Here is a 195,417-nt window from a genome sequence, read left to right as displayed (position 1 = left end):
CCGGTGGTTGAGGAGGGCCGCCAGGCCCGTCTCGAAACCCCCGCAGCGACGGCAGGGCTCCGGGTGGGGTGGGAGAGTTGCGCGGTGAGTAGCTATGGCGTCATCGGGGTGGGGTCGATCGCAGCGGCCATGGTCGTGGGGTGGTGCGACGGGGTCGGTGACGCGCCCGAGGTGGTCCTCTCGCCGCGCAACGCCGAGCGCTCGGCCGAGCTGGCCGGACGGTTCCCGACGGTGCGGGTCGCGACCGACAACCAGGCGGTCGTGGACGCGGCCGACGTGGTCGTCGTCTGCCTGCTGCCGGGCAACGCCGCCGAGGTGGTGTCGGGCCTGACGTTCCGCCCGGACCAGGCCGTGGTGAGCGCGGTCGCCGGCATCGACGTCGCGCACCTGCGTCAGGTCGTCGCGCCGGCGAGCCAGGTCGCGCGCAGCGTCCCCCTGCCGGCCGTGGCGACCCGGGACAGCGTGACCCCGGTGCACCCCGGTGGGGCGGCGGTCGAGGAGCTCTTCGGACGGCTCGGGGGGAGTCTCGTCGTCGACGACGAGCTGGCGTTCGAGTCGATCGCCGCGGCCTCGGCGACGGTGGCGGCGTACTTCGGCTACCTCGGCGCGGTCGCCGGCTGGCTCGGCTCGCGCGGCATCCCGGAGGACGGCGCGCGACGCTACGTGGCCGCGACGTTCGCGGCCCTGGCGGGCGAGCTGGGTGCACCGGACCCGGACTTCGCGGCGCTGGCCGACGCGCACGCGACACCGGGCGGGCTCAACGAGCAGTTCGCGCGCGACCTCGGCGCGGCCGGGGTGTACGACGCCGTCCGCGACGGGCTGGACGCGATCCTCGTCCGTCTCGTCGGCAGCGCCGACTGAGCATTGCCCGTACGTAGAACACGTTCTAGTCTCGGGCGCATGACGGATGACATGCGAGTCGGCACCCACAACGGCCACCTGATGGTGGCCGCTCTGAAGCGGCACCAGCACAAGCCGGTGATGTACCTCGGTGACACGACGCTGACCGGCGGGCAGACCGCGGAGCGGATCAGCCAGTACATCCAGGCCTTCGAGTCGCTCGGCGCCGGTCGCGGGACCGCGGGCGCGCTGCTCGCGCTCAACCGTCCCGAGGTGCTCTTCATCCTCGGCGCCGGTCAGACCCAGGGCCACCGGCGCACGTCGCTGCACCCGCTCGGCTCGCTCGACGACCACGCCTACGTCATCAACGACGCGGAGATCACGTCCATCACGATCGACCCGGTCCCGATGTTCGTCGAGCGCGTCCTGGGGCTGCTCGAGAAGTGCCCCAAGCTCGAGAAGGTGCTCACCATCGGGCCGGTGCCGGAGGAGCTCAGCCACGTCGGGCACGACCTGGCGGCAGCGGCAGCGGCGTACGACCCGGAGCCGCTGCAGGCCGTCACCCTCGACCCCGACCACATCGTGTCCATCACCTACACCGGCGGCACGACGGGCAAGCCGAAGGGCGTCATCGGCCTGTCGCGGCAGATGAACACGATGACCCAGATCCAGATGTCGGAGTGGGAGTGGCCGGAGTCGCCGCGCTTCTTGATGTGTACGCCGCTGTCGCACGCGGGCGCGGCGTTCTTCGTGCCGACGGTCCTCAAGGGCGGCTGCCTCTACGTGCTGGCGAAGTTCGACCCGGCCGAGGTGCTGCGCACCATCGAGGAGCAGCAGATCACGGCGACCATGCTGGTGCCGTCGATGCTCTACGCGCTGATGGACCACCCCGACTCGCGCACGCGGGACCTGTCGTCGCTGGAGACCGTCTACTACGGCGCGTCCGCGATCAACCCGGTGCGGCTCAGGGAGGCCATCGAGCGGTTCGAGCCGATCTTCGCGCAGTACTACGGGCAGTCCGAGGCCCCGATGGCGATCAGCTACATGTCGCGTGCGGACCACGCCGAGGCGCTGGCGCCGGGCGGCGACGAGCGGCGCCTGGCCTCCTGCGGCCGACCCTCCGCCTTCGCGCGTACGGCGCTGCTCGGCGAGGACGGTCAGCCCGTGCCGGTGGGTGAGCCGGGGGAGATCTGCGTCGCCGGGCCGCTGCTGGCCGGCGGGTACTGGAACCTTCCGGACGAGACCGCCGAGACCTTCCGTGACGGCTGGATGCACACCGGCGACGTGGCGCGCGAGGACGAGGACGGCTTCTGGTACATCGTCGACCGCACCAAGGACATGATCGTCACGGGTGGGTTCAACGTCTTCCCGCGCGAGGTCGAGGACGTCGTCGCCGAGCACCCCGCGATCGCCCAGGTCGGCGTCATCGGCACCCCGCACGAGAAGTTCGGCGAGGCGGTCACCGCGATCGTCGTCCTGCGGGCCGACGCGCCGCGGGACGAGGAGTCGATCGCCACGATGACGGCCGAGATCCAGGAGATGGTCAAGGCGCGCAAGGGCTCGGTGCAGTCGCCCAAGCACGTGATCGTGGCCGAGGCGCTACCGCTGACCGGCCTCGGGAAGCCGGACAAGAAGGCCCTCCGGGCCCAGTTCTGGACCGGGGACCGCGCCGTCGGCTGATCGCCGCCGGACGTAGCTCCGGACTGCGGTGTCGGCCGCGAGCGACCCGGCGAGGAGGCCGATCGCGACGATCCCGTCCAGCCACCAGTGGTTGCCGGTGGCCGACACGACGAGCATGGTCAGCACCACGTGCAGGAGGAAGATCCAGCGCCAGCGGCTGGTGCTGCACGCGACGATGCCGAAGGACACCACCGCGGCCCAGGCCACGTGGATCGACGGCATCGCCGCGAACTGGTCGGAGACGCCGGTCGTCGGGTCCGCGCTGTAGACCGACGGCCCGAAGTGGTGCGACAGGTCGACGTACCCCAGGTCGGGCAGGAAGCGCGGGGGAGCGACCCGGATGAAGCGGATCCACAGGCAGCAGGCCGTCACCAGCGCGAGGCCGTTGCGCCAGTGCGGGTACTTGTCGCGGTGCCGGAAGAACAGCCACACCAGGAAGGCCAGCAGCGCGGGGACGTGGACCGAGGCGTAGTACCAGGTCGTCAGGTCGGCGAGCCTCTCGTGCTCCATCACGAAGCGCTGCAGCGTCAGCTCGGAGGGCAGGTGCAGCGCGTCCTGGAACGACGCGATGTCGTGCGCGCGCTGGATCGCTCCGTGCGTGGACGCGATCGGCAGCATCCGGGCGAGCCGCCACAGCGAGTAGAGGGCGGCGATCAGGGCGAACTCGGCAGCGACCGGTGCGACGTGCCGGCTGATCGGCGTGCGCCAGAAGTGGACGACCAGCCAGACCAGGCCGCTGAGCACGGCTGCGATCGCAGCTTGATCCCAGGTCGGCCACGGCACCGGGTGATTGTGTCAGGCGCAGCCCCCGTTGCGGACGTGGTACGCCCGGAAGCGCGCTGCGCGGCAGGGCTGAGCAGGACTTTGTTTCGAAAACATCGGAATGATGGAAAACGTTATCGACAACGATTGACACCGCTCCTGCCGAGTGACACCTTTCCCGTCATGTGTGACGTACGTCGCACCCGGCGTACGCCGAACGGAAGGGTTACCTATGAGGTCGAAGACTCGCAGCGCGGCGCTCGCCGCGCTCTGTGCCGGCGTATTGGCGTTCGCGGCGTGTGGCAGCGACGACTCGTCGGAGGAGAGCGGTGGCACCACGACCGTGACGTGGTGGCACAACTCCAACAACGAGCCCGGCATGGGCTACTACGAGCAGGTCGCCGAGGACTACGAGGGCGACCACCCGGGCGTGAAGATCAAGATCAGCGCCATGGCCCACGAGGACATGGTCGACAAGCTGGACGCGGCGTTCCAGAGCGGCGACATCCCGGACGTCTACATGGAGCGTGGTGGCGGCGAGCTGGCCGACCACGTCGACGCGGGCATGGTGCGCGACCTGTCCGACGACGCCTCCGACGAGATCTCCACGATCGGCGGCTCGGTCGCCGGCTGGCAGATCGACGGCAAGACCTACGCCCTTCCGTTCTCCCTCGGCGTGGTCGGCGTCTGGTACAACACCGACCTCTTCGAGCAGGCCGGGATCACCGCGCCGCCCACGACGATGGCCGAGTGGTCCGACGACGTCGCCAAGCTCAAGGACGCGGGCATCACGCCCCTGTCGGTCGGCGCCGGTGACAAGTGGCCGGCCGCCCACTACTGGTACTACACGGCGCTGCGGTCGTGCCCTGAGGACGTCCTCAAGGATGCGGTCACGAGCCTGGACTTCTCCGACCCGTGCTTCGTCAAGGCCGGCGAGGCCGTCCAGGACATCTTGAAGACCGAGCCGTTCAACAAGGGCTTCCTGACCACCAAGGCCCAGGAGGGTGCGACCTCCGCGTCCGGCCTGCTCGCCACCGGCAAGGTCGCGATGGAGATGCAGGGCCACTGGGAGCCCGGCGTCATGCAGGGTCTCACCGACGACGGCAAGGGTCTCGGCGACAAGACCGGCTGGTTCCCCTTCCCGGCCGTCGAGGGCGGGCAGGGCGACCCGAAGGACGCCCTTGGCGGCGGCGACGCCTGGGCGGTCTCGGAGAAGGCGCCCGACGCGGCCGTCGACTTCGTGAAGTACCTGCTCTCGGACCAGGTGCAGACCGGCTTCGCCGAGAACGACATGGGCCTGCCGACCAACCCCGCAGCCAACAGCGCGGTCAAGGACCCGGCCCTCGCCCAGCTGCTCGCGGTGCGCGACGACGCGCCGTACGTCCAGCTCTACTTCGACACCGCCTTCGGCGCCTCGGTCGGCGGTGCCATGAACGACGAGATCGCGCTGCTCTTCGCGGACAAGGCGTCGCCGGAGGACGTCGTGGACGCGACCCAGCAGGCAGCGGACGCCGAGAAGTGACGGGAGCGGTGAGCTGAGCGTGACAGAGCAGGACGTCGTCACCTCCCCGACGTCCGCACCCCTCGAGGAGGCCACCCGGCGCGACGTGCGCCGGGTGGCCTCCCGGGCCGCCGGGTCCGGGTGGCGACAGCGGCTGGAGGTCGCGTTCTTCGTGACGCCGGCGCTGGCGCTGATGGCGGTCTTCGTCGTGTGGCCGGTGGTCTCCGCGGTCCGGATGTCGTTCTACCGCTGGAAGGGCTTCGGCCCGATGGACGACTTCATCGGGATGGACAACTACCGCTACGTCCTCACCGACGAGGTCTTCACGGGCGCGGTCACGCACAACTTCATCATCGTCTTCGCCTCGATCCTCATCCAGCTGCCGCTGGGCCTGGCGGTGGCGCTTCTGCTGGACCGGCGGATCCGCGGGCGGGGCCTGCTCCGCACCATCGTCTTCGTGCCGTACGTCGTGGCCGAGGTCATCGCGGGCGTGGTCTGGTACCAGCTGCTGCAGCCGGAGTCCGGCGTCATCGACGGGCTGATCCGGGGGATCGGCCTCACCCCTCCCGAGCAGGGCTTCCTCGGCACGCCGAGCCTGGCGCTCGGCACGGTCTTCGTGGTGCTGACCTGGAAGTACCTCGGGCTGGCGATCCTGCTCTTCCTGGCCGGGCTGCAGGGCGTGCCGACCGACCTGTACGAGGCCGCCCAGCTCGACGGGGCGAGCTGGTGGCAGGTGCAGCGGCGGATCGCGATCCCGCTGCTCGGTCCGACCATCCGCACCTGGTGCTTCCTGTCGATGATCGGCTCGCTGCAGCTCTTCGACATGGTCTGGATCCTGACCGGCGGCGGCCCGGCCAACGCGACGACGACGATGGCGACGTACCTGATCAACCAGGGCACCGGCCGGCACAACTACGGCATCGCCGGTGCGGCGTCGGTGGTCCTCTTCGCCATCGGCTTCCTGATGGCGCTGGTCTACCAGGTGCTCGTGCTCCGGCGCGACACCACCGTGGAGAGGTGACGGGACATGACCCGACGCGCGAGGCCCTTCGGCTCCGGCGGCCCGCTGGTCTACCTGCTCGCACTGGTCGCCGTGATCATCACGCTGGGCCCGGTCGTGTACGGCGCCCTCGGCGGCTTCCGCACCAACGAGCAGCTGGCGCGGGACCCCTCGGGGCTGCCCGACCCGTGGGTCTTCTCCAACTACACCGCGGTGCTGAGCAACGACGCCTTCTGGCGCTACGCGCTGAACTCCTCCATCGTCGCGCTGGTGACGACGGTGGTCGCCGTGCTCTTCGGCGTGATGGCGGCGTACCCGCTCGCCCGCTACCAGTTCCGTGGCCGCGAGCCGCTCTTCATGGTGTTCGTGCTCGGCCTGCTCTTCCCGGCGGCCGTGGCGATCATCCCGCTCTTCATCCTGGTCTCGCAGGACCTGCACCTGGCCAACACCTGGTGGGGCGTCGCGCTCCCGCAGGCGGCGTTCGCGCTGCCGATCACGGTGGTCATCCTGAGGCCCTTCCTGATGGCGATCCCGCGTGAGCTCGAGGAGGCGGCGCTGATCGACGGCGCGTCTCGCGTCGGGATCTTCTGGCGCCTGGTGCTCCCGCTCTCGGTGCCGGCACTGGTCACGGTCGGCGTGCTGGCCTTCGTCGCGTCGTGGAACGCCTACCTGCTGCCCCTGCTGCTGCTGCAGGACGACATGCGTACGCTGCCGCTGGGCGTGGCCGACTACTCGAGCGAGCACTCCTCCGACACGGCTGGCGTGCTCGCGTTCACCACGCTCGCGATGATCCCCGCGCTGATCCTCTTCCTCGCGATGCAGCGTCGCATCGTCAGTGGTCTGCAGGGCGCGGTGAAGGGATGACGGATCCGGTGAAGGTGGAGGAGAGCCCCGTGGAGCAGACCACCCCGAGGGTCGGCAGCAGGGTCACGATGCAGCAGGTCGCGGCCGAGGCAGGCGTCTCGGTGTCGACGGTCTCCAAGGTGATGAACGGCCGGTACGGCGTGTCGACCCAGACGTCCGACCACGTCAGCAAGGTCATCGACCGGCTCGGCTACGAGACCAGCCTGGTGGCCCGCAGCCTGCGCAACACCCGCACCAACGTGATCGGCCTGCTGGTCGCGGACTTCGAGCCCTTCAGCACCGAGGTGCTCAAGGGCGCGGCGGACGCGATCCGGGGCACCGGCTACGAGCTGGTCGCCTACTCCGCCGGCGGGCGCACCGACGAGCACGTCGGGTGGGAGCGCCGCTACCTCTCGCGGGTGATGGGCACCCTCGTCGACGGCGCCGTGCTGGTCACCCCGACGGTCACCGACGTGCAGTACGACGGCCCGGTCGTCGCGGTCGACCCGCACACCGGCCGGTCCAGCCTGCCCACGGTCGCGGCCGACAACCTGCAGGGCGCCCGGATGGGCGTCGACCACCTGCTCGCGCTGGGACACCGGCGCATCGGCATGGTCACCGGCCGCGCCGACCTGGTCTCCGCCCAGCTGCGCGAGCGTGGCTTCCGGGAGGCGCACGCGGCGGCCGGCGTGCCGGTCGACGAGAGCCTGCTCGCCCTGGGTGCGTTCGACCCGGAGCAGGCGCGCGAGGCGGCACGGACGCTGCTGCGCCTGCCGCGGCCACCGACCGCGATCTTCGCGGCCAACGACATCTCGGCCCTCGCCACCCTCGACGTCGCGGCCGAGCTCGGGGTCGACGTCCCGGACCAGCTGTCCGTCGTGGGCTTCGACAACATCCCCGAGTCGGCCTTGGCGCACCCGCCGCTGACGACCGTCCAGCAGCCCATGCGCCAGCTCGGGCACGACGCGATCGCGATGCTGGTCGCGCTGATCGCCGGAGAAGAGCTGGCCCAGACCCACGTGATCCTCGAGACGACGCTGGTCCGCCGGCGTACGACCACCGCACCAGGAGCTGCCTCATGAACGAGCTGTGGCGCGATCCCACCGCGCACGTCGACGACCGGGTCGCCGACCTGGTGTCGCGGATGACCGTCACCGAGAAGGTGGCCCAGCTGTCCGGGGTCTGGTGGCTCGACCCGGACGCCGGCGGCATGGCCCCGATGCTGCGCGAGAGCGTCGGCCCGCTGCCGTCGTGGGACCGCGTCGTCGCCGACGGCCTGGGCCAGCTCACCCGCACGTACGGCACCGCACCCCTCGAGCCCGCCGATGGGCTCCGCACGCTGGCCGAGCGCCAGCGCGACGTGATGGCGGCCAACCGGTTCGGCATCCCGGCCATCGCGCACGAGGAGTGCCTGACCGGGCTGGCCGTGTGGCGGGCCACCATCTACCCCTCGCCGTTGTGCTGGGCCGCGTCGTTCGACCCCGACCTGGTCGAGCGGATGGCGGGCCGGATCGCGAGGTCGATGCGGGCGCTCGACCTCCACCAGGGCCTGGCGCCGGTGCTCGACGTGGTCCGTGACCACCGCTGGGGCCGGGTCGAGGAGACGCTCGGCGAGGACCCGTTCCTGGTCGGCCTGATCGGCAGCGCCTACGTGCGTGGCCTGGAGGACGGCGGCATCGTCGCGACGCTCAAGCACTTCCTCGGCTACTCCGCCTCGCGGGCGGCGCGCAACCTCGCGCCGGTCTCGATCGGCCCGCGGGAGCTGGCCGACGTCGTCCTGCCGCCCTTCGAGATGGCCCTGCGCGCGGGTGCCCGCTCGGTGATGAACTCCTACACCGACCTCGACGGGGTGCCGGCCGCGGCCGACGCCGGCCTGCTGACCGGCCTGCTGCGCGACCGGCTCGGCTTCGCCGGCACCGTGGCGTCCGACTACTTCTCGGTCGCCTTCCTGCAGACCCTGCACGGCGTCGCGGACAGTCTCGCCGAGGCCGGCGTGCTCGCCCTGGAGGCCGGGATCGACGTCGAGCTGCCGTCGACGAACGCCTTCGGCGAGCCGTTGCTCGACGCGCTCGCCTCCGGACGGGTCGAGGAGAAGACCGTCGACCAGGCCCTGTCCCGGGTGCTGCGGCAGAAGTGCGAGCTCGGGCTGCTGGACCCCGGGTGGGCTCCCGCCGAGGTGACCGACGTCGACCTCGACGATCCGGAGTCGCGGGCCCTCGCCCTCGAGCTGGCGCGGCGCTCCGTCGTGCTCCTGGCCAACGATGGCAGCCTGCCGCTCGCCGCCGGCGCGCCGATCGCCGTCGTGGGTCCGCGCGCCGACACCTCCGAGGCGATGCTCGGCTGCTACTCCTTCCCGATGCACGTGCTCGTCCACCACCCCGGTGTCGAGGACGGCGTCGAGATCCGCACCGTCCGTGAGGTGCTCTCCGACACGTACGACGTGTCGTACGCCCTCGGCTGCCCGGTGCTCGGTGGCGAGGAAGCCGACATCGAGGCCGCCGCCGCGGTCGCCGCGGACGCCGAGGTCTGCGTCGTGGTGCTCGGCGACCAGGCCGGGCTGTTCGGCCGCGGGACGTCCGGCGAGGGGTGCGACGTCCCCGCCCTCGACCTCCCGGGTCGCCAGGAGGAGCTCCTTGAGGCGTTGCTGGCCACCGGGACCCCGGTGGTCGCCGTGCTGCTCGTCGGCCGCCCCTACGACCTCAGCCGACAGGTCGACCGGCTCGCGGGCCTGGTGTGCGGCTTCTTCGCGGGCGAGGAGGGGGCCCAGGCGATCGCCGACGTCCTCAGTGGCCGGGTCAACCCGTCGGGCCGGCTGCCGGTCAGCTTCCCGGGCGCCGGGTCGAGCCAGCCCACGACGTACCTCGCCTCGCCGCTGGGCCGGCGCACCGAGGTGAGCGTCGTGGATCCGACACCGCTCTTCGCGTTCGGTCACGGGCTCTCGTACGCCGCGGCGACCTGGGGCGCGGTGACCGCGACCTGCGGGTCGTCGGGGTCGCAGTGGGGGACCGACGGCACCTGCGAGCTCGTGGTGGAGCTCGCCAACGAGACGGACCGCGACGTGTCGGAGGTGGTGCAGGTGTACCTCCACGACCGCTCGGCGTCGGTGGTGCGCCCGGTGCAGCAGCTCGTCGGTGCCGCGCGCGTCGACCTGGCGGTCGGGCGGCGGGCCCGGGTCCGCCTGTCGCTGTCGGCCGACCTGACGTCCTTCACCGGGCGAGACCTGACGCGGGTCGTCGAGCCGGGTGCGGTCGAGCTGTGGGTGGGTGCCTCGAGCACCGACATCCGGGAGGTGCTGCCCCTGGAGCTGGTCGGCGCGGCCCGCGCGGTGGGCGTCGACCGAGACCTGGAGCCGACCGTCAGCGTCGAGCTGGACTGATGCACTACGACCTGCCGCTGGCGCAGGCCCGGGTCTACCGGCCGGACCTGGCCGTCCCCGATGACCTCGAGGAGTTCTGGGCCGCCACCCTCGAGCGCACCGGCGGGGCCCCGCCGGTGCTGACGCGCGTCGATTCGGGGCTGGTCACCATCGAGACGTACGACGTCACGCTCGCCGGCTTCGACGGCGATCCGGTGCGCGCCTGGCTGCACCTGCCGGCCGCCCCGCTCCGCCGCGGTCCGATGCCGGGCGTGGTGCAGCTGCAGGGCTACAACGGTGGCCGCGGGCTCGCGCACGAGCACGTGCTCTGGGCGAGCGCCGGCTACGCCCACCTCGTCGTCGACACCCGCGGCCAGGGCAGCGGCTGGACGACCGGAGCGACCGGCGACCCGGCCGGCAGCGGGCCGGCGCAACCCGGGTTCCTCACCCGCGGGATCGAGGACCCGGAGACCTACTACTACCGGCGGGTGTACGCCGACGCCGTGGCCGCGCTCGAGGTGCTGCGCGCTCACGACCTGGTCGACCCATCTCGGGTGGCCGTGGCGGGAGGGAGCCAGGGCGGCGGGATCTCGACCTCCGTCGCTGCCCTGGCTCCCTCCTCCGTGGCCGCGGTGCTGCCCGACGTGCCGTTCCTCTGCGACTTCCGCCGGGCCACGGCCGTGGCGCAGTCCGAGCCCTACCTGGAGCTGGTGCGCTACCTGGCCGCCCACCGCGACCGGGTCGAGCAGACGTTCGCGACGCTGTCCTACTTCGACGCTGCGGTCCTCGGACGCCTGGCGACCGCGCCCGCGCTCTGGTCGGTCGCCCTGATGGACGCCACCTGTCCGCCCTCGACGGTCTTCGCGGCGTACAACTCCTACGGCGGGCCCAAGGAGATCGAGGTCTACGAGTTCAACGACCACGAGGGCGGCGCGGCGCACCACCAGCAGCGCCAGCTGGCGTGGCTCGCGGCCACGCTCTAGCTAGCGCCCCTGGAACTGCGGCGCGCGCTTCTCGGCGAAGGCCCGCGGTCCCTCCTTCGCGTCGTCGGACGCGAACACGGCCTTCCCGACCACGGCGTCGTCGGCCCAGCAGTCCTCCTCGTGCTTGCCCTCCGAGTCGCGGACGGTCTTCAGGATCGCCTGCACGGCGAGCGGACCGTTGGCGCAGATGAGGTCGGCGATCTCGTGGGCCTTCGCCAGCGCTTCGCCGTCCGGCACGACCGTGCCGATCAGCCCGATCTCCTTGGCCTCCGGCGCCTTGATGGCGCGACCGGTCAGCAGCAGGTCCATCGCGATCGTGTACGGGATCTGCCGGGGGAGCCGGACGGCGGAGCCGCCCATCGGATACAGGCTCCACCGCGCCTCGGCGACGCCGAACCGGGCCGACTCGCCGGCGATCCGGATGTCGGTGCCCTGGAGGATCTCGGTGCCGCCCGCGATTGCCGGGCCCTCCACCGCCGCGATCAGCGGCTTGGTGAGCCGGAAGCCCTTGAGCAGACCTTTGATCACGGTCGGGTCGAAGCCGGCCTCGAAGCTCTCGCTGGGCGAGCGCTTGGTCGCGGCCTTCAGGTCCATCCCCGCGCAGAAGTAGCCGCCGGCGCCCGTCAGGATGCAGACCCGGATCGAGTCGTCGTCGTTGACCCGGTCCCAGGCCTCCTCCATGATCGCCATCATCTCGCCGGAGAGGGCGTTGCGGGCCTCCGGCCGGTTCATCGTGACGACCAGCTTGTGGCCGTCCTGCTCGACGAGGCAGTGCGGTGCGGTCGCGGGAGCCGGGGGCTGCGAGGAGGACTCGGTCATGGTTCGGGATGCTAGCCAAGAACAAGAACGTGTTCTAGTCTCGCGGGCGTGGCTCACAACATCGCTGACCTCTTCGAACACGCGGTCGACGCCGCGCCGGACAACCCCGCGCTGAAGGTCGGGGACCGGGTGGTGACGTACGCCGAGCTGGAGGCCGACGCCAACCGGCTCGCGCACTACCTGCTGTCGCAGGGGGTGGGCCCGGGCGACCACGTGGCGATCTATGCGAAGAACAGCATCGAGCACGTCGTCGCGGTGCTCGCCGTCACCAAGATCCGAGCCGTCAACATCAACGTGAACTACCGCTACGTCGAGGGCGAGCTCAACTACCTCTTCGACAACGCCGACGTGGTCGCGGTGATCCACGAGCGCTCGTACGCACCGCTGGTCGCGGCGATCTGGGACAAGCACGAGAAGCTCAGGACGGCGATCGTCGTCGACGACGCGCTCGACCCCGACGACCAGTCGGACTTCTCCTCCTACGGCGGCGTGCACTACGACGACGCCGTCGCCGGGCAGAGCGCCGAGCGTGACTTCGGCGAGCGGAGCCCCGACGACATCCACATCATCTACACCGGCGGCACGACCGGCTTCCCGAAGGGCGTCATGTGGCGACAGGAGGACTGGTGGCGCGTCCTCGGCGGCGGCACCGACTTCTACACCGGCGAGCTGCTGGAGGAGACCACGCAGTCCAGCCAGGCCACCGCCCCGCGGATGGCGACCTTCCCGCTCAGCCCGCTGATGCACGGCGGGGCCCAGTCGGGCCTGCTGATGCATCTCTTCGCAGGCCACCTCACGATCGTCGAGCCCAAGTTCGACCCGGTGCGCACCTGGGAGATCATCGAGGCCGACAAGATCCAGCTGATCTTCATGACCGGTGACGCGATGGCCCGCCCGCTGATCGAGGCCTACGAGGCGAAGGCCGAGACCGGCACGCCGTACGACGCCTCGAACCTGGTCGCGATCTCGAGCAGCGCCGCGATCTTCAGTCCGCAGGTCAAGGCGCGCTGGATGGCGGCCTTCCCCAACTCGATCTTCACCGACTCCGTCGGCGCGACCGAGACCGGCTTCCAGGGCATGGGGATGGCGGACGCCAACAACATCAGCACCGACGGTCCGGTGGTCGGCCTCGCCTCGAGCGGTGTGGTCCTCGACGAGAACAACGAGTTCCTCGACCCCGACACCGACGTGGGCAAGGTCGGACGCCTCGGTCGCGGTGGCTCGGTGCCGATCGGCTACTACAAGGACCCGGTCAAGTCGGCCTCGACCTTCCTGGTGATCGACGGCGAGCGCTACTCCGTGCCCGGCGACTTCGCCCGCATCGAGGAGGGTCGCCGCGTCACGCTGCTCGGTCGCGGCTCCAACTGCGTCAACACCGGCGGGGAGAAGGTCTACCCCGAGGAGGTCGAGATGGCCATCAAGGGTCACCCGGCCGTGTACGACGTGCTCGTGGTCGGCGTCCCCGACGAGAAGTACGGCCAGGCGGTCGCCGCGGTCGTCGAGCTGCGCGAGGGGGCGTCGCTGGAGCTCGAGGAGCTGCGCGCCTACCTGCGCGCGCACCTCTCCGGCTACAAGCTGCCGCGCACCCTGACCCTGGTCGACCAGGTGCCGCGCAACGCGGCCGGCAAGGCGCAGTACCCCGCCGCCAAGGAGCTCGCGCTCGCGGGCTTCGCGGCGAAGGCCGCGACCGTCGACCCCACGTCCGTCTGACTCTTCAGGAGAAGCATGCGCACCCCCCTGTGTGAGGAGTTCGGGATCGAGTACCCGATCTTCGCGTTCACCCCCTCCGAGCACGTCGCCGCGGCGGTGTCACGGGCCGGCGGGCTCGGCGTCCTCGGCTGCGTCCGGTTCAACGACACCGAGGAGCTCGAGCGGGTCCTGACCTGGCTCGACGCCAACACCGACGGCAAGCCGTACGGCGTCGACATCGTGATGCCGATGAAGATCCCGACCGAGGGCACGTCGCTCGACCTGGGCGCGATGATCCCCGAGGACCACAGGAGGTTCGTCGACGAGACGCTGCTCAGGCTCGGCGTACCCCCGCTCCCGGAGGGCGAGGGTCGTGAGGGGGTGCTCGGCTGGCTGCACTCCGTGGCGCGGTCGCACCTCGACGTCGCCCTGCAGCACCGGCCGGTGCTGATCGCCAACGCGCTCGGCTCGCCGCCCGCCGACATCATCGAGAAGTGCCACGACCACGGCATCAAGATCGCCGCGCTCGCCGGCGCCGCCAAGCACGCGCTCTCGCACGTCGCCAACGGCGTCGACATCATCGTGGCCCAGGGCTACGAGGCCGGCGGCCACACCGGCGAGGTCGCCAGCACGGTCCTGCAGCCCGACATCGTGGACGCCGTCGGGCCCGACGTGCCCGTGCTGGGTGCCGGCGGCATCGGCTCCGGTCGCCAGATCGCCGCGTCGCTCGCGCTCGGCGCCCAGGGTGCCTGGATGGGCTCGATCTGGCTCGGCACCGAGGAGTACCAGCTCATGGGGGCCGCCAACGCCGAGGCCTGGGAGACCGCCTTCACCCGCGCCACGTCGTCCGACACCGTGCGCACCCGGGTCTACACCGGCAAGCCCGCCCGGCTGCTCAAGACCAAGTGGACCGAGGCGTGGAACGAGGAAGGCGCCCCCGCACCCCTGCCGATGCCGCTGCAGAACCTGCTGGTCGCCAACGCCCACAACCGGATCAGCGCCGCCAACGACCCGGACGTCATCTCCATGCCGATCGGCCAGATCGTCGGCCGGATGAACGAGGTCCGCTCGGTCGCGGACGTGATGGCCGACCTGGTCGCCGAGTTCGAGACCACCGTGGAGCGGCTCAACACCCTCCGCTCGTAGGGCCGCCTCAGCGGTCGCCGTCGACGACGCGGACCACGAGCGAGCCCGGCTGCACGACGAAGCGCACGCTGGCCGCCTCGGTGAGGACGTCGCCGTCGACCTCGCAGAGCTGCGGTGGGTCGAGGCGGATCACCAGGTCCGATCCGCTGTCCCGCTCGAGGGAAGGGCCGTCGCTCCGCTTCGCGAGGACGCGCGCCGCCACGCCGATCCACTGGGTCAGGCTCTCCGGGCTGACCGTCGCGATGTCGAGGCGGCCGTCGTCGATGAGCGCGTCGGGAAGCAGCACCATGCCGCCGGTCAGCTCGCCGCAGTTGCCGACGACGACCGTCCTGGCCTTGCTGGTCGGACGGGTCCGGCCGTCCACGACCAGGTCGAGCCCGAAGGGCGGGTCCGTCAGGTGTCGGCCGCCGCTGGCGACGTACGCCGCCCACCCGGCCCGGTCCTTCACGCCCTCCGGCGCGTCGGCCATCATCTGGGCGTCGAAGCCGACACCCGCCATCACGGTGAAGCAGTGCACGTTGTCGGCGGGTCGCGGCACGCCGTGCTGCTGCTCGGGGGACGGGTCGAGGACCAGCCACCCGACGTCGATCGTCCGGTCGATGCCGGTGAACGCCACGCGTGCGGCCTCCTCCAGCGAGACCACCCCGTCAGCCAGGTTGCGGGCGAGCAGGTTGCCGGTGCCGCCGGGCAGCAGCCCGAGCGGCACGCCGGAGCCCACCAGCTCCTGGGCCACCGCACGGACGGTGCCGTCGCCACCCAGCGCGCACACCAGGCCGGCGCCGTCCGCGATCGCCGCGCGGGTCTGGCCGAAGCCGGGATCCTCCGCGGTCGTCTCCACCAGCGTCGGCTCGGGCACGTCCGCGGACCGGGCTGCGGCGACCAGCGTCTCCCGGACCTCGTCGGCGTCGACCTTCGTCGGGTTGACCACGACGGTGATCCCGCCCTCTCTCGTCTTCACGCCGGGTTCCTTCCCTCGCAGCGTGCGAGGTATACCTCCGCCCGCACCGGGTATGACACTGCCGTGAGGGAGACCGTGGCGGATCAGGGCGTGTCCGGGCAGATGGACCGAGCGGCCACCGCCGCCAAGGGGGCGGCCGGCAAGGCCGGCGACCATCCCGTGATCGAGTGGGGAGCGCGGCTGGGCTACGCGGCCAGCGGCGTGCTGCACCTCGTGCTCGCGTGGCTCACCGTCCACGTGGCGCTGGGCGACTCCGGCGGTCAGGCGAGCCAGTCGGGGGCGCTCTCCGTCGTGGCGCACCAGTCGTTCGGGCTGGTCCTGCTCTGGGTGCTGACGCTCGGCTTCGCGCTGCTGGCGATCTGGCAGGTGACCGAGATCGTGGTCGCCCGCAAGGCGTTCGACAAGGCCAAGGCTGCCGGCAAGGCGGTCATGTACGCCGCCCTCGCGTGGACCGCGATGACCTTCGCCCTCGGCGGTCACACCTCCAGCAACAAGCAGAGCAAGGACTTCACCCGGACGCTGATGGAGGCGCCGGCCGGCCGGTTCCTGGTCGGTCTCCTCGGGGTCGCCATCCTCGGCGTCGCCGGCTACCACATCTACAAGGGCTGGACGAAGCGGTTCCTGCGCGACCTGCAGGAGCACCCGGGTCACTGGGCGGTCGTGGCCGCTCGCGTCGGCTACATCGGCAAGGGCGTCGCCCTCGTCGCCGTCGGCGTGCTCTTCATCGTGGCTGCCGTGGAGCAGCAGGTGCGCAAGGCCACCGGGCTCGACGGAGCGCTCAAGTCGCTGCGCGACCTGCCGGCCGGCAGCGTCATCCTGATCGGGGTGGCGCTCGGTCTCGCTGCGTACGGCGTCTACTCGTTCGCCCGGGCGCGCTACGCGCGCGTCTGACCCACCGGCCGGTCCAGAGCCGGCTCGTCGGCGGCGACGTCGTGCCCGGCCGCGGGCTCGCGCCGCAGCCAGCCCCAGGCCAGCAGGCACGCCAGCAGGCCGTTGACCATCGCCACGGCGACGTCGCTGAGGTGGTGCATGCCTCGGTAGAGCCGGGCCGAGGCCACCAGGAACGGCACCATCAGGCAGGCCGTGACCACCACGGCCCGCAGGGCCGGCTGCCGGATCCGCAGCGCCATCAGCGCGAGGGTGAAGTACAGCCCGGTCGCGGCGCCGGTGTGGCCGCTGGGGAAGCTGGAGGTGGGCGGCGAGTCGTCCAGCTTCTCGACGTCCGGGCGCTCCCGGTCGATCAGCAGCGTGGTGAAGAAGAAGACCAGCGCCTGCGCCGAGATGGCGATCAGGGGCACGATGGCGTACCACCAGTGGCGGGTGCGCCACCACACCAGGGCGACCACGACCAGGCAGAGGCCGACGATGCTGACGGTGGCGCCGGTCCAGGAGAAGAAGAGCGTGATGTCGTTGAGGAGGCCGGTGCGCCCGGCGGCCAACGACTTGTTGATCCGCTCCTCGGACGTGCCCAGGTGCTTCAGGGGGCCGTCGGTGATCGACCACCCGAGCGCGAGGACCACCAGCCACCACACGGTGACGGGCAGCAGGACGCGGACCGCGAGGTCTCGTCCGGCGCCCTTCCATGAGGGGCGTGACTGGTCGTCATGCCACCTGGTGAGGAACGCCATCTGCTGACTCCTTCGAGGGGGTGGTGGAGGTGGTCGGTGGGCTCCAGCCCACGTAGCCGGCGTACGACGCGATGCACAGACCGCACCCGAGGAGGACGCCGGCCACCACGTCGGAGGGGAAGTGGGCACCCAGGAACAGGCGGTCCAGGCAGGTCAGGAGGACCCAGGCGGCGCCGACCGCCAGCAGCACGCGTCGCGCCGTGGTGCCCAGGACGGGGCGCAGCAGCAGCAGCACGATCGTCACCACGATCGCGTTGTTGGTGGCGTGGCCGGAGGGGAACGAGTAGCCGGCGTGGGTGGCGAAGGGCTCCTCGATGACGGGACGCCCCCGCTGGACCATCGTCTTGAGCAGCACCGCCACGGTCCAGCCCGTCGCCATCGTGGCGAGGGCCCACCAGGCGCGGGTGCGCAGGTGCAGCCGGAACCAGGCGAACAGGCAGACCGGCACGCCGAGGACGAGGTACATCACCCACGGCTGGCTGATGAGCTCCCAGGTCTCGGCGACGGACTGCAAGCGCGGGTGCGCCCGGGTGACCTCGGTGGCCGCGTCGATCACGGCCTGGTCGAGGTCGGCCAGCGGTCCGAACTGCGTGCGGACGAGGAAGGCGAGGAGCCCCAGTGGGACCGCCACGACGACTGCGTAGACCACGGCGCGGGTCAGTCGGCGCGCTCGAGTCGGGTGTCCCTCCATGACTCGCATCCTGCGCCGCCACTCGTCCCCGCAAACGCCGCTGGGGAGATTGTTGGTTTGTGAACCACTTCCGTGAGCACAATGTGCCCCGTGGACGTCGAGGAGTGGCTGCTGGTCAGCGAGGAGCGCGAGAACGCGCACACCTCGATCGACGCGGCGCGCGGTGACGGCACGGCATGGTCGCGTGGCAACACCGTCCGGGCCCTGGTCCACGGCCGCGACTACTTCGCCGAGCTGCACGAGCGCATCACCGCCCTGGGGGCCGGTGACCGGTTCTACTTCGCCGACTGGGAGGGCGACCCCGCCCAACAGCTGACCGACGACCCCCGCAGCACGCTCGACAACGTCCTGGTGGCGGCGGTGCACCGCGGGGTGGACGTGCGGGGCCTCCTGTGGCGCTCGCATTGGCACCGCCTGGGCTTCAGCGCCCACCGTCACCGCGAGCTGGGTGAGCTGATCGGGGCGGCGGGCGGGCAGTGCCTGCGCGACATGCGGGTCCGCACCAGGGGAGCGCACCACCAGAAGTTCGTGGTGATCCGGCACGCCGAGGACGCCTCCCGCGACGTGGCGTACGTCGGTGGAATCGACCTGTGCCACGGCCGGCGGGACGACGCCAAGCACCAGGGCGACCGCCAGCCCGTCGAGATGGCGCGCGCGTACGGGCCGACGCCCGCCTGGCACGACGTCCAGGTCGCCATCCACGGGCCGGCCGTCCACGACGTGGAGACGACGTTCCGCGAGCGGTGGGAGGACAGCACGCCCCTGACGCTCAACCCCGGACGCCTGCTCTCGAGCCTGGTGCACCGCGAGGACCTCGTCCCGGAGCCTCTCGGCGAGCAGGCGCCGCCGCCGGCGCTCCGGCCGGAGGGCCGCGAGATCGTGCAGATCATGCGCACCTTCCCGGTGATCTACCCCAAGTCCTTTGACTTCGCCCCCGACGGCGAGCGGTCCGTGATGCTCGGCAACACCAAGGCGATCGCCCAGGCGGATCGCCTGGTGTACGTCGAGGACCAGTACCTGTGGTCCGAGGAGGTCGGCGAGCACTTCGCCAACGCCCTGCGCGAGAAGCCCGACCTCCGGCTCGTCGTGGTGCTGCCCATGGTCCCGGACCGGGAGGGCGTCGCGGTCGAGGTGCCGCAGCTCTACGGCCGGAGCCTCGCGATGCGGACGATCCTGGAGGCGGGTGGCGACCGGGTGGCCTTCTTCGGGCTGACCAACGAGAGCGGCCTGCCGATCTACGTGCACTCGAAGACCTGCATCATCGACCACCGCTGGGTCAGCGTCGGCTCGGACAACCTCAACCGTCGCTCGTGGACCAGCGACAGCGAGATCGCCTGCGCCGTCCTCGACGACCGCGGCGACCTCGACGATCCCGCCCCGCGCGACTCCTTCCCCCGGACGCTGCTCCGCACGCTGGTCGCCGAGCACCTCGGCTGCACCGCCGACGAGGTGCCGGAGGATCCCCACGACCTCTTCGACGCGCTCGTGTCCAGCGCCGACGCGCTCGACGAGTGGTACGCCGGTGGGCGTGGCGACCGGCGTACCGGGGTGCGGGGGATGCTGGCCGACCGGCGCCCCCGGCGTCCGGTCCCGGTGCCGCAGTCGTTGACCGGCAGCATCCCCGGCCGTGCGCTGCGACGGCGGCGGGTCGCGGAGCGCGCGGCCGCGTTCGCGGGCGCTCCGCGCGACCAGCAGCGACCGCCGGGTCGCCTGCGACGACTGTCACCGCCGGAGCTCACCGCAGCCCAGCTGAGGTGGGCCCCCCGGCTGTACGACCTGCTGTTCGACCCGGACGGCCGGCCCCGACCAGGCGAGGAGAGCTGACGATGAGCAAGCCAGAGGACGGGTGGGACGAGGACCCGCGCGCGTTGCTGCGCGCGGAGGACGGGTTCGACCTCGACAAGCTGGAACGGGACGCGACGCCCGGCTGGGCGTCGGGCAAGAGGACGGCCAAGGCGCTCGGGCGCGAGCGCGGCGACCTCCTCAGCGAGCTCCAGGAGCGGCTCTTCGCCGAGGGCCGCACCGACGGAGGCCGCTCGCTGCTCGTCGTGGTCCAGGGCCTCGACACGGCGGGCAAGGGGGGCGTCGCCCGGCACGTGATGAGCAAGGTCGACCCGCAGGGCGTGGCCCTGCGCTCCTTCGGTCCGCCCACCGCGGAGGAGCAGGAGCACCACTTCCTGTGGCGGATCAGGAAGCAGCTCCCGGCGCCGGGCCTCATCGGGGTCTTCGACCGCTCGCACTACGAGGACGTCCTGATCGCCCGGGTCGACGGGCTGGTCGAGCCGCCGGTGTGGGAGAAGCGCTACGACGAGATCAACGACTTCGAGGCGCGCCTGGTCGAGGCCGGCACGACCGTGCTCAAGTTCGGCCTGATGGTCAGTCACGACGAGCAGGGGCTGCGGCTGATGAAGCGCCTCGACCGGCCCGACAAGCACTGGAAGTACAGCACCAACGACCTGCCCACCCGTCGCAAGTGGGACGACTACCAGGAGGCCTACGCCGACGTCTTCCGGCGTACGTCGACCGACGCGGCGCCGTGGTACGTCATCCCGGCCGACCACAAGTGGTACGCCCGACTCGCGATCACCGAGATCCTGACCCAGACCCTCGTCGACCTGGACCCGCAGTGGCCGACGGTGCGATGGGACCCGGAGGTCCAGCGCCGGCAGCTCGCCGCCACGATGAGCACCCGGGCGCTCCGGGCCTCGCTCAAGGAGACCAAGCGCGAGGTCAAGAAGGCCGTGGCGGACGACCGGCGCGTGCGCCGGGAGGCCGCCGAGGCGGGCAGCGTCGGGCAGGAGGACGCCCCGCTCGCCGTCGCCGAGGAGGACGCCCGCGAGGCCGAGGCGGCGGCAGCCGGAGCGGCCGCCATGCTCGCCCTGCAGCGGACCCGGCAGCAGAAGCTGGACCTCCTCGACGAGCGCGGCCGGGGCTGAGCCTCCGGCCGGGCGCTCCTCCTCCCGTCTCCTGACTCCCGTCGTACGTCGGGCGCCGACTTCCTCAGGTCGGGCGCCCGACCGCCGATCGAGACAGCAGCGAGGCACCGTCGCGGTGCCGCAACGGACATGACGAGGGGTGAGCGATGAGGGGACTGGTGCACGCACTGGGGACGGTGCTGATCGTCGCGACGGCGGCGCTGTGCGTCCTGGTGCAGGTCGACCACGTCGACACCGCGCTCACCCTGATCAGTGCCCGGGCCGAGGCCGCGCGGTAGGGGTCAGCTCAGGTCGGGGTGCGCCCGACCGGCGATGAGCGGCAGGTCCAGGTAGGTCTGGATCCCGGGGGCGGCGGCGACGACGTACGGGATCGAGTTCACGCAGTGCATGGCGGTCGCGACGACCCCCGGGTTGCGGACTAGGCCCTCCGCGACCGTCTCGGGCTGCCAGCCCTTGATCGTGACGAAGGTGTCGGGGTCGCCCTGGACCTCGATCTCGAACCGCTCACCCTCGGGACCGAACGTCCACGCGGGGGAGAGGTGCTCCTCGCCCATCAGCCAGTTCACGGCGATGCGGACCACGCAGGCCTCGCCGACGAACGCCTCCCAGACGAAGCGCTGTCCTGCGACCAGCCCCGGCTCGATCACGCCGATGGGCGTCTCGATCGCAGCGGTCGCGACGGCGACCTCCTGGGAGGTGCGGATCTCGGCGTCGGACGAGAAGCCGAGGGTGTCCAGGCACATCCGGACAGCCTGGATGAAGCCGCCCGAGAGGAGTCCGAGCATCGGGCCGCCCATCGCCTCCTCGGGCCGACCGCCGAACATCATGATGTGGCGTACGACGTCGGGCGCGTTGTAGGTGCGGATGTCGGAGAACTCCTCGCCCCGGACGAACGTCACCGCCGACGAGAGCGCCGAGAACATCAGCGGGTGGAGCTCGGTGATGCCGCCGGGGTTGATGCCGGTGCCGTGCAGGGTCGTGCCGGCCTCCGCGCAGGCGGCGGCCAGCGGGGCGCCGTCGCGCTCGCTCGGGTAGAACCAGCCGACCGGGGTGACGACGTTCTTGCCCGAGCGGAGGATGGCGGCGACCTCGTCGCGGCTGGGGATCAGCGGCGAGTAGAGGACCGCGTCGGCCTCCATCGCCAGGATCTCGTCGATGCTGCTCGTTGCGACGACGCCGATCGGGTCGATCCCGAGGATCTCACCGACGTCGCGGCCGTGCTTGGTGTCGGAGTGGACCCAGCAGCCGACGAGCTCGAGGTCCGGGTGGAGCAGGATGCCTTCGATGGCGGCCTTGCCGACGCTGCCGGTGGCCCACTGGATGACTCGCACGCGTCACTGTCGCAACTAGAACGTGTTCTTGTCTACGGTGCGACCCTACAGCGACGTCATCACGCCGACGGACTCCGGGGAGAAGTGCGGGAAGACCTTCGCCGTCGACGCTCCGAACCGCTTCGAGACGATCTCGGCCAGGACGCTGCGGTAGTCGGTCGTGACCAGGAGGTCCGCGTCCTGGCTCGTGCCGAGCCCCGGCCAGCTCCCGTAGTAGGCGCCCCCGCGGACCCCGGCACCGGCGACGAACATGACGTTGCCGTAGCCGTGGTCGAGGCCGCGGCTGGCGTTCTCGACGACCCGGCGGCCGAACTCGCTGATCGTCACCAGGGTCACCTTCGACCGCTGGTCACCCAGGTCGTCGAAGAAGGCGGCGATGGCGCCGGCGAGCTCACGGGCGTTGTTGACCATCCAGCCCTGCTCGTCGGTGCCCAGGCCCGCGTGCATGTCCCAGTCGCCGTGGTCGACGGTCATCACCTCGATGCCGACGTTGCCGCGGATGGCGCGCGCGACCTGGGCCATCGCGCGCCCGAGGTCGGTCTTGGGGTACGCCGCGCTGTTGTCGGCGGCCGCCTTCGCGGGGTCGAACTGGTCGACCGCGGCGTACGTCGCGCGCATGCCACGCGCCAGGACCGACCCGTGGTGGTCCCAGAGCGTGTGCAGCGAGCGGCGGCGCCGGCCGTCGTCGTCCTCGCCGGGGAGCCGGACCGCGTCGACCTTGCCGGCCGACATGGTCGCCGCGGGGCCGTAGAGCGACGTGGGAGTCACCCCGCCGGCCAGGTTGAAGCCTTGCAGCGGCGAGCTGCCGGGCGTGGTGCCGATCAGCCGGTTGAGCCAGCCGCTGCGCGCGGCCGAGCCGGGGTCGGCGTCCTCGACCGCCTCCATGGCCGCGAAGTGCGAGCGGTTGGGTGCGGGCAGCCCGGTGGCGTGCACGGCGGCGAGGGTGCCGGCCTCCCACAGGGGCAGCAGCGGCGCCAGCTCCGGGTGCAGCCCGAAGGTGTGGTCGCGGGCGAGCAGCCGCTCGGTGGGGACGGCGATGGTGGGTCGGGACGCCGCGTAGGCGGCGTCGCCGTGGGGCACGACGAGCGACAGCCCGTCGGCGGCGCCGCGCAGGGAGAGCACCACCAGCACCGCGGTCGCCGGCGTGGCCGCGGCGGAGGCCGACGCGGTGATCGCCGCGGAGCCGACGAACGTCGTGGCTCCGGCGAGGGCGACCGCGCCGGAGAAGAGCCCGCGCCGCGACACCGCGGCGAACTCGGCGCAGCAGGCGTCCGGCGGGGTCGGCGCGGCGGGCGAGGCAGGGGTCCGGGAGGTCATGGTCATCACCGAGTCAGGTGGGCGGGGGAGTCGAGCAGGACGGTGATCAGCCGGTACATGCCCCAGCGCACGAGGCCGTGCTCGGCTGTGATGACCTCACCGGCCCGGCACCCCGTCGCCTGCGCGCACGCCGTCAGCAGCAGGGGGGTCGCGGGCCGGTGCAGGATGCGCCGGGACAGGTCGTCGACCAGGGCGTCGAAGCGGACGCTGGGTCGCGGCAGCCACGCGGCGGGGCGGCGGTAGTGGGCGCCGTCCGTGGGCCACCAGCCGGCGGCGAGGCTCTGGTGCACGTCCATCGAGGCGATCAGGCGGGCCGGCGACGCCCAGGAGGCGTTGTCGATCGGCTGACCGTCCGGGCGCGGCCACGCGAACGGCGTGACGCCCATCCCGGCCACCTGCCACAGCATCTGGTTCGCGGCGTACCGGTCCCCGCTCGTGCCCGACGGCGGCCTGCTGATCTGCACGCCGAGGGCACGGTACGTCGCGACGAGGTCCTCGCCGGGGTCGCGGACCTTGCCGCCCGTGGACTGCCGGAAGGCGCGGGTCTCGACCAGGGCGCGCAGCACCGGCCGGACGTCGGTGTTGCTGCGCAGGTAGACGCGGGCGAGGTGGCTGACCACGGCGGGCGGCGGGTCGTCGCGGATGAACTTCACGGCGATGCGGCGCGCGATCCTGCGGGCCGTGGCGGGGTGGTGCGCCAGGTAGTGCAGGTAGTCGCGCGTGACCTGACGGCCGTCCGCGCTGGCGTTGGCGTGCTTGAACCCCATCACCGCCACCCGGCCGCGGGCGTGCCGGCCCTTGTCGTACTCGGCGGCGAAGGTGTCCCACATGTCCACGGTCCAGCCGGTCAGGATCCGGGCGGACTGCTTGACGTCCTTCTCGCCGTACGCGCCGCGGCCGACCGTGTGCAGCTCGAGCAGCTCGCGACCGAGGTTCTCGTTGGGGAACTCCTTGGTCGAGCTGACGTTGTCGAGGCTGATCAGCATGGCCGGGTGCGTGATGACGGCCTGCAGGAGGTGGTCGAAGCGGCCGAGGGCGTGGGCCCGGATGACGTTGCCGTAGTCGGCGCGCCACGTGAACTGCGCGTCACCGTTGACCGGCACGTTGAAGTGGTGCTCCCAGAGCTCGGTCATCATCTCGTGCACCTGGCGCCGCGAGTGGATGCGGCGCAGCAGCACCCACCGCTGGTAGTCGGCCATCACCTCCCAGCCGCCCTCCACGTCGGTGACCTGGCGCCTCCAGAGGTTGGCGGGCCCGCGGTCCAGGCTCGGCCACCAGCCACGGATCCGATCCGCGGTCCGGTCGGTGACCCGGGCGGGCGTGAGCTGACGCTCGAACCACGCAGCCGCTCCGCCGGCGTGGCGCACGTCGGTCGCGAGGGCGGGGGTCACGCCGTACGAGAAGCGACCGACCAGGTGCCGGTCGCGGGCGTTCAGGACGATCAAGCGGACGTCTCCCGGTGGTCCCCGGGGTCACGTGACTCTCCCGAGAAGGAGCGCGACCCGCGGCTGCAGCGCAGCCTAGGGGCTCGCGGACGGCGGCGGGCGATATCGGCAAATGTCGGCGACCACGGGGGCGCCGGTACGATGCTCTCGACCAGCCCGACACCCGTGAGGACCCGACGCCCCAGACATGGACGGCTCTCAAAGTCCCCCGCTCTCCCCACCTCGTGACAGGCCAGCTCGGCACGACGGGGGAGAGCGCGCATGACCGCCTGGCTGCTGCTGCTCGCAGCGCTGCTGCTGATCCTGGCCTGCGGCGTCTTCGTGGCAGCGGAGTTCTCGTTCGTCACCGTGGACCGCGGCAAGGTCGACCAGGCCGCCGCCGAGGGTGACACGACCGCGAAGGGCGTCCAGCAGGCGCTGCGCTCGCTGTCGACGCAGCTCTCCGGAGCGCAGGTCGGCATCACGATCACCAACCTGGCCATCGGCTACCTCGCCGAGCCGGCGATCTCCGACCTGATCGACGGGCCGCTCGAGAGCGCCGGCGTCCCGGCGGGGGCGATCACGCCGGTCGCCGTCGGCATCGGGCTCACCATCGGCACGATCCTCACGATGATCTTCGGCGAGCTGGTGCCCAAGAACCTCGCGCTCGCCAAGCCGATGGAGGTCGCTCGGGCGACCCAGCGCTTCCAGCGCACCTTCACGGCCGTGATGCGGGGACCGATCCGGGTGCTCAACGGGTCCGCCAACGCGTTCGTACGACGCCTCGGCATCGAGCCGCAGGAGGAGCTGAGGTCCGCGCGCAGCTCGACCGAGCTCGCCTCGCTCGTCCAGCGCTCCGCCGACCTCGGAACGCTCGACGTCGAGACAGCCGACCTGATGGGCCGGTCGGTCGAGTTCGGGTCCCGCACGGCCGGCGAGATCATGACGCCCCGGGTGCGGACCTCGACCCTGGACGTCAACGACCGCGGCATCGTCGTCATCGAGCGGGCGCGCGCCACCGGCCACTCCCGGTTCCCCGTCGTCGACGACGAGGAGAACGTCGTCGGCACCGTGCACGTCAAGCACGCGGTGGCGACCCCCGTGCACGAGCGGGCCACCACGAAGGTCAAGCACCTGATGGTCCGACCGATCCTGGTCCCCGACTCCCTGCGGCTCGACCCCCTGCTCGCACTGCTCCGGGCCGACGGCTTCCAGATGGCCGTGGTGATGGACGAGTACGGCGGCTTCGCCGGCGTGGTCACGCTCGAGGACGTCGTCGAGGAGATCGTCGGCGACATCTCCGACGAGCACGACCGCCTGAGCGCCAACGCGCGCCAGCAGGGCGACGGCACCTGGTCGCTGTCCGGGATGCTGCGCCCCGACGAGGTCGAGGACCTGACCGGCATCGAGCTGCCCGACCACGAGGACTACGACACCATCGCCGGGCTCGTGCTCCAGGTCCTCGGCCGCATCCCCGCGATCGGCGACCTCGCCGAGATCAGGGTCCCCGACCACAGCGACCCCGACTCGCGCCGCGAGCAGCTGGCCATCCTCACCGTCGACCGGATGGACGGCCTGCGCATCGACCGGCTGACCCTCCGTCTCCTCGACACCGCGATCGAGGTGGACCAGTGAACAGCGTGACCGCGATCGTCCTGGCGCTCTTCCTGCTGCTGGGCAATGCCTTCTTCGTCGGCGCCGAGTTCGCGCTCGTGTCGGCGCGACGCACCCAGATCGAGCCCCGCGCCGAGGCCGGGTCGCGGATGGCGCGCACCACGCTCAAGGCGATGGAGAACATCTCCCTGGTGATCGGCGTCAACCAGCTCGGGATCACGGTGTGCTCCCTGGTCCTGGGTGCCGTCGGCGAGCCGGCGGTGGCCCACCTCGTCGAGCCGCTGCTGCACGCCGCCCACGTCCCGCACGAGCTGCTCCACCCGATCTCCTTCGTGATCGCCCTGATCGTCGTCGTCTACCTGCACGTGGTGCTCGGCGAGATGATCCCCAAGAACATCGCGCTCGCCGGTCCGGACCGGGCGGCCCTCGTGCTGGGTCCGCCGATCTGGGGCATCGTCACCGTCCTGCGCCCCGTCGTCGTGGTGATCAACGCCGTCGCCGCCGTCGTGCTCCGGTTGCTCGGCGCCCGACTGCTCAACGAGGTCAGCTCGACCTACACCCGTGAGGAGGTGGCCGCGCTCGTCGAGGAGTCGCACGGCGAGGGACTGCTGGAGGCTGACGAGTACGGCCGCCTGGCCGGGGCGCTCGGGTTCACCGAGAAGACCGTGTCCGCGGTGCTGATGCCGCCGGAGTCTCTGACCACGGTGCGGCGCGGTTCGACCGTCGCCGACGTCGAGGCGGTCTGCGCGGCGACCGGCTACAGCCGGTTCCCGGTGGCGGCCGAGGACGGCGAGCTGATCGGCTACCTGCACATCAAGGACGTGCTCGAGACCGACCCCGCCCGGCGTACCCGCGAGGTCGACGACAAGTGGATCCGGCCGTTCGCGCTCGTCACCGCGGAGCGGCCGCTGCACGAGGCCCTCGAGACGCTGCAGCGGCGCGGGGCCCACATGGCCCGGGTCGTGGACGGGGACGGGGTGACGCTGGGCCTGGCCACGTTGGAGGACGTCATCGAGGAGCTGGTCGGCGAGATCCGCGACGGCTCGCACCTCGACGAGCCCGTCTGAGCCCGTCCGAGCCCGTCCGAGGGCGGCGCGAGCGGCGAGTCGAGCGGCGTGGCCGCCGGCCGCTAGGGTGTGCTCGGCAGGCACCCAGGAGAAGCGCAGGAGCACGTGGCAGACGAAGCGACGCACCATCGCGTGTGGACGCTACCCAACCTGCTGAGCATGTTGCGGCTGGCCGGCGTCCCGCTCTTCCTGTGGCTCGTGCTCGGGCCGGAGGCCGATCTGCTCGCCCTCGGCGTGCTGATGCTCTCGGGCGTCACCGACTTCCTCGACGGCTACCTCGCGCGCCGCCTCGGCCAGACGTCCGTGCTCGGCGAGATCCTCGACCCGGTCGCCGACCGCCTCTACATCCTGGCCGTCGTGATCGGTCTCGCGCTGCGCGACATCATCCCGTGGTGGGCCGCCATCTCGCTGCCGCTGCGCGACCTCTTGCTGTGGGGCCTGGTGCCGCTGCTGCGCACCCGGGGCTACAGCGCGCTGCCGGTGCACTTCCTCGGCAAGGCCGCGACCTTCAACCTGCTCTACGCGTTCCCCCTGCTGCTCCTCGGTGACGGGGAGGGCACGGTCGCCACCCTGGCCGAGGTCTTCGGCTGGGCCTTCGCGCTGTGGGGGATCGGGCTCTACTGGTGGGCCGGGCTGCTGTACGCCTGGCAGGTCCGGACGCTGCTGCGCAGCACCCCGCGTCGTCGGGTGACGCCGGATGCCTGACGCACCGACCGTGCCGGACCGCGCACGCACGCCGCTGCTGACCCTGATCACCCAGGAGTCGCTCGACGAGGACTACCAGCACGTCGCCCAGCAGCGCGCGGAGGCACGGGCACGGATGGCGCAGGGGGAGGCAGACACGCCTCCGCGTCGGCGCCACTGGGTCGCGGCCGCGGTCGTCGGCGGCTTCGGCCTGCTGATCACCGTCGCCGCCGTCCAGACCTCGGAGCAGTCGGGGGTGGCCAGCTCCAACCGCGAGTCGCTGCTGCGCCAGATCGACCAGCGGCAGCAGCAGTCCACCGCGCTGGACCGGCGGCTCATCCGGCTGCGCGAGTCCACCATCGTCCAGCAGGACGCGCTCGACCAGGCGACCGCCGCCGACACGCGGGTCAGCAACCGGATCACCCAGCTCGGCGCCACCACCGGCTTCGGCGCCGTGAGCGGACCCGGCGTGCGGATCACCGTGGACGACGCCCCGAACGGCGAGGCCGTGCGCGCCAAGGACCTCGCGCTCCTCACCAACGGGCTGTGGGAGGCCGGCGCCGAGGCCATCTCGGTCAACGGCAAGCGGCTCACCGCCCGGTCGGCGCTCTTCAACTCCGGCGACGCGATCAACCTCACCGGATCGCCGCCCCTGTCCCCGCCGTACGTCGTGGAGGCGATCGGCGACAACGACACCCTGCAGGCGGATCTCATCGACACCTCGACCGGTCTGGCGTTCAGCAACGTGGCGGAGGCCTTCGGGTTCCCCGTGAGGATGCAGAATGTCGACGACCTCTCCCTGCCGGCGGCCGCGCCACGCCAGCTGCGCCACGCCGTCAAGGGCACGGCCGAGGAGAATGCCAAGCCTGACGGGAAGAAGGAGGACGCGCCGTGATCGCCGCACTCGGGTTGTTGGTCGGCATCGTGCTCGGCGTCATCTTCCAACCGGACGTCCCGCACGGCCTGGAGCCCTACCTCCCGATCGCCGTCGTCGCCGCGCTCGACGCCGTCTTCGGCGGGTTGCGCGCCTACCTCGACGGGATCTTCGACGACAAGGTCTTCGTCGTGTCGTTCATCAGCAACGTCGTGATCGCGGCCGGCATCGTCTTCCTCGGTGACCAGCTCGGCGTCGGCGGCCAGCTGTCGACGGGCGTGATCGTCGTCCTGGGCATCCGCATCTTCTCCAACGTGGCCGCGATCAGGCGGCACATCTTCCATGCCTGACATCGACGAGCCCGAAAGCGGCCCCGACGCCGGCCCCGACACCGGGCCCGCTCCCGAGGTGTCCGCCGGCGCACAGTCGGCGGCTCCGGCGTCGCCGAGCGGTCGCGAGCGGCTGGGCCGGGCGCTGATGCGTCCGTCACGCGGCCAGGTCATCGTCGGGGTGCTGCTGGCGCTGCTGGGCTTCGCCGCGGTCACGCAGGTGCGGTTCACCAACGTCGACAACACCTACGCCAGCCTGCGCGAGCAGGACCTGATCGACCTGCTCAACGGCCTCGCCGGACAGACCCAGCGCGCCGAGTCCGAGATCTCCCGCCTCGAGCGGGCCCGCGACGACCTGCGGTCCAGCACCGGTGCCCGGGAGGCGGCGCTCGCGCAGGCCCAGCAGCAGGCCGACAACCTGGCGATCATGGCGGGACTGGTGCCGGTGACCGGTCCGGGCATCCGCGTGACGGTCACGGAGACCGACGGGGCCGTCGACGTCGACACCATGGTCGACATGATCCAGGAGCTGCGCACCGCCGGCGCCGAGGCGATCCAGGTCAACGAGAAGGTGCGCATCGTCGCGCAGACGTCCTTCGAGGACTCGGTCGGCGGCATCCGGGTGGGCGGCAAGCTGGTGACCTCGCCGTACGTGTTCGACGTCATCGGCCAGCCCGACACGCTGCACGGTGCGATCGTCTTCCCCAAGGGACCGCGCGACCAGTTCGAGGACCAGGGCGCGACGGTGGAGGTCGACGAGCTCGCCTCGCTCGACATCGAGGCCGTCACCAAGCCCGGCAAGCCTGAGTACGCACAGCCCGACCCGTCGCAGTAACCTCACGCTGAGCACCCGACCCGAGGAGATCCCGTGTACCCCGACGACCTGCAGTACACCAGCGAGCACGAGTGGGTCCGCCAGCCCGGGGAGCACGCCGGCTCGGTCCGGATCGGCATCACCGAGTACGCCCAGGACGCCCTCGGCGACATCGTCTACGTGTCCCTGCCCGAGCTCGGCGACAGCGTCGAGGCCGGCACCACCTGCGGTGAGCTGGAGTCCACGAAGTCCGTCAGCGACGTCTACGCGCCGATCACCGGCGAGGTGGTGGCCCGCAACGAGGCCCTCGACGCGACGCCCGAGCTGGTCAACACCGACCCGTACGGCGGCGGCTGGCTGTTCGAGGTCGTGCCGGCCGGTGGCGCGGAGCCGGAGGGGCTGATGGACGCGACGACGTATGAGGCCTCGCTCGCCGGCTGACCACCGCGCGCCCGCTTGATCGGGCAGGGCGGGCTGATAGGTTCGGGACAACCGTCAACCTCAACCGGCCCTTGAGGGTTTGGACCTCGAGGGTCTGCCGACCGACGAAGGAATGACCGATGCCGTTCTGCACAGCGTGTGGCACGCAGAACCCCGACGACGCGCGCTTCTGCGCCCAGTGCGGCACCCGGCTCCAGGCTGCCGCGCCCGTCGTGGAGGGTGACCCGTCAGGCGAGTCGACGGAGACGATCACGATCAACGCGGTCGACAAGGCCGAGACGTCCGACCGACAGCTCAACCCGGTGGACGAGGCCGCGGTCGACGCGCTCCCGCACGGGCACGCGCTGCTGGTCGTGCAACGCGGTCCGGGGTCCGGGAGCCGCTTCCTGCTGGACCAGGACGTCGTCGCCGCCGGGCGTCACCCGGAGAGCGAGATCTTCCTCGACGACGTGACGGTCTCGCGCCGGCACGCGGAGTTCCACCGCGAGGGCGACTCGTTCACCGTCAGCGACGTCGGCAGCCTCAACGGCACCTACGTCAACCGCGACCGCATCGACCGGGTCCGGCTCACCGACGGGGACGAGGTGCAGATCGGCAAGTTCCGGCTGGTCTTCTTCTCGGGTCACACGGACGGGTGAGCCCCCGCGAGATGGGCACGGCCAGATGAGCCCGGTCGCTGGGCCGGCGGACGGCCCGGCCCCCTCCCGGGGGCGGATGAACATCGGGGAGGTCCTCGACCGCCTCCGTCCCGACTTCCCGGGCATCACGATCCCGAAGATCCGGTTCCTCGAGGACAAGGGCCTGATCAAGCCCGAGCGCACCGCGAGCGGCTACCGCAAGTTCTCGGCCGAGGACGTCGAGCGGCTCCGCTACGTCCTGCGGATGCAGCGTGACCACTACCTGCCGCTGCGGGTGATCGGCGAGCACCTCGACGCGATCGACCGCGGCCTCGAGCCGCCGCCGATCGACCCGGTGGTCCCCACGGTGCCCCAGGTGGCCCTGGCGGCCGACGGCATGCCGAGCCCGGAGTCCTTCTTGCGCCGTGACCAGGTCCGGCTCTCACGCCGAGAGCTCCTGAAGATCGCCGAGCTCTCCGAGGAGCTCCTCGCCGAGCTGGAGCAGTACGGCCTGGTCACGCCCTCGCGCACCGGCCACTACGACACCGATGCGCTCGTGATCGCCCAGACCGCCCGCGAGCTGGCCGACTTCGGCTTCGAGCCGCGCCACCTGCGCGCGTTCAAGACCTCCGCCGACCGCGAGGTGGGGCTGGTCGAGCAGGTCGTGGCGCCGCACCAGCGCGGCCGGGACGCCGCCGCCCGCGCTCGCGCCGAGGAGACGATCAGCGAGATCGCGGCCCTCTCGGTGCGGCTGCACGCCACGCTGGTCAAGGCCGGGCTGCGCACCGTCTGATCCTCCGACCACCCCGGAGTAGGGTGAACGCGTGCGTGAAGTCGATGTCTTGGGAGTCAGGGTCGAGATGCCCTCCAACCAGCCGATCGTGCTGCTGCGAGAGGTCTCGGGGGACCGCTACCTGCCCATCTGGATCGGAGCGGTCGAGGCCACCGCGATCGCGTTCGCCCAGCAGGGCGTCGTACCGCCTCGGCCGCTGACCCACGACCTGATGAAGGACGTGCTGGAGGCGACCGGCAACGAGCTGACCGAGGTCCAGATCACCGAGGTCAAGGACGGCGTCTTCTTCGCCAACCTGGTCTTCGACTCCGGCGCCGAGGTGAGCGCGCGGCCCTCGGACTCCATCGCGCTGGCCCTGCGCACCGGCACCCGCATCGTCTGCGCCGACGAGGTGCTCGACGAGGCAGGTCTCGCCGTGCCCGCCGAGCAGGAGGACGAGGTCGAGAAGTTCCGGGAGTTCCTGGACCAGGTCACTCCCGAGGACTTCGACGCCCCTCAGGGCTAACCCTCAATCTGAGGTTGAGAGTTGCGACACGCCGCCGACGTCTTTGACGGCTCCGCGAAGCGGGCCTACCTTGAACTGTCTCTGTTGTAACTCCAACGCTGTGACGCCCGCTCCTCAGGCCGACCGGCACCTTCCCCGGAGAGTTACGATCGACGGAGTAGCCCCCGGAGGACCGCGTGAAAGAGATCGAGAAGCAGCCGGACGTCGACTCGGCGCTCGCTGCACAGGAGGCTGAGGAGCAGGGTCTGCTCTTCACCGACGACGTCTCTCCGTTGCCCAGCGACACGGGCTACCGCGGTCCGACCGCGTGCAGCGCCGCCGGGATCACCTACCGCCAGCTCGACTACTGGGCCCGCACCGGCCTGATCGAGCCCACCGTCCGCGGTGCGAAGGGCTCGGGGTCGCAGCGGCTCTACTCCTTCCAGGACATCCTCCTGCTCAAGGTCGTCAAGCGGCTGCTCGACGCCGGCATCTCGCTCCAGCAGATCCGGACGGCGGTGCTGCACCTGCGTCAGCGGGGCACCGAGGACCTGACGCGCGTCACGCTGATGAGCGACGGCGTCTCGGTCTACGAGTGCACCAACAACGAGGAGATCATCGACCTGCTGCAGGGCGGCCAGGGCGTGTTCGGCATCGCGATCGGCGGGGTCTGGCACGAGATCGAGGGCACGCTCGCCGAGCTGCCCTCCGAGCGCACCGCCGAGGTCGACGCCGCGCCCAGCGCGAGCGACGAGCTCGCCGCCCGGCGCGCGGCCCGCAAGATCAGCTGAGTCTCGACAGGCTCGACCACCGGGGCACCGGTGTGCTCGACCACCGGGGGGACCGGTGTGCTCGATCACCGGGTTGCCGGTGTGACTTTCGGCCCGTCGCCCTCGTGGCGGCGGGCCGCTGTCGTGTCCGCGCCCGGATGCCCGGTACATTGACGCTGCTGACACTCCCGCACGGGAGAGTCCCCGGTGCTCGGCGGCCGGGGCGCCGAAGGGGCAATTCCTCCCCGGAACCTCTCAGGCACCAGGACCGTGCGGGTCAGGCACTCTGAAGCACCAGCGTCGGTGCGACAGAGGGGGAGGCACCCGAACGATCTTCGAGGAGCCCCCGACATGTCAGACCACCCTTCGCGCAGCGAGATCGACGACGCGCTGTCCTTCGTCGAGCGACACATCGGCATCCGCCCCGCGGACCTCGAGATCATGCTCGGCCGGCTCGGCTTCGACTCCCTCGACGCGCTGATGGCTGCGGCCGTCCCGGGTGGGATCCGCTCGGCCGAGGCGCTCGACCTCCCCGAGGCGCTCAACGAGCAGGACGCCGCCCGCGAGCTGCGCGCGATCGCGGCCGCGAACCGCCCCGGTGAGGCGATGATCGGCCTGGGCTACCACGCGACCATCACCCCGCCGGTGATCCGCCGCAACGTGCTCGAGGACCCCAGCTGGTACACCGCGTACACGCCGTACCAGCCGGAGATCTCCCAGGGCCGGCTCGAGGCGCTGCTGAACTTCCAGACCGTGGTCGGCGACCTGACCGGGCTCCCGACCGCCAATGCGTCGTTGCTCGACGAGGGCACCGCGGCCGCCGAGGCGATGACGCTGGTGCGCCGCGCGAACAAGAAGGCCCGCGGCCCGTTCGTCGTGGACGCCGACGCCCTGCCGCAGACGATCGACGTGGTCCGCACCCGCGCCGAGGCGATGGGGATCGACGTCGTGGTCGCCGACCTCACCCACGGCCTCCCGGACGGCGAGCTCAGCGGCGTCCTGGTGCAGTACCCCGGGGCGTCGGGGCAGATCACGGACCCGCGTGCGGTCATCGCCGCGGCGCACGAGCGCGACGCACTCGCCGTGGTCGCCGCCGACCTGCTCGCCCTCACCCTCCTCGAGGCGCCCGGCGAGCTCGGCGCCGACATCGTCGTCGGCTCCAGCCAGCGGTTCGGGGTCCCGCTGTTCTACGGCGGCCCGCACGCCGGCTACATGTCGGTCGCCGCCGGCCTCGAGCGCCACCTGCCGGGCCGGCTGGTCGGGGTGTCGGTCGACGCCGAGGGCCGACCGGCGTACCGGCTCGCGCTCCAGACGCGCGAGCAGCACATCCGCCGCGACAAGGCGACGTCCAACATCTGCACCGCGCAGGTGCTGCTCGCCGTGACCGCGTCGATGTACGCCGTCTACCACGGCCCGCGCGGCCTGGCTGCGATCGCCTGGCGCACTCACGACCTCGCCGCGCGCGCGGCGGCGTCGCTGCGCGGCGCGGGCTACGACGTGCCGACCACATCCTTCTTCGACACCTTCACCGTGGTCGCCCCGGGCCGCGCGGCCGAGATCGTCGACGCTGCTCGCGACGAGGGCCTGCAGCTGCGGCTGGTGGACGCGGACACCGTGGGGCTGTCGTTCTCCGAGGTGAGCACCCCGGCGACGCTGCGGGCGCTGCACACGGCCTTCGGGGTCACCCCGGCGTCGGTCGAGCCGGTCGACGCGCTGCCCGCGGCGCTGCGTCGCACGACGGAGTACCTGACGCACGAGGTCTTCAGCGCCCACCACAGCGAGACCCAGATGCTGCGCTACCTGCGCCGGCTCTCGGCACGCGACTACGCCCTCGACCGGGGCATGATCCCGCTCGGGTCCTGCACCATGAAGCTGAACGCGACGACCGAGATGGAGCCGATCTCGCTCCCGGGCTTCGCCGACCTGCACCCCTTCGTGCCGGCCCAGGACGCGGCCGGCTACCAGCGGCTGGTCAGCGACCTCGAGGGCTGGCTGGCCGAGGTCACCGGCTACGACCGGGTCTCGATCCAGCCCAACGCCGGCTCCCAGGGCGAGTTCGCCGGACTGCTCGCGATCCGCGGCTACCACCGTGCCAACGGCGACGAGGCTCGCGACGTGTGCCTCATCCCGTCGTCGGCGCACGGCACCAACGCGGCCTCGGCCGTGATGGCCGGCATGCGTGTGGTCGTGGTGAAGTCCGGCGCCGACGGCACCGTCGACCTCGACGACCTGCGGGCCCAGTGCGAGAAGCACTCCGCCGACCTGGCCGCGATCATGGTGACCTACCCGTCGACGCACGGTGCCTACGAGGACACCATCAGCGAGCTCTGCGAGATCGTCCACGGCCACGGCGGCCAGGTCTACGTCGACGGGGCCAACCTCAACGCCCTGCTCGGCTACGCCAAGCCCGGCGAGTTCGGCGGTGACGTCTCGCACCTGAACCTGCACAAGACCTTCTGCATCCCGCACGGTGGCGGTGGCCCGGGTGTCGGTCCGGTCGCGGTGCGCGCCCACCTGGCGCCGTACCTGCCCTCGCACGCGATGCACCCGGAGCCGGCCAAGCGCGAGGGGATCGGACCGATCAGCGCCGCGCCGTACGGCTCGGCCGGCATCCTGCCGATCTCGTGGGCCTACATCCGGCTGATGGGTGCGGCCGGGCTGACCCGCGCGACCGCGGTCGCGGTGCTCTCGGCCAACTACGTCGCCGCGCGGCTCGGCGAGCACTACCCGGTGCTCTACCGCGGGCACGGCGGGCTGGTCGCCCACGAGTGCATCCTCGACCTGCGCGGGCTGACCAAGGACACCGGCGTCACCGTCGACGACGTGGCGAAGCGGCTGGTCGACTACGGCTTCCACTCGCCGACGATGTCGTTCCCGGTCGCCGGGACGCTGATGGTCGAGCCGACCGAGTCCGAGGACCTCGCCGAGATCGACCGCTTCATCGACGCGATGATCGCGATCCGCGGCGAGATCGACCGCGTCGCTGCGGGGGAGTGGACCCCCGAGACGTCGCCGCTGCGGGGCGCCCCGCACACCTCGCGGGCGCTGGTCGGCGAGTGGGACCGGTCCTACTCCCGTGATCTGGCGGTCTTCCCGACCGGCATCGACCCCGACAAGTACTGGCCGCCGGTCGCCCGCATCGACCAGGCGTACGGCGACCGCAACCTGGTCTGCGCGTGCCCTCCTCTGGAAGCCTTCGCCGAGTGAGTGACCGCGTGGCAGACCTGACGGCCCGGCGCCTGCGCGCCCGGCTGGCCCACGCCCAGTCGAGCGGGCGGCTGCCCTCGGTGGTCGCCGGGCTGGTCCGCGACGGCGGGCCGGTCTGGTTCGAGGCGTACGGCGAGCCGCCGGTGCCCGGTCACGACCCGTGCGACGTGCAGTACCGCATCGGGTCCATCACCAAGACGATGACCGCGGTGCTGGTGCTCCAGCTGGTGCGCGACGGCCGGATCGGGCTCGACGACCCGGCCTCGGTGGTGCTCGGCGACGTCGGGTACGCCGACCGCACGCTGCGCACCCTGCTGGCGCACAGCGCCGGACTCCAGTCCGAGCCCCACGGCTCGTGGTGGGAGCGCTCGGCCGGGGTGTCGTGGGAGGACCTCGTGGCGGCCAACGACGGGTCGGGCACCGCCTTCCCGGTGCACCAGGAGTTCCACTACTCCAACCTCGGCTACGCCCTGCTGGGCGAGCTGGCCGCCCGGCTGCTCGGCACCACCTGGTGGGAGGCCGTCCGGACGCGGGTCCTGGAGCCGCTGGCGATGACGCGGACGTCGTACCTGCCCGAGGGCGCGGCCGCCCCGGGCTGGTCGGTGCAGCCCTACGACTCCACGCTGGTGGCCGAGCCGGCGACCGACACCGGCGCGATGGCGCCGGCCGGTCAGGTGTGGGCGACGATCACCGACCTCGCCCGCTACGCGACCTTCCTGCTCGACGGACACCCGGACGTGCTCTCGGCCGACGAGCTCGCGCGGGCCTTCGGCCCGCAGTCGGGCAACCCGACGGACGGCCTGCGCTACGCCCACGGCCTCGGCTTCCAGCTGCTCCCCGGGGGGTCGGGCACGCTCGCCGGCCACACCGGCTCGATGCCGGGCTTCCTCGCCACGGTGCTCGTCGACCGGCAGCGGAGGGTGGGCGGTGTCGTGCTCGCCAACGCCACGGTCGGCTACTCGCCGGCCACGATCGTGACCGAGCTGCTCGAGGAGCTCGAGCGGTGCGAGCCGACGGTGGCGCTGCCCTGGGCGCCCTCGCCGGGGGTGCCGGCCGAGCTGGCCGGGGTGCCCGGGCTCTGGCACTGGGGCAACACGCCGATCGTCTTCGCCATGGAGGCCGAGGCGCTGGTGGGTCGGCGCAACGGCGTCGAGCTCTACCGCTTCTCGGTGGTCGACGGTCGGGTCGTGGGCCGCTCGGGCTACCACGCCGGTGAGGAGCTCCACGTCGTACGCCGCGCCGACGGCTCGGTCGGGCACCTCGAGGTGGCGACGTTCGTCTACACGCGCACGCCGTACGACCCGGAGGCCCCCATCCCCGGCGGCCCTCCGGGTCGGTGACCGGGGTTCGTCAGCGCCAGAGGCAGATCTGGCCTGGCTCGGTCGGCGGCGCCGCCGGTCTGGTCAGCCTGATGTGGCGGACCCGGCCGCGGTCGGCGATGCCGGGGGACGCGTCGGCACCGATCAGCGCCGTCCAGAAGACCGTGTGCCGGCGCACCCGGAAGGTCCGGGTGGCGTGCGCGCCGATCCGGGCCCGGACGTCCACCTGGCAGCCGGCCCGATCGGTCACGATCATCAGGACCCGCCGGTCGTTGTGGTTGGTCACGCGGATCCGGCCCGCTCGGCCGCGCACGGCCACGACGTCGACGGCTGCGACCGGTCGCACGACGACCGTCAGGGTCGCGGGCGCGAGACGCGTGTGGTTGCAGACGTAGTACGAGATGGTGTGGGTCCCGCGGGCCGCCGGGTCGGCGACGACGCGCAGCGTGCCGGTCGGTGCGTCGGAGAGCCCCGACCGGTCGTAGACGGACACGGGCGGATCGGGCTCCCCAGACCGGGGACGGGGCAGACGGCACACGTCGAGATCGTCCCCTCCCGGGTCGGAGTCGTTCGCGAGGACGTTGATGTCCCGGCCCTGACCGGGCCAGAGCGTCACCGTGTCGTTCACGACGACGGGGAGGTCCGAGGCGTCGTCGGCGCGAGCCGGGGACGTGCCGACCAGGGCGACGCCGAGCAGCAGCACGACCAGCCGGACGAGGACGCGGGTGGGCATGGCACTCCGTTCGTGGGCTGGCACCGGGTCGGCGCGAGCGTAGGGCAACGGGCCGGCCCGAGGGCGAGAACGGCCCGGACCCCTCGTCGCGGAGGGACGTCCGGGCCGTCGACGCCTCACATCAGTCGACGAGCGACGTCTTGGTGACGGTCAGGTCGTAGACGAACGCGTCGCTGCACGCCAGCTTCGTGGCGCGCTTGCCGTAGATGAGGGTGAGCTTCGTCCGCAGTCGCGTGTGGGTGCCGTCGGAGACGATCCGCAGCCCGGCGTCCTCGACGACCTCGTGCACCGGGGTGACGTGGGAGGTCCGGACGGCGGTGCCGCGCACGGCGACCCGGTGGTGGGCCAGGACGGCGTGCGCCCGGACCCTGCCCTTGACGACGAACCGCTTCGCGACCTGGCGCGAGACGTTGACCTCGCCGGCTCCGTCGCCCTCGCCGACCTGGATCTCGAGGAAGTTGCCGTAGGTCCGGTTCTCGTACAGGTTGGCCAGGACCGCCCGTTGGCCGAGCCGGCCGGTGCAGCCGAGCACGATGCCGCGCTCGTGGGTGACGCCGGGCTGGGACGGGTCGGGGGTCTGGGCGTGGGCCGGTGCCGTGCCCAGCCCGATGAGGGCGGAGGTCGCGGAGGCGGCCAGGACGCCCGAGATGAGCCGGGTGGTGCGCATGTCGGTGTCGCTTTCTGTGTGTGTCCGCTCGTCGGTCTGACGAACACACGGGATACGCCCGGGCCCCGCGTCCGGTTGCATCCGAGGTGGATCGGCTTCAGGTGGGGAGGGGCTACTGCGCCTGGGAGACGCTGGACATGTTGAAGTCCGGCACCCGCAGGGCGGGAGTCGCCGTCCGGGAGAAGAAGTCGTCGCCCCACTCGCGGCTGAAGCTCGGGACGGTCGCGGAGGCGTGGGTGAAGCGGTTGAGCAGGTCGACCGGGCTGTCGTTGAACCGGAAGTTGTTCACCACGCCGGTGATCTCGCCGCCCTCGACCAGGTAGACGCCGTCGCGGGTCAGCCCGGTGACGAGCAGCGACTGCGGATCGACCTCGCGGATGTACCACAGACAGGTCAGCAGCAGCCCACGCTCCGTGCCCGCCACGAGGTCCTGCTCCGTGCCGACGGCGTCGTCGACGGACAGGACGAGGTTGTCGACGGCCGGCGTGACCGCGAGACCGGTCATGGCAGCGGAGTGCCGGGTCTGGAGCAGCGAGGTCAGCGCGCCGTCGCGGATCCAGTCGGTCCGGGCGAGGGGGAGACCGTTGTCGAAGACCGAGGACTGGTTGCCGGACTGGGAGGCGACGACGAAGGGCGCCGCCTGGATCGGGTCGTACGCCGGGTCGGAGTAGAGGTTCACCCCCGGCGCCGCGATCCGCTCGCCCACCCGCGTGCCGCCGCCCCGCCGGCTGTAGACCGACTGGCCCTCGTGGGCGACCCGTGCGCCGGCGTACCAGTAGGCGTCGATCATCAGGTCGGCCACCGAGCCGGGCGGCAGGATCGTGTCGTAGCGGCCGGCGGGCAGGTCGACCCGCCGCCGCGCCCAGCCGAGCCTGCGGGCCAGCTCGGCGTCGAAGGCGAGCGGGTCGACGTCGGCGAAGTCGCGGGTCGCGCCGCCCACCCAGGCGCTGGTCGACAGGTCGGTGGGCTTGCCGGTGCAGCCGTAGTGGCCGGTGGGCTGCACGTGGCGCAGCCGCAGGCCGGTGGTCGAGCCGAGGTAGGTGGTCGTCATCTCGTGGTTGACGAAGCCGTAGAGCACCCGGTCCTCCGAGGCGGCGCGGCCGAACGCCTCACCCAGCGCCGGCGCCAGCGCGTCGTACACGTGGATGTCGGTGGGCACCGACGGCTCGGCCCAGTCCGGAGACACGGCGTCGCGCACGAGGTCGGCGGCGTCCTCGGCGGGCGAGGCGGCACGGGCGGCCGCGTCGGCGGCCTGCACGAGCGCGGTGACACCTGCCTGGTCGGTCGCGGTGCCGGTGACCGAGCCCGTCGCCACCCCCGCGGCCGTGTGGACGAACGAGATCACGGTGACGCCGACGCCGTGCATGACGCCGTTGGTGGTCAGGGTGTTGTTGGCCCAGCGCAGGTTGGCGCTGGTCTTGTCGTGGACGATGACGATGCAGTCGTCGGCGATCGACGTCGCCAGCGCGTGCTCGACGAAGGACTGCGGGCTCAGCGCGGCTCCTGGGGTAGCCATCAGTTGCCTCCCTCGGCGACGGTGTTGAGGATCCGAACGTCCCGGAAGAGCGAGGTCGGGCAGCCGTGGCTGACCGCTGCGACCTGGCCCGGCTGGGCCTTGCCGCAGTTGAACGCACCGCCCAGGACCCAGGTGTCGGGACCGCCGACAGCCTCCATCGAGCGCCAGAAGTCGGTGGTGGTGGCCTGGTAGGCCGCGTCGCGGACCTGGCCGGTCAGCTCGCCGTCGGTGATCGTGTAGAACCGCTGGCCGGTGAACTGGAAGTTGAAGCGCTGCATGTCGATCGACCACGACTTGTCGCCGACGACGTACAGGCCACGCTCGACCCGGCCGATCAGCTCCTCGGTGCTCGGCCCGTCCGGCGCCGGCTGCAGCGACACGTTGGCCATCCGCTGGATGGGGATGTGCCCGGAGGAGTCGGCGTACGCGCACCCGTTGGAGCGGCCCGCGTTGAGCTCGGGGTGCATCGCGCCCATGGACCGGTCGAGCTGGTAGCCGGTGAACAGTCCGTCCCTGACGATGTCCCAGCTCTGGGTGGCGACGCCCTCGTCGTCGTACCCGACCGTGGAGAGGCCGTGCTCGACGGTCCGGTCGCCAGTGACGTTCATGACGGGGGAGCCGTACTGCAGCGTGTTGAGCTGGTCGAGGGTCGCGAACGACGTGCCGGCGTAGTTGGCCTCGTAGCCCAGCGCCCGGTCCAGCTCGGTCGCGTGGCCGATCGACTCGTGGATGGTCAGCCACAGGTTGGAGGGGTGGATCACCAGGTCGTAGGTGCCCGCCTCGACGCTGGGTGCCGCAAGCTTCTCGGCCAGGAGGTCCGGGACCTGCTCGATCTCGCCGTCCCAGTCCCAGCTCTGGGGACCGCCGGTCAGGTACTCCCAGCCGCGGCCCACCGGCGGGGCGATGCTCGCCATCGAGTCGAACGTGTCCGCGCCGGAGCCCATCGCCTCGAAGCCCGGCTGGAGCCGGACCCGCTGCTGGGTGGTGCGGGTGCCGCTGAGGTCGGCGTAGTACTTGTTCTCGTGCACCTGCAGCAGGTACGCCGAGGCGTGGTCGACCGCCGCGCCGGTGCGCAGCCGGTTGGTCCAGTCGATGAGCACCGCCGCCTTCTCGGCCACCGACACCTCGAAGGGGTCGATCTCGTAGGCGGAGACCCACTCGACGTCGTCGTACGTCGGCTCCGCGGCCAGCTCGACCGGCGTCGTGGTCATCTCGGCCGCGACGCGGGCGACGGCCACCGCGGTCTCGGCGACGCGGACCGCCTCCTCGGCGGTCAGCACCACGCCAGACGCGAAGCCCCACGCGCCTGCGTGGAGCACCCGCACGGCGAAGCCGAGGTCCTCGGTGTCGCCGGCCCCCTGCAGCGCGCCGTCGCGGGCGGTCAGCTCCTGGTAGCGCACCCGCTCGAAGCGGAAGTCCGCGTGGCTGGCGCCGAGCTCGGCGGCCCGGGCCAGCGCGGCCTCGCCGAGGCTGCGGTAGGGGAGTGAGGTGAACGTCGGATCAAGCACGCGGGCGCCCATGCGTCGAACCTATCGGACGGGGTACTGGGCGGGCATGACCGACAACGCAGACCAGAAGAAGCTCGTCGACCTGATGGACGACATGCCGATCGCGATGCTGACGACGTACGGCGCCGAGGGCCCGCGCAGCGTGCCGATGGCTCGCCAGGAGGTCGAGCCCTCCGCCGAGATGTGGTTCATCTCGGCGCGCGACACCGCCCACACCCGCGCGGTCCAGCAGAACCCGGTCGTGTCCCTGACCTTCTCGGCACGCGACTCCTGGGTCGCGGTCACCGGTACGGCGGCCGTGGTCGACGACGACGCGAAGCTCAAGGAGCTGTGGAACACCTTCGCCGAGGCCTGGCTGCCCGGCGGACCCGAGGACCCGAACGCCGTGCTGATCAAGGTCGACGTCGAGCGGGGCGAGTACTGGGACACCCCCGGCGGCAAGGTCGCGTCGCTGATCAGCTTCGCCAAGACCAAGCTGACCGGAGACACCTACGACGCCGAGCACGGTCAGGTCGACGTCTGAGCCTCAGGCGCGAGCCCGGACCGCCCAGGCCGAGCCGCTGATGCCGAACGGCGCGGGCAGCAGCCGCTCGGCACACCGGGTACGGAGCGCCTGGCGGCCGGCCTCGTCGAGGCCGGCGATGTAGGCGCCGAGCGGCCCGATGCCGTAGGTGTAGGGCTCCCACCACTCGTCGAAGGTCGCGAACGGCACCTCGACGCTCAGCAGCGTCGCCCGGGCGTCGCTCAGGCCGGCCTCCGCGACGAGCTGCTGGAGGTGTCCCTCGCGCGCGCCGGCCAGGCCGGACTCGTCGACGACATCCGGGTCCAGCTCGCGGGCAGCGTCCCAGCACAGGCTCAGCGGGCTGCCGCCGCCGTCGTGGTCCCACACGCACGCGGCGACGACGCCACCGGGGCGGGTCACCCGCGCCATCTCCCGGAGACCGACGACCGGGTCGCTCATGAAGTGCACGACGAGCTGGGCCAGGGCGGCGTCGTAGGAGTCGTCGGGGTACGGCAGGTCCTCGGCGGCGGCCGCCCGCACGTCGACCTCCGGCATCCGGGCCGTGAGTGAGGCGACGAACGGCGGCGAGGGGTCGACGGCGGAGACCGCGTCCGGCCCCAGCCTGCGGACGAGCTCGGTGGTCAGCGCGCCCGGCCCGGAGCCCACGTCGAGGACCCGCTGGCCGGCCTCGACGCCGGCGAAGTCGGCGAACGCCACGCCCAACGGCACGGAGAACCGGCCCATGAAGCGGGCGTAGGCGTCGGGCGGGACGTGGAACGTCACCCAGGCAACCTAGCGGCTCACGGCCACCGTCGAGCCCACGCGTGACTTGGCGACCAGCAGCTGGGTGGGGATCCGGTCGCGCATCTCGGCGACGTGGCTGACCACGCCGACGACCCGGCCACCGTCGCGCAGGGAGTCGAGCGTGTCCATGACGTCGTCCAGGGTGTCGGCGTCGAGAGCACCGAAGCCCTCGTCGACGAAGAGCGTGTCGAGGTCCGCGCCCCCGGCCTCCTGGGTGACGACGTCGGCCAGGCCCAGCGCCAGCGCGAGGGAGACCACGAAGGTCTCGCCGCCGGAGAGGGTCGCCGGGTCGCGCGCCTCGCCGGACCAGTCGTCGCGCACCAGCAGGCTCAGGCCACCGCGGGTCTCGCCGGCACCGCGACGCCCCGTGTGCTCGAGCGTGTAGCGCCGGTCGCTCATGCCGCCCAGCCGCTCGTTGGCGGCCGCCACGACCTGGGCGAGGCGATAGGCCAGGACGTACGCCGAGAGCCGCATCTGCAGCCGGTTGTCACCGGACTTCCCCTCGACGAACGACGCCAGCCGGGTGACCACCTCGAGCTCGTCGTGCAGCGGCCGCCAGGCGGCGACGGCCCGGTCGAGGTCGGCGGTGAGGCGGGCGAGGCGCTCGGCCCGCCGGGCCCACGCGGCCTCCTGGACGTGCGCGTCGCGGAGTCCGCGTGCGGCCGCCTGGTGGGCGGTCGCGAGGGCGGCGACATCGGGCAGCGGCCCGGCAGCCACGTCTGCGCCGGGCTCCTCGAGCACCGCGGCCACCGCCGCGAGCCTGCGGTCGTGGTCGGCCAGGGTGCGGGCGAGGGCGTCGTACGTGCGCCGGTCGAGCGCCGCCTGCGCCGCCTGGTCGGCGTCGTCGAAGCCTGCCTCGGCCACCGCGGCGGCCAGGGTCTGCTCGGCGTCGGCGAGCGTGGTCTCGGCCGCCGTCAGCCCGTCGAGGGCGGCGAGCCCGGCCCGGGCGGCGTGCTCGTGCTGTGCGTGGGTCGTCAGCAGGCTGTCGTCGTGCCCGGCGAGCTCGGCCTCGAGCGTGGTCGCCTCGGTCGCGAGCGCGGCCAGCGAGGCGTCGACGGCCCCGGCCTCGGTGGCGATCTCGGCGGGGACCACGTCGACCCTGCCCTCGGCGGCGAGCAGCTCGGCGGCCAGCGTGCGCAGCTCCACGTCGCGCAGGTGCTCGGTCGCCGCCGCGTCGTCCGCGGTCTTCTGGGCGGCGCGCTCGGTGGCCTCGTCGGGAGCGCCGTCATCGGCCGCCGCCTTGTGCGGGTGCTCGCAGGAGCCACAGACCGGGCACGAGCCGCCGACGGCCAGGCCGCCCGCCATCTCGGCGGCCATGCCGAGCAGGCGCGCCTCCCGCACGTCGAGCGCGCGCGTGCGGGCCTGGATCGTGGTCTCGCGCGCCACGTCGTAGGCCGCCCGGGCGGACGTGACGCTCGCCGCGAGGGTCGACACGAGCACCCGGGCGTCGGCCAGCGCGCGCTCCGCCGCCGTCTCCAGGCGGGCTCGCCGGGTCAGCAGGCCGGCCTCCTGCGTGCGCAGCGCCGCCAGGCGGTCGACCCGCGGTTGCAGCGCACGCGCGCGGGCCGCGCCGTCGACGGCCTCCTGCAGGTGCACCTCGAGCACCGCTCGGTCGTCGACCTCGAGACGCGAGACGACCGTCTGCGCGGCCGAGCGGGCACGACGGGCCCGGACGGCCACCTGGTGGAGCGGGACGACGGCGCTGGCGCGACGCGCCGCGTCGAGCCGGCGTACGCCGTCGGCGTGGTCCTCGGCCGCCGCGTCGAGCCGGCGCTGCTCGGCGACCGCGGCGTCGAGGCGCACCCGGCGCTCGTGCAGCGCCCGACCGGCCTCGAGCGAGCCGCGCAGCGTCGCCTCCAGCTCGGCCGCCTCCGCGGCGGCGGCAGCGGTCTCGGCACAGCTCTCGGCGGCGGCGGCGCGCAACGCGCCCGCCCAGGCCTCCGGAGCGACGTCCTCGGGCGCCACCACACCCGTGGTCTCGCTGACCCGGCTCACCAGGTCGCTGACGGTCTCGCGCGCGGTGTCGGCGCGCCGTCTCAGGTCGAGCCGCCGGTCGCGCAGCCACCGCTCGACGTCCTCGAACCGGCCAGTGCGGAAGAGCTGCTGGAGCAGCCGGTGCCGCTCGTCGGAGCGCGCTCGCAGGAACGCCTGGAACCGGCCCTGCGGCAGCATCGCGACCTGGGTGAACTGGGCGACGTTCATCCCGAGCAGGCGCGAGATCAGGTGGCCGCTCTCGTCGAGCCGCGTCGACTGGGTCACCCAGGCGCCGCTGACGCGCTCGGCGATCGTCACCGACGCCTGCTCGGTGGTCGTGCCCTCACCACGCTTCTTGGCGCGCTCCCACGACGGTGAGCGGGTGATCCGGAAGCGCCGACCTCCGAGCGTCGCCTCCAGCACGACCTGAGGTCGCACGCCCGGCGCGGCCAGGTCGGAGCGCAGCCGCTTGGCGGTGTTGCGGTCGCCGGGCACGTCGCCGTACAGGGCGAAGCAGACCGCGTCGAGCACGCTGGTCTTGCCGGCCCCGGTCGGGCCCGACAGCAGGAAGAGACCGGCCGCGGACAGCTCGTCGAAGTCCACGTCGACGGTGCCGGCGAACGGGCCGAAGGCCGTGGCCCGCAGGTGGTGGAGCCTCACCAGAGACCCTCCGTGCCGGCGGCCGACACCAGGACGTCGACCTCCGGGTCCTCGCAGCACGCCTCGGTCGCCGCCTGCAGCAGGGCCGCCTCGTCGGCCGTGGCCGGCGCACCGCGCAGCTCGGCGACGAAGTCAAGGGCGATGTCGTGGTCGGAGCGGCCCTGCGGCCGCGCCAGAGGTACGGCGTGCGAGGTGCCCCCGGTCGGCTCGAAGCCGATGACGAGCGTGTGCGGGAACCTCGTGCGCAGCTGCTCCATCGCCTGCAACGGGCGGACGTCGTCGGTGAGGGTCGCCTGCACCCAGGCGTCGCGGTGCCGGGCGTGCCGGGGGTCCGCGAGCAGCTCGGCGAGCGTGCCGCGGAGCCGGGCGAGGGGACGCGGCACCGGCGCCTCGACGAACTCGGCGGCGCTCAGGCCGTCGGCGCCGAGCTCGACCAGCCAGGAGCCCTTGAGCTGGTCGGCCTCGGAGAACGAGTAGGCCAGCGGCGAGCCGGAGTAGCGCACGGCGTGGGTGAGCGTGTGCCGGCCGTGCAGGTGGCCGAGCGCGGTGTAGTCGACGCCGGAGAAGGTGCTCGTGGGCACCAGCGAGACGCCACCGACGCTGATGTCGCGCTCGGACTCGCTCGGCTCGGCGCCGGCCACGAAGGCGTGCGCCAGCACCACGGACCGTCGGCGCCGTCCGCCACCTCCGGCGAGGTCGGCCCGGACCCGGCGCATCGCCGCACCGAGCGCCGCCTCGTGCGACCTGGCCGGCAGGCCCCAGGGCTCGCGGACCGAGTCGGGGTCCAGGTAGGGGATCCCGTAGACGGCGACCTCGCCGTGCTCGTCACCGAGCAGCACTGGGGTGCCGACGGTGGCCGCGTCGGTGCGGATGAAGACCCCGGCGGCGTCGATCAGCCGCGAGCTGAACCCCAGCCGCTGGGCCGAGTCGTGGTTGCCGCTCGTGAGCACGACCTGCGCCCGCGACGCGGCGAGCCGGGCGAGCGTCTCGTCGGCGAGCCGGACCGCGTCGACCTGGGGCAGCGCCCGGTCGTAGATGTCGCCGGCGACGACCACGAGGTCGACCCGCTCCTGCTCCACGACCGCCAGCAGGTGGTCGACGTACGCCGCCTGGTGCGTGAGCATCCCCTCACGGTGGAACGACCGGCCCAGGTGCCAGTCGGAGGTGTGCAGGATGCGCATGCCGCCACGGTAGAAGGTGGCACCGACAGCCCCCCGCCCCCACGCCGGTCAGCTGCTCTTCGGGGTCACCCACGTGCCCTTCAGGGTGCTGGTGTCAGGCACCCTCTCGCACGTCGACGTCGAGACTCGGCAGCGGATTGGAATCTCGCTCCCGGAGGCGGGCCAGTCGTCAGGGCCGAAACCGGTGTCGTGGCCGTACGTGAAGTAGGAGTCCGCGGACTCCCAGTGGCTCGGTGCGCCGTGTTCCTCCAGACCGATGCCTCGGAAGTACCCGGTGAACGTGACCAGCAGCCTGCCGGTGCGGGCGTTGCGGACGTAGAGCCGGCGAACGAGGTATCCGTCGCCCTCCTCGTGGCCGGCGCCGAGCGGCTTCGCGACCGAGACGACCTTCTTGCCGTCGGGGGAGAAGGTGCGCACAGCCTCGCCCGAGAACGTCTTCCACAGGCGATCACCGGTCCGGGTGTCGAGCACCACCTGCCGTCCGTGCTTGATCACGCTGAACGCGTGGGCGCCCAGCGAGGCGCCCTGGACGTAGTCCGGCATGCCGGGCGGAACCTTCGGATTGGCCGCCACGACACGGACCCGGCCGCTCTGCGTGCTCCACCACACCGTCCGGGGCTCGCCGTCGTGCCTGCCGTTCAGCGGCACGTATCCCATCAGGGCCCGTTCGGCGGTGACAGCGATCATGTCCGGGTAGCCGGCGATCGTCAGCGTCGATCCGACCGGGCGCCCGTCGCTCAGCCGGATCCGTCGGAGGACCGCGCCCTGCAGGAACTTGCCCTTCGTGCTGTAGCGCGTCTTGGAGCCGATGAACGTGCGGCCGTCGGGGGCAACCGCGGTGACCTTGTACGGCGAGAGCCTGGCGACCTCGCGCTTGCGGCCGCTGTCGCTGATGAAGATGATCCGGTACCCCGCGACCTTGCCGTTGATCGGGCGTCCCTCGAACCGGGTGATGTAGATGAGGTAGCCGCCCTTCGCCCGGAACAGCGGGCTCACGCTCACGCCGTTGCCGTACGGCGCGAGCGAGACCGCTGACTTCCCGGGCCGCAGCAGTTGCTTGCCGACGATCCGGGCCGCCGGCTTGGTCGCCGGGCCCATCGGAAGCGCGGATGGCACGACCGGCGTCACGGGCGCTGCGGCTGCGCTCGAGGCCACGGTCGGCAGGACCGTTCCCAGCAGGGCGGCGGCCAGCGCGAAGGTGCTGAAGACGCGGACCCGAGAACGCTTCACATCAGTCACCCTGGTCACACTATCCGACCGGAGCCGGCTGTCCCGGACGTCAGCTGGTCCTCGGGGTCACCCACGCGCCGTCGAGGGCGCCGTCGTCGAGCACCCGCTCGCAGGTGGCCGTCGAGACGCGGCAGCGGATGGGCGCCGGGTCCTCGGGGACGGGGGAGCGGACCCCGTCGCCGTTCACGGCTGTGCTGTCGTAGGCGAAGGCCACGAAGGCGTCCGACGTCTCCCAGTGCGTCTCGGCCCGCAGCTGCCGGCCGAGCAGGAACGGACCTTCGAAGACCCCGCTGAACGCAGCGAGCAGCCGGCCGGTCCGGGAGTTGCGGACCGACAGCCGCTGAGCGACGTACTGCTCGTCCTGCTCGCCGTAGCGCACCGCGGACCCGAGCGTCACGACCCGCTTGTGGTCGGGGGAGAACCGCAGGACCGCCTCGTTCGGGGAGGTCCTCCACAGGCGCTTCCCGGTGCGCGTGTCGAGCACCACCTGGCGCCCGTGCCTGACGACGCTGAAGGCGTGCGCGCCGAACGAGGCCGCCTGCACGCCCTCGGGCATCAGGGGCGGCACGCGCGGGGTGGTGGCGGCGACCCGGACCCGGCCGGTGCTCGTGGTCCACCAGATGGTCCGGGGCTGGAAGCGGTGCTTGCCGGTCCGGGGGACGTACCCGACGAGGACCCGATGGGCGGTGGCAGCCACCATCGTCGGCTCACCCGCGATGTCGAGCCTGGTGTCCAGCGGACGGGCGTCACGCACGCGGATCCGGCGGAGGGTCACGCCGTACGTCGGGTCGCCGGCGGCCGTGGTGCGGCTCTTGGCGGCGATGTACGAGCGACCGTCGGAGGCCACCTGCTCGACGTGGTACGGCGTCCTCCGGACCAGGATCCGCAGCGCGCCCCGGTCGGTGAGGAAGTCGATCCGGTAGCCGAGGAAGTGCTCGTGGCTCCACAGCTCGGAGTCGACGAGGTAGCCACCGCGCACCCGCCACAGCCGGTTCGGGTACTTGTCCTGGGCCTGGACCTGCACCGGCTCGCGGCCGGGGAGCAGCAGCGTGCCGTGGAGCAGCCGGGCCGGGGGAGTCGCTGCGGCACCGACCGGCAGGTCGGAGGGGACGACCGGCACCGGCGGCGCCGCTGCGGCGACCGAGGCCGCGGCCACCGTCGAGATCAGGACGGCGGCCAGGACGGTGGGCGCGGCGCAGCCGATCAGGAGGCGGATCTGTCGACGACCCATCCCGTCAACATACGCCGCCGCGACTACCGGAGCGACCGACGGAGCGGAAGTGATGCGTGGTCGTGACGCGACGGCGCGGACCGCCCGTCCGTCACTCGCTGTGGGGGACCACCCATCGGGCGTTGAGGACGCCGTTGTCACGGACACGCTGGCACGTCGCGGTCGACACACGGCACCGGATGGGCGCCTCGCCCTCCGGGTTGTGCCAGTAGTCCTCCGCCACCAGGCGGTCGTAGGCCCGGACGATGAAGGTGTCCGAGGTCTCCCAGTGGGTCGGCGCGGTGAAGGGCCGGGGGCTGTTGGTGCCCTGGAAGACCCCGCGGAACGTCACCAGGAGGCGGCCGGTGCGGGCGTTGCGGACCGACAGCTGACGCAGGACGTAGCCGTCGGACTCCTCCGGGCCGGCACCGCTCGGGCGCGCGGTCGTGATGACCTTCTTGTGGTCGGGGGAGAACTCGTCCAGCGCCTCGTTGACGGCCGTCTTCCAGATCCGCTTGGTGGTGCGGGTGTCGAACACCACCTGTCGCCCGCCCTTGACCGCGCTGAACGCGTGGCTGTCGAACGACGCGCCCTGGGTCTCCGGCATCCCGGACGGATAGCCCGCTCCGGTCGCGACGACGCGGATCTTCCCGGTGCTGGTGGTCCACCACAGCGTGCGGGGTGCGCCGACGTGCGGGCCGTTGGAGGGCACGTAGCCGGTGAGGACGCGGCGGGGGGTGACCTCCATCATCAGGGGGTAGCCGGCGATCTCCAGGGTCTTGCCGAGCGAGCGGCCGTCACTGACCCGGATGCGGCGCAGGATCTCGCCCTGCTTGAACCTGCCGTTCTTGCGGCGCTCCTTGGCGCCGATGTAGGTGCGCCCGTCGCTGGCGACCTTCTCGATGCGGTACGGCGAGCCCTTGACGACGTACCGCTTGCGGCCGCTGTCGCTGATGAACACGACCCGGTAGCCCAGGAACCGGCTGCCCTTGTAGTCGCTGAAGTCGATCAGGTAGCCGCCCCGCGCCCGGTGCGGAAAGCCTGGACGCGACCCCAGGGAGGCGAGGGAGATCGCCTTCTTGCCGGGCCGCAGCAGCTTGCCGTCGACGATGCGCGCCTGCGGCTTCGCCGCCGCGCCCACGGGCAGCTCCGACGGCACGACGGAGACCGTCGGTGGTGGGGGAGCAGCAGCGTGCGCCGCCGTGACCGTGGCGACCGGCGGCACCAGCGCCGCGGCGACGACGAGACTGACGAGGGGGCGGATCCGAGAACGTCCCATGCGGGCACCGTACCTTGCCGTGTCGAGGTGTCAGTCGGTCTCGGGCTTGGCCCAGATCCCGCGGAGGTTGCCGTCGTAGACCTTCTTGCACGTCGCGATCGAGACCTGGCAGCGGACGGCCGCCCGGCCCGTGGGGGTGGGCCACGAGTCCTCGTCATCGATGCTCTCGAAGGCGTAGGTGAGGAAGCCCGCCGAGTCCCAGATCGTCGGCGCGTCGTAGAGATGGTCGAAGTTGATGTCGAAGAGCCCGGTGAACGAGGCGAGCAGCCTGCCCGTCCGGGCGTTGCGGACCGAGATCTTGCGGATCAGGTACTCGTCGGACTCCTCCTCGCCGATGTGGACCTTGCCCGTGACGGTGAGGACCTGCTTGTGGTCGGGGGAGAACCGGAGCACCGCCTCGTTGAGGTCGGTCTTCCACAGGGGCTTCTTGCTCGTGGTGTCGAAGACGACCTGTCGCCCGTGCTTGACCACGCTGAACGCGCGGGTGCCGATCGACACCGCCTGCACGCCGTACGGCATCTCGAAGGGGTAGTCCTCGTTGCCCGCGGTGAGGACCCGGGTGTTGCCGGTGCGGGTGTTCCACAGCACCACGCGCGACGCGCCGCCCATCAGCACGCGCTCGGGGGTCACCGCGATGATCCGCGTGCCGAACTTCTTGTACGTCTTGCCGACCGCGCTGCCGTCGCTGACGCGGAACCTGCGGATCACCGGACCCGTGCCGATGTAGGTGCGCTTGTCGGTGGCCACCTGCAGGACGGCGTACCGCGAGCGGTCGCGCAGGACCTTGATGCGACCGCTGTCGGTGACGAACTTGACCCGGTTGCCGAGGAACCGGCTGCCTCGATAGAGGTCGAGGTTGACCAGGTAGCCACCGCGGGCGCGGAACAGGCCGCGCGGGTACTCGCCCTTGGCCTCGGAGGCGATGGTGAGCTTCGGGTGTCGCATCCGCACCAGCTGGTTGCCGACGATGCGGGCCGGGGGCCGCACCGCGACGCCGGGCCGAAGCGCCGACGGGACGACGGGGATCGTCGGTGGCGGAGCGGCGCTCGAGGTCGTGACCGGAGCGACCGGCGAGACCAGGGCGGCGGCGAGGGCGAGGCAGGCCAGCAGGCGGAGCCGAGAACGTCCCATGCGTCAGACTGTAGGACACCTCACGGACAGCGCCCGGTCGTCACGCGTAGCGCACGCACCGCCGGGCGCTGGTGAACCCGTAGAGCACCAGCCCGGCATCGGCGGCCAGCCGGACGGACAGCGACGTGGGCGCGCCGACCGCGACCAGGGCACCCGTCCCGGCTGCGATCGCCTTCTGCACCAGCTCGAACCCGGCGCGCCCGCTGACCACGAGGCAGGCGCCTGCGGGCTCCGACCCGGCGAGCACGCGCGCTCCGGTCACCTTGTCGACCGCGTTGTGCCGCCCGACGTCCTCACGGACGACGAGCAGCTCGCCGTCGGCGTTGGCGAGGCCGGCCGCGTGCACCCCGCCGGTCCGGTCGAAGACGCTCTGGCGCTCCCGGATCAGGTCGGGCAGGCGGCGTACGACGTCGCCGGTGGGCAGTGCCCCGGTCCAGCGCTTCGAGATCGGCGCGGCCAGCGCCTCGGCGATGCTGTCCTTGCCGCACACGCCGCAGGCCGACGACCCGGAGGACTGCCCGACGTGCCGGTGCCCCGGGTCGAGCAGCGGAGGCGAGGAGAGGGTCACCGTGACGACGTTGAACTCCTGCTCCGGAGCCAGGTCGGTGTCGGTGCAGTAGGCCACCCCGTGGATCGCCTCCGGCGCGGTCAGCCCCTCGTGCACCAGCCACCCGGCCGCGAGCTCGAAGTCGTGGCCCGGGGTCCGCATCGTGACCCACACCCGCCGCACCGGCGCGCCGGGCCACGCCAGCCGGATCTCCAGCGGCTCCTCGGTCGCCAGCCGGTCCTCGCGGGTGCGCTCGCCGGCGTCGGTGACCTCGTGCACGCGCGTCCGGACGGTCGGTCCCGGACGGCGTGCACGCTCGAGGCTCATGAGGTCGGGAACGCCTTCCGGATCGCCAGCAGCCGACCCAGGTCGTCGGCCGCGTCGCCCAGGCGACGGCGCACGGGCAGCGCGAGCGTCTCGTCGGCCGCCAGGTCGAGGGCGCGGGCGAGTGTCTCGTCGGCCAGCGACGTGACCGGGAAGAAGAACTCGGTGGCGTCGGCGAGCACCCAGCCGCTGCGCACGCCGACGGTCGCCGGGAGCTCGGCGAAGTAGCGGTCGACGTACGGCGCCGTGAGCTCCTCCTGGCCGCCGCGCCACATGCCGGTGCCGGCGGCCTCGAGCTCGTAGTTGGGCACGTCGAGCCGGCCGGTGAAGACGTCCCAGGCGAGGGCCTTGGCCTCGGGCGTCGGCAGCGACACCACGGCCCGCATGCGGGCCACGCGCGACTCCCCGGTGGGCTCGGCGGCGAGCGCGGCGTCGAGCTCGCCGGCGTCGGTGGCACCGAGCGAGGCCAGCCGCCCCAGCAGCCGCCACCGCAGGTCGAGGTCGAGGTCGATCCCCGTGGGCGTCGCCGCCAACCAGCCACGCAGCTCGTCGGGTGCGGTCGAGGTCGAGATCGCCATCCGGAAGGCCGAGAGCTGGTGCTCCGAGCCCACCTCGGTCGAGCCGAGCTTGCCGAGGGCCGCGTCGTGGACGCGCTCGAGCGAGCCGGACGGAGCGAGCGGCAGCACGTCGGTGAGCAGCCACGACCCGATCCGTCGGCGGCTGTCCTCGGTGGACTCCACCGGAGCGCTCGCGACCACGAGGTCGACGACGTCGGCGGGGGCGAGTGCCGCGACATGGAAGGCGCTGCGCACGTTGTTCCAGATGCCCGCACGCAGGGCCGGGTCCTGGACGCCGGGCAGCAGCGACTTGAGCTGGTCGACGGTCTGCCGGTCGGGCACCAACACCGCCCAGGTGTCCTCGTACGGGTCGAGCACGATCGGGTCACCACCGACGTCGTACGTCGTCTCCGGGCCGGTGAGCGTGATCGACCGGGTGCTCCACACGCCGTCGGTGGCGACGGCCGCGCGGAAGGTGTGGGAGCGGTCGGCCGGGTGCTCGGCCGGCGGCGTCCGCCGGATCACGCCGGCGGCCCGGTCCAGCAGGATGGTGTCGGGACCGGCGGTGCGCAGCCAGTTCGAGGTGAAGTCGGACAGGTCGCCGGCTCCCGCGCGCTCCCACGACTCGACGAGGTCGTGCATCGTGGCGTTGCCGAACCGGTGGCGCGTGAAGTGGTCGACCGCCCCGGCCAGGAAGACGTCGTCACCGAGACTGGTGTTGAGCTGCTTGAGGATGCTCGAGCCCTTGGCGTACGAGATGCCGTCGAAGTCCTGCAACGCGGCGGTCGCGTCGACCGCGCCGTTGCCGGCGACCGGGTGGGTGCTCGGGCGCTGGTCGGCGTTGAGCCCCCACTGCCGGCGGGCGTAGGCGTTGTCCACCCAGGCATCGCCGTACTCCGTCACGTCGGCGGTCACCCGGTTGCCCATGTACTCGGCGAACGACTCGTTGAGCCAGAGGTCGTCCCACCACTGCGGCGTGACCAGGTTGCCGAACCACTGGTGGGCCATCTCGTGCGCCAGGGTCGAGGCGCGCTGGATGCGCAGGCCGCGCGTGACCCGGCTGGTGAAGATCAGCGGGTCGCGGAAGGTCACGCACCCCGGGTTCTCCATCGCGCCGGCGTTGAACTCGGGCACGAAGGCCTGGTGGTAGCTGCCGAACGGGTAGCGGATGCCGAAGAGCCGGTGGAACTCGTCGAAGCACTGCTTGGTCATCGTGAAGAGCTCGTCGGCATCGGCGTCGAGCGCGCCCGCCATGCTGGCTCGCACGGACAACCCGAGCGGGATGCCGTCGTGGTGGTCGGTGATCAGGTGGTAGGGCCCGGCGACCACGGTGACGAAGTACGTCGACAGCGGCTGGCTGCGCTCGAACTCCCAGACGCCGGCCTCCGGGTTGCTCCCCGGGGCATTGGCCACGACCGTCCAGTCGGTCGGCGCCAGGACGTGCAGCGTGTACGGCGCCTTCAGGTCCGGCTGGTCGAAGCACGCGAAGACCGACGGTGCGGCGTCCATGAACATCATCCCGTAGACGTAGGACCTGCCGTCCGCGGGATCGGTGCTGCGGTGCAGCCCCTCGCCGTCGTTGCGAAAGGGCATCACGGCGTCGACGACCAGCTCGTTGTCGCCCTCGACCGTCTGGATCGGCAGCCGTCCGCGATCGAGCAGATCGGGGTCCACGGGCGTGCCGTTGAGCCGGATCGAGCGGACCTGCACCGGCTTGAGGTCGAGGAAGGTGGGCCCGCCCCGGCTGGTGAAGCGGATCGTGGTCACCGACCCGAAGGTCGTCTCGTCGCCGGCGAGGTCGAGGCGCAGGTCGTAGTCGAGCACCTCCAGGAGCTCGCGGCGGGCGACCGCTTCGGTGCGCTGGAGGCTGTGCGACGGGCTGCTCACGGGCCCACCCTAGGTGTCGTGCGGAGCCGTCCGGGTCTCGGGTCGGCACCAACTTCCCGGTCTGCCGGACAAGCCGCCCGGGACGGGTTAGCGTCCTCTGCGCTCGGGTCGTCTGACCCGACCCTCGGACAGGAGCACGCACCTATGTCTCACCGCACCCCTCGACGTCTTCGGGGAGGCCGTGGGATCGGCCTCATCCTGACGCTGTCGCTCACGGCCACCGCGCTCGCCGGCACCGCCTCGGCGCTGGGAGCCGACCCGGCGGCGGACTGCACGCAGCCCTTCCCGGTGGCCGACCTCACGCCCGGTGACCCGGTCGAGGGCCTGACCGTGCTCACGGGCACGACGCCCACCGGGTTCACCGGCCAGGTGCTCGGCACCCTGAACGACGGCATCGCGCCGGGCGTGGACATGGTGCTGGTCAAGGTCGACCCGGCCGGCCTGGCCACCGACGAGGTCAAGGGCATCTGGCAGGGCATGTCGGGCTCCCCGGTGTACGCCGCCGACGGCCGCCTGATCGGCGCGATCGCGTACGGCCTGTCGACGGAGCAGTCGTGGATCGCCGGCGTCACGCCGTTCGAGGACATGGACGACTACCTCACCGCTCCCGCCCTCCGGGTGGGGCTCAAGCCCACGATCGCGGCCAAGGTCGCAGCAGCGGCAGGGGTCTCGAAGGCCCAGGCCGCCCGCGGCTTCGAGCAGCTGCCCGTGCCGCTCGCCGTCAGCGGGGTCCCGTCCCGCTTCCTGCACCCGTCGGCCGCGACGCTCGCGAAGCACCCGTGGCTGCGCACGGACCTGTACGCCGCCGGCCGCTCCAGCCTGGGCGTCAGCGACGGCGCCGAGACGATGGTCGCGGGCGGCAACCTGGCCGCCTCCCTGTCGTACGGCGACGTCCTGATGGCGGGCGTCGGCACGGTCACCTCCGTGTGCGGTGACAAGGTGGTCGGCTTCGGCCACCCGATGGAGTTCAGCGGCGACAGCACGCTGAGCCTGCACCCCGCCGAGGCGCTCTACATCCAGGGTGACAACCCGCCCTTCAAGGTCGCCAACATCGGCGCTCCCGTCGGCACGATCTTCGGCGACCACATGACCGGCATCACCGGCCAGTTCGGCGCCCTGCCGTCGACGGCCACGGTGACCTCCAAGGTCACCAAGGGCTCGCGCACCCGGATCGGCAAGAGCTACGTCTCGGCGCGCTCCTCCGACAACCTCGCAACGACCACCCTGCTGGAGAGCTCGCTCAACCACGCGCTGGTCGTCGACGGCTCGGCCCCCGGCAGCGAGATCCTGCGCTGGAAGGTCAGCGGCGTCGACGCGGACAACCGTCCCTTCACCCTGGCGTGGACCGACCGCGTCCGCGCGACCATGGATCTCGCGTCGGAGGCGAGCTACTACGCGGCCTCGGCGGCGTACGAGATCGCGGACATGGAGGGCGTCACCGTCAACGACGTGGTGACGGTCGGCGACGTCGTCCCGAACGGTCGGCACTACCGGCTCCAGCGGGTCGAGCAGCTCCGGAGCGGCAAGTGGTCCTGGCTGAGCGAGAGCCGTCCGGCCACCGCCGTGCACGGCAAGTCGATCAAGCTCCGCGCCGTGCTGCGCTCCGGCTCCACCACCCTCCGAGTGCCGTTCACGTTCGCGGTCCCCCGCTCGGCCGCCGGCAAGATGGCGATCCTGGACGTCACCGGCGGGGCATCGACCGAGGTCGAACTCGGTGACACCGTCGCCACCGCGCGCAAGGCCCTGAGCTCGGCGGTGCGCAGCGACACCGTGCAGGCCCAGTTCGGGCAGGTCGAGTACTACGGCTACGACGGTGAGGACGAGGAGGAGTTCTTCCGCGGCGTCCACAAGCGCGACGAGCCGCGCATGGTGAAGTTCCTCCAGACCCAGACGTCGAAGCCCTCCACGTCCACGATGAGCGGCGAGCAGATGGCCATGGTCGTCATCCGCTGACGGCACGGGCGGATCCTGCCTGCCGACGGGATCCGCCCGGTCCTAGGGTGTCGGTATGAGCAACCCGGACGCCGACAAGCAGGACCTCCTGGCGCTCATCCGGGACGCCGTGATCGGCGACGACCACGTGATGGAGACGCCGTACGGCGCCCGCCGCGTCACGTACGCCGACTACACCGCCTCGGGCCGGGCCCTGGGCTTCATCGAGGACTTCATCCGCGACCAGGTGCTGCCCAGCTACGCCAACACGCACACCGAGTCGAGCGGCACCGGGCTGCAGACCACCCGCCTGCGCGAGGAGGCTCGCGCGATCATCCGCGAGTCGGTCGGCGGGGACGACGACACCGTCGTGCTCTTCGCCGGCTCCGGGTGCACGGGCGCGATCGCGAAGCTGATCGGGGTGCTCGGCCTGCGCATCCCCTCCACCCTGGACGATGCGCACGCGCTGAGCGACCACATCGCGCCGGAGCAGCGACCCGTGGTCTTCATCGGTCCCTACGAGCACCACTCCAACGAGATCCCGTGGCGCGAGTCGATCGCCGACGTGGTGACCATCCGCCAGGACGCGGACGGCGGTGTCGACCAGGACGACCTGCGCGCGCAGCTCGAGAGGCACGCCGAGCGTCCCCTCAAGATCGGCTCCTTCTCGGCCGCGTCCAACGTCACCGGCATCGTGTCCGACACGGCCGGGATCGCGACGCTCCTGCACGAGCACGGCGCCCTCAGCTTCTGGGACTTCGCCGCGGCCGCGCCGTACGTCGACATCTCGATGGTCGCCGCGCCCGGGCAGCCGTCGTCCTACAAGGACGCCGTCTTCCTCTCGCCGCACAAGTTCATCGGCGGACCGTCGACGCCGGGGGTCCTGGCCGCCCGGCGCGAGCTGTTCGCCAACCGCGTCCCGGAGATGCCGGGTGGCGGGACGGTCGCCTACGTCAACGACGACGACCACCGCTACCTCGACGACGTCACCCACCGCGAGGAGGGCGGCACGCCCGCGATCATCGAGTCGATCCGCGCCGGCCTCGTCTTCCAGCTGAAGGCGGCCGTCGGGACCGACACGATCCGGGAGCAGGAGGAGCGACACCTGCGTCGCGCCGTCGCGGCCTGGCGCGACGAGCCGGGCATCGAGCTGCTCGGCAACCTCGACGCCGACCGGCTCTCGATCGTCTCGTTCATCCTGCGTGCGCCGTCGGGGCGCTACCTGCACCACAACTACGTCGTCGCGCTGCTCAACGACCTCTTCGGGATCCAGTCCCGCGGTGGCTGCTCGTGCGCCGGCCCGTACGGCCACCGGCTGCTCGGCATCGACCTCGAGCGCTCGCACGAGTTCGAGCGCGAGATCACCGGCGGCTGCGAGGGCATCAAGCCGGGCTGGGTGCGGATCAACTTCAACTACTTCGTCTCCGACGCGGTCGTCGACTACCTGATCGAGGCCGTGCGCCTCGTGGCCCGCGACGGCTGGAGGCTGCTGGGTGACTACTCCTTCGACCCCGTGACCGGGCTGTGGCGCCACCGCGACGGCGTCGTGCTGCCCCCGTTGTCGCTGCGCGACATCTCGTACGCCGGCGGCCGGGTCACCATGCCGCGCAACCGCACGACCGGGGGAGAGGACCTCCTCGTCGAGCACCTGCGCGACGGCGCCGCCCTGCTGGCCTCGACCACCGGGCCGGACCTCTCGGGCCATCCCGGCAACGTGAGCGTCGACTTCGAGCACCTGCGGTGGTTCGAGCTGCCGGCCTCTGCGCTCACCTGAGCACCGCGGTCCTATGCTCGCGGAAGCGACGTGACCCGGAGTCGGGCACGTCGTCTCGTCGACACGATCGGAGCAGGGCATGACCATTCAGCAGACGGCCAACGTGGAGCACACCGCCATGTTGGGACTGGGGGTCTACCGGCCCGAGCGGGTCGTCACCAACGACGAGGTCTGCGAGGTCCTCGACTCCTCCGACGAGTGGATCCAGACGCGCTCCGGGATCAGGACGCGGCGCTTCGCCGGCCCCGACGAGGACCTGATCACGATGGCGACCGCCGCGGCCAGGCGGGCGCTCGAGGTCTCCGGCGTGACCGCCGACCAGCTCGGCTGCGTCATCGTCGCCACGTCGACCTACCCCGAGCACACCCCGGCGTCCGCGCCCCAGGTGGCCGACCGGCTCGGGTCGAAGACCGCGGCCTTTGACATCTCGGCGGGCTGCGCCGGCTTCTGCCACGCGCTCAACCTCGCCTCGTCCCTGGTGCGGACCGGTGGGGCGAGCCATGTCCTGGTCATCGGGGTCGAGCAGCTCAGCCGGTTCATGGACCCGACCGACCGCGGCACCGCCTTCATCTTCGCCGACGGTGCCGGCGCGGTGGTCGTGGGCGCCGCCGACCAGGCCGGGATCGGACCGACGGCCTGGGGGTCGGACGGCGCGCAGTCGCAGGTCATCACCCAGACGCCGAGCTGCCTCACGCCCGCCGGCGGCCACCACCCCGTCGTGCAGATGGAGGGCACGGCGGTCTTCCGCTGGGCGCCGTTCGCGATGGCCGACGTCGTCCACGAGGCCCTGGACGGTGCGGGGGTGTCGGTGGACGAGCTCGACGCGTTCGTCCCGCACCAGGCCAACCTGCGCATCACCCAGACCCTGGCGCGCAACATCAAGCTGCCCGAGAGCGTCGCCATCGCCACCGACGTCGTCGACTCGGGCAACACCTCGGCGGCCTCGGTGCCGCTCGCGATCGAGGCGATGGTGCGCAAGGGCGAGGCCAAGGTCGGCGACCTCGCCCTGCTGATCGCCTTCGGCGCGGGCCTCAGCTACGCCGGCCAGGTCGTCACCTTGCCGCCGGTCGCCCTCTAGCGACGGAGCGCCGAGATGAGCGGCGAGACGTCAGCCGAGCGAGACCTGCTCCTCCGCCAGCTGGGCGGACAGCGTGACCACGTCCTCGACCAGGTCGAAGGCCTGGACGACGCCCAGCTGCGCCGGCCCGTCCTGCCGTCGGGGTGGTCGTGCCTCGGGCTGCTGCGCCACCTGACGCTGTCGGACGAGCGGTACTGGTTCGGCGTCGTGATGGCCGGTGAGCCACTGGACTTCTGGCCGGAGGGTGTCAACGCCGACTGGCAGGTCGAGGACGAGGAGTCCCCGGCGTCGGTCATCTCGGCGTACCGCGCCGCTGTCGAGCGCTCGGACGCGATCATCGCCGGGCTCTCCCTCGATGCCCCGCCGGCCACGCACGAGGAGTGGTGGGCCGAGGCCGGGCAGTCCTTCCCGGACCTGCGGACCGTCCTGGTCCACGTCCTCGTCGAGACCGCCGTCCATGCCGGCCACCTCGACGCCGTCCGGGAGCTCCTCGACGGCAAGCAGTACGTCGCGATCTGACAGCGGCGACCGCTCAGAGCCGGACGAGCATCTTCCCGGTGTTGTCGCCGCGGTGCAGTCCCAGGAACGCCTCGACGGCGTTGTCGATGCCGTCGACCACCGTCTCGCGCCAGGTGAGCGACCCGTCGGCGACCCAGCCTCCGGCCCGGCCGTAGAACTCCGACGCCACGTCGCCGTGGTCGGTCACGATGAAGCCGCGCAGCGTCAGGCGCTTGCTGACGAACATCATCATGTTGCGCGGACCGGGGGAGGGCGCCTCGGCGTTGTAGTCGGCGATCGCACCGCACGCGGCGATGCGACCGTGGTCGGCCATCGCGGAGATCGCCGCCTCCAGGTGGTCGCCCCCGACGTTGTCGAAGTAGACGTCCACCGGCCCGTGCTCGCGCAGCTGACGGCCGATCGGCGCGTCCTTGTAGTTGAGCGCCAGGTCGAAGCCGAGCTCGGTCAGCCACACGCACTTCTCCGGCGTGCCGGCTGAGCCGATCACCTTCGCGGCGCCGAGCTGCTTCGCGATCTGGCCGGCCACCGACCCGACGGCACCCGCGGCGCCGGAGATGAAGACGGTGTCTCCCTGCCGGACCTCGGCGATCCTGGTGAGCCCGACGTACGCCGTCATCCCGGGCATGCCGAGCGCCCCGAGGTACGCCGACGCGGGCACCTGCGACACGTCGATCGTGCGCGCGGCGCGGTCCGAGAGGAGCGCGTGCGTGCGCCAGCCCGCCTGGTGCAGCACGGTGTCGCCGACCTGCAGCCGGTCCGAGCCGGAGGCCACGACCTCGCCGACCGCGCCACCGTCCATCACGGCGTCGAGCGCGAAGGGCGGCACGTACGACTTCACGTCGTTCATCCGGCCGCGCATGTAGGGATCGACCGAGAGGAAGGTGTTGCGGACGACGACCTCGCCGGGACCGGGCTCCGGGAGCTCGGTGTCGACGGTGCGGAAGTCGGCGGGGGTGGGCCAGCCCTGGGGGCGGGCGGCCAGGTGGATCTCGCGAGCGGTGGTCATGGGGCGATCCTGTCAGCGGTCACGGTCCGGGCGGCACGACGGGCCCCGGTCCGGGCGTGTCGCCGTTCTGGCACGCTGTGCCCATGACCACCTCGGACACCCCCAGCGCGAGCGCGCGCCGCATCGACCTGACCAAGATGGGCGAGGGGCGCTACAAGGCGACCAACGCGCGTGGGGGAGTGCTGCCGATCGGCTCCGGGGGGGACCCGGACTTCACGCCGGTCGAGCTGCTGCTGGCGGCGATCGCCGGCTGCAGCGCGATCGACGTCGACCTCATCACCGGCAAGCGCGCGTCGGCGGTGTCCTTCGACGTGGTCGCGGAGGGCGAGAAGATCCGCGACGACCAGGGCAACCGGCTCACCGACCTGCGGCTGACCTTCGACGTCCGCTTCCCCGAGGGCGAGGAGGGGGACCGGGCCCGCGACGTGCTGGCGCGCTCGATCGCCCAGTCCCGCGACCGGCTGTGCACCGTGGGGCGCACCGTCCAGGTGGGGGCCCCGATCGAGTACGGCGAGGCCTGAGCTCCGTGCCGCGCCGGCAGCCGTGGGACGGCGTACCACCGCAGGACGGCCGGCGCTTCGTCGTCACCGGGGGCAGCGGAGGACTGGGGCTGGCCACCGCCCGCGTGCTCGCCGAGCGGGGCGCCGAGGTGGTCCTCGCCGTACGCAACCCGGCCAAGGGGGAGGCGGCCGCCGCCACCCTGCCGGGATCGGTCGAGGTGCGCCGCCTCGACGTCGCCGACCTGACCTCGGTGCGGGCGTTCGCCGCCGACATCGGGCCCGTCGACGTGCTGATCAACAACGCCGGGGTGCTCGCCGTGCCCTACGCCCTCACCGTGGACGGCTTCGAGACCCACCTGGCGACCAACCACCTCGGTCACTTCGCGTTGACCAACCTCCTGCTGCCCCAGCTGCGCGACCGGGTCGTCGTCATCTCCTCCGACGCCCACCGGGCAGGTTCGTTCGACCTGCGCGACCTGAACTGGCAGCGCCGGACCTACAAGCCGTTCGGCGCGTACGGCGCCTCCAAGCTCGCCAACCTGCTCTTCCTCGGCGAGCTGCAGCGGCGGCTGACCGCCGCCGGGTCGACGCTGCGCGCGGTCGGCTCGCACCCCGGCTCGACCGCCACCTCCATCACCGCCAACACCGGCAGCCCGTTCAAGACCTGGGTCGGCAGCTGGGGCCACCGCGTCGCCGGGATGCCGGTCTGGAAGGGTGCGCTGACGACGTTGTACGCGGCCACCATGGACGTGCCCGGCAACTCCTTCATCGGCCCGGACGGCTTCAGGGAGCTCACGGGCTGGCCGACCGGTGTCGGCCGCAGCCGCGAGGCGCTGGACCCCGACCTGGCGCGGGGGCTGTGGGCGGCGTCCGAGGAGCTGACGGGCATCCGCTTCCCCCTGGGGTGATCAGTCGTCGACCTTCACCGACGTGATCGTGACCTTCTTGGCCGGCGGACCGTCGGCCTGTCCCGTGGCGGTGCCGAGCGCGGCGAGGTCGGCGACGACCTTGGTGCTGTCGGCGTCGAGCTTGCCGAAGACCGTGTACTGCGGCGGCAGCGGCGTCTCGCCGTACACGACGAAGAACTGCGACCCGTTGGTGTTGGGCCCGGCGTTGGCCATGGCCAGGGTGCCCGCCGGGTAGGTCTCGGAGCCGGACAGCTCGTCGTCGAAGGAGTAGCCGGGGCCGCCGGACCCGGTGCCGCTCGGGTCGCCGCACTGCAGCACCGAGATCCCGGCCTCGGCGGTGGTCAGCCGGTGGCACGGGGTGTCGTCGAAGTAGCCCTGCTGGGCGAGCGAGAGGAAGGAGTTCACCGTGCACGGGGTCGTGTCGGCGTCCAGGGTCGCGTCGATCTCACCGACGCTTGTGCTGATCTCGACGTCCACCTGGCCGGTGCGCGTCGGGGTCGCCGGCGGTGGGTCGACCTCCTTCGCCGCGGAGGCGCTGTCCTCGGGGTAGCTGCAGGTCCCCGTGCCGGACGGGCTCGCAGACTCGCTGGCAGGGTCGCTGGACGCGGCGGTCGGTGCGGGGTCCGCGGCGGAGCCCGAGTCGCTGTCGGAGCCGGAGCACCCGGCGAGGGTGAGGCCGGCGACGATCATGAGACCGGCGAGACCGGTCAGGGGGCGGGAGCGCATGCCCAGATCGTAGGGCCCTCAGGCGTTGCGGCCGCGCGCGGCCACCGCCCACGGGGCGAGCGTCGTGGCGTCGTCGGCCCACAGCGTGTCCGCGAGGTTGACTGCGGCGCAGACGTGGTTGGGGACGACGTCGACGCGGCTCCCGAGCGGCGGCAGCGCTCCGTCGGCGAGGTCCACGACGGCGTGGTGCTCGGAGAGCAGCACGATGCGCGCGTCCGGGTGCTCGAGCAGCCGGCCCGAGCCGGTGGCGTACGCCGCGCGGTCGGCCCCCAGCGCCTTGCCCCCGCTGTCGAGCACGAGCCGGCCGCCCGCGTGGCTGACGACCGTGGCCCGACAGGTCAGGGCGATCGCCTCGGGCTGCATGACCCCGAGCTCCCACTGCTGGGCGTCACCGAAGACGTAGACCCCGGGCCGCAGCTCCGTCAGCTCGCCGGTGTGGCTGTGGCCCAGCGTGGGGGTCGAGCCACCGCTGACGATGTCGGGCTCCAGGCCCGCCTCGCGGAAGGACGCGACGGCCGCGGAGAGCGCCGCGGCCTCGTCGTCCGCGGCCGTCCGCATCAGGTCGGGGGAGTAGCCGTGACCGGGGAACGTGAAGACGCCGCGGACCGGGAGCCCCGCCTCGACGGCGGCCGCGGCGACGGCTCCCGCGTCGCCCGCCGGCACGCCGGTGCGGTGCTGGCCCGAGTCGACCTCGACCAGGGCGGCGATCCCGGTGCCCGCCAGCAGCGACCCGGCGCGGGTCGCGGCAGCCACCGAGTCGACGCCGATCGCGAGGTCGGCGCGACCGGCGAGGTCGCGGAGCTGCCGTACGGCCTCGTCGGAGAGCCACAGCGGGTAGGCGATGAAGAGGTCCTCCACGCCGCCGTCCACGAAGACCTCCGCCTCGCCGATGGTGGCCACCGTGAGCCCGACGGCTCCGGCCGCGATCTGGAGCCGGGCGATCTCGGGCGTCTTGTGGGTCTTGGCGTGCGGACGCAGGGAGACGCCGGCGGCCGCGGCCCGGGCCGCGGTGGCCTCGATGTTGCTGCGCAGCCGACCGACGTCGACGCGGAGGTACGGCGTCGCCGGCTCGCCGGCGTACGCGCTGCTCACATCTCCTCGTGCGTGTCGGGGTCGCCGCCGAAGAGCCGTCCGTCGGGCCGGCCCAGTGCGGTGATGGCGGCCATCTCGGCGTCGTCGAGCTCGAAGCCGAACACGTCGAGGTTCGCCCGCTGCCGCTCCGGGGTCGCCGACTTCGGGATCGGGACCGCCCCCAGCTGGACCTGCCAGCGCAGGATCACCTGGCCGGGGCTCACGTCGTGGGCGGCCGCCGCCGCGGCGACCGCGCTCTCGGCGAACGGCGCCTGCCGCTTGCCCAGCGGGCTCCAGGACTCGGTCTGGATGCCGAGGCGCTCGTTGACCGCCCGCATCTCGACCTGGGGGAAGTAGGGGTGCAGCTCGATCTGGTTGACGGCCGGGGTCACGCCCGTCTCGTCGATGACGCGCCGCAGGTGCGCCTCGGTGAAGTTGGAGACGCCGATGCTGCGCACCAGGCCCTGCTCCTTCAGGTCCACCAGCGCCCGCCACGCCTCGGCGTACTTGCCGACGCTGGGGTTGGGCCAGTGCACGAGGTGCAGGTCGAGGTAGTCGAGCCCGAGCCGCTCCAACGACCCGTGCACGCTGGCGATCGCGTCGTCGTACCCGTGGTCGCGCCCGGGGATCTTGCTGGCGACGAGGAGCTCCTCGCGCGGCAGGCCGCACGCGCGCACCGCCTCGCCGACCTCCGCCTCGTTGCCGTAGTTGACGGCCGTGTCGAGCAGCCGGTAGCCGGCCTCGATCGCGGACACGATCGCCGAGACCGCCGCCTCGCCCTCGAGGGGATAGGTCCCGAAGCCGATCGCCGGGAGGGTGCTGCCGTCGTTGAGCGTGTGCGTCGGGATGGCCATGTCGTTCAACGTACCGATCAGCCCTGGTCCGCGACGTCCTGGGGGAGCGCCTCGTGGCCGGGCACTCCGTCGCTACGTCGCTCCTCCTTCATCTCGGCCTCGTAGAGGTGGCGCCTGCCGCCCACCAGCGCCTCGCGCGCGTCACTCTCGAGGTCGCGGAAGGTCGCGTAGTAGCCGCTGTCGTAGTCCTCGACGACCTGGAAGCTCCATCGGCCGGCCAGGATGTTGCGACCGACGAGCTCCCGCTGGATCCGGTCGGCGAGGTCGGTGTGCCCGGCCTGACGCAGCAGGTCGACGGACTCGCCGAGCGTGAGGTCGGCGGTGCCGCAGCGACGGTGGAAGGCGTAGAGCAACCCCCGGGCCTCCTCGACGACCTCGAGCGCCTCGGACAGCTTGCCCAGCGCCTCGACGGTCGCGTCGTCGACGCCCTCGGGGCGCTGGTGGGCCCGGTCGGGTCCGCTCATCGAGCCAGGACGTCGGCGGCTGACACGGCCCCGTGCTCGGACTCGATGGCGTCCGCGAGCCGGGTCACGTCCTCGTCGGGCACGTCGACGCCGACCTCGGTGAACCCCTTGCGCAGCTCGGTCTCCACGGTGCTCTCCGTGGCGCCGTCCTGCCAGGAGGTGACCCGGTCGACGACCGCCTGGATGGCTTCCTGCTTCTCATCAGTCATGGCGTGCCCGTACCCACCTGCCGCCGCGGACACGCGTCCGGCAGGCTGGTCGGGTGAGTGCCTCCGACGTCCTGTCCTCCGTGTGGGACGACGTCACCGGGATCCAGCAGCCACTGTCGTACGGCGGAGTCGTCGTCACGGCGGGGGTCGCACTGCTGCTGGTGGTCGCGCCGTGGACCTGGCCCGTGGGTCGGCACGTCGTGACGATCGCCCACGAGGGTGCGCACGGCGTGGCCGCGCTGGTCACCGGCCGCTCGCTCCAGGGCATCCGGCTGCACTCCGACACCTCGGGCCTCACCGTCTCGCGGGGCAAGCCGCGTGGTCCGGGGATGGTGGTCACGGCGTTCGCCGGGTACGCCGGGCCGGCGCTGCTCGGCCTCGGCGCGGCGTACCTGCTCGGCCGCCAGCACGCGCTCGCCGTGCTGTGGCTCGCCGTCGTCCTCCTCGCGCTGCTGCTCCTGCAGATCCGCAACTTCTACGGCCTGTACGCCGTCGGCGTGGCGGGGCTGGCGGTGTTCGCGGTGAGCTGGTGGGGGAGCGGGCAGGCGCAGAGCGGCACGGCGTACGTCGGGACCTGGTTCCTGCTGCTCGCCGCGCCGCGACCGGTCATGGAGCTGCAGCTGCAGCGTCGCCGGGGTCAGGCACGCACCTCCGACGCGGACGTCCTGGCGCGGCTGACCGGCGTGCCGGGCGTCCTCTGGGTGGCCGTGCACCTGGTCGTGACGCTCGCCTGCGCGCTGATCGGTGGTGGCTGGCTGCTCGACTCCGCGCTCTAGGAGCAGGGCTGGACGTGCGGGCTAGGTTGGGCAGGTGCGCATCGGCATCCACTACGCGAATTTCACCCACCCTGACTGGCACACGCGCCTGGCCGAACGGCTGACGGAGACCGCCACGGTCGCCGACCAGGGCGGGGCGTCCCTCTTCACGGTCATGGACCACTGGTTCCAGATGGAGAACCTCGGCGGCCCGCCGGAGCCGATGCTTGAGGGCTACACGACCCTCGGCTACCTGGCCGCGCTGACCGACAACGTCCGGCTCAGCCTGCTCGTCACCGGCACGACGTACCGGCACCCGGGTCTGCTCGCCAAGATCGTCACCACCCTCGACGTGCTGTCGCAGGGGCGTGCGACCCTCGGCATCGGCGCCGCGTGGTACGACCGCGAGCACGCCGGCCTGGGCGTCCCCTTCCCGTCGACCAGCGAGCGCTTCGAGCGGCTGGAGGAGACGCTGCAGGTCGTCCGGCAGATGTGGAGCGACGACGACGGGGCCTACGCCGGGCAGCACTACCGGCTCGCGGAGACCGTCTGCGTCCCGCCGCCGGTGCAGCGACCGCACCCGCCGATCCTGATCGGGGGGAGTGGCGAGAGGAAGACGCTGCGCCTGGTCGCGCAGTACGCCGACGCCTGCAACCTCTTCGGCGAGAGCCCGGACGTGGTCCGGCACAAGCTCGAGGTGCTGCGCGGGCACTGCGACACCCTCGGTCGCGACTACGACTCCATCGAGAAGACCATGATCGCCATGGGCGTCGACCCGGTCAGCGACACCGACGCCTTCCTGTCCTCGATGCAGGAGTACGCCGCGCTCGGCATCTCGCTGGTCACCCTCATGCCGCCGACCGAGGACCCGGTCGGCTGGACGACCTCGGTGTGCGAGGACGTCCTCCCCAGGCTCGCGGCGATCTGACGCCCTGACGCCCTAGAGGACCGTCGTCCCGTACATCTCGCCGAGCGGGTCCGAGATCAGCTCGAGGCGCGCCCCGTCGGGGTCGCGGAAGTAGAGCGAGCTGCCCGACTCCGCGACGTACTCCACCCCGGCGGCGTCCAGCTTGCCCCGGAGGTGCGTCCACCGCTCGGGCTCCACGGAGATGCAGACGTGGTGCAGTCCGCCGAGCACCTCGGCGTACGGCCCGACGTCGAGGCCGGGGAAGTCGAAGAACGCGATCAGGTTGCCGTTGCCGATGTCGAAGAAGAAGTGGTTGGAGCCGGGGTAGTCCCGGTTCTCGAAGATCTCGGTGAGCGGGAACTCCAGCAGCTCCTGGTAGAAGCGCACCGTCCGCTCGACGTCGGCGCACACGATCGCGAAGTGGTGCAGCCCCCGGGCCGAGCTGGCCGGACGGGACTCCTCCGGTGCGAGGTATGTCGTACGGATGCGCTCGCGCTCGGCGCTGATGTGGTCCAGGTCGAGGTCCGGCATGCCGCGACGCTACTACGGGATTCAACTTCCCAACCTACGCGCAACCGATGGTTGCACAGAGTCGGTCGACGCCCTAGAGTGATGTGCAACCGAACGTTGCACTAGAGCGGGAGTCGAGATGGAGCACGGAAGCATCGAGCGCGAGATCCACGTGGACGCGCCACCGGAGGTGGTCTTCGAGGTGGTCAGCCGTCCCGAGCACATCCGGGAGTGGTGGCCGGACGAGGCCAGCTTCGAGCCCACGGCCGGCGCGGCGGGGGAGATCCGCTTCGGCGACGGTGCCACGGGCAAGGTCGAGGCGCTCACGGTGGTGGCGGTCGAGCCGCCGCGGCTGTTCTCCTTCCGCTGGGTCTACGAGGACGGCGCGATGCCGACGCGGGACAGCTCGCTGCTCGTCACCTTCGAGCTGTTCGAGGTGGACGGAGGCACGACCGTGCGGCTGACGGAGACCGGCTTCCGTGAGCGCGGCTGGGAGGTCGCGCAGCTCGAGGCGGCGTACCAGGACCACGTGCGGGGCTGGGACTTCTTCGTGCCGCGCCTGGGGGAGTACGTCGCGCGCCTGGTGGCGACGTCGTGACGGGCGCGGTCGACGACGACCTCTGGTCCGCCATCGGAGACCCCACCCGCCGACGACTGGTGGACCTGCTGCTCGCCGACGACGGAGGTACGGCGACCTCGCTCAGCGAGCAGCTGCCGGTCACCCGGCAGGCGGTCACCAAGCACCTCGGCGTACTCGACCGCGTGGGCCTCGTCCACGCCACGCCCTCAGGGCGGGAGCGGCGCTACCGGGTCGACGACGAGCAGCTGGCCCGCGCGGTCGCCCAGCTCGCCGACGTCGGCGCGGCCTGGGACGCCCGGCTGCGCCGGATCAAGCGGATCGCCGAGTCGATCCAGCACCCCGCGAAGTAGAGAGGCACCACGACATGGCAGACATCCTGCACCGCATCGGCATCGAGCACTCCTCGCCCGAGCAGGTGTACGACGCACTCACCACCATCGACGGCCTCGCGGCCTGGTGGACCGAGGACACGACCGGGTCGACTGAGTCCGGCGGGGTGATCCGCTTCCGCTTCGGGCCCGCCGGCGGCTTCGACATGCTGGTCGAGCGGCTCGAGCCCGGCAGGCTGGTGCGGTGGCGGGTCGTGGACGGCCCACCGGAGTGGATCGGCACGCACGTGCAGTTCGACCTGCGCCGTGACGGTGACTTCACGATCGTGATGTTCACCCACGAGGGCTGGCGCGAGCCGGTCGAGTTCATGCACCACTGCAGCACCCGGTGGGGCACCTACCTGATGAGCCTCAAGCAGCTGATCGACACCGGGACCGGAGCGCCCGACCCGCACGCGGTCGTGGTCAGCAACTGGCGATGATCTCGACGGTACCTGACATAATGTCAGTTATCGGCGATGTGTTAGGAGTGTGTCGCCACCGTCAGGGGCTTCTTGGTGTCGTGAGTGATCCTGCCGCGTTCTGATGCGCGGATTGGTCACCAACCGCATGAAATGCCCCTCGAGATCTGCGGTTGGTGACCAAACCGCGCGCCTTGGTCGTGGTACGACCTGCAGCTCGGTCTCTGACGTCGTCGTGACGGCGGCTCTGCGCCGATGACCGCCCGGACGCGACGTTTGGTCACCAACCGCACGATTTGCTCCTCGAGATCTGCGGTTGGTGACCAAACCGCGGGTCTTGGTCGTCGTCCGATCCGCAGCTCGGCCTCTGACGTCGTCCTGACGGCGGCGGTTGCCGACGACCGCCCCGACGCGACGTTTGGTCACCAACCGCACGAAATGCCCGCTGATATCTGCGGTTGGTGACCAAACCGCGGGCATCAGGACGGCCACACCAAAGAACTACACCCGTGTCAGGCCGCACCACGCAGTCACCCGCCGACGTACGCCGCCAGGTGCTCGCCGGTCAGCGTCGAGCGCGCAGCCACGAGCTCAGCAGGCGTGCCCTCGAAGACGACCTCGCCGCCGTCGTGGCCGGCGCCCGGCCCGAGGTCGACGATCCAGTCGGCGTGCGCCATGACGGCCTGGTGGTGCTCGATCACGATCACCGACTTGCCGCCGTCGACGAGCCGGTCGAGGAGCCCGAGCAGGTTCTCGACGTCGGCGAGGTGCAGGCCCGTGGTGGGCTCGTCGAGGACGAAGACGTCGCCCTTCTCGCCGAGGTGGGTCGCGAGCTTGAGGCGCTGGCGCTCCCCTCCCGACAGCGTCGTGAGCGGTTGTCCCAGCTTGACATAACCCAAGCCGACGTCGGCGAGACGCACCAGGATCTTCGACGCCGCCGGGAGGTTGCCGGCGCCGTCGCCGAAGAACGCGAGCGCCTCGGAGACCGGCATCGACAGCACCTCGCTGATGTCCTTGCCGCCGAGCCGGTAGTCCAGCACGCCGGCGTCGAACCTCTTGCCCTCGCACACCTCGCACGTCGTCGCGACCCCCGACATGATGCCGAGGTCGGTGTAGATGACGCCGGCGCCGCTGCAGTTCGGGCAGGCGCCCTCCGAGTTGGCGCTGAAGAGCGCCGGCTTCACGCCGTTCTCCTTGGCGAAGGCCTTGCGGATCGGGTCGAGCAGCCCCGTGTACGTCGCCGGGTTGCTCCGCCGCGAGCCCCGGATCGCGCCCTGGTCGATCGTCACGACCCCGTCGAGCGGCGACACCGACCCGCGCACCAGCGAGCTCTTGCCCGAGCCGGCCACGCCCGTCAGCACGACCAGCACCCCGAGCGGGAGGTCGACGTCGACGTCCTTGAGGTTGTTGGTCCCTGCGCCTCTCACCTCGAGCGCACCCGAGGGCGTGCGCACCTCGTCCTTGAGCCGGGCGCGGTCGTCGAGGTGACGGCCGGTGACGGTGTCACTCCCCCGCAGCCCCTCGACCGTGCCCTCGAAGACCACCTCGCCGCCCGCGGAGCCGGCGAGCGGGCCGAGGTCGACGACATGGTCCGCGATCGCGATCGTCTCCGGCTTGTGCTCCACGACGAGCACGGTGTTGCCCTTGTCGCGCAGCTGCAGGAGCAGCTGGTTCATCCGCTCGATGTCGTGCGGGTGCAGGCCGACCGTCGGCTCGTCGAAGACGTACGTGACGTCGGTCAGCGATGACCCGAGCTGCCGGATCATCTTGACGCGCTGCGCCTCGCCGCCCGAGAGGGTGCCCGCCGGTCGCTCCAGCGACAGGTAGCCCAGGCCGATGTCGACGAACGAGTCGAGGACCTCGCGCAGCGCCTCGACCAGCGGCGCGACCGACAGGTCGGTCAGGCCCCTGGCCCAGTCAGCCAGGTCGCGGATCTCCATCGCGCAGGCGTCGGCGATGCTGATCCCGCTGATCTTCGACGACCGTGCCTCCTCGCTCAGCCGGGTGCCGCCGCAGTCCGGGCAGGTCTGGAAGGTCACGGCGCGCTCGACGAAGGCCCGGATGTGCGGCTGCATCGCGTCGACGTCCTTGGACAGGAACGACTTCTTGATCTGCGGGATGAGCCCGGCGTACGTCAGGTTGACGCCCTCGACCTTGATCTTCGTCGGCTCCCGGTGGAGCAGGTCCTGGAGCTCGCGCTTGGTGAACTCCGCGATCGGCTTGTCCGGGTCGAAGTAGCCGCAGCCGCGGTAGATCCGGCCGTACCAGCCCTCCATGCTGTAGCCCGGGATCGTCAGGGCGCCCTCGTTGAGCGACTTCGTGGCGTCGTACAACGCGGTGAGGTCGATGTCGTTGACGGCACCGCGCCCCTCGCAGCGCGGGCACATGCCGCCGACGATGCTGAAGGAGCGGCGCTCCTTGGTCTCCTGGCCGCCCCTCTTCAGGGTGACGGCACCGGCACCGCTGATCGAGGCGACGTTGAAGGAGAACGCCTGCGGCGACCCGACGTACGGCGTCCCGAGACGACTGAAGAGGATCCGCAGCATCGCGTTGGCGTCGGTCGCGGTGCCGACCGTGGAGCGCGGGTCCGAGCCCATCCGCTCCTGGTCGACGATGATCGCGGTCGTCAGCCCCTCGAGCACGTCGACGTCGGGTCGCGCCTGGGTCGGCATGAAGCCCTGCACGAACGCGCTGTACGTCTCGTTGATCAGCCGCTGCGACTCCGCCGCGATGGTGCCGAAGACCAGGGAGCTCTTGCCCGACCCCGACACCCCGGTGAACGCCGTCAGCCGGCGCTTGGGGAGGTCGACATTGATGTCCTTGAGGTTGTTGACGCGAGCCCCGGTGACCCGGATCAGGTCGTGGCTGTCGGCAGCGTGCATGCGGGTGGGGCTCCGATCGGATGGGCGGTCAGTCCTCGGGCAGGGCGGCGAACGCCTTCTCGGTGTCCTTGTACCAGCCCATCGCCCTGATCGCGTGCTGCCGGCAGGCCATCGTCCGCATCTCAGCCCACCTCCTGGATCCGCACCATGTTGCCGGCGGGATCCCGTACGGCGCAGTCCCGCGTGCCCCAGGGCTGGTCGGTCGGCTCCTGCACGACCTCGACGTCCTCCGCCTGGATCCGGCTGAAGGTGCTGTCGAGGTCCTCGGTCGCGAGCATGATCCAGCCGAAGGTGCCCTTGGCCATCATCTCGGCGATCGTGGTGCGCTCGACGTCGGTGATGCCGGGATCGGCAGCCGGCGGCCCGAGCAGGATGCAGGTGCCGGGCTGGCCCACGGGCCCCACCGTGATCCAGCGCATCGTGCCGCTGCCGACGTCGGAGCGGACCTCGAAGCCGAGGACGTCGCGGTAGAAGGCCAGCGAGGCCTCCGGGTCCTCGTGCGGGAGCACCGTGGTGTGAATGGTGATGTCCATGCCGCTCACGCTAGTAGCGCGTCCGGGTCGGGTGCTTCTCGATTCCTGACCGATGGGGCCCGCAGCGGCCGGGTGACCTGCTTGGCCACGCACGGCGGCAGCCCGGCGGCATCCAGCATCGCCTGCCGGCGGTAGGCGCTCGGCGGCATGCCGACCAGCTCGGTGAAGCGGGTGCTGAACGTGCCGAGCGACTGGTAGCCCACCTCGAAGCAGACGTCGGTGACGCTCAGGTCGCCGCGGCGCAGCAGGGCCATCGCGCGCTCGACGCGCCGCGTCATGAGGTACGAGTACGGCGACTCGCCGTACGCACGCCTGAACTCGCGGCTCAGGTGACCGGCAGACAGGTTGACCCCGCGGGCCAGCGCCTCGACGTCGAGCGGCTGCGCGTACTCACGGTCCATCCGGTCCCGGACCCGACGCAGCAGCGCCAGGTCACGCAGGCGCTGGGCCTGGTGCGGACTGCTGCTCACCACCGCATCGTGGCACACCGGGCCTGGCCCGAACGGGCTACGGACGCCGTCACAACGGGTCAGTTGCGGGTGGAATCCTCTAGACGACGTATCTGCTGCCGATCTTCGTGACACGTTGAAGATGACCGGGCACCCGCCCGGCGCCTCTGGGGGGCGACTGTCGACACCGTGGGAGGAGATAGCGCCATGTGGGACACCGTGCAGAGCAACGACGTGCATCTGTCGCACGACATGCCGTGCCAGCACTGCGGCCATGCCCTCCACACCTACCTTGCGTGTGGAGACTCGTGTGACTGCGTGCCCGTTCGGGCCGCCGCCTGACGTCCGCTCCGAGGTCGCCGTGCTCTAGTCTGGGCGCCATGGCGACTCCCGAGCGACGCACCGCCCCCGGCACCCCTGAGCTCCACACCGGAGCCCCGATCGTGTCCGGCCCGGTGCCGGTGATGGCTCCTCTCGGCTGGCTGCTCATCCTCGTCTCCGGCATCACCCTGATCCTCGCGAGCTGGCTGCTGTACGGCACCGAGGCGGACGGCATGTGGGCCGGCTACCGCGACGGCATCATCGGCACGATCATCGTGCTCGCCGCGATGGCGCTGAACTCCACGCTGCCCAAGACGCCCTCGCTCGCGGTGGTCGGGCTGAGCGGCATCCTGCTCGTGCTCTTCGCGGTCTTCCTCGACGACGAGACCGCGGTCTTCGTCATCGAGCTGGTCACCGGCATCGCGCTGCTCCTCGGGGTCGGGCTCTATGCGTCGGGCCGCCGCGACTGACCCTCGGGACGTCTCGGGTAGCGTGGATCGTCGTCGCACGCCTGCCGCCCACCCGGTGAGGGCCGCGCTCCCCCGCGACACCGCCACGACACCCCGGGCCAGCGTCGTGAGTTGCCTTATCTCATATGTGAGTTACCGTGGACGGCATGAGTGAGAGCTACAAGAACCGGATCGGCAACCTCATCCGCGACGCCCGCAAGCACCGCGGCCTGACCCAGCACCAGCTCGCCGACCTGCTCGGCACCAGCCAGAGTGCGGTCAACCGGATCGAGAAGGGACACCAGAACATGTCCCTCGAGATGCTGGCCCGCATCGGCGCGGCCCTCGACTCCGAGATCGTGGCCGTCGGCGCCGGTCCCACGCACCTGCGCGTCACCGGGCCGACCACGCTCTCCGGTGAGATCGACGTCAAGACGTCCAAGAACGCCGGCGTCGCGCTGCTGTGCGCCTCCCTGCTCAACCGCGGCCGCACCACGCTGCGCAAGGTCGCCCGGATCGAGGAGGTCAACCGGCTGCTCGAGGTCCTCAACAGCCTGGGCGTCCAGACCCGCTGGCTCAACGACGACAACGACCTCGAGATCGTCCCGCCGCGCGAGCTGGACCTGACCGACATCGACGAGACCGCGGCGCGTCGTACCCGCTCCATCATCATGTTCCTCGGGCCGCTGCTGCACCGTGTCGACACCTTCGAGCTGCCGTACGCCGGCGGCTGCGACCTCGGCACCCGCACCGTGGAGCCGCACATGGCCGCGCTGCGCCCCTTCGGCCTCGAGGTCAAGGCGACCGACGGCAGCTACCACGCCCAGGTCAACCGGGCGATCGAGCCCGTGCGGCCGATCGTGCTCACCGAGCGCGGCGACACCGTCACCGAGAACGCCCTGATGGCCGCCGCGCTGCACCCCGGCGTCACGGTGATCCGCAACGCGTCCTCCAACTACATGGTCCAGGACCTGTGCTTCTACCTGCAGCGCCTCGGCGTCACGGTCGAGGGCATCGGCACCACGACGCTGTCCGTCACGGGGCTGGCCGACATCGACGTCGACGTCGACTACGCGCCGAGCGAGGACCCGATCGAGGCGATGTCGCTGGTCGCCGCCGCGATCGTGACCAAGTCGGAGATCACCATCCGCCGGGTGCCGATCGAGTTCATGGAGATCGAGCTCGCGCTGCTCGAGGAGATGGGCCTGCAGTACGACCGCTCCGAGGAGTACGTCGCGCTCAACGGCCACACCCGCCTCGTCGACATCACCACCAAGCCCTCCGAGCTGCACGCGCCGCTCGACAAGATCCACCCGATGCCCTTCCCCGGCCTGAACATCGACAACCTGCCGTTCTTCGCGGTCATCGCCGCCGTGGCCGAGGGGCAGACCCTGCTGCACGACTGGGTCTACGAGAACCGCGCGATCTACCTGACCGACCTGAACAAGCTGGGCGCGAAGGTCAAGCTGCTCGACCCGCACCGGGTGATGATCGAGGGGCCGACGAGCTTCAGCGGCACCGAGCTGGTCTGCCCGCCGGCGCTGCGCCCGGCCGTGGTGATCCTGCTGGCGATGCTCGCCTCGAAGGGCACCTCGGTGCTGCGCTCGACGTACGTCATCCACCGTGGCTACGAGGACCTGGCCGAGCGGCTCAACCAGCTGGGCGCCAGCATCGAGACCTTCCGCGACATCTAGCCGAGCCGGCTCGCCCGCCTCGGGGAGACTCAGTCGAAGAGGGTCTCCACCCAGGCCCGGGCAGGCAGCTTGGTGACGGGCGGGGCCGTCATGTCGGGGGTGATCCGCGGCATCGGCGCCGTGTGCTGTCCGGCGTGGGCGTGCCAGTCGCTCTCGGCCTCGATCAGGGCACCGAGGTCCGGCCGGGCCAGGAACACGCCGTGCCCGTCGGGGCACGAGCTGACCGCGGCTTCGCCGAGGGAGGAGCTGATGGAGCGAGTCTGCAGCTCCGCGCCGCATCGGGGGCAGGTCAAGGTCTCCATGGCTCGACGCTACCGCTCCGGCGGTGAGCGCGCACGGACGCTCGCCGGTCAGCCATACTGCTCGTCGTGACGGCGCCGGTGACCACCCCGCGGACCGGGTTCGCCTACCTCGACCGGGTGCTCGAGAGGCCGGGCTCGGTGCTCGCGTTCGCCCACCGTGGCGGCGCCTACCACCCCGAGATCGAGGGCCTGGAGAACACGCTCGCCGCCTTCCGCCACGCCGTCGCGCTCGGCTACGGCTACCTCGAGACCGACGTCCACGTGACGCGCGACGGCGTGCTGCTCGCGTTCCACGACGCGGTGCTCGACCGGGTCACCGACGTGCGCGGCGAGATCGCCGAGCTGACCCTGAGCCAGGTCCGCGAAGCACTCGTCGGTGGGCGAGAGCCCGTGCCCACGCTGGCCGAGCTCTTCGACTGCTTCCCCGACGCCAGGTTCAACATCGACCTCAAGTCCGACGGCGCCGTCGCTGCCCTGGCCGACTTCGTCGCGGCCCGCGAGGCGTGGGACCGGGTGCTGGTCGGGTCGTTCTCGCGGCGCCGTACGGCGCGCTTCCGCGAGCTCACCCAGGACCGGGTCCCGACGAGCGCCACGCCGGCCCAGATCGCCGTGTTCCTGCTCGTCCCGAGCGCCCGGCTGGCTGGCTGGCTCGCCGGTCGGGGCGGGGTGGCGCTGCAGGTCCCCCACCGGCGCGGACGGCTCCTGGTCGCCTCCCGCCGGCTCGTGCGACGCGCGCACGCAGCCGGCCGGCACCTGCATGTCTGGACCATCGACGACGCCGACGAGATGCGCACGCTGCTCGACCGGGGCGTCGACGGACTCTTCACCGACCGCACCGACATACTCAGGGCCGTCCTCGTCGAACGGGGCCAGTGGAGGGAACCGTCATGACCGCAGCCGACCTCGACCCGCAGAGCCGCACGCGGGAGCAGAAGGCCTGGTACTGGTACGACTGGGCCAACAGCGCCTTCGTCACGACCACGGCCGCGGTGCTGTTCGCGCCGTACCTCACCTCGGTCGCCGAGAAGGCCGCGTGCGGCTACGTCACCGACGAGGACAAGCACCTCAAGTGCACGACCGACCTGCACGTGCTCGGGCTGGACGTGTCGGCCGGCTCGCTGGTCTTCTACCTCGTCACGGCCGCCACCATCCTGTCCGCGATCGTGCTGCCGATCGTGGGCGCGGTCGCCGACCGCAGCTCCAGCAAGCCCAAGCTGCTCGGCGGGTTCGCCTGGGCCGGCAGCGCGATGGCGGCGGCGATGTTCCTGGTCGCCGGCTCGAACTGGCAGCTCGGCGCCGTCCTGCTCGTGCTCGCGACGCTGTTCCTGGGCGCGAGCCTGGTCGTGTACGACTCGATCCTGGTCGAGATCGCCGACCCCGACGAGCGCGACACGGTCTCCTCCAAGGGATGGGCGCTCGGCTACCTGGGCGGCGGCCTGCTGCTGGCGGTCAACTTCGTGCTGCTCACGGTGATGAGCGACAACACCGAGCTCGCGGTGCGGATCAGCCTGCTCACCGCAGGCATCTGGTGGGCGGTCTTCACGATCATCCCGGTCCGCGGCATCCGCTCGCGGCCCCCCGTCAACCCCGTCGCCGAGTCCGGTGGCCTGGTCCAGGCCAGCTTCGGTCAGCTCTGGCACACGCTCAAGGACCTGGGCAACTACCGGGTCACGATGACCTTCTTGCTCGCCTACCTCTTCTACAACGACGGCATCCAGACCGTGATCTACGCCGCCTCGGTGTACGGCGAGAAGGAGCTGGGCTTCGAGAAGAGCACCGTGCTGATGGCCTTCCTGGTCGTGCAGTTCGTCGGCATCGCGGGTGCTCTCGGGTTCGGGCGGATCGCGGCCCGCACCGGCGCCTACCGAGTCATCCTCTACGGGCTGTTCGTCTGGTTGGCCGTCGTCGTGGCGGGGTGGCTCGTCCCCGACGGCAACCTCCCGCTCTTCCTGCTGCTGGCCGTCGGGATCGGCGTCGTGCTCGGTGGCACCCAGGCGCTGTCGCGCTCCTTCTACAGCCAGCTCATCCCCCGCGGCCGCGAGGCCGAGTACTTCTCGCTCTACCAGGCCTGCGAGCGCGGAACGAGCTGGATCGGGACCCTGATCTTCGGCCTCGTGCACCAGTGGACCGACTCGTACCGCCCGGCGCTGCTCGCGCTGATGGTGCTCTTCGTGCTCGGTATCATCCTGCTCTCGCGGGTCGACCCGCGTCGCGGCATCGAGGAGGCCGGCAACCCGCTTCCGGCGGTGGTCTGAGAACTTCCTGTGAGTGGGGTCATAGGGCCCGATTCCCGGAATCTTGCTCCGCGCTCTACCGTTGAACGGATTGAGACCTCAACGAGTTGGGTAGATCCACTCCGAAGCCCGCGCCGACGGCGCCGGCAGGCGGTCTCGGTCAGGCACATTCGGGGGACAAAGATTCGGGAGGTGGCTCATGGCAGAGCGCACACTGCGTGGAGCGCGGCTCGGGGGCCAGAGCTTCGAGGACGAGCGCGGCATCGAGTTCGCTGCTCGTCAGCAAGTCGGGTTCCGCTGTGCCCAGGGGCACGAGTTCGAGATCACGATGTCGGTCGAGGCCGACGTCCCAGCGGTCTGGGAGTGCCCGCGCTGCGGGGCTGAGGCGATGAACGTCTCCGGCATCCTGCCCGAGGTGAAGGCCGAGAAGCCGGCCCGCACCCACTGGGACATGCTGCTGGAGCGTCGCTCCGAGAAGGAGCTCGAGGACATCCTCAAGGAGCGGCTCGAGCTGCTCCGGGGTGGTGAGATCGGGCCGGCTCACCTGCACCGCGCGAACCAGAAGAAGCGGAAGGTCTCCTGACCTGACGCCCTCGGCGGCTACTCGTCGTCGATGACCTCGCCCCGGACGACGGGCCCCTCAGCGGGTCCGGGTCCGGGGCGTCGTACGTCCAGGACCCCCGGCAGCAGCCGCCGGGCCACGGTGGCGGCGAGCAGGCGTCGGAAGACCGGCCGGGTGAAGGGCATGATCAGCAGGACGCCGAACGCGTCGGTGATGAATCCCGGCGCCAGCATCAGGGTGCCGCCGACCAGGATGAGCGCGCCGTCGGCGATCTCGGTGGCCGGCATCCGGCCGCTCTCGAGCGCCTCGCGGAGCGCGCGCCAGGCGCGGGCGCCCTCGTGCTTGATCAGCCAGGTGCCCAGGACCGCGTCGAGCAGCAGCAGCGCGATCGTCCAGCCGGCACCGATCACCTGGCCGACCTGGACGAGCAGGTAGATCTCGAGCAGCGGCACCACGACGAAGGCGACGAAGAGCGCCGCCTGCACCGACCGCCGTCGTCGGCTCACCGCCCCGCTCCCCCGGTGCGACGCAGCGAGCGGCGTACCTGCTCGGCACGCTGCCGGAGGCCCCAGACCGTGACCAGCTTGAGCGACTCGGTCGCCACGGAGCCGCTCATCTTGGAGTCGCCGCGGACCCGCTCGACGAACTCGATCGGCACCTCCCGCACGGTGAGCCCCGCGGCGAGGGTGCGGGTGACCATATCGGTCTGGAACACGTAGCCGGTGGACTCGACCGACTCGAGGTGGATCTTCTCCAAGGTGGTCCGGCGGAAGAGCCGGAAGCCGGCCGTGGCATCGCGCACCTTCACGCCCAGGAGCAGCCGCACGTAGAGGTTGCCGCCGCGGGACAGCAGCTCGCGCCGCAGCGGCCAGTTGACGACCGAGCCGCCCGGGACCCAGCGCGAGCCGATCACCAGGTCCGCCCCGTCGCGCAGCGCGTCGAGGAGCGCCCCGAGCTGCTCGGGCTGGTGGGAGCCGTCGGCGTCCATCTCCCCGATCACGTCGTAGCCGGCGTCCAGCGCGACCCGGAAGCCGTGCTTGTACGCCGCCCCGAGGCCGGCCTTGACCGTGCGGTGCACGACCCGCACGGCGGGATCGGCCGCGGCCAGCTCGTCGGCGACCGCGCCGGTGCCGTCGGGTGAGCCGTCGTCGACCACCAGGATGTCGATGCCCGGCTGCGCGGCGCGCAGCCGTCCGACGATCCAGGCGAGGTTGTCGACCTCGTTGTACGTCGGGAGCACCACGACGATCCGGCCCAGGCCGTCCACGTGGGGCCGTGCTGCCTCGTTCACCGCTGCCGCCTGCTCATTCGCTGCTGCTCCCGTGGGCGCCGGCGAGGCCGGACGGGACCGTTGCGTCCCCGGCCTGCTGCCGGGCGCGGGTCAGACCATACGGGAACAGCGCCAGTGCCAGGCCGAGAATCGTCAGGAGCAGGCACAACCGTCCGGACCAGGCGCCGATCCGCACGGCCGGCGTGATCGCGGTGTCCAGGCCGACCCTCTCGACCAGGGCCGCCTGGGTGCGGGGGTCGGCCCGGGCGACGACCTGGCCGTCGGGAGAGATGATGCCGGAGACGCCGTTGGTCGAGGCGACGGCGAGCCAGCGGCCGGTCTCGATGGCGCGGAGCCGGGTGATCGCGAACTGCTGGTCGATCTGGTCGGTGTGGATGAAGGTCGCGTTGCTGGTCTGCACGGTCAGCAGCTGCGCCCCGTTGCGGACCTGGCCGTAGATGCCGTCGTCGTACGCCACGTCGAAGCAGATGGAGTCGGCCACCTCGACGTCGCCGATCGAGAGCGGCTCCAGGCGGGTGCCGGCGACCATGTCGCGGCCGACCATGGTGAGCCGGCCGATCTGGAGGTCGTCCAGGTAGTCGCGGAAGGGGATGTACTCGCCGAACACCACGGGGTGGTGCTTGGTGTAGCGGTCCCCCGCGCCGGTCACCGGGTCCCACACGATGCCCTGGTTGAGCACGTGCCGGGGCCCGGCGTCGACGATCGCCCCCACCAGGATCGGCACGCCGATGGCCTGGCTGGCGGTGAGGATGCCCGCGTGGGTCTGCTGGTCGCGGAAGGGGTCGACCGCGGTCGAGTTCTCCGGCCACACCACGAAGTCGGGACGCGGCTCGCGACCGTTGGCGACGTCGTCGGCCAGCCGCACGGTCACGTCGACCTGGTTCTGGGTCACCTGGCGGTAGTCGTAGAGGATGTCGTCGCCGTTGCCGGGCACGTCGCCCTGGACGACCGCCACCGTCGCCTGGCCGTCGGTGTCCGGCTGCCAGGGCGCGACCAACGGCACCAGCGACAGCAGGACCAGCCCGGCGAGGACGCCACCGGCGACGCCGCGCTCGCGACCCTCGGAGACGACGACCCAGGCGAGCAGCGAGCCGCTCAGCGCCAGCACCAGGCTGACCCCGATGGTGCCGACCCACGGCAGTGCGTCCGCGAGCGGGGTGTCGGCCACCGCGAAGGCCAGGCGACCCCACGGCATGCCGCTGAAGGGCCAGGTGCTGAACCACATCTCGGCGCTCACCCACGCGGTCGCGACCCACAGCGGCCACAGGCGGTGACGCTGGAGCGCCGCGACGGCCACGCCGAGGACGGCGAAGTAGGTCGACTGCCAGATCGAGAGACCGATCCAGGCGTCGGGTCCGACGGCACGCATCCAGAAGAGCAGCACGAGCTCGAAGCCCAGGCCGAAGGCGAGGCCCGGCAACCAGGCCCACCGCAGCGTGAGTCCCCGGGTGCAGAGCACGAACCCGGCCACCGCGAAGGGGATGACGACAGGCTGGGCCACCGGTTCGAACGCCAGGGCCAGCCCGACGCCGCACGCGACGGCCGCGAGAATCCGGACCAGCACAGCCTTGACGATACAGAGCGGGTCCGCGGAAGGATCCCGCGCCCTTCGGACCAGTCCGACTCCGGCTGGCTGCCGGGGCCGAGGCTGTTGTCTAGGGGACACGGGTCCTTCCGCGTCCGATCTCGTGGTGCGAGCCGGCCTCCGCGAACAAGGTCAGAGGCGTGGTTGGCACCCCACCCTCCGACCCGGTCACTCGGACACCGGCCCGCTCCCCACATCTGCATGAGCGGACGGCACAGACTGGCCGCCGAGCGAACTCCCTGTCAACCGCCCGATGACCTGCGCAGACACGCGAATCTGCAGGTCAGACGCCGAGTCTGCGTACCGAGATCTAGGCAAAATCTTGACGATCTCCGGCGTGTCGCCGCGACGCGCCGTCGAGCGGCGCGTCAGGCGTCTCGCGCAGCGGACCGCGGCGCGCCGACGAGCCGCAGCGCCAGGACGGCGTACTCCCCCGCCAGTGCGTCTAGGTCGAGCGCGCCGGCGGGGGTCCACCACCGCGCCACCCCGCTGCACATCTCGAGCAGTGCCCGGCGCACCAGGGCGGCGTCACCCACCTGGAAGGTGCCGTCGGCGATGCCCGACTCGATGGCGTCCTGCCACACCTGCTCGTAGCGGTCGCGCAGCCCGACGACCTCCCGACGCGCGGACTCGGAGAGCGCGCGCACCTCGTCGTCGACGACCCTGGTCTCGTCCGGGGCCGACGCGTGCGTCCGCACGTGGAGGTGCACCAGGGCGACCAGCCGCTCGCGCGAGGTGGCCCGGGGGTCCTGGGCGATGGCGGCGGCCGCGTCCACGAGCCGGGTCAGGCTGCTGCGCATCAGGCCGACGAGCAGGTCCTCCTTGGTGCCCATGTAGTGGTAGAGGGACGCCGAGGAGAGACCGGTGGCGTCGGCGAGCTGCCGGATGCCGGTGCCGTGGTAGCCGCGCTCGGCGAAGAGCGCGAGCGCGGCGGCCTGCACCCGCTCCCCGGTGGACGTGCTCACCACTTGACCCCTCTCACCGCGACGACCTACGGTGCCGATGATGCCCTACCGATCGATCGATCGGTAGGCCGAGGCGCACGCACCGACCCGAAGGAGGCCTCCGGTGGAGGTCGAGTACAGCCGCAACGGCGAGATCGCGCTGGTCCACCTCAACCGGCCCGAGCGTCTCAACGCGGTCACGCCGGCGCTGACGGACGGGCTGGCCGCGGCGCTCGCCCGAGCCGCCGCCGAGGGAGCCCGCGTCGTCGTGCTCGCCGGCCGCGGCCGCGCCTTCTGCGCCGGCCACGACCTCAAGGAGCCCGAGCCGGTCGAAACCCCGGTCCAGACGCGCCTGCGGCTCGAGGCGATCCAGGAGGTCACCCGGCTGACCCGGCGCTTCCCCGGACCGGTGATCGCGGCCGTCCACGGCTACGCGCTCGGCGCGGGGTGCGAGTTCGCCCTGGCGTGCGACATCGTGGTGGCGACCGAGGACGCGCAGCTCGGCTTCCCCGAGGTCGGTGTCGGGCTGAGCGTGACCGGAGGGATCTCGCGCCTGCTGCCGATGCTGGTCGGCTGGGCGAAGGCCAAGGAGCTGCTGCTGCTCGGTGAGCGGGTGAGCGGCGCGGAGGCGGCCCGGCTCGGGCTGGTCGCTCGGGTGGTCCCGGCCGGTGAGCACGAGACGGCGGCGTACGACCTGGCGCAGCGCCTGGTGTCACGCCCGGAGCTCGCGCTGAGCCTGGCCAAGCAGGTGCTCGACCACGGGCTCGACGCCACCCTCGAGGAGGCGATGGTGCGCGAGGTCGACCACGCGATCCTGACCTCCCTGTCGGGTGAGGGCGAGGCGCCCAAGGAGGCCTTCACCCGTGGCTGACCTGACGCTGGTCTCGCTGCTGGAGCGGGCGGCCGCGACCTGGCCGTTGCGGCCGGCGTGGACGTTCGTCGCGGTGGACGGCTCCGAGCGGACCCTGTCATTCGGGGACGTCGCCGACGCCAGCGCGGCGTACGCCCAGGCGCTGCGCGAGCGCGGGGTCGGTCCCGGGGACCGGGTCGCGGTGATGATCGACAACCGACCGGAGTTCGCGCTGACCTGGCTGGCGCTGGCACGGCTGGGCGCGGCGATCGTGCCCCTCAACGTCGGCTACCGCTCGGTCGACGCCCAGCACCTGGTCGACGACGCCGAGGTCCGGCTCGCGGTCACGACGGCGGCGTACGCCACGGTGCTCACCGACCTCGAGCGAGCGCCGCTCGTCGTGCTCGTCGACGACCTCGTGCCCGCGGGCAGCTTCGAGCAGGGCGCGGTCGACCCGGGCGCGACCGTCAACGTGCAGTACACCTCCGGCACCACGGGCCGCCCCAAGGGCTGCCTGCTGTCGCACCGGTACTGGGCGACGCTGGGCGGGAGCCTCGTCGAGGAGTTCCCGCGCATCGGCACCGACGACGTCATGCTCACCGCGCAGCCCTTCCACTACATCGACCCGCAGTGGAACGTCGTCGCCGCGCTGATGGCCGGCGCCCACCTGGTGGCGCTGGACGGCTTCCACCCCTCGACGTTCTGGCAGCAGGTACGCCGCCACGGCGTCACCTACTTCTACTGCCTCGCCGCCATGCCGACCCTGCTGCTGAAGATGCCGACCGACCCCGCCGACCGCGACCACCGGGTGCGCGCCGTGCAGTGCTCGGCGATCCCCACTGCGTTGCACGCGACGCTGGAGGAGCGGTGGGGCGTCCCCTGGTTCGAGGCCTTCGGGATGACCGAGACCGGTGCCGACATCCGGGTCTCCTCCGAGGACCACGACGAGCTGGTCGGCTCCGGGTGCCTGGGCCGTCCGGCCGGTCATCGTGAGGTGCGCGTCGACGGCGACGGTCAGCTGTGGCTGCGCGGGCCGGGCATGATGGACGGCTACCTGGGCCGGCCCGACCCGTTCGTCGACGGCTGGTTCCCGACCGGGGACCTGGCGCGGCTCGACGACCAGGGCCGGGTCTACCTGACCGGCCGGCTCAAGGACATGATCCGCCGCAGCGGCGAGAACGTCGCCGCGCGCGAGGTGGAGGACGTGCTGCTCGCGCATCCCGCCGTACGCCTCGCGGCCGTGGTCGGCGTGCCGGACGAGATCCGCGGCGAGGAGGTCAAGGCGTACGTCGTGGCGCCCGGCGTCAGCGAGGACGAGCTCGCGGCGTGGTGCGCGGAGCGGCTGGCGGCCTTCAAGGTGCCGAGCCGCTGGGAGTTCCGCGACGACCTGCCGCTGACGGCCTCGCACCGGGTCGAGAAGGCGAAGCTGTGAAGGCCGACCTGCTGCTCACCAACGCCCGGGTGCGGACCCTGGAGGGCGATGGTCACGACCAGCTCGCGCCGGCGGTCGCCATCTGGCGCGACCGGGTCGTCGCTCTCGAGGACGTGCCGGCCACCCGCACGATCGACCTCGACGGCGCCGTCGTCACCCCGGGCTTCCACGACGCCCACAACCACATGGCGTGGTACGGCCTGTCCCTGGCCGAGGTCGACCTGCGCGTCCCCAGCCTCGAGGCGCTGTACGACGCCGTCGCCGCCCGGGCGGCGGTCGCGCCCGAGGGCGAGTGGATCGTCGGCGCCGGGTACGACGAGAACAAGCTCGGCGCGCACCCCGACCGCGACGCCCTCGATCGGGCCGCGCCGGGCCGCAAGGTCTGGCTCAAGCACACCTCGGGCCACATGTGCGTGGTCAACGGGCCGCTCCTGGCCGACCTCGGCCTCGCCGACGCCCCGGTGGAGGTGCCGGGCGGGCTCGTGGTCGCCGACGGTGCCGGCCGTCCGACCGGGCTGCTCCAGGAGCAGGCCCAGCAGCTGCTCAACCGGCTGGTGCTCCCCTACCCCGTCGACACCCTCGTCGACGCCATCGAGCGCGCCGGGCGGGTCTACCTCTCGCAGGGCATCACCAGCGTCGTCGAGGCCGGTGTCGGGGGTGGCTGGATCGGCAAGAGCCCGGTCGAGGTCGCCGCCTACCAGCGAGCGCTCGACCTCGGTCGGCTGCCGGTCCGCGTCGAGCTGATGGTGGCCACGGACGTGCTGCACCCGCTGGCCGCTCACGATGCCGACGGCATCACGCTGGGTCTGGACCTCGGCATCCGGACCGGGCTGGGCGACGACCGCCTGCGGATCGGACCGGTGAAGATCTTCAGCGACGGCTCCCTCATCGGGCACACGTGTGCGATGACCGAGGACTTCGCGGACACTCCCGGCCAGCGCGGGTACCTGCAGGACGACGCCGCAGCGCTGCACGCCCGCATCCTCGACGCGCACCGCTCCGGCTGGCGGGTGGCGGCGCACGCGATCGGTGACGCCGCGATCGACCTCGTCCTGGACGCCGTCGAGGAGGCGCAGCGACGCTGGCCCCGGCCCGACGTACGCCACCGCATCGAGCACTTCGGCGTCTCCCGACCCGACCAGGTGGCCCGCGCGTCCGCGCTCGGCGTCCTGCCGGTGCCGCAGGGCCGCTTCGTCGGCGAGATCGGCGACGGCATGCTGCGCGCCCTCGGCCCGGAGCGCGCCGGGTGGGCCTACCGCTACCGCTCGCTGCTCGACGCCGGCATCACGCCGCCCGGCAGCTCGGACCGTCCGGTGGTCGACGGCGCGCCGCTGCTGGGCATCCACGACATGGTCAACCGCCGCACCGACGCCGGCACGCCCTGCGGGCCGGAGGAGGCGATCTCGGGTCTCGAGGCGCTGACGGCGTACACCCTCGGGTCGGCGTACGCCTCGCACGCGGAGCGGGACCGCGGCACCATCGAGGTGGGCAAGTACGCCGACCTCGCCGTGCTGTCCGACGACCCGGCCACGGTCGACCCGACGACGATCCGCGACATCGAGGTGCTCCGGACCGTGGTGGCCGGAGAGGTGGTGTGGACGCGATGACCCTCGTCGAGTCCTCCGCCCTCACGCGGGCGGAGCGCGAGGCGGTGCGCGCCATCTACGAGGGCGCGTTCCCCGACGAGCTGCAGGTCCCCTTCGACGACCTCTTCGTGGACCGGATGCTGGTGCTGCTCGACGAGGACGGCCCGGCGGGGTTCGCCCTGGTGCGCGACCTCTCCGGGACGCCGTGGACCTTCCTGCGCTACTACGCCGTAGGTCGACGGGGCCGCGGCACCGGGTCGGCGATGTGGCGCCTGCTGACCGACGTGCTGGCGCGCGAGGGCCGCACCCGCCTGGTCTGGGACGTCGAGGACCCCGACGAGGTGGGCCTCTCCCCCGACCTGGTCGAGGAGCACCGGCGCCGGATCGTCTTCTACGAGCGTCTCGGCGGGCGCCTGCAGCCGGTCCGCGACTACCTGCCCCCGCACGACGACGGTCACGCGCCGCAGCTGCTGCTGATGGACGCGCCGCTCGCGGACGTGCCCGACCCGTCGCTGCGCGAGCTGGTCGAGACCGTCTACCTGCGCAGGTACGGCGTACGGGCCGATCACCCCGTCGTACGCCGGACGTTACGCGCCAGTAGTTTGTAACGACAGGAAAACATTCGGCGCTGCGTTTGCCATGCCGCAAGATCTCAATCTACGCTCGTCATCATGAGCATCGAGACGTCGATCGCGTCCCTCGTCGAGGACCAGAGCGGTCAGCCCTATCCCTACCGGCAGGTCGAGCTGGTCGAGCCGGACTGGACGCGTTTCCCCGGCTGGCGCGACGTCACCGCCGCCGAGTGGGCCTCGGTGCAGTGGCAGCGCTCGCACTGCGTCAAGAACGTCAAGCAGCTGCGCGAGCTGATGGGCGACCTCGTCGACGAGCGCTTCTACGCCGACCTCGAGCGCGACCAGTCCGAGCGGGCCACGATGTCGATGCTCGTCCCCCCGCAGATGATGAACACGATGGTGCCGCACGAGCAGACCGCGGGCCCGGGATCGCTGACCGAGGCGTTCTACGCCGACCCGATCCGGCACTACATGATCCCGGTCTTCTCCGACCGGCGCACCGACTGGCCGTCGCACCCGCACGCGACCCGCGACTCGCTGCACGAGCACGACATGTGGGTCGCCGAGGGGCTGACCCACCGCTACCCGACCAAGGTGCTCGCCGAGCTGCTGCCGACCTGCCCGCAGTACTGCGGCCACTGCACCCGGATGGACCTGGTCGGCAACTCCACCCCGACGATCGACAAGCTGAAGTTCGTGGGCAAGCCCGTCGACCGTCTCGGCTCGATGCTCGACTACCTGCGTCGTACGCCGGCGGTGCGCGACGTGGTCGTGTCCGGTGGCGACGTGGCGAACATGCCGTGGCCGCGCCTGGAGGACTTCCTGACGCAGCTGCTCGAGATCGACAACATCCGCGACATCCGACTGGCCACCAAGGCGCTGGTCGGCCTGCCCCAGCACTGGCTGCAGGACGACGTGCGCTCCGGCGTCGAGCGGGTCGCCACGGTCGCTCGCTCGCGTGGGGTGTCCCTCGCGATCCACACCCACGCCAACCACGCCAACTCGATCACCCCGCTGGTGGCGCAGGCGTCCCGGGCGATGCTCGAGGCGGGCGTGCGCGACGTCCGCAACCAGGGCGTGCTCCTCAACGGCGTCAACGCCGACCCGCACGCGCTGCTGGACCTGTGCTTCCGGCTGCTCGATGGCGCGCAGATCATGCCGTACTACTTCTACATGTGCGACCTGATCCCCTACTCCGAGCACTGGCGGGTCTCGGTGGCTGACGCCCAGCGGCTGCAGCACCACATCATGGGCTACCTGCCCGGCTTCGCGACGCCGCGGATCGTCTGCGACGTGCCCTTCGTCGGCAAGCGCTGGGTGCACCAGCTGGCCGACTACGACACCGAGCGCGGCATCTCGTACTGGACCAAGAACTACCGGACCTCCATCGAGGCCGCCGCGTCGGACGCGCTCACCAAGACCTACGAGTACTACGACCCGATCCACACCCTGCCCGAGGCCGGTCGCGACTGGTGGGCCAAGCACGGCGACCTGGACGCCTCCGACCTCCGCGCGGCCGAGGTGGCCGAGGCGTCACGGCGTACGGCGGCGCTCCAGGCGTGGTGACCCGGCCGGAGGCCTGCTGAGCGGCTCCGGGCCGCTCAGGTCACCGAGCGGTTCTCGTACGGCGTGGACAGCACGATCGTCGTCCGCGTCGAGACGTTGGCCGCGGCGCGGATCCGCGCCAGCAGGTCCTCGAGGTCGGTGGGCGACGCCACCCGGACCTTGAGGATGTAGGACTCGTCGCCGGCGACCGACCAGCAGGACTCGATCTCCGGGATGCCGCGCACCCGCTCGGGCGAGTCGTCGGGCTGCGAGGGGTCGATCGGCCGGATCGAGATGAAGGCCGTCAGCGGCAGACCGAGCTGCTCGTGGTCGATGGTGGCGCCGTACCCGCGGATCAGGCCGCGGGACTCGAGCCGCTTGACCCGCTGGTGCACCGCGGAGGTCGAGAGACCCGTCGACTTGCCGAGGTCGGTGAAGGACATTCTCCCGTCGTTCGCGAGAAGCTCGAGGATCTTGCGGTCCATTGCTTCGAGTTCCGACTGGCTCACGCGGGACAGGCTAGTTGACGCGGAGCGTCGCGAGCGCCTCCGACGGGGCGTGGCACCCCGCTGATGGCCCGGCGAGCGCGTGACGGTCCTCCGTCGCGGCCGTCGTGGGCGTGGCAGGATGCCGCTGTGACCGACCCCGCCACCGGCCGACTGATGCTCCTCGACAGCGCCTCGATGTACTTCCGAGCCTTCTTCGGGGTCCCGGAGATCAAGGCGCCGGACGGGACGCCGGTCAACGCCGTCCGCGGCTTCCTGGACTTCATCGCGCGGCTGGTCACCGACTACCAGCCGACCGACCTGGTGTGCTGCTGGGACAACGACTGGCGTCCGCAGTGGCGGGTCGACCTGCTGCCGTCGTACAAGGCGCACCGCGTCGTCACGGAGCGGACCGGTGCCCCCGACATCGAGGAGGTGCCGGACCCGCTCGAGGTGCAGGTGCCGATCATCCTCGAGGTGCTGGAGGCCTTCGGCCTGTGTGTCGTGGGGGCGGACGGCTACGAGGCCGACGACGTGATCGGCAGCCTGGCGAGCCAGGCGCGACAACCGGTCGACATCGTCACCGGCGACCGCGACCTCTTCCAGCTCGTCGACGACGAGGCCGACGTCCGCGTGCTCTACATCGCGCGCGGGGTCGGCAGGCACGAGCGCGTGACGAACGACTGGGTGCGCGCCAAGTACGACATCGACGCCCGGCAGTACGCCGACTTCGCCACCCTGCGCGGCGATGCCTCCGACGGCCTGCCCGGGGTGGCCGGCGTCGGGGAGAAGACGGCCGCGACGCTGCTCCAGCGGTTCGGCGACATGGACGCCATCATCGCCGCCGCCGTGGACCCCGACGGCGACATGGGCCCCGGCCCCCGGGGCAGGATCAAGGCGGCCGCCGACTACCTGGCCGTGGCCCCGCAGGTCGTCGCCGTGGCCCGCGACATCGACCTCGACTCCCCCGCCACCGCCCTGCCCCGCGAGCCGGTCGACCTGGCGCGGGTCGCGCTGCTCGGCGAGAAGTGGGGCATCGAGAGCCCCGTCCAGCGACTCACCGAGGCGCTGGTCTCGCGCTGATCGGGATCGCCTCGCCGCCGGGAGACTCGTACGGTGGGGGCATGAGCCGAATCGCGATCGTCGGGGGTCACGGACACGTGGCCCTGCACCTGCACCCCCTGCTCAGCGCGGCCGGACACACGCCGGTGGCGCTGGTCCGCTCCGAGAGGTACCGCGCCGAGCTGGAGGACCTCGGCGCCGAGGTCCGTCTTCTCGACATCGAGCAGCAGGACTCCGCCGCCTTCGCCGCCGCCTTCGCGGGCTGCGACGCGGTCGTCTTCGCGGCTGGCGGCGGCCCGGACGGCAACATCGAGCGCAAGCGCACCGTGGACCTCGAGGGATCGCTGAAGTCGATCCAGGGCGCCGACGGCGCCGGGATCCGGCGGTTCGTCCAGATCTCCGCCATCGGCGTCGACAACCCGCTCCCCGACGACACCGCCGACGTCTGGCGTGCGTACGTCGAGGCCAAGCGCGACGCCGACGCGGCCCTGCGGGACAGCGACCTGGACTGGACGATCATCCGGCCGGGACGGCTGACGGACGACGAACCCACCGGCCTGGTGGTCCTCGGGTCCGACGTGACCGGCGGAGACGTCCCCCGGGCCGACGTCGCCGCGGTCGTCGCTGCCGTGCTCGACGCCCCCCGCACGATCGGGCGGCAGTGGAGCCTGGTCGGTGGCGACACCCCGGTGGCCGATGCCGTTGCCTCCGCGAGCTGACGCCGCCTCGGCGAGCTGACACCCGCCGTTTGGTCACCAACCGCATGAATTCGGGCCCCAGGTCTGCGGTTGGTGACCAAACCACGTGCAGTGAGACCGGTGATCTGCGGTGGTGACCAACCGCAGCACGTGGGACCGAAGTTTTGCGGTTGGTGACCAAACCGCACCAATCGGGGCTCGGCATCTGCGGTTGGTGACCAAACCGCGTCCCCGGCGCCGGGTGAGCGGGAGCTACGCCCCCTCAGCGAGGCTCGAGTACGACACCACCCCGCGCCGCAGGGCGACGACGGTCCGCCGGGCGGTGTCGCGCAACGGGCCCTCACCCGCAGCCACGGCGACCTGGCCCGCCAGGTCGATGAGCTGCTTCATCCACCGCACGAAGTCACCGGCCGCCAGGTCGCTGGCCACCAGCACGTCGTCGAGGTCGTCGCCCTTCGCCCAGCGGTAGGCCACCCAAGCGAAGCCGAGGTCGGGGGCCCGCAGGAAGTCGAGCCGGTGGTCGCGCTCGAGGGCGTCGAGGGTGCCCCAGAGCTTCACCATCTCCCCGATCGTCTCGCGTACGGCGCCTCCCGGCAGCCGGGGCGAGGACGCGTCATCGGGCCGCCGGGCCTCGAACACCAGGACCGACAGGGCCGCGGCCAGCCCCGACGGCGAGAGGTCGTCCCACAGACCGAGCCGCATCGACTCGGCGGCCACCAGGTCCATGTCGGAGTAGAGGCGCATCAGGTGCCGACCACGCTCGGTGATCGTGTCGCCCTCGAGGTAGTCGAGCGCGGTGAGGACGTCGCAGACCCGGTCGAACTGCCGGGCCACGGTGTTGGTGCGCTGCTCGACCCGCCGCCGCAGGGTGTGGGCGTCCTTGTCGAGCTTCTGGTAGCGCTCGGCCCACCGGGCGTGGTCCTCCCGGTCCGGGCAGTCGTGGCACGGATGGGCACGCAGCTCAGTGCGGAGGCGGCTGATCTCGTCCTCGGCATGGTTGCGGGTCTGGTCGCGCCCCGCCCGCTGCTTGGCCAGCCGCGGCGGCGCCAGATCGTGGGTCTTGGACCGGAGCGCGGCCGCGAGGTCACGGCGCATCTGCGGGTTGCGCCCGTTGAAGTTCTTCGGGATCCGGACCTTGCCGTGCGCCTCCACCGGGGCGGGGAAGTCGATCATCGCCAGCCGTCGCGCCTGGCGGTCCGAGGTCACGACGTACGGCCGCGGGCCCTCCGGCGACCAGCCCGGGTCGACGACGACCGCCCACCCGGCGAACTTGCCGGTGGGCACCATGATCACGTCGCCCGGCTTGAGCAGCTTCAACGACGCGGCCGCCTCCTCGCGCAGGTCGGCCTTGCGGGCCCTGCTGGCGCCCTTCTCCGCGTCGGTGATGCGCTGGCGCAGGGCGGCGTACTCCATGAAGTCGCCGCGGTCGCAGACCGCCGCCTCGCGGTAGCCTTCCAGGGCGTCCTCGGCCTTGCGCAGCTGGCGCGCCAGCCCGACGACCGCCTTGTCGGCCTGGAACTGCGCGAACGATTGCTCCAGCAGCTGCCGTGAGCGGGCCCGCCCGAACTGGTGCACCAGGTTGACCGCCATGTTGTACGACGGCCGGAACGACGAGCGCAGCGGATAGGTGCGGGTGGAGGCGAGGCCGGCCAGCTCCCGCGGGTCCATCCCCGGCTGCCAGAGCACGACGCCGTGGCCCTCGGTGTCCAGACCGCGGCGCCCGGCGCGACCGGTGAGCTGGGTGTACTCCCCCGGCGTGATGGCGGCGTGGGTCTCGCCGTTCCACTTGTCGAGCTTCTCGATCACGACCGTGCGGGCCGGCATGTTGATGCCCAGCGCCAGGGTCTCGGTCGCGAACACGACCTTGCACAGGCCCCGGACGTAGAGCTCCTCGACGCACTGCTTGAAGGTCGGCAGCATGCCGGCGTGGTGCGCGGCGACCCCGCGGGTCAGACCGTCGAGGAAGTCGTGGTAGCCGAGCACCTGCAGGTCGTCGGGCGGGAGGTGACGGCAGGCGGCCTCGACGTACGCGAAGATCTCGTCGCGCTCCGCCGGTGAGGTCAGCCGGATCCCGGCGCTGAGGCACTGGGTGACCGCGGCGTCGCAGCCCACCCGGCTGAAGATGAAGACGATCGCCGGCAGCAGTCGGTTGCGGTCCAGCTGGTCGATGACGTCGACGCGGCTGGGGATCCAGACCCGGCGGCCGTTGCCGACCTGGCGCTGCCCTGTCTTCTTCGACCCCCGAGGCGTACGACGGTCCCTGATCCGCGTGCTGGCCCAGTCGTCCCGGGCGACCTTGAGCAGCTCGTCGTTGACGGGCGCCCCCTCCTTGACGAAGCCCGCGGCCGCGTCGACGTCGGAGGAGGCGAAGAGGTCGAGCACCCGCTTGCCGACCATCACGTGCTGGTAGAGCGGGACCGGGCGGCGCTCCTCGACGATCACGGTGGTGTCACCGCGGACGGTCTCCAGCCACTCGCCGAACTCCTCGGCGTTGGACACCGTCGCCGACAGCGAGACCAGGGCGACCGACTCCGGGAGGTGGATGATCACCTCCTCCCACACGGCGCCGCGGGCGCGGTCGGCGAGGTAGTGCACCTCGTCCATCACCACGAACCCGAGGCCGAGCAGCGTGCGCGAGCCGGCGTACAGCATGTTGCGCAGCACCTCGGTCGTCATCACCACGATCGGTGCCTCGCCGTTGACGACGTTGTCGCCGGTCAGCAGCCCGACCTTGTCGGGGCCGTAGCGGGCGAGCAGGTCGGCGTACTTCTGGTTCGAGAGCGCCTTGATCGGGGTGGTGAAGAAGCACTTGCGGCCGGTCTCGAGGGCGAGGTGGACGGCGAACTCCCCCACGATCGTCTTGCCGGAGCCCGTCGGGGCCGCGACCAGGACGCTGCGCCCCTCCTCGATCGCCTCGCACCCGCGGTACTGGAAGTCGTCGAGCGGGAAGTCGTAGAGCGACGCGAAGTCCCGGAGCACCGGGTGGCGGCGGCCCTTGCGGAAGTCGGAGTAGCGCTCCGACGGCGACAGCTGCTGATCGTCGGCGGTGCTCATGCCAACAGCCTAGGCGGGAGGTCAGCAGAGGACGGTGAGCGCACCCGGAGCGCACTCGACCGTGAGGGGAAGCGCGCCGAATCGCTCGCCGTCGGCGTACGACACGATGCCGGGCGCTGCGACCGTCACCGAGCGCACGCGGTGGTGCTCGTACGCCGGGTGGGTGGTGTGCGTGCCCTTGAAGAGCTTCGGGTAGGTGCGGACCAGTGCCGGCTTGCTCATCGGCTTGATGATGACCACGTCGAGCATCCCGTCGTCCAGGACCGCGCCCTCGGTGATGCGCAGGCCGCCGCCGAACGACGGCCCGTTGCCGATCGAGACCATCATCGCCTCGAACGAGAGGGTCTCGCCGTCGAGATGGAGCACGTACGGCAGCGGGTTGAAGGTGCGCAGCTCGGCGAGCGTGGCGATGTTGTAGCGCATCTGCCCCTTGGGCCAGGTCATGGCGTTGGCCCGCTCGTTGACGACCGCGTCGAAGCCGGCGCACAGCACGGTGGTGAAGTACTTCGAGCCGCTGCGGGCGAGGTCGACGGTCCGGCTGGTCCCCGCGAGCACCCGCTCGGCCGCCGCGCGGAGGTCCTTGCGGGGCAGGTCGAAGTAGCGGGCGACGTCGTTGCCGGTGCCGGCCGGGATCACCCCGAGCTTGGTGCTCGATCCGGCGAGGGCCTGAACGGCGAGGTGGACCATTCCGTCGCCGCCGGCGATCACGAGCGCCTCGACCCCGTCGGCGACGCACTGCCGCGCCAGGTCGAGCGCCTCGTCGGCGTCGCGCCCCGCCAGGTCACGCGGGGTGATCCCCGCCTCCGCGAAGCGGGCCAGCGCCGCCACCCGGGCCTTCGCGCCGCGGCCCTTGCCGGACGTCGGGTTGGTCAGGAGCGCGATCTCACCCGCGAAGCCGGTCACGGGCGAACAGTAGCGCCGACTAGCGTCCGGAGTCGCCGATCCGGAGCAGGACCGTGTAGCGGTCGGCGGAGGCGCCGACGGCGCGGGCCAGGCGGGCGAACGCGTCGAGCACCAGGTCGGCGGTGAAGGACGTGCCGGGCACGGCGAGGGCGAGCCGGTCGTCGCGGCGGACGAGCAGCACCTCGCCGTGGCGCCACACCTGGTGCGTGCGCTGGCGTACGGCGTCGGCCGCGACCGGCGCGGGGTGCGCCTCGTCGACCGCGAAGAGGTCGCACGCGAGCGGCTCGTGACCGTCGGAGGTGAGCTCGCCGGGTACGGCGTACCCCGTCCGCAGCCCGGTGTGCGCCGCCCACGTGACCTCGGCGACGCCGAGCCACTCGGGCAGGTCGAAGGCGTCCACCGGGGCGAGCGCACTCACAGCGGTGACGCCTCGTCGGGCGACAGCCCGGCGTTCAGGGACGACTCGGCCTTGCGGCGGTCGTGGACCCGGGCGAGGACCTCGGAGATGAAGTAGAGGATGACCATCGGCACGGCCATGATCGTCATCGTGAAGGGGTCGGTCGACGGGGTCGCGATCGCGGCGAAGACGAAGATCCCGATGATGATCCACGGCCGGTACTGAGCGAGCGTCCTGCCCTTGACGACCCCGGCGCGGTTGAGCATCACCACGAAGACCGGGATCTCGAAGGCGAGCCCGAAGACCAGCAGGGTCCGGGTGAGGAACTGCAGGTACTCGTTGAAGTCGACCAGGTTCGTGATGCCGTCCGGGTTGAGCCCGATCAGGATCTCGAGCCCCTTGGGGAGCGTCACCCAGCCCAGCAGCACGCCGATGAGGAAGAGCGGCACAGCGACGGCGACGAAGATCCGGGTCCAGCGCTTCTCGCTCGGGTGCAGGCCCGGCATCACGAACGCCCAGATCTGGTAGAGCCAGACCGGACAGGTGACCAGGAGGGCGGCGAAGCCGCACAGCTTCAGGTAGAGCATCAGTCCGCCGCCGGGACCTTGGGTGATCGCAAGGCTCGACTGCGGGGGCAGGCCGTTGTTGGCCTGCTCGTACGGCCCGTAGACGAAGTCGAAGAGCTGGTCGAAGAAGAACAGCGACACCGCGAAGACGACCAGAAAGGTCAGCGCGACCTTCAGGACGCGTGCGCGGAGCTCGCGGAAGTGGTCCGAGAGCGCCATCCGGCCGTCGTCGCCCACCGCGTGGACGGGCTGGCCGGAGAAGAGCCGAAAAATACCTCGTAGCGCCACGGGCGTGCGGGGCGTCCGGGGGCTCAGCCGTTGTTCTTGTCGGCCTGGCGGTCCTCGGCCTGCGGCTGCTCCGGGCTGGTCGGCGGCAGCTCGACCGGCGGCGGCGCCACGGGCGGCGTGGTGGTGTCCTTGACGTCGTCATCGTCGTCGCGCAGGCCCTTGGTCTCGGCCTTGAAGATCCGCAGCGCCTGACCGGTCCCCCGCGCCAGGTCGGGCAGCTTGGCGGCGCCGAAGACCAGCACCACGATCGCCAGGATCACGAGCCACTCGGCTCCCTGGGGCATTCCGATCAAGGGGTAGAGCATCGTGACCTCATCTGTTGGTGTCGGGCGTCTTTCATCGTACGCCCTGGCTTAGACCTGATCGGCTCTCATCCGTACAGGTTGAGTGTCGCGCGCGCGGCGTCGGCGTACGACGCGGCGTACTCCGGCGGTCCGAGCACGCGGACGTGCGGCGCCAGCCGCAGCAGCAGACGCTGCAGCCAGCGCTCGTTGGCGACCACGAGGTCCACCTCGAGCCGACCGCCACGGCGGCGGCGTACGGCGTGGACCGGGTAGTACTCGACGATCCAGCGGGCCGCCGGATCGAGCTCGAGCGTCGCCACGGTGCTCTCCGGCGACCGGGGGAAGAAGCCTTCCTTGGCGAGGTCACGTGGCGGCTCGGGCTCGGACAGGACCTCGCTGTCGAGGACCACCGCCTCCGCGATCCGGTCGAGCCGGAAGAGACGGGGCGCCTGCGCGCTGTGGGACCAGGCATCGAGGTAGGTGAACCCGTCGGTGGTGACGATGCCCCGCGGGTCGACGATCCGCTCGGACTGCTCGTCGCGCGATGGCACGTAGTAGCTGAGCCGCACCTGCCGGTGCTGGGCGGTCGCGCGGCGCAGCTCGGCCTCGAGACGGACCAGCTCGGGGCCGCCCGGCGTGTCGCCCGGGTCGACCTGCGCCACCGGCGAGCCGTGCGCGGCTGCCGCCTCGAGCTTGGCGAGCGCGCGGTCGACGATCTCGCGGGTCTCCTCACCGGCGCTGCCGCGCAGGGCGCGGAGTGCGACGATGATCGCCGTCGCCTCGGTGGGGGTCAGGCGCAGCGGCCGGGCGAGGTAGTCGGCGTTGGTGACCCGGATGACGCCGTCGCCGCCGTCGCCCTCGAGGGCGTCCAGGTCGACGTCGATGAGGTCGTCGGGGTAGCCACCGGGCAGGCCGCACATCAGCAGCACGTTGAGGTCGGCGAGCACCTGGTCGGTGGGTACGCCGAGCGCGACGGCCGCGTCCTCGAGCCGCACCGCTCCTCGGGCGTGCAGGAAGGGCACCAGGGTCAGCAGGCGGGCGACCTGGTCCTTGGCCCCGGCGGGCTGCACGCTCATGCGAGCACCGCCTGCAGCCGCGCGACGACCTCGGCGCGCAGCTCCTCGGGCGACTCGACGTACACGGCCGCGCCGTACCCGAGCACCTCGTCGGCCACGCCGGTGCCGCCGCGGTTGATGCGGACCCGGTCCCACGGCGTCACGGTGTCGGGACCCGCCACGTCGGTCTCGACCGACACGGCGTCGGCGCGCAGCGCGACGCCGGCGTCGCGACGCACCAGGACGACGGCCTCGCCGGTCGCCGGAGCCGGCGCGAGGCGTACGGCGGTCGCCCGGACGTCGGTGCCGGGCGGCACGTCGTACGAGCCCGGCTCGCCGCGCCGGCGTGCCTCGCCCTCGACGCGGGAGAGCCGGAAGACCCGCTCCTGCTGCCGGTCGGTGTCGAAGCCGACGACGTACCAGCGCCCGGAGTAGCGCACGACCCCCCAGGGCTGCAGGTGCCGGGTGGTGGGACGAGCGGCGCCGGGGCGGCGGTAGTCGAACTCGACCGGGGTGCGCTCCTGGGTGGCCTCCCAGAAGACGTCGAACGACGGCTCGTCGGCCGAGAGCCGCGGCTCGGCGATGTCGAGCGCCGACTCGTCCACCTCGACGCCCAGGGCGGTGAGCTTGCGGACCGCCTCGGTCGTCGCGTCGGCGAGCCGGGCGTGCTGCCACACCCGCGTCGCCAGCCCGATCACGGCCGCCTCGTCACCGGTCAGCGCGATGTCGGGCAGCGCCAGCTTGTCCGGACGGACCCGGTAGCCGGGCTCGTCGTCGAAGTAGGCGTCCATGTTGCCCACCTCGATCGGTACTCCGAGGCTGCGCAGCTCCTCCTTGTCGCGCTCGAACATCTTCTCGAACGCGTCGTCGGAGGCGTCCGGGTAGAGGAACTCCCGGATCCGGTCCTTGCTGACGTAGTGGCGCTGGACCAGCAGCATGATCAGCAGGTTGAGCAGACGCTCGCTCTTCCTGCCCGTGGCGCTCATGCTGCTGATCCTTCCCGATGGATCAGGATGCAGCCAGGATGTCGACGACGAAGTACAGCGTGTCGGTGCCCTTGATGCCGGCCTGGGCGTTGCCCGCCTTGCCGTAGCCGTCCGCGGGCGGGATCGCGAGGATCACCCGGCTGCCGACCTTGGCGCCGACCAGGGTCTTGTCCCAGCCGGGGATGACCTGGCCCGCGCCGATGCCGAACGTCGCCGGCGACTTGCTGTAGCTCTCGTCGAAGGGCTTCTTCGCCTTGTAGACCTGGCCGAGGTAGTTGACCGTGATGCTCTGGCCCTTCTTGACCACGTCGCCGGTGCCCTCGATCAGGGCGGCGGAGCGCAGCTTGCCGTCGGGCTTCGGCGTACCGGTGAAGTCGAGGCTGGTGACCTTGTCACCGTCTGCGACCAGCTTGGGCGCCCAGGCCGGGGCGGGCTTCTTGGCACCCTCCGGGGCCTTGAGGACGGTGGTGGACTTCATCAGGTCGACGACGATGAGGACGTTGTCCTTGTTGCCGATGCCCATCTCCGCGTTGCCGCTGTCGCCGAACGCGTCTGTCGCGGTGGCCGTGACAGCGACCCGCGAGCCGACGGTCTGCTTGAGGAGGGCGTCCTTGAAGACGGGGCTGAGGTCGGCGCTCGCCGGGATCGTCTGAGGCTGACCCAGCTTGTAGGTGTTGTAGGCCTCCTTCTTGGTCGTCCCGTTGCCGATCCAGATGTTGGTGACGACCTGGTCGCCCTCGGCGACCTTGTCGCCGTCGCCCTTGCTCACCACGGTGGTCTGGGTCTTGGAGACGTCGAGCTTGCCGTCCCACTTCACGGTGGGGGCCTTGCCGATGTCACCGGTGATCTTGATGCCGTGCAGGGCATCGCTCGAACCGGTGTCGCTCTTGTCGTCGCTGTCGGAGCCGCAGGCGACCAGGGAGGCGCCCAGGAGCAGCGGGAGGAGCAGGACCGGGAGGCGTCGGAGACGTCGTGACACAGGTTCAACCTTCAGTTCGGGGGTACCAGCCCCGACACTTTAGCCGCCGTCCCTGAGCGGAACCTGACCGCCGGGGTTCGCGGTTTGGTCACCAACCGCAGGAGATGGCGCCCGATCCATGCGGTTGGTGACCAAACCGCACGTCGTCGACCGTCACATGCCGTCGATGAGGCGCTGGACGCGCTCGTCGTACGCCCGGAAGGGGTCCTTGCACAAGACGGTGCGCTGCGCCTGGTCGTTCAGCTTGAGGTGCACCCAGTCGACGGTGAAGTCGCGGCGGCGCTCCTGGGCCCTGCGGATGAACTCGCCGCGGAGACGGGCACGGGTGGTCTGCGGCGGCACCGACTTGGCCTCGAAGATCTTCAGGTCGGTCGTGACCCGGGCGACCATCCCGCGCTTCTCGAGGAGGTAGTACAGACCCCGGTTGCGGTGGATGTCGTGGTAGGCCAGGTCGAGCTGGGCCACCCGGGGGTGGCCCAGGGGCAGCCCGTGCTTGGCGCGGTACTGCTCGATCAGCTTCCACTTGATGACCCAGTCGATCTCGCGGTCGACCAGGCCGAGGTCGTCGGACTCGACGGCCTTCAGGCCCCGCTCCCACAGGTCGAGGGCCGCCTCGATCACCGGCGTGCTGATCTCGCGGCGGTCGACGAAGTCGCGAGCCTTGGAGAGGTACTCCTGCTGGATGTCGAGGGCGCTGGCCTCACGGCCGTTGGCCAGGCGTACCTTGCGGCGGCCGGTGACGTCGTGGGAGATCTCACGGATGGCGCGGATGGGGTTCTCCATCGTGAGGTCGCGCATCACGACGCCCTCCTCGATCATCCGCAGGACGAGGTCGCAACTCGCGACCTTGAGCATGGTCGTGGTCTCGCTCATGTTGGAGTCGCCGACGATGACGTGCAGGCGCCGGTACTTCTCCGCGTCCGCGTGCGGCTCGTCGCGGGTGTTGATGATCGGGCGGCTTCGGGTCGTCGCGCTGCTGACGCCCTCCCAGATGTGCTCGGCGCGCTGGGAGACGCTGAAGTTGGCACCGCGCGGGGTCTGGGTGATCTTGCCGGCGCCCACGACGATCTGGCGGGTGACCAGGAAGGGGATCAGCACGTCCGCGAGCTTGGAGAACTCGCCGGCTCGGCTCACCAGGTAGTTCTCGTGGCAGCCGTAGGAGTTGCCCGCGGAGTCGGTGTTGTTCTTGAAGAGGTAGATCTCCCCCGCGATGCCCTCGTCGTGCAGGCGCTGCTCGGCGTCGAGCATCAGCCCCTCGAGGACCCGCTCCCCCGCCTTGTCGTGGGTCACCAGCTCGACGACGTCGTCGCACTCCGGTGTCGCGTACTCCGGGTGGCTGCCGACGTCGAGGTAGAGCCGGGCGCCGTTGCGCAGGAAGACGTTGCTGCTGCGGCCCCAGCTGACGACCTTGCGGAAGAGGTAGCGCGCGACCTCATCAGGGCTCAGCCTGCGCTGGCCCTTGAACGTGCACGTGACGCCGTACTCGTTCTCGATCCCGAAGATCCGCCGGTCCACGATTGCAGCCTAGGCGCTGGATGGGCATTCGTCGGGAGGTGTGCGGCCTCTGTGTGCGCGGATTGGTCACCAACCGCATGAATTGCGGCCCTGATCAGGCGGATCCTGACCAATCGACGATGCCGCCGAGGCGCCGCCACCGGTTCATGACTCGGCTCCGACCGACCTCGGAGTACATCGAGTTGTCCACCATCCTCCTCCAGCGCCGCACCCGGCCCAGGTCGTGCGGCCGGTCCAGAGCGGTGTCGATCTCGTGCATCACGACGACCGCGTGGTTCAGCAGGTCATCGAGCACGAACCCCTTCCGCACGTACGACGACGCAGCGATCCCCCGCTCGCGCCGCAGGTCGACCTTCTGCTGGTCCTTGCGGCGATGGTGCTCGCCGTCGTACTCGTGGAGGTAGGACGTGCCGAGGACGTGGATGTCGGCCGTCGCGATCAGGCGGCCGTCCCCGTCACGGACCTCCGCCTGGGGACGGAACGGCACGTCCATCACGACGTGGAACGCCTGAAGGACTGTCTCGCCGCCTGAGTCGCTCTTCCCGGTGGCGCGCCGCCACGCCTCCCGCAACATGCGGACGCCGGGCCGACCGGACGCCAGCAGGATCGTCATCCGCGCGTGGTCGATATGACCGAGCCGTAGCGCCGACTCGAGCAGGATCAAGACGTCGAGAAGGCCCAGATCCCGGGAGGCGCGAAGGAGGATCTCCTCGGCGCTGTCGACCGGGAGGCCGTAGCGCCACGTCGGCGGGTGGCGCTCGACAAGTCGGGAGCAGATCAGGCCGTGGCGACGGGGCCGGCGCGCGTCCCCGGTCACCGCTGCGAACACCGGCACCGCGTCAGGAAGCCTGGGCAGCTGCCAGCCGAGCAGTCGAGCGCCGGTGAGGTGCGTGAACACCGCGTCAGGCGGGAGCACGAGCCGGTACGCCCGCAGGTCTCTGCGCCACTCCTGGTCCTCGCTCAGACCCGGACGCTTGGGTACGCCGAGGCCGTGGCTCACCCGGCGGATGCCCACCAGCCGTATCTCACCCCGGAACGGCGGGTCGTCTTCGGTGTCTCGGGTCATGCACTGGACGTTGCGTCCCGGCGCGGACTCGGAAACCCAGTAGTCCCTGCCTGTGGATGAACGGTCGAAGCGATCCGTCTCCGACGTACGACGTTTGGTCATCAACCGCAGACGAAAGCGCCTTGGAGCTGCGGTTGGTGACCAAACCTGGACGATCGAGGCGCCGGACAGGCACCAGCAAGGCGGCGTCAGGCGGGCGGGGCCACCGGGGGTTCGCCGGTGATCGGGTCCTCCAAGGGAGGGACGTCACCGCTGATCTGGTCGGTCGGGTCGGTCGGATCGTCGGGGCTGCCGTCGGAGGGCACGGTGCCCGGTGCGGAGTCCTCCGCCGCAGGGTCGGACGCGGTCGCCGGGCCGCGGTCGCCCAGGAGCTCGTCGAGGCGAGCGGGCCGCAGCCGCAGGAACTTCCGCGGCTGGGTCCGGGTGCGGTCCAGGATCGCGACCTCGAGGTCGTCGGTCGGGATGACCCGGTCCTCGGAGGCGGTGTGGCCCAGCGAGGCGACCGCGAGGCGCAGCGCGTCGGCGAGCGAGCCGGCCTCGACGTAGTGCTCCTTGAGGTAGCCCCCGACCACGTCGGCAGCGCCACCCATCACGGCGTACCCGTGCTCGTCGGCGACCTGGCCGTCGTACGTCAGCCGGTAGAGCTGGTCGCCGGCGGCCGTGTCGCCGATCTCGGCGACGAAGAGCTCCACCTCGTACGGCTTCTCGCCGCCGCTGGAGAAGATCGTGCCGAGGGTCTGGGCGTAGGCGTTCGCGAGCGCACGGCCGGTGACGTCGCGGCGGTCGTAGGCGTAGCCGCGCATGTCGGCCAGCCTGACGCCGGCGATGCGCAGGTTCTCGAACTCGTTGTAGCGACCGACCGCGGCGAACGCGATCCGGTCGTAGATCTCGGAGACCTTGTGCAGCGCCTGGGAGGGGTTCTCGGAGGCGAAGAGCACGCCGTCGGCGTACTGCACCGCGACCACCGAGCGACCCCGGCCGATGCCCTTGCGGGCGAAGTCGGCCCGGTCCTTCATGAGCTGCTCGGGCGAGACGTAGAACGGCATGCTCATGCGCTTGCTCCCCCGTCGAGTGCGGCGGCCGGGCCGTCGGGGCGGCCCATCCGGCCGGCGATGACCCGGTCGGCGATGGCGGCGACCTCGGAGTCGGGCATCCGGTAGCCGCCGTCGGCGGTCATCACCTGGACGACCGGGAAGATCCTGCGCGTCACGTCGGGCCCGCCGGTGGCGGAGTCGTCGTCGGCCGCGTCGTACAGCGCCTCGACGACGGCCTGCACGGTCTGCACGGCGGTGAAGTCGTCGCGGTAGAGCTTCTTCAGCGAGCCCCGGGCGAAGAGCGAGCCGGACCCGACCGAGTGGAACGCGGTCTCCTCGTAGCGGCCTCCGGTGACGTCATAGCTGAAGATGCGCCCGCCGTCGGTGTTGTGGTCGAAGCCGGCGAAGAGGGGTACGACGGCCAGCCCCTGCATCGCCATCGCGAGGTTGTTGCGGATCAGCGCGGAAAGCCGGTTGGCCTTGCCGTCCATCGAGAGCGTGCTGCCCTCGATCTTCTCGTAGTGCTCCAGCTCGGTCTGAAAGAGCCGCACCATCTCGACGGCCAGGCCGGCGGTGCCGGCGATGCCCACGGCCGAGAACTCGTCGGCCGGGAAGACCTTCTGGATGTCGCGCTGGGCGATGATGTTGCCCATCGTGGCGCGGCGGTCGCCGGCCATGATCACGCCGCCGGGGAACGTCGCCGAGACGATCGTGGTGCCGTGCGGCGCCAGGTCGCCGGCGTAGCCCTGGGGCACCGCGCGGCGCCCGGGCAGCAGGTCGGGTGCCTGGACGGACAGGAAGTCGGAGAACGACGAGGTGCCGGGCTGCAGGAACGCAGCCGGCAGGCGCGGGTCGGCCAAGGCCTACTCGCCGCCCTTCTGGATGAACGACTTCACGAAGTCCTCGGCGTTGGTCTCGAGCACGTCGTCGATCTCGTCGAGGAGGTCGTCCACGTCGCTGTCGAGAGCTTCCTTGCGCTCGGCGACATCGGTCTCGGGGGCGGTCTCGACGGCCTCCTCGGACTCCGACGAGCGACGCGGTTGCTTCTGCTCCTGTGCCATGCCACCACCCTAGCCAGTGAGCCGTGACGGCGAGCGACGACTCAGCGGGTGAGAGCGGTGAACAGCGCCTCGGCGGTGTCACTGCGGTCCAGCAGCTCGCCCACGTGGGCCCTGCTCCCGCGCAGCGGGTCGATCGTCGGCACCCGCTGCAGGGACTCGCGGCCGGGCAGGTCGAAGATCACCGAGTCCCAGGACGCGGCGGCGACGTGCTCGGCGTACTTCTCCAGGCAGCGTCCCCGGAAGTACGCCCGGGTGTCCTCCGGCGGGTCGTGCATCGCGGCCTCGACCGCGGCGTCGGTGAGCAGCCGCTCGATCCGTCCGGCTGCGACCAGCCGGTGGTAGAGCCCCTTCTCGGGGCGGATGTCGGCGTACTGGAGGTCGATGGCCTGGAGCTTGGCATCGTCCCAGTCGAGGCCGTCGCGCTGGCGGTACTGCTCGAGCAGCTGGAGCTTCGCGACCCAGTCGAGCTCGCGCGACAGCGACATCGGGTCCCGCTCGAGCCGGTCGAGCACCGACTCCCAGCGCGCCAGCACGTCGACGGTCTGCGCGTCGGCGTCGGCGCCGTAACGGTCCTCGACGTACTTCCTCGCGAGGTCCAGGTACTCCAGCTGCAGCTGGATCGCGGTCAGCTCCCGGCCGTCGGTGAGCCGCACCTTGTGCTGCAGCGTCGTGTCGTGCGAGATCGCCCGCAGCCCCGCGACCGGCCCCTCGACGGTCAGGTCGGTCGTCATGAACCGGTCCTCGATCATGGCGAGCACCAAGGACGTGGTGCCGACCTTGAGGTACGTCGAGATCTCCGCCAGGTTGGCGTCGCCGATGATCACGTGCAGCCGGCGGTACTTCTCCGGGTCCGCGTGCGGCTCGTCGCGGGTGTTGATGATCGGGCGCTTGAGCGTGGTCTCCAGCCCCACCTCGACCTCGAAGAAGTCGGCGCGCTGGCTGAGCTGGAAGCCGTGCCCCCGGCCGTCCTGGCCGATGCCGACCCGGCCGGCCCCGCACACCACCGGGCGGCTGACGAAGAACGGGGTCAGATGGCGGACGATGTCGCCGAAGGGCGTCGAGCGCCGCATCAGGTAGTTCTCGTGGGCGCCGTACGACGCGCCCTTGTTATCGGTGTTGTTCTTGTAGAGCACGATCGGCGCCCCGCCCGGCAGCTGGCCCGCGCGCCGCGAGGCGTCGAGCATCACCAGCTCGCCGGCCTTGTCCCAGAGCACGGCGTCGAGCGGCGTCGTCACCTCGGGGCTGGAGTACTCCGGGTGGGCATGGTCGACGTAGAGGCGCGCGCCGTTGGTGAGGATGACGTTGGCGAACCCGAGGTCCTCGTCGGTGAGCTGGGTGGGGTCGGCGACCTGGCGCGACATGTCGAACCCGCGCGCGTCGCGCAGCGGCGACTCCTCCTCGAAGTCCCACCGGGCCCGCCGGGCCCTGACGGTCGCCGACGCGTAGGCGTTCACGACCTGCGACGACGCGACCATGGGGTTGGCCAGAGGTTGACCCTGTACGGCGATGCCGTACTCGACCTCGTTGCCCATGACGCGTCGCACGCTCATGTGTCGAGCCTACGTGCTGGGTCGGCGCACCGGGGGCCGGTCCGGCCGGGCTGCGCGGCACGGTGGTTCAATGTCGCCACCGACCAGGAGGCCAGACCCGATGTTCAGCCGTTTGCGCGCCAAGCCCGCTGAGCCCGTCGGTCCGTCGCTCGAGTACCTCTTCGTGATGACGTACGGCCGCTCGGGCTCCACGCTCACCCAGGGGATCCTGAACTCGATCCCGGGCTACCTGATCCGGGGCGAGAACTGGCAGGCGATGCGCCACCTCTACGAGTTCGACCGCTCGGCGACTAACCAGCGCAAGGCGATGCGCCGACGGCAGCGCCAGAACGACCAGCCCGTCGGAGGCTCGACGCCGGCGTACCCGTTCTACGGCCTCGACAACTACCCGCGGCAGAAGGCTCTGCGCCTGATCCGACGGCTGGTCCTGGAGACGCTGATCCGCCCTGAGGAGGACACCCGGGTCGCCGGTTTCAAGGAGATCCGGTGGGTGGGCGAGGACCTTCCGGAGTTCGTGGCGTGGATGCGCGAGGTCTTCCCGGGTGCTCGGTTCGTCGTCAACACCCGCGACCTCGTGCACGTCAGCCAGAGCAAGTGGTGGGCCGACAACCCCAACGCGCTTGCCATCCTCCGCGAGCGCGAGGCACAGATGCTGGAGATCGCGGCCGGTCTCGGAGCCGATGCCTTCCGGATCCACTACGACGACTTCGTCGACGACGTCGAGGCGCTGGCGCCGCTCTTCGAGTGGCTGGGCGAGCCCTTCGACCGCGACCGCGTCCGCGAGGTCCTCGTGGTGCGGCACTCCTACTGAGCGGACGCCGGCTCGAGCGGCGCTGGCCCTAGGCTCGGTGGGTGACTCCCGACGACAGGACCGATGACCACTCCGCGCGCGCGGTGGCGGCAGCCGAGGCGCTGGGTCTGCCCCACGTCGTGACACGGCACGGAGCGGTCCGCTCCCTGGAGGAGGCCGCCGCGGCCCGCGGCGTCGCGCCGCGCCAGATCGTCAAGACGATGGTGGTGCGGCTCAGCGACGACGACCACCGCTTCGTGCTGGTGCCCGGCGACCGGGAGATCGCCTGGCCCAGGCTGCGAGCGCTGCTGGGCGTGAACCGGATCTCGATGCCGAGCGCGGAGACGGCGTACGACGTCACCGGCTACGTGCGCGGCACGATCACGCCGCTGGGGAGCGCGACCGCGCTGCCGGTGATCGCGGACGCGTCGATCACCGGCGCGGTCAGCATCGGCGCCGCGCCCGGCGTCGCCCTGGCAGTGGACGCCGCCGAGCTGCTCCGCGCGCTCGACGCGACCGTCGCCGACGTCACCGAGCCGTCCTGACGTCCCTCAGAGGTACTGGCCCGTGTTGGCGACGGTGTCGATTGAGCGGCCCGGCTCGGTGCCCTGCTTGCCGGTGATGAGCGTGCGGATGAAGACGATCCGCTCGCCCTTCTTGCCGGAGATCCGAGCCCAGTCGTCCGGGTTGGTGGTGTTGGGCAGGTCCTCGTTCTCCTTGAACTCGTCCACGCACGCCTGGAGCAGGTGCGAGACCCGCAGGCCCTTCTGGTCGTGGTCGAGGAGGTCCTTGATCGCCATCTTCTTGGCCCGGTCCACGATGTTCTGGATCATCGCGCCGGAGTTGAAGTCCTTGAAGTACAGGACCTCCTTGTCGCCGTTGGCGTAGGTGACCTCGAGGAACCGGTTCTCCTCGGTCTCGGTGTACATCCGCTCGACCGTGGCCCGGATCATGCCGGCCACGCACGCGTCGCGGTCGTCGCCGAACTCGGCCAGGTCCTCGGCGTGCAGCGGCAGCGAGGCGGTGAGGTACTTGCTGAAGATGTCGCGCGCGGACTCCGCGTCCGGGCGCTCGATCTTGATCTTCACGTCGAGCCGGCCGGGTCGCAGGATGGCCGGGTCGATCATGTCCTCACGGTTGGAGGCGCCGATGACCAGGACGTTCTCGAGCAGCTCGACGCCGTCGATCTCGCTGAGCAGCTGCGGGACGATGGTGTTCTCGACGTCGGAGGACACGCCGGACCCACGGGTGCGGAAGAGCGAGTCCATCTCGTCGAAGAACACGATGACCGGCGTACCCTCGCTGGCCTTCTCCCGGGCCCGTTGGAAGACCAGGCGGATGTGGCGCTCGGTCTCGCCGACGTACTTGTTGAGCAGCTCGGGGCCCTTGATGTTGAGGAAGTAGGACTTCCCCTCCTGACCGGTCTTGGCCGCGACCTTCTTGGCCAGCGAGTTGGCGACGGCCTTGGCGATCAGCGTCTTGCCGCAGCCGGGAGGTCCGTAGAGCAGCACGCCCTTGGGCGGCTTGAGCTCGTGCTCGACGAAGAGCTCCGGGTGCAGGTAGGGCAGCTCGACCGCGTCGCGGATCGTCTCGATCTGGCCGAAGAGACCACCGATGTCGGAGTAGTCGATGTCGGGGACCTCTTCGAGGACGAGCTCCTCGACCTCGGACTTCGGGACCTTCTCGTAGACGTAGCCCGAGCGGGTGTCGAGCAGCAGCGAGTCGCCGGCCCGGATCTTCTGGTTGCGCAGCGGCTCGGCGAGGCGTACGACGCGCTCCTCGTCGGCGTTGGCGATGACCAGGACCCGGTCGCCGTCGGCGAGCAGCTCCTTGAACATCACCACCTCGCCGACCTTCTCGTACTCGAGGGCGGCGACGACGTTGAGCGCCTCGTTGAGCATCACCTCCTGGCCACGGTGGAGGTGGTCGAGGTCGACGCTCGGCGAGACGTTGACGCGGAGCTTGCGACCGCCGGTGAAGACGTCGATCGAGTCGTCGTCGTTGCGGTTGAGGAAGGTGCCGAAGCCGGCGGGCGGCTGCGCCAGCCGGTCGACCTCCTCCTTGAGCTTCATGATCTGGTCGCGGGCCTCGCGCAGGGTCTGGGCCAGTCGCTCGTTCTGCGACGTGAGGCCGGCCAGGGACCGCTGGGCGTCAGCGAGCCGGAGCTCGAGACCGCGGGAGCCGCTGGGGCTCTCGCTCAAGCGCATCCGGAGCTCCGAGACCTCGGCCTCCAGGAACCGGACCTGCTCGACGAGCTCCGCGGGGGTGCGATCCCCCGCGCTGGAAACGCCATCGGACATCGACATCAGCGCCACCTCCTGTGCGTTCGACCCTACCCGCGCCACCCCACGACCGGCGTACCGATTGCGGGGAGTTGGTCACGATTTGGACGCGAGGCCGTCGTCGTGGGCGTGCGGATTGGTCACCAACCGCAGATATCGGGCGCAGATCTCTGCGGTTGGTGACCAAACCGCAGCGGTGGGCGGCTACTCGGCCGGCTCGACCGGGATCCCGGCGGGGCGCGGGCCGGCGTAGTCGACGCCGTACGCCCCAGGCGCCGGGCGGCGCTTCTTCATCGGTGCCTTCTCCCCCGGCGCCATCCGGCGGGCGGTCACCAGGAAGGCCGTGTGGCCGATCATCTTGTGGCCGGGGCGTACGGCGAGGCCCTCGACGTGCCAGTCGCGCACCAGCGACTCCCACGCCTGCGGCTCGGTGAAGCCGCCGTGCACCCGGACCGTCTCCACGAACCGCGAGAGCTGGGTGGTGGTGGCGACGTACGCGCACACGATGCCGCCGGGCCACAGGGCGTCCGCGGCGGCGTCGAGGCACTCCCAGGGCGCGAGCATGTCGAGGATGATGCGGTCGGCGCGCTCACCCGACGCCGGCAGCGCCTCGGCCAGGTCGCCGACGGTGAGGTCCCACGCAGGGTGGGTCTCGCCCTCCGGGCCGCCGAAGAACTGCTGGACGTTGCGGCGCGCCACGTCGGCGAACTCCTCACGGCGCTCGTACGACGACACCCGGCCGAACGGGCCGACGGCCCGCAGCAGCGAGCAGGTCAGCGCGCCCGACCCGACACCGGCCTCGACGACGTGGGCGCCCGGGAAGATGTCGGCGAAGGCCACGATCTGGGCGGCGTCCTTCGGGTAGACCACCGCGGCACCGCGCGGCATCGACACGACGAACTCCGAGAGCAGCGGGCGGAAGACGAGGTACTCGCCGCCGGAGGACGAGACGATCGTGAAGCCCTCCTCGCGGCCGATCAGGTCGTCGTGCGACATGCCGCCACGGTTGGTGTGGAAGGTCTTGCCGGGCTCGAGGCAGATGTTGTGCCGCCGGCCTTTGCCGTCCAGGAGCCGCACCCACTCGCCGGCGCGGAGCGGTCCGCGGTGGACGCCGGACCACGCCTCGGTGGCGACGTCGGGCGCGTTGGACGGTGTGGGGCTTGCTTCGGGGGCTGCTGCGGGGGTGTCGGACACCCCCGGAACACTAGTGTCCGCCCTGCTGGAAGGCCCTATCGACGTCGGCCGTGGTCAGGACGCCGAAGACCGACCCGTCCTCCTCGATCAGCAGGTACTCCGCCGCGGGGTAGCTGGTGATCGCCGTGACCAGGTCCTCCCCGGCGATCGCGGCCGGCAGGCGCAGTCCGTCGTCGAGCGAGCGAGCCACGGCCGAGGTCGTGACCCACGGACGTCGTTCCTCGGGGGTCGCCTCGAGCGCGGCCTCGCTGACGATGCCGAGCGGCTCGCCCGCGGAGGTGACGGTGATCAGGCTCCCGGCCTGCGCGTCCTGCGCGCGGCGTACAGCCTCGGCCAGCGGCAGGTCGCCGGGAACCGCGAGGGTACGGCGCGCGAGGCTGCGGGCGACCAGGTGCGGGAGTCGGCTGCGCAGCCGGGCCGACGACATCGCGGCGGTGGCGCCGGTCCACAGGAAGGTGGCGACGACGAAGGCCAGCAGGAAGTCCAGGACCGTCGGGTCGACTCCGGTCAGCTGTGACTGCACCACCGGCCACAGCATGGCGGCGACCGCGGTCACGCGCCCGGCCCAGCCCGCGACGATCGTGCCGCGGTGGACGTTGCCCGACACCTTCCAGACGAACGACTTGAGGACCCGGCCGCCGTCGAGCGGGAGCCCGGGGATCAGGTTGAGGACGCCGACGAGCAGGTTGGCCCCGGCGAGTCCCTCGACCGCGACCAGCAGCAGGCCGTCGGGGGTGATGAACCAGAGGCCGAGAGCCACGACGCCGACCGCGAGCGAGGTCAACGGTCCGACGACCGCGATCAGGAACTCCTCGCGCGGCTTGCGCGCCTCCTTCTCGATCGACGTCATGCCGCCGAGGAAGTGCAGCGTGATCGAGCCGACCTGGAAGCCGAGGCGCTGGGCCATCACCGCGTGGGACGCCTCGTGGAGCAGCACCGAGAGGTAGAGGATGACCGCGAACGCGAAGCCGGCGACGTACTTCCAGGTGCCGATGCCCGGCGAGGAGGCCTCGATCCGCGGCGCGACGATGAAGGCGATGAGTCCGGCGACGAGGAACCACGACGAGGAGACGAGCACGTCGCTGCCCGCGATGGTGCCGATCTTGAACGTGCCGGAGGGCCGCGGGCTACGGGGCGAGTCGGGCACGCTTGGAGGCTAGCCGAGGGTACGTCGGCGGGCTCGCCTAGGGTGACGGCGTGGGTGTGGAGCAGGAGTCGCCGGCGGCCCGGGTGTCGACGCCGGTCGACGGGGTCGACGTCCTCGGGGCCCTGTCCCCCAGCCGCGCCGGCGACTTCATGAGCTGCCCGCTGCTCTACCGCTTCCGCACGATCGACCGGCTGCCGGAGCCGCCGTCGCCGGACGCCGTGCGCGGCACCGTCATCCACAAGGTCCTCGAGGACCTCTTCGACCTCCCGGCGGTCGAGCGGACCCCCGAGCAGGCGGACGCCATGCTGGCGCCGGCCTGGGAGGCGCTCGTCGCGCAGGAGCCCACGCTCGTCGACATGCTCGGACCGACCGACGGGCCCGCGATCACGGCCTGGCTGGCCCAGTGCCGCTCCGTGCTGGCGCGCTACTTCACGCTCGAGGACCCGAGCCGCCTGGAGCCGGCGGAGCGCGAGCTGTACGTCGAGGCGCTGCTCGACTCGAGGCTGCTGCTGCGGGGGTTCGTGGACCGCATCGACGTCGCCCCTGACGGCGCCATCCGCGTCGTGGACTACAAGTCGGGCAACGCACCTCCCGAGATGTTCGAGGCCAAGGCGCTCTTCCAGATGAAGTTCTACGCGCTGGTGATCTGGCGGCTGCGCGGTGTCGTGCCCGCCATGCTGCAGCTGGTCTACCTCGGCAATGCGCAGATCCTCCGCTACGTCCCCGACGAGGACGACCTGCTCGCGACCCAGCGCAAGGTCGAGGCCGTGTGGCAGGCGATCAGGCTGGCTCAGGAGACAGGTGACTGGCAGCCCAACCGCGGGCGGCACTGCTCCTGGTGCGCCCACCAGGCCATCTGCCCCGCCTGGGGCGGTACGCCGCCGCCGCTCCCGGAGCGGGTGGTCACCAGCGTCGCTCTGCCGGTCGACGAGCTCGCTGACTGACCTGCGCGGACCCACGGTTTGGTCACCAACCGCAGATCTCGGGGCTCGGATGTTGCGGTTGGTGACCAAACCGCGCACCTGTGCGCCGACGGCTCAGCGGTGGAAGTCGGCCCAGATCTGACCGAGGTCGGCACCGACCAGGGTGTCGGCGAAGACCCGACGCTCGGTGGCCAGCACCGGGACGTGGTTCTCGACCACCAGCACCAGGCAGCCGGCGCTCTCGGCGGACCGGGCACCGGTGTTGGAGTCCTCGACCGCCATGCAGTCGCCGGGTTCGACGCCCAGGGCGGCGGCCGCGGTCAGGTAGGGCTCCGGGTGGGGCTTGCCGAACTCCACGATGTCGCCGGTGACCATCACCCGGAAGGTCTCGGGCGGCAGCTGGGCCAGGATCGGCGCGACGAAGCGCTGGTAGGACATCGTGACCAGCGCGCACGGCGTACGGGCCGCGGACAGCTGCTCCAGGATCTCGCGAGCGCCCGGACGCCACGGCACCTCGACCTCCACGCGCGCGACGACGCCGTCGAGGAGCTCCTCGACGATCTGCTCGGCCGACGGCTCGATGCCCATGTGCTCACGGATGTAGCGCCCCGACTCGATCAGGTCGTTGCCGACCAGGTTGAGCGCGTGCTCGCGGCTCCACGTGCCGCCGTGCCGCCGGGCGATCTCGAACTCGGTGTCGATCCAGTACGGCTCGGTGTCGACGAGCGTGCCGTCCATGTCCCAGAGGACGGCCCGCGGGAGCGCCGGCTCAGTCATCGGGGTCGTAGCCCAGGTTGGGCGAGAGCCACCGCTCGGCCTCGGCCAGGGTCCAGCCCTTGCGCTCGGCGTAGTCCGCGACCTGGTCGCGCGCCAGGCGCCCGACCACGAAGTACTGCGAGCCCGGGTGGGAGAAGTACCAGCCGGAGACGGCCGCTCCCGGCCACATCGCCATGCTCTCGGTGAGCTGGATCCCGGTGCTGGCCTCGACGTCCAGCAGCTCCCAGATCGTGAGCTTCTCCGTGTGCTCGGGGCAGGCGGGGTAGCCGGGCGCGGGGCGGATGCCGGAGTACTTCTCGGCGATCAGGGCCTGGTTGTCGAGGTCCTCCTCCGCGACGTGGCCCCAGAACTCGGTGCGCACGCGCTGGTGCAGCCGCTCGGCGAAGGCCTCCGCCAGCCGGTCCGCCAGCGCCTCCAGCATGATCGCGGAGTAGTCGTCGTTGGCGTCCTTGAACTCCTGGATCCGCTCCTGAGAGCCGAGCCCGGCCGTCACGGCGAAGGCGCCGACGTGGTCCGGCAGCCCGGTCTCGCGCGGCGCGACGAAGTCACCCAGCGACCGGTTGGGTACGCCGTCGCGGTGCTCGCCCTGCTGACGCAGGTTGTGCAGCGTCGTGAGCACCGTGGAGCGGGACTCGTCGGCGTACACCTCGATGTCGTCGCCGACGGCGCTGGCGGGGAAGAAGCCGTAGACGCCGTTGGCGCGCAGCCACTTCTCGGCGATCACCCGGTCGAGCATCGCCTGGGCGTCGTCGTAGAGCGCCCGGGCGGTCTCGCCGGTGGTGGGGCTGTTGAGGAGGTCGGGGAACTTCCCCTTCATCTCCCACGCGTTGAAGAACGGCTGCCAGTCGATGTAGTCGCGCAGCTCGGCGAGGTCGTAGTCGGTGAGCACGTGGGTGCCGGGCTGGCGCGGGGCCGGCGGCTGGTAGCCCGTCCAGTCGATCGGCGTCCGGTTGGCGCGAGCGCGCTCGAGGCTCAGCATCGGGCGGTCGTGCTTGGTCGCGTGCCGCTCGCGCAGCGAGTCGTAGTCGGCCTGCACGTCGGCGAGCAGCCGGGGCCGCTGGGCGTCGCTGAGCAGCGCCGCGAGCGTCGGCACCGACCGGGAGGCGTCCTTGACCCAGACGACGGGGCCGTCGTACTTGCCGTCGACCTTGACGGCGGTGTGGGCGCGCGAGGTGGTGGCGCCGCCGATGAGCAGCGGGATCGTGAACCCCTGGCGCTGCATCTCGGAGGCGAGGTTGACCATCTCGTCCAGCGAGGGCGTGATCAGTCCCGACAGTCCGATCGCGTCGGCGCCGACCTCCCTCGCCGTGTCCAGGACCTTCTGGGCCGGCACCATCACGCCGAGGTCGATCACCTCGAAGTTGTTGCACTGCAGCACGACGCCGACGATGTTCTTGCCGATGTCGTGGACGTCGCCCTTCACGGTGGCCATCACGATGGTCCCGTTGGTGTCCTTGGCGGTGGCGTACTCGGGGTTGTCGAGCTTCTCCTGCTCGATGAACGGGATGAGGTAGGCGACGGCCTTCTTCATCACGCGCGCGGACTTCACGACCTGCGGGAGGAACATCTTGCCGGCACCGAAGAGGTCGCCGACGACGTTCATGCCGTCCATCAGTGGGCCCTCGATCACCTCGATGGGCCGGCCGCCACGCTCGGAGATCTCCCGACGGAGGTCCTCGGTGTCGGACTCGACGAACGCGTCGATGCCCTTGACCAGCGCGTGCGTGATCCGCTCGCCGACGGGCAGCGAGCGCCACTCCTCGGCCGTCGCCTCGACGACCTCGCCGGCCTTGTTGTGGGCCTCGGCGATCTCGAGCAGCCGCTCGGCGGCGTCGGGGCGCCGGTCGAGGACGACGTCCTCGATCCGCTCGCGCAGCTCGGGCTCGACCTCGGAGTACGGGATCAGGGCGCCGGCGTTGACGATGCCCATGTCGAGCCCGGCCTCGATGGCGTGGAAGAGGAAGACCGCGTGGATGGCCTCGCGCACCGGGTTGTTGCCCCGGAAGGAGAAGCTCACGTTGGAGATGCCGCCCGAGACCTTGGCACCGGGCAGGTGCTGCTTGATCCAGCGGGTGGCCTCGATGAAGTCCCTGCCGTACGACGCGTGCTCCTCGATGCCGGTCGCCACGGCGAAGACGTTGGGGTCGAAGATGATGTCGTCGGGCGGGAAGCCGACCTCGTCCACGAGGATCCGGTAGGCACGCTCGCAGATCGCGATCCGGCGCTCGAGGTTGTCGGCCTGGCCGTCCTCGTCGAAGGCCATCACGACCGCAGCGGCGCCGTACTTGCGCACCAGGCGCGCCTGCTCGCGGAACTTCTCCTCGCCCTCCTTCATGGAGATCGAGTTGACGATCGGCTTGCCCTGCACGTTCTTCAGGCCGGCCTCGATGACCTCCCACTTGGAGGAGTCGACCATGATCGGGACGCGGCTGATGTCGGGCTCGGAGGCGATCAGCTTGGTGAAGCGGTCCATGGCCGCGACGCCGTCGATCATGCCCTCGTCCATGTTGATGTCGATGACCTGCGCGCCGTTCTCGACCTGCTGCAGCGCGACCGCGAGCGCGGTGTCGTAGTCGCCGGCCTTGATCAGGTTGCGGAACTTCGCGGAGCCGGTGATGTTGGTGCGCTCGCCGACGTTGACGAAGAGGCTGTCGTCGGTGATGGTCAGCGGCTCGAGGCCCGACAGGCGGGTGCCGGCCGCGAGGTCGACCGGCGTACGACGCTCCCGGTCCCCCACCGCGCGCGCGATCGCCGCGATGTGGGCCGGCGTGGTGCCACAGCACCCGCCGACCAGGTTGACGAAGCCGCTGTCGGCGAACTCCGCGAGGATCGCGGAGGTCTCCTCGGGCGCCTCGTCGTACTCGCCGAACGCGTTCGGGAGGCCGGCGTTGGGGTAGCACGACACGAACGAGTCGGCGAGTCGCGCCATCTCGGCGATGTAGGGCCGCATCTCCTTGGCCCCGAGCGCGCAGTTGAGGCCGACCGCGAGCGGGCGGACGTGGCGCACCGAGTCCCAGAAGGCCTCGGTGACCTGGCCCGAGAGCGTGCGTCCCGAGGCGTCGGTGATGGTGCCGGAGACGATGACCGGCCAGCGACGGCCGTGCTCCTCGAAGAGCGTCTCGACGGCGAAGATCGCGGCCTTGGCGTTGAGGGTGTCGAAGATCGTCTCGATCATCAGCAGGTCGGAGCCGCCGTCGACGAGACCCCGGGCGGCCTCGAGGTACGCCGCGACCAGCTCGTCGAAGGAGACGTTGCGGGCACCGGGGTCGTTGACGTCGGGCGAGATCGAGGCGGTCCGGGTCGTGGGCCCGAGCGCGCCGGCGACGTAGCGCGGCCGGTCGGGGGTCGCGACCGCGTCCGCCTCGCGTCGGGCCAGCCGGGCAGCCTCCAGGTTGAGCTCGTAGCCGAGCTCCTCCAGGCCGTAGTCGCGCAGCGACACCGCGTTGGCGTTGAAGGTGTTGGTCTCGATGATGTCGGCGCCGGCCTCGAGGTACTCGCGGTGGATCCCGGCGATGATCTCGGGCTGGGTGATGGTCAGCAGGTCGTTGTTGCCGATCAGGTCGCTCGGCCAGTCGGCGAACCGCTCGCCGCGGTAGCCCGCCTCGTCGGGGCGGTCGCGCTGGATGGCGGTCCCCATCGCGCCGTCGAGCACCATGATCCGAGTCTCGAGGGCACGCGTGAGCGCCTCGGTGGCATCGGGTCGCAGCTCGGACGGCACGGTTCTCCTCTCGTGGCCGCGGACGACGGCCAGGGTTCAAGCCTAGGAACAGCGCCCAGGACTCGGACCTGATTCCCAGATCGTGACACCGGGCGTCCGGCCCGCGGAAATCGTGGGCGGACTACGCTGGGAGGGTGATCGAGCTGGAGGGTGTGTCGGGCCTGGTGGATCCGATCGTCATTGCGGCGTTCGAGGGCTGGAACGACGCTGCCGACGCGGCCTCGTCCACCGTCGACCACCTGATGAAGGTGTGGAGCGCCCGGGTCGTCGGAGCCATCGACCCCGAGGACTACTACGACTTCCAGGTCAACCGCCCGTCGGTGGGCGTGGACGACAACGGCCATCGCCGGGTCAGCTGGCCGAGCACCCAGATCGCGATCGCGTCCCCGCCGACGCTGGACCGCGACATCATCCTGGTCCGCGGGATCGAGCCCAACATGCGCTGGCGCCGCTTCTGCGCCGAGCTGCTCGCCGCTTGCGACGACCTCGGAGCGGAGCTGGTCGTCACCCTGGGAGCGCTGCTCGCCGACACCCCGCACACCCGCCCGATCCCGGTGACCGGCACCGCGACCGAGGCCGAGCTGGTGGACCGCCTCAAGCTGGAGGAGTCGACGTACGAGGGACCCACCGGCATCGTCGGGGTCTTCCAGGACGCCTGCGTGCAGCTGGACATCCCGGCGGTGTCCTACTGGGCCGCCGTGCCGCACTACGTCGCGCAGCCGCCGTGCCCGAAGGCGACCCTGGCGCTGCTCGGCCAGCTCGAGGACCTGCTCGAGGCGAGCATCCCGCTCGACGACCTGCCCGAGGACGCCCGCGCGTGGGAGCGCGGGGTCGACGAGCTCGCCGAGGAGGACGAGGACGTCGCCGACTACGTGCGCTCCCTCGAGGAGACCCGCGACACGACGGAGCTCCCCGAGGCCTCGGGCGAGGCGATCGCGCGCGAGTTCGAGCGCTACCTGAAGCGTCGCCAGGACCCCGAAGCCTGAGCGCTCAGCTCAGCGCAGCCACACGGCTAGCCCGAGCGCGGCGTCGACCGCGACCAGCATCTGCATGCCCGCCTCCGGGTCGGAGGTGTCCGCGAGGCCGTCGTTGCCGAGGGTCGCCTCCACCCACCGGTCGACCGCGGCGGTCGCCCGAGGAGCGTCGAGGTCGTCGGCGAGAGCCTCGAGGATCTCTGCGACCACCGGGGCGGCCGGTGCGCCCGCGCCCAGCGACAGCGCGCGGCGCCAGCGGTCGAGGTCGTCGACCGCGGTCCACAGCTCGTCGTCGACCCACTCCCAGTCGGCGCGGTAGTGGTGCCGCATCAGGGCCAGGCGGATCGCCATCGGGTCCACGTCGCTGTTGCGCAGGGCCGAGACGAAGACGAGGTTGCCCCGCGACTTCGACATCTTCTCGCCGTCGTAGGCGACCATCCCGCCGTGGCTGTAGACCTGCGCGAACGCGGTGCCGGGCACGGCGACCTGCGCGTGGCCCGCGCACATCTCGTGGTGCGGGAAGACCAGGTCGCTGCCGCCGCCCTGCACGTCGAAGGCGCCGCCGAGGAACTCCTGCGCGATCGCGGTGCACTCGATGTGCCAGCCCGGGCGACCGGGACCCCACGGGCTCTCCCAGGAGGGCTCCCCCTCCCGCTCGCCGCGCCACACGACGCAGTCGAGCGGGTCCTTCTTGCCGGGACGGTCGGGGTCGCCCCCGCGCTCCGGGAAGATCTCGAGCATCTTCTCGCGGGTCCAGCCCGACTCCGCGCCGAACGCCGGGTCCGCGGTCACCGAGAAGTAGAGATCGTCCTCGACGCGGTAGACCGCACCGGCGGCCTCCAGGACCTTGATCAGCTCGATCACGAGCGGGATCGACTCGACGGCGCCGATGTAGTGCGCCGGCGACAGCACCCGCAGCGCGGTCATGTCCTGGCGGAAGAGCTCGGTCTCCCGCTCGGCCAGCTCCACCCAGTCGACGTGCACCTTGGTGGCGCGCTCCAGGAGCGGGTCGTCGACGTCGGTGACGTTCTGCACGTAGGTGACGTCGTGCCCGGCGTTGCGCCAGGCCCGGTTGAGCAGGTCGAAGGCGACATAGGTGTTCGCGTGGCCGAGGTGGGTGGCGTCGTACGGCGTGATGCCGCAGACGTACATCCGGGCCGGACCCTCGGGCGTGGTCGTCACCAGCTGGCCCGACGGGGTGTCGTGGAGGGCGACCGGGGGGCCCACCACGGGCAGGGTCGGGAAGTCCGGGGAGGGCCAGGCGCGCATGTGCCGAAGCCTAGCGAGTGGCGATCAGAACGGCGGCCACGGGATGGCCGGCCACTCCCCGCGGGGCGACGGCAGCACCGCACGCTCGGCCAGTCGCGCGCACCGACGGAAGAGCGCGTCGATCTCGACGTCGGTCAGGTGCTGGGCCAGCTCGTCGCCGAGCGGCCCGGCCAGGGCGCTCCGGACCCGCTCGACGCCGGCGAGCTCCTCGTCGGTGAGCGCCTCGCCCAGCCAGCCCCACAGCACCGTGCGCAGCTTGTGCTCCGCGTGGAAGGCCACCCCGTGGTCGACGCCGTACCGGTGGCCGTCGGACATCTCCAGCACGTGGCCGCCCTTGCGGTCGGCGTTGTTGGCGAGGACGTCGAAGACGGCCATCCGCCGCAGCGGCTCGCTGTCCTCGTGGATCAGCGAGATCGGCCGGTCCTGGCCGTCGACGCCGTCGAACACGTGCCGCCACCCCGCGGGCACCTCCCCCTCGGGCACCAGCGTCACCGCGACCTGCTCCGGGTCGGGTTCCTGCCACCGCTGCACCATGCCCACGCCGTGCGGTCCGTCGCGCAGCCAGGTCTGGGGTACGACGTTCCACCCCGTCGCCTCGGAGAGCAGGTACGCCGCGCGCTCGCGGTCGGCGAGCGTGCCGTGCGGGAAGTCCCAGAGCGGCCGCTCGCCGGAGACCGGCTTGTAGACGACCTGCACCCCGTCGATGTCGCCGAGGAACGTGGCGTTGGAGGCCGGCATGATCCGGCCTCGCAGCTCGATGTCGCCCGCCAGGAGGTCGGGCAGCGGCTCCGCGGTCACGCCCGGCTCACGGCTCTCGTCGCCGGAAGCCGTTCGCCCGCACGCACAGGTGGCCGTCCGGGTCGACGGGCGAGCCGCAGAAGGGGCAGTCGGGCCGCCCGGCGCCGAGCACCTGCTCGGTGCGCTTGACGAACGCGCGCGCCGTGCCGGCCGGGATCCGCACCAGGAAGACCTCGTCGGGCTCCGGCTCCGCGAAGTCCTCGTCGTCGAGGTCCGCGACCTGCTCGGGGCTGATCACCGCGGCCTCGCTGTAGGGGAAGACCTCGATCACCAGGCGCTCGTCGGCCGCGTCCCACGACAGCGTCATGGTGCCCGCGCGGAACTCCTCCTCGATCGGCTGCTCCAGGGGCGCGGAGTCGTCGAGCCCGAGGGGCGCCATCGCGGGGACCACGGCGTCGCCGTGGATGCTGGCGAGCACCTCGTCGAGCAGCTCGTCGATACGCTCCGCCAGGGCCTGCACCTGCTGCTTCTCCAGGGCGACGCTCACCAGACGGGCGCCGGCGCGGGCCTGCAGGAAGAACGTGCGCTGTCCCGGCGGGCCGACGGTGCCCGCCACGAAGCGGTCGGGCGGGTCGAATCCGTGGACGATCGGAGCCATGCCAGTCACCCTAGGCGGTGACCGAAGGGCCGGCGCCACCGCCGACCGCAGCGTCCTCGGAGGCCTTGCGTCGCGTCGACTTCCGGGCCGGTGCGGGAGCGAGCCAGGACAGGTCGCCGGAGTGCGTGTTGGTGGCCAGCACGTAGGGCCGGGTGGCGGTGTAGCGGATGATCGAGACCGAGGCCGGGTCGACGTGCAGCCGCTGGAAGAGGTCCAGGTGCATCCCGAGCGCATCGGCCAGGACCGACTTGATCAGGTCGCCGTGGCTGACGGCCACCCAGACCGCGCCGGCGCCGTGCTCGGCCTCGATCTCCGCGTCGCGACGGCGTACGGCGGAGACCGCCCGCGCCTGCATCGCGACCATCGACTCACCGCCGGGGAAGGTCACGGCGGACGGCTGCGCCTGCACCGTCGCCCAGAGCTTCTCCTTGGCGAGCTCCTTGAGCGAGCGACCCTGCCACTCGCCGTAGTCGCACTCGGTCAGCCCGCGCTCGGACGTCGCCCGCAACGAGCCGGGCTGCGCCGCGAGGATCGCCTTGGTCGTCTGGCGGCACCGCTCCAACGGGCTGGTGACCGCCGCGACGAGCGGTACGACGGCCAGCCGCTCGCCGGTCCGGTCGGCCTGGGTCGCGCCCACCTCGTCGAGCCGCACCCCCGGGGTCCGCCCGGCGAGCACCCCCGACGCGTTGGCCGTCGTACGCCCGTGCCGGACCAGGATCACCGTTGCCATGTCGGCGACTGTAGTGCCGTGCCCCTCCGACTACCGTGGGGCCGTGATCGTCGACTGCGCCCTCTACCGTGACGGCACCCGGACCGTCGACGGCTCCGACTGGCGGGAGCTGCGGGGCAGGGCGAAGGCGGACGGCGACTTCGTCTGGATCGGCATGCACGACCCGAGCAGTGACGAGATCCACGAGGTGGCCGAGGTGTTCGGGCTGCACCCGCTCGCCGTCGAGGACGCCGTCCAGGCGCACCAGCGGCCGAAGCTCGAGCGCTTCGGCGACATGGTGTTCCTGATCATCAAGACGCTCTGGTACGTCGACGCGGACGACGCCGTCGAGACCGGTGAGATCGCCATGTTCGTGGGTCCCGACTTCGTCGTCTCGGTCCGGCACGGCCGCGGCAACGAGCTGCACTCGGCCCGCGAGGAGCTCGAGCAGAGCCGTCAGGTGCTGAGCCACGGTCCGGGCGGCGTCCTGTACGCCGTCCTCGACCGGGTCGTCGACGAGTACCTCGACGTGGTCGACGAGCTGGTCATCGACGTCGACGAGATCGAGGAGTCGGTGTTCTCGGCCGACCGCACCAACGACTCGGCGCGCATCTACGTCCTCAAGCGCGAGATCGCCGAGGTGCGCCGCGCCGTGCTGCCGCTGCGGGATCCGGTGAACCGGCTGTCGGGCGGTGACATCGCGGCGGTGCCCGAGATCGCGACGCCGTTCTTCCGCGACGTGTCCGACCACCTCGCCCGGGCGGCCGAGACCGTGGACTCCCTCGACGCGCTGCTGTCGACCGCGTTCGACGCGCACCTGGCGCAGATCTCGGTGCAGCAGAACGACGACATGCGCAAGATCTCCGCCGGGGCCGCGCTGATCGTGGTGCCGACCCTGATCGCGGGCATCTACGGCATGAACTTCAGGCACATGCCCGAGCTCGGCTGGTCCTACGGCTACCCGTTCGCGCTGCTGCTGATGGGCGCGGCCGCGGGCGGGCTCTGGGTGCTGTTCAAGCGCTCCGGGTGGCTCTGAGCCCGGCTCAGGCCGCGATGGCGCCGGTGGCGACCAGGGCCAGGGTCAGCACACCGAGCGCGATCCGGTAGATCACGAACGGCGTGTAGGAGTGCGTCGTCACGTAGCGCAGCAGCCACGCGATCGCGGCGTACCCGACGATGAACGCCACCACCGTCGCCACGATCGTCGGGCCCCACCCGTAGAGGTTGTCGCCGTTGGGCACGTCCTTGAGCTCGAAGACGCCCGCACCGATGACGGCCGGGATCGCGAGCAGGAAGGCGTAGCGGGTGGCGGTCTCGCGCTCGTAGCCCAGGAACCGGCCCATCGACAGGGTGGCGCCGGAGCGGGAGACGCCCGGGATCAGCGCCAGCGCCTGGGCGATGCCCATCAGCACCGCGTCGCGCAGCGTCAGCTGCTTGAGCGTCTTCTCGGTGCCGCCGACCCGGTCGGCGATCCCGAGCACGACGCCCATCACGATCAGCATCGTGCCGATCAGCCACAGGCTGCGGAAGTCGTCGGTGATGACGTCCTTGAAGAGGATGCCCAGCACGACGATGGGCGTCGAGCCGAGGATGATGAACCAGCCCATGCGGGCGTCCAGCTGACCGCGGTACTCGGGACGGAAGAGGGACTTCACCCAGGTGACGGCGATCCGCCAGATGTCGCGCCAGAAGAAGATGAGCACGGCGAGCTCGGTGCCGATCTGCACGACCGCGGTGAAGGCTGCTCCGGGGTCACCCCACCCGAAGATCTCCGGGAAGATCCGCAGGTGGGCGCTGCTGGAGATCGGCAGGAACTCGGTCAACCCTTGGATCACGCCAAGGACCACGGCCTGCAGGTAGTCCACCACGAGTCGGAATCCTACGGGCGTCCATCGGGCGTGCCGGTGCCGCCCCGCGCGGGTGGTCCGACTAATTTGTCCGCATGCAGCAGCGGCGAGTCGGAGCGACCGGCCTGACAGTGTCCCGGCTCGGCCTGGGCACGATGACGTGGGGGCGCGACACCGACGAGCACGAGGCGCGCGACCAGCTGATCGCCTTCGCCGAGGCCGGCGGGACCCTCGTGGACACCGCCGCCGGCTACGGCAGCGGGGCGTCCGAGGAGCTGATCGGCACGCTGATCGGCGACGTCGTCGCGCGCGACGAGATCGTGCTCGCCACCAAGGCCGGGATCAGCGCCCGGCACGGCGGCCGGTCCTACAACACCTCACGAGGTCACCTGCTGGCGACCCTCGACGGCTCGCTGCGGCGGCTCGGCGTGGATCACGTCGACCTGTGGCAGGTGCACATCTGGTCCGACGACACCCCCCTCGAGGAGACGCTGGCTGCGCTCGACCAGGCGGTGAGCAGCGGCCGCGCGTCGTACGTCGGGGTCTCGAACTACTCCGGCTGGCAGACCGCCCAGGCCGCCACCTGGCAGCGGGCGGTGCCCGGTCGCACGCCCCTGGCCAGCACCCAGGTCGAGTACTCGCTGCTCAACCGCGGGGTCGAGCAGGAGGTCCTGCCGGCCGCCGCCGCGCTCGGCCTCGGCGTGCTCCCGTGGTCGCCGCTCGGCCGCGGCGTGCTGACGGGCAAGTACCGGACCGGCACGCCGTCGGACTCGCGCGCCGCGTCGACGCACTTCGCCAACTTCGTCGGGCCCTACCTCGACGAGCGCGGCTCCGGGATCGTCGAGGCGGTCGCCCGGGCCGCCGACGGGCTCGGGCTCACGGCACTCGAGGTCGCCCTGACCTGGGTCCGCGACCGGCCCGGCGTCACCGCTCCGATCATCGGCGCCCGCACCGCCGCCCAGCTGCGCGGGGCGCTGGGGGTCGAGGAGCTCACCCTGCCTGCCGAGATCATCGACGCTCTCGACGACGTGTCCGCCGACTGAGGGGAACATCCATGAGCCGAGCGCAACGCCGACCGCCCGCCCCGGGGGTGGAGTGGGAGTTCGAGAGGGTGACGTTCTCGCGGGAGTACTCGCGCAACGTCGTGCGCAAGCTGCTGGTCGAGCGCGCCGAGCACGGCGGCTGGGAGCTGGACCGGGTCCGGATCGGCCCCGACGGCACCCGTCGCGTCGTGCTGCGGCGCAAGATCATCCGCCAGGCGCGCCCGTTCTTCTCCTACGTCTGAGCGCGCCTACACGTCGTCGAGGAACCGGTCGAAGACCCGGGCGCCGAACTCCAGCGCGTCCACCGGCACCCGCTCGTCCACCCCGTGGAAGAGCGCCGTGAAGTCGAGATCGGCCGGCAGCCGCAGCGGCGCGAACCCGTAGGAGCGCATGCCGAGCCGGCGGAAGTGCTTGGCGTCCGTGCCACCGCTCATCAGGTACGGCGCGACGACGGCCTCGTCGTCCTCCGCGAGGATCGAGCGGGTCATGGCGTCGACCAGGGCACCGTCGTACGGCGTCTCCCACGGCTGCTGGTGGCTGAGGAAGTCGATCTCCACGTCCTCGCCGACGAGCGTGGCCAGGGTCGCGAAGAACTCGTCCTCGAAGCCCGGCAGGAAGCGGCCGTCGACGTGGGCCGTCGCCTCGGTCGGGATCACGTTGACCTTGTAGCCGCCGCCCAGCATCGTCGGGTTGCAGGTGTTGCGGATGACGGCGCCCATCATCCGCGCGGCTCCCCCGAACTCCTCCACCAGCGCCTCGGCGTTCTCGGGCGTCGCCTCGGTGCCGGCGAGCTCGCCGACGGCTGCCAGCAGGGTGCGCATGGCGGGGGTGAGGCGCACCGGCCACTCGTAGGCGCCGATCCGCGCGACCGCGGCCGCGAGGGACGTCACGGCGTTCTCCCGGTTGATCATCGACCCGTGCCCGGCGCGGCCCCGGGCGGTCAGCCGCATCCAGGCCATCCCCTTCTCGGCCGCCTCGATCAGGTAGACCCGACGGCCGCGCACGGTCGCGCTGAAGCCACCGACCTCGCCCACGGCCTCGGTGCAGCCCTCGAGCAGCTCCGGGTGGTCCTCGACGATCACCTGGGCGCCCTGGTGGCCGCCGGCCTCCTCGTCGGCGGTGAAGCACAGCGTGATGGGGCGCGACGGGATCCGGCCGGTGCGCTGGCGGTCGCGGACGATGCTGAGCAGCATCGCGTCGAAGTCCTTCATGTCGACCGCGCCCCGGCCCCAGACGTAGCCGTCCTGCACCTCGCCCGAGAACGGACCGACCTGCCAGTCCTCGGCAGCGGCCGGTACGACGTCGAGGTGGCCGTGCAGGAGCAGCCCGTCACCCTCGGTCCCGCCCCAGCGGGCGACCACCGAGGTGCGTCCCGGTGAGTCCTCGATCAGGGTGGACTCGATGCCGACCTCGTCGAGGAGCGTGGCGACGTGCTCGGCCGCCTTGCGCTCCCCCGGACCCGACCCGTCGCCGTAGTTGCTGGTGTCGAACCTGATCAGCTCGCGGCAGAGCTCGACCACCTCGCCCGCGGGGTCGGGGATCGTCCGGACGGAGTCGTCGGGTGCGTCAGACATGCGCCCAGCATGTCATCTGCTCGCGGACCCTCCCGATGTGCGTTTCGGGTCGTGCCCTTGCTACAGTTCCGAGGCACTCGTCCGGGTGGCGGAATTGGCAGACGCGCTAGCTTGAGGTGCTAGTGACCTTTAACGGTTGTGGGGGTTCAAGTCCCCCCTCGGACACTGGAAAGGCCCCGGCTCCACGGGGCCTTTTCTTCATTTCTGCCGGATGCACCCGGCGGCGCGGCCGAGCCGGTGCAGGCCCGCGAGGTCGCCGGCGCCCCAGTGGTTCAGACCCGGTCGGATGGTCGGGCTCATGATCTGCGCGTGGTCGTAGGCCGGCGCGTGACCGAGCCCGACCGCGTGCCCGATCTCGTGCATGAGCAGCGGCACCCGGCGCAGCCCGCGACCCAGGCCCGGCCGGAACGAGCGGTTGGACGTCGTGCTGATCACGACCCGGGCCCAGGCGATCCGACTGACCGTCCGGCCCCGCCGGTCCACCGAGCCGACCGCGCTGTAGACCGGGCCGCCGACGCCGGCGTACGTGCTCCCGGCCGGCAGCAGGCTGCTGTGCCCGGGGCGCACCCAGGCGATGACGAGGTCGGCGCCGTGGCGGCGGTCCTCGGTGCGCGTGCCCGGGACCGAGCGGGTCCGTCCGGCGTACGAGAACCTCAGCCCGGTCGCGGCACGGACCCGGCGCAGCGCGCGGCGTACGTCGGTCGCGGCGCCGCGCGGCGCGTGCCGGAGGTTGAGGCGGTAGTCGATGGTCGCGCACGGGTCCCAGCGGGCGATCGGTGCCGCGATGAACGTGTGCGAGGACGCCCGGTCCTGCTGCCGACCACTCCCCGCACTGGCCGACGGGACCGGCGCGGGGCCGAGCAGGCCGGCGCTCAGCACCGACGCGACCAGGAGCGCCATGACGCGGAGGTGTCTGGGCATGAGGTCTGTCGGTCCTGGCGGGTGTGAGAGGCGGACGAGAGGTGCTCCCAGAGACGTCGGCCGGGCGGCTCAGGACCTGAGGTCTCCGTCCCGCCCGGCTGCGACGGCGAAACAACACCGTTGTAATTTAACCAACGCGTTTGGGCGTGTCGCTTGACTAATTCAGTCACAACGTTCCCATAAGGCCTCAGTTGTCCCTAGACTCCCATCCGTGTCGCTCCGGAACCGTCTGCGTGCGCCCCTGGTCTCTGCCGTCGCGGCAGCGCTGATCGGGGGACTCTTGGTGTCCTCTCCCGCGGTGGCCCAGGCCCCGACGAAGCCCGACGACAGGACGCTCGCCCGCGAGCGGCAGGCGGCCGGCGACAGCCTCACCCGCTCGCAGGCCGTCTTCGCCCGGAGCTCCTACCTCTGCATGGGCTACACCGCGTGCCGCAAGGCCGGCATGGGCAGCGGCGGCTACGCCTCGGTGAACGACAAGATGTACTGGCGGATGTACTCCGGCCACAACTGCACCAACTACGCGGCGTACCGCATGGTGCACAGCGGGCTGCCGAACACCCGGCCGTGGTCGGGCGGTGGCAACGCGACGTACTGGGGCACCTCGGTCCCCGAGATCACCGACGGCGTGCCCGCGATCGGCGCCGTCGCCTGGTGGCGCGCCAACACCGGCCCCGCCGGCTCGGCGGGACACGTGGCGTACGTCGAGAAGGTGGTCTCCTCCGACGAGATCGTCATCTCCCAGGACAGCTGGGGCGGTGACTTCTCCTGGGCGGTCGTCACCAAGGCCAGCGGCAACTGGCCGAGCGGCTTCATCCACTTCAACGACGTCGAGCTGGTCAACAAGGCGAGACCGGAGATCTCCGGTCTCGCGAAGGTCGGCGCCAAGCTGAGCGCGAGCGCCGGCACCTGGACGCCGACCGACGCCAAGATCGGCTACCAGTGGTACGTCCACGGCGTCCTGGTCCCGAAGGTGACCGCGTCCTCGCTCACCGTCACCAGCTCCATGCTCGGTGAGTCGATCCGGGTCAAGACGACAGCCACGAAGGCGGGCTACCCGACCAAGTCATCGATCTCGGCGGCCACCAAGGCCGTGCTGCCGGGCGTGATCGCCAGCCGCGCCGCTCCGGCGGTGACCGGCGTCCCGCAGGTCGACCAGACCCTGACCCTCAGGCCGGGCACCTGGAACGTCACCCCGTCGGCCACCGCCGTCCAGTGGTACGCCGGCGGCGCAGCGATCCCCGGCGCGACCGGGCTGTCGCTCGTGCTGGCGCCCGAGCTGGCCACGAAGGTGATCAGCGCCCGGGTCACCGCACGCCGCACCGGCTACTCGGCGGTCACCGTCCGGACCACGTCGACCGAGCCGATCGCCCTGGGCGACATCGGCGTCGACCTCGAGCCCCGCGTCACGGGGACGCGGCGGCCGGGGGCGCGACTCACGCTCAACCCGGGTGCCTACCGCCCCGGCGACGCGGCCGTCGCGATCCAGTGGCTGCGGGACGGTCGCTGGATCTCGGGAGCCCGAGCGACGACGTACAAGCTGAGGTCGGCCGACCTCGGACTGCCCGTCACCGCTCGGGTCACCGTCACCCGTGCGGGCTACGAGCCCACCACGCTGACCTACCGGACCGCCGCGCGCGTCAAGGTCACCCCGCAGATCAGGTTGCAGCAGGTGCGGCTCAAGCACGGCGGGGTGCGGCTCCGCGTCACCCTGGTGTCGCGCTGGGTCCCCCGGCCCGACGGCAAGATCGTGGTGCGTGTGCAGGGCGGCTTCCGCAAGGCGCTCGTGCTGCGCAACGGAGCGGCCCAGGTCAACGTGACCGGAGTCCGCGCAGGCAGGCGCCCCTTCAAGATCACCTACTGGGGCGGACCGACGACCGAGCGGGTCGTCCGGACCGGCAACCTCCGGATCCGGTGACCACGAGCTACTCGACCGGGTCGTAGCCGCACGCGTCGTCGGTCTTGACCGCCGCCCCCGCGTCCGGGGACGGGGTCGCGTCGGGCGAGGCGGAGCTCACGGGTGCCGACGGCTCCGGCGACGACGTCGGGGTGCTCGCGGCACGCGGCGACAGGGTCCGGTCCACCACGGACTGCATCCATGCGTAGTCGGGGTCGCCGGAGTGGAACCTCTCCGAGGAGACGAACGCGATCGACCGCAGCGGGCGGCCCTTGACCTGGAGGGCCAGGTCGACGAACGCCGGCATCAGCTCGCGAGGGATGTCGGTGCGCAGGATGTGCTTGCCCGCCGACGCCAGGTCCTGGTAGCGACGCAGCACCGTCAAGGGATCGGCGGCCTGGACCAGGGCGCTGACCATGCACCGTTGGCGGAGCATCCGCTTGTAGTCGTCCGATCCCCACCGGCCACGGGAGTACCAGAGCGCGTGGAACCCGTCGAGGTGCTGGTCGGGTCCGGGCTGGAGGTAGCCGGTCGGGGGGATGCCGGCATCGGTGTTGCCGTTGATCGCGATCGGCTCGTTGATGTTGACCGTCACTCCCCCGACGGCGTCGACCAGCTTCTCGAACCCGGACAGGTTGATCAGCATGTAGTAGTCGACGTGGGTGCCCAGGCTGCCGGCCACCGCCTGCTTGACGGCGTCGGCGCCCTCGTTCTCGGACGTGCCGAGGATGTGCGGATAGAGCGCCGGCACCTGGCTGTAGACCGCGTTGAGCATCCAGTTGCCCGGGTCGGAGCCGTCGGCGTTGCGGAAGCCGTCGGGGAAGACCTCGTGCAACGGACTGGACACGGGGAACTGCGCGTTCATCATGTTGCGCGGCAGGCTGAACATCACCGACCTGCCGGTCCTGGTGTCGATGCTCAGCAGGATGACCGAGTCCGTGCGGATCCCGGTGCGCCCGACACCGCCGTCGCCGCCGAGGAGCAGCACGTTGACCCGCCGGCGGTCGCCCCAGGGATTGGACTTCGTGACGTTGTCCGGTGCGGTGACGGTGTCCTCGCCGTCGAAGACGGAGCTGACCAGGTCGGCCTGGCTGTGCGCGATCCGCACGCTCTGGACCGCCGGGAGCGCGCCGAGGACGCACAGCAGGACCACGACGACCGCCCCGAGCGTCCGCTCCAGCAGGGACATCCCGAGCGGACGCACCATCGCGTAGGTGGTCGACACGACGAAGACCCAGACCAGGAGCAGGGCGCCGAGCACCATCGCCGCCACCTGGAGCCGGGCCGGGTCGAACGCGAAGTCGGCGGCCCGCCGCAGGTCCTGGAAGTAGTAGGCCGTGACCGCCAGCCCGGCCAGGAAGGTCAGCAGGACGAGGTAGCCCAGACGCCGGCGCGACCACACGTAGCCGGCCCCGGGCAGCGCCGCCCCGAGGACGGTGACCCCGAGCGCGCCGGCCAGCGTGCGCGCCCGCCGGAACTCACGGGCAGCGGCTGCCCGGTGACGCGCGTACGGATCCATCGTCTGCACCCTCCCGGTCGACGCTCCGGGAGCAAACTAGCAACGAGCCACCCCGCTACCCCGGCATTTGAGACATCAGGCCGGCACACCGGCGTCGACGGCGTACGACGTGCCGCGCGCGGCCCGGGTCCAGAGCACGCCGTTGCCGGGGCTCGCACCCTCCGCGGCCAGCTCACGCTTGAGGACCTTGTTGGTGGCCGTGCTCGGCAGGTCGGCGGCGATCCGGACGTAGCGCGGCCAGGCCTTGGCGGACAGGTCGGCCTGCGCCGCCAGGAACTCCTCGAGCTCGGAGGGCGACAGCGTCGCGTCGTCCTGGAGCACGATCGCTGCCATCACCTGGTCGCCGACGCTCTCGTCCGGCACGGCGTACACCGCCACCCGGTTGATCGCCTCGAGGCGCTGGAGCACCCGCTCGATCGGGGCGGCCGCGAGGTTCTCGCCGTCGACGCGCATCCAGTCCGCGGTCCGCCCGGCCAGGTAGATCCAGCCGTCCGCGTCGCGGTAGGCCAGGTCGCCCGACCAGTACATGCCGTGCCGCATCCGCTCGTCGTTGGCCGACGTGTCGTTGTAGTAGCCGTTGAAGTAGCCCGAGCCCTGGGTGTTGACCAGCTCACCGGTGGCCTCATCGGCGTTCGTGAGCGCCCCGTGGTCGTCGAAGACGGCCACCGCGCACTCGGTGACGGTCTCGGAGCTGTAGATCGCCACCCCGTCGAACCCCTTGCCGATGGACCCCTTCGGCGTGCCCGGCTCCCGGGTGATGATCACGGCCAGCTCGGTGGACCCGAAGCCGTCCCACACGTCGCAGTCGAAGCGCCGCATGAACTCGTCGATGTCCCGGTCGCTCGCCTCGTTGCCGAACGCGACCCGCAGGGTGTTGTCCGCGTCGTCGGGCAGCTCGGGGGTGGCCAGCACGTAGGCGAGCGGCTTGCCGACGTAGTTCATGTAGGTGACGCCGTACTTGCGCACGTCGGGGAGGAAGCGCGACGCGGAGAACTTCTCCGGCACGATCGTGGAGCCACCGCACACCGCGGGGCTCCAGCCGGCGACCACCGCGTTGGAGTGGAAGAGCGGCATCGCGACGTAGCAGACGTCGTCCGGGCCGAGCCCGAACCGGCCCTGGAGGTTGAGCCCGGAGAAGAGCACCATCAGGTGGTTGACCTGCACGGCCTTGGGGTCACCGCTGGTGCCGGAGGTGAAGATCATCATGAACGTGTCCATCGCCTCGACCTCGCGGGCCGGGGTCAGCGGACCGGCTGCGGCGACGAGGTCGGCCCACTCCGTGGTCGAGGTGTCCAGGATCGTGACGCCGTCGAGGTCCAGCCCGTCGAGGAGCGGGCGGTGCTCCGCGTCGGTCACCAGGATCTGGCACTCGGCTCGACGCAGGTCCTTCAGCAGACCCTCGCCGCGGCGGGTGTTGTTGATCCCGCACAGGGTGTACCCGCCGAGCGCGGCGGCCGCCATCGCGCGGAGCATGTCGGGCCCGTTGCCCAGCAGGGAGCCGATGTGCAGGGGCCGCTCGGGGTCGGCGACGCCGATGAGTGCGGACGCCACGGCCGACGCCTCGGCGACGTGCTCGCGCCAGGTCCAGCTCTGCTCGCCGTACCGCACCGCTGTGTTGTCGTCCTCCGCGCGCTCGCGCAACAGCTGCTGGACCGTCTCGGCCACGTCATCTCCTCCGGGTTGTTGACACGCGTCAAACTAGGTGACGATCGGCTACTCTGCAACACGTTCTAGTTTTCTCCACCATGCTGCCCGGGGGGCTCCGATGACCAGCAGATTCGCCAGCCTGGAGCGGGCCGAGCTCGCGACGCTCGTGCCCGAGCTGCTGCTGATCGGCCAGCTGATCGACCGCTCCGGCATGGCCTGGTGCATCTCGGCCTGGGGGCGCGAGGAGATGGCGCAGGTGGCGATCGAGGAGTGGGCGGGCTCCAGCCCGGTCTACACGCGCCGGATGCAGAGGGCGCTGAAGTACGAGGGCACCGACGTCATCACGATCTTCAAGGGCCTCCAGCTCGACATCGGCGCTCCCCCGCAGTTCATGGACTTCCGCTACGACGTGCAGGACCGCTGGCACGGCACCTTCCACCTCGACCACTGCGGCGCGCTGATGGACGTCGAGCCGATGGGCGAGTCGTACGTGCGCTCGATGTGCCACGACATCGAGGATCCCACCTTCGACGCCACCGCGGTGGCGACCAACCCGAGGGCCCAGGTGCGCCCGGTGCACCGTCCGCCGCGGGCGTCGGCCGACCAGCGCCCGCACTGCGCGTGGACCGTGGTCATCGACGAGTCCCATCACCCGGTCACCCCGCTGGCGCCGTACTACGTCATCGAGCGGACCCGCGCCGCCGTCGTCGAGCTCGACCCGATCGACGAGACGGACGAGGGCCTGGCCGACTACTCCGGCGACCTGCTGGCCGACGTGGACTTCGGCGCCTTCTCGCACTCGGCGCTGGTCCGGATGGCCGACGAGATCTGCCTCCAGATGCACCTGCTCAACCTGTCCTTCGTCCTCGCGGTCCGCAACCGCTCCGCCGACGAGGCGCAGGCCGTCGACATCACCACCAAGCAGCTGATCGGCATCGCCGGGATCGCGGCCGAGCGGATCCACCGGGCGCTGCGCCTCCCCGACGGCCCCGCGGGGGCGCTGCGGACGCTCGAGCTGCACCCGCTGCTGAACCCGACGGCGTACGTCGCCGCCACGGTCGACGGATCGACCCTGAGGGTGGAGCCGTCGGACGCCACCGCGGACGGCGCCTGGATCGCGCTCTGCGGGCCCGAGGAGCCGAGGCCGCTGCAGGCCGCCGTACGCGCGATCGACCCGCACCTCGACGTCGAGATCACCGGCGATGCCGGGTCGTGGACGGCGACGCTGGTGCGGCGCGACGATCCGGCACCCGAGCCCGGCGAGGTCGCCGTGACGCGGTTCAGCACCGGTGCGTCGTTCGAGTTCGAGTCGCGGACCTCGATCCCGATCATGGTGCTGTAGGCACCGAGTGCGCGTCGCGCGGGTGCTGGGCATACTGGGTCCGTGGCCATCACCCGCGGATTCCTCGGCAAGCGCCGGCCCGAACGTCCCGACCGGCTGCCCCCCGGGCAGTACGACACCGGCAGCGGCTGGCCGACCCTGACGGCCGAGGCGACTCCCGACCTCGACGTCGAGAAGTGGTCGATGTCGGTCGACGGCCTCGTCGAGCGTCCGCAGAGCTGGTCGTGGCGCGAGATGCACGCCCTGCCGTCGTCGACGTACTTCGGTGACATCCACTGCGTGACGACCTGGTCGAAGTTCGACACGACGTTCACCGGAGTCAGCGTCGACACGCTGCTCGAGGCGGCCGGGCCGACGGACGAGGCGAAGTTCGTGATGGCGCACTCGACGACCGGCTACACGACCAACCTGCCGCTCGAGGACCTGACCGGCGGCAAGGCCTGGGTCGTGTGGGAGTTCGACGGCAAGCCGCTGCAGCGAGGCCACGGCGGTCCCGTGCGCCTGCTGGTGCCGCACCTGTACTTCTGGAAGTCCGCCAAGTGGGTCACCCGGCTCGAGCTGATGGCGCGTGACCGGCCCGGCTTCTGGGAGCAGAACGGCTACCACGACCGCGGCGACCCCTGGCTCGAGCAGCGCTACCAGGGCGACCCGTGACGGGTGCCGCTCCTGCCGGTGGGTGGACCACCGGCCGGATCATCGAGCTCGACCACCCCACCGACCGCCTCGTGCGCCTGCGCTTCCACGTCGAGGAGCGGGTCGACCACCTGGCGGGCCAGCACTACGTCGTGCGCCTGCGCGCTCCCGACGGCTACACCGCGCAGCGCTCCTACTCGATCGCGTCCGACCCCGACGACCCGCTGCTCGAGCTGATGGTGGAGTGCCTGCCCGGGGGCGAGGTCTCGGGCTTCCTGCACGACGTCGCCGAGGTCGGCGACGAGCTCGAGCTGCGCGGCCCCATCGGCGGCTGGTTCGTGTGGGAGGGCGACGTGCCCGCGGTCTGCGTGGCCGGCGGCTCCGGCGTGGTGCCGGTCGTGGCGATGACCCGCGTCGCTAAGCGTCTCGGCCTCGAGGACCGGCTCAAGGTGGTCGTCGTCGCCCGCACGTGGGACGACCTGCCGTACGCCGCCGAGCTCCAGAGGTACGGCGCCTTCATCGCGCTCACCCGCGAGAACCTCGGTGACCGGGTGGCCGCTCCCCCCTACCCCGACGAGCTCGCGGCGTACGTCGCCGGAGCCGAGCGGGCCTACGTCTGCGGGTCGGTGGGGTTCGCCTCGTTCGCCACCCGGCTCCTCGAGGACGCAGGACTCCCCAGCGACACGATCCGGGTCGAGCAGTTCGGCGAGACGTCCTGACCCCTAGGATCAGGTCATGCTCATCCTGGGAATCATCCTCTTCGGCATGCTCATCGGTGCCGGAGCACAGCTCATCCTCGGTCGCAGCGGCGGCGGGATCGACTGGACGCTGGCGATCGTGGCCGGCCTCGTCGGGTCGTTCGTCGGCGGTCTGCTGATCAGCCTGCTCGCCGGTGACGGTGTCGACCTCCGCGCCAGCGGCATCATCGGGTCGCTGGTCGGCGCGCTGATCGTCACCGCCGGCTGGCGCTGGTACGCCGGCCGCTCCACGACGGCCTGAGACCTGCGTGAGCCAGGCGTTCGGCCACTTCCGCGTCGGCTTCGTCACCGGGGCGACGCCGGACAAGTGGGCCCGCACCTGGCGTGAGCGCTTCGCCCGCAACCCGTTCGAGCTGGTCCCCGTCCTCGAGGAGGAGCAGGAGGAGCGCGTGCGCGCAGGCACGCTCGACATGACGCTGGCACGGCTGCCGGTGGATCGCGACGGGCTGCACTGCATCCCGTTGTACGACGAGCTGCCGGTCGCCGTGATGGGTGCGGAGCACCTGATGACCCTGGCCGACGAGGTCACGCTGGCGGACCTCGCGGACGAGCAGCTGGTGCTGCCCGAGCGCTCGGGCTGGACACCCACCGCGCCCCAGCTCGAGTGGCCGCCGATGGAGGTCAAGGACGCGGTCGAGGTGGTCGCCTCCGGCACCGGCATCGTCATCGTGCCGATGGCCGTCGCACGGCTGCACCACCGCAAGGACGTCACCTACCGCGTGGTGGCCGACCTGCCGCCCACCACGATCGGCCTGATCTGGCTGATCGACAACGACGACCCGTGGGTGCAGCGGTTCATCGGGATCGTGCGCGGGCGCTCGGAGCGCAGCTCCCGCTAGCCGCAGCTCCCGCCGGCTACCAGCTCGTCGAGAGCGGGCGGCCCTCGTGGAAGCCCGCCGCCGACTGCACCCCGACGACGGCACGCTCGTGGAGCTCGGCGATCGAGGCCGCGCCGGCGTACGTGCAGGCGGAGCGCAGGCCGGAGCAGATCTCGTCGACCAGGTCCTCGACGCCGGGGCGGACCGGGTCGAGGTACATCCGCGAGGACGAGATGCCCTCCTCGTAGAGGCCCTTGCGGGCCCGGTCGTACGCCGACTCGGTGCTGGTGCGGTGGGCGACGGCGCGGGCCGAGGCCATCCCGAAGGAGACCTTGAAGGCGCGGCCGTCGGCGTCGTGCATCAGGTCGCCGGGCGACTCGTGGGTGCCCGCGAACCACGAGCCGACCATGACCGCGGAGGCGCCGGCCGCGAGCGCGAGCGCGACGTCGCGCGGGTGGCGCACGCCGCCGTCGGCCCAGACGTGCTTGCCGAGCGCGGCCGCGGCAGCCGAGCACTCGAGCACCGCGGAGAACTGCGGGCGTCCGACACCGGTCATCATCCGGGTCGTGCACATCGCGCCCGGGCCCACACCGACCTTGACGATGTCGGCGCCGGCGTCGATCAGGGCACGCGTGCCGTCGGCGTCGACGACGTTGCCGGCGACCACGGGGACCTGGGGATCGAGGGATCGAACGGCGGCCAGGGCCTCCAGCATCCGGTCCTGGTGACCGTGGGCGGTGTCGACGACGAGGCAGTCGACGCCCGCCTCGAGCAGCTCCTTGGCCTTGAGCGCGACGTCGCCGTTCACGCCCACGGCAGCAGCGATGCGCAGTCCGCCGTCGGCGTCCACGGCCGGGTGGTAGAGCGTCGCGCGCAGGGCGCCGGTGCGGGTGAGCACGCCGACGAGGGCCCCGTCGTCGTCGACGGCGACCGCCATCGGCGCGTGCGCCGCGTGGAGCGCGTCGAACGCCGCGCGCGGGTCCGCGTCCGCGGTGAGGCGGACGGCGATCGGCTGCATCACGTGCCGGACCTGGGCGAACCGGTCGACCTCGGCACAGTCGGCCTCGGAGACCACCCCGACCGGACGACCCTCGTCGAGGACCACCGCGGCGCGGTGCGCGCGCTTGGGGATCAGCGACAGCGCCTCGGCGACCGTCTGGTGCGGAGTCAGCTCGATCGGGGTGTCGAAGACCAGGTGGCGCGACTTCACGAACGCGACGACCTCCGCGACCACCGAGGTCGGGATGTCCTGAGGGATCACCGTGAGACCGCCGCGGCGGGCGATGGTCTCCGCCATCCGCTTGCCGGCGATCGCGGTCATGTTGGCGACCACGAGCGGCAGCGTCGCACCCGTGCCGTCGGTGGTGGCCAGGTCGACGTCGTACCGGCTGGCGACCGCGGAGTGCCGCGGGACCATGAAGACGTCGTCGTAGGTCAGATCGTGCCCGGAGGGCGTCGCATCGAGGAACCGCACGTCGCAGCAGTCTACGGCGCTCTCTAGGCTGAGCCCATGCCGTACGTCGAGCCAGGCCACCCCTCGGAGCTGATCGAGGCGACCGGGGCGCTCTTCACCCGGGCGTACGACGCAGCGCCCCGCGTCGTGGCGCGCGCCCCCGGCCGGGTCAACCTGATCGGCGAGCACACCGACTACAACCGCGGGCTGGTGCTGCCGGTGGCGCTGGCCCACGCGACGTACGCCGCGGTCGCCGGTCGCGAGGACGGCGTCGTCCGGATCACCAGCGGTGACGACGGCGAGCCCTGGACCGGTGCCATCGACACCGTCGGCCCCGGCGCCGTCGACGGCTGGGCGACGTACGTCGGCGGCGTGCTGTGGGCGCTGCGGGAGGACGGCTTCGACCTGCCCGGGATGGACGTCCTGGTGCACGGCACGGTCCCGCTCGGAGCCGGCCTGTCCAGCTCGGCGGCACTGGAGTGCTCGGTGGCGCTGGCCGTGTGCGGCCTGCTGGGACTGACGGTCGACGACGAGCTGCGGCACCGGCTCGTGCGCGCCTGCATCCGCGCCGAGACCGAGGTCGCCGGCGCGCCGACCGGCGGGATGGACCAGTCGATCTCGCTGCTGGCGCAGGTCGACGCGGCGCTGCTGATCGACTTCGACCAGGACAGCTCACGGGCGGTGCCGCTCGGCCTCGCCGCTGCCGGTCTGACGCTGCTGGTCACCGACACCCGGGTCTCGCACGCGCTGGTCGACGGCGGGTACGCCGCCCGCCGTGCCGACTGCGAGGCCGCGGCGGACGCCCTGGGCGTGCCGAGCCTGCGTCAGGCGACCCTGGCGGCCGTCGAGGAGCTGACCGACGACCGGGTCCGACGCCGGGCGACCCACATCGTGACCGAGATCGAGCGGGTCCGGGAGACCGTCGATGCCCTCGCCGTCGACGACTGGGCCGGCGTCGGCCGGCTCTTCGCGGCGTCGCACGTGTCGATGCGCGACGACTTCGAGATCTCCTGCCCTGAGCTGGACCTCACCGTGGCCACCGCCGTCGAGGCCGGCGCGATCGGCGCGCGGATGACCGGCGGCGGCTTCGGTGGCTCCGCGATCTCACTCGTGCCGACCGAGCGGGTCGACGCCGTCGTCCACGCGATCGACGTCGCCTTCGTCGCCGCGGGCTTCCGGGCGCCCCAGCACCTGCTGGCCGAGCCGAGCGGGGCCGCCGAGCTGCTCGCCTGAGGCGGGTCCAGGCACGGCGTGCTTGAATCCGAAGCACGAGGCGCCGACCATCCGTGTCGGCCCGGGAAGGCCGCCGTGCCGGAGAAGTCACCGCTGGAGAAGCTCGAGGAAGCCGTCCTGGGAGCCGTGGCCGATCCCACGGCGGCCGCGGAGAAGGCGGCGCTGCAGGTGCGGAGCTTCCTGGCCCTCGGCCTGATGGTCGTCGGCCAGGCCGCCTCCGCCGCCGCCGAGCGCCTGACGCCGCCCCCTGCCCCGGTGCCCTCGGCGCCCCGCCCACCCGGGACGCCGCACGAGGAGTCGCCGGCGACGACCGACATGGCTGCCGTCGTACCGCTGAAGCCGGTGAAGAAGGCGCCCGCCAAGAAGGCTCCGGCGAAGAAGGCTCCGGCGAAGAAGGCTCCGGCGAAGAAGGCGGCCCCCGCGAAGAAGGCCCCCGCCAAGAAGGCGACGCCGACTCCTCCTGCGGAGGGCTGACGGCCCCGCTGCTGCCGGATCCGGCCCTGGTCGTGCTGGTGGGGGCGTCCGGGTCCGGCAAGTCCACCTGGGCCGCCGCTGGCTACCGCGCCGACGAGATCGTGTCGTCCGACGCGCTGCGCGGTGTGGTCGGCAGCGGGCCGCACGACCTGGACGCGTCCGCCGACGCCTTCGACCTGCTGGAGCGCATCGTCGCCGCCCGGCTCGGGCGGGGCCTGACGACGGTCGTCGACACGCTCGGCCTCGACGGTGCCCGTCGTACGGCGTGGCGTGCGGCCGCCCGCGAGGCCGGGCTGCCGGCGGTGGTGGTCGTCCTCGACACTCCCCCGGAGCTCTGCCGGTCGCGCAACCGCGAGCGGGACCGACCGGCGCCGGCACCGGTGGTCACCACGCAGCTCCGCACGGTCCGCGACGTGGGCACGGCCCTCGACCTCGAGGGCTGGGACGTCATCCACCGGGTCGAGGCGACCGGTCGGGCGCCCGAGGACGCTGCCCCGCCGGTGCGAGACCTCCGAAGCCAGGCGCCGGAGGAGCGCCGGAGCTCGCAGGGTCTCCGGTTCGTGCTGCAGGTGAGCCGGTTCCCGTGGGGCGAGGACCCGGCGACCTGGCTGTCGGGGGTCGCGACGGCGGCGGACGACGCCGGGTTCGCGGGGCTGGCGGTGATGGACCACCTGATCCAGATCCCTCAGGTCGGTCGGGCCTGGGAGCCGATCCCGGAGCCGTGGGTGACCCTCGGTCTCCTCGCCGGCCTCGACACCCGGCTCGAGCTCGGCACCCTCGTCACGCCGGTCACGTTCCGTCCCGCCGGCGTCACCGCCAAGGCCGCTGCGACGCTGGACGCGCTCACCGGCGGTCGCGCCTTCGTAGGGCTGGGCGCCGGGTGGTGGGAGCGGGAGCACGCGGCGTACGGCCTGCCCTTCCCGCCGCCCGCGGACCGGCTGGACGCCGTCGAGGCCGCGATCGAGACGATGCGTGCGCTGTGGGCCTCCGGCACCAGGGCGCACGACGGCGCCCGGGTCAGCCTGCCCGAGACGACGTCGTACCCGCGCCCGGCCCACGACGTCCCGATCGTCCTCGGCGGGTCCGGCGACCGGACCATGCGGATCGCCGCCCGCCTGGCCGATGCCGTCAACCTGCCCAGCGCGCTCGGCACGCTCGACCACAAGCTGCCCATCCTGCGCGAGCACGCAGAGGCGGCGGGGCGAGAGGTGACCGTCACCGTCCTCGACCTGCCGGTGGTTGGCCGCGACCGCGACGACACCTGGGCACGGGTCGAGCGGCTGCGCGGCAGCACCCCCGCGGGTCACTACCTCCGGCGCACCAACGCCGGCGTCCCGGCTCAGCAGCGGGTCCGCTACGCCGAGCTCGCGGAGCGCGGCGTCGACACGGTCTTCCTCGCGGTGGGCGACCTGGACGGAGCCGACGACCTGGAGCGTCTCGCGCCCCTGCTCGACTGAGCCTGGACCCAACGGGGTACCGCTCGCGGGAGCAAGAGAACCGACGAAAGGTGATGTGACGTGCTGCTGACGAAGCCGCTTGGAATGATCAAGGACCTCGCCCAGGGGACGGTGGTGGTCGGGCTGACGGTGGCCGGCCGCGTCGCCCGTCCGGTCACCCGGGCCGTGACGAGCGCGGTGGCCGCACGAGGGCCCGGCAGCGACGCGCCCGAGAACAGATCTCCCACGCCACAGGCGGTCCCGAGGCCGCAGGCCGTCCCGACGCCGGAGACGTCCCGGCCCCAGGGCGACCCGTTCCGACCCGTCGTCGCGCAGCAGGCCCCGGCGAAGAAGGCGGCGACGAGGCGCTCCCCCGCTCAGCGGTCCGCCGAGAGCGGCACCGGCACCAGCACCAGCACCAGCACCGGCACCGGCACCGGCAGCGCCACGGGCCACCCCGAGGTCGAGGCGACACCGGCCGACGTCGCGCACGTGGTGTCCGCCAAGAAGGCCGCCGCCCGGAAGTCACCGGCCGCGAGGACTGCACCGCAGAAGGCCGCGACGAAGAAGGCCGCGGCCACGAGCGCCACGAGCCCAGCGAGCTCGGCGGGCGCAGCGACCACGAAGAAGGCCGCCACGAAGGCTCCGGCCAAGAAGACCGCCGCTCAGAAGGCTCCCGGCAAGAAGGCCGCTGCCAAGAAGACCGCCGCTCCGCCGGCCCCGGAGCCGCTGCTGGACCCGGCGATGACGAAGGCGGTCAGGAGCGAGTCGGCGACCCTCGCCCGCGCGGCGGACCCGGACAAGGGCTGAGCGGGTCCCGACCGCGCCGCCGCGGCACCCGGCTCCCACCACGCCGGGTGCCGCGGCGGTCACCTCAGCTCGGCGCTGGTCAGCCCCAGCACCCGTCGGGCGACGATCAGCTGCTGGATCTGCTGGGTGCCCTCGAAGATGTCGAGGATCTTGGAGTCGCGCGCCCACTTCTCGAGCAGCTCGGCCTCGCTGTAGCCGAGGGAACCGGCGAGCTGCACGCACGAGAGGGTGATGTCCGAGCCGACGCGGCCGGCCTTCGCCTTGGCCATCGAGGCCTCCAGCGAGTTCGGCTGCCGGTTGTCGGCCATCCACGCGGCCTGGAGCATCAGCAGGTACGCCGCCTCCCAGTCGGCCTCCATCTGCAGGAGCCTGGCGGCCGCTGCCGACTGGTTGATCCCGGGTCGGTCGTAGTCGACCGAGACCCCGGCCTCGGCCAGCAGCTCCCTGGTCAGGTCGAGCGAGGCCCGGGCGCAGCCGACCGCCATCGAGGCGACCAGCGGGCGGGTGTTGTCGAAGGTCGCCATCGCGCCGGCGAAGCCCTGCTGGGTGTCGACCTCCGGCGATCCCAGGAGGTTGTCGGCCGGCACCCGGCAGTCCTCGAACCGGATGGTGGCGGTGTCGGATGCCTTGATGCCGAGCTTGCGCTCGAGGCGCTCGACGGTCATCCCGGGCGTGCCCTTGGGCACCACGAACGACTTGATCGCGGCCCGTCCCAGGGACTTGTCGAGCGTCGCCCAGACCACGACGGCGTCGGCCCGGTCTCCGGAGGTCACGAAGATCTTCTCGCCGTTGATCACGTAGTGGTCACCGTCGAGGACGGCGGTCGTGGAGATGTTGGCGGAGTCGGAGCCCGTGCCGGGCTCGGTGATCGCCATCGCGGCCCAGACGCCGGCGAAGCGCGCCTGCTGCTCGTCGTCGGCCACCGAGGCGATGGCGGAGTTGCCGAGGCCCTGGCGGGGCATGGAGAGCAGCAGCCCGACGTCGCCCCAGCACATCTCGGCGATGGACATCACCGAGGCCAGGTTGGTGCCGTTCCTGACGCCGCCCTGCTCGCTCGACGCCGACTCGCGCCTCACTCCGGCCGCGCCGGCGCCCTCGCCGGCTCCGGACTCCGAGAGCCCGTCGATCATCGCGGCGAGCATGTCGAGCTCGACGGGGTAGGCGTGCTCCGCGGCGTCGTACTTGCGCGAGATCGGTCGCAGCATGTTCATCGCGACCTGGTGGGCCTGTCCGGTCAGCTGCCGGAACTTCCTCGGGTCGTCCAGGGAGATGGCCATCAGAGCAGCACCGTGCCTTCCATGATCGCGATGGCCCGGAGGTCGCGGTACCACCGCTCCACCGGGTGCTCCTTGACGAAGCCGTGGCCGCCGAGCAGCTGCACGCCGTCGAGTCCGATCTGCATGCCCTTGTCGGCGCACAGCTGACGGGCGAGCGCCACGTCGCGGGCGATGTCCGTGCCGGCGGCGGCGCGCGAGGCCGCCTTCCAGGTGAGCAGCCGCATCGCCTGCAGCTCGATGGCGATGTTGGCGACCATGAACGCCACCGACTGCCGGTGCGCCACCGGCTCCCCGAACGCCTCGCGCTCCTTGACGTACGGCGTGACGTGGTCGAGCACCGCCTGGCCCACGCCGACCGCCAGCGCGCACCAGGCCAGCCGCGAGAGCCGCACGCACTCGGCGTACGTCGTGCCGTCGGTCGCGCCGAGGACCGCATCGGCTCCGACGGTCACGTCGCGCAGGTGCAGTCGCGTCAGCCCGGCGGCCCGCACGCCCATCGCCGGGTCGGCCTCGATCTCCAGGCCGGCGGTCCCGGCCTCGACGAGGAACAGCACCGGGGCGCCGTCGAGCGAGGCGCCCACGACGTACACCTCGGCCTCGGCGCCCCGGGCGACCGCGGACTTGAGCCCGTTGAGCACGAAGCCGTCGGTGGTCCGCTCCGCCGTGGTCGCCGGTGCCAGCACGTCGAAGAGCACGGTCGGCTCGGAGAGTGCGAGCGCTGCGGCCGGCACCGCGTCGCCGGTGAAGGCCGGCAGGTAGGTCTGCTGCTGGGCGTCGCTGCCCCACAGCCCGAGAGCGGTCGCGACCGATCCGGGTGCCAGGCAGGCGACGGCCAGGCCGAGGTCGCCGTGCGCGAGCGCCTCGGCCACCAGGGCCCCCGCGACGGCTGAGCGCTCCTCGGTGATGCCACCCAGCGCCTCCGGCAGCCCGAGGATCGGCAGGCCGACCTCGAGGCCGGCCCGGAGCACCGACTCGGGAGCCGCGCACGCCTCGTCGGCCTCCGCGGCCGCGGGTCGCAGCACCTCCGCGGCGAGCTCGGTGACGACGTCGACGAGCAGCTGCTCGTCCTCGGTCGGGGTCAGGTCGAAGACCCCGGAGGTCGTCGTGACGCTCGGGCGGGTGCCCGGGTCCGACGGCCTCCCGGCCCGCGCGAAGGTCCTCCCGGCCCGGGTGATCGTCCGGAAGCCGCCGCGGGTGGCGGTGTAGACGGCCGTCTCGGTCTGCTTGCGGAGACCGAGCCGGTCGAGCACGTCGCTCTGCGCCAGGCGGCTCAGCGCGGCGACGGCGTACCCGATGGGGTCGCGGCTCTCCGTGCTGGCGATCCCGTGCTTGCCGCCGGGGCGGAGGGTGTCGAGGAGGGCCATGCCGGTAATGTAACTCGGAGTTACACCAAGCGCCACGGTCGGACTCGTGGGTCGGGTCACACCCATCGGAAGCGGGGGCGGCCCCGCAAGCCGCGAGAACCTAGGATCTGGGCCATGCCCGACGAGCCCCTCGCCCCGCACGGACCACTCCCGACCGGCGGCAGGGTCCGCCCGATGACCCGCTGGGGCACCCCGGTGATGCACCGGGCGCAGGCCACCGTGCGGACCTACGACGACGCCCTCCGCTCCCTCGCCGCCGACATGGTCGCGACGATGTACGCCGCCGACGGCGTCGGACTGGCCGCGTGCCAGATCGGCGAGGACGTGGCGATGTTCGTCTTCGACTGCCCCGACGAGTCCGGTCAGCGCACCGTCGGCCTGGTGTGCAACCCGGTGCTGACCCTCCCCGAGGGCAAGGACCGCAACCTCGACACCGACGACGAGGGCTGCCTGTCCTTCCCCGGCGCCTTCATCGAGTGCGCCCGGCCCGACTTCGCCACCGTCACCGGCACCGGGCTCGACGGCGAGGTCGTGACGTACTCCGGCGACGGCCTGCTCGCGCGCTGCCTCCAGCACGAGACCGACCACACCCTCGGCACCGTCTTCGGTGACCGGCTCCCGACCAAGCTGCGCAAGAGGCTCCAGAAGGCCCACGACAAGGTCGCCGCCGACTACCCCGCCGAGTGGCCGGCATGACGCCCGGACGGGTCCGGATCGTGCAGCTGCCGGCCGAGGCGATCATCGCCCTGGCCGACGGCGACCTCGCCGGCGCCAACGCCGCCTCGCCGGTGCCGCTCTCGGCCTGGATGGTCTCCGAGCGCTCCGTCAGCACCTGGAGGTACCGCGCCGTCCAGGCGGTCGAGACGCCCGCCGACCTGCCCTGGATCACCGGCGTGCTGTGGGACGACGAGGCCGAGGTGGCGGTCGGCCAGTCCGGCTTCCACGCCGCCCCGGACGTCGACGGCATGGTCGAGGTCGGGTACGGCGTCGACCCGGCGTACCGCCGTCGCGGCTATGCCCGTGCCGCCCTGGAGATCGCGATCATGCGGGCCCAGGACGACCCCGACGTCCGCACGCTGCGCGCCACGATCTCACCCGACAACGAGGCGTCGCTCGCGCTGATCCGGCAGTACCCGTTCGTCCACAACGGCGAGCAGTGGGACGAGGAGGACGGGCTCGAGCTGATCTACGAGCTGCCTGTCTGAGGCCGGTCGGACCCGCGGTTTGGTCACCAACCGCAGCTCTCGGGGCCCTATTTCTGCGGTTGGTGACCAAACCGCAGGTCTCGGGGCCGTGCTTCTGCGGTTGTTGACCAAACCGCGGGTCCCGGGCCGCGTTTGCGGTTGGTGACCAAACCGCAGGCCCCGGGACCCTATTTCTGCGGTTGGTGACCAAACCGCAGGGTCGACGGCTCAGCGCCGAGCGGTGATGTAGCAAGCGACGGCAGTCGCCGCAGCGACGTTGAGGGAGTCGATCCCCTCCCGCATCGCGATGATCGCCCGCCGGTCGGCCGACGTCTCCCAGCGCGACGACAGCCCGTGCCCCTCGGACCCGAGCACCAGGGCAACCTTGTCGACCCCGGCCACGGCGTCCTCGATGGGGAGCGCGTCGTCGGCCAGCGTCAGCGCGACCGTCGTGAAGCCGGCGGCCGACAGCGCGGGCAGCGCGTCGTGCCAGTCCGGGAGCCGGGTCCACGGCGTCGTGAAGACCGCGCCCATCCCGACCTTGATCGAGCGCCGGTAGAGCGGGTCCGCGCAGCGCGGTGCCAGGAGCACGGCGTCGAAGCCGAACGCTGCGCCGGACCGGAAGATGGCCCCGACGTTGGTGTGGTCGACCAGGTCCTCGAGCACCAGGACCGAGCGGGCTCCCTCGAGCACGTCCTTGACGCCCGGCAGCGCACGACGCTCGATCGAGGCCAGAGCGCCGCGGTGCACGTGGAAGCCGGTGACCTGCTCGACGAGGGTCTCGCTCAGCACGAAGCACGGCGCCTCGGTCGTGGCGAGCACGTCGGCCAGGCCCTCGACCCAGCGCGGCGCCATCAGGAACGACCGGGGCGCGAACCCGGCCTCGACCGAGCGTCGGACGACCTTCTCCCCCTCGGCCAGGAAGAGCCCGTGCTCCGCCTCGACGGTCTTGCGCAGCTCGACGTCGCGCAGGTCGCGGTAGTCCGCCAGTCGGGGGTCGGTCGGGTCGGTGATCTCGACGACGGTCGCCATCAGGCCTCGAACGCGGCCGGGTGCGCGACGGCGACCACCTCGCCGACGACGATGATCGCCGGTGGGCGTACGTCGTGGGCGGTCAGCTCGGCGGCCAGCGTGCCGAGGGTCGCCAGGACGGTGCGCTCCCCCGGCATCGTGCCGTCGCTGACCACGGCGACCGGAGTGGCCTCCGGCCGACCCCCGTCGACCAGGGCCGACGCGATGGCGGGCGCGTTCTCGACCGCCATCATCAGCACCACGGTGCCGGTGAGCTGACCGATCGCGGCCCAGTTGACGAGCGACTCGGGGTCCCCGGGCGGCAGGTGGCCCGACACGACGCTGAACTCGTGGGTGACCCCGCGGTGCGTCACCGGGATCCCGGCGACGGCCGGGACGGACACGGAGCTGGACAGCCCCGGGATGACGGTCACCGGGACGCCCGCCTCCCGACAGGCGAGCACCTCCTCGTAGCCGCGACCGAAGACGAAGTTGTCGCCGCCCTTGAACCGCACCACGCACTTGCCGGCGAGCGCCCGCTCCACGATGACCCGGTTGATCTCCTCCTGCAGGGCCGAGCGGCCGCGGGGCAGCTTGGAGACGTCGATCAGCTCGACATCGGCGGGCAGCTCGCCCAGCAGCTCGCGCGGGGCCAACCGGTCGGCGACGACCACGTCGGCCTCCATCAGCGCCTTGCGGCCGGCGACGGAGATCAGCTCGGGGTCTCCGGGGCCGCCACCGACCAGCACGACGCCGGGCTGCCGGTCGCGCTGGTGCCGGGCGACGATGGTGCCCTCACGCAGGCCCTCGAGGATCTCGTCGCGTACGGCGGCCGAGCGCTGCGGCTCGCGCTGGCCGAGCACCGCGACGGTCACCCCGGCGTGCCGCCCGACCGCTGGCGTCCAGGCGGTGGCGCGGGTCGCGTCGTCGGCCCGCACGCAGAAGATCCGACGGACCTCCGCGGCCGCGGTGACCTGCTCGTTGACCTCGCGGTCGGCGGTCGCGGCCACGACGTACCAGGTCTCGTCGAGGTCGGCGTCCTCGAAGCCGCGCGGGTGCCAGGTGAGCTCGCCGCCGCCGATCATGCCCTCGATGGCCGGGGTCACCTCCGGCGAGACCAGGTGGACGTCGGCCCCGACCGAGATGAAATGCGGCACCCGGCGCTGGGCCACGTGCCCGCCGCCGACGACGACCACGCGTCGTCCGGTCAGCCGCAGTCCCGAGGGGTAGATGGGGAAGTCGTCCATCCGACCATCATCCCGGCTGCCGCTGGTCGGCCGATGACGTGGGTTCACCCACCGGACTAGGTTGATCGTCGTACGCACCCGTCCGTGAGGAGCACCATGTCGCTCGACCGCCCGGTCACCCCAGATCCGTACGAGCTGCTGCCCGCCGTACCGTCCTTCACCGTCACCAGCGCCGACGTCACCGACGGCGCACCGTTGCGGGACGACCAGGTCGCGGCCGCAGGCAACACCTCCCCGCAGCTGTCGTGGGAGGGCGGACCCGAGGGCACCAAGAGCTACACCGTGACCTGCTTCGACCCCGACGCGCCGACCCCGAGCGGCTTCTGGCACTGGGTCCTGGTCGACCTGCCGGCCGACGTGACGTCGCTGGACACCGGCGCCGGCGCCGAGGGCGCGGACCTGCCCGGCAACGCGTTCATGTGCCGCAACGACGGTGGTCCGAAGGCGTTCATGGGTGCCGCTCCGCCCGAGGGCGACCAGGTGCACCGCTACTTCTTCGTCGTGCACGCGGTGAAGGAGGAGACCCTCGGGGTCGACTCGGACGCCTCCCCGGCTGTCGTGTCCTTCAACCTCGCGTTCAAGACCGCCGGTCGCGCGATCCTGCACGGCACCTACCAGCACTAGCTCCGCTGGTGAGCCCGGCGATGTCCGCCGGGCTCACGGTCGGCGCAGCGTCAGCGCCCGGACGCCCGACGCAGCAGCTGGTCGAACGGCGTGGGCTCGGCGAGCTCGTCCTCGACCGTCCGGCGCCTCGTGCCTCCGCCGTCGACCGGGCTGACCTTGCCGATCAGCAGGGCGAGCTCGCCGGCCGCCCGGACGACGCGAGCGTCGAGGTCGGTGCCGGCGAAGTCCTCGGTCGCCGCGAAGACGCCGGTCGGGACGACCACCGCGCGCAGGTAGGCGAAGAGCGGCCGCAGGGCGTGCTCGAGGACGAGTGAGTGCCGCGCGGTGCCCGCGGTCGCCGCGACCAGGACCGGCTTGCCGTCGAGCGTCCCGGTCTCGAGGACGTCGAAGAACGTCTTGAAGAGACCGGAGTACGACGCCGAGAACACCGGTGTCACGACGATCAGGCCGTCCGCCTCGCGTACGGCGGTCTCAGCTGCCGCCAGCTCGGGGGCCGGGAAGCCCGTGAGGAGCTGGTCGGTCAGCTGGTGGGCGAGGTCGCGCAGCTCGACGTGGGTGACCTCGACGTCCTCGAGCGCCTCGACCGTCGCTTCGGCGAGCCGCTCGGCGAGGAGCCTGGTCGACGACGGGACGCTGAGCCCCGCGCTGACGACGACGAGCCTGGTCATGCGCTGATCTCCTCACGGTCCGTGGTGCCGGTGACGTCGTCGACCGCGTGCACGGTCGAGTCGTGGGCACCGCCGGCGGCGGCGACCCTGGACGCGTGGGTGGGCGCGTCCGGGACGTGGGCGGGCCGGCCCTCGGCCATGCCCTTGCGCAGCTCCGGCAGCAGCTCGCCGAGCAGGTCCAGCTGCTCGAGGACGGTCTTGAGCGGCAGCCCGGCGTGGTCGACCAGGAAGAGCTGGCGCTGGTAGTGGCCGACGTAGTCGCGGAAGCCGAGCGTGCGCTCGAGGATCTGCTGCGGCGAGCCGACGGTCAGCGGGGTCGCCTCGGTGAAGTCCTCCAGCGACGGGCCGTGGCCGTAGACCGGGGCGTTGTCGAAGTAGGGGCGGAACTCGTTGATCGCGTCCTGGCTGTTCTTGCGCATGAAGAACTGCCCACCGAGCCCGACGATCGCCTGGTCGGCGCTGCCGTGCCCGTAGTGCTCGAACCGGCGACGGTAGAGGTCGACCATCTGCTTGGTGTGGCCGGCGGGCCAGAAGATGTGGTTGTGGAAGAACCCGTCGCCGTAGTACGCCGCCTGCTCGGCGATCTCGGGGCTGCGGATCGAGCCGTGCCACACGAACGGCGCCACGCCGTCCATCGGCCGCGGGGTCGAGGTGTAGCCCTGGAGCGGCGTGCGGTACTTGCCCTCCCAGGTGACGACCTCCTCGTCCCAGAGCCGGCGGAGCAGGGCGTAGTTCTCGACGGCGAGGTTGATGCCGTCGCGGATGTCCTTGCCGAACCACGGGTAGACCGGACCGGTGTTGCCGCGGCCCATCATCAGGTCGACGCGGCCGTCGGTCAGGTGCTGGATCTTCGCGTAGTCCTCCGCGATCAGGACGGGGTCGGTCGTCGTGATCAGCGTGGTCGCGGTCGACAGGATGATCCGCTCGGTCTGCGCGCCGATGTAGGCGAGCGTGGCCGTCGGGTTGGAGGCGATGAAGGGCGGGTTGTGGTGCTCGCCGGTGGCGAAGACGTCGAGACCGACCTCTTCGGCCTTCTTGGCGATGGCGACCGTGGCCTTGATCCGCTCGTGCTCGCTCGGCGTCCGACCCGTGGTGGGGTCCGCCGTGACGTCGCCGACGGTGAAGATGCCGAACTGCATGTCCGCTCACTCCTGAAGGTTGGGATCGGAACCCACTTGGTTGAATTCCGAACTATATCGCTCAACCACCCACGGACGGCGACTATTCCTGCCACCATCCTCCCGTGACCCCACCCCGCACCGACCGCCGCTGCCCCTTCTGGGTGCCCGTCCTCATCCTGGTGCTCACCATCGGGCAGCTCGCGGTCGCGGAGTGGGCGCCCGGCATCGAGCGGTTCGCCGACAAGGCGTTCGGCGCCCGGCTGATCGCCTATCCGCTGATGATGCTGCTCGTCCCGGCCGTGTGGTGGCTGGCGGTCAAGCGCCGCCGGCCCGAGGAGCCCGTGCCGTACGGCGCGTTCTCGCTGATCATGCTCGGCTTCCTGGTCGACGTCACCGGCAACAGCCTCGACCTCTACGACTCCCTGACGTGGTGGGACGACATGAACCACTTCGTGAACTGGGTCTTCCTGCTGACCGGCATCGGCCTGATCATCGGCGGGCCGGTGCGGCCGGGATGGGCGCGCGTGCTGATGGTCGCCGGGCTGGGCGCCATGCTGGCCATCGGCTGGGAGCTCGGCGAGTGGTACACCTTCATCCGCCACGGCACCGAGCTGGACACGGCGTACGAGGACACCCTGGGCGACGAGACCCTCGGCACCCTCGGCGCCCTGCTCGCCGGGCTGGTCGTGCAGGCGGTGCTCCGACGACGCGAGGTGGCGACGACGCACGAGGAGGACCCGGCGGATCCCGTGGCGCGCCTGTCGGGCGTGACGGGTGAAAGCACCTAAGACGAGCGACCTTGGTGGGTTGAGAACCACGCGACGGGGTACCGTCGCCGGGTGCGCCTGACCCGAGCCATCGTGCTGCTCACCCTCGTCTGGGGTGCGCTCCTCGGCTTCGCGACCCCGTCGTACGCCGGCGACGGCCCCGCGGCGGAGGTGGTCCGGGTCGGGACCGAGGGCACCTACCCGCCCTTCACCTACCGCGACCCTAAGACGAACACGTTGACCGGCTTCGACGTCGAGGTGATGAAGGCCGTCGGCGAGGAGGCCGGGTGGGACGTCCGGTTCGTGGAGGCGCCGTTCGACTCGCTCTTCCCCTCGCTCGACTCGAAGCGGATCGACGTCATCGCCAACCAGGTGACGATCAACCCCGAGCGCACGGCCCGCTATCTCTTCAGCACGCCGTACACCTACTCCCACGGCGTGATCGTGACCGCCGCCGACAACGACGACATCACGACCCTCGCTGACCTCAAAGGACGCAAGACCGCCCAGACCGCGAGCAGCAACTGGGCCGAGGTGGCCCGCAAGGCCGGGGCGAACGTCCAGTACGTCCAGGACTTCGGGCCGGGCGTCGAGCTGCTCACCCAGGGCCGCGTCGACGCCATCGTCAACGACAACATCGCGGTGCTCGACTACCTCGCCACCTCCGGCACCAAGCAGGTCAAGATCTCCGGCAACGCCGGCGACGAGGTCCTGGAGCAGGCCCTGACCTTCCGCCAGGCGGACCCTGTCCTCCGGCAGCAGGCCGACCAGGCGCTGGCCGCCCTCGCCAAGGACGGCACGCTCGCGAAGATCTCCGAGAAGTACTTCGGTGCCGACGTCACCGTCAAGGAGGGCTCGGCGGACGTCGACGTGAAGGGGTCGGACTCGCGGACGCGGTGGGAGGTCATCAAGGACACCGCCCCCAAGATGCTCGGTGGCCTGATCAAGGGGACGATCCCGCTCACCGTGGCCAGCTTCCTCGCCGGCCTGGCGCTCGCGGTCCTGGCCGCTCTGGCCCGGTTGTCCTCCATCCGTCCGCTGGACTGGATCGCCCGGTTCTACATCTCGGTCATCCGCGGCACCCCGCTGCTGGTGCAGCTCTTCCTGGTCTTCTTCGGCCTGGGCCAGGTCGGCATCAAGCTCGACCCGTACGTCGCCGCGATCCTCGCGCTCAGCCTCAACGTGGGCGGCTACGCCGCCGAGGTCGTGCGGGCCTCGATCCTGTCCGTGCCGCGCGGTCAGTACGAGGCCGCGACGGTGATCGGGATGGAGTACTGGCAGTCGATGCGTCGCGTCGTGCTGCCGCAGGCGGCGCGGATCGCGGTACCGCCCCTGTCCAACACGCTGCTGTCCCTGATCAAGGACACCTCGCTGGTGTCGCTGATCCTGGTGCCCGAGCTCTTCCACGAGGCGAACGTCGCGGCGGCGCTCAGCACCGAGTACCTCCCGCTGTACGCCCTGGCCGCGCTCTTCTACTGGGTGGTCTGCTACCTGGTCACGCTGGCGCAGGCTCCCCTCGAGCGACGACTGAGCAGGTACGTGGCATGACCGACCTGATCGAGGTGCGCGGGCTGGAGAAGTCCTTCGGGGACCAGCAGGTCCTCCAGGGCGTCGACTTCACCGCCGCGTCCGGGACCGTGACCGTGCTGCTCGGGCCGTCGGGCTCGGGCAAGACCACCGTGCTGCGTTCGCTCAACGTGCTGGAGGCCCCGGACGCCGGGCTGGTGCGGATCAGCGACGCGTCGATCGACTTCACCGCGCCGCCGACCGAGAAGGCGGCGTACCGCCAGGCGATCCGGGCGCTGCGGGCCCGCAGCGGCATGGTCTTCCAGTCGCACAACCTCTTCCCGCACCGGACGGTCCTGGGCAACCTCATCGAGGGACCGGTGCAGGTCCAGGGCCGCGACGTCGAGGAGGCCACCGCGTCGGCGCGCGCGCTGCTCGACCAGGTCGGTCTCGCCGGCCGCGAGGACGCCTACCCCTCGCAGCTCTCGGGCGGTCAGCAGCAGCGGGTCGGCATCGCGCGGGCGCTCGCCCTCAAGCCGGAGGTGCTCCTGCTCGACGAGCCCACCTCAGCCCTCGACCCCGAGCTGGTCGGCGAGGTGCTCGCCGTCATCCGCGACCTGGCGTCCGAGAACTGGACGCTGATGATCGTCACCCACGAGGTCCGCTTCGCTCGCGACGTCGCCGACCAGGTGCTCTTCCTCGACGGCGGGGTCGTGGCCGAGCGCGGCGGCGCCGAGGTGCTCACCGATCCGCGCGAGGAGCGCACGCAGCGGTTCCTCGCCCGGGTGCTGGACGCCGGCTGAGGCGGGACCGCTGCTGGTCGCTGGCCGGGACGGACCCTGCCGCCGGCGTACGACGTGTGGGGCTGCTCGGGTCGGCAGGTCACCGGGCCCGGATAGGGTCACGCCCATGCCCGGTGCCCGGTCCACGACCCCGCAGACCAAGGCCCCCGTGGTCGCCCGCCTCCGGCTGGGCGACCTGTCCGACGGGGATCCGGTGGCCGACCTCGTCCGGAGCGCCGACCTGGAGTCGGTCCGCTACACCGACGTCCTGGTCGAGCGCCTGGAGCTGGGCGGAGCCCGCCTCGACGGCGTCCGGCTGACCCGGGTGACCGCCGACGAGGCGGACCTGAAGGGCGCCCGGCTGACCGAGGTCGACCTCGACCAGGTGAGCGTGCCCGTCGTACGCGCCGCCCGGGGCCAGTGGCGCGACGTCCAGGTCTCCGGCCGGCTCGGCTCGGTCGAGGCCTACGAGTCGCAGTGGCGCTCGGTCCACTTCGTGGGCTGCAAGCTCAGCTACCTCAACCTCCGCGGGGCCGAGCTCCTCGACGTCCTCTTCACCGACTGCGTCATCGAGGAGCTCGACCTCGTCGGCGCCGCCGCGACGAGGGTCGCGCTGGTCGACACCCGGGTGGCCAGCCTCGACGTGCAGGGCGCCCGGCTCGGCGACGTCGACCTGCGCCGGGCGACGTTCGACGCGGTGGACGGCCTCGTCGGACTGCGCGGCGCCACGCTGAGCTCCGACCAGCTGACGCGGCTCGCCCCGCTCCTCGCGGCCGAGCTCGGTCTGCGGATCGAGGACTGATCCTCCTGGGACCGGCCCGCCATCAGCCGGACTCCTGGGGCACTTCATCAACTTCTCGGGCTCTGCAGAGGCCCAGAAGTTCGGGGATACCCGGTTTACCGGGTATCCCCGACGACTAGCTCAGCGGCGCCCGCAACGAAGCGCGTACGCCGAACCGCTCCCCCGCGACGTCGACCTCGAACGTCCCGCTCGAGAGCCAGTCGGAGGTGACCGGCCCGGAGTGGCGCAGGTAGCCGAGCCCCACGCAGGAGCCGACCGTCTCGCCCCACGCGGCGCTGGTCACCTGACCCACCGGAGCGCCGTCGAGCAGCAGCAGCTCCCCACCCCAGAGCATCGGGTCGGGCGACTCGACCACCAGTGACACCAGCCGTCGCCGAGGACCGCCGGCGGCCAGCGCCTCGCGGTGGGACTCGAGGGCAGCCCGGCCGAGGAAGTCCCGGTCCGAGGCCAGGCCGGTCGCGAAGACCAGCCCCGCCTCGACCGGCCCGTAGTCCGGCGTCAGCTCGCGGCCGAACGCGCGGTAGCCCTTCTCCAGCCGCAGCGACTCGATCGCGTAGTAGCCGGCGTTGGTCGCCCCACCCGCCACGACCGCGTCGTACACGAAGCCGGCATCGGCGACCGGGACCAGCAGCTCCCAGCCGAGCTCGCCGACGTACGTCATCCGCGTGGCCCGCAGCGGCACCCCCGCGACCCTCACCTCGCGCGACGTCGCGAACGCGAACCCCTCCTCGGACCAGTCGTCGTCGGACAGCGACGCAAGCAGCGACCGGGCACGCGGACCCATCACGCCGAGCACCGAGCCGGCGTCGGTGACGTCGCGTGCCGGTACGCCGTGCCGGGCCAGCCAGTCCAGGTCGCGCACGGTCGTCGCCGAGCTCGACACCAGCAGGAACGAGTCGGCCGCGGTCCGGGTGACCGTGAGGTCGGCCTCGTAGGTGCCGCGGGCGTTGAGGAAGGGCGTGTAGACGCACTGCCCGACCGGCACGTCGACGTCAGCGGCACAGACCCACTGGAGACCGGCGAGCGCGTCCGGTCCGGACACGACGTACTTCGAGAAGGACGTCTGGTCGAAGACAGCGACGTCGCCCCGGCAGGCACGCTGCTCGGCGGCCGACCACTTCAGCCACGACGGCTTGCCCCAGGCGTAGTCGAGCGCAGAGCCGGGCGGTCCGAAGACGTTGGGCCGCTCCCAGCCCATCCTCGTGCCGAAGTGCGCCCCGGCTGCCGCCACCCGGTCGTGCACCGGCGAGGTGCGCTGCGGTCGCGCCGACTCCAGCTCACGGTTGGGCCACGGCACGGCGTAGTGCAGTCCGAGGACCTCCGCGACCCGCGAGCGCAGCCACGCGTTGTCGGCGTGCAGCGGCGCGAACCGGCGTACGTCGACCGCCACCAGGTCGTCCTGCGGCTCCCCCGCCACGATCCACTCGGCCAGGGCGCGCCCGGCCCCGCCCGCGGACGCGATGCCCACCGAGTTGAAGCCGGCCCCGACGAAGAACCCGCGCAGCCCCGGCGCCTCGCCGAGCAGGAACTGGTTGTCGGGGGTGAACGACTCCGGGCCGTTGTAGAACTTGCGGATCCCGGTCTCCTCGAGCGCCGGGATGCGCAGCAGCGCCTCGTCCATCAGCACCGAGAAGTGCTCCCAGTCCTCGGGCAGCAGCTGGAACTCGAAGGGGTACGGCAGGTCGCCGGGCGACCGCCAGGGCTTCGCCTCGGGCTCGAAGCCGCCGACCACCAGCCCGCCGGTCTCCTCCTTGAAGTACGTCCAGCCGTCCGGGTCCCGCATGATCGGCAGGTCGGGATGGACCCCCTCGATGGCCTCGGTGACCACGTAGAAGTGCTCGGCCGAGTGCAGCGGCACCGGGACGCCGACCAGGTCGCCCAGCGCCTTGGCCCACTGGCCGGCACAGTTGACGACCACCTCCGCCTCGACGCTGCCCCGGTCGGTCACGACGCCGGTCACCCGACGGCCCGACGGCCCCTCGTCGACGTCGAAGCCCGTGACGCGCACCCGCTCGACGATCCGGGCGCCGCGCTGGCGCGCCCCCTTGGCGAGCGACTGGGTGACGTCGGACGGGTTGACCTTGCCGTCGCCGGGCAGCCAGATCGCGCCGAGCAGGTCGTCGACCCGCATCGCCGGCCACAGCTCCTGGGCGCGCTCCGGCGAGACCAGCTCGCAGTCCATGTCGTACGCCGTCGCGTTGGCCGCCGTACGGCGCAGCTGGACCATCCGGTCCTCGGTGCGCGCCACGATGACCCCGCCGACGTTGCGGTAGCCGGTGGCCAGCCCGGTCTCCGCCTCGAGCGAGTCGTAGAGCTCGGCGGAGTACTGCACCAGCCGGGTCCCGCTCTCCGAGGCCCGCAACGGCCCCACCAGCCCGGCCGCGTGCCAGGTCGTGCCGCACGACAGCGTGCCCTGCTCGAGCAGCAGCACGTCGGTCCAGCCCAGCCTGGTCAGGTGGTAGGCGACCGAGGTGCCGATGACGCCGCCTCCGACGATGACGACCTGGGCGCGGGCGGGAATGTCAGCCACGGTGGCTCGCTCGCGTGGTGGTTTCGAGGCTCAGGCCTGGCGGCCTTCGCACCTCAACCACCGTGACGCTGCCTGGCGGCCTTCGCACCTCGACCACCGGGTCTGGTCCGTCGGTGGTTGAGGTGCGAGGCGCGCTAGCGCCGAGCCTCGAAACCACCACCACGTCGACAGCCGGGCCCGGTGTGGTTTCGAGGCTCAGGCCCGGCGGCCTTCGCACCTCAACCACCGTGACGCCGCCCGACGGCCTTCGCACCTCAACCACCGTGACGCCGCCTGACGGCCTTCGCACCTCGACCACCGTCTCCTCAGTCATGGGCGACATCCTCCAGCAGGCGGGCCAGGTGCGGGCCGCGGAAGGTGGCGGCCGCCTTCTCGTAGCGCTCCGTCCCCCAGCCGTGGAAGTCGTAGTCGATCGGGCTCGCGGCCGCCTGGATGAAGCCCCACAGCGACCAGCCGTACTCGCTGCACAGCATCTGCAGCCGCACCCGGGCCAGGTCGGCGCGCGTCGGGGCGCCGAAGTACGCCGCCGCGTAGGCCTCGACCGCGTCGGGGCTGAAGTCGCACTCGGTGGCCGTGTTGCCGAGCTCGAAGCAGGCGTCGTTGTTGCTGGAGTACTCGTAGTCGATGATCGCGCAGCTCGCTCCGTCGTCGATGAAGTTGGCGGCGAGCAGGTCGTTGTTGCAGGGCACCGTCGGACGCGGCACGGCCGCCAGCGCTCGGCGTACGTCGGCCCACGCGTCGGCGTGGTCGTCGTAGCCGGCCGGGAGGGCGTAGCCGCGCTCGCGCACCGTCGAGAGGTACGCCGCCTGGCGGGCGAACATGTCGAAGTCCCCGGAGAACCGCGGACCGGCGTGCAGGCGCCGGGTCGCCGCCGCCGCACGGGCCAGGACCTCGGGGTCGGCGAAGTCGGCGTTCTCGAGCGAGCGTCCGGGCAGGAAGCAGATCACCAGCATCGACAGGTCAGGGCGGTACTCGACCACCTCGGCGCCCACCCCGGCTCGCGCCGCCGCGGCCGTGTTGGCGGCCTCGGCGTCGTGGTCGATCCCGAGCAGCGCCGCGTCGCCCTGCGACCAGCGCACCACGACGTCGAGGCCGGCGCCGTCGCTGACGTGGAAGTTGGTGTTGGTCAGGCCACCGGGCAGCTCCCGGACCCGCCAGGACCGCCCCGCCAGGCAGGCGAGGCGGTCCAGGGGAGGCACTTCAGACACGCAGCTCGATCAGTCGCCGAAGGCGTCCACGACGGCCTGGTCGATCGTCTTGACCGGACCGGTGAACCACTTGTTCGCCGACGCCAGCCACCAGACCGCCAGCACCAGCAGCACGCCGAGGGTCGCCAGCGGTGCGTAGTTGACGCTCGCCCAGGTGAACTCGTCGCGCCAAGGAGCGCCGAACGGCGAGGTCGGCAGCATCAGCATGATGCCGACCACGATGATCTCGATGACGGCGAGCGGGTTCATCCACTTGTACTTGCTGCCGTTGTTCCAGCTGCCCACCTCGAAGCTGTCGCCCGCTCGCCACCGCAGGAAGATCGGGATGGCGAAGGAGAAGTACAGCCCGATCACGGACACCGACGTCACGGCGTAGAAGGCGGTCGGGATGCCGTTGACCGACTTCAGCGCCGGCAGCGTGATGATGCCGCCGACGACGGCCGCGCAGATGACGGCGTTGGCCGGCGTCCGGCTGGCGTTGACCTTCGACCACAGCCGCGAGCCCGGGACGGCGCGGTCACGGCTGAAGGCGAACATCATCCGCGAGGTGGAGGTCAGGCAGGCCGTGGCACAGAAGAGCTGGGCGCAGGCGGAGATGAAGAGCAGCGTGCCCGCCCAGCCCGAGCCGAGCGAGGCGTCGAAGATGTACGCCACGCCGCCGGCCGGGATGCCGGCGTAGTCGGGCGCGCCGTCGACCTTCGGGATCGCGAAGGTGACCGCCAGCAGCAGGATGTAGCCGCCGACCGCCGAGTAGAAGATCGAGCGCCAGATGCCCTGCGCCGCCGACTTCGCCGCCCCCTGGGTCTCCTCCGAGAGGTGGACCGAGGCATCGAAGCCGGTGATCGTGTACTGGGTCAGGATGAAGCCGAACGGGATGATCACGAAGAAGTAGGTCAGCGAGCTGGTCGAGCCGTCCGCCCACCCCGACCCGTTGAACTTGTCGGTGAAGACCTGCGAGAAGCTCAGGTGGTCGTCGGGCACGAAGATGAGCACCGCGATCAGCACGCTCGCGCCGGCGACGTGCCACCACACCGAGATGTTGTTGAACAGCGCGAGGAGGTGGCTGGAGAAGATGTTGATCAGCGTGATCATCGCCAGGATCACGACGAAGAACAGGAAGATCCGGTTCAGCGAGAAGGTGTCGTACCAGCCCCACTCGAGGAAGGTCAGCTCGAAGAACGTCGCGCACCCGTAGGCGACCGAGGCGGTCACCGCGATCAGGCCGATCAGGTTCAGCCAGCCGGTGAAGAACCCGGCTGCGGGCCCGCCGAGCTTGGAGGCCCAGTAGTAGATGCCGCCCGAGGTCGGCATCGCGGACACCAGCTCCGACATCGTGAAGCCGATGATCAGGATGAAGATCGAGATGATCGGCCACGACCACGAGATCGAGACCGGTCCGCCGTTGGCGATACCGGCGCCGTACGTCGTGAGACAGCCGGCCAGGATCGAGATGATCGAGAACGAGATGGCGAAGTTCGAGAAGCCGGACCAGGACCGGCTCAGCTCTTGCTTGTAGCCGAGCTTCGCGAGGTGCTGCTCGTCCTCGGTGAGCTCGTCGATCGGCTCATGTGCTTCGGGCATCGGACACCTTCCGGGGGTTCGTGCGAATGTGAACCGGACGCTAGACCCGCGTTGTTCGGGGTGTCCATAGCCTTCGGTAAAATTGGTATGAACTCAGACCTTTAGTGTCATTGACACCGCCGCCCCGGGACTCCAAGGATTGCTCCATGACCGCATCGCCCGACCCTTCGGGAGAGCATCACCTCCCCGAGGCGGTGCTCCGGCCGGTGCGCGGTCACCACGCGTTCGAGGCCTGCGTGGAGCAGCTGGGCACGGCCATCCGCCTCGGCGTCTACCCCCTCGGCACCCTGCTTCCTCCCGAGCGCGACCTGGCCGCCCGGCTCGAGGTCTCCCGGGCCACGTTGCGCGAGGCGATGGCCGCGCTGCGCGAGGCCGGACTGGTCGAGACCACCCGGGGGCGCGGCGGTGGGACCGTCGTCACGCTGAAGGCCCGCACCCCGTCCGCGCGGGCCGCGGCCCGGGTCTCGCCCGAGCGGCGCGCCGACTGGCTCGACGCGTTGGAGTACCGCCGCATCGTCGAGCCCGGGGCCGCCTGGCTCGCGGCCACCGTCGAGCTGACCGACGTACGCCGCAGCCAGCTGGAGCGGGCCCATGCCGACGTCGCGCGGGCTGCCCGACCGGCCGCGCACCGGCAGGCCGACTCGCGCTTCCATCTCACCGTGGCCTCCCTCGGTGGCTCGCCGCGGGTGATCGAGGCCGTCACGTCGGTGCAGTCGACGCTGCACGAGATGCTGCTCGCGATCCCCGTGCTGGGCACCAACATCACGCACTCGGACCACCAGCACGCCGTCCTCGTCAAGGCGATCGTTGCCGGCGAGGCGGAGCGAGCACGCACGGTGATGCAAGAGCACTGCGACGACACGGCCGCGCTTCTGCGCGGGCTCGTGGGCTAGACCCGACGGAAGGAAACTGCGTGCGCAACAGTCGTCACCTCTCGATGGAGCACCTGCTCGCCCGGATCCAGGAGGGCGACATCGACACCGTCGTCGTCGCCTTCACCGACATGCAGGGACGGCTGCAGGGCAAGCGGCTGCACGGGCGCTACTTCGCCGACGTCGTCGTGCCGAACGGCACCGAGGGCTGCAACTACCTGCTCGCCGTCGACGTCGACATGAACACCGTCGGCGGGTACGCCATCTCCTCGTGGGAGAAGGGGTACGGCGACATGGAGTTCGTCCTCGACGACCGGACCATCCGGGTGCTCACCCACCTGCCGTCGACCGCGATGGTGCAGTGCGACCTGGTCTGGCCCGACCACTCCCCGGTCGTCCAGTCGCCGAGGGCGATCCTGCAGCGCCAGCTCGACCGCTGCGCCGAGCAGGGCTGGCAGGCGCTGGCCGGCACGGAGCTCGAGTTCATCGCGTTCGACACGACGTACGAAGCCGCGCACGACGCTCGCTACCACGGCCTGACGCCGGTCAACCAGTACAACGTGGACTACTCGATCCTCGGCACCACCCGCGTCGAGCCGCTGCTGCGCGCGATCCGCAACACCATGTACGACGCGGGTCTCGACGTCGAGGGCGCCAAGGGCGAGTGCAACTTCGGCCAGCACGAGATCGGCTTCCTCTACGCCGACGCCCTCAAGACCGCCGACGACCACGTCGTCTACAAGACGGTCGCCAAGGAGATCGCCTCCCAGCAGGGCAAGGCGATCACGTTCATGGCGAAGTACGACCAGCGCGAGGGCAGCTCCTGCCACATCCACCTCTCGCTGCGCGGCCTCGACGACGAGCTGGTCTTCTGGAAGGACGGCGCGCGTACGCCGCTCTACGACCACTTCGTCGCCGGCGTGCTGGCGACGATGGCCGACTTCACGTTGCTCTTCGCCCCGAACATCAACTCCTACAAGCGGTTCGCGGACGGCTCGTTCGCGCCGACGACGATCGCGTGGGGGCTCGACAACCGCACCTGCGCCGTACGACTGGTCGGTCACGGCGGCGGCGCCCGGATGGAGAACCGGGTGCCCGGCGCCGATGCCAACCCGTACCTCGCTCTCGCCGCGATGCTCGCCGGCGGCCTGTACGGCATCGAGCACGAGCTGGAGCTCGAGGACGAGGTGGTCGGCAACGCCTACACGTCCGGACGCCCGAAGGTGCCGACGACGCTGGCCGCGGCTCGCGAGGCGTTCGTCGGCTCCGAGATCGCCCGCGCCACCCTGGGCGACGACGTCGTCGACCACTACGCCAACATGGCGGCCGTCGAGCTGGCCGCCTTCAACGCTGCCGTCACCGACTGGGAGCTCTTCCGTGGATTCGAGAGGCTGTAAGTGAGCGACGTCTACACCGTCATCAACCCGGCGACGGCGCGACCGGTCGCCGAGGTGCCGCTCGCGTCGGTGGCCGAGACCGACGCCGCCATCGAGCGCGCTCACGAGGCCTTCGCCTCCTGGCGGCGCGTGTCGCCGGGCGAGCGGGCCACGCTGCTGCGTCGCTTCGCGGCCGTGGTCGACGACCACATCGAGGAGCTCGCAGAGCTCGAGGTCCGCAACGCCGGGCACACCTGGGGCAATGCCCGGTGGGAGGCCGGCAACGTCCGGGACTGCCTCAACTACTACTCGGCCGCCCCCGAGCGACTCTTCGGCCGGCAGATCCCGGTGCCGGGCGGCGTGGACATCACCTTCCGCGAGCCGCTGGGCGTCGTCGGGATCATCGTGCCGTGGAACTTCCCGATGCCGATCGCGGCCTGGGGCTTCGCGCCGGCGCTCGCGGCCGGCAACACGGTCGTGCTCAAGCCGGCCGAGCTCACTCCCCTCACCGCGATCCGCCTCGGGGAGCTCGCGCTCGAGGCGGGGATCCCGGAGCACGTGCTGACCATCATCCCGGGCCACGGCACCGTGGTGGGTGAGCGGTTCGTGACCCACCCGCTCGTGCGCAAGATCGTCTTCACCGGCTCGACCGCGGTCGGCAAGCGGATCATGGCGGGCTGCGCCGACCAGGTGAAGCGGCTGACGCTCGAGCTGGGCGGCAAGAGCTCCAACATCGTCTTCGCCGATGCCGACATCGACGCCGCGGCCGCGAGCGCGCCGTACGCCGTCTTCGACAACGCGGGCCAGGACTGCTGCGCTCGCTCCCGGATCCTGGTCGAGCGCTCGGCGTACGACGAGTTCCTGTCCAAGCTGCAGCCGGCGGTGACGGGCCTGCGGGTGCTGGACCCGACCGACGAGTCGAGCGAGATGGGCCCGCTGATCTCCGCGAAGCAGAAGGCCACGGTCACCGGCTTCCTGGACGAGGTCGACGTGGCGTTCACGGGCAGCACGCCGAGCGGCGACGGCTTCTGGGTGCCGCCCAGCGTCGTCACCACCGAGGACGCGGAGGCGCGGATCTGGCGCGAGGAGGTCTTCGGCCCGGTCGTCGCGGTGATGCCGTTCGACGACGAGGAGCACGTGGTCGCCCTGGCCAACGACACCGAGTACGGCCTGTCCGGCTCGATCTTCACCCGCGACCTCGGGCGCGGGCTGCGTGTCGCCCGCGCCGTCGAGAGCGGCAACCTCAGCGTCAACTCGCACTCCGCGGTGCGCTACTGGACGCCGTTCGGCGGCTACAAGCAGTCCGGCCTCGGCCGTGAGCTCGGCCCGGATGCCCCGGCGGCGTTCACCGAGGAGAAGAACGTCTTCATCGCTCACTAAGCACCCCGTCGGGATCCCCGGTTCACCGGGGATTGCCGCACTTCTCGGGCGTTGCAACGCCTGAGAAGTGCGGGAAGAGCCTGACAAGTCCACCCCAGAGAGAGGCACCACAGTGGCAGGACGCATCCAGGACCGAGTCGCGGTCATCACCGGCGGCTGCTCGGGCATCGGTCTGGCGACGGTCCGCCGGTTCGTCGCGGAGGGCGCGAAGGTCGTCATCGGTGACGTCAACGACGAGCGCGGCGCGGAGATCGTCGCCGAGCTCGGCGGTGCCGACGTTGCGACGTACGTGCACGTCGACGTCACCGACAAGGACCAGGTCGACGTGCTCTACCAGACGGCGAAGGACACCTACGGCTCGGTCGACATCGCGTTCAACAACGCCGGGATCAGCCCGCCGGAGGACGACTCGATCCTCGACACCGACCTCGACGCCTGGCGCAAGGTGCAGGAGGTGAACCTGACGAGCGTCTACCTGTGCTGCAAGGCGGTGCTGCCCTACATGCTCGAGCAGGGCAAGGGCTCGATCATCAACACCGCCTCCTTCGTCGCGGTGATGGGTGCGGCGACCTCGCAGATCTCCTACTCGGCGTCCAAGGGCGGCGTGCTGTCGATGAGCCGCGAGCTCGGCGTCCAGTTCGCGCGCCAGGGTGTGCGCGTCAACGCCCTCTGCCCCGGACCGGTGAACACCCCGCTGCTGCAGGAGCTCTTCGCCAAGGACGAGGAGCGGGCCGCCCGCCGGCTGGTGCACGTGCCGATGGGCCGCTTCGGCGAGCCCGAGGAGATGGCGTCCGCGGTGCTCTTCCTGGCCTCCGACGACTCCTCGTTCATGACCGCCAACACGTTCCTCGTCGACGGCGGCATCTCCGGGGCCTACGTCACTCCGCTCTGATGGTCGCTCCCGTCATCGGCCTCACCACCTACCGCGAGCAGGCGGCCTGGGGGGTGTGGCACCAGCGCGCCGACCTGCTGCCGGTGCAGTACGCCGCCGCCGTCGAGGCGACCGGCGGCGTACCGCTCCTGCTGCCCCCGCTCGCGCAGGTCGGGGCGGCCGACGCCGTCGTGGCGCGCCTCGACGGACTGGTGATCAGCGGCGGAGCCGACGTCGACCCGGAGCTGTACGCCGAGCCGGCGCACCCGGCCACGGCCGGCTGGCGCCCCGACCGCGACGCGTGGGAGGTGGCGCTGCTCGAGGCGGCCGAGGCCGCCGGCCTGCCGGTGCTCGGCGTCTGCCGGGGGATGCAGGTGATGGCGGTGCAGGCGGGCGGCGCGCTCGTCCAGCACGTGCCCGACGTCGTCGAGCACGAGGGGCACTCCCCCGGTGGCGACCAGTTCGGCGCGGTGCAGGTCGTCACCGCCGCAGGCACCCGGGTCGCGGGCCTGGTCGGCGAGCGGCTGAGCGTGAACTGCCACCACCATCAGTCGGTCCGCAGCCATCCCGGCTACGTCGCCGTCGCCCACGCGAGCGACGGCACGCTCGAGGCGATCGAGGCCGACGGTGAGCGCTTCTGCGTCGGCGTGCAGTGGCACCCGGAGACCGCTGCGGATGTCGGGCTCCTCGCCGGGTTGGCTCGTGCGGCCGCCGCCTACGCTGGGGCGCGATGAGACCGTCCCGCGAGTCCGACCCCGTCCTCGTCAGCGCCCACCGCTGCCTGACCCGCGAGGCCATCGAGCATGCCATCGACCTCGGGGTCGACTACGTCGAGTTCGACGTCCAGCGGTGCGCCGACGGCTCCCTCGTGCTGCACCACGACCCGGTCGACGTCGCTCCGCCCGACGCGGTGCCGTACGACGAGGCGCTGCGCCTGCTCGCCGGGCGCAGCCGGGTGCACCTGGACCTGAAGTTCACCGACGACGGCGTCGTCGAGGCGACCGCGGCCGCCGTACGCCTGCTCGGCACGGACCGGGTCGTCGTGACCACGCTGGACGACCGGTCGGTGGCCGCCGTACGCGCGTGGTCGGACGAGCACGCGCCGGCCCTGCTCGTCGGGCTGTCGCTGGGCCGCGGTGTGAAGGGCTTCTCGCTGTGGCGGCAGATCAAGGTGCGGCTGTCGGAGATCTGGCCGCACGTCCGCTACCGGCACTCACGCGCCAACGTGGTCGTCGCCCACCACACGCTGGCCCGCTTCGCCGTGGCCCGCTTCGCCCGCCAACGCGGGCTGCCGCTGCTGGTGTGGACCGTCGACACCGAGCCGTCGCTGCGCTACTGGACCAGGTCGGGTCGGGCCTGGATGGTGACCACGAACAACCCCGCCATCGCCCTGCGCCTGCGGCGGCCTGACAGAATTTGGCCATGAAGTCCGGAAAGCTCGACGAGCTCGTCCCCGACGTCCTGGGTGAGCCCTACCTTGCCGAGACCATCACCCTGCCGCCCGACGCGGAGGGGCCGGTCGTGGTGACGCTCGTCGTACGCCGGGCCGCGCAGCCCACCGGCCGGGCGGTCCTCTACGTGCACGGGTTCTGCGACTACTTCTTCCAGACCGAGTTCGCCGAGTGGTGGACCGCGCGCGGCTACGACTTCTACGCCGTCGACCTGCGCAAGTACGGTCGCTCGCTGCGCCCCCACCAGACGCCGAACTACGTCACCGACCTGCGTGACCACTTCGCCGACCTCGACGCCGCCTTCCACCGCGTCGCCGAGCGCGACGGGCACGACCACGTGGTGATCGCCGCGCACTCCACCGGTGGGCTGATCGCGTCGCTGTGGGCCAACGAGCGGCAGCCGGCGATCGCCGGTCTGGTGCTGAACTCGCCGTGGCTCGACATGCAGGGTGGGCGGATCATGCAGGGCGTCGGCACCGCCGTCGTCAAGCAGGTCGGGTCGCGGCAGCCGGCTCGGCTGATCCCGAGGACGGTGGGCGGCTTCTACGGCCGCAGCCTGCACCTGGAGCACGACGGCGAGTGGATGTTCAACACCGAGTGGAAGCCGCTCGAGTCGTTCCCCGTCTCGTTCGGCTGGCTGAGCGCGATCCGGCGCGGGCACGAGGAGCTCCAGGCCGGCCTGGAGGTCGGCTGCCCGGTGCTCGTGCTCTCCTCCGGGGGGACCCGATGGCCGAAGGCGATGGGCGAGGACGTCCACGGCTACGACATCGTGCTCGAGGTGCCTCAGATCCGGCGGTGGGCCACCTCGATCGGCCGACACGTCACCTACATCGCGGTCGAGGGCGCCCGCCACGACGTCGTGCTGTCGCGGCCCGAGCCGCGCGCCGCGGCGTACGCCGAGCTGGACCGCTGGGTGTCGACGTACGTCGACTGAGGGTTTCTGCTGCGCCGCGCCTCCGCGCTGCCGATCATGGACCCGTGACGTGGCTGCGGACTGTTCTGCTCATCGTGCTCGCGGTCGGCGCGACCTCGTGCACCGCGGCCGGATCGACCGATCCCTCCTCCGGTGCTGAGGAGGCGCCGTCCGCGTGTCCGTCCCCCTCCCTGGCTCCCGCACTCCCCCGCGACCGGGTCGGCGCCATCGAGGTGCGGCGCACTGCCACCGCCGTCGTCATCGAGGCCCACCAGCAGGACGTCGTGGACTCACCCGACCAGGCGTGGGCCTTCCGGGTCGTGACCCCGGTCCAGGCGTGGACCGTCGAGGTGCACCGCTTCGACGCGGGCGAGGAGTCGGCCACCGAGGCCGTCCTGTACCCGGGCGAGCCGCCCTCGCCCGCTCCCACGGACGGCGGCGAGCACGGGTGCGGTGGGGTCTACGGCATGGTGACCGTCGACTGTCCCGGGGCGGGGGCCGAGGTCGCCCCGGTCGCCGACTCGGTGCAGGTCGTGGTGCCGTGGACGTGCCTCCGCTCGCCGGAGTGGGTGCGGGTCGGGGTCACGGTGGAGGACAGCGGGCACGAGCCGACGTACTCCTCACCCGCCCTCGGGCCGCAGGTGCCGGTGGGCTGAGGCCGCTCCGTCAGGCGAACGGTGCGCCGTCGAACGTCTCGCGGGTGACGAACTCCTCGACCTCATTGCGCCGGAGCCTGGTGAGCTGCTTGACCGGCTTGCCGATCGGCAGCACCGCCGCGACGGCGTACTCGTCCGGGATGCCGAGCAGGGCGCGTACGGCGGGCTCCTCGGCCGCGGCCATGGTGGTGATGGTGCCGCCGAAGCCCTCGTTGCGCGCGGCGAGCAGGACGTTCCAGACCATCGGGTAGACAGAGGCGCCGCTGATGACCCCGACCCGGTCGAGCAGCTGGTCGGTCGAGGCGACGACGCCGAGGTCCACGCAGACGACCAGGACCGCGCCGGCGGTGAGAACGGGCTTGGTGAACGACTCGGGCACGTCGGTCGCCTCGATCTCGTCCGGCGTCGGGATGGGTGGCTCGAGGCTGTTCCACGGGCTCTGGCCGGCCTTGATCTGGGCGACGTAGCGGCGCACGGCGGGCTTGTTGAGCTCGGCCAGACGCTCCCGGGTCCGCTGGTCGCGCACCACGATGATCCGGACGCCCTGGCGGTTGCCACCGCTCGGGGCGAACCGCGCGTGGTCGAGGATCCGGTGCAGGATCTCGTCGGGCAGCGGGTCGGCGGTGAACTCCCGGACGGCCGGGGTCGTGCGCATCACGTCGTACAGGTCCATGGGGCGAGCCTGTCACGCGCGCGGTGGCCGGCGCGACCGCTACGGTGCTCGCCATGAACCCAGTGATCGGACTCTCTCTCGGCCGGATCGCCGTCGGCACCACCGCGCTGGCCAACCCGGTGCTCGCGGCGAAGCTCTTCCAGCTCGACGCGGTGTCGAACCCGCAGGTCCCCTACGTGACGAGGCTCTTCGGGTCCCGGGAGATCGCGCTCGGCGTGGCGACGCTGGTCGCCGGCGGCAAGACCCAGCGCGCGATGATCGGCCTCGGGATCCTGGTCGACGCCGCCGATGCCGGCACCGGCTACCTGGCGATGCAGGACGGCTCGATCTCCCGCAAGACGGCGATGACGCTGATCGGGCCTGCGGTCGGCGCCGTGGCCTCGGGGTTCGTGGGGCTGCTCAAGCGCTGACGACTCGCGGCCGCGGGCCGTCGAGGACTGCGGTTTGGTCACCAACCGCAGGTCCGAGGGGCAGAATTCTGCGGTTGGTGACCAAACGTCGACCGGGCTCAGGTGAAGAGGAAGACACCGAGCGCGACCGTGCCCACCACGACGATCGCGATCCGCAGGCCGACCGGCGGCAGTCGACGCCCGACGGTCGCGCCGATCTGCCCACCGATCACCGACCCGATGCCGATGATCAGCACCACCCACCAGTCGACGTCGGCCACGACGGCGAAGATCAGGCCGGCGACGGCGTTGACGATCGCGGCCAGCACGTTCTTGATGCCGTTGAGCCGTTGCAGCGCCTCGTCGACGCCGGTGCCGAGCACCGCCATCAGCAGCACGCCCTGCGCCGCGCCGAAGTAGCCGCCGTACACGCCCGTGACGAGCACGCCCGGCCACACCCACCAGGTGCCGTGGTGCGGCATCCCACCGGTCGCCTCGTGCCGGCGCGCGACCCAGGCCGAGATGCGGGGCTGCAGCACGACCAGCACCAGGCCGAGCACGATCAGCACCGGCACGATCGTCGTGAACGCGTCCGCCGGCAGCACCAGCAGCAGCACGGCGCCCGTCACGCCGCCGATCAGCGAGGCGACGCTGAGGCGCAGTACCCGGGAGCGCTGCCCGGCCAGCTCGCGCCGGTAGCCGATCGCCCCGGACACCGACCCGGGCACCAGCCCGATCGTGTTGGAGACGTTGGCGGTGACCGGCGGGATCCCGAACGCGAGCAACGTGGGGAAGGTGATCAGGGTGCCGGAGCCGACCACGGTGTTGATGGTCCCCGCCGCGATCCCGGCGAGCAGGATCGCGGCGATCTCGAGGAGGCTCACGAAGCAGGCGGCTCCGCCGGCGGCGCCGGGGGCACCTCACCGGGGTCGACCGACGGGTCGGTCTCCGCGGGCTGCGCGGCCGCCCCGGTCTGCGTGGCCACCCCGGTCTCCGCGGCAGCGCGCGGGTTGGCCGCCTGGGCCGCCTCCGCGATCGCCGCCTCCACGGCCGCGTTGGCCTTCCGGAGCTCGGAGTCCCCGAGCGCCCCGCTGCCGCCGATCGCGGCGCGCTCGGTGCTGCCCATGTCGACCCGGGTCTTGGAGCCCGACGACTGCTGCGGGATGCCCGCCAGGTCGGTCATGGTGGACCCCAGCCCCTCGAGCGCCTTGCCGATCTCGCTCGGCACGATCCACAGCTTGTTGGCGCTGCCCTCGGCGATCTTCGGCATCATCTGCAGGTACTGGTAGGCCAGCAGCGACTGGTCCGGGTTGCCGTCGTGGATCGCCTGGAAGACGGTCTGGATGGCCTGCCCCTCACCCTGGGCCCGCAGGATCGCGGACTCCCGCTCGCCCTGGGCGTAGAGGATCTGGGACTCGCGGTTGCCCTCGGCGTTCAGGATCGCAGACTGCTTGTTGCCCTCGGCCGTGAGGATCGCGGACTGCCGCTGGCCCTCGGCGGTGAGGATCGAGGCCCGCTTGTCGCGGTCGGCGCGCATCTGCTTCTCCATCGCGTCCTTGATCGACGGCGGCGGGTCGATGCCCTTGATCTCGACGCGATTGACGCGGATGCCCCACTTGCCGGTCGCCTCGTCGAGCACGCCCCGCAGGCCGGTGTTGATCTCCTCGCGGCTCGTCAGCGTCTGCTCGAGGTCCATGCCGCCGACGATGTTGCGCAGCGTCGTCATGGTCAGCTGCTCGACGGCCTGGATGTAGTTGGCGATCTCGTACGTCGCCGCGATCGGGTCGGTGACCTGGAACCAGATCACGGTGTCGATCGAGACCACGAGGTTGTCCTCGGTGATCACCGGCTGCGGCGGGAAGCTGACGACCTGCTCACGCAGGTCGATCACGTAGCGCACCTTGTCGATGAAGGGCACCACGATGTTGAGGCCGGCCGGCAGCGTCTTGAGGTACTTGCCGAAGCGTTCGACGACGCCCGCCCGTGCCTGCGGGACGATGCGCACCGTCTTGGCGAGCATCACCACCACGAACAGCAGCAGCAGGGCCAGCAGGATCAGGATCGCGAGGGGCAAGACAGGCTCCTTCGGTAGGTCGGACTAGCTGTCGAGCTCGGGGACGGGGTGGACGTACGCCGTGGCGCCGCGGATCTCGAAGACCTCGACCGTGGTGCCGGGCTCGATGGTGTCGTTCTCGTCGTACGGCGACGCGGTCCAGGTCTCGCCCGCGAGCTTGATCTGCCCGACGCTGAGGCCGGTGATCCGCTGGGTGACGGTCGCGCGCTGGCCGAGGAGCTTCTTGGTGCCGAGCACGAGGTCGGGGCCCTGGTGGAGCCGGGCGACCAGCGACGGCCGCACCAGGGCGAGCATGGCGACCGAGGTCACGAGGGCGACGATGACCTGCAGCCCGACCCCGCCACCCACCGCCGCCGTCACGGCGCCGGCGCCCGCGCCGACGGCGAGCATGATCAGCACGAGGTCCAGGCTGACCAGCTCGGCGATGCCGAGGAACGCGGCGATGCCGAGCCAGATGGCCCACGCGTGCTCCCCCAGCCAGTCCATGCTGAAAGCCTAGCGCTGCCGCGTGCGCCGCCGAGCGCTCCAGCGCCCGTCCTGGTAGGTGAGGACCAGCGGCATGCCGAAGGTCGACGACAGGTTCGAGGCGGTGACCACCTCGCCGATCGGGCCGGCTGAGACCACCTGACCTCGTCGCAGCAGCAGCGCATGGGTGAAGCCGGGCGGGATCTCCTCGACGTGGTGCGACACCATCACCGTCGCCGGTGAGTCCGGGTCGGCCGCGAGCACCGAGAGCGTGGAGACCAGGTCCTCGCGACCGCCGAGGTCGAGGCCGGCGGCCGGCTCGTCGAGCAGCAGCAGCTCGGGGTCGGCCATCAGCGCGCGGGCGATCTGGATCCGCTTGCGCTCGCCCTCGCTGAGCGTGCCGAAGGTGCGGTCGACCAGGTGGAAGGCCCCGACCTCGGTCAGCAGGTCGGTGGCGCGGCGGTGGTCGAGGTCGTCGTACGACTCGCGCCAGCGGCCCACGACGCCGTACGACGCCGACACGACGACGTCGTGGACGCGCTCGGAGCGCGGGATCCGCTCGGCCAGGGCGGCGCTGGTGATGCCGATCCGCGGGCGCAGCTCGAAGACGTCGACCGTGCCGAGGACCTCGTCGAGGATGCCGGCAACGCCCGACGTCGGGTGGATCTGGGCGCTGGCGACCTGGAGCAGGGTGGTCTTCCCGGCACCGTTGGGGCCGAGGACCACCCACCGCTCGTCGTCCTCCACGCGCCACGAGACCTGGTCGAGCAAGGTGGCCTGGCCCCGACGGATGGTGACGTCAGCGAAGTCCAGGACAGCGGTCATGGCGCACACCCTATCGACTGGTCCGTGGCCGGCCGACGCGTATCGTCACCCGCCGTGACCTCTGCACTTCCGCCCTCCCTGAGACTCGCCTGGTGGGGTACGGCGTGGCTGCGCGGCCATGTCGTCACCGACCTGGTCGTGGACGCCGTCCTCGCCGACGACGCGACGCACGCCGTCGCCGGACTGCCCGGGACGGATCGCACCGAGACCCTGGTCGTCGCCCTCGGCCGACTGCGCGCGGCGGGCGTGTCGGGACTCGGTGCGGCGTTCCCCACGGAGGGCGATCCAGTGGGGCTGGGCGGTCCGGCCGCCTTCAACGCCGACGCGCTCGAGGCCGGTGAGGCGGTCGTCGCGGCCGAGGCCGGGCTGGGACTGGTGCCGCACCGGACCGGCGCGGCGGTGACCTGGACGACGTACGCCGCCTCCCGGCGCCAGCTGCCCGACGTCGGCGAGGCCGACCGCCAGCTCCGCAGCGCCCTGGTCGAGAGCGCGAACTCGCTCGCTCGGCTGGACGTCGCGCGCTGGCGCCCGGACGTGGCCGACGAGCTGCTGAACCTCCGGCACCGGGCGGGGATCCTCGCGCCGGCCGGCGTGCCCGAGCGCTGCGTCGACCTGGCCGGTCGTGGCCTGCAGGCGATGGGCATCGTCGAGCTCGCGCTCGAGGACGACGGCGGCGCCGTGAGTGCCTCCGAGATCCTGGCCCGCGAGGCCGCCCTGCGACCACTGGCCCGGGCCGGCCGGCGCGCGCTGGTCGCCGCGTGCTCGCCCGAGGTCTGGCCGCCGGACTAGCGCGCCGCCCACACGCCGAGCTCGTTGCCGGCCGGGTCGGTGAAGTGGAAGCGGCGCCCGCCGGGGAACTCGTACGGCGCCTCGACGACCGCTCCCCCCGCCGCCTGCACGGCGGCGACGGTCGCGTCCAGGTCGTCGGAGTAGAGCAGCACGAGCGGTCCGCCACGGCCCCCCTCGCGCGCGGCGTTGAGTCCGCCGACCTCTCCGTCACCGGTGGACCACCGGATCGCGGCGTACGCCGGTCCGTAGTCGTTGAAGGCCCACCCGAACGCCTGCTCGTAGAAGGCGCGGGTCTCGGCCAGGGTGCCGCCGACGCCGAGCTCGACGTAGTCGATCGTGTGATGGATGTTGGTCATGACCCCGACGGTACGACGCGGCGAGCATGGACGCGCGCACCGACGGCCCGGCCGACAGCGATAGCGTTGCCGACTGAGATGACTGACGCACTGCCAGGCGAGAAGCCGGAGACCCTCCTCATCACGCTGTCGGGCAAGGACCGCCCGGGCGTGACGTCCTCGCTGTTCACGGCGCTGTCGGGCGCCGGCGTCGAGGTCCTCGACATCGAGCAGATCGTGCTGCGCGGGCGGCTGATCCTCGGCGTCCTCGTGACGGCACCCCACAACGCGAAGAGGGTGCGCGCCGCGGTCGAGGAGACCGGCGCGTCGCTGGGCATGGTCGTCGACATCGACCGCGGGACCGGCGACAACACGGCCCGCCGCGACGGTCGGTCGCACGTCACGGTCATCGGCATGCCGCTGCGGGCCTCGGCCATGGCCGCCGTCGCCGGCCGAATCGCCGACGCGGGGGCCAACATCGACCGGATCGAGCGGATGGCGCGCTACCCCGTCACCGCGATCGACCTGCACGTCTCGGGCGCCGACACCCTCGCACTGCGCACGGTGCTCGCCGCCGAGGCCGTGACCCAGGGCATCGACATCGCCGTCCAGCCCGCCAACCTGCTGCGGCGCGGCACCCGGCTGATCGTCATGGACGTCGACTCCACGCTGATCCAGGGCGAGGTCATCGAGATGCTCGCCGCCCACGCCGGCTTCGAGACCGAGGTCGCGGCGGTCACGGCCGCGGCGATGAGCGGCGAGCTCGACTTCGAGCAGTCCCTGCGCTCGCGGGTGGCCCTGCTCGCCGGGGTGCCGGCCAGCGCGCTCGAGGAGGTGTACGACGCCATCGTGCTCGCCCCCGGCGCGCGCACGCTCGTGCGGACGCTGCGTCGGCTTGGCTACCGGTTCGCGCTGGTCTCCGGCGGCTTCAGCCAGCTGGTCGACCGGCTGGCCGTCGACCTCGGGATCCACTTCTCCCGCGCCAACGAGCTGGAGATCGTCGACGGGGTCCTCACCGGCCGCATCGTCGGGCCGGTCGTCGACCGTGCGGGCAAGGCGGCTGCGCTGCGCGAGTTCGCCGCCGAGATCGGCGTACCGGAGGCCGCCACGATCGCGATCGGTGACGGCGCCAACGACCTCGACATGCTCAACGCCGCCGGGCTCGGCATCGCCTACAACGCCAAGCCCGTGGTGCGCGACGCCGCCGACACCTCGGTCAACGTGCCCTACCTCGACACGATCATGTACCTGCTCGGCATCTCCCGCGAGGAGATCGTGGCCGCGGACGCCGAGGCCGGGATCGTGACGCCGGCTCCGCCGGTCTGAGCGTTGCGGTCGGTTTCACCGGTGCACCGGTGAAACTGTCACTTCTCGGCCGATGCAACGCCCGAGAAGTGACAGGAACGCCTGAGAGGTACGCCGGGCCTCAGCCGCGGCCGAGGTGGTCTGAGCGTCGCGGTCGGTTTCACCGGTGCACCGGTGAAACCGTCACTTCTCGGCCGATGCAACGCCCGAGAGGTGACAGGTATGCCTGAGAAGTACGCCGGGCCTCAGGCGCGGCCGACGTGGAAGGCGTCGAGGCGGGCGGTCCCCTCGCCGAGGTCGGCCCAGGAGCCGTCGTAGGTGAGCACCGCGACGGACGCCGTCGGGAAGCCGCCGATCATCTCACCGGCCACAGCAGGGTCCCCGGAGCCGTCGTCCAGGACCTGCGCCAGCACGGCCACGGTCGGGTTGTGACCGATCACGATGAGGCTCTCGGCCTCCGAGGGCGCGAGCCGCACCAAGTCGAGCGCGCTCTCGGGGCCGGCGGCGTACAGCCCCCGGTCGAGGTCGGGCTCGAGCTTCCAGCCCGCCCCCGACGCCACGGCCTCCCAGGTCTCCCGGGTCCGCAGTGCTGCCGACACCAGGGCGTGGTCGGGCGAGAAGCCCTGCGACGCGAGCCATGCTCCCGCCGCCCGGGCGTCTCGCCGTCCACGCTCGGCCAGCGGGCGCTCGACGTCGGTCGGGCCGTCCTGCTCGGCCTTCGCGTGCCGCATCACCACCAGGCGACGAGGCACCTCACGCACCCATCGCGTGCAGGCCGCCGTCCACGTGGATGATCTCGCCGGTCGTGGCGGGGAAGAAGTCCGACAGCAGCGCACACACCGCGCGCGCGGTCGGCGCGTGGTCGGTGTTGTCCCAGCCGAGCGGCGCCCGGTCGCTCCACATCGACTCGAGGTCCTCGAACCCGGGGATCGCCTTGGCCGCCAGCGTCTTCAACGGCCCGGCCGAGACGAGGTTGGAGCGGATGCCGTGCGGGCCCAGGTCTCGCGCGAGGTAGCGCGACGTGGACTCGAGCGCGGCCTTCGCCACCCCCATCCAGTCGTACGCCGGCCACGCGACCGTCGCGTCGAAGGTCAGTCCGACGATCGAGCCACCGGGTCCCATCAGCGGACGGGCGGCCTCGGCGAGCGACTTCAGCGAGTACGCCGAGACCTGCACCGCCTGCGCCACGTCGGGCCACGGGCCGGTCAGGAACTTGCCGCCGAGCAGGGTCTCCGGGTTGCCGTACGCGATCGAGTGGACGACCCCGTCGAGGCCGTCGACGTGCTCGCGCACCTGCGCCTCGAGCCCCGCGAGGTGCTCGTCGTCGGTGACGTCCAGCTCCAGCACGGGCGGCTCGACCGGCAGCCGCTTCGCGATCCGCCGGGTGATGCCGAGCGCGCGGCCGAAGTTCGAGATGAGGACGGTCGCGCCCTGCTCCTGCGCCACCTTCGCGGTCGCGAAGCCGATCGAGCTGTCCATCGTCACGCCCGCGACGAGGATGCGCTTGCCTGCGAGGATCCCACCAGTGCTTGTCATAGGTCAGTGCCCCATTCCGAGTCCACCGTCGACCGGGATGACAGCCCCGGTGACGTACGCCGCGCCGGGGCCGGTCAGCCACAGCACGGTCTCTGCGATGTCATCCACCGAGCCGAAGCGGCTCAGCGGTACCTGCGCCTTGATGGCGGCCTTCTGCTCGTCGGTGAGCACCCCGGTCATGTCGGTCTCGATGAAGCCCGGTGCGACGACGTTGGCCGTGATGGAGCGGGAGCCGAGCTCGCGCGCGATCGATCTGGCCATGCCGACCAGGCCCGACTTCGACGCGGCGTAGTTGACCTGGCCGGCCGAGCCCAGCAGACCCACCACGGAGGAGATGAAGACGATCCGGCCGCGCCGCAGCCGCAGCATCCCCTTCGAGGCTCGCCTGGCCAGCCGGAAGGAGCCGGTCAGGTTGGTGTCGATCACCGACGACCAGTCGTCGTCCGACATCCGCAGCAGGAGGGTGTCGGCGGTGATGCCGGCGTTGGCGACGAGCACCTCGACCGCGCCGTGCGCCTCCTCGATCTGCGCGAACGCCGCGTCGACCTGGGCCGCGTCGGTGATGTCGCACCGTACGTCCAGCGCACCCTCGGGCGCACCGCCGCTGCGGGTCGTCACCGCGACCTTGTCGCCGTTCGCCAGGAACGCCTCCGCGATCGCGCGGCCGATGCCCCGGTTGCCGCCCGTGACCAGCACGGACCGGGCTGTCGTCTCCTCAGGTTCACTCACGTGGCGACGCTAGCGACTACCGAGTGGTAAGGGGGAATCGGTTCAGTCGTCCTCGAGCCGGAAGCCGACCTTCAGCCCGACCTGGAAGTGCTCGACCTGGCCGTCCTTGATCTGGCCGCGGACCTGGGTCATCTCGAACCAGTCGAGGTGGCGCAGCGTCTTCCCGGCGCGGTCGACGGCGTTGCGGATGGCCGCGTCGATGCCGTCGGGCGAGGTGCCGACGATCTCGGTGACGCGGTAGGTGCGGTTGGTCATGGTGGCCTCCGATGCGGACGATGCTCAGACCCTACCGACGTACGATGGAGACATGGCGCGGGACCTGCATCGACCAGCAACTCGGCCCACCAGTCGCAGCCGTGACGAGGCGGTCCGGATCACGACGGCCGCGTCCAACCGCAAGGACGACATCGCGGTCCGGCAGAAGCGCTACCTCATCTCCATGACCCTGCGTTCGCTGTGCTTCGTCGGGGCCATCATCGCCGCCCTGGCGCACGTCGGATGGCTCTGGCCGATCCTCATCGCCGGTGCCCTGGTCCTCCCGTACGTCGCCGTCGTGATGGCCAACGCCACCATGACCAGGCGGGACGGATTCGACCTCCCGGACGGTCGCTACGTGCGCGAGCTGCCGTCCGGTCGCGACACACCCGGCGGGGACGCCCGTCATCCTTGACTTCACCCTTCTGGGTGACACAATCCAGGCGCGAGCCGGGTCTCCCCCGTCCTGGTTCGCGTGGTGCCGGACGGCTTCCCCCGTGGCTGTCTGGCACCACTTTCACTTTTTCAGGAGGAGTGCGCCGTGACCAGCAGCGACGATGCGCCGGACGTCTGCTCGGGCAAGGGCTGCCAGAACTCCGCGACCTGGGAGCTGCTCTGGAACAACCCCAAGCTGCACACCCCGGAGCGCCGCAAGATCTGGCTGGCCTGCGACGAGCACCGGCAGTCGCTCTCCGACTTCCTCGGAGCGCGTCAGTTCCTCAAGGACGTCGTCCCGCACGTCGGCTGAGGCCGGCGCTAGCCGCCGATCGCCGACATCGGCCGATCGGGCTGGAGGAAGCTCGGGTCGTCGATGCCGTGGCCGGCGCGCTTGCCGCGCATCGCGACCACCCAGCGCTCGGCGATGTCCTCGTCGGCCGCGCCGGCCCGGAGGGCGGCCCGCAGGTCGGACTCCTCGCGCGCGAAGAGACAGTTGCGGATCTGACCGTCCGCGGTCAGCCGGACCCGGTCGCAGTCGCCGCAGAAGGGGCGCGTGACCGAGGCGATCACGCCCACGGTGCCGGGCCCGTCGCCGACCTGGAAGAGCTCGGCCGGCGCACTCCCCCGGGGCTCCTGGGCCGGCTGGAGGACGAACTCCGCCTCCAGGGCCATCAGGATCTCGTCGGCGGTGACCATGCCCTCGCGCGACCAGCCGTGCTGGGCGTCGAGCGGCATCTGCTCGATGAACCGAAGCTCGTAGCGCCGCTCGAGAGACCAGCGGAGCAGCTCGGGCGCCTGGTCGTCGTTGACGCCACGCATCAGCACGGCGTTGATCTTCACCGGGCCCAGGCCGGCCGCCTGAGCGGCCTCGAGCCCGGCCACGACGTCCTTGAGCCGGTCGCGGCGGGTGATCTGGTGGAAGGTCTCGGCCCGCACGCTGTCGAGGCTCACGTTGACCCGGTCGAGGCCCGCGGCCGCGAGCGCCTCCGCCATCCGCGCGAGGCCGAGCGCGTTGGTCGTCAACGACGTCTCCACCCCGAGGTCGTGGGTGCGGCGCACGATGTCGACCAGGCCACGGCGTACGAGCGGCTCGCCACCGGTGAACCGGACCTCGCGGATCCCGAGCTGCTCGACGCCGATCCGGACCAGCCGGACCACCTCGTCGTCGTTGAGCACCGAGTCGTCCGGGAGCCAGTCCAGGCCCTCCGCCGGCATGCAGTAGCTGCATCGCAGGTTGCATCGATCGGTCAGCGAGACCCTCAGGTCCGTTGCTACCCGACCGAAGCGATCCGAGAGGCGCTGTGTCGTCACCACCACAGTCTATGGACGTGGCAAGAGCCCGACGCCGTACGCCGCTCCGGCGCGGACTAGCCTCGACCTCGTGCGGTCCTGGGGGTTCCTCATCAGTCGGCGGTGGCTGCTCTTCGCAGTCGTCGTCGTGCTGCTGTGCTACGCCGCCTGGTGGCTGGGCCAGTGGCAGTTCCACCGCCTCGACGACCGTAAGGCGAGCAACGCGATCGTCCGGGCCAACGAGGACCGGGCGCCGACCCCGGTCGCCGACGTCCTGGCCCCCGGTCGCGTGGTCGACGAGGACGACGAGTGGCGCCAGGTCACGGCGACCGGCACCTACGACCCCGACGAGACCGTCATCGTGCGCTACCGCACCCGCGACGGCGCGTCAGGCATCGACGTCGTCGTCCCCCTCGTCACCGCGGACGGCTCCACCCTGCTGGTCGACCGCGGCTGGATGGCGGCCGACAACGAGGGCGCCAGTCCCGCGGACGTCCCGGCACCGCCCACCGGGGAGGTCACCGTCGACGGCTGGGTCCGCGCCGACGCCGACGGCGACAGCACCGTCGTCTCCGACCACTCGACTCGCTCGATCTCCAGCGTGCAGATCGGCGAGGCGATCGGGCAGGAGGTGTACGGCGGCTTCATCGAGCTCGACACCGAGGACGGCCGGCCCGCCGCCACCCTGCTCCCGGTCGAGCTGCCGGAGCTCAACAACGGCCCGCACTTCTTCTACGGCCTGCAGTGGTGGTTCTTCGGCCTGCTCGCCCTCTTCGGCTTCGGCTACCTGGCCTGGGACGAGTGGCGCTCGCAGCGCCGCGACGAGCCCTCAGCGCGCGAGGGGGCGCTCACCGAGCGCCGGGCCAAGCGTGCCGCCAAGAACTCGCGCAAGCAGGCGGTGAAGGCTGCCTACCAGAAGGCGTACGCCGACGAGCGCGCCGCCCGGGACGCTCACAGGGCCCGCAGCATGCCGCCGTCGACCGGCAGCATCACGCCGGACACGAACGACGCCGCCGGCGAGAGCACGAAGGCCGCGACCCGGCCGAACTCCGCCGGCTCGCCGTAGCGGCGCAGCGGGATCGAGGCCACCCCGGCCGCCCGGGCGGCCTCGGGGTCGCCGGTGGCGGCGTCCAGCTCGGCGACGCGCTCGGTCTCGACCCGGCCGGGCAGCAGCCCGTTGACCCGGACGCCGGCCGGGCCCAGCTCGTCGGCGAGCGTCTTGGCGACCATCGCGAGCCCGGGCCGCAGCCCGTTGGAGATCGCCATGTCGGCGAGCGGGGCGCGGACGCTCGAGGAGAGCACGAAGGCGAGCGACCCGCCGCGCGGGAGCGCTGCGCCGAGCTCCCGGCCGAGGCGCACCGCGCCGAGGAAGACGGACTCGAAGGCGGCCGTCCACTGATCGTCGGTGATCGTGGTGACCGGTCCCCTCGGTGGCCCACCGACGCTGACGAGGGCGCCGTCGAGGCGGCCCCAGCGGTCGAGCGCCGCGCGGACCAGCCGCTCGGGCGTGGTCGGGTCGGCGTTGTCAGCGACGACGACCTCGACCGCCTCGCCGAGCTCCTCCCGCACCGCGGCCAGCGTCTCCGCGCTGCGTCCCGAGACGACCACGCGGGCGCCCTCCGCCACCAGCACGTCGGCGGTGGCCCGGCCGAGACCGCGGGCTCCCCCGGTGACGATGAAGGCGCGGTCCGTCAGCTGGAGATCCATGGCCGCAACGTTAGACGGGCGTCGGCGGGAGGTCGTCGACGAACTGGGTGCGGTAGAGGTCGGCGTACAGCCCGCCGTCCGCGAGCAGCGAGGCGTGCGTGCCGCGCTGCACGATGCGGCCCGACTCGACGACGAGGATCTGGTCGGCGTTGCGGACGGTGGAGAGCCGGTGGGCGATGACCAGCGACGTCCGCCCGTCGAGCGCAGCGTCCAGGGCCCGTTGTACGGCGACCTCGGACTCGCTGTCGAGGTGGGCGGTCGCCTCGTCGAGTACGACGATCGCCGGCGCCTTCAGCAGGAGCCGGGCGATCGCGAGCCGCTGCCGCTCGCCTCCGGAGAGCCGGTAGCCACGGTCACCGACGACCGTGTCGAGACCGTCGGGCAGCGCCCGCACCAGGCCGGCGATCTGCGCCGCCTCGAGGGCCGCCCACACCTCCACGTCGCTGGCGCCGGGACGGGCGTAGAGGAGGTTGGCCCGGATCGTGTCGTGGAACATGTGCGCGTCCTGGGTGACGTAGCCGACCACGTCCTCCAGCGACTGCAGGCTCACGTCGCGGACGTCGTGGCCACCGACGCGGACCACACCGGTGTTGGCGTCGTAGAGGCGCGCCACCAGGTGGGTGATCGTGGTCTTGCCGGCGCCGGAGGGACCGACCAGCGCGATCATCTGCCCCGGCTCGGCGACGAAGTCGATGTCGTTGAGCACCGGGCCGCCCTCGCGGGACTCCTTGCGGGCGACGGTCTCCAGCGAGGCCAGGGAGATCTCGTCGGCGCGGGGGTAGCCGAAGCCGACGTGGTCGAACTCCAGACGAGCCGCCGACCGGGGCAGGTCGACGGCGTCCGGCTGCTCCTCGATCAGCGACGGCAGGTCGAGCACCTCGAAGACGCGCTCGAAGCTGACCAGCGCCGTCATCACGTCGATGCGCACGTTGGAGAGGCTCTGCAGCGGACCGAGCAGCCGCAGCAGCAGGGTCGCCAGGGCGATCAGGGTGCCGACGGTCAGCGTCTGGTCGACGGCGAGGTGCCCGCCGACGCCGTACACGAGGGCGGTCGCGAGCGCGGGCACGGCCATCATCGAGGCGGCGAAGATCCGGGTCAGCAGCGAGATCCGGATGCCGAGGTCGCGCACGGTCGCGGCCTTGCGGGCGAAGAGCGCGTCCTCCTCACCACGACGGCCGAAGAGCTTGAGCAGCATCGCGCCGCCCACGTTGAAGCGCTCGGTCATGGCGTTGCCCATGTCGGCGTTGCCGTCCATCTGCTGCCGGGTCAGCCCGGCCAGCCGGTTGCTGACCCACCGCGACACCAGCAGCATCAACGGGAAGATCGCCAGGCAGAGCAGCGTCACCTCCCAGCTCAGGGCGAGCATCGCGATCCCGACCACGACCACCGAGATGGTGCTGGCGACGGTGCTCGACAACGTCGAGGTGAAGGCGCGCTGGGCGCCGATGACGTCGTTGTTGAGCCGGGAGACCAGGGCGCCGGTCTGGGTGCGGGTGAAGAAGGCGAGCGACTGCCGCTGGACGTGCCCGAAGACCTGGGTGCGGAGGTCGTAGATCAGGCCCTCGCCGATGCGGGAGGAGAGCCACCCCTCGCCGACGGACAGCACGGCGCTGAAGAGGGCCACGGCCGCCATCGCGAGCGCCAGCACCGTCACCAGCCCGGCGTCGCCACCGACGATGCCGTCGTCGATGATGTGCTTCGCCAGCAGCGGCGAGACGACGACCAGGCAGCTGTCGACGACGGTCAGCATGAGGAAGACGGTGATCAGCCGCCGGTGCGGGCGGGCGAAGCCGAAGACCCGGCGCACGGTGCCGCGCTCGATCTTGTTGTGGACGAGGCTGCGGTCCGACCGCAGGTGCCGCCACGCGGCTCCCGATCCCTGCATCCCGGACACGTCTGCTCCCTACCTGGTCATCGTCGTCGTCTACCGGCCCATCAGCGAGACCAGCTCCCGGAAGCGCCGGGTCTGCGCCTCGCGCTCCAGGCGACGCTGCTCGTCGAGGCTGCGGTCGGCAGCACCCTGGAGCAGCGCCTTGGTCTCACTCACCGCGCCGGCCAGCGGAGCGGTCAGGGCGGCCACGAGATCGGCCACGGTCGCCTCCAGCTCCTCGACCGGTACGGCGGCCAGCGCGAGCCCGATGTCCACGGACTCGTGCGCGCCCACCATCCGCGCCGTGGCACAGATCTCCAGCGCCCTGGCATAGCCAACGCTCTCGACGAGCGGCTTTGTTCCGGTCAGGTCGGGGACCAGCCCCAGGGCCGACTCCTTCATGCAGAACTGAGCGTCGTCCGCGACCACCCGCAGGTCGCACGAGAGCGCGAGCTGGAAGCCGGCGCCGATGGCGTAGCCGTGCACCGCGGCGATCGAGACGAAGCGCGGGTCGCGCAGGAACGTGAAGCCCTGCTGGAAGCCGTCGATCGCGGACGACACCTCCTCGTCGGACTGCGTCATCAGCGCCACGACCGAGCCCTCACCGGCGGTGCTGGGGTCCAGCATGCTGCGGTCGAGCCCGGCCGAGAACGCCGCCCCGGAGCCCTTCACGACCACCACCCGCACGTCGTCGGGCAGCTCCTCCCCGATCGCCGCCAGGGCGTGCCACATCGTGGGCGTCTGGGCGTTGCGCACCTGCGGACGGTTCAGCGTGATCGTCGCGACCGGCCCCGCCACGTCGTACAGCAGGCCGGCGTCCTCGAGCGTCTTCGGGTCCATGGCGCCGACCCTAGACGGGAGCGTGGACACCGACGACGTCAGGCCAGCGACACCAGGTCCGCGTAGTCGTCGTTCCAGAGGTCCTCGTCGCCGTCGGGCAGCAGCAGCACCCGGTCCGGCTCGAGCGCGCGTACGGCGCCCTCGTCGTGCGTGACCAGGATGATCGCGCCCTCGTAGGTGCGGATGGCGGCCAGCACCTCCTCGCGGGAGGCGGGGTCGAGGTTGTTGGTGGGCTCGTCGAGCAGCAGCACGTTGGCGCTCGAGACCACGAGCGAGGCCAGCGCGAGCCGGGTCTTCTCGCCGCCCGAGAGCACCTTGGCCGGCTTGTGCGCGTCCTCGCCCGAGAAGAGGAAGGAGCCGAGCACCGAGCGGGCCTCGGTGTCGGTGAGCTGCGGAGCGGCGCTCTGCATGTTCTCGAGCACCGTGCGGTTGACGTCGAGGGTCTCGTGCTCCTGGGCGTAGTAGCCGATCTTGAGCCCGTGACCGGGGACGACCTCGCCGGTGTCGGGACGGTCGACGCCCGCCAGGATCCGCAGCATCGTGGTCTTGCCCGCACCGTTGAGGCCCAGGATGACGACCCGCGAGCCCTTGTCGATCGCGAGGTCGACGTCGATGAAGACCTCCAGCGACCCGTAGGACTTCGAGAGCTCCGCGGCGGTGAGGGGGGTCTTGCCGCACGGTGCCGGCGCGGGGAACTTGATCCGCGCGACCTTGTCGCTCTGCCGCTCGGCGTCGAGACCCGCCATCATCTTCTCGGCACGCTTGAGCATCGACTGCGCAGCGGTCGCCTTGCTGGCCTTGGCCCGCATCTTGTTCGCCTGGTCGGTGAGGGTCTTGGCCTTCGTCTCCGCGTTGGAGCGCTCGCGCTTGCGACGCTTCTCGTCGGTCTCGCGCTGCGTCAGGTAGGCCTTCCAGCCCATGTTGTAGACGTCGATCTCACCGCGGTTGGCGTCGAGGTGCAGCACCTTGTTGACGGTCTGCTCGAGCAGGGCGTTGTCGTGGCTGATCACGATCAGCCCACCCTTGTGCGCCTTGAGGAACTCCCGGAGCCAGACGATGGAGTCGGCGTCGAGGTGGTTGGTCGGCTCGTCGAGGAGCAGCGTCTCGGCGCCGGAGAAGAGGATGCGCGCCAGCTCGACGCGACGGCGCTGGCCACCCGACAGGGTCTTGAGCTGCTGGGTGAGGATCCGCTCCTCGATGCCGAGGCTGCTGGCGATCGTCGCGGCCTCCGACTCGGCGGCGTACCCACCACCGGCGTGCAGCTCGGAGTCGGCGCGCTCGTACTGCCGCATCGCCTTGTCGCGGACGGCAGGGTCGTCGCTGCCCATGTCGGTCTCCGCCTTGCGCAGCCGGCGTACGACGTCGTCGAGCCCGCGCGCGGAGAGGATCCGGTCACGGGCCAGCACCTCGGGGTCACCGATGCGCGGGTCCTGCGGGAGGTAGCCGACCTCACCGGTCGCCTGGACGGTGCCGGCCGCGGGCTGGGCCTCGCCCGCGAGGATCTTGGTCAGGGTCGTCTTGCCCGCACCGTTGCGCCCGACGAGTCCGACCTTGTCCCCGGCCGCCACCCGGAAGCTGACGTCCTCCATGAGCAGTCGGGCTCCGGCGCGGACTTCGAGCTTGTGGGCGGTCATCATGAGGACTCAAGCGTAGTTGTGGGTACGGTCCTTCCGGGCATCGGCGACGGTGTCCCCAGTCACGTACCCAGTCACGTGCCCCAGCACGACCCAGTCTTGCGAACAGCCACCCCAGGAGTGTCGATGCGGTTCAACCCCAAGGCCCGGCTCGACACCAGTCGGATGGGCGACGCCGGACGGTCGAGCGGCGGCCGAGGCGGGGGCGGCGGCATCCCGATCCCCGGCGGTGCCGCCGGCGGCGGGATCGGCACCCTGATCATCGTCGCGATCGTCGTGGTGGCGGGCATCTGGCTCGGCGGCGGCTCCGAGGGCGATCAGGCGGCCGACACCGGCCGCTACGCGCAGTGCGACAGCGGCGCCGACGCCAACGGCTCCACCGACTGCGCGCGTACGGCGATCGAGAACTCGCTCGGCGACTACTGGTCCGACACGCTTCCCACCCAGTCGGGCACGGCGTTCCAGCCCGAGCGCAAGATCGAGACCTTCACCGGCGCCATCAGCACCGGGTGCGGCTCGGCGACGGCGGCCGTCGGCCCCTTCTACTGCCCCACGGACCAGACGATCTACCTCGACACCACCTTCTTCGACGAGGTGCTCGAGCGCCAGCTCGGCGGACCCGACGGCGGCTTCGTCGAGGCCTACGTGCTGGCCCACGAGTACGGCCACCACATCCAGAACCTGCTCGGCACCATGGGCAAGGTCAAGACGCAGCAGGGCGCCAAGAGCGACGCCGTACGCCTCGAGCTCCAGGCCGACTGCTACGCGGGCATGTGGGCGAAGGCGGCGAGCACCACGCAGGACGCGGACGGCAACACGCTGATCGAGGGCCTGACCGACGAGGACATCCAGCAGGCGGTGGACGCCGCGACGGCTGTCGGCGACGACCGCATCCAGCAGTCCTCGGGCGGTGACGTCGACCCGGAGTCCTGGACCCACGGCTCGGCGAAGTCGCGGGTGCAGTGGTTCCGCACGGGCTACAGCGACGGCACCCTGGAGGCCTGCGACACCTTCGCGCGCGGGGCACTCTGAGACGGCGGCTCGCTCACCCCTGCGTCAGGGCCTCGATGTGCGGGAACTGCCGCTGCAGCGCGCGCAGGTGCGGGGCGACGGCCGGGTGCCGGAACTTGCCGGCGAGCGCTCCCTCGCCGCGCGCCGCCCGGGCCAGCGCCCACTCGGCCCGGTTGAGGACGGTGTAGACAGCGGTGACGCGGGCACCGAGTGTGACCTCGTCGCGGGTTGCCAGGCCGTCGGGCAGCCCCAGCAGGTAGGCATCGATCAGCGGCTCGAGCTCCTCGCGCGCCGTCAGGGCGAAGTAGCCGAGGTCCGCCCCGACCGGGCCCGTCCCCAGGGTCGCCCAGTCGACGGCCACCACGTCGTCGTCGGCACGTCCCAGCAGGTTGGGGGGTACGGCGTCGCCGTGCTGCGGCACCTGCACCAGGGCGTCGGCGGCCGCGAGCAGCTCGGTGCGTCGGCCCCACAGGTGGTCGGCGACGTCCGCGACAGTCGTCCGCGCCAGGGTCTGCCAGCCGCCGTGCCGCTCGACCCGGGTCAGCCGGTCGCGCAGCTGGTTGCGCGCCAGCCAGGGAGCAGCCGCGAGGTGCGCCCCGGCGAACCGCCCCATGGCGCGCGCGCAGAAGAGGCCGCTGCTCGAGGCGTCCTCGACCCACTCGGTGGTGATCGTGATGCCGTCCTCGTCCTCCTCGACCGCGCCCAGACCGGCCGAGCGCAGGCCAGGGGTGTCGACGACGGTCGCGGCGGTGACGACGTCGGCGGCACGCCGCCAGTAGGCGAAGTGGCGAGGGTTCGTGAGCTCCGCCAGGTCGTCGGCGCCGGGACGCGACAGCCGCTTGACGACCACGGGCTGCTCGCCGAGGACCGTCCTCCAGACGCCAACCGTCGAGGCACCACTGCCGCCGGGCAGCGGGTGCCACCCGGGTTCGGGCTGCCACATGGCTTGCACGCTAGTGCACGCGCGGCGCCCCGGACGTGACCCTGCCCGCGACACTCCCGCGGCGTACGACGACCTCGTCCCGACTGGTGGACACGCTGTCGGAATGGTGAGACGGACCGCCGCCGTCCCGTTATAGTCCACCAAGTCGATCGACTTTGGGAAATATCCCCGACACATCCGACGACGTCATGCACCAACGGACCTGGAGAGAGCGAGATCACGGGTGGACACATGGGCTCTGAGCGGCCTGGCGGTGACGCTGGGCCTCTTCGCGGGGCTGATCACGCTGTCGCGCAGGCAGGTGAACTTCGCGGTGCTCACCTTCATCGGGCTGTTCCTGGGCATCGCGGTCGGCTACGTCTTCCGCGACCACGTCCAGTACGTCGACCCGCTCGGGCAGGCGTACATCAAGCTGCTGATGGCGGTCGTCGCCCCCCTGGTGATCGTCTCGATCCTGTCGAGCATCACGTCGCTCGGCTCGACCTCGCAGCTCAAGCGGATCGGCGGCGCCTCGATCTTCTGGCTGCTGACGCTCAACCTCCTCGCGATCCTGCTCACGCTCGGGCTGGCACTGCAGCTCGGCGTCGGCAAGGGCGCCGACCTCGAGACGCAGGGCGTGCCGACGACGACGCTGAACGAGTTCAAGGAGTCGTTCACCCAGGTCTTCCTGGGCTTCTTCCCCTCCAACATCGTCTCGGACATCGCTGAGAACAACGTCATCCCGATCATCATCGCGACCGTCGCCGTCGCCGTCGCGCTCTCGATGGTCGCCGACCGCAAGCCGGAGCAGATGGCGCCGGTGAAGGCGTTGATCGACGGCTTCCGCGAGATCGTGTTCAAGGTCGTCGGGTTCGTCATCAAGCTGACGCCGTACGCCGTCCTCGCGCTGACGGCCGGTGCCGTGTCGAAGACCTCGCTCAAGGTCGACACGCTGATGCCGCTGCTCACGCTGCTGCTGGTGGGCTACCTCGCGTGCTTCATCGACGCGTTCCCCGTCAACGCCGTGGTGCTGCGCGTGTGGGGCGACGTCAGGCCGACCGTCTTCTTCCGCAAGATCTTCCCGGCACAGCTCACCGCGTTCACGACGCAGAGCAGCGCCGGCACCCTGCCGGTCACGACCGGTCTGCTGACCCGCAAGATCGGCGTGCCGGCCGACATCGCGGGCTTCACCGCTCCGCTCGGCACGACGATCGGGATGCCCGGGTGCGCCGGGGTGTGGCCGATGCTCCTCGCGGTCTACGCCATCAACGGTCTCGGCCTGTCCTACGGCCTGACCGACTACGCCGTGCTGATCCTGCTCGCCCTGGTCGTCTCGCTGGGTACGGCGGGCGTCCCGGGGACCGCGACCGTGACGGCCACGACCGTCTTCGCCGCCGCCGGGCTGCCGCTCGAGGTCATCATCCTGACGCTGCCGATCAGCGCCATCGTCGACATGGCACGCACGCTCAACAACGTCACCGCCGCCGCGGTCGCGTCGGTCCTCGTCGCCCGGCGTGAGGGTCGGCTCGACGACGCGATCTTCGACGCGGCCAACGACCGGACCGACGACGCGCCCGGCGCGCCGCAGCCGGCACGGGTGCCCGTGGTTGCGCCTGTCACCGAGCTGCCGCTGACCACGGCAGCGCTCTTCGACACGCCGTTCCCGTCCGCCCTCGTCGGGGCCTGCGACATCACCGACCGCCCACTCGTGAAGAACTCCCTGGAGACCCGATGACCACCCAGCCCGCCCGTGTCCGCCGACGCCCCCGGTGGCTCTCCGCCCTGATGCTCGTCCCCGTCCTGGTGCTGGCACTGCAGGGGCTGACCTTCCAGGCCAGCGCGAGCGACCTCGAGTGGGTCGACGGCGGCGATGACCAGCTGTGCCTCCAGGACGACACCGGTGTCGCGCTGTCCCACCCCGAGATCGAGCAGTGCTCCCCCATCATCGGCTGCGAGACCGGTGAGACCAACGGCCGGCCGTGGATCCGCTTCCCCAACCACAACGGGGTCTGGCAGCCGAGGGACGCGTACAAGAACTACGACGTCCTCTACGCCTCGGACCCAGCCCCCTCACCGTCGCCGTCATCGAGCCCGACGGCGAAGCCGACGAGCAAGCCCACCGCCAAGCCGACGAAGAAGCCGACCTCGAAGCCCACCACCAAGGCGACGTCGAAGCCGACCGCCCAGGCCTCCTCATCCGCCGCCCCCACCTCGGGCGAGGCTCCCTCGGCACCCGCCGCGCCGCTGGACGACGACCTCGGTCTCGACGGCGACGAGGTCGTGGCCGAGGGGGCACCGACCGCACCGGCCGCACCGACGGTCGAGGTCGACGGTGACCAGGTCACGGTGGCCTGGCAGGCCTCCGCCGACGCCGACCTGGAGGGCGTCACCGGCTACGTGCTGCGCTTCAGCGGCGCCGACCCCGTGGAGACCGACGCGGCCACCACGTCGCACACCTTCACCGGGCTGGCCGACGGCAACTACCGCGCCGCCGTACGAGCCGTGAACGCGGCCGGCGAGTCACCGTCGTCACCGCCCTCGGACATCGCCACCATCGGCACCCCGATCGAGGAGGTCAAGGGCGAGCTCACCGTCGACGGCGACCTCCAGCCGGGCGCCACGGTCACCGTGACCGGCGCCGGGTACGCCGTCAACGTGCCCGAGCTCGTGCTGGAGCTGCACTCGACCCCGGTCGAGCTCGCCACGGTCGCCACCGACGGCGACGGCGCGTTCTCCACCACGGTGACGGTGCCCGGTGACGTCGAGCCCGGCGACCACCATCTCGTCGTCGTCTACGACGGGACCGAGGTCACCAGCACACCGGTGGCCCTGGTCGACACGGTCGCCGCCGACGCCGACGCGGCCGATGACGCGGACCCAGCGGGCACCGACACCGCGACGGCCGGCCCCGCCGAGACCGTGCCGCCGCAGACCGGTCTGGTCATCCTCGGCGGCCTCGCCGCCGCCGGCGTCCTCTCCCTGCTGTGGCACCCGCTGCGCTCCCGCCGCCGGCGCGCGCAGCACGCCCACGGGTCACCGCTCCCGACGACGGCGCCCTCGGCGCCGCGCGTCCCGGTCGCCGTCTCGGGCGTCAGCACGGAGGTGGTCTGAGACGGCCCGCACATGAGAGCGGCTGGATTGCCCGAAGTTTGCAGACGCCCGGCAACCCAGCCCACCGATCACCCTCGTGAAGGTCATTCGGCCTGCCCAGTGTGGCAGCAGAAAGTGAAGATCGCCTGTGTATGCACTTCGTAGAACCTGGCGCGGGCTCGCGGTGGCAGCCGCCGCAGCCGTCGCCCTCTCGCCACTCTCGCCCCTGGGAGGTGTGACGGCGGCCCACGCGGCCGACACCGTCCCGCCCGCCACCCACGGCATCGACTTCGACTACTTCAAGGACGCCTACCCCGGCGTCGGCGCGGACAGCGTCTTCGAGACCGTGACGCTGGAGCGCTTCAAGTACCTCCTGCGTGACAAGTCCGGCAACTTCGCCTTCGTCATCGGCGACCCGAACGACGCGAACACCCAGGCGACGCTCGGCTACATCAACCAGGTCGCCAAGGCCTACGGGATCACGAAGATCTACAACTTCACGCCGAAGATCGACGGCGGCAAGTGGAACCTCTGGAACTGGAACGACCTCGCGTCGGTCACCGGTGGCGCCGCCCTGACGTACTGGCAGAACGAGGGCCCGACCGGCGGGGCCGCCGGCAACCCGGGCTCGTACTACTCGACCCACACCGACGACTACCTCAACAAGGACACCGAGCCGGAGTTCATCCGCACCGACGGGGTCATCACCGGCCCCTACCTCTTCGTCTACAACAAGGACCGGCAGATCGACGTCGGGGGCACCCCGACCGACGACCACATCGTGTCGTCGCTGTCGGACCGCAAGACCGCGAGCGACCTGGACACCCCGGGTGAGGTCGAGGCCTACAAGGCCGAGGTCCAGGACGTGCTCGGAGCCGTCCCCGCGGCCGACTACGCCACCAACTCGGCGTTCCAGTTCTGGAAGGACGAGGCCAACCGGCGCCACAACTCGACGTACGCCGACGCGAGCATCTACGGCGGCGACATCCTGACCGACGCCGACAACGCCGACGGGTGGCGCGTCCAGCCGATCACCTACCCGGAGTGGATCGCCCTGCTGAAGAAGTCCGGCGACATCCCGTTCCTCTTCGGCGGGACGTGGTGCCACAACACCCGGGCGATCGTGAAGGACGTCAACAAGGACGCCCAGAAGTACGGCGTCAAGAAGGTCTACAACTTCGACTACTCGCTCTTCTCGACGTCGAACGGTGGATCCAACTACGACCACAGCCGCAGCTCCGGCCAGAACATCACGACCGGGACCGGACCGGACACCCGCCTGCTCTACCCGAGCCAGGTCTACGGGCAGACGGTCAACACCTACCTGACCAACGCGATCGCCGAGTACGGCAGGACCACCCAGGTCACGACCTCCACACCGCACTACTACTTCCCCGACGGCGACGTCACGAAGCCGATCACCGAGGCGGTCCGCATCCAGGTCGGCCACCTGCTCACCTACAACAAGGACCACGTCGACGCCGCCGGCGACCCGGCCCCGGTCGTCGACCAGGCGCTGCGCCAGAACGACAACGGCGGCAACACCGAGTACATGACCGAGTGGTGGTACGTGAAAGGCAAGGACCTGCCCGCCTCGGACGGCAGCTTCCGCGGCAGCTCGGCGGTCGGCAGCAACGCGCTCGCCAACCAGCGGGCGTTCGCGAAGGAGGGCATCGACGACATCGAGCAGGTCTTCCGCGGGTTCACCGACGAGCTCCCGAGCTCGACCACGGTCACCGGCGTCGGCGCCTCGGTCAAGACCGGAGCCGCGGTGACGCTCAACGTCACGCTCGACGCGTCCGACTACGCGCCGTACCAGTCGACCAACGGGGCCAGCTCCTCCGACCCGGCCGGCACGCTCACCGCCCAGCCGCGCGGCTGGGTCAGGCTGCTGGACGGCAACGGCACCGAGGTGGACCGCAAGCGGGTCACCCGCGGCGGCCGGACGTCGTTCGCCCTCGGCACCCAGGCGACTCCGGGCACGACGACGTACACCGTCGAGTACCTCGGTCGTGGCGACCTGATCGCACCCTCGTCGAAGGAGGTCAGCTTCGTCGTCGGTGCGACCACCACGACCCTGTCGGGACCCACCAGCATCACGGTGGGCCAGGGTGGCCAGTTCACCGCGACGGTCTCGTCCGCGACCGCGACCGGCACCGTCGCGCTGCACGGTCTGCCCGGTGGCGACGTCACCGGTGACGTGAGCAACGGAGCCGTGACGCTGGACGTCCCGGCCTCGGTGCCCACCGGCAGCTACGAGGTCACCGCGTCGTACAGCGGCGACGCGACCAACGATGCGAGCACGTCGGCGCCGCGCACCCTCGCGGTCGTCGCCAACACGTCCACGACCACGCTGGCGGGGCCGACGTCCACGACGTACGGCGCGGCCGGGACGCTCACCGCGACGGTCACCGACGGCGCCACCGGCACCGTGCGTCTGCACGGGCTGCCGGCGACGATCGACGCCACGGTCGTGGACCACGTCGCGACCTTCACCCTGCCGTCGGACCTGGCGGTGGGCAGCTACCAGGTGCACGCCGAGTACCTCGGTGACGACGACTTCGGCTCCTCCGAGTCCAGTGCGCACGCGCTGAGCGTGGGCAAGGCGGCAGCGAAGCTGACCGCGTCGGCGCCGACCAGGGCGTACGGCGCGGCCGGCACCGTCACCGTCACGGTCGGCGGCGTGGGCGGCCTCGTGCCGACCGGCAGCGTCAAGGTCTCCGAGGGCTCCACCGTGCTCGGGACGAGGTCGCTGAGCGGCGGCAAGGTGACCATCACGCTGCCGAGGACCGCCACGGTGAAGAAGCACACCTTGAAGGTCCAGTACGTCGGCAGCGACAGCTACGCGGCCCGCAGCGCGACGGTGTTCTTCACCGTGACCAAGGGACTCGCGAAGGCGCCGACGTTCACGCCGCAGGGCAAGGTCCGGGCCTCGAAGGCCGGCTCCGCGACGATCACCGTCGCCGCCGCGACCGGGCTGGCAAAGCCGGGCGGCAAGGTCAAGGTCACGCTGACGAAGGGCTCGACGAGCAGGTCGGTCTCGGCCAGGCTCAGCAAGGGCAGGGTCGTCGCCAGGCTGCCCAAGCTGGCGAAGGGCACCTGGGCGGTGAAGGTCACCTACCTCGGTGACGCGACCTACGCAGCGGGCCGGGCCAAGGCCTTCCGGCTGACCGTCACGAAGTAGCACCTGCACCTGACGGACGTGGCCGTCCCGGGTCTCCGCAAGGGCCCGGGGCGGCCACGTCGCACGTCCGACTAAGCGTTGTGGACCTCGACCTGGACGGCGCACGCATCCTGGACGGCCTGCTCCAGGACACCTCGCCGCGGATCGGGGACCGCCAGCCACGGCCCGACGACCGCGAGCCGACGTAGCCGCGGGTCGGCGAGCACCTCCTCCACCGCGGGCCGGTCGCCCCCGGTGACCAGCGGGCCGGCCAGTCCGGCGAGGATCCGCGCGGCGTGCTCGGCCGCGGCCTCGTACGCCTGCCGGGCCTGGTTGTCCCGGCGCCGCGCGAAGCGCTGCTGGCTCTGACCGCCCGCCTTCGTGCGGCCCTGCACGTGACGCTGGCCGACCTTGCTGTCGGCGATCGACGCCCCGGCCAGGCGGGCGATCGCGAAGCCGCCCTTGCGGACCAGCAGGACGCCCCACGCGTCGGGCGGACCGAGCGCGTCCACGAACGCGCCGACCTCCGGCCCTCCGGCGTACGACGCCTCGAACGGCGCCCGCGCGCGGAAGGTCGAGCCGTCGCCGGCGACCCCGCGCAGCGCGCCGTCCTCGACGGTGAGCGTCGCGCCGCCGTGCCGCTCCCCGAAGTTGGCCACCCAGCGGGCCAGCCGCTCCGGTGGGACGGCTACGTGCGGCATGCCCGCAGCGTACGGCGCGCCGCCACCGGGTCACTCCCAGTGCACCCCCAGTCGGCTCCAAGTGCGTGCCGATGGGATGCGGACGTCACACCGACGCTCGGCCGCAAGGAGCCTCCGCCATGTCCCACCGGACACCCGACCACCTGATCGCACGCCCCTCCCGGCGCACCTGGCGGCGACGCATCCTGCTGCCGCTCGGGACGCTCGCGGTGCTGGGCGGTCTCGCCTGGTCGGCCAGCGCCAGCTCCGCCCTCTGGTCGGACGACGAGCCCGACCGCGTCGCGACCGAGTCCGCCGCCGTACCCCCCGGCGACGCCGACCGGGTTCAGGAGACCACCCAGGCGGTCGGCAGCTGGCTCGAGCTCGCCGGTGGGCTCGCAAGCGCCGACGGCACGAAGGACGACCTCGTCTTCGGTTCGAAGGAGTTCTTCGCGGCGAAGTACCCCCAGCTCTTCCAGTCCGTCGACTTCGCCGCCCAACGCGTCCAGGCCCTTGCCGCCGACCCCACCACCACGCTGGCGAGCCTGGACGCCCGGCTCGACGACATCGACGGGGACGGCGACCCGGCCAGCGACTTCCACGACGTGCCCGGACTGGTCGTCGACCTCGACGCCGACGTGGCCCCGGCCGGCCCCGGTGGCCGCTACGACGTGACCGTCCGCCTCGACGCCGAGCTGGCCGCCGACAGCCCGCTGGCCCTGCGGCTGGACGGCCTGAGGATCAACGACCAGGGCTCGGACGTCCTGACGCTCGAGCTGGCCAGCACGTTGCGCATCGACCCTGCCGCGACCGGCCCGAAGAAGATCACGATCCCCGTCACCGCTGCCGGTCTCGGCTCGCTGCGGGTCGGTGTCAAGGGCACGTACACCGGCGACGACGCCCTCGCCTTCAACGCCGGCATCCTCGGCGTCCGCGCCACCGGCACGGTCACGGCCGACGCCGGAGCCGCCGTACGCCTCAAGGACCCGAACGGCGACGGTGCGCTGGACCTGACCGAGCTCGGCTCCCCCGCCGCCCTGCTGTCTCCCACGTGCGTCTCCGACGGCGCCAAGGTTGACCTGACCGTCACGACCGACCTGGCCGGGCTGTCCGGCAAGGTCGGCACGATCAAGCTCGACGACGCCGACCTCTGCAACGGGCTGGGCGCTCCCGATGTCGAGCTGGGTGACCTGGCTCAGTTCCGCAACATCACGCTCGGCGACTTCGTCAACGGCCTCGCCCAGGTCACCCAGGCCCTCCAGACCGCGCAGGACGCCGGCGACCTGGACGTCCCGTTCATCAAGGAGCCGCTGCGCGACTTCGTGCAGGCCAACGAGCGCCTCGTCGCCTTCTTCGTCGACAACGGCTTCACCGACGCCGACGACCCGATGTCGACCATCACGGTCAACACCGCCCAGGACGCGCCGCTGCAGACGATCCAGGCCGTGCTGCCCAAGCTGGCGACCGCCCTCGGCATCGACCTCGAGGACCTCGGGCTGCGCTTCGACTCCGGACGTGTCGTCTTCGACCTGAAGGCCTCCAGCCCCGAGTCCGACACCCTCGAGAGCGCCACCCTCGACTTCGGCGACAAGCTCGCCGGGCTCGGCGTCACCGACGTCACCGGCACGGGTACGGCGACCATCGACCCGTCGTACGACCTCGACCTCGGCGTCGGCATCGACCTGGCCCCGCGGCTGGCGCTCGCCGACCGCTTCTACCTCACCAACGGCGCGTCCGGATCGGCTCTGACCCTGGACGCGCCGGTCACCGCCGACCTGCACGTGCAGGCGATCGCCTCGGTGCTCCGGCTCAAGCTGGACGATGCCGACCCCGCGGCCGCCGTACCGCTGCTGCGGCGCAAGGACGCCACCAAGCCGATGGTCTCAGTCGCGCTGACCGACCCGGACAAGAACGGCCGGGTCACCCTCGCCGAGCTGTCCGCAGCCGCCGCGCTTCCCGTGAAGGCCACCGTCAACGCCGAGGTGCCGACGACCCGACTGGACGCGACCGCCGACGCCGTGGGCTTCCCGATGGCCGCCGGTCACGTCACGCTGGCGTGGCCGACCGTCGCCGACCCCGCCACGCTCAAGGTGGAGGCCGACGGCGAATTCACCGACGTGGCGCTGCCCTTCGCCTTCGACACGAGCAACCCGCGCGCGCTGATCTCCAAGGTGCTCGAGGTGACCCAGAAGGCCGTCAGCGACCTGCGGGCGCGGATCGCCGACGGCGACGTGACGACCACGAAGCCGCTCCCGCTCGTCGGCAAGAGCGTCGCCGACCTGGACCCGCTGCTCGTCAAGATCCAGGGCACCCTCGACAAGCTCATCCAGACCAACGAGCTGCTGACGCTCGACCAGCTCAAGACCGAGCTGACCACGGTGATCAAGGACGCGCTCGGCATCAAGTCCGCGAAGGGCGCCTCGGCGGCCGCGCTCAAGGACTTCGTCGAGTTCAAGTTCGAGAAGAAGTCCGGGACCAAGCCGGCCTCCGTGGTCGTCGACCTCCACGTCGGCGCCTGCACCTCCGACCGCAAGGAGGGTCGCGACGGATGCTCCGTCACGCCCGACCCCGTCAAGGTGCCCTTCAACCTCGACCTCGGGACCGGCTCCAAGGTGGGCGGCGTCGCCGGCCTCGGCACCGCGGGCGAGGTGCAGGTGTCGTACGACGCCCGCGCCGACCTGACCCTGGGCGTGCAGCTGCCGGACGTGCAGGCGCCGAAGAAGCTCGGGGAGCTGCCGAAGGTGACCGGTTCGCCGAAGCTCTTCGTGCAGGACGACGCGGTCGTCGACCTCGGTGTCGGTGCCCGCATCGACGGCACCCTCAAGGCGGGCCTCGGCCCGCTCCAGGTGAGCCTGGGCCACGGGGACGACACGGCCAAGGCCGCGGTCGCCGCCCGCTTCCGGCTCGCGGCCACCGCCCCGACCGGCGCACGCCTGGTCATCGGCACCCCGGAGTTCAACGCCTTCCTGTCGGGACTGCTGCCCAAGCCCGGCACCGCCACGGTCCACGAGACCGATGACGCGCTCGAGGCGTCGTGCGAGGGCGTGACCGGGCCGGTCGACGCCTGCGCCGTGCTGCCCGTCTACTTCGAGGACACCGACCTGGGCACGGTGCGCTTCGCCGCCGCCGACCTGCTCACGCCGAGCGGCTGGACCGTCGACAGCACCGAGGTCGAGGCCAAGCTGCAGAACGAGGCGATCCA

186 protein-coding genes, 1 tRNA gene, 1 pseudogene and 1 riboswitch (1 of these 189 running past the window's edge) are annotated in these 195,417 nt (G+C 71.6%); of the genes and pseudogenes, 95 read left to right on the top strand and 93 right to left on the bottom strand.

The window, feature by feature from the left end:
* Positions 1 to 84 precede the first annotated feature (84 nt).
* Positions 85 to 861: an NAD(P)-binding domain-containing protein gene (locus N542_RS0113500; protein ID WP_036507766.1), complete on the top strand. Its 777-nt coding sequence runs from the start codon at positions 85 to 87 to the stop codon at positions 859 to 861.
* A 39-nt stretch (positions 862 to 900) separates the two neighbouring features.
* Positions 901 to 2,520, top strand: coding sequence for a fatty-acid--CoA ligase FadD8 (fadD8, locus tag N542_RS0113495; protein ID WP_028644368.1), 1,620 nt, complete (start codon positions 901 to 903; stop codon positions 2,518 to 2,520).
* On the opposite strand, the gene N542_RS24840 is transcribed toward fadD8, so the two are convergent.
* Complete coding sequence (locus N542_RS24840; protein WP_051551745.1) at positions 2,440 to 3,303, bottom strand: phosphatase PAP2 family protein; 864 nt, start codon at positions 3,301 to 3,303, stop codon at positions 2,440 to 2,442. The two genes, fadD8 and N542_RS24840, sit on opposite strands and share 81 nt — an antisense overlap.
* A gap of 211 nt (positions 3,304 to 3,514) precedes the next feature.
* Between N542_RS24840 and N542_RS0113485 the strand changes: the two genes are divergently transcribed.
* The 6 genes from N542_RS0113485 to N542_RS0113460 are packed head-to-tail and all read left to right on the top strand — an operon-like array spanning position 3,515 to position 10,964.
* Positions 3,515 to 4,804 (top strand): ABC transporter substrate-binding protein, encoded by a 1,290-nt coding sequence (locus N542_RS0113485; protein WP_028644367.1) that lies wholly within the window; start codon positions 3,515 to 3,517, stop codon positions 4,802 to 4,804.
* 19 nt (positions 4,805 to 4,823) lie between these two features.
* A complete protein-coding gene (locus tag N542_RS0113480; RefSeq protein ID WP_036507763.1) occupies positions 4,824 to 5,804 on the top strand; it encodes a carbohydrate ABC transporter permease in 981 nt (326 codons plus the stop codon).
* Positions 5,805 to 5,810: 6 nt separating this feature from the next.
* On the top strand, positions 5,811 to 6,647 hold the full coding sequence (locus N542_RS0113475; protein WP_028644365.1) for a carbohydrate ABC transporter permease: 837 nt from the start codon (positions 5,811 to 5,813) through the stop codon (positions 6,645 to 6,647).
* Between the two features lie 29 nt (positions 6,648 to 6,676).
* Positions 6,677 to 7,708, top strand: a complete 1,032-nt coding sequence (locus N542_RS0113470) for a LacI family DNA-binding transcriptional regulator (protein WP_028644364.1) — start codon at positions 6,677 to 6,679, stop codon at positions 7,706 to 7,708.
* Positions 7,705 to 10,002, top strand: a complete 2,298-nt coding sequence (locus N542_RS0113465) for a beta-glucosidase family protein (protein WP_036507760.1) — start codon at positions 7,705 to 7,707, stop codon at positions 10,000 to 10,002. Before N542_RS0113470 ends, N542_RS0113465 begins: the two co-directional genes overlap by 4 nt.
* Positions 10,002 to 10,964: an acetylxylan esterase gene (locus N542_RS0113460; protein WP_036507757.1), complete on the top strand. Its 963-nt coding sequence runs from the start codon at positions 10,002 to 10,004 to the stop codon at positions 10,962 to 10,964. Before N542_RS0113465 ends, N542_RS0113460 begins: the two co-directional genes overlap by 1 nt.
* Here N542_RS0113460 and N542_RS0113455 read toward each other — a convergent pair whose 3' ends face one another.
* Positions 10,965 to 11,783, bottom strand: a complete 819-nt coding sequence (locus N542_RS0113455; RefSeq protein WP_028644361.1) for a crotonase/enoyl-CoA hydratase family protein — start codon at positions 11,781 to 11,783, stop codon at positions 10,965 to 10,967.
* Positions 11,784 to 11,831: 48 nt separating this feature from the next.
* Between N542_RS0113455 and N542_RS0113450 the strand changes: the two genes are divergently transcribed.
* Together N542_RS0113450 and N542_RS0113445 are read left to right on the top strand one after the other, a co-directional pair.
* Positions 11,832 to 13,493 (top strand): acyl-CoA synthetase, encoded by a 1,662-nt coding sequence (locus N542_RS0113450; RefSeq protein WP_028644360.1) that lies wholly within the window; start codon positions 11,832 to 11,834, stop codon positions 13,491 to 13,493.
* A 15-nt stretch (positions 13,494 to 13,508) separates the two neighbouring features.
* Positions 13,509 to 14,618 (top strand): NAD(P)H-dependent flavin oxidoreductase, encoded by a 1,110-nt coding sequence (locus tag N542_RS0113445; protein WP_028644359.1) that lies wholly within the window; start codon positions 13,509 to 13,511, stop codon positions 14,616 to 14,618.
* Between the two features lie 7 nt (positions 14,619 to 14,625).
* Here the strand turns inward: N542_RS0113445 and N542_RS0113440 are convergent, their stop codons facing one another.
* A complete protein-coding gene (locus N542_RS0113440) occupies positions 14,626 to 15,576 on the bottom strand; it encodes a diacylglycerol/lipid kinase family protein (RefSeq protein ID WP_028644358.1) in 951 nt (316 codons plus the stop codon).
* A 63-nt stretch (positions 15,577 to 15,639) separates the two neighbouring features.
* Between N542_RS0113440 and N542_RS0113435 the strand changes: the two genes are divergently transcribed.
* The gene (locus N542_RS0113435; RefSeq protein ID WP_197025955.1) at positions 15,640 to 16,467 is read left to right on the top strand and encodes a DUF1206 domain-containing protein; all 828 of its coding nucleotides are present in this window, start codon (positions 15,640 to 15,642) and stop codon (positions 16,465 to 16,467) included.
* Here the strand turns inward: N542_RS0113435 and N542_RS24835 are convergent.
* Both N542_RS24835 and N542_RS24830 read right to left on the bottom strand, forming a co-directional pair.
* Positions 16,452 to 17,204, bottom strand: coding sequence for a phosphatase PAP2 family protein (locus tag N542_RS24835; RefSeq protein ID WP_036507754.1), 753 nt, complete (start codon positions 17,202 to 17,204; stop codon positions 16,452 to 16,454). The two genes, N542_RS0113435 and N542_RS24835, sit on opposite strands and share 16 nt — an antisense overlap.
* Positions 17,179 to 17,895, bottom strand: a complete 717-nt coding sequence (locus tag N542_RS24830) for a phosphatase PAP2 family protein (protein ID WP_231482641.1) — start codon at positions 17,893 to 17,895, stop codon at positions 17,179 to 17,181. The genes N542_RS24835 and N542_RS24830 overlap by 26 nt, the downstream gene beginning before the upstream one ends.
* Positions 17,896 to 17,985: 90 nt before the next feature.
* Between N542_RS24830 and N542_RS0113420 the strand changes: the two genes are divergently transcribed.
* From N542_RS0113420 to N542_RS28290, 3 genes and pseudogenes are all read left to right on the top strand, one after another.
* On the top strand, positions 17,986 to 19,719 hold the full coding sequence (locus N542_RS0113420) for a phospholipase D family protein (protein WP_028644356.1): 1,734 nt from the start codon (positions 17,986 to 17,988) through the stop codon (positions 19,717 to 19,719).
* Between the two features lie 2 nt (positions 19,720 to 19,721).
* Positions 19,722 to 20,567 (top strand): annotated as a pseudogene (locus N542_RS24825) (PPK2 family polyphosphate kinase); the annotation flags it as partial.
* 410 nt (positions 20,568 to 20,977) lie between these two features.
* Entirely contained in the window at positions 20,978 to 21,109 is a 132-nt protein-coding gene (locus N542_RS28290; protein WP_269319772.1) for a hypothetical protein, read from the top strand.
* Positions 21,110 to 21,112: 3 nt separating this feature from the next.
* Here N542_RS28290 and N542_RS0113405 read toward each other — a convergent pair whose 3' ends face one another.
* The 3 genes from N542_RS0113405 to N542_RS24820 are packed head-to-tail and all read right to left on the bottom strand — an operon-like array spanning position 21,113 to position 24,924.
* Entirely contained in the window at positions 21,113 to 22,162 is a 1,050-nt protein-coding gene (locus N542_RS0113405) for an NAD(P)H-dependent amine dehydrogenase family protein (protein WP_028644355.1), read from the bottom strand.
* Between the two features lie 45 nt (positions 22,163 to 22,207).
* Positions 22,208 to 23,479, bottom strand: coding sequence for a DUF1501 domain-containing protein (locus N542_RS0113400; protein ID WP_028644354.1), 1,272 nt, complete (start codon positions 23,477 to 23,479; stop codon positions 22,208 to 22,210).
* 5 nt (positions 23,480 to 23,484) lie between these two features.
* A complete protein-coding gene (locus N542_RS24820; protein ID WP_051551743.1) occupies positions 23,485 to 24,924 on the bottom strand; it encodes a DUF1800 domain-containing protein in 1,440 nt (479 codons plus the stop codon).
* Positions 24,925 to 25,185: 261 nt separating this feature from the next.
* Between N542_RS24820 and N542_RS0113390 the strand changes: the two genes are divergently transcribed.
* From N542_RS0113390 to N542_RS0113330, 13 genes are all read left to right on the top strand, one after another.
* On the top strand, positions 25,186 to 26,538 hold the full coding sequence (locus N542_RS0113390) for a hemolysin family protein (RefSeq protein WP_028644353.1): 1,353 nt from the start codon (positions 25,186 to 25,188) through the stop codon (positions 26,536 to 26,538).
* Entirely contained in the window at positions 26,535 to 27,584 is a 1,050-nt protein-coding gene (locus N542_RS0113385; RefSeq protein WP_028644352.1) for a hemolysin family protein, read from the top strand. Before N542_RS0113390 ends, N542_RS0113385 begins: the two co-directional genes overlap by 4 nt.
* Before the next feature lie 69 nt (positions 27,585 to 27,653).
* Complete coding sequence (locus N542_RS0113380; RefSeq protein ID WP_442937462.1) at positions 27,654 to 28,289, top strand: CDP-alcohol phosphatidyltransferase family protein; 636 nt, start codon at positions 27,654 to 27,656, stop codon at positions 28,287 to 28,289.
* Complete coding sequence (locus tag N542_RS0113375) at positions 28,282 to 29,163, top strand: DUF881 domain-containing protein (protein WP_028644350.1); 882 nt, start codon at positions 28,282 to 28,284, stop codon at positions 29,161 to 29,163. Before N542_RS0113380 ends, N542_RS0113375 begins: the two co-directional genes overlap by 8 nt.
* Positions 29,160 to 29,492, top strand: a complete 333-nt coding sequence (locus N542_RS0113370) for a small basic family protein (protein ID WP_028644349.1) — start codon at positions 29,160 to 29,162, stop codon at positions 29,490 to 29,492. The genes N542_RS0113375 and N542_RS0113370 overlap by 4 nt, the downstream gene beginning before the upstream one ends.
* On the top strand, positions 29,485 to 30,306 hold the full coding sequence (locus tag N542_RS0113365) for a DUF881 domain-containing protein (RefSeq protein WP_081795187.1): 822 nt from the start codon (positions 29,485 to 29,487) through the stop codon (positions 30,304 to 30,306). The genes N542_RS0113370 and N542_RS0113365 overlap by 8 nt, the downstream gene beginning before the upstream one ends.
* A gap of 33 nt (positions 30,307 to 30,339) precedes the next feature.
* Positions 30,340 to 30,726, top strand: a complete 387-nt coding sequence (gene gcvH / locus N542_RS0113360; RefSeq protein WP_028644347.1) for a glycine cleavage system protein GcvH — start codon at positions 30,340 to 30,342, stop codon at positions 30,724 to 30,726.
* Between the two features lie 119 nt (positions 30,727 to 30,845).
* A complete protein-coding gene (locus N542_RS0113355; protein ID WP_028644346.1) occupies positions 30,846 to 31,364 on the top strand; it encodes an FHA domain-containing protein in 519 nt (172 codons plus the stop codon).
* 25 nt (positions 31,365 to 31,389) lie between these two features.
* Entirely contained in the window at positions 31,390 to 32,136 is a 747-nt protein-coding gene (gene ftsR, locus N542_RS0113350) for a transcriptional regulator FtsR (protein WP_081795186.1), read from the top strand.
* Between the two features lie 31 nt (positions 32,137 to 32,167).
* A complete protein-coding gene (locus N542_RS0113345) occupies positions 32,168 to 32,641 on the top strand; it encodes a bifunctional nuclease family protein (RefSeq protein ID WP_081795185.1) in 474 nt (157 codons plus the stop codon).
* Positions 32,642 to 32,817: 176 nt separating this feature from the next.
* Positions 32,818 to 33,411, top strand: a complete 594-nt coding sequence (locus N542_RS0113340; protein ID WP_028644343.1) for a MerR family transcriptional regulator — start codon at positions 32,818 to 32,820, stop codon at positions 33,409 to 33,411.
* 162 nt (positions 33,412 to 33,573) lie between these two features.
* Positions 33,574 to 33,671: riboswitch (glycine riboswitch) on the top strand.
* Positions 33,672 to 33,741: 70 nt separating this feature from the next.
* Positions 33,742 to 36,597: an aminomethyl-transferring glycine dehydrogenase gene (gcvP, locus tag N542_RS0113335; RefSeq protein WP_028644342.1), complete on the top strand. Its 2,856-nt coding sequence runs from the start codon at positions 33,742 to 33,744 to the stop codon at positions 36,595 to 36,597.
* A gap of 8 nt (positions 36,598 to 36,605) precedes the next feature.
* Positions 36,606 to 37,937, top strand: a complete 1,332-nt coding sequence (locus N542_RS0113330) for a serine hydrolase domain-containing protein (protein WP_081795218.1) — start codon at positions 36,606 to 36,608, stop codon at positions 37,935 to 37,937.
* A 10-nt stretch (positions 37,938 to 37,947) separates the two neighbouring features.
* On the opposite strand, the gene N542_RS0113325 is transcribed toward N542_RS0113330, so the two are convergent.
* The 4 genes from N542_RS0113325 to N542_RS0113310 all read right to left on the bottom strand — a co-directional run bounded on the left by N542_RS0113325 (position 37,948) and on the right by N542_RS0113310 (position 42,352).
* On the bottom strand, positions 37,948 to 38,649 hold the full coding sequence (locus N542_RS0113325; protein ID WP_028644340.1) for an Ig-like domain-containing protein: 702 nt from the start codon (positions 38,647 to 38,649) through the stop codon (positions 37,948 to 37,950).
* A gap of 121 nt (positions 38,650 to 38,770) precedes the next feature.
* Positions 38,771 to 39,316, bottom strand: a complete 546-nt coding sequence (locus N542_RS0113320; protein ID WP_028644339.1) for a hypothetical protein — start codon at positions 39,314 to 39,316, stop codon at positions 38,771 to 38,773.
* A 112-nt stretch (positions 39,317 to 39,428) separates the two neighbouring features.
* The gene (locus tag N542_RS0113315) at positions 39,429 to 40,832 is read right to left on the bottom strand and encodes a metallopeptidase TldD-related protein (RefSeq protein ID WP_028644338.1); all 1,404 of its coding nucleotides are present in this window, start codon (positions 40,830 to 40,832) and stop codon (positions 39,429 to 39,431) included.
* Entirely contained in the window at positions 40,832 to 42,352 is a 1,521-nt protein-coding gene (locus N542_RS0113310; protein WP_028644337.1) for a TldD/PmbA family protein, read from the bottom strand. The genes N542_RS0113315 and N542_RS0113310 overlap by 1 nt, the downstream gene beginning before the upstream one ends.
* Positions 42,353 to 42,386: 34 nt before the next feature.
* Here N542_RS0113310 and N542_RS0113305 point away from each other — a divergent pair, with 34 nt between their 5' ends.
* Complete coding sequence (locus tag N542_RS0113305) at positions 42,387 to 42,863, top strand: pyridoxamine 5'-phosphate oxidase family protein (RefSeq protein ID WP_028644336.1); 477 nt, start codon at positions 42,387 to 42,389, stop codon at positions 42,861 to 42,863.
* Between the two features lie 3 nt (positions 42,864 to 42,866).
* On the opposite strand, the gene N542_RS0113300 is transcribed toward N542_RS0113305, so the two are convergent.
* The 9 genes from N542_RS0113300 to pepN form a co-directional block, all read right to left on the bottom strand.
* Positions 42,867 to 43,625: a class I SAM-dependent methyltransferase gene (locus tag N542_RS0113300; RefSeq protein WP_028644335.1), complete on the bottom strand. Its 759-nt coding sequence runs from the start codon at positions 43,623 to 43,625 to the stop codon at positions 42,867 to 42,869.
* Positions 43,626 to 43,634: 9 nt separating this feature from the next.
* Positions 43,635 to 46,280, bottom strand: coding sequence for an AAA family ATPase (locus N542_RS0113295; RefSeq protein WP_028644334.1), 2,646 nt, complete (start codon positions 46,278 to 46,280; stop codon positions 43,635 to 43,637).
* Positions 46,277 to 47,461, bottom strand: a complete 1,185-nt coding sequence (locus tag N542_RS0113290; RefSeq protein WP_028644333.1) for an exonuclease SbcCD subunit D — start codon at positions 47,459 to 47,461, stop codon at positions 46,277 to 46,279. The genes N542_RS0113295 and N542_RS0113290 overlap by 4 nt, the downstream gene beginning before the upstream one ends.
* Before the next feature lie 48 nt (positions 47,462 to 47,509).
* On the bottom strand, positions 47,510 to 48,700 hold the full coding sequence (locus tag N542_RS0113285) for a hypothetical protein (protein WP_155993054.1): 1,191 nt from the start codon (positions 48,698 to 48,700) through the stop codon (positions 47,510 to 47,512).
* A 40-nt stretch (positions 48,701 to 48,740) separates the two neighbouring features.
* The gene (locus N542_RS0113280) at positions 48,741 to 49,922 is read right to left on the bottom strand and encodes a hypothetical protein (RefSeq protein WP_028644331.1); all 1,182 of its coding nucleotides are present in this window, start codon (positions 49,920 to 49,922) and stop codon (positions 48,741 to 48,743) included.
* Between the two features lie 91 nt (positions 49,923 to 50,013).
* The gene (locus N542_RS0113275) at positions 50,014 to 51,180 is read right to left on the bottom strand and encodes a hypothetical protein (protein WP_028644330.1); all 1,167 of its coding nucleotides are present in this window, start codon (positions 51,178 to 51,180) and stop codon (positions 50,014 to 50,016) included.
* Between the two features lie 30 nt (positions 51,181 to 51,210).
* Positions 51,211 to 52,311 (bottom strand): hypothetical protein, encoded by a 1,101-nt coding sequence (locus N542_RS0113270; RefSeq protein ID WP_028644329.1) that lies wholly within the window; start codon positions 52,309 to 52,311, stop codon positions 51,211 to 51,213.
* 40 nt (positions 52,312 to 52,351) lie between these two features.
* Positions 52,352 to 53,185 (bottom strand): formate dehydrogenase accessory sulfurtransferase FdhD, encoded by an 834-nt coding sequence (locus N542_RS0113265; protein WP_028644328.1) that lies wholly within the window; start codon positions 53,183 to 53,185, stop codon positions 52,352 to 52,354.
* Positions 53,182 to 55,626, bottom strand: a complete 2,445-nt coding sequence (gene pepN, locus N542_RS0113260) for an aminopeptidase N (RefSeq protein WP_028644327.1) — start codon at positions 55,624 to 55,626, stop codon at positions 53,182 to 53,184. The genes N542_RS0113265 and pepN overlap by 4 nt, the downstream gene beginning before the upstream one ends.
* A gap of 144 nt (positions 55,627 to 55,770) precedes the next feature.
* Here pepN and N542_RS0113255 point away from each other — a divergent pair, with 144 nt between their 5' ends.
* From N542_RS0113255 to N542_RS0113240, 4 genes are all read left to right on the top strand, one after another.
* Positions 55,771 to 57,579 (top strand): hypothetical protein, encoded by a 1,809-nt coding sequence (locus N542_RS0113255; RefSeq protein ID WP_028644326.1) that lies wholly within the window; start codon positions 55,771 to 55,773, stop codon positions 57,577 to 57,579.
* Positions 57,580 to 57,634: 55 nt separating this feature from the next.
* Complete coding sequence (locus tag N542_RS0113250; RefSeq protein WP_028644325.1) at positions 57,635 to 59,332, top strand: aminotransferase class V-fold PLP-dependent enzyme; 1,698 nt, start codon at positions 57,635 to 57,637, stop codon at positions 59,330 to 59,332.
* 79 nt (positions 59,333 to 59,411) lie between these two features.
* Complete coding sequence (locus N542_RS0113245; protein ID WP_028644324.1) at positions 59,412 to 60,410, top strand: beta-ketoacyl-ACP synthase III; 999 nt, start codon at positions 59,412 to 59,414, stop codon at positions 60,408 to 60,410.
* Positions 60,411 to 60,425: 15 nt separating this feature from the next.
* Entirely contained in the window at positions 60,426 to 60,929 is a 504-nt protein-coding gene (locus tag N542_RS0113240; protein ID WP_028644323.1) for a DinB family protein, read from the top strand.
* 13 nt (positions 60,930 to 60,942) lie between these two features.
* Here N542_RS0113240 and N542_RS0113235 read toward each other — a convergent pair whose 3' ends face one another.
* The gene (locus N542_RS0113235) at positions 60,943 to 61,935 is read right to left on the bottom strand and encodes an NADP-dependent oxidoreductase (RefSeq protein WP_028644322.1); all 993 of its coding nucleotides are present in this window, start codon (positions 61,933 to 61,935) and stop codon (positions 60,943 to 60,945) included.
* An 83-nt stretch (positions 61,936 to 62,018) separates the two neighbouring features.
* On the opposite strand from N542_RS0113235, the gene N542_RS0113230 reads away from it, so the two are divergent.
* Together N542_RS0113230 and N542_RS0113225 are read left to right on the top strand one after the other, a co-directional pair.
* The gene (locus N542_RS0113230) at positions 62,019 to 62,456 is read left to right on the top strand and encodes an OsmC family protein (RefSeq protein WP_028644321.1); all 438 of its coding nucleotides are present in this window, start codon (positions 62,019 to 62,021) and stop codon (positions 62,454 to 62,456) included.
* Between the two features lie 5 nt (positions 62,457 to 62,461).
* A complete protein-coding gene (locus N542_RS0113225; RefSeq protein ID WP_028644320.1) occupies positions 62,462 to 63,343 on the top strand; it encodes an oxidoreductase in 882 nt (293 codons plus the stop codon).
* Here the strand turns inward: N542_RS0113225 and N542_RS0113220 are convergent, their stop codons facing one another.
* The 5 genes from N542_RS0113220 to N542_RS0113200 are packed head-to-tail and all read right to left on the bottom strand — an operon-like array spanning position 63,344 to position 66,667.
* Complete coding sequence (locus N542_RS0113220; protein ID WP_028644319.1) at positions 63,344 to 64,069, bottom strand: peptidylprolyl isomerase; 726 nt, start codon at positions 64,067 to 64,069, stop codon at positions 63,344 to 63,346.
* Between the two features lie 18 nt (positions 64,070 to 64,087).
* Positions 64,088 to 65,161, bottom strand: a complete 1,074-nt coding sequence (locus N542_RS0113215) for an alanine racemase (protein WP_028644318.1) — start codon at positions 65,159 to 65,161, stop codon at positions 64,088 to 64,090.
* Positions 65,158 to 65,994 (bottom strand): aldo/keto reductase, encoded by an 837-nt coding sequence (locus N542_RS0113210; protein WP_028644317.1) that lies wholly within the window; start codon positions 65,992 to 65,994, stop codon positions 65,158 to 65,160. Before N542_RS0113210 ends, N542_RS0113215 begins: the two co-directional genes overlap by 4 nt.
* A 17-nt stretch (positions 65,995 to 66,011) precedes the next feature.
* Complete coding sequence (locus N542_RS0113205; protein WP_028644316.1) at positions 66,012 to 66,458, bottom strand: hypothetical protein; 447 nt, start codon at positions 66,456 to 66,458, stop codon at positions 66,012 to 66,014.
* Positions 66,455 to 66,667, bottom strand: coding sequence for a hypothetical protein (locus N542_RS0113200; RefSeq protein WP_028644315.1), 213 nt, complete (start codon positions 66,665 to 66,667; stop codon positions 66,455 to 66,457). The genes N542_RS0113205 and N542_RS0113200 overlap by 4 nt, the downstream gene beginning before the upstream one ends.
* A gap of 53 nt (positions 66,668 to 66,720) precedes the next feature.
* On the opposite strand from N542_RS0113200, the gene N542_RS0113195 reads away from it, so the two are divergent.
* Positions 66,721 to 67,443 (top strand): M50 family metallopeptidase, encoded by a 723-nt coding sequence (locus tag N542_RS0113195; RefSeq protein ID WP_028644314.1) that lies wholly within the window; start codon positions 66,721 to 66,723, stop codon positions 67,441 to 67,443.
* A gap of 34 nt (positions 67,444 to 67,477) precedes the next feature.
* Complete coding sequence (locus tag N542_RS0113190) at positions 67,478 to 68,350, top strand: LLM class F420-dependent oxidoreductase (protein ID WP_028644313.1); 873 nt, start codon at positions 67,478 to 67,480, stop codon at positions 68,348 to 68,350.
* A gap of 12 nt (positions 68,351 to 68,362) precedes the next feature.
* Here N542_RS0113190 and N542_RS0113185 read toward each other — a convergent pair whose 3' ends face one another.
* A complete protein-coding gene (locus tag N542_RS0113185) occupies positions 68,363 to 68,860 on the bottom strand; it encodes a VOC family protein (protein ID WP_028644312.1) in 498 nt (165 codons plus the stop codon).
* A gap of 118 nt (positions 68,861 to 68,978) precedes the next feature.
* On the opposite strand from N542_RS0113185, the gene N542_RS0113180 reads away from it, so the two are divergent.
* Genes N542_RS0113180 through N542_RS0113170 form a run of 3 tightly spaced genes read left to right on the top strand, consistent with a single transcriptional unit; the run spans position 68,979 to position 70,230 of the window.
* Positions 68,979 to 69,437: an SRPBCC family protein gene (locus tag N542_RS0113180; RefSeq protein ID WP_028644311.1), complete on the top strand. Its 459-nt coding sequence runs from the start codon at positions 68,979 to 68,981 to the stop codon at positions 69,435 to 69,437.
* Positions 69,434 to 69,769 carry an ArsR/SmtB family transcription factor gene (locus N542_RS0113175; protein ID WP_028644310.1) on the top strand — a complete coding sequence of 112 codons (336 nt, stop codon included), beginning with the start codon at positions 69,434 to 69,436 and terminating at the stop codon, positions 69,767 to 69,769. The genes N542_RS0113180 and N542_RS0113175 overlap by 4 nt, the downstream gene beginning before the upstream one ends.
* A 14-nt stretch (positions 69,770 to 69,783) precedes the next feature.
* On the top strand, positions 69,784 to 70,230 hold the full coding sequence (locus N542_RS0113170; protein WP_028644309.1) for an SRPBCC family protein: 447 nt from the start codon (positions 69,784 to 69,786) through the stop codon (positions 70,228 to 70,230).
* A 509-nt stretch (positions 70,231 to 70,739) separates the two neighbouring features.
* Here the strand turns inward: N542_RS0113170 and N542_RS24815 are convergent.
* The 3 genes from N542_RS24815 to N542_RS0113150 all read right to left on the bottom strand — a co-directional run bounded on the left by N542_RS24815 (position 70,740) and on the right by N542_RS0113150 (position 74,094).
* Positions 70,740 to 73,091, bottom strand: coding sequence for an ATP-binding cassette domain-containing protein (locus N542_RS24815; RefSeq protein WP_036507744.1), 2,352 nt, complete (start codon positions 73,089 to 73,091; stop codon positions 70,740 to 70,742).
* A gap of 122 nt (positions 73,092 to 73,213) precedes the next feature.
* Complete coding sequence (locus N542_RS0113155) at positions 73,214 to 73,624, bottom strand: VOC family protein (protein ID WP_028644308.1); 411 nt, start codon at positions 73,622 to 73,624, stop codon at positions 73,214 to 73,216.
* Positions 73,625 to 73,629: 5 nt separating this feature from the next.
* Positions 73,630 to 74,094 carry a helix-turn-helix transcriptional regulator gene (locus N542_RS0113150; RefSeq protein WP_028644307.1) on the bottom strand — a complete coding sequence of 155 codons (465 nt, stop codon included), beginning with the start codon at positions 74,092 to 74,094 and terminating at the stop codon, positions 73,630 to 73,632.
* A gap of 359 nt (positions 74,095 to 74,453) precedes the next feature.
* On the opposite strand from N542_RS0113150, the gene N542_RS0113145 reads away from it, so the two are divergent.
* Positions 74,454 to 74,864, top strand: coding sequence for a hypothetical protein (locus N542_RS0113145; RefSeq protein ID WP_028644306.1), 411 nt, complete (start codon positions 74,454 to 74,456; stop codon positions 74,862 to 74,864).
* A 146-nt stretch (positions 74,865 to 75,010) separates the two neighbouring features.
* Positions 75,011 to 76,537, top strand: a complete 1,527-nt coding sequence (locus N542_RS0113140) for a UDP-N-acetylglucosamine 1-carboxyvinyltransferase (RefSeq protein WP_028644305.1) — start codon at positions 75,011 to 75,013, stop codon at positions 76,535 to 76,537.
* Between the two features lie 29 nt (positions 76,538 to 76,566).
* Here the strand turns inward: N542_RS0113140 and N542_RS0113135 are convergent, their stop codons facing one another.
* Positions 76,567 to 76,839, bottom strand: a complete 273-nt coding sequence (locus tag N542_RS0113135) for a zf-TFIIB domain-containing protein (RefSeq protein WP_028644304.1) — start codon at positions 76,837 to 76,839, stop codon at positions 76,567 to 76,569.
* Between the two features lie 66 nt (positions 76,840 to 76,905).
* On the opposite strand from N542_RS0113135, the gene N542_RS0113130 reads away from it, so the two are divergent.
* The 3 genes from N542_RS0113130 to N542_RS0113120 all read left to right on the top strand — a co-directional run bounded on the left by N542_RS0113130 (position 76,906) and on the right by N542_RS0113120 (position 79,656).
* A complete protein-coding gene (locus N542_RS0113130) occupies positions 76,906 to 77,730 on the top strand; it encodes a glycerophosphodiester phosphodiesterase (protein WP_231482639.1) in 825 nt (274 codons plus the stop codon).
* Positions 77,727 to 79,094 carry an MFS transporter gene (locus N542_RS0113125; RefSeq protein ID WP_028644302.1) on the top strand — a complete coding sequence of 456 codons (1,368 nt, stop codon included), beginning with the start codon at positions 77,727 to 77,729 and terminating at the stop codon, positions 79,092 to 79,094. The genes N542_RS0113130 and N542_RS0113125 overlap by 4 nt, the downstream gene beginning before the upstream one ends.
* Before the next feature lie 178 nt (positions 79,095 to 79,272).
* Positions 79,273 to 79,656, top strand: coding sequence for an RNA polymerase-binding protein RbpA (locus tag N542_RS0113120; RefSeq protein ID WP_028644301.1), 384 nt, complete (start codon positions 79,273 to 79,275; stop codon positions 79,654 to 79,656).
* A gap of 17 nt (positions 79,657 to 79,673) precedes the next feature.
* Here the strand turns inward: N542_RS0113120 and N542_RS0113115 are convergent, their stop codons facing one another.
* The 4 genes from N542_RS0113115 to N542_RS24805 all read right to left on the bottom strand — a co-directional run bounded on the left by N542_RS0113115 (position 79,674) and on the right by N542_RS24805 (position 83,476).
* A complete protein-coding gene (locus N542_RS0113115) occupies positions 79,674 to 80,141 on the bottom strand; it encodes an FxsA family protein (RefSeq protein WP_028644300.1) in 468 nt (155 codons plus the stop codon).
* Positions 80,138 to 80,926 (bottom strand): polyprenol monophosphomannose synthase, encoded by a 789-nt coding sequence (locus tag N542_RS0113110; RefSeq protein ID WP_028644299.1) that lies wholly within the window; start codon positions 80,924 to 80,926, stop codon positions 80,138 to 80,140. The genes N542_RS0113115 and N542_RS0113110 overlap by 4 nt, the downstream gene beginning before the upstream one ends.
* Positions 80,927 to 80,939: 13 nt before the next feature.
* Positions 80,940 to 82,490: an apolipoprotein N-acyltransferase gene (gene lnt, locus N542_RS24810; protein ID WP_051551742.1), complete on the bottom strand. Its 1,551-nt coding sequence runs from the start codon at positions 82,488 to 82,490 to the stop codon at positions 80,940 to 80,942.
* Between the two features lie 389 nt (positions 82,491 to 82,879).
* Positions 82,880 to 83,476: a TetR/AcrR family transcriptional regulator gene (locus tag N542_RS24805; protein ID WP_036507979.1), complete on the bottom strand. Its 597-nt coding sequence runs from the start codon at positions 83,474 to 83,476 to the stop codon at positions 82,880 to 82,882.
* 103 nt (positions 83,477 to 83,579) lie between these two features.
* On the opposite strand from N542_RS24805, the gene N542_RS0113095 reads away from it, so the two are divergent.
* The 5 genes from N542_RS0113095 to N542_RS0113075 all read left to right on the top strand — a co-directional run bounded on the left by N542_RS0113095 (position 83,580) and on the right by N542_RS0113075 (position 89,461).
* Complete coding sequence (locus N542_RS0113095; RefSeq protein ID WP_028644298.1) at positions 83,580 to 84,326, top strand: enoyl-CoA hydratase/isomerase family protein; 747 nt, start codon at positions 83,580 to 83,582, stop codon at positions 84,324 to 84,326.
* Entirely contained in the window at positions 84,319 to 85,737 is a 1,419-nt protein-coding gene (locus tag N542_RS24800; RefSeq protein WP_036507976.1) for an AMP-binding protein, read from the top strand. Before N542_RS0113095 ends, N542_RS24800 begins: the two co-directional genes overlap by 8 nt.
* Positions 85,734 to 87,344, top strand: a complete 1,611-nt coding sequence (locus N542_RS0113085; RefSeq protein WP_028644297.1) for an amidohydrolase — start codon at positions 85,734 to 85,736, stop codon at positions 87,342 to 87,344. The genes N542_RS24800 and N542_RS0113085 overlap by 4 nt, the downstream gene beginning before the upstream one ends.
* The gene (locus N542_RS24795; RefSeq protein ID WP_155993052.1) at positions 87,341 to 87,931 is read left to right on the top strand and encodes a GNAT family N-acetyltransferase; all 591 of its coding nucleotides are present in this window, start codon (positions 87,341 to 87,343) and stop codon (positions 87,929 to 87,931) included. Before N542_RS0113085 ends, N542_RS24795 begins: the two co-directional genes overlap by 4 nt.
* Before the next feature lie 63 nt (positions 87,932 to 87,994).
* On the top strand, positions 87,995 to 89,461 hold the full coding sequence (locus N542_RS0113075) for a KamA family radical SAM protein (RefSeq protein ID WP_051551738.1): 1,467 nt from the start codon (positions 87,995 to 87,997) through the stop codon (positions 89,459 to 89,461).
* Positions 89,462 to 89,496: 35 nt separating this feature from the next.
* Here N542_RS0113075 and N542_RS0113070 read toward each other — a convergent pair whose 3' ends face one another.
* On the bottom strand, positions 89,497 to 89,949 hold the full coding sequence (locus N542_RS0113070; RefSeq protein ID WP_028644295.1) for an Lrp/AsnC family transcriptional regulator: 453 nt from the start codon (positions 89,947 to 89,949) through the stop codon (positions 89,497 to 89,499).
* 153 nt (positions 89,950 to 90,102) lie between these two features.
* Here N542_RS0113070 and N542_RS0113065 point away from each other — a divergent pair, with 153 nt between their 5' ends.
* The gene (locus tag N542_RS0113065) at positions 90,103 to 91,008 is read left to right on the top strand and encodes a 5'-3' exonuclease (protein WP_028644294.1); all 906 of its coding nucleotides are present in this window, start codon (positions 90,103 to 90,105) and stop codon (positions 91,006 to 91,008) included.
* A 41-nt stretch (positions 91,009 to 91,049) separates the two neighbouring features.
* Entirely contained in the window at positions 91,050 to 91,706 is a 657-nt protein-coding gene (locus N542_RS0113060) for an SDR family oxidoreductase (RefSeq protein WP_028644293.1), read from the top strand.
* 231 nt (positions 91,707 to 91,937) lie between these two features.
* Here the strand turns inward: N542_RS0113060 and N542_RS0113055 are convergent, their stop codons facing one another.
* The 14 genes from N542_RS0113055 to dop all read right to left on the bottom strand — a co-directional run bounded on the left by N542_RS0113055 (position 91,938) and on the right by dop (position 106,423).
* Positions 91,938 to 94,739: a DEAD/DEAH box helicase gene (locus tag N542_RS0113055; RefSeq protein WP_028644292.1), complete on the bottom strand. Its 2,802-nt coding sequence runs from the start codon at positions 94,737 to 94,739 to the stop codon at positions 91,938 to 91,940.
* Between the two features lie 21 nt (positions 94,740 to 94,760).
* A complete protein-coding gene (locus N542_RS0113050; protein WP_028644291.1) occupies positions 94,761 to 95,642 on the bottom strand; it encodes a diacylglycerol/lipid kinase family protein in 882 nt (293 codons plus the stop codon).
* A 19-nt stretch (positions 95,643 to 95,661) separates the two neighbouring features.
* Entirely contained in the window at positions 95,662 to 96,060 is a 399-nt protein-coding gene (locus tag N542_RS0113045; protein WP_028644290.1) for a hypothetical protein, read from the bottom strand.
* The gene (gene tatC / locus N542_RS0113040; protein ID WP_231482636.1) at positions 96,057 to 96,824 is read right to left on the bottom strand and encodes a twin-arginine translocase subunit TatC; all 768 of its coding nucleotides are present in this window, start codon (positions 96,822 to 96,824) and stop codon (positions 96,057 to 96,059) included. The genes N542_RS0113045 and tatC overlap by 4 nt, the downstream gene beginning before the upstream one ends.
* Before the next feature lie 92 nt (positions 96,825 to 96,916).
* Entirely contained in the window at positions 96,917 to 97,177 is a 261-nt protein-coding gene (tatA, locus tag N542_RS24790; RefSeq protein ID WP_036507735.1) for a twin-arginine translocase TatA/TatE family subunit, read from the bottom strand.
* An 86-nt stretch (positions 97,178 to 97,263) separates the two neighbouring features.
* Entirely contained in the window at positions 97,264 to 98,253 is a 990-nt protein-coding gene (locus tag N542_RS24785) for a helix-turn-helix transcriptional regulator (protein WP_036507733.1), read from the bottom strand.
* Entirely contained in the window at positions 98,250 to 99,218 is a 969-nt protein-coding gene (locus N542_RS0113025; protein ID WP_028644288.1) for a helix-turn-helix transcriptional regulator, read from the bottom strand. The genes N542_RS24785 and N542_RS0113025 overlap by 4 nt, the downstream gene beginning before the upstream one ends.
* A gap of 22 nt (positions 99,219 to 99,240) precedes the next feature.
* Positions 99,241 to 100,197 (bottom strand): FKBP-type peptidyl-prolyl cis-trans isomerase, encoded by a 957-nt coding sequence (locus N542_RS24780; protein ID WP_051551734.1) that lies wholly within the window; start codon positions 100,195 to 100,197, stop codon positions 99,241 to 99,243.
* A gap of 153 nt (positions 100,198 to 100,350) precedes the next feature.
* Entirely contained in the window at positions 100,351 to 101,712 is a 1,362-nt protein-coding gene (gene pafA, locus N542_RS0113015) for a Pup--protein ligase (protein ID WP_028644287.1), read from the bottom strand.
* A 94-nt stretch (positions 101,713 to 101,806) separates the two neighbouring features.
* Positions 101,807 to 102,778 carry a hypothetical protein gene (locus tag N542_RS0113010; protein ID WP_028644286.1) on the bottom strand — a complete coding sequence of 324 codons (972 nt, stop codon included), beginning with the start codon at positions 102,776 to 102,778 and terminating at the stop codon, positions 101,807 to 101,809.
* 188 nt (positions 102,779 to 102,966) lie between these two features.
* On the bottom strand, positions 102,967 to 103,830 hold the full coding sequence (prcA, locus tag N542_RS0113005; protein WP_028644285.1) for a proteasome subunit alpha: 864 nt from the start codon (positions 103,828 to 103,830) through the stop codon (positions 102,967 to 102,969).
* Positions 103,827 to 104,672, bottom strand: a complete 846-nt coding sequence (gene prcB, locus N542_RS0113000) for a proteasome subunit beta (protein WP_028644284.1) — start codon at positions 104,670 to 104,672, stop codon at positions 103,827 to 103,829. The genes prcA and prcB overlap by 4 nt, the downstream gene beginning before the upstream one ends.
* Before the next feature lie 3 nt (positions 104,673 to 104,675).
* Positions 104,676 to 104,873, bottom strand: a complete 198-nt coding sequence (locus N542_RS0112995; protein ID WP_028644283.1) for a ubiquitin-like protein Pup — start codon at positions 104,871 to 104,873, stop codon at positions 104,676 to 104,678.
* A gap of 41 nt (positions 104,874 to 104,914) precedes the next feature.
* Positions 104,915 to 106,423, bottom strand: a complete 1,509-nt coding sequence (gene dop / locus N542_RS0112990; RefSeq protein ID WP_028644282.1) for a depupylase/deamidase Dop — start codon at positions 106,421 to 106,423, stop codon at positions 104,915 to 104,917.
* Positions 106,424 to 106,523: 100 nt separating this feature from the next.
* On the opposite strand from dop, the gene N542_RS24775 reads away from it, so the two are divergent.
* Together N542_RS24775 and N542_RS0112980 are read left to right on the top strand one after the other, a co-directional pair.
* The gene (locus N542_RS24775; RefSeq protein ID WP_197025952.1) at positions 106,524 to 107,234 is read left to right on the top strand and encodes a sulfotransferase; all 711 of its coding nucleotides are present in this window, start codon (positions 106,524 to 106,526) and stop codon (positions 107,232 to 107,234) included.
* 41 nt (positions 107,235 to 107,275) lie between these two features.
* A complete protein-coding gene (locus N542_RS0112980) occupies positions 107,276 to 107,758 on the top strand; it encodes an aminoacyl-tRNA deacylase (protein WP_028644281.1) in 483 nt (160 codons plus the stop codon).
* Positions 107,759 to 107,764: 6 nt separating this feature from the next.
* Here N542_RS0112980 and arc read toward each other — a convergent pair whose 3' ends face one another.
* The 3 genes from arc to N542_RS0112965 form a co-directional block, all read right to left on the bottom strand.
* A complete protein-coding gene (arc, locus tag N542_RS0112975; RefSeq protein WP_028644280.1) occupies positions 107,765 to 109,519 on the bottom strand; it encodes a proteasome ATPase in 1,755 nt (584 codons plus the stop codon).
* A 180-nt stretch (positions 109,520 to 109,699) separates the two neighbouring features.
* On the bottom strand, positions 109,700 to 110,689 hold the full coding sequence (locus N542_RS24770) for a tRNA (adenine-N1)-methyltransferase (protein ID WP_081795182.1): 990 nt from the start codon (positions 110,687 to 110,689) through the stop codon (positions 109,700 to 109,702).
* Between the two features lie 10 nt (positions 110,690 to 110,699).
* On the bottom strand, positions 110,700 to 111,836 hold the full coding sequence (locus N542_RS0112965) for a site-2 protease family protein (protein WP_028644279.1): 1,137 nt from the start codon (positions 111,834 to 111,836) through the stop codon (positions 110,700 to 110,702).
* A 50-nt stretch (positions 111,837 to 111,886) separates the two neighbouring features.
* On the opposite strand from N542_RS0112965, the gene N542_RS0112960 reads away from it, so the two are divergent.
* Positions 111,887 to 112,780, top strand: a complete 894-nt coding sequence (locus tag N542_RS0112960; RefSeq protein ID WP_331279587.1) for a RecB family exonuclease — start codon at positions 111,887 to 111,889, stop codon at positions 112,778 to 112,780.
* Between the two features lie 93 nt (positions 112,781 to 112,873).
* Here the strand turns inward: N542_RS0112960 and N542_RS24765 are convergent, their stop codons facing one another.
* Entirely contained in the window at positions 112,874 to 113,536 is a 663-nt protein-coding gene (locus N542_RS24765) for an HAD family hydrolase (protein ID WP_036507729.1), read from the bottom strand.
* The gene (metH, locus tag N542_RS0112950; RefSeq protein ID WP_231482677.1) at positions 113,529 to 117,191 is read right to left on the bottom strand and encodes a methionine synthase; all 3,663 of its coding nucleotides are present in this window, start codon (positions 117,189 to 117,191) and stop codon (positions 113,529 to 113,531) included. The genes N542_RS24765 and metH overlap by 8 nt, the downstream gene beginning before the upstream one ends.
* Positions 117,192 to 117,388: 197 nt before the next feature.
* Here metH and N542_RS0112945 point away from each other — a divergent pair, with 197 nt between their 5' ends.
* The gene (locus tag N542_RS0112945) at positions 117,389 to 118,240 is read left to right on the top strand and encodes a PAC2 family protein (RefSeq protein WP_028644276.1); all 852 of its coding nucleotides are present in this window, start codon (positions 117,389 to 117,391) and stop codon (positions 118,238 to 118,240) included.
* 9 nt (positions 118,241 to 118,249) lie between these two features.
* Here the strand turns inward: N542_RS0112945 and mshC are convergent, their stop codons facing one another.
* The 4 genes from mshC to N542_RS0112925 are packed head-to-tail and all read right to left on the bottom strand — an operon-like array spanning position 118,250 to position 121,623.
* Positions 118,250 to 119,497, bottom strand: a complete 1,248-nt coding sequence (gene mshC / locus N542_RS0112940) for a cysteine--1-D-myo-inosityl 2-amino-2-deoxy-alpha-D-glucopyranoside ligase (protein WP_028644275.1) — start codon at positions 119,495 to 119,497, stop codon at positions 118,250 to 118,252.
* Positions 119,498 to 119,521: 24 nt separating this feature from the next.
* A complete protein-coding gene (locus tag N542_RS0112935; protein ID WP_036507726.1) occupies positions 119,522 to 120,295 on the bottom strand; it encodes an SCO1664 family protein in 774 nt (257 codons plus the stop codon).
* Between the two features lie 7 nt (positions 120,296 to 120,302).
* Positions 120,303 to 120,893: a DUF3090 domain-containing protein gene (locus N542_RS0112930; RefSeq protein ID WP_028644273.1), complete on the bottom strand. Its 591-nt coding sequence runs from the start codon at positions 120,891 to 120,893 to the stop codon at positions 120,303 to 120,305.
* A 10-nt stretch (positions 120,894 to 120,903) separates the two neighbouring features.
* Positions 120,904 to 121,623 (bottom strand): histidine phosphatase family protein, encoded by a 720-nt coding sequence (locus N542_RS0112925; RefSeq protein ID WP_028644272.1) that lies wholly within the window; start codon positions 121,621 to 121,623, stop codon positions 120,904 to 120,906.
* A gap of 43 nt (positions 121,624 to 121,666) precedes the next feature.
* Here N542_RS0112925 and corA point away from each other — a divergent pair, with 43 nt between their 5' ends.
* Positions 121,667 to 122,638 (top strand): magnesium/cobalt transporter CorA, encoded by a 972-nt coding sequence (gene corA, locus N542_RS0112920; protein ID WP_028644271.1) that lies wholly within the window; start codon positions 121,667 to 121,669, stop codon positions 122,636 to 122,638.
* 7 nt (positions 122,639 to 122,645) lie between these two features.
* On the opposite strand, the gene N542_RS0112915 is transcribed toward corA, so the two are convergent.
* Entirely contained in the window at positions 122,646 to 123,470 is an 825-nt protein-coding gene (locus tag N542_RS0112915; protein ID WP_231482635.1) for an undecaprenyl-diphosphate phosphatase, read from the bottom strand.
* A gap of 74 nt (positions 123,471 to 123,544) precedes the next feature.
* Between N542_RS0112915 and N542_RS0112910 the strand changes: the two genes are divergently transcribed.
* Both N542_RS0112910 and N542_RS0112905 read left to right on the top strand, forming a co-directional pair.
* Positions 123,545 to 124,492, top strand: coding sequence for an aldo/keto reductase (locus N542_RS0112910; RefSeq protein ID WP_028644269.1), 948 nt, complete (start codon positions 123,545 to 123,547; stop codon positions 124,490 to 124,492).
* A gap of 11 nt (positions 124,493 to 124,503) precedes the next feature.
* The gene (locus N542_RS0112905) at positions 124,504 to 124,734 is read left to right on the top strand and encodes a DUF5703 family protein (protein ID WP_051551727.1); all 231 of its coding nucleotides are present in this window, start codon (positions 124,504 to 124,506) and stop codon (positions 124,732 to 124,734) included.
* Between the two features lie 6 nt (positions 124,735 to 124,740).
* On the opposite strand, the gene N542_RS0112900 is transcribed toward N542_RS0112905, so the two are convergent.
* Complete coding sequence (locus N542_RS0112900; protein ID WP_051551724.1) at positions 124,741 to 126,066, bottom strand: M20/M25/M40 family metallo-hydrolase; 1,326 nt, start codon at positions 126,064 to 126,066, stop codon at positions 124,741 to 124,743.
* Between the two features lie 79 nt (positions 126,067 to 126,145).
* Between N542_RS0112900 and N542_RS0112895 the strand changes: the two genes are divergently transcribed.
* Positions 126,146 to 126,231, top strand: a tRNA-Leu gene (locus tag N542_RS0112895).
* A 33-nt stretch (positions 126,232 to 126,264) separates the two neighbouring features.
* Here N542_RS0112895 and N542_RS0112890 read toward each other — a convergent pair.
* Positions 126,265 to 126,987 carry a hypothetical protein gene (locus N542_RS0112890; RefSeq protein ID WP_155993050.1) on the bottom strand — a complete coding sequence of 241 codons (723 nt, stop codon included), beginning with the start codon at positions 126,985 to 126,987 and terminating at the stop codon, positions 126,265 to 126,267.
* A 211-nt stretch (positions 126,988 to 127,198) separates the two neighbouring features.
* On the opposite strand from N542_RS0112890, the gene N542_RS0112885 reads away from it, so the two are divergent.
* Positions 127,199 to 128,902, top strand: a complete 1,704-nt coding sequence (locus tag N542_RS0112885) for a CHAP domain-containing protein (protein ID WP_155993048.1) — start codon at positions 127,199 to 127,201, stop codon at positions 128,900 to 128,902.
* A 7-nt stretch (positions 128,903 to 128,909) separates the two neighbouring features.
* On the opposite strand, the gene N542_RS24760 is transcribed toward N542_RS0112885, so the two are convergent.
* Together N542_RS24760 and fadD1 are read right to left on the bottom strand one after the other, a co-directional pair.
* Positions 128,910 to 130,400, bottom strand: a complete 1,491-nt coding sequence (locus tag N542_RS24760; RefSeq protein ID WP_155993046.1) for an LCP family protein — start codon at positions 130,398 to 130,400, stop codon at positions 128,910 to 128,912.
* A 75-nt stretch (positions 130,401 to 130,475) separates the two neighbouring features.
* Positions 130,476 to 132,065 (bottom strand): fatty-acid--CoA ligase FadD1, encoded by a 1,590-nt coding sequence (fadD1, locus tag N542_RS0112875; protein WP_028644264.1) that lies wholly within the window; start codon positions 132,063 to 132,065, stop codon positions 130,476 to 130,478.
* A gap of 100 nt (positions 132,066 to 132,165) precedes the next feature.
* Here fadD1 and N542_RS0112870 point away from each other — a divergent pair, with 100 nt between their 5' ends.
* The 5 genes from N542_RS0112870 to N542_RS0112850 are packed head-to-tail and all read left to right on the top strand — an operon-like array spanning position 132,166 to position 135,619.
* Positions 132,166 to 133,389 carry a hypothetical protein gene (locus N542_RS0112870; RefSeq protein ID WP_028644263.1) on the top strand — a complete coding sequence of 408 codons (1,224 nt, stop codon included), beginning with the start codon at positions 132,166 to 132,168 and terminating at the stop codon, positions 133,387 to 133,389.
* 42 nt (positions 133,390 to 133,431) lie between these two features.
* Entirely contained in the window at positions 133,432 to 134,043 is a 612-nt protein-coding gene (locus N542_RS0112865) for a sulfite oxidase-like oxidoreductase (protein ID WP_028644262.1), read from the top strand.
* The gene (locus tag N542_RS0112860; protein ID WP_231482634.1) at positions 134,040 to 134,741 is read left to right on the top strand and encodes an FAD-binding oxidoreductase; all 702 of its coding nucleotides are present in this window, start codon (positions 134,040 to 134,042) and stop codon (positions 134,739 to 134,741) included. Before N542_RS0112865 ends, N542_RS0112860 begins: the two co-directional genes overlap by 4 nt.
* A gap of 16 nt (positions 134,742 to 134,757) precedes the next feature.
* Complete coding sequence (locus N542_RS0112855; RefSeq protein WP_028644260.1) at positions 134,758 to 135,021, top strand: GlsB/YeaQ/YmgE family stress response membrane protein; 264 nt, start codon at positions 134,758 to 134,760, stop codon at positions 135,019 to 135,021.
* A 7-nt stretch (positions 135,022 to 135,028) separates the two neighbouring features.
* A complete protein-coding gene (locus N542_RS0112850; RefSeq protein ID WP_028644259.1) occupies positions 135,029 to 135,619 on the top strand; it encodes a LysR family substrate-binding domain-containing protein in 591 nt (196 codons plus the stop codon).
* Between the two features lie 16 nt (positions 135,620 to 135,635).
* Here N542_RS0112850 and N542_RS0112845 read toward each other — a convergent pair whose 3' ends face one another.
* Complete coding sequence (locus tag N542_RS0112845) at positions 135,636 to 137,072, bottom strand: GuaB1 family IMP dehydrogenase-related protein (protein WP_028644258.1); 1,437 nt, start codon at positions 137,070 to 137,072, stop codon at positions 135,636 to 135,638.
* 36 nt (positions 137,073 to 137,108) lie between these two features.
* On the opposite strand from N542_RS0112845, the gene galK reads away from it, so the two are divergent.
* The 4 genes from galK (at position 137,109) to N542_RS26700 (ending at position 141,004) form a co-directional block, all read left to right on the top strand.
* A complete protein-coding gene (galK, locus tag N542_RS0112840) occupies positions 137,109 to 138,284 on the top strand; it encodes a galactokinase (RefSeq protein WP_036507722.1) in 1,176 nt (391 codons plus the stop codon).
* Between the two features lie 75 nt (positions 138,285 to 138,359).
* On the top strand, positions 138,360 to 138,758 hold the full coding sequence (locus N542_RS27875) for a hypothetical protein (RefSeq protein WP_197025977.1): 399 nt from the start codon (positions 138,360 to 138,362) through the stop codon (positions 138,756 to 138,758).
* 38 nt (positions 138,759 to 138,796) lie between these two features.
* A complete protein-coding gene (locus N542_RS0112830; protein ID WP_231482633.1) occupies positions 138,797 to 140,215 on the top strand; it encodes an LLM class flavin-dependent oxidoreductase in 1,419 nt (472 codons plus the stop codon).
* 84 nt (positions 140,216 to 140,299) lie between these two features.
* Positions 140,300 to 141,004 (top strand): hypothetical protein, encoded by a 705-nt coding sequence (locus tag N542_RS26700; protein ID WP_051551721.1) that lies wholly within the window; start codon positions 140,300 to 140,302, stop codon positions 141,002 to 141,004.
* 59 nt (positions 141,005 to 141,063) lie between these two features.
* On the opposite strand, the gene N542_RS0112820 is transcribed toward N542_RS26700, so the two are convergent.
* The gene (locus N542_RS0112820) at positions 141,064 to 142,281 is read right to left on the bottom strand and encodes an acyl-CoA dehydrogenase family protein (protein ID WP_028644255.1); all 1,218 of its coding nucleotides are present in this window, start codon (positions 142,279 to 142,281) and stop codon (positions 141,064 to 141,066) included.
* Positions 142,281 to 143,645 (bottom strand): acyl-CoA dehydrogenase family protein, encoded by a 1,365-nt coding sequence (locus tag N542_RS0112815; RefSeq protein WP_081795180.1) that lies wholly within the window; start codon positions 143,643 to 143,645, stop codon positions 142,281 to 142,283. Before N542_RS0112815 ends, N542_RS0112820 begins: the two co-directional genes overlap by 1 nt.
* Before the next feature lie 114 nt (positions 143,646 to 143,759).
* Here N542_RS0112815 and def point away from each other — a divergent pair, with 114 nt between their 5' ends.
* Both def and N542_RS0112805 read left to right on the top strand, forming a co-directional pair.
* Positions 143,760 to 144,341, top strand: coding sequence for a peptide deformylase (gene def / locus N542_RS0112810; RefSeq protein WP_028644253.1), 582 nt, complete (start codon positions 143,760 to 143,762; stop codon positions 144,339 to 144,341).
* A complete protein-coding gene (locus N542_RS0112805) occupies positions 144,338 to 144,850 on the top strand; it encodes a GNAT family N-acetyltransferase (protein ID WP_036507952.1) in 513 nt (170 codons plus the stop codon). Before def ends, N542_RS0112805 begins: the two co-directional genes overlap by 4 nt.
* Before the next feature lie 207 nt (positions 144,851 to 145,057).
* Here the strand turns inward: N542_RS0112805 and N542_RS0112800 are convergent, their stop codons facing one another.
* Both N542_RS0112800 and cobA read right to left on the bottom strand, forming a co-directional pair.
* Complete coding sequence (locus N542_RS0112800) at positions 145,058 to 145,861, bottom strand: TrmH family RNA methyltransferase (RefSeq protein WP_028644251.1); 804 nt, start codon at positions 145,859 to 145,861, stop codon at positions 145,058 to 145,060.
* Entirely contained in the window at positions 145,861 to 147,087 is a 1,227-nt protein-coding gene (gene cobA / locus N542_RS0112795; protein WP_028644250.1) for a uroporphyrinogen-III C-methyltransferase, read from the bottom strand. The genes N542_RS0112800 and cobA overlap by 1 nt, the downstream gene beginning before the upstream one ends.
* Positions 147,088 to 147,183: 96 nt before the next feature.
* Here cobA and N542_RS0112790 point away from each other — a divergent pair, with 96 nt between their 5' ends.
* Positions 147,184 to 147,711 carry a YbhB/YbcL family Raf kinase inhibitor-like protein gene (locus N542_RS0112790; protein WP_028644249.1) on the top strand — a complete coding sequence of 176 codons (528 nt, stop codon included), beginning with the start codon at positions 147,184 to 147,186 and terminating at the stop codon, positions 147,709 to 147,711.
* Between the two features lie 50 nt (positions 147,712 to 147,761).
* Here the strand turns inward: N542_RS0112790 and N542_RS0112785 are convergent, their stop codons facing one another.
* Both N542_RS0112785 and N542_RS0112780 read right to left on the bottom strand, forming a co-directional pair.
* Positions 147,762 to 148,379: an FMN reductase gene (locus tag N542_RS0112785; protein WP_028644248.1), complete on the bottom strand. Its 618-nt coding sequence runs from the start codon at positions 148,377 to 148,379 to the stop codon at positions 147,762 to 147,764.
* The gene (locus N542_RS0112780) at positions 148,376 to 149,518 is read right to left on the bottom strand and encodes an LLM class flavin-dependent oxidoreductase (protein ID WP_028644247.1); all 1,143 of its coding nucleotides are present in this window, start codon (positions 149,516 to 149,518) and stop codon (positions 148,376 to 148,378) included. Before N542_RS0112780 ends, N542_RS0112785 begins: the two co-directional genes overlap by 4 nt.
* Before the next feature lie 104 nt (positions 149,519 to 149,622).
* On the opposite strand from N542_RS0112780, the gene N542_RS0112775 reads away from it, so the two are divergent.
* From N542_RS0112775 to N542_RS0112760, 4 genes are all read left to right on the top strand, one after another.
* On the top strand, positions 149,623 to 150,288 hold the full coding sequence (locus N542_RS0112775; protein WP_081795179.1) for a hypothetical protein: 666 nt from the start codon (positions 149,623 to 149,625) through the stop codon (positions 150,286 to 150,288).
* Positions 150,289 to 150,339: 51 nt separating this feature from the next.
* On the top strand, positions 150,340 to 151,815 hold the full coding sequence (locus tag N542_RS27170; RefSeq protein WP_231482632.1) for an ABC transporter substrate-binding protein/permease: 1,476 nt from the start codon (positions 150,340 to 150,342) through the stop codon (positions 151,813 to 151,815).
* Positions 151,812 to 152,576 carry an amino acid ABC transporter ATP-binding protein gene (locus N542_RS0112765; RefSeq protein WP_028644244.1) on the top strand — a complete coding sequence of 255 codons (765 nt, stop codon included), beginning with the start codon at positions 151,812 to 151,814 and terminating at the stop codon, positions 152,574 to 152,576. Before N542_RS27170 ends, N542_RS0112765 begins: the two co-directional genes overlap by 4 nt.
* Before the next feature lie 106 nt (positions 152,577 to 152,682).
* Complete coding sequence (locus N542_RS0112760) at positions 152,683 to 153,357, top strand: pentapeptide repeat-containing protein (RefSeq protein ID WP_028644243.1); 675 nt, start codon at positions 152,683 to 152,685, stop codon at positions 153,355 to 153,357.
* Between the two features lie 115 nt (positions 153,358 to 153,472).
* Here N542_RS0112760 and N542_RS0112755 read toward each other — a convergent pair whose 3' ends face one another.
* Genes N542_RS0112755 through N542_RS0112745 form a run of 4 tightly spaced genes read right to left on the bottom strand, consistent with a single transcriptional unit; the run spans position 153,473 to position 158,676 of the window.
* The gene (locus N542_RS0112755) at positions 153,473 to 155,887 is read right to left on the bottom strand and encodes a GcvT family protein (protein ID WP_028644242.1); all 2,415 of its coding nucleotides are present in this window, start codon (positions 155,885 to 155,887) and stop codon (positions 153,473 to 153,475) included.
* Positions 155,880 to 156,200 (bottom strand): hypothetical protein, encoded by a 321-nt coding sequence (locus tag N542_RS27545; protein ID WP_155993044.1) that lies wholly within the window; start codon positions 156,198 to 156,200, stop codon positions 155,880 to 155,882. The genes N542_RS0112755 and N542_RS27545 overlap by 8 nt, the downstream gene beginning before the upstream one ends.
* Positions 156,193 to 157,095: a phosphotransferase gene (locus tag N542_RS0112750; protein ID WP_036507718.1), complete on the bottom strand. Its 903-nt coding sequence runs from the start codon at positions 157,093 to 157,095 to the stop codon at positions 156,193 to 156,195. The genes N542_RS27545 and N542_RS0112750 overlap by 8 nt, the downstream gene beginning before the upstream one ends.
* Positions 157,096 to 157,104: 9 nt before the next feature.
* Complete coding sequence (locus tag N542_RS0112745) at positions 157,105 to 158,676, bottom strand: amino acid permease (protein WP_028644240.1); 1,572 nt, start codon at positions 158,674 to 158,676, stop codon at positions 157,105 to 157,107.
* 146 nt (positions 158,677 to 158,822) lie between these two features.
* Between N542_RS0112745 and N542_RS0112740 the strand changes: the two genes are divergently transcribed.
* The 8 genes from N542_RS0112740 to N542_RS0112705 all read left to right on the top strand — a co-directional run bounded on the left by N542_RS0112740 (position 158,823) and on the right by N542_RS0112705 (position 166,195).
* Positions 158,823 to 159,569, top strand: a complete 747-nt coding sequence (locus N542_RS0112740; protein ID WP_051551719.1) for a FadR/GntR family transcriptional regulator — start codon at positions 158,823 to 158,825, stop codon at positions 159,567 to 159,569.
* A gap of 20 nt (positions 159,570 to 159,589) precedes the next feature.
* Positions 159,590 to 160,945: a glutamine synthetase family protein gene (locus N542_RS0112735; protein ID WP_028644238.1), complete on the top strand. Its 1,356-nt coding sequence runs from the start codon at positions 159,590 to 159,592 to the stop codon at positions 160,943 to 160,945.
* The gene (locus N542_RS0112730; protein ID WP_028644237.1) at positions 160,946 to 162,304 is read left to right on the top strand and encodes an aldehyde dehydrogenase family protein; all 1,359 of its coding nucleotides are present in this window, start codon (positions 160,946 to 160,948) and stop codon (positions 162,302 to 162,304) included.
* Between the two features lie 112 nt (positions 162,305 to 162,416).
* Complete coding sequence (locus N542_RS0112725) at positions 162,417 to 163,196, top strand: 3-oxoacyl-ACP reductase (protein WP_028644236.1); 780 nt, start codon at positions 162,417 to 162,419, stop codon at positions 163,194 to 163,196.
* Positions 163,196 to 163,909: a gamma-glutamyl-gamma-aminobutyrate hydrolase family protein gene (locus N542_RS0112720; protein ID WP_028644235.1), complete on the top strand. Its 714-nt coding sequence runs from the start codon at positions 163,196 to 163,198 to the stop codon at positions 163,907 to 163,909. The genes N542_RS0112725 and N542_RS0112720 overlap by 1 nt, the downstream gene beginning before the upstream one ends.
* A complete protein-coding gene (locus N542_RS24745; protein ID WP_051551716.1) occupies positions 163,906 to 164,601 on the top strand; it encodes a glycerophosphodiester phosphodiesterase in 696 nt (231 codons plus the stop codon). Before N542_RS0112720 ends, N542_RS24745 begins: the two co-directional genes overlap by 4 nt.
* Positions 164,598 to 165,560, top strand: a complete 963-nt coding sequence (locus N542_RS0112710) for an alpha/beta hydrolase (protein ID WP_028644234.1) — start codon at positions 164,598 to 164,600, stop codon at positions 165,558 to 165,560. The genes N542_RS24745 and N542_RS0112710 overlap by 4 nt, the downstream gene beginning before the upstream one ends.
* Positions 165,561 to 165,604: 44 nt before the next feature.
* Positions 165,605 to 166,195: a hypothetical protein gene (locus tag N542_RS0112705; RefSeq protein WP_036507716.1), complete on the top strand. Its 591-nt coding sequence runs from the start codon at positions 165,605 to 165,607 to the stop codon at positions 166,193 to 166,195.
* A 10-nt stretch (positions 166,196 to 166,205) separates the two neighbouring features.
* On the opposite strand, the gene N542_RS0112700 is transcribed toward N542_RS0112705, so the two are convergent.
* On the bottom strand, positions 166,206 to 166,868 hold the full coding sequence (locus N542_RS0112700) for a nitroreductase family protein (RefSeq protein ID WP_028644232.1): 663 nt from the start codon (positions 166,866 to 166,868) through the stop codon (positions 166,206 to 166,208).
* Between the two features lie 53 nt (positions 166,869 to 166,921).
* On the opposite strand from N542_RS0112700, the gene N542_RS26695 reads away from it, so the two are divergent.
* Positions 166,922 to 167,278, top strand: coding sequence for a DUF4267 domain-containing protein (locus N542_RS26695; RefSeq protein ID WP_155993042.1), 357 nt, complete (start codon positions 166,922 to 166,924; stop codon positions 167,276 to 167,278).
* A gap of 98 nt (positions 167,279 to 167,376) precedes the next feature.
* On the opposite strand, the gene N542_RS0112690 is transcribed toward N542_RS26695, so the two are convergent.
* The 4 genes from N542_RS0112690 to N542_RS0112675 form a co-directional block, all read right to left on the bottom strand.
* Positions 167,377 to 168,141 (bottom strand): sulfite exporter TauE/SafE family protein, encoded by a 765-nt coding sequence (locus tag N542_RS0112690; protein WP_028644231.1) that lies wholly within the window; start codon positions 168,139 to 168,141, stop codon positions 167,377 to 167,379.
* Positions 168,138 to 169,277 carry an SPFH domain-containing protein gene (locus tag N542_RS0112685; protein WP_081795211.1) on the bottom strand — a complete coding sequence of 380 codons (1,140 nt, stop codon included), beginning with the start codon at positions 169,275 to 169,277 and terminating at the stop codon, positions 168,138 to 168,140. Before N542_RS0112685 ends, N542_RS0112690 begins: the two co-directional genes overlap by 4 nt.
* 78 nt (positions 169,278 to 169,355) lie before the next feature.
* A complete protein-coding gene (locus N542_RS0112680; RefSeq protein ID WP_028644229.1) occupies positions 169,356 to 169,817 on the bottom strand; it encodes an NfeD family protein in 462 nt (153 codons plus the stop codon).
* Positions 169,818 to 169,826: 9 nt separating this feature from the next.
* Positions 169,827 to 170,621 (bottom strand): ABC transporter ATP-binding protein, encoded by a 795-nt coding sequence (locus tag N542_RS0112675; RefSeq protein ID WP_028644228.1) that lies wholly within the window; start codon positions 170,619 to 170,621, stop codon positions 169,827 to 169,829.
* 54 nt (positions 170,622 to 170,675) lie between these two features.
* On the opposite strand from N542_RS0112675, the gene N542_RS0112670 reads away from it, so the two are divergent.
* A complete protein-coding gene (locus N542_RS0112670; RefSeq protein ID WP_028644227.1) occupies positions 170,676 to 171,410 on the top strand; it encodes a hypothetical protein in 735 nt (244 codons plus the stop codon).
* Here the strand turns inward: N542_RS0112670 and N542_RS0112665 are convergent.
* Complete coding sequence (locus N542_RS0112665; protein ID WP_028644226.1) at positions 171,407 to 171,766, bottom strand: VOC family protein; 360 nt, start codon at positions 171,764 to 171,766, stop codon at positions 171,407 to 171,409. The two genes, N542_RS0112670 and N542_RS0112665, sit on opposite strands and share 4 nt — an antisense overlap.
* 78 nt (positions 171,767 to 171,844) lie before the next feature.
* On the opposite strand from N542_RS0112665, the gene serB reads away from it, so the two are divergent.
* On the top strand, positions 171,845 to 173,071 hold the full coding sequence (gene serB, locus N542_RS0112660; RefSeq protein ID WP_036507713.1) for a phosphoserine phosphatase SerB: 1,227 nt from the start codon (positions 171,845 to 171,847) through the stop codon (positions 173,069 to 173,071).
* A gap of 224 nt (positions 173,072 to 173,295) precedes the next feature.
* On the opposite strand, the gene N542_RS0112655 is transcribed toward serB, so the two are convergent.
* From N542_RS0112655 to N542_RS0112640, 4 genes are read right to left on the bottom strand one after another with little or no spacing between them, the layout of a single operon-like run.
* Positions 173,296 to 173,802: a SixA phosphatase family protein gene (locus N542_RS0112655; protein WP_028644224.1), complete on the bottom strand. Its 507-nt coding sequence runs from the start codon at positions 173,800 to 173,802 to the stop codon at positions 173,296 to 173,298.
* A 1-nt stretch (position 173,803) separates the two neighbouring features.
* A complete protein-coding gene (gene fabI, locus N542_RS0112650; protein ID WP_028644223.1) occupies positions 173,804 to 174,586 on the bottom strand; it encodes an enoyl-ACP reductase FabI in 783 nt (260 codons plus the stop codon).
* 3 nt (positions 174,587 to 174,589) lie between these two features.
* On the bottom strand, positions 174,590 to 175,315 hold the full coding sequence (gene fabG, locus N542_RS0112645; RefSeq protein ID WP_028644222.1) for a 3-oxoacyl-ACP reductase FabG: 726 nt from the start codon (positions 175,313 to 175,315) through the stop codon (positions 174,590 to 174,592).
* Between the two features lie 42 nt (positions 175,316 to 175,357).
* Positions 175,358 to 175,570: a dodecin gene (locus N542_RS0112640; RefSeq protein WP_028644221.1), complete on the bottom strand. Its 213-nt coding sequence runs from the start codon at positions 175,568 to 175,570 to the stop codon at positions 175,358 to 175,360.
* A gap of 52 nt (positions 175,571 to 175,622) precedes the next feature.
* On the opposite strand from N542_RS0112640, the gene N542_RS0112635 reads away from it, so the two are divergent.
* The gene (locus N542_RS0112635; RefSeq protein WP_051551713.1) at positions 175,623 to 175,985 is read left to right on the top strand and encodes a DUF3099 domain-containing protein; all 363 of its coding nucleotides are present in this window, start codon (positions 175,623 to 175,625) and stop codon (positions 175,983 to 175,985) included.
* A 126-nt stretch (positions 175,986 to 176,111) separates the two neighbouring features.
* Positions 176,112 to 176,318 (top strand): hypothetical protein, encoded by a 207-nt coding sequence (locus N542_RS0112630; protein WP_028644219.1) that lies wholly within the window; start codon positions 176,112 to 176,114, stop codon positions 176,316 to 176,318.
* 8 nt (positions 176,319 to 176,326) lie between these two features.
* On the opposite strand, the gene moaA is transcribed toward N542_RS0112630, so the two are convergent.
* Positions 176,327 to 177,322 (bottom strand): GTP 3',8-cyclase MoaA, encoded by a 996-nt coding sequence (moaA, locus tag N542_RS0112625; RefSeq protein ID WP_028644218.1) that lies wholly within the window; start codon positions 177,320 to 177,322, stop codon positions 176,327 to 176,329.
* Positions 177,323 to 177,389: 67 nt separating this feature from the next.
* On the opposite strand from moaA, the gene N542_RS24735 reads away from it, so the two are divergent.
* A complete protein-coding gene (locus tag N542_RS24735) occupies positions 177,390 to 178,364 on the top strand; it encodes an SURF1 family cytochrome oxidase biogenesis protein (protein ID WP_081795178.1) in 975 nt (324 codons plus the stop codon).
* Here the strand turns inward: N542_RS24735 and N542_RS0112615 are convergent.
* From N542_RS0112615 to N542_RS0112600, 4 genes are read right to left on the bottom strand one after another with little or no spacing between them, the layout of a single operon-like run.
* On the bottom strand, positions 178,250 to 179,005 hold the full coding sequence (locus N542_RS0112615) for an SDR family oxidoreductase (RefSeq protein WP_028644217.1): 756 nt from the start codon (positions 179,003 to 179,005) through the stop codon (positions 178,250 to 178,252). The genes N542_RS24735 and N542_RS0112615 overlap by 115 nt on opposite strands.
* 10 nt (positions 179,006 to 179,015) lie before the next feature.
* The gene (locus N542_RS0112610) at positions 179,016 to 180,890 is read right to left on the bottom strand and encodes an ABC transporter ATP-binding protein (RefSeq protein WP_036507711.1); all 1,875 of its coding nucleotides are present in this window, start codon (positions 180,888 to 180,890) and stop codon (positions 179,016 to 179,018) included.
* A 39-nt stretch (positions 180,891 to 180,929) separates the two neighbouring features.
* Complete coding sequence (locus N542_RS0112605) at positions 180,930 to 181,715, bottom strand: enoyl-CoA hydratase/isomerase family protein (RefSeq protein ID WP_028644215.1); 786 nt, start codon at positions 181,713 to 181,715, stop codon at positions 180,930 to 180,932.
* A gap of 38 nt (positions 181,716 to 181,753) precedes the next feature.
* The gene (locus N542_RS0112600; RefSeq protein ID WP_028644214.1) at positions 181,754 to 183,352 is read right to left on the bottom strand and encodes an ABC-F family ATP-binding cassette domain-containing protein; all 1,599 of its coding nucleotides are present in this window, start codon (positions 183,350 to 183,352) and stop codon (positions 181,754 to 181,756) included.
* 123 nt (positions 183,353 to 183,475) lie between these two features.
* On the opposite strand from N542_RS0112600, the gene ypfJ reads away from it, so the two are divergent.
* A complete protein-coding gene (gene ypfJ, locus N542_RS0112595) occupies positions 183,476 to 184,381 on the top strand; it encodes a KPN_02809 family neutral zinc metallopeptidase (RefSeq protein WP_028644213.1) in 906 nt (301 codons plus the stop codon).
* Between the two features lie 13 nt (positions 184,382 to 184,394).
* Here the strand turns inward: ypfJ and N542_RS0112590 are convergent, their stop codons facing one another.
* Complete coding sequence (locus N542_RS0112590; protein WP_028644212.1) at positions 184,395 to 185,303, bottom strand: phosphotransferase; 909 nt, start codon at positions 185,301 to 185,303, stop codon at positions 184,395 to 184,397.
* A 223-nt stretch (positions 185,304 to 185,526) separates the two neighbouring features.
* Here N542_RS0112590 and N542_RS24730 point away from each other — a divergent pair, with 223 nt between their 5' ends.
* From N542_RS24730 to N542_RS0112575, 3 genes are all read left to right on the top strand, one after another.
* Positions 185,527 to 187,017, top strand: coding sequence for a dicarboxylate/amino acid:cation symporter (locus N542_RS24730; protein ID WP_197025951.1), 1,491 nt, complete (start codon positions 185,527 to 185,529; stop codon positions 187,015 to 187,017).
* Positions 187,014 to 188,393, top strand: a complete 1,380-nt coding sequence (locus N542_RS0112580; protein WP_028644211.1) for a fibronectin type III domain-containing protein — start codon at positions 187,014 to 187,016, stop codon at positions 188,391 to 188,393. Before N542_RS24730 ends, N542_RS0112580 begins: the two co-directional genes overlap by 4 nt.
* 214 nt (positions 188,394 to 188,607) lie before the next feature.
* A complete protein-coding gene (locus tag N542_RS0112575) occupies positions 188,608 to 191,556 on the top strand; it encodes an Ig-like domain-containing protein (RefSeq protein WP_028644210.1) in 2,949 nt (982 codons plus the stop codon).
* Positions 191,557 to 191,627: 71 nt separating this feature from the next.
* On the opposite strand, the gene N542_RS0112570 is transcribed toward N542_RS0112575, so the two are convergent.
* Positions 191,628 to 192,236 carry an acVLRF1 family peptidyl-tRNA hydrolase gene (locus N542_RS0112570; RefSeq protein WP_028644209.1) on the bottom strand — a complete coding sequence of 203 codons (609 nt, stop codon included), beginning with the start codon at positions 192,234 to 192,236 and terminating at the stop codon, positions 191,628 to 191,630.
* A gap of 119 nt (positions 192,237 to 192,355) precedes the next feature.
* Between N542_RS0112570 and N542_RS0112565 the strand changes: the two genes are divergently transcribed.
* Positions 192,356 to 195,417: the start of a Calx-beta domain-containing protein gene (locus tag N542_RS0112565; protein ID WP_028644208.1), read on the top strand. Its footprint extends 5,578 nt past the window's final position; the window shows 3,062 of its 8,640 coding nt (coding positions 1-3,062); the start codon lies at positions 192,356 to 192,358; its stop codon lies beyond the right edge, outside the window.

Origin of the sequence: Nocardioides sp. URHA0020 (assembly GCF_000620705.1) — a bacterium.
Classification (GTDB): Bacteria; Actinomycetota; Actinomycetes; order Propionibacteriales; family Nocardioidaceae; genus Nocardioides.
This window is presented reverse-complemented; position numbering and strand designations above follow the sequence as displayed.

What these genes read in the sequence shown, in the direction of transcription:
- fadD8 (WP_028644368.1), top strand. Translation starts at nt 901, where the DNA reads ATGACGGATGACATGCGAGTCGGCACCCACAACGGCCACCTGATGGTG.
- N542_RS0113485 (WP_028644367.1), top strand. Translation starts at nt 3,515, where the DNA reads ATGAGGTCGAAGACTCGCAGCGCGGCGCTCGCCGCGCTCTGTGCCGGC.
- N542_RS0113475 (WP_028644365.1), top strand. Translation starts at nt 5,811, where the DNA reads ATGACCCGACGCGCGAGGCCCTTCGGCTCCGGCGGCCCGCTGGTCTAC.
- N542_RS0113465 (WP_036507760.1), top strand. Translation starts at nt 7,705, where the DNA reads ATGAACGAGCTGTGGCGCGATCCCACCGCGCACGTCGACGACCGGGTC.
- N542_RS0113460 (WP_036507757.1), top strand. Translation starts at nt 10,002, where the DNA reads ATGCACTACGACCTGCCGCTGGCGCAGGCCCGGGTCTACCGGCCGGAC.
- N542_RS0113455 (WP_028644361.1), bottom strand. Translation starts at nt 11,783, where the DNA reads ATGACCGAGTCCTCCTCGCAGCCCCCGGCTCCCGCGACCGCACCGCAC.
- N542_RS0113445 (WP_028644359.1), top strand. Translation starts at nt 13,509, where the DNA reads ATGCGCACCCCCCTGTGTGAGGAGTTCGGGATCGAGTACCCGATCTTC.
- N542_RS24835 (WP_036507754.1), bottom strand. Translation starts at nt 17,204, where the DNA reads ATGGCGTTCCTCACCAGGTGGCATGACGACCAGTCACGCCCCTCATGG.
- N542_RS24830 (WP_231482641.1), bottom strand. Translation starts at nt 17,895, where the DNA reads ATGGAGGGACACCCGACTCGAGCGCGCCGACTGACCCGCGCCGTGGTC.
- N542_RS28290 (WP_269319772.1), top strand. Translation starts at nt 20,978, where the DNA reads ATGAGGGGACTGGTGCACGCACTGGGGACGGTGCTGATCGTCGCGACG.
- N542_RS0113400 (WP_028644354.1), bottom strand. Translation starts at nt 23,479, where the DNA reads ATGACCTCCCGGACCCCTGCCTCGCCCGCCGCGCCGACCCCGCCGGAC.
- N542_RS0113390 (WP_028644353.1), top strand. Translation starts at nt 25,186, where the DNA reads ATGACCGCCTGGCTGCTGCTGCTCGCAGCGCTGCTGCTGATCCTGGCC.
- N542_RS0113375 (WP_028644350.1), top strand. Translation starts at nt 28,282, where the DNA reads ATGCCTGACGCACCGACCGTGCCGGACCGCGCACGCACGCCGCTGCTG.
- N542_RS0113365 (WP_081795187.1), top strand. Translation starts at nt 29,485, where the DNA reads ATGCCTGACATCGACGAGCCCGAAAGCGGCCCCGACGCCGGCCCCGAC.
- N542_RS0113355 (WP_028644346.1), top strand. Translation starts at nt 30,846, where the DNA reads ATGCCGTTCTGCACAGCGTGTGGCACGCAGAACCCCGACGACGCGCGC.
- ftsR (WP_081795186.1), top strand. Translation starts at nt 31,390, where the DNA reads ATGAGCCCGGTCGCTGGGCCGGCGGACGGCCCGGCCCCCTCCCGGGGG.
- gcvP (WP_028644342.1), top strand. Translation starts at nt 33,742, where the DNA reads ATGTCAGACCACCCTTCGCGCAGCGAGATCGACGACGCGCTGTCCTTC.
- N542_RS0113325 (WP_028644340.1), bottom strand. Translation starts at nt 38,649, where the DNA reads ATGCCCACCCGCGTCCTCGTCCGGCTGGTCGTGCTGCTGCTCGGCGTC.
- N542_RS0113320 (WP_028644339.1), bottom strand. Translation starts at nt 39,316, where the DNA reads ATGCGCACCACCCGGCTCATCTCGGGCGTCCTGGCCGCCTCCGCGACC.
- N542_RS0113315 (WP_028644338.1), bottom strand. Translation starts at nt 40,832, where the DNA reads ATGGCTACCCCAGGAGCCGCGCTGAGCCCGCAGTCCTTCGTCGAGCAC.
- N542_RS0113310 (WP_028644337.1), bottom strand. Translation starts at nt 42,352, where the DNA reads ATGGGCGCCCGCGTGCTTGATCCGACGTTCACCTCACTCCCCTACCGC.
- N542_RS0113305 (WP_028644336.1), top strand. Translation starts at nt 42,387, where the DNA reads ATGACCGACAACGCAGACCAGAAGAAGCTCGTCGACCTGATGGACGAC.
- N542_RS0113290 (WP_028644333.1), bottom strand. Translation starts at nt 47,461, where the DNA reads ATGCGCATCCTGCACACCTCCGACTGGCACCTGGGCCGGTCGTTCCAC.
- N542_RS0113280 (WP_028644331.1), bottom strand. Translation starts at nt 49,922, where the DNA reads ATGGGTCGTCGACAGATCCGCCTCCTGATCGGCTGCGCCGCGCCCACC.
- N542_RS0113275 (WP_028644330.1), bottom strand. Translation starts at nt 51,180, where the DNA reads ATGGGACGTTCTCGGATCCGCCCCCTCGTCAGTCTCGTCGTCGCCGCG.
- N542_RS0113270 (WP_028644329.1), bottom strand. Translation starts at nt 52,311, where the DNA reads ATGGGACGTTCTCGGCTCCGCCTGCTGGCCTGCCTCGCCCTCGCCGCC.
- N542_RS0113265 (WP_028644328.1), bottom strand. Translation starts at nt 53,185, where the DNA reads ATGAGCCTCGAGCGTGCACGCCGTCCGGGACCGACCGTCCGGACGCGC.
- N542_RS0113255 (WP_028644326.1), top strand. Translation starts at nt 55,771, where the DNA reads ATGTCTCACCGCACCCCTCGACGTCTTCGGGGAGGCCGTGGGATCGGC.
- N542_RS0113250 (WP_028644325.1), top strand. Translation starts at nt 57,635, where the DNA reads ATGAGCAACCCGGACGCCGACAAGCAGGACCTCCTGGCGCTCATCCGG.
- N542_RS0113245 (WP_028644324.1), top strand. Translation starts at nt 59,412, where the DNA reads ATGACCATTCAGCAGACGGCCAACGTGGAGCACACCGCCATGTTGGGA.
- N542_RS0113240 (WP_028644323.1), top strand. Translation starts at nt 60,426, where the DNA reads ATGAGCGGCGAGACGTCAGCCGAGCGAGACCTGCTCCTCCGCCAGCTG.
- N542_RS0113235 (WP_028644322.1), bottom strand. Translation starts at nt 61,935, where the DNA reads ATGACCACCGCTCGCGAGATCCACCTGGCCGCCCGCCCCCAGGGCTGG.
- N542_RS0113230 (WP_028644321.1), top strand. Translation starts at nt 62,019, where the DNA reads ATGACCACCTCGGACACCCCCAGCGCGAGCGCGCGCCGCATCGACCTG.
- N542_RS0113220 (WP_028644319.1), bottom strand. Translation starts at nt 64,069, where the DNA reads ATGCGCTCCCGCCCCCTGACCGGTCTCGCCGGTCTCATGATCGTCGCC.
- N542_RS0113210 (WP_028644317.1), bottom strand. Translation starts at nt 65,994, where the DNA reads ATGGCCATCCCGACGCACACGCTCAACGACGGCAGCACCCTCCCGGCG.
- N542_RS0113205 (WP_028644316.1), bottom strand. Translation starts at nt 66,458, where the DNA reads ATGAGCGGACCCGACCGGGCCCACCAGCGCCCCGAGGGCGTCGACGAC.
- N542_RS0113200 (WP_028644315.1), bottom strand. Translation starts at nt 66,667, where the DNA reads ATGACTGATGAGAAGCAGGAAGCCATCCAGGCGGTCGTCGACCGGGTC.
- N542_RS0113185 (WP_028644312.1), bottom strand. Translation starts at nt 68,860, where the DNA reads ATGCCGGACCTCGACCTGGACCACATCAGCGCCGAGCGCGAGCGCATC.
- N542_RS0113180 (WP_028644311.1), top strand. Translation starts at nt 68,979, where the DNA reads ATGGAGCACGGAAGCATCGAGCGCGAGATCCACGTGGACGCGCCACCG.
- N542_RS0113170 (WP_028644309.1), top strand. Translation starts at nt 69,784, where the DNA reads ATGGCAGACATCCTGCACCGCATCGGCATCGAGCACTCCTCGCCCGAG.
- N542_RS24815 (WP_036507744.1), bottom strand. Translation starts at nt 73,091, where the DNA reads ATGCACGCTGCCGACAGCCACGACCTGATCCGGGTCACCGGGGCTCGC.
- N542_RS0113155 (WP_028644308.1), bottom strand. Translation starts at nt 73,624, where the DNA reads ATGGACATCACCATTCACACCACGGTGCTCCCGCACGAGGACCCGGAG.
- N542_RS0113145 (WP_028644306.1), top strand. Translation starts at nt 74,454, where the DNA reads ATGGCGACTCCCGAGCGACGCACCGCCCCCGGCACCCCTGAGCTCCAC.
- N542_RS0113140 (WP_028644305.1), top strand. Translation starts at nt 75,011, where the DNA reads ATGAGTGAGAGCTACAAGAACCGGATCGGCAACCTCATCCGCGACGCC.
- N542_RS0113135 (WP_028644304.1), bottom strand. Translation starts at nt 76,839, where the DNA reads ATGGAGACCTTGACCTGCCCCCGATGCGGCGCGGAGCTGCAGACTCGC.
- N542_RS0113125 (WP_028644302.1), top strand. Translation starts at nt 77,727, where the DNA reads ATGACCGCAGCCGACCTCGACCCGCAGAGCCGCACGCGGGAGCAGAAG.
- N542_RS0113120 (WP_028644301.1), top strand. Translation starts at nt 79,273, where the DNA reads ATGGCAGAGCGCACACTGCGTGGAGCGCGGCTCGGGGGCCAGAGCTTC.
- N542_RS24795 (WP_155993052.1), top strand. Translation starts at nt 87,341, where the DNA reads ATGACCCTCGTCGAGTCCTCCGCCCTCACGCGGGCGGAGCGCGAGGCG.
- N542_RS0113075 (WP_051551738.1), top strand. Translation starts at nt 87,995, where the DNA reads ATGAGCATCGAGACGTCGATCGCGTCCCTCGTCGAGGACCAGAGCGGT.
- N542_RS0113065 (WP_028644294.1), top strand. Translation starts at nt 90,103, where the DNA reads ATGCTCCTCGACAGCGCCTCGATGTACTTCCGAGCCTTCTTCGGGGTC.
- N542_RS0113060 (WP_028644293.1), top strand. Translation starts at nt 91,050, where the DNA reads ATGAGCCGAATCGCGATCGTCGGGGGTCACGGACACGTGGCCCTGCAC.
- N542_RS0113055 (WP_028644292.1), bottom strand. Translation starts at nt 94,739, where the DNA reads ATGAGCACCGCCGACGATCAGCAGCTGTCGCCGTCGGAGCGCTACTCC.
- tatC (WP_231482636.1), bottom strand. Translation starts at nt 96,824, where the DNA reads ATGGCGCTCTCGGACCACTTCCGCGAGCTCCGCGCACGCGTCCTGAAG.
- tatA (WP_036507735.1), bottom strand. Translation starts at nt 97,177, where the DNA reads ATGCCCCAGGGAGCCGAGTGGCTCGTGATCCTGGCGATCGTGGTGCTG.
- N542_RS24785 (WP_036507733.1), bottom strand. Translation starts at nt 98,253, where the DNA reads ATGAGCGTGCAGCCCGCCGGGGCCAAGGACCAGGTCGCCCGCCTGCTG.
- N542_RS0113025 (WP_028644288.1), bottom strand. Translation starts at nt 99,218, where the DNA reads ATGAGCGCCACGGGCAGGAAGAGCGAGCGTCTGCTCAACCTGCTGATC.
- N542_RS0113010 (WP_028644286.1), bottom strand. Translation starts at nt 102,778, where the DNA reads ATGACCCGAGACACCGAAGACGACCCGCCGTTCCGGGGTGAGATACGG.
- prcA (WP_028644285.1), bottom strand. Translation starts at nt 103,830, where the DNA reads ATGAGCATGCCGTTCTACGTCTCGCCCGAGCAGCTCATGAAGGACCGG.
- N542_RS0112995 (WP_028644283.1), bottom strand. Translation starts at nt 104,873, where the DNA reads ATGGCACAGGAGCAGAAGCAACCGCGTCGCTCGTCGGAGTCCGAGGAG.
- dop (WP_028644282.1), bottom strand. Translation starts at nt 106,423, where the DNA reads ATGAGCGTGCGACGCGTCATGGGCAACGAGGTCGAGTACGGCATCGCC.
- N542_RS24775 (WP_197025952.1), top strand. Translation starts at nt 106,524, where the DNA reads ATGTTCAGCCGTTTGCGCGCCAAGCCCGCTGAGCCCGTCGGTCCGTCG.
- arc (WP_028644280.1), bottom strand. Translation starts at nt 109,519, where the DNA reads ATGTCGATGTCCGATGGCGTTTCCAGCGCGGGGGATCGCACCCCCGCG.
- N542_RS24765 (WP_036507729.1), bottom strand. Translation starts at nt 113,536, where the DNA reads ATGACTGAGCCGGCGCTCCCGCGGGCCGTCCTCTGGGACATGGACGGC.
- metH (WP_231482677.1), bottom strand. Translation starts at nt 117,191, where the DNA reads ATGGTGCTCGACGGCGCGATGGGGACCGCCATCCAGCGCGACCGCCCC.
- mshC (WP_028644275.1), bottom strand. Translation starts at nt 119,497, where the DNA reads ATGCGCGCCTGGCCCTCCCCGGACTTCCCGACCCTGCCCGTGGTGGGC.
- N542_RS0112930 (WP_028644273.1), bottom strand. Translation starts at nt 120,893, where the DNA reads ATGGCTCCGATCGTCCACGGATTCGACCCGCCCGACCGCTTCGTGGCG.
- N542_RS0112925 (WP_028644272.1), bottom strand. Translation starts at nt 121,623, where the DNA reads ATGGCAACGGTGATCCTGGTCCGGCACGGGCGTACGACGGCCAACGCG.
- N542_RS0112910 (WP_028644269.1), top strand. Translation starts at nt 123,545, where the DNA reads ATGCAGCAGCGGCGAGTCGGAGCGACCGGCCTGACAGTGTCCCGGCTC.
- N542_RS0112905 (WP_051551727.1), top strand. Translation starts at nt 124,504, where the DNA reads ATGAGCCGAGCGCAACGCCGACCGCCCGCCCCGGGGGTGGAGTGGGAG.
- N542_RS0112900 (WP_051551724.1), bottom strand. Translation starts at nt 126,066, where the DNA reads ATGTCTGACGCACCCGACGACTCCGTCCGGACGATCCCCGACCCCGCG.
- N542_RS0112890 (WP_155993050.1), bottom strand. Translation starts at nt 126,987, where the DNA reads ATGCCCAGACACCTCCGCGTCATGGCGCTCCTGGTCGCGTCGGTGCTG.
- N542_RS24760 (WP_155993046.1), bottom strand. Translation starts at nt 130,400, where the DNA reads ATGGATCCGTACGCGCGTCACCGGGCAGCCGCTGCCCGTGAGTTCCGG.
- N542_RS0112870 (WP_028644263.1), top strand. Translation starts at nt 132,166, where the DNA reads ATGACCAGCAGATTCGCCAGCCTGGAGCGGGCCGAGCTCGCGACGCTC.
- N542_RS0112855 (WP_028644260.1), top strand. Translation starts at nt 134,758, where the DNA reads ATGCTCATCCTGGGAATCATCCTCTTCGGCATGCTCATCGGTGCCGGA.
- galK (WP_036507722.1), top strand. Translation starts at nt 137,109, where the DNA reads ATGCCGTACGTCGAGCCAGGCCACCCCTCGGAGCTGATCGAGGCGACC.
- N542_RS26700 (WP_051551721.1), top strand. Translation starts at nt 140,300, where the DNA reads ATGATCAAGGACCTCGCCCAGGGGACGGTGGTGGTCGGGCTGACGGTG.
- N542_RS0112820 (WP_028644255.1), bottom strand. Translation starts at nt 142,281, where the DNA reads ATGGCCATCTCCCTGGACGACCCGAGGAAGTTCCGGCAGCTGACCGGA.
- N542_RS0112815 (WP_081795180.1), bottom strand. Translation starts at nt 143,645, where the DNA reads ATGGCCCTCCTCGACACCCTCCGCCCCGGCGGCAAGCACGGGATCGCC.
- def (WP_028644253.1), top strand. Translation starts at nt 143,760, where the DNA reads ATGCCCGACGAGCCCCTCGCCCCGCACGGACCACTCCCGACCGGCGGC.
- N542_RS0112805 (WP_036507952.1), top strand. Translation starts at nt 144,338, where the DNA reads ATGACGCCCGGACGGGTCCGGATCGTGCAGCTGCCGGCCGAGGCGATC.
- N542_RS0112800 (WP_028644251.1), bottom strand. Translation starts at nt 145,861, where the DNA reads ATGGCGACCGTCGTCGAGATCACCGACCCGACCGACCCCCGACTGGCG.
- cobA (WP_028644250.1), bottom strand. Translation starts at nt 147,087, where the DNA reads ATGGACGACTTCCCCATCTACCCCTCGGGACTGCGGCTGACCGGACGA.
- N542_RS0112790 (WP_028644249.1), top strand. Translation starts at nt 147,184, where the DNA reads ATGTCGCTCGACCGCCCGGTCACCCCAGATCCGTACGAGCTGCTGCCC.
- N542_RS0112785 (WP_028644248.1), bottom strand. Translation starts at nt 148,379, where the DNA reads ATGACCAGGCTCGTCGTCGTCAGCGCGGGGCTCAGCGTCCCGTCGTCG.
- N542_RS0112780 (WP_028644247.1), bottom strand. Translation starts at nt 149,518, where the DNA reads ATGCAGTTCGGCATCTTCACCGTCGGCGACGTCACGGCGGACCCCACC.
- N542_RS0112765 (WP_028644244.1), top strand. Translation starts at nt 151,812, where the DNA reads ATGACCGACCTGATCGAGGTGCGCGGGCTGGAGAAGTCCTTCGGGGAC.
- N542_RS0112760 (WP_028644243.1), top strand. Translation starts at nt 152,683, where the DNA reads ATGCCCGGTGCCCGGTCCACGACCCCGCAGACCAAGGCCCCCGTGGTC.
- N542_RS27545 (WP_155993044.1), bottom strand. Translation starts at nt 156,200, where the DNA reads ATGACTGAGGAGACGGTGGTCGAGGTGCGAAGGCCGTCAGGCGGCGTC.
- N542_RS0112745 (WP_028644240.1), bottom strand. Translation starts at nt 158,676, where the DNA reads ATGCCCGAAGCACATGAGCCGATCGACGAGCTCACCGAGGACGAGCAG.
- N542_RS0112740 (WP_051551719.1), top strand. Translation starts at nt 158,823, where the DNA reads ATGACCGCATCGCCCGACCCTTCGGGAGAGCATCACCTCCCCGAGGCG.
- N542_RS0112720 (WP_028644235.1), top strand. Translation starts at nt 163,196, where the DNA reads ATGGTCGCTCCCGTCATCGGCCTCACCACCTACCGCGAGCAGGCGGCC.
- N542_RS24745 (WP_051551716.1), top strand. Translation starts at nt 163,906, where the DNA reads ATGAGACCGTCCCGCGAGTCCGACCCCGTCCTCGTCAGCGCCCACCGC.
- N542_RS0112710 (WP_028644234.1), top strand. Translation starts at nt 164,598, where the DNA reads ATGAAGTCCGGAAAGCTCGACGAGCTCGTCCCCGACGTCCTGGGTGAG.
- N542_RS0112700 (WP_028644232.1), bottom strand. Translation starts at nt 166,868, where the DNA reads ATGGACCTGTACGACGTGATGCGCACGACCCCGGCCGTCCGGGAGTTC.
- N542_RS26695 (WP_155993042.1), top strand. Translation starts at nt 166,922, where the DNA reads ATGAACCCAGTGATCGGACTCTCTCTCGGCCGGATCGCCGTCGGCACC.
- N542_RS0112685 (WP_081795211.1), bottom strand. Translation starts at nt 169,277, where the DNA reads ATGCTCGCCAAGACGGTGCGCATCGTCCCGCAGGCACGGGCGGGCGTC.
- N542_RS0112680 (WP_028644229.1), bottom strand. Translation starts at nt 169,817, where the DNA reads ATGGACTGGCTGGGGGAGCACGCGTGGGCCATCTGGCTCGGCATCGCC.
- N542_RS0112675 (WP_028644228.1), bottom strand. Translation starts at nt 170,621, where the DNA reads ATGACCGCTGTCCTGGACTTCGCTGACGTCACCATCCGTCGGGGCCAG.
- N542_RS0112665 (WP_028644226.1), bottom strand. Translation starts at nt 171,766, where the DNA reads ATGACCAACATCCATCACACGATCGACTACGTCGAGCTCGGCGTCGGC.
- serB (WP_036507713.1), top strand. Translation starts at nt 171,845, where the DNA reads ATGACTGACGCACTGCCAGGCGAGAAGCCGGAGACCCTCCTCATCACG.
- fabI (WP_028644223.1), bottom strand. Translation starts at nt 174,586, where the DNA reads ATGACAAGCACTGGTGGGATCCTCGCAGGCAAGCGCATCCTCGTCGCG.
- N542_RS0112640 (WP_028644221.1), bottom strand. Translation starts at nt 175,570, where the DNA reads ATGACCAACCGCACCTACCGCGTCACCGAGATCGTCGGCACCTCGCCC.
- N542_RS0112635 (WP_051551713.1), top strand. Translation starts at nt 175,623, where the DNA reads ATGGCGCGGGACCTGCATCGACCAGCAACTCGGCCCACCAGTCGCAGC.
- N542_RS0112615 (WP_028644217.1), bottom strand. Translation starts at nt 179,005, where the DNA reads ATGGATCTCCAGCTGACGGACCGCGCCTTCATCGTCACCGGGGGAGCC.
- N542_RS0112610 (WP_036507711.1), bottom strand. Translation starts at nt 180,890, where the DNA reads ATGCAGGGATCGGGAGCCGCGTGGCGGCACCTGCGGTCGGACCGCAGC.
- N542_RS0112605 (WP_028644215.1), bottom strand. Translation starts at nt 181,715, where the DNA reads ATGGACCCGAAGACGCTCGAGGACGCCGGCCTGCTGTACGACGTGGCG.
- N542_RS0112600 (WP_028644214.1), bottom strand. Translation starts at nt 183,352, where the DNA reads ATGATGACCGCCCACAAGCTCGAAGTCCGCGCCGGAGCCCGACTGCTC.
- ypfJ (WP_028644213.1), top strand. Translation starts at nt 183,476, where the DNA reads ATGCGGTTCAACCCCAAGGCCCGGCTCGACACCAGTCGGATGGGCGAC.
- N542_RS0112590 (WP_028644212.1), bottom strand. Translation starts at nt 185,303, where the DNA reads ATGTGGCAGCCCGAACCCGGGTGGCACCCGCTGCCCGGCGGCAGTGGT.
- N542_RS0112580 (WP_028644211.1), top strand. Translation starts at nt 187,014, where the DNA reads ATGACCACCCAGCCCGCCCGTGTCCGCCGACGCCCCCGGTGGCTCTCC.
- N542_RS0112570 (WP_028644209.1), bottom strand. Translation starts at nt 192,236, where the DNA reads ATGCCGCACGTAGCCGTCCCACCGGAGCGGCTGGCCCGCTGGGTGGCC.